Origin of the sequence: Streptomyces sp. NPDC005263 (assembly GCF_042872365.1) — a bacterium.
Lineage (GTDB): Bacteria > Actinomycetota > Actinomycetes > Streptomycetales > Streptomycetaceae > Streptomyces.
In genome coordinates this window covers 57,672-288,357 of sequence record NZ_JBIAKJ010000004.1, presented here as the reverse complement: position 1 = coordinate 288,357, position 230,686 = coordinate 57,672, and the positions used below count along the sequence as shown (strand labels likewise).

Genomic DNA, 230,686 nt, shown 5'->3' with positions numbered 1-230,686 from the left:
GAGACAGTGACGACAAAGGCGAGAAGGGCGCCGGCTACAGCGCGGCGCTGAACAAGGTCGTCAACGCGTCCACCAAGAAGGGCGGGACGCTGAAGTTCGTCGGCAAGCAGGACTTCGACTCGCTGGACCCGCAGCGTACGTACTACGGCATGACGTGGGACTTCATGCGGTTCTTCACCCGCACCCTGGTCACGTACGACACCAAGCCGGGCGACGCGTCGAACAAGCTGGTCGGCGACCTGGCCACCGGTCCGGGCGAGGTCTCGGCCGACGGCAAGACCTACACGTACAAGCTGCGTGACGGCCTCACCTGGGAGGACGGCTCCGCGCTGACCTCCAAGGACATCAAGTACGGCATCGAGCGCATCTGGGCGACCGACACCATCACCGGTGGTCCGGCGTACATCAAGCAGACGCTCGACCCGAAGGGCGAGTACAAGGGCCCGTACAAGGACAAGTCCAAGGACAAGCTGGGCCTGAAGGCGATCGAGACGCCCGACGACAAGACCATCGTCTTCAAACTGCCCAAGCCCAACGGTGACTTCGAACAGTTCCTGGCCATGCCCACCGGTGCCCCGGTGAAGCAGAGCAAGGACACCGGCGCCAAGTACACCCAGCACCCGTTCTCCTCCGGCCCGTACAAGGTCCAGTCGTACAACGCCAACAAGGGCCTGGTGCTGGTCCGCAACACCGCCTGGAAGAAGGCCTCGGACCCGATCCGCCCGGCCCTTCCGGACAAGATCACCGTGACGATCTCCGCCAACCTGGAGGAGAACGACAAGCGGCTGATGGAAGGTGACTACGACGTCGACGTCAACGGCACCGGCATGACCCAGTCCGGCCGGGTCAGCGCCGTCCAGGACCACAAGTCGAACGTGGACAACCTCCAGACCTCGTTCGTCCGCTACGTGGCCCTGGTGCACACGGCGAAGCCGCTCGACAACGTCGACTGCCGCAAGGCGGTCTTCTACGCCACGGACTTCGCCGGTCTGCAGCAGACCCGCGGTGGCAAGATCGCCGGTGGCGACATCGCCAACTCGGTCTTCCCGAAGACGATCCCGGGCTACAGCGACTACGACCCGTACGGCGTCGTCGCCCGCAAGGGCAAGCCGGACGTCGCCAAGGCCAAGGAGTCGCTGAAGGCGTGCGGCAAGCCGTCCGGCTTCTCCACCAAGCTGACCGCCCGCACCAACCAGCCGGGTGAGGTCGACGCGGCCGAGGCCCTGCAGGAGCAGCTCGGCAAGGTCGGCATCAAGGTCGAGGTCGACCCGATCGACGGCGCCCAGTCCTCCAGCATCACCGGCTCGCCGAAGGTCGTGAAGGAACGCGGCTACGGCATGACGATGAGCGGCTGGGGCCCGGACTTCCCGACCGGCCAGGGCTACGCGCAGCCGCTGTTCGACAGCCGTTTCATCTTCGAGAACGGCAACTACAACGAGTCGCAGATCAAGAACCCGAAGATCGACCAGCTCTTCGACGACGCGATCGCGACCACGGACAAGGCCAAGTCCAAGAGCCTGTACGAGCAGATGAACAAGCAGCTGCTCGACGACGCCGACTGGATGCCGTTCATCTACGAGAAGAACATCTCGTGGCGCGGTCCCCGGCTGACGAACGTCTACTCGTCCGCCGCGTACAACGGCCGCTACGACTACGTGTCCCTGGGTGTCACGAAGTAACCACCGGCAAACCGAAGCTGATTGATCCCTTGTCGCCGAATCCCGCCAGTCCGAAGGGCAGGTGATGGCTCTGGTGGCGGCCGGGACCTCCCACAAGGAGGCCCCCGGCCGCCGCCGGGCCGCGCACAGTGCTTGCTTATCTCATCCGGCGTCTGGTCGCCGTTGTCATCATGGTGTTGGTCGTACTGCTCGCGACCTTCACCGTCTTCTACATGCTGCCCAAGTGGGCGGGACAGGACGTCGCCGTCCTCTTCGCCGGCAAGGCAACCGGAGCCGAGCAGGTCGAGGGCATCCGGACCAAGCTGGGACTGGGCGATCCGCTGTTCATCCAGTTCTGGGACTTCGTCAAGGGCATTCCGCTGGGCCGGACCTACGCCAACGGCAATGACGTCACGCACTGCCCGGCCCCCTGCTTCGGCTACTCCTTCGTCACGGAGGAGCCGGTGTGGAACACGCTGAAGGAGGCGCTCCCGGTCACCGCCGCGCTCGCCGCCGGTGCCTGTGTCCTCTGGCTCATCGCGGGTGTCAGCACCGGCGTCGTCTCCGCGCTCAAGCGGGGCTCCGTCTGGGACCGCGCCGCGATGATCGGTGCCCTCGGCGGCGTCTCCCTGCCGATCTTCTTCACCGGCATGGTGGCGATGGGCATCTTCGTGCACAGCCTCGGCTGGGTGCACATCGAGGACAGCCTCAGTACCGACGACTCCATCGGCGTCTGGTTCGAGACCCTGCTCCTGCCATGGATCGTGCTGGCCCTGCTGAACGCGGCGATGTACGCCCGCCTCACCCGGGCCACCATGCTCGACGTGCTCGGCGAGGACTACATCCGCACCGCCCGGGCCAAGGGCCTCGGGGAACGCGCGGTCATCACCCGGCACGCGCTGCGGTCCGCGATGACGCCGATCCTGACCGTGTTCGGTCTCGACATCGGTGTCCTGCTCGGCGGCGCCGTGCTGACGGAGTCCACGTTCAACCTCCCCGGCCTCGGTCTCGCCGCGGTCCAGGCCATCAGCAGCAAGGACCTGCCGGTGATCCTCGGGGTGACGCTGTTCGCGGCCCTCGCGATCGCCGTCGCCAACCTCGTCGTGGACCTGCTGTACGCCGTCATCGACCCGCGAGTGAGGCTGGGATGACCGACCTGCACAAGACCGGAGCGGCCGTGGGGGAACCCGTGGCCGGCCGGCCCGCACCCACCGCCTTCCTCGAAGTGCGTGACCTGAAGGTGCACTTCCCGACCGACGACGGCCTGGTGAAGTCCGTCGACGGGCTCAGCTTCCAGCTGGAGAAGGGCAAGACCCTCGGCATCGTGGGCGAGTCCGGCTCCGGCAAGTCGGTGACCTCGCTCGGCATCATGGGCCTGCACACCGCCGGTCAGTACGGCAAGAAGAAGGCGCAGATCTCCGGTGAGATCTGGCTGGACGGCACCGAACTGCTGACCGCCGACCCGGACCACGTGCGCAAGCTCCGCGGCCGCGAGATGGCGATGATCTTCCAGGATCCGCTGTCCTCGCTGCACCCGTACTACACGATCGGCCAGCAGATCGTGGAGGCGTACCGGATCCACAACGACGTGGACAAGAAGACCGCCAAGCGGCGCGCCGTGGAGATGCTCGACCGGGTCGGCATCCCGCAGCCGGACAAGCGGGTGAACAACTACCCGCACGAGTTCTCCGGCGGTATGCGCCAGCGCGCGATGATCGCGATGTCGCTGGTCAACAACCCCGAGCTGCTGATCGCGGACGAGCCGACGACCGCCCTCGACGTCACCGTCCAGGCGCAGATCCTCGACCTCATCCGGGACCTGCAGAAGGAGTTCGGTTCCGCGGTCATCGTCATCACCCACGACCTGGGTGTCGTCGCCGAGCTGGCCGACGACATCCTGGTGATGTACGGCGGCCGCTGTGTCGAGCGGGGTCCCGCCGAGGACGTGTTCTACGAGCCGCGGCACCCGTACACCTGGGGCCTGCTCGGCTCGATGCCGCGCCTGGACCGTGACCAGCAGGAGCGCCTCATCCCGGTCAAGGGATCCCCGCCCTCGCTGATCAACATCCCGTCCGGCTGTGCCTTCAACCCGCGCTGCCCGTACGCCGACATCCCCAAGGACAACGTCACCCGCACGGTCCGCCCCGAGCTGACCGAGGTCGGTGGCCGGCACTGGGCCGCCTGCCACATGCCGCAGGAGCAGCGGGAGCGTATCTGGATCGAAGAGATTGCGCCGAAGCTGTGAGCGACGAGAAAGCCGAGAAAGTGGCGACGGCGGGGACGATTCCCGCGCAGAGCGATGGCGGGCGGGCCGGCGGTGACGTGCTGCTGAAGGTCACCGGCCTGCAGAAGCACTTCCCGATCAAGAAGGGTCTGCTGCAGCGGCAGGTCGGCGCCGTGCACGCGGTCGACGGCATCGACTTCGAGGTCCGCTCCGGTGAGACGCTCGGGGTCGTGGGCGAGTCCGGCTGCGGCAAGTCCACGATGGGCCGGCTGATCACCCGGCTGCTGGAGCCGACCGGTGGCACGGTCGAGTTCGAGGGCAAGGACATCACCCACCTCGGCGTGGGCGGGATGCGTCCGCTGCGCCGTGACGTGCAGATGATCTTCCAGGACCCGTACTCGTCGCTGAACCCGCGGCACACCATCGGCACCATCGTCGGCGCCCCCTTCAAGCTCCAGGGCGTCTCGCCCGAGGGCGGTGTGAAGAAGGAGGTGCAGCGGCTGCTGTCGGTGGTCGGTCTCAACCCCGAGCACTACAACCGCTATCCGCACGAGTTCTCCGGCGGTCAGCGCCAGCGCATCGGCATCGCCCGCGCGCTCGCCCTCAACCCCAAGCTGGTGGTGGCGGACGAGCCGGTCTCCGCGCTGGACGTGTCGATCCAGGCGCAGGTAGTGAACCTGCTGGACGACCTCCAGGAGGAGCTCGGGCTGACGTACGTGATCATCGCGCACGACCTCTCCGTCGTCCGGCACGTCTCGGACCGGATCGCGGTGATGTACCTCGGCAAGATCGTCGAGCTGGCCGACCGCGACTCGCTGTACAAGGCGCCGATGCACCCGTACACCAAGGCGCTGATGTCGGCCGTGCCGATCCCGGACCCCAGGCGCAGGGCGGCCAAGAGCGAGCGCATCCTGCTCAAGGGCGATGTGCCCTCGCCGATCTCCCCGCCGAGCGGCTGCCGTTTCCACACCCGGTGCTGGAAGGCGACGGAGATCTGCCGTACCACGGAGCCGAAGCTCATCGAGCTGAAGCCCGGCCAGCGCGTGGCCTGTCACCACCCGGAGAACTTCGAGGACCAGGCCCCGCAGGAGACGGTCCTGCTCTCCGACGCCAAGGAGGCGGCGGAACTGGTGCCGGACGCGGTGCTGGAGGAGTCGGCGGAGACGTCGGCGGCGGTGGCGGCGGAGGTCGCGGAGGTGGCGGAGGTCGCGGAGTCGGCCGCACCCGCGGAGCCCGTGGAGGTGGCCGAGACCGCGGAGGTCGGCAAGACCACTGAGGTCGCCGCGGACGCTGAGGTCGCCGAGCCCGAGGAGCCCGCCGTGCCCGCGGACCCCGACGAGCCCGCGGTACCGGCCGCGAAGACCGATGACGCCACTGACAGCCGCCAGGAGTCAACCGACAAGTAAGGCATGACAGGTTGGCAAAGTCATGCACATGTCCAAACGGGAGAGTGCAGAGTCCTCCGTGTCCGACTTGTCGACACACGTTCGAAGGGACGACTCATGACGCTCTCCCGTTCGGCACGTCTAGGGGTCCTCGTGACCGCGGCGGCCTCCTTCCTGGTCATCGCCGCCGCCCCCGCACCCGCCCCGGGCAGCCCCGGCATCGGTGACTCCTACTTCCCCGAGCTCGGCAACGGCGGTTTCGACGCCCAGCACTACGCCCTCGACGTCGCGTACGCCCCCGACACCGACCGCCTCGACGGCCGTACGACGATCACCGCCCGCGCCACCCGGAACTTGTCCTCCTTCGACCTGGACCTGCAGAAACTGGAGGTCACCCGAGTCGAAGTGAACGGCAGACGGGCCCAGTTCACCCGCGCCGGCGACGAACTGCGCGTCACTCCGCGCACCTCCCTGCGCAAGGGCCGCACCTTCACGGTCACCGTCACCTACGGCGGTGTCCCCGAGCCCCTCGGCGGCCCCATTGTCTTCGGCTCCGACTACGGCTGGATGAAGACCACCGACGGCGTCTTCGTCGCCTGCGAACCCAACGCCGCCTCCACCTGGTTCCCGTCCAGCGACCACCCCTCCGACAAGGCCACCTACGACATCCGGATCAAGGCCCCCAAGGGGCTGACCGGCGTCTCCAACGGACGGCTGGTGTCGACGTACGACAAGGGCGGCTCGACGTACACCCACTGGCGCGAGAAGAAGCCGATGGCGACCTACCTCGCGACCGCCACCATCGGGAAGTTCGACGTCCGGACCGGTAAGACCCCCTCCGGCATCCCGATCTACGTGGCCATCGACCCGGTGCTCGCGGACGCCAACTCCGTCGACGTGTACGGCGTGACCGCCGCCGCGACCGACTACTGGGCGAAGGTCTTCGGGCCGTACCCCTTCGAGGAGACCGGCGCGATCGTCGACGACATGCCCCAGGCCGGGTTCTCGCTGGAGGTGCAGTCCAAGCCCGTCTACTCGGCGGTGCGCAACGAGACGACCATCGTGCACGAGCTGGCCCACCAGTGGTTCGGCGACTCCGTCTCGGTGGCGCACTGGAAGGACATCTGGCTCAACGAGGGCTTCGCCACCTACGCCCAGTGGCTGTGGGCCGAGCACCAGGGCACCCGCACCGCGCACGACTCCTTCCTCGCCGGGTACGACTCCCGGCCCGCCGACAACGCCTTCTGGCAGGTGACCGTCGGCGACCCGCAGCGCGACACCATGTTCGCCTCCGCCGTCTACCAGCGCGGCGCGATGACCCTCCAGATGCTGCGCGAACGCATCGGCGACACCGCCTTCTTCAAGCTGCTGCCGACCTGGACGAAGCTGCACCGCTACGGCAACGCCGACACGGACGACTTCATCCGCCTCGCCGAGAAGATCAGCGGCAAGCAGCTGGACGACCTGTTCCAGACCTGGCTGTTCACCAAGGGGAAGCCCGTCTTGTAGGCCTCGTGAAGCCTTTGGCCCTTGTATTGCAAGGGGTGCTCGGGGCCTGAGTAACAATATGGGGTGCTTCAGCAACTGTTCAGCCCCTCCGTCCAGCACACGTTGGACGTCGTCGGCATCTTCGTGTTCGCCATATCCGGCGCACTGCTGGCCGTCCGCAAGAACTTCGACGTCTTCGGCATAGCCGTCCTCGCCGAGGTCACCGCGCTGGGCGGAGGGCTGTTCCGTGACCTGGTCATCGGAGCCGTGCCGCCCGCCGCCTTCACCGACCTCGGCTACTTCATCACCCCGCTGTTCGCCGCCCTCCTGGTCTTCTTCCTGCACCCGCACGTGGAACGCATCCAGGGGGCGGTCAACGTCTTCGACGCGGCCGGCCTCGGCCTGTTCTGCGTCGCCGGCACCACCAAGGCGTACGAGTACGGACTCGGCCTCACCTCGTCGGTGGCCCTGGGTCTGGCCACCGCGGTCGGCGGCGGTGTCCTGCGGGACGTACTGGCCAACGAGGTGCCGTCGCTGCTGCGCTGGGACCGCGACCTGTACGCGGTCCCGGCGATCGTCGGCGCCACGATGGTGGTGCTGTGCATCCGCTATTCCGCCCTCACCCCGCTCACCAGCGGGTTCGCCGCCCTCACTGCCTTCGTGCTGCGGTTGCTCGCGATGCGGTTCCACTGGCGAGCTCCGCGTGCCTGGCACCGGCGGTCGACGGTGCGTGAGGAGTGACGTTCAGCGCGATGCGGCTCTGCCCCATCTCCTCGGTCAGCCAGCGGAACGTCGGGACCATTTGCGGCCGCCACAGTGCCATGGTGTGACCGCCCGCGCTCTTCGGGATGTAGACCACGTGCACGGTCGTCGGAGCCTTCGCGATCTGTTCGAGGGCCACGGCTGCCTCGTAGCCGTCGTGCGGCTGGCCGGAGAGGTAGAGAGCGATCTGCGGCGGGGTGCGGGCCCCCTTCAGCAGCAGATAGGGGTTGTTCGCGTCCCGCAGGGCGGGGTTCTGCGCGGTCAGCGAGTTGCGTTCGCCGATCGGGTCGTTGTAGCCGGACATGCTGACCGCGGCCCGGTAGCGGTCGGGGTGGGCGACGGCGAGCTTCGTCGCGCAGTGCGCGCCCGCCGAGTACCCGGCGACCCCCCAGCCCGCCGGAGCGCGGTCGGCGCGGAAGTTGTCCATGACCATCTTCGGCACGTCGAGACTGAGCCAGCTGTCGGCGTTCACCGTGCCCGCGATGTTGGCGCAGCCGGTGTCGACCCCGGCCAGCAGGTTGGTGCGCGGCGCGACCAGGATGAACGGCGCGACCTGGCCGCTGCGCATCAGCGGCAGCAACTGCTCGTGCACGTGGAGGGACTGGAACCAGGCCTTCGCCGAGCCCGGATAGCCGGGCAGCAGTTCCACCACCGGGAACCTGCGGTGACGGTAGGCGGCCTCGTGGTACTGCGGCGGCAGCCAGACGTAGACCTCGGCGTTCACGCCCGACACCCGGCCCTTGAGCTGGGTGACCCGCACGCCGCCCGCCGCCCGCATGCCGGGTCCGCCGGCCTCCTTGAACGTCTGCCGGACCCGGGGCAACCGGTGCAGCGCGATGCCGCCCGTGCCGTCCGCCCCGAGATCAGCGGCCTGCTGGACGTGGTCGCCCGTGCCGAGCAGGTCACCCCAGTTGTCGTAGAGGCTGTTCTGGTTGTTGACCAGAACGAAGACCAGGGCGATCGCCGTGCCCTGGGCGAACAGCAGCATCAGCACCCGAGCCGCGGCACGCACGGCCCTGGGGCCCCGCAGCCGTGACCACAGCACGAGCGGCAGCACGACCGCGGCGACGGCCAGGGCGATCAGGGTGTAGAGGAAGGAAGTCCCGGTGAGGCTCATGCCCCTACAGACGGGGAAGCCGGGGCCATGGGTTTATAGACGAGTGCGGACACTTACCGAGATATTGCCGAAACCTCACATGAGGAACGACCCGCGCCGGTACGTAAAAGCTACCGCTTAGTAATTTGCTGTTGTACCGTTCAGGCATGCCAGAAGCAGCTACCGCGCGCGCCCTCATCGGCGACAGCGAGTTCGACCGTGACACCGCGCTCACCCCGCGCGAGCCGGGGGTCTACGACATCGACCTCTCCGCCGGCTGGACGATCATCAACGCCGTCAACGGCGGCTATCTGCTGGCCGTCATGGGCCGCGCGCTCGCGCACGCCCTGCCGCACGACGACCCGTTCACGATCTCGGCGCACTACCTGACCGCCTCCCGGCCGGGCCCGGCAGTCGTCCGTACGGACGTCGTCCGCACCGGCCGCACCCTCTCGACCGGCCAGGCCTCCCTCTTCCAGTACGACGACCAGGGCCGCGAGGTCGAACGCATCCGCGTCCTCGCCTCCTACGGCGACCTGGACTCCCTCCCCGAGGACGTCCGGACGACCGCCGAGCCGCCCGCGATCCCGCCCGTCGAGCAGTGCTTCGGCCCCGAGGACGGGCCCGCCCCGCTGGACGGCAGCTCGGCCATCGCCGACCGGCTGATGCTCAAGCTCGACCCGTCGACGCTGGGCTGGGCGCTCGGCGCGCCCTCCGGCAAGGGGGAGATGCGGGCCTGGTTCGGGCTCGCCGACGGTCGCGACGCCGACCCCCTCTCCCTGCTGCTCGCGGTCGACGCGCTGCCGCCGACCGCCTTCGAGATCGGCCTGTCCGGCTGGGTGCCCACGGTCGAGCTGACGGTCCACGTCCGCTCCCGTCCGGCGCCCGGGCCGCTGCGGGTGTCGATCACCACGCGCAACCTGGCCGGCGGCTTCCTGGAGGAGGACGCCGAGGTCTGGGACAGCGCGGACCGGCTGGTGGCGCAGTCGCGGCAGCTGGCGCGGGTCAGGCTCGGCTGACGGTGAACTTGGCGGGTGCCGGGGCGAGTTCCCCGGCCCGCTGAACGTGGCCGGGCCTGTGGCCCGGCGGTGATGACGTAGCGCCCGGGCGCGCCCCCGGCGCCCCTTCCGGGCCCCCTCAGTCCAGCCAGTGCCGGCGGCCGATGCTGATGAGCCGCATCTGGCGCTCCGCCACCTGCGCCACCCGCTCCCGCTCCTCCTCCGAGGACTCCTGGGCGTCCAGGAAGAGCGAGGCTGTGATCAGCATCTGGTCGACATAGAGGTTGGCGAGCATCAGCAGGTCGTCGTCGTCCCAGTCGGCGGACTCGGGGTCCTTGGCCAGCTCGTCCCTCACCTCCTGGCCGAACCGTGACAGTTGGTCCCGTATGGCCTGCCGGACCGGCTGGACCCCGCCGCATCGTTCGCGGGCGATGAACCGGACGTGCGCGGGGTACACGGCCACGTGGTCGGCGATCAGCTCGACGGCGCGCTTGATGCGCAGGTCGCGGTCGTCCGCGGTGGACACCGTCGTCCGGATCATCGGGTGCAGGCTGCCCAGCGCCTCCTCCACGAGTGCCACGCCGAGATCCGCGATGGAGCGGAAGTGCCGGTAGAAGGCGGTCGGTGCGACGCCGACGGCGCGCGTGACCTCGCGCAGCCCGAGGCTGCTCAGGCTCTGTTCCTCCAGCAGGGCCAGCGCAGCGTCCAGGAGGGCCTGGCGGGTCTTCTGCTTCTGGACCTGTCGGATGCCGAGAGTGTGACTCATGCCATGCAGTTAACAACTGTTCTCTGGAATTGGAAAGCCATGAGGGGCGTTAGGCTGGGAAGTCAGTGAACAACTGTAACTACAAGCGTTCACCCAACCGAAACAGAAGGGATCCCCGCCATGCTGTTCCTCGTCGCCGCGCTCCTGCTGCTCGGCGTGGTCATGGGCACCGTCGCGCACGCGCCGCTGTCCTTCACCCTCGTGGCCGCCGCCGTCATCGCCGCCTGGCTCGGCATCTTCGCGATCCGTGAGCGCCACGGCCGCCGTCGCGGCACCTCCGCGCACTGACGCGAACCGACCGGCCGCTCGCCCCCCCCACGCCCCGCTCGCCCACTCGTCCTCAAGGAGCTGACCCGTCATGCAACTCACCGCACCGGCCACCGCCACCACCACGCGCCGCACCGGCGCCCGCGACGCCAACGGCATGGCCGTCGCGTCCTTCATCCTCGGCCTTCTCGGGCTGCTGGTCCTCAACCTCTTCCTCGGCCCGATCGCCATCGTGCTGGCGTCGGTGGCCCTGTGGCGCGGCACGACCCGCAAGGGCCGCGCGTACCTGGGGCTGGGACTGGGCGTCGCGGACCTGCTGGTCCTCGTCACCTTCATGCAGATGGACAACACCGTGTCCTGGAGCTTCTGACTCCGCGACCTCGGCCGGCCGAGGAGACTGTCCGGCTGCCCCGAGGCCGCCCGCGGGCGCCCCGTAGAATCGTGGCCACCATGGCATACCTCGACCACGCCGCGACCACCCCGATGCTCCCTGAAGCGGTCGAGGCACTCACCGCGCACCTGGGTACCACCGGCAACGCCTCCTCCCTGCACGCGTCCGGCCGTCGCGCGCGGCGATCCGTCGAGGAGGCCCGAGAAGCCCTCGCGGAAGCGCTCGGCGCCCGCCCCAGCGAGATCGTGTTCACCTCCGGCGGCACCGAGGCCGACAACCTCGCGGTCAAGGGCCTGTACTGGTCCCGCCGAGACGCCGACCCGGCCCGCACCCGGGTCCTCGCCAGCCCCGTGGAACACCACGCCGTCCTGGACGCCGTCCACTGGCTCGGCGAACACGAGGGCGCCACGATCGAGTACCTCCCGGTCGACCCGCACGGCAGGGTCCACCCCGAGGCGCTGCGCGAAGCCATCGCCCGCAACCCCGACGACGTGGCCCTCGCCACCGTCATGTGGGCCAACAACGAGATCGGCACGATCCTGCCGGTCCGTGAACTCGCCGCCACCGCGGCCGAGTTCGGCGTCCCCCTGCACTCCGACGCCGTGCAGGCCTTCGGCCAGACCCCCCTCGACTTCGCCGGCTCCGGCCTCGCCGCGATGACGGTGTCGGGCCACAAGATCGGCGGCCCCTACGGCATCGGCGCCCTGGTCCTCGGCCGCGAGCACACCCCCGTCCCCGTCCTGCACGGCGGCGGCCAGGAGCGACACGTCCGCTCCGGCACCCTCGACGTGCCCGCGATCGCCTCCTTCGCGGTGGCCGGCCGGCTCGCCGCCGAGCATCGCGAGTGGTTCGCCCGGGAGATCGGCGCCCTGCGCGACAGCCTGATCGAGGCGGTCCGTACGGCGGTCCCGGACGCGATCCTCGGCGGCGACCCCGTCGACCGTCTCCCGGCCAACGCCCACTTCACCTTCCCGGGCTGCGAGGGCGACTCGCTGCTGCTCCTGCTGGACGCCCAGGGCATCGAGTGCTCCACCGGCTCCGCCTGCACCGCGGGCGTCGCCCAGCCCAGCCACGTCCTCCTCGCCACCGGCACCGATCCCGACCTGGCCCGCGGCACCCTGCGCTTCTCCCTCGGCCACACCTCCACGGAGGCCGACGTGGAAGCGGTCGCCAAGGTGATCGGCCCGGTGGTGGAACGGGCACGGTCGGCGGGGCTGACCTAGGGCCTGTCGTTTGGATCAGGCCGCAGACGCGGGGTCTGGCACGCACATCTGCCGCGTTGTCGTCGGTTGCCGACGCTCCGCGTCGACGCCCTCCTCCGCCTTGCAGCTGCACGCGCCAGACCCCGCTCACCGGCATCGACCAGCACCGTCAGTTTCCTGCGGCCTGATCCAAACGACAGGCCCTAGGACCTGGGGCCGGACCTGTCGCCGGCCCCACGTGATCGATACACCTGGGCGCGCACGCTCACGCCACCGCCGTACGGGCCTGCCGGACGAGCTTCATGTACCGGTCCCAGTCCCAGTGCTTCCCGGGGTCGGTGTGGTCCGTCCCCGGCACCTCCACATGGCCGATGATGTGCTCACGGTCCACGGGTATGTCGTAGCGCGCGCAGATCCGGGCGGTGAGCCGCGCCGAGGCCTCGTACATCTCGTCCGTGAAGTCCTCGGGCCGGTCCACGAACCCCTCGTGCTCGATGCCGACACTGCGTTCGTTGTAGGCGCGGTTGCCCGCGTGGTACGCCACGTCCAGCTCGCGGATCATCTGGGTGACGTGGCCGTCCTTACGGACGATGTAGTGCGCGGCCGCGCCGTGCGCCGGGTCCTCGAACGCCTTCACCGCGCTGGCGAAGCTGCCCTGGGTGACATGGACGACCACCATGTCTATGCCGTAGTCGGCGGGGCGGTCCGCGCGCCGCCAGTTCGCCTCGGACGCCGCCACCCACCTGGCGCCCGCGTAGTCGACCTCGCCCTCCTTGCGCGGCTTCTCCACGCCGGGCGCCCGCCACCACAGGCGCGTCAGCTCGTCACGGGCCAGCACAGCCGTGCCCGCCGCGGCCACCGCACCGCCGATCAGCAGGGCACGCCGACCGATGCGCCGGTCGGCGTCCTTCTCGTTGGCTCGTCTCGCCCCCATGTGATCGTGAACGGATACTCGTCGGCCCTGGTTCCCGCGCCCCCGTACCCTGGAGGGGTTATGACTGACACCACGCAGCCCACCCGTCCGCTCCGCGTCCTCGCCGCCATGTCGGGCGGGGTCGACTCCGCCGTCGCCGCCGCCCGCGCCGCCGAGGCCGGGCACGATGTGACCGGCGTCCATCTCGCGCTCTCCGCGAACCCGCAGTCGTTCCGCACGGGCGCGCGTGGCTGTTGCACCATCGAGGACTCCCGCGACGCCCGCCGCGCCGCCGACGTGATCGGCATCCCCTTCTACGTGTGGGACCTCGCCGACCGCTTCCGCGAGGACGTCGTCGAGGACTTCGTCGCCGAGTACGAGGCCGGCCGCACCCCCAACCCCTGCCTGCGCTGCAACGAGAAGATCAAGTTCGCCGCGCTGCTCGACAAGGCCCTCGCCCTCGGTTTCGACGCGGTCTGCACCGGCCACTACGCGCAGGTGATCGTGCGCGACGACGGCACCCGCGAACTGCACCGCGCCTCCGACATGGCGAAGGACCAGTCGTACGTCCTCGGCGTGCTGGACGACCGGCAGCTCGCCCACGCGATGTTCCCGCTCGGCGACACCGTCACCACGAAGGACGAGATCCGCGCGGAAGCCGAACGCCGTGGCCTCGCCGTCGCCAAGAAGCCCGACTCGCACGACATCTGCTTCATCGCCGACGGCGACACCCAGGGCTTCCTCGCCAAGCGCCTCGGCAAGGCGGAAGGCGACATCATCGACGAGTCGGGCGCCAGGCTCGGCACGCACGAGGGCGCGTACGGCTACACCATCGGCCAGCGCAAGGGCCTCAGGATCGGCACCCCGGCCCCCGACGGCAAGCCGCGCTACGTCCTCGACATCTCCCCGGTGGACAACACGGTGACGGTGGGCCCGGCGGCCGCGCTCGACGTGACCGCACTGACGGCCATCAAGCCACGCTGGTGCGGGACCGCACCCGTCGGCCCGGGCACCTACACCGCCCAGCTGCGCGCCCACGGCGGCGAGACGGAGGTGGCGGCGGAGCTCGTCGACGGCGAACTCCAGGTGCGCTTCACCGAGCCCGTCCGCGGCGTCGCCCCCGGCCAGGCGATCGTCCTCTACGACGACACGCGGGTGGTGGGCTCGGCGACGATCGCGACGACCACACGCGCCGCTTCGGCCATCGCCTAGGACCCCCCGCCCTGCGGCGCCCACAGCTCGAACCGGCTGGTGCCCCAGGTCGTCGCGTAGGGGACCGTGCCGATGAGGCGGTAGCCGGTGGAGTGGACCAGGGCGTCGCGGACGGGGACGCTGTCGCCGGTCGGGTTGCCGCGGTCGAGCACGATGAGCGTGAAGTGCCGCTCGGCCACGGCGGCCCGGAAGCCGGCCGCTCCGGTCAGGTGGCGTCCGGTGCGGGTCGTGTAGTCGATCGTGTAGGTGGAGTTCCACTGGCGGTACGAGGTGGTCCGCCCCAGCTCGTAGACCGGCACCTCGTAGGTGTCGGCCAGGTAGCGGCCGTGCGCGTTGACGTACGGGCGCAGGGCGGACACCAGAGCGCTGGAGTCGGGCCACGCGTGGTAGTTGGCGTACGCCTGCGACATGCCGCTGGAGAGCAGCAGCACGCCCAGGAAGATCGCCCACTGCGGGTACTTGAAGTGCGGGCCCATCAGGCGGGTGAGGCCGACCCCGGCGAGCGGCGCGGCGAAGAACAGCCCGTAGCCGATGTGCTTGTGCAGCGAGACCTCGGTGTGCAGGTGCAGCTGGTAGGCGGGCGCGAGCAGTGCCGTGCCGACCAGCACCAGCCCGAGTGCGGACCGCCAGCGGGCCCCCGGCAGCGACCCGCGCCAGCCGGGCATCTCGCTCATGCGGCCGCTGCGGACGTACGAGACCGTCCCCAGGCAGGCCACGGCGACGGCCAGGCCGCCCCAGCGGGCGCAGTCGCGCAGGATCTGCCAGGCGGGCGTGGTGCCCGAGGCGCGGGCCGTGGTGGTGGACTGGATCGCCGACAGGTACCCGGAGGTGTACAGCCCCGCGCCCAGCAGCGCGGCGGTGGCCACGGCCAGCAGCACGCCACGCGCCAACGCCCGCGGCAGACCGCGCCGTTGGTAGGCGGTCAGCACACCGAGCAGCACGAGGGTGGGCACATACAGGGCGGAGGCGTACTTGACCGCCACGGCGAGCGCGGCGACCGGCGCGGCGAGCAGGGTCAGCAGCGGGTGCGAACCCGCGGTGCGTACGACGATCCAGGCGGCCAGGGCCAGCAGGAACAGGGCGAGGGCGTCGTACGTGGCGAAGTTGCCCATGAACGCCGTGGACTGGGCGATGGCGAACACGCCGGCCGCGCACAGTCCCGCGCGCTCGTTGAACAGCCGGCGCGTCATCGCGTACAGCAGGGACGTGCAGCCCAGCATGCAGGCGAGGCTCAGCGCGCGGGCCCCGGCCAGCCCGAACACGGAGTCGGCGGCGGCCGCCAGGACGGGGTAGAGGACGGGCGCGCCGGAGAAGTAGCTCTCGAAGCCGCCGTAGAGCTTCGTGCCGTGCAGCAGGTGGCCGAGTTCGGCGTGACCGGCGAACAGGTAGAGGGCCTCGTCCTCGAAGGCCGTGTTCTGCAGGCGCAGCGACAGCGCGGTCTGCACCAGCAGCAGGCCGAGCAGGACGAGCCGGCTGACCCACATCCGGCGGGAGCTCGCGGCGGCGGACCAGCCGGAGTCGGGGACGGGGCGCAGCGTATAGCCCGAGGACGTCGGCTGGAGCACCCGCAGCTGCATCGTTTCCGCGAGCCGGGTCAGGGCTTTCGGACGTACCACGGGCAGCTGCATGGTGGCGTAGGGTGCCTTGCCGAACCAGCTCTCCTCGGGCGCGTGCGGATGGAACTCGAAGCCGGGATCCGGATCCGGCTCCGGTTCGGGCATGTCGACCGGTGGCTCGTGGGGAGTCGTGGTGGTCTTCTGCTCCATCTTCGGCCCCTCTACGGTTCTTGGACGTCGAAGCCGAAGGAGTCGCCGGCCGCGGCCTCGCGGAACGCGGCGAGCGACAACGGGCCGCTGTCGATGCGCCAGTCGGCCTCCTTCTTGAGGTTGAACCAGACCAGGCCCAGCACGTCGTCCCGGGCGCCGACGCCCTTGAACAGGTCGGCGATCTCGCCGGGCTTGCGCTCCCCGGCCTCGACGCCGGTCTCCGCGACGATGAACGGCTTGCGGCTGAAGCGGCGGATCTCGGTCATGGTGGGCCCGAACAGGGTGCGGAAGGAGGTCGGGCCGGTGAGGGCGTAGTAGCCGACGACACCGATCCAGTCCACGTAGGCGTCGCCCGGGTAGTACGGCTCCAGCCGGACGTCCGGCACCGGGTTGATCACGTTCGGGCTCCACACCCAGATGACGTCGGCGGCGCCCTCGTCCGTGAACAGGTCGTGGATGTGCCGCCACGCGCGCGCGAAGTCGGCGGCCTTGGTCCTGCGGCTGCCCCAGGGGTACCAGCCGCCGTTCATCTCGTGCCCGAAGCTCAGCGCGAGAGGCCGGTTGTAGTCGCGTACGGCGTCGGCGAACTCCCGGATGTACGCGTCGTCCTGGCCGGCGGCGATCTGTGCGGCCGTACGGGAGAAGGGTTCCCAGACCAGGAAGGGCAGTTGGCCGTTGTCCCACACGGCACGGTTGACCTCGGACTGGAACGGGTCGCCCCATTTCGCGTAGTACTCACGCAGGTCGGGCCGCTTCCCCGCCTTCTTGGCGAACGCGGTCACGGGCGCGGTCGCGCGGGGTGAGCCGTTGACGGCGACGCCGAGGTATTTGTGGTCCGGCTTCAGCAGCGGGCGTATGTCATACGGCGGTTCGGTGCCCTGGGTCTGCTGCTGCGCCTTGGCCGCCGCGGCCGGTGAGATCCGCGGGGCGGGCGGCGCGCAGGCGCCGACGGTGGCGGCCAGCAGACAGCCGGCGAGGGCCAGCAGCAGGCGGCGCGGGCGGCCAGGGGCGCTCATCCCGCGGCCGCCTCGGCGCGCGGCTGGATGAGGGCGCGGGCGACCGCGACACCGTAGAACAGGCCGGAGGCAAGCATCAGGTCGTAGTCGGACGGGCTGAGCGAGGTGCTCATGCGCCACACCGCCACCGCGATCCAGGCCACGGCCGACACCCCGCTCCAGCCCCACAGGCCGATCCACAGGCGGCGCGTCTTGCTGCCCTTGGCCCCGCCCGCTCCGGTCGGCGTCCAGCCCATCGGGCGGCGGCGCAGGGTGTCCCAGATGGCGAAGGCGTGCGCCCAGCCGTACAGGATGCGGGTGGCCCAGGCCTCCAGGCGGTAGGGATTGCGGTGCCAGATCGGGTAGACGACGGTCAGGTAGATGACGCTGGGCAGCACCAGGCCGATGTTCGCGAGCTTCAGCTGCCCGGGTGCCGCCAGCATGATCGTCAGGGCGATGAGCGGACCGCTGAAGGTCAGCAGTCCGGTCTCGATGTAGTAGAAGAATCCGGACAAGTAGCAGAGCCGGCTGACGAAGCGCATCCTGGTGTGCCAGAAGTCCCCGCTGCCCAGCATCGCGAGCGAGGCCATGCACCAGCGGTACTGCTGGCTGTAGAAGGCGCCCACGGTGTCCGGGCACACCCCGGTGGACAGCGCGAGCGGCACGTACGTCAGGTCCCAGCCGCGGGCCCGCAGCTCGAAGCCGGTGTACATGTCCTCGGAGTGCTCGACCAGGCTGGTGCCGCCGATCTCCGCCAGCGCGCCGCGCCGGTAGACCGCGCAGGAGCCGACACAGATCGAGCCGTCGCTCTTCTGCCGGGAGACCTGGACGCTGCGGTAGAACAGCTCCTGCACGGCCGCCGCCCCGCGCTCGATCCAGTTCTGCTGGTCCAGGACCCGGAAGAACTGCGGCGACTGCACGATCCCGGTGCGCGGTTCGTCCATGTACGGCAGCAGCTCGTGCAGCAGGTCCGCGCGTGGTGCGAAGTCGGCGTCGAGGATGAGGATGAACTCGCCCGAGGAGCGCTCGAAGCCGTGGCGCAGGTTGCCCGCCTTCTTCATCCAGCCGCGGTCGGGGCGCACCAGGTACCGGAATCCGAAGTCGGCGGCCATCGAGGCGATCTCCGCGTCGTCGGAGTCGTCCAGCACGAGGGGGGTGACCTTCCCCGGGTAGCGCCCGGCCAGGGTGCGCACATGGAGCCAGGTGTTGTGCAGGACCTCGATGGGCTCGCCGCACACCGGCAGGAAGACGTCGACGTCCGGGTACCGCTCCGGTTGCCACGCCCTGATCAGGCGGCGGTGCCCGCGCAGGTCGAAGCTCGGGGTGAAGGAGTCCAGCCGGAGCGAGATCAGATAGCTCACCACGGACAGCAGCAGGAGCGGCACGTACGCCCAGATCCACACGCTGGTCTCCGCCGCCCGCACCTGGCTGACCACCAGGCACACGAACCCGACGGCGGACGACAGGGTCAGCACCCAGACGTGCCGCCGGACGTACGAGACCTTCTCCCGGTCGTCGGGCGGGGCCGGCAGCAGCCCCGGATACGCGTGGCCGGAAACAGCCTTGCGGGAGTCGGCCCGGCGGCGACGCGGCGGGACCGCCGGTCTACCGCCGTCGGGCAGGGTGTGCGCGGTGTTCATGGGGCGTGCTCTCCACAAGCGAGCCGGAATGCCGAGGGACAAAGGCTCGCCGCCGGAGGCGCGAGTTGCTTGTGAAGCTTATGTGACTATTGTGCCGCTGTGGGTTTCGGGTTCTCCAAGTCTTGGTCAGGGAGCGCGGCTACGAGAGGAACTCCGCCAGCACCGGCGCGAGAGCCTGCGGATCCACCATGTGGGTCTGCCCCTCCAGCACCCGGTACGTGCCCTCGGGTGCCGCCTCTGCGACCGTCCGGGCGGCCTCGCGCAGCCACTCCGGGCTCGCGCCGCCCGCGGCGGACAGCACCGGGACGGTGAGCGACGCCAGCAGTTCCCGGGGTACCAGGCCGTCGCCCATCACGGTGTTGTCGTGGGCGAGGCTCGGGGCGACGGCCTCCATGCCGGACCACATGGGGGACTGGCGGGCGCCCTGGATCATCTCCTCGGCCAGGCCGGTCAGCCTCAGGAACAGCTCCACCGCGTCCCCGCGCCGCCCCTGGGCGAGCGCCTCCTCCAGGCGCTCGGTGTACTCGGCGCGCTCCTTGGCGCCGCCCTCGTACACGGCGTACGGCACCTCGTACACGGCCACCCGGCGCACCGGCAGCCCGCTCGCCGCGGCGTGCAGCACCAGCGCGCCGCCGGACGAGACGCCGTACAGAGCCGCCTCGCCGCCCAGCAGATCGATCAGCGCGGCCAGGTCCTCGACCTCACGGTCCACCGAGTACGGGGCCTTGTCGCCGCTCTCACCGCGGCCCCGCCGGTCGTAGACGACGACGTCGAAGCGGTCCGACAGGGCGGCGGCCAGCGGGCGCATCGTGCCGCCCGTCGACATCGCGCCGCTCACCAGGACGACCGCCGGGCCCTGTCCGGTGCGTTCGTACGCGACGGGCGTGCCGTCGGGAGAAAGGGTCTTCTTGTCCATGTCTCAGAAGACTGCCCCACGGCAACGGATTAATCGGTCACCACACCGCTACTCCCCTTTACTCCACTTCTTCCACTTCGTAGAAGCAGAGGTGGTCCTTGATGCCGGCCACGTCCGGCTTCGGGTCGGGGTAGGCCCACACCAGGTCCGCCGCGTCCGGCAGCGACCAGTAGGAGGCGGTGCCCTTGAACGGGCAGTACGTGTGGGTGTCGGAGGGGGTCAGCAGGTCGAGCCGTACGTCCTCGGGCGGGAGGTAGTACCGCACCGGACAGCCCGTCTCCCGCAGGAGAAGGGGCCGTTCGCTCTCCGCCAGCACCTGGTCGCCGTGGACGACCCGTACCCGCCGCGTGCCCTGCTCGATGGTGATCGTGTGTCCTGTCACATGTGCGTCGGCCATACCGGAACAGCGCTCACGGGCCCGTGGTTCTTCCCGGTTACGGTGGCCGTATGCGAATCTGCGTCTTCCTCTCAGCCGCCGACCTCGACGACCGCTACACCCGCCCCGCGCGGGAGTTCGCCAGCCTGCTGGGCAAGGGCGGCCACACGCTGGTGTGGGGCGGCTCGGACGTCGGCCTCATGAAGGTGGTCGCCGACGGTGTGCAGGAGGCGGGCGGTCGGCTGGTCGGGGTCTCCGTGCAGTTCCTGGCGGCCAAGGCCCGCCCGGGCGTCGACGAGATGGTGGTCGCGCGGGACCTCGCCGAGCGCAAGAAGCTGCTCGTGGAGAAGGCCGACGCCGTGGTGATCATGGTGGGCGGCACCGGCACCCTCGACGAGGCCACCGAGATCCTGGAGCTGAAGAAGCACGGGCACACCGACAAGCCGGTGGTCCTCCTCAACACCGCGGGCTTCTACGACGGCCTCAAGGAGCAGTTCCGCCGCATGGAGGACGAGGGGTTCCTGCCGCGGCCGCTGACCGACCTGGTGTTCTTCGCCGAGGAGCCGGTGGGGGCGCTGGCGTACCTGGAGGAGAGTCACGGCATCGAGTGAGTGGGTGGTGAGGTGGGTGCGGTGCCCGGCCGGGGTGATGCGAGCATGGCGGGCATGGCGACACATGTGATCACCGGGGCCGGATCCGGCATCGGCGCGGCCGTGGCCCGTCGGCTGCACGCACGCGGGGACGACCTCGTGCTGCACGCGCGGGACGCGAGCCGCGCGAAGGAACTGGCGGCGGAGTTTCCCGGGGCCAGGACGCTGGTCGGCGATCTCGCGGACCCCGACAAGCTGTCCTGGGCCTTCTCCCACCAGACGCTCCCGGACCGGGTGGACTCCCTCCTGCACATCGCGGGCGTCGTCGACCTCGGACCGGTCGGCGAACTGACCCCGAAGTCGTGGCGCCATCAGCTGAACGTCAACCTGGTCGCGCCCGCCGAGCTGACCCGCCACTTCCTGCCCCAACTGCGCGCGGCGCAGGGCCACGTGCTGTTCGTGAACTCGGGCGCGGGCCTGCGGGCGAGCGCCGAGTGGTCCGCGTACGCCGCCTCCAAGCACGGACTGAAGGCGCTCGCCGACTCGCTCCGCAACGAGGAGCACGACAACGGCGTCCGCGTCACCACGGTCTACCCCGGCCGCACCGCCGGCCCCATGCAGGTCAAGGTCCACCAGCAGGAGGGCAAGGAGTACGACCCCGCACGGTGGATCGACCCCGAGTCGGTCGCGACGACGATCCTGCTCGCCCTCGACCTGCCGAGGGACGCGGAGATCAACGACCTCACGGTGCGCCCGGGCCGATGAGGGCGGCTTCGCGGGCGGGAGCACACCGAGCCCTACGTAGGCTTCACCCGTGAACGCACACTTCAGCTTCGGCCCCGCCACCGGTATCGGCTCCATGCCCGGCGGTGACGCCCGCGAGGCCGCCAAGACCGTCACCGGGTCCTTCGAGGACTTCCCGTTCCTCGCCGAGCTGCCCGCCCGGGGGCCGGGCGCCGACATGATCGGCCGGACCGCCGGACTGCTCGTCGAGCTCTACGCGCGCGTGGAGCCCAGCGGCTGGCGGATCGGCGACCGCCCGGGACGGGACACCAGACGGGCCCGGTCCTGGCTGGGTGAGGACCTGGACGCGCTGGAGGAGTTCACCCAGGGATACCAGGGCCCGCTGAAGGTCCAGGCGGTCGGGCCCTGGACCCTGGCCGCCGCCCTCGAGCTGCGCAACGGCGAGGTCGCCCTCTCCGACGCCGGCGCCTGCCGCGACCTCACCGCCTCCCTCGCCGAAGGGCTGCGCCTGCATCTGGAGGAGGTCCGGCGCCGGATCCCCGGTGCCCAGGTCGTCCTCCAGCTCGACGAGCCGTCCCTGGTCGCCGCACTGCGCGGCCACGTGAAGTCCGCCAGCGGCTACCGCACCCACCGTGCCGTGGACCGGCAGGTGGTCGAGGCCGCGCTCCGGGACGTCGTCGGGGTGCACGGCGACGGGCCGGTCGTGGTGCACTCGTGCGCGCCGGACGTGCCGTTCGCCCTGCTGCGCCGGGCGGGCGCGGACGCGATCTCCTTCGACTTCTCGCTTCTCACCGAGCGTGACGACGACGCGATCGGTGAGGCGGTGGAGGCGGGTACCCGGCTCTTCGCCGGCGTCGTGCCGGGCACGGACGGCCCATTGTCAGACCCTGCCGGTAGCGTCATGGGTGTCAGAACGCTGTGGCGCAGGCTGGGGCTGCATCCGGGACTTCTCACGGAGGCGGTCACGGTGACTCCGGCGTGCGGTCTCGCGGGGGCTTCCCCCGGGTACGCACGCGAGGCCCTCGCCCACTGCGTCCGGGCGGCGAGATCCCTCGCGGACAACCCAGAGTAACGGGAGGACAACACGGTGGCCGGCGAAAAGCAAGCGGAGACGACGGTGCCCACCAAGGCACGGGAGAAGCACGCGCAACTCGCTGAGCAGATCGAGGAGCACCGCTTCCGGTACTACGTGAAGGACGCTCCCGTCATCAGCGACGCGGAGTTCGACCAGCTCCTGCGCGCCCTGGAGGCCCTGGAGGAGGAGTATCCCGAGCTGCGTACCCCGGACTCGCCGACCCAGAAGGTGTCCGTCGAGTACGAGACCGACCTCGCCGAGGTCGAGCACCGCGAACGCATGCTCTCCCTCGACAACGTCTTCGACGACCAGGGCCTCGCCGCCTGGGCCGACCGCGTCGCCAAGGACGTCGGCACCCCCGGCTACCACCTGCTGTGCGAGCTCAAGGTCGACGGCCTCGCGGTGAACCTGACGTACGAGGACGGCAGGCTCACCCGGGCCGCCACCCGCGGCACCGGCCGGATCGGCGAGGACATCACGCCCAACGTCATGACCATCGCGGAGATCCCGCACCGGCTGAAGGGCGACCGGGTCCCGCGGCTGGTGGAGATCCGCGGTGAGGTCTACTTCCCGATGGAGGCCTTCCAGGACCTCAACGCCCGCCGGGTGGCGGCCGGTGAGAAGCCCTACGCCAACCCGCGCAACTCCGCCTCGGGTTCGCTGCGCCAGAAGGACCCCAAGGTCACCGCGACCCTGCCGCTGCACATGGTGGTCCACGGCATCGGCGCGCTGGAGGGCTTCGACGGCATGACCCGGCTCTCCCAGGCCTACGACCTGCTGAAGACCTGGGGCCTGCCGACCTCCCCGCACAACAGGGTGGTCGACGACCTCGACGGCGTACGGGAGTTCATCGCGTACTACGGCGAGAACCGTCACTCCGTGGCGCACGAGATCGACGGCGTGGTGGTCAAGCTCGACGAGATCCCGCTCCAGGGCCGCCTCGGCTCCACCTCGCGCGCCCCGCGCTGGGCGATCGCGTACAAGTACGCGCCCGAGGAGGTCAACACCAAGCTCATCAACATCCGTGTGGGTGTGGGGCGTACGGGCCGGGTCACGCCGTACGCCCAGGTCGAGCCGGTCACGGTGGCCGGTTCGGAGGTGGAGTTCGCCACGCTGCACAACCAGGACGTCGTCAAGGCCAAGGGCGTGCTGATCGGCGACACCGTGGTGCTGCGCAAGGCCGGTGACGTCATCCCGGAGATCCTCGGCCCGGTGGTCGACCTGCGTGACGGCGGCGAGCGCGAGTTCGTGATGCCGAGCGAGTGCCCCGAGTGCGGTACGGCGCTCAGGCCGATGAAGGAGGGCGACGTGGACCTGCGCTGCCCGAACGCCCGCGGTTGCCCCGCCCAGTTGCGCGAACGTCTGTTCTATCTCGCCGGGCGCAAGTCGCTGGACATCGAGCACTTCGGCTATGTCGCCGCCGCGGCCCTCACCCAGCCGCTGGAGCCGGCCGAGCCGCCGCTCACCGACGAGGGCGACCTGTTCGACCTCACCATCGAGCGGCTGCTGCCCATCAAGGCGTACGTCCTCGACCAGGACAGCGGGCTGCCCAAGCGTGACCCGAAGACCGGCGAGGAGAAGGTCGTCACGGTCTTCGCGAACCAGGAGGGCAACGCGAAGAAGAACGCGCTGGCGATGCTGGAGAACATCGCGGCCGCCAAGGAGCGCCCGCTCGCCCGCGTCCTCACCGGCCTGTCGATCCGTCACGTGGGCCCGGTCGCCGCCGAGGCGCTGGCCCGCGAGTTCCGCTCCATCGAGCGGATCGACCAGGCGACCGAGGAGGAGCTGAAGAACACGGACGGTGTCGGCCCCATCGTCGCCGCCGCCGTCAAGGAGTGGTTCGCCGAGGACTGGCACCGCGAGATCATCCGAAAGTGGCAGGCCGCGGGCGTCCGCATGGAGGCGCAGAGCTCCGGCGAGGACGAGGGGCCGCGTCCGCTCGCCGGGCTCACCGTCGTCGTGACCGGCACGCTCGACCACTTCACGCGGGACGGCGCCAAGGAGGCGTTGCAGAGCCGTGGCGCGAAAGTGACCGGTTCCGTTTCGAAGAAGACGTCCTTCGTCGTTGTGGGTGACAACCCAGGGTCGAAGCACGACAAGGCGATGCAGCTGAAGGTTCCGGTTCTGAACGAGGACGGGTTCCGAGTCCTGCTGGAATCGGGCCCCGAGGCGGCTGCCGAAGTGGCCCTTCCCACAGAGGAGTAGCCCCGAGCGGCGGTTGAAGGCCACCCGATCGGCGCATACCAGATGCATACGGGTGGCCGGGGCGCATTCGGGCAACCGTCGGCGACCGCTGCCCGTGGAAGCCTTCCGCGGCCTACTGTTGAGATGTGCGCCCGCCGTGCCCAGCTGCGGTGGGGGCATCCCTTTGCTCCTGAAGAACCTTCAGGAGCAGCGGGGAGGCTGACCAACGCGGCGCCGTCGAAGGGTGTTGTCGGGCATCGGGCCGCGTGGCGCGGGCACCGCCGGCTGTGAGAGGGACGGGAATGGAACCGAGCGAGAGCGCCGCCCCGGACTCACGGCTGCGCCTGCGCCGGATGGTCGGCGCGTGGCGGGAGAGCCGGTGGACCGGGCTGACCGCGGAACGTCCGGGCGGCGAGGGGCAGGCCGCCGGACAGTACCCGGCCGGACCCTACACGGCGGCCGACGGTCCAGGCGCCCTGCCACACACCACCGGACGCACACCGGGACTGCCGGGCGAGGAACCGGACCGGCACCCGACCTGGCCCACCCTTCCCGCCACGATCGTCGCGACGGCCGGACTCGTGCTGGGCGCCGGCTTCTACCGCGCCTTCACCGGCGGCCACGCGCTCTTCCCTTCCGGCACCGTCGGCTGGTCCCTGGCCCTGCTGACCGGCGTCATCGTCGGCCATCTGGTCGCGCTCGGCCGCGCCCGCTGGTGGGGCGGCACCGGCTCCGGCGCCGCCCTCACCCTCGCGGTCCTGCTGCTGTACGGCTGGGTGTCGGCCGGCCTGGTCAGCCTGACCGTCGTCCTGCTGGTCGGCGTGGCCCGCCGGCACCGCTGGCGACAGGGCGTCCTGCTCGGCGCGGTGGACATCCTCGGCATCGGCGCCGGCGCCCTGCTGCTCGGCACGTTCGGCCGGGTGCCGTCCGTCGAGCGGCCCTGGAACTCCGACACCTGGACCTTCTACACCGCCCCCCAGGTGGTGCTGGTCGCCGTCGCCTATCTCGCGGTCACCCGCATCCTGAGCTGGTACCTCCACGCCCCGCGCCCCGGCGGTCTGCCCACCGTCGCGCGCACCGCCCTGGTCAGGCAGGGCCTGGTAGCGGTCGCGCTGCTCGGCATCGCGCCCCTGCTCTGCGTGGTCGCCACCGCCGAGCCCATCCTGCTGCCGCTGTTCGCCATCCCCCTCATCGCCCTCGACTCCACCCTCTGGATGGCCCGGGCCCGGGCCGAGGAGCAGCTGCGCGATCCGCTGACCGGGCTGCCCAACCGGCAGTGGCTGCTGGAACGCATCTGGACGGCCCTGGACGACGCCGAACGCATCGGCGCCCGCTCCGCCCTGATGCTCATCGACCTGGACCGCTTCCGGTCGGTCAACGACACGTTGGGCCACCTCGCCGGTGACCGGCTGCTGCTGCAGATCGCCGACCGGCTCCGGCTGGCGCTGCCCCGGGGAGCGGAGGCCGCGCGGCTCGGCGGCGACGAGTTCGCCGTCTTACTGCCGGTCGCCGACTCCACCACCTCCGCGACCCGGGTCGCCCGCGGCCTGGTGGCCGCCCTCAGCTCCCCGCTCGACCTCGACGGCCTCACCCTGGTGCTGGAGGCCAGCGCCGGAGTCGCCGTCTTCCCCGACCACGCCGACGACGCCGAGGGACTGCTGCGCCGGGCGGACGTGGCGATGTACCAGGCCAAGCGGGACCGCACGGGCGTCGAGGTCTACGAGTCCAAGCGGGACTCCAACACGCCGGACCGGCTCGGACTCCTCGGTGATCTGCGCCGGGCGCTGGACGCGCACGAGGTCCAGCTGCACTACCAGCCCAAGGTCCGCTTCGACGGACAGGTGGCCGGGCTCGAAGCCCTGGTCCGCTGGGTGCACCCGGAGCGGGGCAAGGTCCCGCCGGACGAGTTCATCGCCATCGCCGAGTCGTCCGGGCTGATGCCCTATCTCACCGAGTACGTCCTGGACACGGCCCTCGCCCAGGTCGCGCGCTGGCGGTCCCAGGGGCTGTTCGTCCCGGTGGCGGTCAACGTCTCCCCGCGCGATGTCCACACCCCCGGGTTCGCGGGCTCGGTGGCCGCCCGGCTGGCCCGTCACGGGGTCCCCGCGGGAGCGCTCCAACTGGAGATAACCGAGCATGTCCTCCTGGAGGACCCGCAGCGCGCCGCCGACACCCTCGCCGGGCTGACCGGGCACGGCGTGAAGATGTCCCTGGACGACTTCGGCACCGGCTACTCCTCGCTGGTGCACCTGCGCCGGCTTCCGGTCAGCGAGCTGAAGATCGACCGTTCCTTCGTGGCCCGCCTCGCCGTCGACAACGAGGACGCGGAGATCGTGCGCTGCACGGTCGACCTCGCGCACTCCCTGGGGCTCCTGGTGGTGGCCGAGGGCGTCGAGGACGACGAGACCTGGGAGCGTCTGCGCGATCTGGGCTGTGACGCCGTACAGGGCTGGCTGGTCGCGGCGGCGATGCCGCCCGAGGAGACGACGGCGTGGCTGCTGGCGCGGGGGTCGCGGGGCTGGCAGCGACCGCGTGCCGCGCTGCCGGCCGCCGAGTGACCGCGGGCAACACCCTCACAGCGACCGGTTCCGGCGGACTGCGGCCGGGCGGCGGCAGCGCGGAGGAGTGAGCGGCGCGGCCCCACCGTGCGGGGCACGGCCCCCCACCGTGCGGGGGGAACGGCCCCCCGTGCGGCGGCGCGGCCGAACCGTACGGGGGGTGCGGCCGAACCGCCCGGCGGTGCGGGCAAACCGTGCAAGGGGAAACCGTTTAACAGGCACGGGCCGCCGCCCCATAGGATTGGCCCCAAACCACACTCACTCACCCCAGAGGATCGCTGCATGCCTGGCATCACGCGCGAGGAGGTCGCCCACCTCGCCCGGCTGGCGCGTCTGGAGCTGAAGCCCGAAGAGCTCGACCACTTCGCGGGACAGCTGGACGACATCATCGGCGCGGTCGCCCGCGTCAGTGAGGTCGCCGACCAAGACGTACCGCCGACCTCGCACCCGCTCCCGCTGACGAACGTCATGCGGGCGGACGAGGTCCGTCCGTCGCTCACCCCCGAGCAGGCGCTCTCCGGCGCCCCGGCCCAGGAGCAGCAGCGTTTCAAGGTGCCGCAGATCCTGGGGGAGGACTAACCGCCATGACGGACAACGTCACCATCATCAAGCTCACCGCCGCCGAGACCGCCGCGAAGATCGCTTCCGGCGAGCTCACGGCCGTCGAGGTCACCGAGGCGCACCTGGCGCGCATCGAGGCCGTCGACGAGAAGGTGCACGCCTTCCTGCACGTCGACCGTGACGGCGCTCTCGCGCAGGCCCGTGCCGTCGACGAGAAGCGGGCCCGGGGGGAGAAGCTCGGCCCCCTGGCCGGCGTCCCGCTCGCGCTCAAGGACATCTTCACCACCGAGGGCGTCCCGACGACCGTCGGTTCGAAGATGCTCGAGGGCTGGATCCCGCCGTACGACGCCACCGTCACCAAGCGGCTCAAGGCCGCCGACGTGGTCATCCTCGGCAAGACCAACATGGACGAGTTCGCCATGGGGTCCAGCACCGAGAACAGCGCGTACGGGCCCACCGGCAACCCCTGGGACCTCACCAAGATCCCCGGCGGCTCCGGTGGCGGTTCCTCCGCCGCGCTCGCCTCCTTCCAGGCCCCCCTCGCCATCGGGACCGACACCGGCGGTTCCATCCGCCAGCCGGCCGCCGTCACCGGCACGGTCGGCGTGAAGCCGACCTACGGGGCGGTCTCCCGGTACGGCATGGTGGCCTTCTCGTCCTCCCTCGACCAGGGCGGGCCCTGCGCCCGTACGGTCCTGGACGCGGCCCTCCTGCACGAGGTCATCGCCGGACACGACCCGCTCGACTCCACCTCCGTCGACGCCCCGGTCCCGCCGGTCGTCGAGGCCGCCCGGAACGGCAGCGTCGAGGGCATGCGGGTCGGTGTCGTGAAGCAGTTCCGCGGCGAGGGCTACCAGGCCGGCGTCGTCCAGCGCTTCGACGAGTCCGTCGCCCTCCTCAAGGAGCTGGGCGCTCAGATCGTCGAGCTGGACTGCCCGTCCTTCGACCTCGGCCTGTCGGCGTACTACCTGATCGCGCCCTCCGAGTGTTCGTCCAACCTCGCCCGTTTCGACGGGCTGCGCTACGGCCTGCGTACCGGCGACGACGGCACCCACTCGGCCGAACAGGTCACCTCCCTCACCCGTGAGGCGGGCTTCGGCCCCGAGGTCAAGCGCCGCATCATGCTCGGCACCTACGCCCTGTCGAGCGGCTACTACGACGCGTACTACGGCAGTGCCCAGAAGGTCCGCACCCTCATCACCCGGGACTTCGAGAAGGCGTTCGAGCAGGTGGATGTCATCGTCTCGCCGACGACGCCGACCACCGCCTTCCCGATCGGCGAGCGTGCCGACGACCCGATGGCGATGTACCTCGCCGACCTGTGCACCATCCCGACCAACCTGGCGGGCAACGCGGCCATGTCGCTGCCCTGCGGTCTCGCGCCGGAGGACAACCTCCCGGTCGGGTTGCAGATCATCGCCCCCGCGCTGCAGGACGACCGGCTCTACAAGGTCGGAGCCGCTGTCGAGGCCGCCTTCGTGGAAAGGTGGGGGCACCCGCTGATCGAGGAGGCTCCGTCGCTGTGAGCGCACTGACCAAGGCCAAGGGCTTCAAGAAGTCCAAGTCCGGCACGTACCTGTCCATGGCCGGGACCGCGTTCGGCGCGTTGGGCGTGGCCAAGCGCCTCAAGAAGGCCCGCGCCGAGAAGGACACGCTGGTCCTGATCGACGCCACCGTGTCCGCCGTCGCCATCGTCACCGGCCTCGCCATCCTCTACCGCGAGCTGAAGCGGCTGGGCGACGACGACGTCCTGCTGGGCTGAGAGGGAACTGTCACCGTGACCACCACGACCGACCTGGTGTCGTACGAGGACGCGCTGGCGTCGTACGACCCCGTCATGGGCCTTGAGGTCCATGTCGAACTCGGCACCAAGACCAAGATGTTCTGCGGGTGTTCCACCGAGCTGGGCGCCGAGCCCAACTCGCAGACCTGCCCGACCTGCCTCGGCATGCCGGGCGCGCTGCCGGTCGTCAACGCGATCGGTATCGAGTCCGCGATCAGGATCGGCCTCGCGCTGAACTGCGAGATCGCCGAGTGGTGCCGCTTCGCCCGGAAGAACTACTTCTATCCGGACATGCCGAAGAACTTCCAGACCTCCCAGTACGACGAGCCGATCGCCTTCAACGGCTACCTCGACGTCCAGCTGGAGGACGGCGAGACCTTCCGGGTGCAGATCGAGCGCGCCCACATGGAGGAGGACACCGGCAAGTCCATGCACGTCGGCGGCGCGACCGGTCGTATCCACGGCGCCTCGCACTCGCTGCTCGACTACAACCGGGCCGGCATCCCGCTCATCGAGATCGTCACCAAGCCGATCGAAGGCGCGGGTGAGCGCGCTCCCGAGGTGGCGCGTGCGTACGTCCGTGAGCTGCGCGAGGTCATCAAGGCGCTCGGCGTCTCCGAGGCCCGGATGGAGATGGGCCAGATGCGCTGCGACGTGAACCTGTCGCTGCGCCCGCACGGCCGCGAGAAGTTCGGCACGCGCTCCGAGACGAAGAACGTGAACTCGCTGCGGTCCGTGGAGCGCGCGGCCCGCTTCGAGATCCAGCGGCACGCGGCCGTGCTGAACGGCGGCGGCACGATCATCCAGGAGACCCGGCACTTCCACGAGGACACGGGGTCCACGACCTCGGGCCGCGTGAAGGAGGAGGCCGAGGACTACCGGTACTTCCCGGAGCCGGACCTGGTACCGGTGGCCCCCTCGCGCGAGTGGGTCGAGGAGATCCGGTCGAGTCTGCCCGAGCTGCCGCTGGTCCGCCGCAACCGGCTGCGCGAGGAGTGGGGCGTCAGCGCCACCGAGATGCAGTCGATCCTCAACGCCGGCGCGCTGGACCTGATCGTCGCCACCATCGACGCCGGTGCCGACGCGGCCTCCGCCCGCAAGCGGTGGATGGGTGAACTGGCCCGCAGCGCCAACGAGTCGGGCACGTCGCTCGACGAGCTGGCGATCACGCCGGCGCAGGTCGCCCGGGTCACCGAGCTCGTCTCGAAGGGCGACCTCAACGACAAGCTGGCCCGCCAGGTCATCGAGGGCGTTCTCGCGGGCGAGGGCACCCCGGACGAGGTCGTCGACAAGCGCGGTCTGAAGGTCGTCTCCGACGAGGGCGCGCTCACCACGGCCGTCGAGGAGGCCATCGCGGGCAACCCGGGCGTCGCGGACAAGATCCGCGGCGGCAAGGTGGCCGCGGCGGGCGCCCTGGTCGGCGCGGTCATGAAGGCCACGCGCGGCCAGGCCGACGCGGCCCGGGTGAAAGAGCTGATCCTGGAGAAGCTCGGCGTCAGCGAGGGCTGAGCAACAGGCGGTGGACCCCGGGGGGACGCATCGGTCGCGATGCGTCCCCCCGGGTGTGTGATCACAGGCGGCGGGCCACCACACGCGCGAAGCCCAGGGCGCGGCCCTCGTCGGCCCGCACCAGCCCCACCGACTCACGGGCCATGTCGGCCATCCACGGGTAGGGGCTCTCCTCGGCGCAGACCTCGCTCCACAGCAGCCAGTCCTTCCAGCCGTCCGTCAGCCAGTCGGCGGTCTCGACCTCCACGGCCCCGCTGCGGGTCCAGTGGCGCCGCCACCAGGCGGGGGAGTGGAAGGCCCAGAACCCGGGGTCCCAGAACGGCTTCAGATGCGCCGGCGGCTCGTCGCCCGCCGGTTCCTCCCGCAGCGCGGGTACCACGACACCGATCCGCCCGCCCGGCTTGAGCAGCCGGGTCAGCGTGGGCAGATACAGGTCGGCCGTGCCGAAGTACTGGTACGCGTCGATGCTCACCACCGCGTCGAAGCTGCCCTCGGCGAACGGCAGGTCGTGCGCCTCGGCGTGCACGGGCAGCACCCGGTCGGCGACGCCCGCCTCGGCGATGCGTACGGCGTTCTCGTCGGGCTTCACCCACAGGTCGGCCGCGGTGACCTGGACGTCGTACTCCTTGGCGAGGAACACGGAGGTCATGGCGCGGCCGCAGCCGAGGTCGAGGACGCGCGCGCCGGGGCGCAGGTCCTCCAGGCCGAGGGCGGGCGCCAGCCACTCCAGCAGCCACAGCGCGTGCGGGCCCATCTGGTTCTCGATGGTCCAGCGGGCGTCGTAGCGACTGCTGCGCGGGCAGCGCGGGTGGGTCAGCCGGCTGGTGAGGTCGTCATTCGAGGTCGTGATGTCGGGTGAGGTGTCGGACATCGGTGAACGGGCTCCTTGAGTCCTCCGTAGGGAAAGTTGATGCGTAGGAGCTCGGTCGGACCTTCAAACAATGCACCTGCTTCGGTCGGCGGCGATGTGCCGCATACGACGGACGCCGGGACGCTAGCAGTGCGCCGCACCGCCGCGCACCCCCTTTCTCCACCGGAGGCGCTCCTCCCGCCCGCCATGAGCGGACGGGGTGATTCCGAAGCATCCGCAGCATCCGCAGCATCCGTGACTTCCGAGACGTCCGAGGCCCCTGAGGGCATGACGGAGGACTTCGCGGATCCGGTCGAGGACGCGCGGCGGGCCCGCTGGACGGCGGCCGGGACCGGGGTCCTGCTCGCCCTCGCGGGCCTGGCCGCGTCGATGCTCCGCCTCACCGGCCCCGCGCCGGCGTTCGTCCCCGCCGCCTACGCGGTCGGCGCCGCCGTGTGCGCGCTCGCGTCGGTCCTGGGCTCGCGGGGACGGACCCGACGGGCCCTGTGGCTGCTCGTCGCCGGTGTGATGGTGATGGCGCTGGGCGACCAGTTCGACTGACCTGACGGACCATTCGACCGACCTGGCAGAGCGACCTGACAGAGCGACCGTTACTGTCCTGTGATCTGGCTCCCATTCTTGTGAATAAGCGCACGAACGCCGTAAACGATCTCCTCCGGCTGCGACAGTGGTCGTCACATTGCTCATGCGTTCTTTGCGGGTTGTTCACTCCATCACGTGTCATGGACGTCTTTTCCCGGTCAAAGATCCATACGGTCCCCTGGGAGCACGTTCGTGGCAGCCCTCGCACGCTGGTGTGTCCGACGACGTCTTGTCGTCGTCCTGCTGTGGCTCCTCGCGCTCGGCTCGGTCGGTACGGCCGCCGCGATCACCGGCTCCGCCTACTCGAACGACTACCAGGTCCCCGGCACCGAGTCGGGCCGCGCCACCCAGCTGCTGCGGGACGGCTTCCCGGACCTCGGCGGTGACAGCGACACCGTCGTCTGGCACACCACGTCCGGCACCGTCCGCGCCCCCGACGTCGAACAGACCATGACCCGCGCCCTCCACCGGATCGAGGCGGTGCCCGGCGTCGCCACCGTGTCCGGCCCCTACGACACCCAGGGCGGCGGCCGGATCAGCGCGGACGGGCACACGGCGTACGCCACGGTCACCTTCGACGAGCCGGCCGAGCACATCGACGTGTCGGAGGCGCGGGCCGTGGTCCGGGCGGCCGAGGACGCCGAGTCCGGCGACCTGCGGGTGGAGCTCGGCGGCAGCGCGATCGCGCTCACCGAGTCGTCCGGCGGGCACCTCGCGGAGGTGGTCGGCGTGGTCGTCGCCGCGGTGGTGCTGTTCCTCGCCTTCGGCTCGCTCGCCGCGTCGCTGCTGCCCATCGCCACCGCGCTGGTGAGCGTCGGCGCCGCGTACGCCGGCATCGTGCTGCTCGGACACGTCATGACCGTCGCCGACTTCGCGCCCATGCTCGGCATGCTGATCGGGCTCGGCGTCGGCATCGACTACGCGCTGTTCATCGTCACCAGACACCGGCGCGGCCTGAAACGGGGCATGTCCGTCACCGAGGCGGCCACCAACGCGGTCGCCACCACCGGACGGGCGGTCGTGTTCGCGGGTGCCACCGTTTGCATCGCGCTGCTGGGGATGCTGATCCTCCGGCTCGGCTTCCTCAACGGCGTCGCGATAGCCGCCTCGCTGACCGTCGTCCTGACCGTCGCGGCCTCCGTGACCCTGCTGCCCGCCCTGCTGTCCCTGATCGGTCCGCGCGCCCTCAGCCGGCGCGAGCGGCGCCACCTCGCGGAGCACGGGCCGCAGCCCGAGCTGCCGACCGGGTTCGCCGCCCGCTGGTCGGCGTTCGTCCAGCGCCGTCCCAGACTGCTCGGCGGACTCGCCCTGGGCGTCATCACCCTCCTCGCGCTGCCCACCTTCTCCCTCCATCTGGGCAGCTCCGACCAGGGAAACGACCCACGGACATCGACCACCCGACAGGCCTACGACCGCCTCGCGGAAGGCTTCGGACCCGGCGTGAACGGGCCCCTCACCCTGGTCACACACGTCGACGGGGCCGAGGACAAGCTCGCCCTGGACAACCTCGACACCACCCTGCGCGGCACCGAGGGCGTCGCGTCGGTGACCCCGGTGACGTACGACACCGGCGGCGACACCGGGTACCTCACCGTCATCCCGGAGTCCTCCCCGCAGTCGAAGAGCACCAGTGACCTCGTCGACCGGCTGCGCACCGAGGTGCTTCCCCGCGCCGAGACCGGCACCTCCCTCGACGTGCAGGTCGGCGGGGTGACGGCAGGCTACGACGACTTCGCCCACGTCATCGTGGGCAAGCTGCCCCTGTTCGTCGGCGTCGTCATCGGGCTTGGCTGTCTGCTGCTCCTGCTCGCCTTCCGGTCCGTCGGCATCCCGCTGAAGGCCGCCGCGATGAACGTGGCCGCGGTCGCCGCCGCCTTCGGTGTCGTCGTCGCGATCTTCCAGTGGGGCTGGGGCAGCGAACTGCTGGGGCTGGGGCGCGCGGGCCCGATCGAGCCCTTCCTTCCCGTGATCATGGTCTCCGTACTCTTCGGCCTCTCCATGGACTACCAGGTGTTCCTGGTCAGCCGGATGTACGAGGAGTGGCTGGAGACCGGCGACAACCGGCGGGCCGTCCGCGTCGGCCTCGCCGAGACCAGCCGGGTGATCAACTCCGCCGCGGTCATCATGATCTCCGTCTTCCTCGCCTTCGTGCTCAGCGGCGACCGGGTGATCGCCATGTTCGGCATCGCGCTCGCCGCCGCCGTCGCCCTCGACGCCTTCGTGCTGCGCACGCTCCTGGTGCCCGCCCTGATGCATCTGCTCGGCGGCGCCAACTGGTGGCTGCCGCGCTGGCTGGACAGCCGTCTGCCCCGCATCAGCATCGAGCCGCCGGAGTGCCGCGCCGCCCATGAGAGGCTGGCCGCTTCGACGGACGCCGAGGTGGCGGACGTACTGGCGAAGGAGCAGCAGCGGGATGTACGCGATATCCCTGGGTGAGGACGGAGCCGAACTGCGCCCCCTGGAGCCCTGGCACGCCGAGGAGTTCCTGGCGCACCTCGACCGGGGACGCGAGTTCATCAACCGCTTCATTCCGTTCGGTGAGAAGGCCACCGACCTGGACGGCGCCCGCGACATGCTCCAGCGGTACGCCGACCTGCGCGCCGCCGACAACGCGTCCCTGCACGGGCTGTGGCTGGACGGGAAGCTCGTCGGCGGGGTGCTCTTCCTGAACTTCGACGCGGAGAACGGCAACTGTGAGGTCGGCTGCTGGCTGGAACCCGCCGGCACCGGACACGGCCTGGTCACCCGGGCGATGCGGGTACTCCTCGACTTCGCGATCGAGCGGCGCGGCATGCACCGGGTCGAGTGGATCGCCGCCGTGGACAACCACTCCAGCCTGAACGTGGCCCGGCGCCTGGGCATGTCCCGGGAAGGCGTCCGGCGGGCGAGCTACCCGCACCACGGGGTACGGCTGGACCTCGAGGTGTGGTCCATCCTCGCTCCCGAGTGGCGCGCGGCGCGGGCGCGTGGCCCTCACAGCGATCATTAAGGAACTTCTCAGACGGGATCCGTACGGTGCGCACCATGGGAACCAAGACAGCTGACGAGACCGGCGCCAAGACGGGTGCCGAGACCACGACCGACGAGGAGAAGGTGCACGTCACCAAGACCGACGCGGTGACCGAGACCGCGACCGGCGCCGAAGCCGCCGACGACACCACGGCCGACGACACGGACGCGGACGTCGCCGAGGGCGTCACCGAGGCCGGGGCCGCGAGCGAGGGTCCCACCGGAATCGGCCAGGGCGCGGGCGCCGTCGTCTCCGCCGCGCTCGGGGTCGTGTCGCTGACGGGTGGATGGATCTCCACGGTCGCCTCCGCCCGCGCGACGCTCGACGGTCAGCTGCACATGTCGCAGACCGCGAGCGTCGCCGCTCAGATCAAGGTGTACGGCGACGCCTGGCACGCCGCCGCGCTGTGGGGCGGCGTCTTCGCGCTGCTCGCGCTGGTCGTCGGTGTCGTGGTGCTGGCCCGTCCCGCGTTCGGCGCCCCCGGCAGGCCGCAGGCCACGTGGATCAAGTCGGTCTCCTGGGGCGGTGTCGCCCTCGGCGTCATCGGCCTGCTGCTGGCCGTCCTCAAGTACACCGACATCCTGCTCGGACTGCCGTCCGCCGGCTGAGTCACCGCAGCTCCTGAGGGGCCTTAGGGAATCCGTGAGTACCTTACGGAGCTCCCTGAGGCCCCTCCCGCACATCTAAGGCCTCGTCCCTCGCCGAAGATGCGGAACTCTCCCGATGTGGCGCACCCCCCTGGGAGACGAAGGTTGAGGCATCGCACCGAGCGAAGCCGAAACCGACCTCCCCGAGGGACACACCATGTACGAGTACGAGCTCCAGCAACTCCGTTCCGCCGAACTGATCCACCGCGCCGATCAGGAGCGCCTGGCCCGCCGGGCCGTCCTCGGCGACCGCGCCGCCCGCCGCGAAACGGCCCGACGCGCCGCCGAGACCGATCCGCATACCGGCCACCCACGTCGACACCGGTTCGCCCGCACCGCGTGAGTGCCCGGGCGGGGACGGGTGGACGTACGCCGCCGCCCGTCCCCGTGCGCTTGGGGGCCCTCGAAGTGCCGCCGACGGACCTGGCGGCAGCACGTGCGGCGCCGAGGGACCCGGCGGCAGCAGGTGCCGCGCCGACGTATCCGGCCGCAGCGGGTGCCGCACTGCCGGACCTGTCGAAAACAGGTGCCGCGGTGTCAGACGCACGTGCGATGCTCGGCACCGTGGAGACCAGGTCCGTCAGTCCCGTGTTCGTCGGCCGCACCGATGAACTGGACACGCTGAACGACGCGCTCGTCCGTGCCGCAGCGGGCGAGCCGCAGGCGTTACTGCTCGGCGGCGAGGCCGGGGTCGGCAAGACCCGCCTCGTCGAGGAGTTCGCCACCGCCGCCTGCCGCCGGGGTGCCGTCGTCGCCCTCGGTGGCTGCGTCGAGATCGGCGCCGACGGGCTGCCGTTCGCCCCCTTCTCCACCGCGCTGCGGGCCCTGCGCCGGGAACTGCCCGACGAACTCGCCGCCGCGGCCGCCGGCCAGGAGGAGGAACTGGCCCGGCTGCTGCCCGAACTCGGCGAGACGGGCCCCGGACGGCACGACGAGGAGGGCATGGCCCGCCTCTTCGAACTCACCGCCCGGCTGCTGGAACGCGTCGCCGCCGACCGCACGGTCGTCGTCGCCCTGGAGGACCTGCACTGGGCCGACGCCTCCACCCGCCACCTCCTCGCCTATCTCTTCCGCACCCTGCGCACCGGCCGCCTCGTCGTCCTCGCCACCTACCGCGCCGACGACATCCACCGCCGCCACCCACTGCGCCCCCTGCTCGCCGAACTCGACCGGCTGCGCACCGTACGTCGCATCGAACTCGGCCGCTTCAACCGCACCGAGGTCGGACGCCAGATCGCCGGCATCTTCGCCTCCGAACCCGACCCGGCCCAGGTCGACGACATCTTCGAACGCTCCGACGGCAACGCCTTCTTCGTCGAGGAACTCGCCGTCGCCGCCCACGAGGGAAGCCGCACCGGCCTCACCGACTCCCTGCGCGACCTGCTCCTGGTGCGCGTCGAGGGACTGCCCGAGAGCGCCCAGCGGGTCGCCCGGATCGTCGCCGAGGGCGGCTCCACCGTCGAATACCGGCTGCTCGCCGCCGTGGCCCGGCTCACCGAGGACGACCTCATCGAGGCCCTGCGGGCCGCCGTGGGCGCCAACATCCTGCTCGCCGCGCCCAGCGGAGACGGCTACCGCTTCCGCCACTCGCTGGTCCGCGAGGCCGTCAGCGACGACCTGCTGCCCGGCGAACGCTCCCGCCTCAACCGCCGCTACGCCGAGGCCCTGGAGGCCGACCCCACGCTCGTCCCCGCCGGCGAACGGGTGATGCGCCTGGCCAGCTACTGGTACCACGCCCACGACGCGGCCAAGGCCCTGCCCGCGGTCCTGGACGCCTCCGTCACCGCCCGCCGCCGGCACGCCTACTCCGAACAACTGGGGCTGCTGGAACGCGCGATGGAACTGTGGGACACCTCCCCCGAGGACGTCCGCGCACGCCTGCGCCCCGTCGACTACACCGAGGTCTATCCGCCGTGCGGCTGCGACCCCGCGACCACGCCGCTGCGCTACCTCGACCTGATGGCCGAGGCCGCCGTCGCCGGACGGCTGTGCGGGGAACGCGAACGCGCCCTGAAGATCATCAAGCGGGCGCTGCGTCTGCTGGGCGACGAGGGCGACCCGCTGCGCGCCGCCTGGTTCTGGACCCAGCGCTCCCGCCTCGTCCAGGCGCAGTCCCGCGGCGACGGCTGGGCCGAACTGGCCACCGCCCAGGACCTCGTACGCGGCCTGCCCCCTTCACAGGTGCACGCCGAGGTCCTCGCCAGCGTGGCCAACTGGTCCATGGTGCACGCCCCCGGCCCCGACGCCTTCACGGCCGCCGAACGCGCCGTGGAGTACGCGCGGATGCTCGGCGTCCGTGACACCGAGATGAACGCCCGCCTCACGCTCGGCGGCCTCATGGTCGAGGCCGGTGACGTGGCGGCGGGCCTCGCCGAGATGTCCGAGGTCAAGGACCGGACGGTCGAGTACGGCATCTCCGCCATCGCCGGCCGCGCCTATGTGAACCTGCCCGACGCCCTCGAATCCGTCGGCCGCTCCAAGGAGGCCGTGCCGGTCATGGAGGAGGGACTCGCCCACGTCCAGAGGTTCGGTCTGCTGGACGCCGAGGCCTGGATCTGGGGCAACCTCGCCGAGACCCTCTACTCCCTGGGCCGCTGGGACCAGGCCGCCGAAGCGGGCACCAAGGCCGAACACGTCGGCCAGAGCGCCAAGCCCCGCGGCTTCCACGCCACCCTCCGCGCCGAACTCGCCCTCAACCGAGGGGACCTGGCCGCCGCCGCGAGAAATCTGACCGCCGCCCGCGGCCACTTCGGGAACCACGACCGCGCTCCCCAGCACGAACTGCCCCTGGTGCGCATCGCGATCGGCATCGCCGCGGCCGAGGGCCGCCTCCTCGACGCCCGCGCCGAACTCGCGCGCGCCCTGGACGCCGGCTTCCCGCCCGGCACCCAGCGCTACGTCTGGCGGATGCTGCTCGCCTCGGCCGCCGCGGAAGCCGACGCGCGCGACCTGCCCACCGTCGCCCCCGGCCGCCCCGAGATCCTCGAACGCATCCGCGCGACGGCCAAGACCTTGACCACCCATGTCCCGGTATGGCAGGCCTACGAACACTGGGTCCGCGCCGAGCTGCTACGAGCCGAGGGCGCCGCCCGCGCGGACATCTGGGCGGAGGTCGTCACCGCCTTCGAAGCCCTGGAGCGCCCCTACGACCTCGCCCGCGTCCGGCACCGCCTGGCCGAGGCCCTGCTGCTGTCGGGGGACAGCGCCGACGACCGCGACCGCGCCACGGAACTGCTGCGCCTGACCCACGCCACCGCCGAACACCTCGGCGCGCGTCCCCTCGCCGAATCCACCGCCCGCCTGGCCCAGCGCGCCCGCCTCGGCCTCACCGGCCCCCGGCCCCTGAACGGCGGCCGGACCGCCACCGACGGCGGGGCCGACACCGGCACCCCGGACGACCCGGCCCGCGCCCTCGGCCTCACCGGCCGGGAACGCGACGTCCTGCGCCTGGTCTCGGCCGGCCGCACCAACCGCCAGATAGCCGAGGTGCTGTTCATCTCCCCGAAGACGGCCAGCGTCCACGTCTCGAACATCCTGGGAAAGCTCGGCGTCGCGGGCCGGGGCGAGGCGGCGGCGGTGGCACACCGACTGGGACTGTTCGCGGCCGACATCTCGCAGGTGCCGACCTCCGGCTGAGGCGTACGCTGCAAGAGACGGGCAGGAGGCGCCGTGTTCAACATGTTCGAGGAACTGTTCGCACCGGGCCGCAAGCACACCCACGACGAGCAGAACCGGCTGGAACTCACCCGGGAGGACGTCGGGGACGGCGATCCCGGGCGCGGGCCGATAGACCTCACCTCCGGGAAGGTCGTCGTACGGCCGCCGAAACCGGACGAGGAGTCCTCCTCGCAGGAGTGAGCGCCGGGGCCGGGGCCGGTGCCCTCAGCTGACCTGTATCTCCAGGATCCGGTCGTCCCCGTCCTTCGGGGTTCCGCGGCCGTCCGTGTTGCTGGTCACCAGCCACAGCTTGTCGCCGCCCGCCGCGACCACCGTGCGCAGCCGGCCGTACTCGCCCTGGAGGAAGGCCTGCGGGTCGGCCGAGGCCGCCGTGCCCTTGAGGGGAACGCGCCACAGACGCTGGCCCTTCAGGCCCGCCATCCAGACGGAACCCTTGGCGTAGGCGATGCCGCTGGGGGAGGCGTCGTCCGTGTGCCACTGGGACACCGGGTTCTGGAACTCGGAGTTGTCCGACCTGCCCTCCGCGTCCGGCCAGCCGTAGTTCCCGCCGGGCTTGATCGCGTTCAGTTCGTCCCAGGTGTCCTGGCCGAACTCGGAGGCGAACAGGCGCTGCTTGGAATCCCAGGCCAGACCCTGCACATTGCGGTGACCGTACGAGTACACGGGGGAGTCCGGGAAGGGGTTGCCCGGCGCCGGTTCGCCCTCCGGTGTCAGCCTGAGGATCTTGCCGCCCAGGGACTTGGTGTCCTGGGACAGACCGGTGTCCCCGCTCTCGCCCGTGCCCGCGTACAGCATCCGGTCCGGGCCGAAGGCGATCCGGCCGCCGTTGTGGATCACGCCCTTGGGGATGCCCTTGAAGATCGTGTCCGGCGCGCCCAGTTGCTCGCCGGACGGCTTCTTCTCGTCGTACAGCATGCGGACGACGCGGTTGTCCGAGGCCGAGGTGAAGTAGGCGTAGATCATGTGGTCCGCGGCGTAGTCCGGGGAGATCGCGATGCCCAGCAGGCCGCCCTCGCCCGCCGGGGAGACCCCCGGCACCTCACCCAGCCCGGTCTTCTTGCCCGACTGCCCGTCGACCCGGGTGATCGTGCCCTGGTCGCGGGACGAGACGAGCAGGTCGCCGTCAGGGAGCGGGGCCAGGCCCCAGGGGGTGTCGAGGCCTTCCGTGACGGTGCGTACCACTTTCACCGACCCCTTGGCCGGGGGCGCTGTCTCCGCGGATTCCCGGGAGGACGACGCCCCCGGGGCCGTACCGCTCGCAGGGGCGCTGCCGGCGCCGGCCGACGGTCCGCCGCCGCCTCCGTCGTCGGACGAGCATCCGGCCGTCAGCAGGAGAGCGGCTGCGGCCAACACGGCCGACACAGCTCGATGTTGCACGATGTGGTCCCTTCGACGGGCGGTCTCGCGGCAGCTTCTCCTTGTCAAACACCGCTCGCGCCTCGTGGGTTCCCCAGCGCCGTGATGTCCGCCCGTCGCGACGCCTGCCAGGCCCTAGTCCCAGGATCCCTGCGCCCGCGGCAGTGCCGCCACCTCCGCCAGGTCCTGTGCCGTCAGCCGCAGGGTCGCCGCCCGTGCGTTGTCCGTCACCCAGCGCTCCTGCTTGGCGCCGGGCACCGGGACCACATGCCTGGCCTGGGCGAGGACCCAGGCCAGAGCCACCTGGGCCGGGGTGACGTCCGCGCCGTGGCGGCGGGCCACCCGGCGCAGGCCGGCCACGATCGGCTGGTTCGCGGCCATCATCTCGGCGGTGAAACGGGGATGGCGGGCCCGTACATCGTCCCGTTCGAAGCCCTCGCCGGGAGTGAGCGTGCCGGTCAGGAAGCCGTTGCCGAGCGGCATCGCGGCCAGGAAACCGATGCCGCGGGCCTCGCACCACGGCAGCAGCGACCGCGTCGCCTCCGGCGACCACACAGACAGCTCGGCCTGCACCGCGCTCACCGGGAAGACCTGCTGCACTCTCCGCAGCTGCCGGAGCGTCGCGTCGTGCAGATCGCCCCCGGACCGGCGCCCGTCCCGGGCACCCATCGCGCACAGACCCAACGACCGCACCTTTCCGGCCCGGACGAGGTCGGCCATCGCACCCCAGGTCTCCTCGACCGGAACCTCGGGGTCCGCTCGGTGCAGCTGGTAGAGGTCGATGACGTCGGTCTGCAGTCGGCGCAGGGAGGCGTCGCAGGCACGTCTCACATAGCCGGGGCGGCCGTTGGCCACGATGTGCTGCTCGCCCACCAGCAGACCGACCTTGGTCGACACGAAGGCGTCCTGGCGCCGTTCCTTCAGCGCCCGGCCGATCAGCAGCTCGTTGGTGAACGGGCCGTACATGTCGGCCGTGTCCAGGAGCGTCGAGCCCAGGTCCAGCGCCCGGTGCACGGCCCTGATCGACTCCTCGCCGCGCTGCCGTGACCCGCTGTACGCCCAGCTCATCGGCATGCACCCGAGTCCGACGGCTCCCACCGTGAGCGCCGCCGCGCCGATCGTCCTGCGCTCCACCTGCTCGTGACCCTCCCTCTCCTGGCCCCCCAACCTAACCTCTGCGCTGCCGCGTCCCTGACATAGCCTCCTGACCATGACTGCTGCTGATGTGTGGCTCCCCGTCCCGCCGGACGAGATCGAAGGACTGCCCGGGAGCGTGAACTACCGCTTCTGGAACGGCGAGGAGGACTTTCCCGCCGACCCCGCCGACTGCGTCTACTACGTGGTCCCCTACATGAAGCCCGCCGAGGTCGTCCTGCGGCCCGTCCCGCGCCTGAGTTCGGTGCAGGTCGTGCAGACCTTGTCGGCCGGTACCGACGTCATCGAGCCGGGCCTCAAACACCTGCGCCCCGGCGTGCGGTTGTGCAATGCCCGCGGGGTGCACGAGGCGAGCACGGCCGAACTCGCGCTCACGCTCACCCTCGCCTCGCTGCGCGGCGTACCGGGCTTCGTCCGCGCCCAGGACCGGGGGGAGTGGCGCGGCGGGTTCCGGCCCGCGCTGGCGGACCGCAACGTCCTCATCGTGGGATACGGCTCGATCGGATCGGCGATCGAGGACCGGCTCGTTCCGTTCGAGGTAGCGCGGGTGGCGCGCGTCGCGCGCTCCCAGCGCACCACGGCGCGCGGACCCGTGCACCCACTCACCGACCTTCCCTCCCTGCTGCCGGAGGCGGACGTCGTGATCCTTTCCACGCCGCTCAGCGAGACCACCCGCCACCTGGTGGACGCCGACTTCCTGGCCCGCATGAAGGACGGCGCGCTGCTGGTCAACGTGGCCCGCGGCCCCGTCGTCGACACCAAGGCGCTGCTCGCCGAGCTGGACAGCGGCCGCCTCACCGCCGCCCTCGACGTCACCGACCCCGAGCCGCTGCCCCCGGGCCACCCCCTGTGGCACGCGCCCGGCGTGCTCATCAGCCCCCACGTCGGGGGGCCCACGTCCGCGTTCCTGCCCCGCGCCAAGCGGCTCCTCGTGGACCAGTTGAACCGATTCGTGAACCGGGAGCCGCTGCGCAACGTGATCCTCACGACGGGCGCGACCGGCGCCTGACGCCCACGGCTCGAGCCCCACGCGTGCGATCCGCGCGAGGGGCGCGACAGGCGCACAGTCCGGTTCCGGCACCCTGCGCAACCTTCCGGACGCGGTGGGTACCCGCATCTCCGCTGGTCGTCACGGAGCGTAGAGGAACTATGTCCCTGAGTGACGAGACTGGTGTATCGTCCCGACAGGGGCTGCGCCGTGCACCGTTCGGCGCCGGGGATGGATTGCAGACTGTGAGGGGGGCGACGGGCGATGCACGGCCTATGGACGAACGATCCGACGCGGCGAGGCCGCCGGCGACGACCCTGGAACACGGCCGCGCGCGGCCATCACGGCAGCTGTCACGACGGCCACGCCGGACCCCACAGCCACCGCCGTCACGGCCATCACCAGCACAGCGACGGCCATCGCAGCCACCACCGCGGGCACAGCGGCCGCGACAGGCACGCGCACCCAGCGCACCTGGACCCGAGGGACCCCAGGGCGGCGCGGACCGGGAGGGCCTGGTGAGTTCGCCCCTGTCGTCCACGACCACCCTCGACTCGGCGCCGCAGGTCCGGCGCGCGCCCGGGGCGTCACCGACCCGCCCACCGGCTTGCCGCAGCGGATCGAGCACGGCCCGCCAACTCCTCCTGGCCCTGGTGTGCGCGGGTTACGCCCTCGGTTCCGCGCTCGGCTGGGGCTCCCGCGAGGTCGCCCTGATCATGGGGGACTTCGGGCTGAGCGCCGCCGCGGGAGCCGGGGCCGTCTCCTGCTTCCTCTACGCCCGCAGCCACCGGGTCCGCTTTCGATGCGCGTGGCTGCTGTTCGCCCTCTCCTCGACGATGGCGTCCCTGGGCAACCTGGTCTGGGGGTGGTACGAGGTCGTCCTCGGTGTCGAGGTGCCCAGCCCCAGCTACGCCGACCTGTTCTTCCTGTGCTTCGCGCCGCCCGCCATCGTGGGCCTGCTGGTCCTCGCCAAGCGGCCGGCCACCAAGGCCGGTTGGGTCTGCCTCGGCCTGGACGCCTGGCTGATCGGCGGCTCCCTGCTCACGCTGTCCTGGAGTCTCGCCCTCGCGCAGGCGGCCAGGTCCGAGGGATCGAGCGTGTCGCACGCCGCGCTCTCGCTGGCCTATCCGCTGCTGGACATCGCCCTGGTCAGCATGGTGCTCGCCCTGCACTTCAGGCGCTCGGCGGTGAACCGTACGGCGGTCAACACCGCGATCGGGGCGCTCGCCCTGACCGTGATGTGCGACGCGCTGTTCACCTCGCCCCTGCTGCATCACGCCTACCGCTCCGGCCAGCTGCTCGACGCGGGCTGGTTCGCCGGCTCGCTGCTCCTCGCCTACGCACCCTGGGCCGCTTCGGGCTCCGGAGCCGACGCCGACCGGGTGCCCCCGGTTGGGGGCACCCGAGTGGTGCGCGAACACCTGCCCGGACAGCGTCCCGGCCCGCACCACCACCCGGCCGCACAGGGAGGTGACCACGGCCGGTACCCGACCGCCCGGCCCATCGCCGGCTCCCTGGCCGCCCTCACGCCCTACCTCGCCGCCGCCGTCTGCACCCTGGGGATCCTCTACAACGTCCTCAACGGCCGCAGCGTCGACCGCGTGGTGCTGCTCACCGGCGGCACGGTGGTGCTCGCCCTCGTGGTCCGCCAGGGCATCATGCTGCTCGACAACATCACCCTGACCCAGGAGCTGGCGCAGCAGGAGAACCACTTCCGCTCCCTGGTGCAGGGCTCCAGCGACGTCATCATGATCGCCGCGCCCAACGGCATCCTGCGCTATGTCTCCCCGGCCGCCGCCGGGGTGTACGGGCGCCCGGCCGAGGAGCTCGTCGGCACGGAACTGGCCGGACTCATCCACCCCGAGGACCTGGGCTGCGTGGTGCACGAGGTGCGCCGCTTCCTCGCCGCCAGCCCTCTGGAGGAACCCACCACCCGCATCGAATGCCGCTTCCGGTCCGGTGAGGGGGGCTGGCTCAACGTCGAGTCCACGGTCAACCGTCACCAGGGCGGCCTCATCTTCAACAGCCGGGACGTGACCGAGCGGGTCCGACTGCAGGCGCAGCTCCAGCACAACGCCGAGCACGACCCGCTGACCGACCTGCCCAACCGTGCCCTGTTCACCCGGCGTGTCCAGCAGGCCGTGTCCGGCCGCCGTTCCTCGGACCGGGGGGCCGCGCTGCGCGGCACGGCCGTCCTCTTCATCGACCTGGACGGCTTCAAGGGCGTCAACGACACGATCGGGCACCAGGCCGGCGACGAGCTGCTGGTCCAGGCCGCCCGCAGGCTCCAGGACGCCGTCCGGCACGGGGACACCGCGTCCCGGCTCGGCGGCGACGAGTTCGCGGCCCTGATCGTCGGTGACGGAACCCGCGACCGCTCCGCCCGCGAACGTCACATCCTGGAGCTCGCCGACCGCCTCCGCACCAAGCTCGCGCAGCCGTTCTTCATCGACGGCAACGATGTCCGGGTCAACGCCTCCATCGGCGTGGCCTTCGCCGAACCGGGCCTGGGCGCGGGCGAACTGCTGCGTAACGCGGACCTCGCGATGTACCGCGCCAAGGCGGGCGGCAAGGGCCGAGTCGAGCTGTACGCCCCGCAGATGCAGCAGGACGTCGTACGGAAGGCGGAGCTGGCCACGCGGCTGCGGGCAGCGCTGCACGACGGCGAGTTCACGCTGCTGCACCAGCCGGTGGTGTGCCTTCAGGACGGCCGGATCACCTCGGTCTCCGCCCAGGCGCGCTGGCGCTCCTCCCAAGGCGTGCTGTTCACGCCCGCCGAGTTCCTGCGGGTGGCCGAGGACAGCGACAAGACCGCCGAACTGGGGCGCTGGATGCTGGAGGAGGCCGTCGAGCAGGCGGCCGAGCGAGCGGCCGCCGGGCTGTCCGTGCCGGTGGCGGTACGGATGAGCGCGCGCCGGCTGCTGGACCGCTCGATGCCGCTCGGCTCGACCGAGGCCCTGCTGACCCGGCACGCGCTGCCGTCCGGTTCCCTGGTGATCGAGCTGTCCGACATCGACCCCCGGGTCTCCCTGGACGAGCTGGAGCGCCGGCTGAGTGCGTTGCGCAGGCTCGGGGTCCGTATCGCCCTGGACGGTTTCGGAAGCGGATACGCGGCCATCACCGCCCTGCGGCGACTCCCCGTCGACGTCCTCAGGCTCGACCGCGGTCTGGTCGAGGGGGTCGCCGAGTCCGCGCGGCTGCACAAGATCACCAGTGGGCTGCTGCGGATCGCCGGGGATCTCGGGTTGCAGTCCGTGGCGGACGGCGTGGACCTGCCGGAGCAGGTCGTGGCGCTGCGGGCGATGGGCTGCACCCATGGGCAGGGCAACGCGTTCTCGGGTCCACTGGACGAGCACCGGCTGCGCCGGGCGCTGAGTTCGGGCCACTGTCCGGTGCCGCACGGCCCGGCCGAGCCCGCGTTCGCGGGCGGCGGCGCGGCGGTGTACACCCAGGGCGTGACCGCGGTGCTCGGCAGCGGCACGGTCCTCCGCTCACATAATGAGACTCCTGTCCCACCTACTTGACAGTGGGTGCGTGCCGGGGGGAGGGTCAGTGCCATGCGCACCCGAATTCTCGTACTTGGAAAGCGCGTCGGCTGACGCTGGTGACGTCCGGACGGACCCGGAACTCCCAGCGACCCCACCCGGCGCGCTCCCCTCGCTTGCCTTATGGCACGAGGGGTTTTTTGTTGCACAGGCACCTTCCGTGCAGCAGATGAAAACCGCACAAACTTCGCAAAAACCCTCAGCATCGAGAAGAGAATGCCGATGACCGAGCAGGCCAACGGGGCCCATCACCCGCAGCCGCGGCCCCGTTCCGGAGGACAGCAGTCCGCACCCGAGCACGTCACGGGTGCGCAGTCCCTCATCCGCTCTCTCGAGGAGGTCGGGGCCGACACGGTATTCGGCATTCCCGGCGGTGCCATCCTTCCCGCGTACGACCCCCTGATGGACTCCACCCGGGTGCGTCACGTCCTGGTCCGCCACGAGCAGGGCGCGGGCCACGCGGCCACCGGTTACGCGCAGGCCACCGGCAAGGTCGGCGTCTGCATGGCGACCTCCGGCCCCGGCGCGACCAACCTGGTGACGCCGATCGCGGACGCCCACATGGACTCGGTGCCGCTCGTGGCGATCACCGGGCAGGTGGCCTCCAAGGCGATCGGCACGGACGCCTTCCAGGAGGCGGACATCGTCGGCATCACGATGCCGATCACCAAGCACAACTTCCTGGTCACCAAGGCCGAGGACATCCCCCGGGTGATCGCGCAGGCGTTCCACATCGCCTCCACCGGCCGGCCCGGCCCGGTCCTGGTCGACATCGCCAAGGACGCCCTCCAGGCGCAGACGACCTTCTCCTGGCCCCCGGTCATGGACCTGCCCGGCTACCGCCCGGTGACCAAGCCGCACGCCAAGCAGATCCGCGAGGCCGCCAAGCTGATCACCGCCGCGCAGCGGCCCGTCCTGTACGTCGGCGGCGGCGTCCTGAAGGCCAAGGCCACCGCCGAGCTGAAGGTCCTCGCCGAACTCACCGGAGCGCCCGTCACCACCACCCTGATGGCGCTCGGCGCATTCCCCGACAGTCACGAGCTGCACGTGGGAATGCCGGGCATGCACGGTGCGGTCACCGCCGTCACCGCGCTGCAGAAGGCCGACCTGATCGTCGCCCTCGGAGCCCGCTTCGACGACCGCGTCACCGGCAAGCTGGACAGCTTCGCCCCGCACGCCAGGATCGTCCACGCCGACATCGACCCGGCCGAGATCGGCAAGAACCGCGCCGCGGACGTGCCGATCGTCGGTGACGCCCGCGAGGTCATCGCGGACCTGGTCCAGGCCGTGCAGAAGGAGCACAGCGAGGGCCACCGGGGCGACTACAGCGCCTGGTGGAAGGACCTCAACCGGTGGCGTGAGAACTATCCCCTGGGCTACGACCAGCCGGCCGACGGATCCCTCTCCCCGCAGCAGGTCATCGAGCGCATCGGCCAGCTCGCCCCGGACGGCACGATCTTCGCCGCGGGCGTCGGGCAGCACCAGATGTGGGCCGCCCACTACGTCCAGTACGAGAACCCGGCGTCCTGGCTGAACTCCGGCGGCGCCGGAACGATGGGCTACGCGGTCCCGGCCGCGATGGGCGCCAAGGCCGGCGCGCCCGGACGGACCGTCTGGGCGATCGACGGCGACGGCTGCTTCCAGATGACCAATCAGGAGCTCACCACCTGCGCCCTGAACAACATCCCGATCAAGGTCGCCATCATCAACAACGGCGCCCTCGGGATGGTCCGCCAGTGGCAGACCCTCTTCTACAACCAGCGCTACTCCAACACCGTGCTGCACAGCGGCCCCGGGGCGGACGGCAAGCAGCCCAGCGCGGGCACCCGGGTCCCCGACTTCGTGAAGCTGTCGGAGGCCATGGGCTGCTACGCGATCCGCTGCGAGTCGCCGGACGACCTCGACAAGGTCATCGAAGAGGCGAACTCGATCAACGACCGCCCGGTCGTCGTGGACTTCATCGTCCACGAGGACGCGATGGTGTGGCCGATGGTCGCCGCCGGCACCTCCAACGACGAGATCATGGCCGCCCGGGACGTCCGCCCCGACTTCGGCGACAACGAAGACGACTGAGCGAGGAAGACCCAAGAGACATGTCCAAGCACACGCTCTCCGTCCTGGTGGAGAACACCCCGGGCATCCTGGCCCGGATCGCCGCCCTGTTCTCCCGTCGCGGCTTCAACATCGACTCGCTCGCCGTCGGTGTCACCGAGCACCCCGACATCTCCCGCATCACCATCGTGGTGAGCGTCGTCGACGAGCTGCCGCTGGAGCAGGTGACGAAGCAGCTCAACAAGCTCGTCAACGTGCTCAAGATCGTCGAGCTGGAGCCCGGCTCGGCCGTCCAGCGTGAACTCGTTCTGGTGAAGGTGCGCGCCGACAACGAGACACGCTCCCAGATCGTGGAGATCGTCCAGCTGTTCCGCGCCAAGACCGTGGACGTCTCCCCGGAGGCCGTCACCATCGAGGCCACCGGCTCCAGCGACAAGCTGGAAGCCATGCTGAAGATGCTCGAGCCGTACGGCATCAAGGAACTAGTGCAGTCCGGCACCATTGCGATCGGACGCGGAGCCCGTTCGATCACGGACCGGTCGCTGCGCGCCCTGGACCGGTCGGCGTAAGACGTCGGAGACGGGCGGTCGGTTTCGTCGGCCGCCCGTATACCGAGACCCCGAAACTTCCCTTCCGCCCTCCGTCATACGGTGGGACGCAACACCTGCACACCAAGGAGAGAACCCAAAGTGGCCGAGCTGTTCTACGACGCCGACGCCGACCTGTCCATCATCCAGGGCCGCAAGGTCGCGGTCATCGGTTACGGCAGCCAGGGCCACGCCCACGCGCTGTCGCTCCGTGACTCGGGTGTCGACGTGCGTGTCGGCCTGCACGAGGGCTCCAAGTCCAAGGCGAAGGCCGAGGAGCAGGGCCTGCGCGTGGTGAGCCCGTCGGAGGCGGCCGCCGAGGCCGACGTCATCATGATCCTCGTCCCGGACCCGATCCAGGCCCAGGTCTACGAGGAGCACATCAAGGACAACCTGAAGGACGGCGACGCGCTGTTCTTCGGCCACGGCCTGAACATCCGCTTCGGCTTCATCAAGCCCCCGGCCGGCGTCGACGTCTGCATGGTCGCCCCGAAGGGCCCGGGTCACCTGGTCCGTCGCCAGTACGAGGAGGGCCGCGGCGTTCCCTGCATCGCGGCCGTCGAGCAGGACGCCACCGGCGACGCCTTCGCGCTGGCCCTGTCGTACGCGAAGGGCATCGGCGGCACTCGCGCCGGCGTCATCAAGACGACCTTCACCGAGGAGACCGAGACCGACCTGTTCGGTGAGCAGGCCGTCCTGTGCGGTGGCACCGCGGCTCTGGTCAAGGCCGGCTTCGAGACCCTGACCGAGGCGGGCTACCAGCCGGAGATCGCCTACTTCGAGTGCCTGCACGAGCTGAAGCTGATCGTCGACCTCATGTACGAGGGCGGCCTGGAGAAGATGCGCTGGTCGATCTCCGAGACCGCCGAGTGGGGCGACTACGTCACCGGCCCGCGGATCATCACCGACGCCACCAAGGCCGAGATGAAGAAGGTCCTCGCCGAGATCCAGGACGGCACCTTCGCCCAGGCCTGGATGGACGAGTACCACGGCGGCCTGAAGAAGTACAACGAGTACAAGACCCAGGACTCCGAGCACCTCCTGGAGACCACCGGCAAGGAGCTGCGCAAGCTCATGAGCTGGGTGAACGACGAAGAGGCGTAAGCCTCGGTGAGGCGGGGCCGGCTTTCTCGTCCGAGTGATCCTTTCTCAGGACTGCGTGAGACGGCCCCCGCCGCGCCACTACACTGCCGTACTACATACGCGTCAGGCCCACAGCGTCGTGCGTCTTCCACGCGGCTAGCACCCTCCACCGCCTGCGGCCGTCGGGACGGCCGTCCGCACGCTATGGACTTGTGAGGACTCACGTGAGCTCGAAACCTGTCGTACTCATCGCTGAAGAGCTGTCGCCCGCGACTGTCGACGCGCTCGGCCCGGACTTCGACATCCGGCACTGCAACGGCGCCGACCGGGCCGAGCTGCTGCCCGCCATCGCCGATGTCGACGCGATCCTGATCCGTTCGGCCACCAAGGTCGACGCGGAGGCCGTCGCCGCCGCGAACAAGCTGAAGGTCGTCGCACGAGCCGGCGTAGGCCTGGACAACGTCGACGTCTCCGCCGCCACCAAGGCCGGAGTGATGGTCGTCAACGCCCCCACCTCCAACATCGTGACCGCCGCCGAACTGGCCTGCGGTCTGCTGCTCGCCACCGCGCGCTACATTCCGCAGGCCAACACCGCGCTGAAGAACGGCGAGTGGAAGCGCAGCAAGTACACCGGTGTGGAGCTCGCGGAGAAGACCCTGGGTGTCGTCGGCCTCGGCCGCATCGGCGCCCTCGTCGCCCAGCGGATGTCCGCCTTCGGCATGAAGGTCGTCGCGTACGACCCCTACGTCCAGCCTGCCCGGGCCGCGCAGATGGGCGTGAAGGTCCTCTCCCTCGACGAGCTGCTCGAGGTCGCCGACTTCATCACCGTGCACCTGCCGAAGACCCCCGAGACCCTGGGGCTCATCGGTGACGAGGCGCTGCACAAGGTCAAGCCGTCGGTGCGGATCGTCAACGCCGCGCGTGGCGGGATCGTCGACGAGGAGGCGCTGTACTCCGCCCTCAAGGAGGGCCGGGTCGCCGGTGCCGGTCTCGACGTGTACGCCAAGGAGCCCTGCACGGACTCCCCGCTCTTCGAGCTCGACCAGGTGGTGTGCACCCCGCACCTCGGCGCGTCGACCGACGAGGCGCAGGAGAAGGCCGGTATCGCCGTCGCCAGGTCGGTGCGGCTCGCCCTCGCCGGTGAGCTGGTCCCGGACGCGGTGAACGTCCAGGGCGGTGTCATCGCCGAGGACGTCAAGCCCGGTCTGCCGCTCGCCGAGCGCCTCGGCCGCATCTTCACCGCGCTCGCGGGCGAGGTCGCGGTCCGCCTCGACGTCGAGGTGTACGGCGAGATCACCCAGCACGACGTGAAGGTGCTGGAGCTGTCCGCCCTCAAGGGGGTCTTCGAGGACGTCGTCGACGAGACGGTGTCGTACGTCAACGCCCCGCTGTTCGCGCAGGAGCGCGGCGTCGAGGTGCGGCTGACCACCAGCTCGGAGTCCAGCGAACACCGCAACGTCGTCACCGTGCGCGGCACGCTCGGCAACGGCGAGGAGGTGTCGGTCTCCGGCACGCTGGCCGGCCCGAAGCACCTGCAGAAGATCGTCGCGGTCGGTGACTACGACGTCGACCTCGCGCTCGCCGACCACATGGTGGTGCTGCGGTACGAGGACCGGCCCGGTGTCGTCGGCACCGTCGGCCGGGTCTTCGGCGAGGGCGGGATCAACATCGCCGGTATGCAGGTCGCCCGGTCGGCGGCCGGCGGCGAGGCGCTGGCGGTGCTGACCGTCGACGACGCGGTGCCCGCCGGTGTGCTGGCGGAGGTCGCGGAGGAGATCGGGGCGACGTCCGCGCGTGCGGTGAACCTCGTCTGAGGGGTTCGTTGCCTCTGGGGGCTGCCGCCCCCGGACCCCCGCTTCGGCCCTGAACGGGCCTTGTCCTCAAACGCCGGACGGGCTGAGAAACCTCAGCCCGTCCGGCGTTCGACGTTCCTCAGACCGTGGCCTGCTCCGCCTCCGGCGTCTTCGGCGCCTCCCGCACGCTGACCTGCCGCAGGGTCACCGCCGCCAGCACCGCCGCTCCCGTCAGCACCACCGCACCCGCGATCGCAGCGCCCTGCATCCCACTCGTGAACGCCTCCCGCGCGACCGCGGCCAGGCCTGGGACCCGATCCGCCACCGACAGTGCCCCGCCCAGCGTCTCGTGCGCCGGAGCCGGCGCCGAGGCCGGGATCGCGTGGCGGTAGATCGCCGTGCCGATGGAGCCGAGGACGGCCATGCCGAGGGCGCCGCCGAACTCCGTGCCGGTCTCCATCAGCGAGGACGCGGTGCCCGCCCGCTCCACCGGGGCGGTGCCCATCGCGAGGTCCATGATCTGGGACATCACGATGACGGCGCCGACCGCGAGGACGGCGCAGGACACCAGCACCAGCCACATCGAGTCCGTCCCGGCGAGGGCCAGCAGCGCGAAGCCGCCCGAGGCGATCGCGAAGCCCGCGGTGACCACGTGGGCACGGTCGACGCCCCGTTGGACCAGGGTGGTCGCGACCGGCGCCGCGGCCCCGATCGGCACCGACGGCAGCAGCGCCCACAGGGCCGCCTCCAGTGCGCTCTTGCCGAGCACCGACTGCAGGTACTGCGTGGTGAAGTAGGCCGACCCCATGATCCCGAACGCCGAGACGAGGTTCAGGGCGACGGACGGCGCGAAGCCGCGGCCGCGGAACAGTGCCGGGTCGATCATCGGCGAAGCCGCGGTGCGCTGGCGGTGCACGAAGAGGACCGCGAAGAGCAGACCGACGGTGATCGAGACGACGTAGCCGGCGTGCCAGCCCTCCGAGGGGATCTCCTTCAGTCCGTAGATCACCGGAAGCACCGCGGCCATCGACAACGGGACGCTCAGCCAGTCGAAGCGGCCGGGCGCGGGGTCCTTCGACTCGGGCAGCAGGATCGGGCCGAGCACCAGCAGCAGTGCCATCGCGGGCAGGTTGACCAGGAAGACCGAGCCCCACCAGAAGTGCTCGACGAGCACGCCGCTCATCACGGAGCCGAGCGCGATGCCGGCGGTCATCACGCCGGACCACAGGCCGATCGCCTTCGCCCGCTGGCCCGGGTCGGTGAACATGGCGCGCAGCAGCGCCATCGTCGACGGCATCAGGGTGGCGCCGCCGATGCCGAGGATCGCGCGGGCCGCGATCAGGGTCTCGGCGCTGTTCGCGTACGCCGCGACCAGGGAGGCCGAGCCGAAGGCGGTGGCGCCGATCAGGAGCAGCCTGCGGCGGCCGATGCGGTCGCCCAGCGAGCCCATCGTCATCAGCAGGCCGGCCAGCACGAACCCGTAGATGTCGAAGATCCACAGCTGCTGGGTGCCGCTCGGTTCCAGGTCGGCGCTGATCGCCGGGATGGCGAAGTAGAGGACCGAGACGTCCATCGAGACCAGCATCAGCGGCAGCATCAGCACGCCGAGGGCGGTCCATTCACGGCGCCCGGCTCGGGCGGGAGGCGGGGTGGTGCTCGTCGGATTCGAGGTCATGCCGAGGAATGTACGCACGTCTTAAACGCTTGTCTAGAACGATTGTGTAATACGTACGTCTAGGACGGCTGTATGAAGTGGCGGTAGGGTGGGCCGCATGGGACACCGTGAGGATCTGCTCGAAGGCGCCAAACGCTGCCTGCTGGAGAAGGGCTTCGCGCGGACGACGGCGCGCGACATCGTCAAGGAGTCGGGGACCAACCTGGCCTCGATCGGCTATCACTACGGCTCCAAGGGCGCGCTGCTGGCCCAGGCGTACGTGTCACTGGTCGAGGGAATGGGCGACGCGTTCGAGGGGGACGGGACCGCCATGAGTGCCGAGCCCGGTTCCCTCGAACGGTTCCGGGAGGTGTGGTCGAACATCATCGGCACCATGCGGGAGCCCGGTTCGCTGTGGCACCTCAGCATGGAGATCGTGGTCATGGGCGACCAGTTGCCGGAGGTGCGCGACCATCTGGCGCTGGCCCAGCGGGAGGCGGGGCGGGGGCTCATCCCGCTGCTGATGGGGGGACGGGAGGAGGACGTCCCGGACGAGACCGTCGACACCCTCGGTGCGCTGCTCGTGACGTTGATGACGGGGGTCATCGCGCAGTGGACCTTCGACCCGAAGACCGCACCCGAGGCGGATCAGCTCACCGAGGGGCTCCGCCAGGTGATCGCCGCGGCTACACGCAGCTAGCGGGAGCTGAGCTGGGGCCGACGACCTGGCGGATGGCGCCGGCGGTGTCCCGGGCGATCCGGGTGGGCCGGTAGCCGGCCTCGGTCCACGGCCGCCCGCCCGACACCCATACGCTGTGCGCGTCGACGTCCTTCGCGCCCCGGACGTCCGTGTGCGCTGAATCGCCGATCATCCAGGCGCCGTCGGGCCGTGCGCCGACCAGGGACGCGGCCGCGTGGAAGATCTCCGGCGCGGGTTTCTTGTGGCCGACGGCCTCGGAGACCACCCAGCCGTGGACGAGCCGGTCCAGCCCGGTGATCCGGATCTTCGTCTCCTGCTGGGCGACGCGCCCGTTGCTGACGATCACGCAGGCCCAGCCGCCCGCGACGGCCTCGCCGAGAGCGCGGCGGGTCGGCTCCGGCAGGGTGACGCGTTCGGCGGCGCCGTGGTCGAGGAGGGCGTGCACGGCGGAGTCGGGGACCGTGGCGCCGTAGCGGTCGAGCATGGCCCGGGCGACGTCCGGGCGGGGCGTGTAGCCGCTCGCGTCGAGGGCCAGCAGCCCGGGGAGATCGCCGGCGGGCAGCGCGTACTCGGCGAGGAACGACGCGAGCGCCTCCCGGAAGGCGGCGTCCCGGTCGACCAGGGTGTTGTCGAGATCGATCATCAGCAGGGGCATGCCGTGAGGATCCCGCGGCGCAGCCGCCCCGTACCCGCTCACAGCCGGATCGCCTTCAACACCATGTGCAGCAGCAGTCGGTCCTCGCCGTCGTCCAGGTCCAGGCCCGTGAGCTTCTCGACCCGGGACAGGCGGTAGTAGAGGGTCTGGCGGTGGATGCCCAACTCGGCGGCGGTGCGGGCTGCCTGGCCGGCGCAGTCGAGGTAGATCTCGGTCGTGCGGGCCAGTTCGCGGTGGGCGGGGGAGAGCAGAGCGCGTACGGCGGGATCCTGGGCCGCCTGAGGGGGCAGCGAGGTCAGCAGACGGTACGGACCGATGTCCGCCCACTCGGCCACCGGCCCGAACCGGGGTTCCGCCAGCGCGGCCCGAGCGGCGGCCGAGGCCTCCCGCCAGGAGGCGCCCAGCTCGGCGAGGCCCACGCGGGCCACGGCGATACCGGCGGCGACCGCGCCCACCCCGCCGACCTCGCCGCTTCGGCCGCCGACTCCACCGGCTCCACCGGCTCCACCGGCTCGACCGGCTCCGCCGCTCCCGGTCTGTGCTCCCGTCCGCTCCAGCAGCCGTCCCGCCGCCGAGGTCGCCGGTGTCAGAACGTCCGGTGCGCGGAGCCGGATCAGCAGGGCGAGGGAGTGGGCCGTCGTCCCCCACGGGACCGTGCACAGGGCCGTCGCACCGGGGACCGTACGGACGGACGGGGCGTCCTCCGGGTCGGCCGACGGCCAGGGGGCCACGCACACCACTGTGTGGAGGGTGTCGGCGCGCGGGCCGAGGGCGGTGCGGAACTCGGCGACGGCCATGTCGTGCTGCCAGCCGCGCTCGGCGGTCAGGACCGCCCGCAGCTCCCTGCTCAGATCCGCACCGTGCTGCGCCTCGTCCGCGAGGAGCGCGCCGATGCGGGTCGTCACCTCCATCGCCGCCGCCAGCTGCCGCTCGGTCGGCCCCGGATCGTTGTCCAGCAGCCAGACGTAACCGTGGACGACACCCCGATGCCGTACGGGGAGACAGATCCGCCCCCGGTGGACGCCCGCCTCGGGGGTGGGCGGGATGCGGACCGGCCCGGTCGCCCGGGTGATGCCGAACCCCTCGAACCACGAGCGGACGGCGGGCGTGGAGCGCCGGGCGAGGATCGAGCGGGTCCGCACGGGGTCCAGCGCCGACGCGTCCAGGTCGCCCTCACTGTCGTACGCGCCGAAGGCGATCAGCTCGAAGTCCCGGCTCTCCAGGGTCGCGGGGGCCCCGAGGAGCTCGGAGATCTCATCGACCAGCTCCTGGTAGTCACCCATGTTCTTGAAGGGCGCGGAATCCGACGTCACCCGGGCATTCTCCCCCATCGGCGCGAGGCCTTCATACATCTGTCTGAGATCCAGGGCACGGATGCGTGACAGCTGTCGATGGCACACCATCGGAGAGATCCTTAGGTTTCACGGTGGTTCTCCGTGCCGTACCCGAATCTTCGGGTATCGGCCTCATCAGGGTTGGTATGTGGAGGTGCCCCGTGCTGGGTCCCGTGATTCTCGCCGCGTCGCGCAGTGACCGGATCCGACGCCTGGTCTCGGCGGCTCCGGTGACCAAACAGGTCGTCGACCGCTTCATCCCCGGTGAGACCGTCGACGAGATCGTGTCGATCGTCCAGGACCTGACCGAGAGGGGTCTGGAGCTGACGATGGACGTCGTCGGCGAGGACATCACCACCCCCGACCAGGCCGCCGCCGCCCGGGACGCCTACCTGGAGCTCATCGACCGGCTCGAGCGGCTGGAGCTCGGCACCCGTGCCGAGATGTCCGTCAAGCTGTCCATGTTCGGCCAAGCGCTCCCCGGCGGCCACGAACTGGCCCTGGCCAACATCCGTCCCGTCGTCGAGGCCGCCGCCGCCATCGGGACGACCGTGACGCTCGACGCCGAGGACCACACCACCCTCGATTCGATGTTCGCCATCCACGAGGAACTGCGGAAGGACTTCCCGCAGACCGGCTGCGTGATCCAGGCCTACCTCTTCCGTACCGAGGCCGACGCCCGCAGGCTCGCCGCGAGCGGCAGCCGGGTGCGGCTGGTCAAGGGCGCGTACAACGAGCCCGCCGAGGTCGCCCACCAGCACCGGCACGAGATCGACAAGGCCTACGTCCGGATCCTGAAGGTCCTGATGGAGGGCGAGGGGTACCCGATGGTCGGGTCCCACGACCCGCGCCTCATCTCCATCGCACAGGAACTCGCCCGGAAGGCCGGCCGCAAGCTCGACGAGTACGAGTTCCAGATGCTGTACGGCATCCGCGGCGACGAACACCTACGGCTCGCCGCCGAGGGTCACCGCATGCGCGTCTACACCGCCTACGGAACGGACTGGTACGGCTATTTCATGCGGCGGCTGGCGGAGAAGCCGGCCAATCTGCGGTTCTTCGCGCGGAGCATGATCGGCCATGGCTGACGCGACCGCGCTGTGCCGCGGCTCTGCCGGGGGTCCGGGGGTCGTCCCCCGGACAGGCACAGCATGCGGCGGCTGGCGGAGAAGCCGGCCAATCTGCGGTTCTTCGCGCGAAGCATGATCACCAAGGGCTGAGCCCCGGAAACCCACCGCTCAAGAAGGAGTTCAGGAACCCATGGACGCTGTGACCCAGGTCCCCACCCCCGTCAACGAGCCGGTGCACGGCTACGCCCCGGGTTCGCCGGAACGCGCGCGCCTGGAGGCGAAGCTCAAGGAGCTGGCCGACAACCCCGTCGACCTGCCGTGCTTCATCGGCGGCGAGCGGCGACTGGGCGGCGGTGAGCGTTTCGACGTCGTGCAGCCGCACAACCACAAGGCGCGCCTCGGTACCTACGGCAATGCCACCCGGCAGGACGCCCAGGACGCCGTCGACGCGGCCCTCGCCGCCGCGCCCGCCTGGCGTGCGATGTCCTTCGACGACCGCGCGGCGATCATTCTGCGCGCCGCCGAGCTGCTGTCCGGTCCCTGGCGCGAGACGCTGGCCGCCTCCACCATGCTCGGCCAGTCGAAGACCGCCCAGCAGGCCGAGATCGACACCCCCTGCGAGCTCATCGACTTCTGGCGCTTCAACGTCAAGTACGCCCGTGACCTGCTCGCCGAGCAGCCCCCGGCGAACGCCCCGGGCGTCTGGAACCGCCTCGACCACCGCCCCCTCGAGGGCTTCGTCTACGCGATCACGCCCTTCAACTTCACGGCGATCGCGGGCAACCTGCCCACCGCGCCCGCGCTGATGGGCAACGTGGTGGTGTGGAAGCCGAGCCCGACCCAGACGCACGCCGCGGTCCTGCTCATGCAGCTCCTCGAGGAGGCCGGGCTGCCCAAGGGCGTCATCAACCTGGTCACCGGTGACGGCATCGAGGTCTCCGAGGTCGCCCTGAACCACCGCGACCTCGCGGGCATCCACTTCACCGGCTCGACCAAGACCTTCCAGCACCTGTGGAAGACGGTCGGCGCCAACATCGAGAAGTACCGCACCTACCCGCGTCTGGTCGGCGAGACCGGCGGCAAGGACTTCGTCGTCGCCCACCCGAGCGCCGACCGCGCGATCCTCAAGACCGCCCTGACCCGCGGTGCCTTCGAGTACCAGGGCCAGAAGTGTTCCGCGACCTCCCGGGCCTACATCCCGGCGTCGATCTGGAACAGCGGTTTCCGCGAGGAGTTCGCCGCCGAGGTCGACGGCATCGCCATGGGCGACGTCACCGACCTGTCGAACTTCATCGGCGCGGTCATCGACGAGCGCGCCTTCGCCAAGAACAAGGCCGCCATCGACCGCGCGAAGGCCGACCCGAACTGCGCGATCGTCGCGGGCGGTTCGTACGACGACTCGGTCGGCTACTTCGTCCGCCCGACCGTCATCGAGTGCGGTGACCCGGAGAACGAGGTCTTCACGACGGAGTACTTCGGCCCGGTTCTCGCGGTCCATGTCTACGAGGACGACGCGTACGACGAGATGCTGACCCAGATGGAGTCGGTGTCCGACTACGCGCTGACCGGCTCGGTCATCTCGGCCGACCGTGCGGCGGCGGCGTACACCATGGACAAGCTCCGCTACGCGGCCGGCAACTTCTACATCAACGACAAGTCGACCGGCGCCGTCGTCGGCCAGCAGCCCTTCGGCGGCGGCCGGGCCTCCGGCACCAACGACAAGGCCGGCGCCCCGCAGAACCTGATGCGCTGGACCCTCACCCGCGCCATCAAGGAGACGCTGGTCGCGCCGACCGACTACCCGTACCCGCACATGGGCTGAGCCCTCACGCACCCGGAACGGGCCAGGTCTCGTCGACCTGGCCCGTTCCGTGCGTCCGGGGCGAGGACCTCCCCGCTGGTGAAACCGCAGGTCGGTGCGGGGTGATGCAGGACGCCGTCTCAGATAGTAGGAAGTCCGAGTAATTGTGGAGACAGACAGGCGGTCCTCCCTTAACTTTGTAGGAGCCGAACGTCTCGCTCGATCCAGCGAATGGCGGTCGTGAGCCGGGCCCCGTGCAGGCAACCCCTGCGGCACCGCTCCCCGCCCCTTCCGGCGTCTCGTAATCCCTTTTTCCGCTCCGGGATCTCGAAGGAGTCGATTCCTCATGGCCGAGACGACCGCCCGCCGCCGAGTCCGTCACCTCTCCCGCACGAGTGAGTCCGACCGCAAGAACGCCGCCGCCGCGCTCCAGCGTGCCCTCGACCGCCGCGACAACGGCGGCTCGACCGGCCACTGACCGGCGAAAGCGCAGCGCGAGCCCGCCGGACAGCGGGCCCGCGCCACACGTGAGCCCGCGCGGAGCCGAGGCGCGGGATCACGCGCCCCGCCGCACCTCGAAGTGGTCGATGCGCTTCCCGTTCTGCGCCAGCGCCGACACCGTGAGCCTCGGGCGCGTACCGCTCTCCGCCTCCACCGAGAGGAGGGAGAACCCGCGGTAGCGCACCCGGGACCACTCGACGGTCTCCTTCTTGGACTGCTGCGTCTTCGTCCACTGGAAGGACTCCACGGACTCGCGGTCCTTGACGTGCCCCTCGTAGCTCTCCTTCACGCCCACCGGGAAGCCGTACAGGTCCCGGCCGCCGCCGCCCGCCGTGACGTACACGATCCCGTCCCGTGTCGGGTCGGTGGTCGCGCCGATCGGGACCGGGCGGCCCACCTCGCCCTGCCTGATGGCGTCCGTGCGCTCGTACACATGGTTGTGGCCGTTGATCACCAGGTCCACCTGGTGCTTGGCGAACAGCGGCAGCCACTCCTTGCGCACGCCCCCGTCGGAGGCGTGCGAGGAGGTCGAGTAGGCGCAGTGGTGGAAGAAGACCACGATGAAGTCCACCGCGGCGTCCGCCCGCAGCTCGGCCAGCTTCCCGTCCAGCCACGCCGTCTGCTTCCCGCCCGTGTAGCCGAAGTTGGCGGGGATCTCGTACGAGACGTCGTTCGCGTCCAGTGCCACGCAGGCGACGTTGCCGTACCTGAACGCGTACACGCCCGGTGCGGTACGCGGGTCGAAGCCGTTGTCCGGGAGGGACCAGCGGGCCAGTTGGCCGCCGTAGCCCTCCGGCGAGTACCAGGCCTCCATGTCGTGGTTGCCGGTCGTCACCATCCACGGGACCGACTTCGCGACCGGCTCGTTCTGCTTGAGGAACAGGTCCCAGTAGCCGGGGTCGTAGCCGTCGGACTTCTCGCCGTGGCCGGTGCCGTCCGCGTAGCAGATGTCGCCCGCGTGCAGGTGGAAGGCGGGCTTCTGGCCCAGCAGCACATCGTCGTTGGCGGCGGCCGCCTGACTGACACCCTGGTCGCCGAACGCGGTGAACACGAACCGTTCCGGGGCCGACGGGGCGGTACGGAACGAGCCGATCGTCGAGCGGTGGGCGGGCGCGGCCGGGTCGAAGCCGTCGTGGCCGACGCCGTAGTAGTAGGTGGTGCCCGGGAGCAGGCCGTCCAGGGCCGCGTGCACATAGAACTGGTCCAGCGCCAGGCGGACCCCGCTCACCCCGGGCGTGTGCAGATCGCGTACCTCGGCGTGGATCTTCCGGCTCAGTTCGTCGGGCCGGGTGCCGATCCGGACGTACGGTCCGCGCACCGCGAGCGGGACCTGCCAGGAGATCCGCATCCCGGTCCGCGGATCGGCGCCGAAGGCGAGATGCCGGCCGAACGGGACGACGGCCGAGCCGTGTGTCCCGGACGCCGACGCCGAGGCCGTCGGGCTGACCGCGGCGCGCGAAGAGCCGCCGCCCGAACAGCCCGTCAGCAGCCCGCCCGCCACCGCGCCCGCCGTCACCAGCGCGCGGCGCCGCGACAGCTTCGTGCGCAGGTACTCGTACTGCTCGGGCATGCTCATCCGGCGCGCGAGCTCGGGCGGGATGCCGCAGTCGGGTGTCTCCATGAGGGTGAACTTCCCAGCAGACCTCAACACCGGCCATACGTACGGGTGAACGAGGGGCAACGGGTTGGCGTGCACGTCCTCCCGACAGCACTCCCGCGTGTCCGTATCGCGGACAACGCATGTCATCCCATGGGACAAGGAGTACGGTGCCGACATGTCTCGCAGCCTCAATCTCGCAGTGATCCCCGGTGACGGCATCGGCCAGGAAGTCGTGGCCGAAGGCCTGAAGGTGCTCTCCGCCGTCCTTCCGCAGGATGTGAAGCTGGAGACCAAGGACTACGACTTCGGGGCCAAGCGCTTCCACGCCACCGGTGAGACCCTCACGGACGCCGACCTCGACGCGCTCAAGCAGCACGACGCGATCCTGCTCGGCGCGATCGGCGACCCGTCGGTGCCGTCCGGTGTCCTGGAGCGCGGCTTCCTGCTCAAGCTCCGTTTCGCCTTCGACCACCACGTCAACCTGCGTCCGTCGAAGCTGCTGCCGGGTGTCGCCACCCCGCTGGCCGGCGAGCCGCAGATCGACTTCGTCGTCGTCCGCGAGGGCACCGAGGGCCCGTACACCGGCAACGGCGGCACCATCCGCAAGGGCACCGAGCACGAGGTCGCCACCGAGGTCTCCGTCAACACCGCCTTCGGTGTGGAGCGTGTGGTCCGGGACGCCTTCGCCCGCGCCCAGGCCCGCCCGCGCAAGCAGCTCGCGCTGATCCACAAGAACAACGTGCTGACCTTCGCGGGTCACCTGTGGACGAACATCTTCAACAAGGTGGCCGCGGAGTTCCCCGAGGTCACCACCGAGTACATGCACGTGGACGCGGCGACCATCTACCTGGTCACGCAGCCCGAGCGCTTCGACGTGATCGTCACCGACAACCTCTTCGGCGACATCATCACCGACCTCGCCGCGGCCGTCTCCGGCGGCATCGGCGTCGCCGCGAGCGGGAACATCAACCCGTCCGGCGAGTTCCCGTCCATGTTCGAGCCCGTGCACGGCTCGGCCCCGGACATCGCAGGCCAGGGCAAGGCCGACCCCACCGCCACGGTCCTGTCCGTCGCCCTGCTCCTGCGTCACCTCGGCTACGAGGCCGAGGCCGCCCGTATCGACGAGGCGGTCTCCGTCGACCTCGCGGAGCGCACCGGCAAGCCGGCCCGCAGCACCTCCGAGATCGGCGACGCGCTCGCCGTACGCGTAGCCGGCTGACCCGCCGCGCTTACCGTAAGCCGCCGGGTCACTCCGTACCCGGCGGCTTTCGCATGTCCCCGCCGGGTGCCACCATCAACCCCTGGGTCGCGTTTCCCTCCGTTCTCGCCCCCCGGCCCCCTCCAGGGCGCGGGTGGTGCCCCATCGGGCTCCCGCTTGCGATAATCGAACGCGGAGCCGCGGAATGAGGGAATGCTCGGACGTCCTAGCACTGGCCACTGGCAGTACGGGCGTGAGCGCGGCCCGTCACTACAACCGGTGAAGGACACCACTCATGACGACGCCCACGACGATCGAGCTCAAGCCGTCCGCCAGCCCGCTCTCCGCCGCCGAGCGCGAGGCCATCCTGGCCAACCCCGGGTTCGGCCGCCACTTCACCGACCACATGGTGACCATCAAGTGGACGGAGGGGCGCGGCTGGCACGACGCGCAGCTCGTTCCGTACGGGCCGATCTCCCTCGACCCCTCCACCCATGTCCTTCACTACGGCCAGGAGATCTTCGAGGGCCTCAAGGCGTACCGCCAGTCCGACGGCTCGGTCGCGGTCTTCCGCCCCGAGGCCAACGCCCGCCGCTTTCGCAACTCCGCCCGCCGGATGGCCATGGCCGAGCTGCCCGAGGAGCTGTTCATCGCCGCCCTCGACGCGCTGATCGGGCAGGACGCCGACTGGGTGCCGTCGCACGGCGGTGAGGAGTCCCTCTACCTGCGCCCGTTCATGTTCGCCACGGAGGCCGCGCTCGGCGTGCACCCGGCGAACGAGTACCTCTTCATGCTGATCGCGTCCCCCTCCGGCGCCTACTTCGCGGGCGGCGTCAAGCCGGTCACCATCTGGGTCTCCGAGGACCACGTCCGTGCCGTCCCCGGCGGCACCGGCGACGCCAAGACCGGCGGCAACTACGCGGCCTCCCTGCTGCCCCAGGCGGAGGCCGCCCGCAACGGCTGCGACCAGGTCGTCTACCTCGACGCGGTGACCCGCACCAAGGTCGAGGAGTCCGGCTCGATGAACATCGCCTTCGTCTACGGCGACCGCATCGTCACCCCCGCGCTCACCGGCTCGATCCTGGAGGGCATCACCCGCGACTCGCTCCTCCAGGTCGCCCGCGACCTCGGGTACACCGCCGAGGAGGACGTCGTCACGCTGGAGCAGTGGCGCGCGGACGCCGCCTCCGGCGCCCTCACCGAGGTCTTCGCCTGCGGCACCGCGGCCGTGGTCACCCCGGTCGGCCACGTCAAGACCAAGGACTCCGCCTGGACGCACGGCGACGGCACCCCCGGTGAGGTCACCCTGCGACTGCGGGAGGCCCTGCTGGGCATCCAGCGGGGGGTCAACGAGGACAAGCACGGCTGGATGCACAAGCTGGGCTGAGCCGAGCGGGCGTCGCGGGTATCCCGAGCCCCACGGACATCGCGAGCCCCGCCACGACCCATGGCGGGGCTCGCCACGGCCTACGGCGGGGGCTCGGGTCTCCCTCCGCTCGGCGGGCCGTCCCTGACTGCGGAGCAGGCCCACTCGGGCAACCAGCGGGTGCTCACGCCCACAGGCAAGATCACAGGCTCGCATTCTGAGACGGTCGGTGAGCGGCGGGGCGGGTTGTGCCAGACTGCCCCCGTGCTCTCGTTCGCCATGATTATTGGCAGCAGGCGCGCCGGTCCGCAGTGACCGCCACGTACGACCAGGTACGGGCGGACACCGTCGTCCTCGACCCGCGCGCAGACCTCTCGCACCCGCGAGGGGTTTTTCGCTTTTTCTGGCCCACCCGCAGCCGGAGGCGAGAGCGCGAGGGACTATGTGGGGACGGTGGAGCCGGTCATTCCGGTAGACCGAGATCCAACACAGGAGCCTTGACACCATGACCGAAACCAGCGAACTCGACGATTCGTTCCACGTCTTCGACACCACCCTGCGCGACGGCGCGCAGCGGGAGGGCATCAACCTCACCGTCGCGGACAAGCTGGCCATCGCGCGGCACCTGGACGACTTCGGCGTGGGTTTCATCGAGGGCGGCTGGCCCGGCGCCAACCCGCGGGACACCGAGTTCTTCGCCCGCGCCCAGCAGGAGATCGACTTCAAGCACGCCCAGCTGGTCGCCTTCGGCGCCACCCGCCGGGCCGGTGCCAAGGCCTCACAGGACCCGCAGGTCAAGGCCCTCCTGGACTCGGGCGCCCCGGTGATCACGCTGGTCGCCAAGTCGCACGACCGGCACGTGGAACTGGCCCTGCGCACCACGCTGGACGAGAACCTGGAGATGGTCCGCGACACGGTCTCCTACCTGAACGAGCAGGGCCGCCGGGTCTTCGTGGACTGCGAGCACTTCTTCGACGGCTACCGCGCCAACCCCGAGTACGCGAAGGCGGTCGTACGGGCCGCCTCGGAGGCCGGCGCGTCCGTGGTGATCCTCTGCGACACCAACGGCGGGATGCTCCCCGCGCAGGTCCAGGCGGTCGTCTCCACCGTGCTGGCCGACACCGGCGCCCGGCTCGGGATGCACGCCCAGGACGACACGGGCTGCGCGGTCGCCAACACCCTCGCCGCGGTCGACGCCGGCGCGACCCACGTGCAGTGCACGGCGAACGGCTACGGCGAGCGGGTCGGCAACTCCAACCTGTTCCCGGTGGTCGCCGCGCTGGAGCTGAAGTACGGCAAGAAGGTGCTGCCCGAGGGCAAGCTCCGCGAGATGACGCGCATCTCGCACGCGATCGCCGAGGTGGTGAACCTGACCCCCTCCACCCACCAGCCCTACGTCGGCGTCTCCGCCTTCGCCCACAAGGCCGGCCTGCACGCCTCCGCCATCAAGGTCGACCCCGACCTGTACCAGCACATCGACCCCGAGCAGGTCGGCAACACCATGCGGATGCTGGTCTCCGACATGGCGGGCCGTGCCTCGGTGGAGCTCAAGGGCAAGGAACTCGGCGTCGACCTCGGCGGCGACCGCGAGCTGGTCGGCCGGGTGGTCGACCGGGTCAAGGAACGCGAGCTCAAGGGCTACACGTACGAGGCGGCGGACGCGTCCTTCGAACTGCTGCTGCGTGCCGAGGTCGAGGGCAGGCCCCTGAAGTACTTCGAGGTCGAGTCCTGGCGCGCGATCGTCGAGGACCGCCCCGACGGCAGCCACGCCAACGAGGCCACGGTCAAGCTCTACGCCAAGGGTGAGCGCATCGTCGCCACGGCGGAGGGCAACGGCCCGGTGAACGCCCTGGACCGGGCCCTGCGGGTCGCGCTGGAGAAGATCTACCCGCAGCTCGCCAAGCTCGACCTGGTCGACTACAAGGTCCGCATCCTGGAGGGCGTCCACGGCACCCAGTCCACCACCCGGGTCCTGATCTCCACGTCCGACGGGGCGGGGGAGTGGTCGACGGTGGGCGTCGCGGAGAACGTGATCGCGGCGTCCTGGCAGGCGCTGGAGGACGCGTACGCGTACGGGCTGCTGCGCGCGGGGGTGGAGCCGGCGGAGTAGGACCGCCCCTGGGGGTGGTGCCGACACGGCCTGAAGCCTCGTCTTCCGCCATGTCTGATTGCATCCCTTTTGGGTACCTTCGAGGCATGAAGGCCGCACCGCAGCTCCAAGGCCCGACCCGGATGCTGCTCGCACCGGCGCTCGTCGTCCTGGCCCTTCTGACGGGCCTGGCGGCGGGCGCCCCGAGCGCCGACGCGGCCCAGCCCGACACGGCTGCGACCAGCGCGACGGCGGTCACGAACGCCCCCACCGCAGCCCGTGCCCCCACTGCCACCAGTGTCTCGGCCGTCGCCGAGGCCCTGCGCAAGAATCCGGTCTACGTCGACCCGGCCGCGCGGGCACAGCTCTCGGCTGCCGACGCCGCCGACCTGTCCCGGCAGATCAAGGACGCCGACAAGCCCCTGTTCATCGCCGTGCTGCCGGCTGGGTACCCGACCCGGAACCTCTTCAACGACCTGCGCACCGACACCGGGATCACCGGTCTCTACGCGATCCGCCTGGGCGCCGACTTCGACGCCCGCGCGGACTCCGCGGTCCTGTCCCGGGCCGCCGTGCACAACCTCGTCGGCAGCGTGCGGGGCGAGAGCGACACCACGACGCAGCTCGGCGACTTCACTGACCGCGCCCTGACCAACATGGGCGGTTCGGCGCCCTTCACCTGGGGTTCCTCCGACGGTGCCGGCAGGGTCTCCACCGCCGCGCTGGTCACCGTCGGCGCGGTGCTCCTGGTGGGTGGAGCGGGCGCCTACACGCTGGTCCGGCGCAACCGGCGGCGCCACGAGGAGGAGCAGCGGGCCGCGCTTGAGGAGCTGCGGGTCGTCGTCGACGAGGACATCACCGCGTTCGGCGAGGAACTGGACCGCCTCGACTTCCATCCGGCGGAGGCGGGCGCGGACGACGCCATGCGCGCGGACTACGAGCGTGCCCTGGACGCCTATGACCGGGCGAAGTCGGCGATGGCTCAGGCGGGGAGGCCGGAGGACGTGCGGGCCGTCACCCAGTCCCTGGCGGACGGCCGCTTCTCGCTCGCCGCCCTGGCCGCCCGCCGCGAGGGCCGGCCGCTGCCCGACCGCCGACCGCCCTGCTTCTTCGACCCGCGGCACGGTCTGTCGGTGGCCGACGCGACCTGGACGCCGCCGGGCGGCTCTGCCCGCGAGGTCCCCGTCTGCGCGGCCGACCGGACCCGGCTGGCCGACGGCCGCGACCCGATGGTCCGCGAGGTCGACACCGAGTACGGCCGTCGCCCGTACTGGGAGGCGGGCCCCGCCTACGGCCCCTGGGCGGGCGGCTACTTCGGCGGCGGGCTCCTGCCCGGCCTGCTCATCGGCACCATGCTCGGCGGCATGATGGCCACCCCGGCCTACGCCGCCGACTACGGCTCCGGCTACGGCGACTTCGGTGCCGCCGGCTACGACGGCGGTGACCTGTCCGGCGCGGACTTCAACCCGGACGACTTCGGCGGCGGCTTCGGCGGAGGGGACTTCGGGGGCGGCGACTTCGGCGGAGGCGGGGACTTCGGCGGCGGGTTCTGACGACCCGGACGGACCGAACCAGAAGGGCTGAACCGACGGGCTGAAGGGACGCGGCGAGTGCGAGGCCCGGCGCGCGGATGGCGCGCCGGGCCCACGGACGTCGTACGAGAACAGACGTGTCGGAGGCGGTGACGCATAGGTGCCTGGTCGCGTCGGAGGCGGTGACGCATAGGTGCCTGGTCGCGTCAGAGCCCTGACGCGTCAGAGCGTGGAGGCCGCCGAGGCGATGGCGGAGGCGAAGGTGGAGACCTCGGTGTAGACGCCGGGGGCGTTCGGCTGGGCGCAGCCGTCACCCCAGCTGACGATGCCGACCTGGATCCAGGCGTTGGCGGAGTCCCGGCGGAACATCGGGCCGCCGGAGTCGCCCTGGCAGGTGTCGACACCGCCCGCGGCGAAGCCCGCGCAGATCTCCTCGCCGGCGACGAGGCCGCTGTAGAGGCCGCCGTATCCCTTGCAGGTGGCGTCGCTGATGAACGGCACCGTGGCCTTGAGCAGGTACCGCTGCTGAGCGCCGTTCTCGCGGGCCGCTCCCCATCCGGCGACGGTGAAGTTGCCGGTGTTGTACTGCGTGGTGGTGGCGATCTTCAGCGTGGGCAGGTTGATCGGCTGGGCGAGCTTGATGAGCGCCCAGTCCTTGCCGGTGCCGTTGTAGCCGGGGGCCTGGAGGACCCTGGTCGACTTGACCTGGACCCGGCCGCTGCTGGACTGCAGGTCGACGACTCCCGCGGTGGCGGTGATGCTGGTGTTGGCGCCGGATCCGTTCACGCAGTGGGCGGCCGTGAGCACTATCTGCTGGGTGTACAGCGCGCCGCCGCAGCCCATCGAGAGCCGGACCATGAACGGGAACTCGCCCTGCGCGGCGCGGGTGCCGCCGACGACGGGCGAGGGGGCGGCCTGCGCGGCCGAGACGGGCTGAAGACTGGCGACCGCGAGGGCGACGGCGCCGACGGCCGCGCATCTCTTGAGGGCCGTGAGGAGTCTCTTCAACGGGGTGACCTTCCGTGGGGGTTGAGCTGCGGGCTCATACATCCGAAGCGCCAGAATTGTCGTGCGCATGTCACTATGGACAGTAAAAGAACGCCCATTGACTGGCATGGGCAGGACAAATTCTGTCGCTGGATTATGAGAACGCTGTGAGCACCCACACAAGGGGCCTGATCCGGCCACCACTGTCCGGATCGGATCGGTAACCCGAGGTCGAAAAGGGGGCGGGGGCCGCAGGGCGACCTGACCGTTACCGACGAAGCCCGTCGCCCCGCCCGCTACGGGGACAGGGCGACGGGCTCATGGGGTGGCGCGGCCGTCGAACACACCGCCGTGACGGCTCAGGCGTTCCTGATCGCCGAGATGTCGAAGTTCAGCTTGATCTTGTCGGATACCAGGACCCCGCCCGTCTCCAGCGCGGCGTTCCACGTCAGGCCCCACTCGGAGCGCAGGATCTCCGCCTTGCCCTCGAAGCCGACGCGCTCGTTGCCGAACGGGTCCTTCGCGGCGCCGTTGAACTCCAGGTCGATGCTGAGCGGCCGGGTGACGCCGAGGATCTCCAGGTCGCCGGTGATGCGGTAGTCGTCGCCGCCCAGGGCCTCGGCCGAGGTGGAACGGAAGGTCATGGTGGGGAACTCGTCGGTCTTGAAGAAGTCCGAGCTCTTGAGGTGCCCGTCGCGGTCCGCGGAGCCGGTGTCGATGCTGTCCATCGTGACGTCGATGGACGCGGTGGACGCGGACGGGTCGACTCCGTCCAGGTGCAGCGAGCCGCTGAAGTCGAGGAACTTGCCCTTGACGTTCGTGACCATGGCGTGCCGGGCCACGAAGCCGATCGAGGAATGGGCGGGGTCGATCGTGTAGTCGCCGGTCACCGCGGCCAGGTCCGGGCTCACAGCGGCGGTCGCCGCGGCGGTCGGGTCGGCGGAGTCCTTACGGCCGAAGATGCTCATGCTCTGCTCCCGGGGAGAGGATGTTTAATGTTCAACGACACCAACAGGGACGACGGTAGACCTATTCCGGACTCGCTTCAATGCCTTTCACCAAGTGTTGGCCTGCCGAGGCCGAGGTGGTAGACGAAGGGGGCATGAATCCCCAGCGCCGAGCCTTAGCGGCCCTTGCCTCCGTGCGGCCCACTCGCAGAGGCCTCCTGCTCACGGCCGCCCTCATGGCGACGACCGCCGCGGCGGCCCCCGGCTCGCGCGGCGCGGGCGACCCGGCCGACGACCCCTTCACGGCCCTGCGCCGCCGCTGGCTCGACATCGCCCTCGGCGCCGGCTACGGCCCCGCCGCCGAGCCGTACGCCTCCCGCCTCGCCGAGACCGGCGTGCTCGCCCGCGGCTTCCGCGCCACCATGGCCCCGACCGCCGGCTCCCTGTGGCCGGGCCAGCCCTACGACCCGCCCGCCGGCATCACCCAGAGCTACGGCCGCCTGTGGACCATGGCCCAGGCATACGTCCGCGACGGCACCGGGTCGACCGGCGACGAGGAGCTGCTCGCCGACGTGGTCCGCGGCCTCGACCATCTCTCCGCCACCGTCTACAACCCCTCCACCACCCGCTACGGCAACTGGTGGGAATGGCAGATCGGCAGCCCCCGTCTGCTCATGGACATCACGGCCGCCCTGTACGACCACCTCACCGAGGACCGCCGAGAAGCCGCCTGCGCCGCGGTCGACCACTTCATCCCCGCCGCGCTGCTGACCGACTACTCCGGCACCTCCACCGGCGCCAACCGGGTGGACCTGTGCCGGTCCGTCGCCCTGCGCGGCATTCTGGGCCGCGAGCCCGCCGCCATCGCCCTCGCCCGCGACGCGCTCTCGCCGGTCTTCCCGTACGTCACCCAGGGGGACGGCCTCTACGCGGACGGCTCGTTCGTGCAGCACACCTGGGTCGCCTACTCGGGGACCTACGGCCAGGTCATGCTCGACGGACTCGGCCGTCTCTTCGCGCTGCTGGCCGGCTCCGCGTGGGAGGTGACCGACCCCGCCCGGCAGATCGTCCTGGACAGCGTCGAGCACGCCTACGCGCCGCTGATCCACGACGGGTTGGTGATGGACGCCGTCAACGGGCGTGCCATCAGCCGGGGTTACCTCAAGAGCGACGACCGCCACGTCCTGCGCAGCGACCACTACCACGGGCAGGGCCTCATCGCCGCGATCGCCCTGCTCGCCGCCGGCGCGAGTCCCGCGGAGCGCGATCGCTGGCACGCCCGGATCAAGGGATGGATCGAACGGGACACCGTGACACCGGTCCTGACGGCGCCTCAGTACGACGTGGCCGACCTGGCCCGACTGCACGCGGTGGCCGCCTCCCCGGGGCGGGCCGCCCCGGAACCCGTCGGTCACCGGCTCTTCGCCGCGATGGACCGGGCCGTGCACCGCCGCCCCGCCTTCACCGCGAGCATCGCCATGGCGAGCGACCGCATCGCGTCCTACGAGTGCGGCAACGGCGAGAACCCGCGCGGCTGGCACACGAGCGCCGGCATGCTCTCCTGGTGGCCGGCCGGCCGGGCCGACCAGTACACCGACTGGTACTGGCCCACCGTCGACTGGTACCGCCTGCCCGGCACCACCGTCTCCACCAAGCGGCTCCCCGACCGGGCCGGCGGCGAGTGGGGCGCGCCCAAGCCGGACGTCCGCTGGGTCGGCGGCACCACCGACGGCGAGTACGCGGCGATCGGCCAGCACCTGAAGGGGCTGGAGTCCACCCTCGAGGCCCGTAAGTCCTGGTTCTGCGTCGCGGACGCGGTGATCTGCCTCGGCGCGGGCATCACCTGCGCCGACGGCGTCCCGGTCGAGACGGTCGTCGACAACCGCAACCTGGGGGAGGGCGGCACCCCGGCCTTCGTGCGGGGGCACGGCTGGGCCCACCTGGAGAGCCACGGCGGCTGGGTGATCCGGCAGGGCAGCCTGCGGACACTCCGGGAGGACCGTACCGGCGCCTGGTCCGACATCAACATCACCAGCACGACCGAGCGCCGCACCCGCCGCTGGCAGACCCTCTGGCTGGAGCACGGCACCGACCCGACGGACGCCACGTACGTCTACGTCCTGCTCCCCGGAGCCTCCCGCCGTACGGTCGCCTCCCGCGCAGCCGACCGGCACTGGCTGTCGGTCCTCGCCAACGACGCCGCCTGCCAGGCGGTCCGCGTCCCCTCCCTGGGCCTCACCGCCGCCAACTTCTGGCGGTCCGGTACGGTCGGCGGGCTGACCGCGTCCGCCGGCGCGAGCGTGCTGCTCCGGCGCCGGGGCCGTACTGCCACCCTCTGCGTGAGCGAACCGCCCCGAACGGGCGAACCCCTGGAGATCACCTGGGAGCACCCGGTGCGCGCGGTGACCCGGGCGGACGACACGGTCGAGGTGCTTTCGGCGGACCGCCGACTGGACCTGAGAATCACTCCGGGGAGGGCATCTGCCACCCATGTCTGTGAGGTGGCTCTCAGGTGACGACTTTGTACGACCCCTACAAGGGGAACGCCCCCTGAGCAGTCCGAAGGCATGTAGGCCGCCACGGTTCTGTTCAGTGGTACCAGGAAAACGGTCCGGAGACTGTTCGGAGTCAACGGCGAGCTTTTCACCGTCCGCTTCGTATGGTCGCTACATGACCGTTTTGGATGAGGCGCCGGGTGAGACGACGGGTGAGCCGACGGACGCGCGGGGACGGGTGGCCGAGCTGCACGAGATCCGTGCGCAGGCGCTGGCCGGCCCGAGCGAGAAGGCCACCGAGGCGCAGCACGCCAAGGGCAAGCTGACCGCACGGGAACGCATCGAGCTGCTGGTGGACCCGGGATCCTTCCGGGAGGTCGAGCAGCTGCGCCGGCACCGGGCGACCGGGTTCGGCCTGGAGGCCAAGAAGCCGTACACGGACGGTGTCATCACCGGCTGGGGCACGGTGGAGGGCCGTACGGTCTTCGTCTACGCCCACGACTTCCGCATCTTCGGCGGCGCGCTGGGCGAGGCCCACGCCACGAAGATCCACAAGATCATGGACATGGCCATCGCGGCCGGTGCTCCGCTGGTGTCCCTGAACGACGGGGCGGGCGCCCGTATCCAGGAGGGTGTCTCGGCTCTCGCCGGGTACGGCGGCATCTTCCAGCGCAACACCAAGGCGTCCGGCGTCATCCCGCAGATCAGCGTGATGCTCGGCCCGTGCGCGGGCGGCGCGGCCTACAGCCCCGCCCTCACGGACTTCGTGTTCATGGTCCGCGAGACCTCGCAGATGTTCATCACCGGCCCGGACGTCGTCAAGGCGGTCACCGGCGAGGAGATCACCCAGAACGGCCTCGGCGGCGCCGACGTGCACGCCGAGACCAGCGGTGTCTGTCACTTCGCCTACGACGACGAGGAGACCTGCCTCGCCGAGGTGCGCTACCTCCTGTCGATGCTCCCGCAGAACAACCGCGAGAACCCGCCGCGGGTGGAGTCCTCGGATGCCGTGGACCGCCGCTCCGACCTCCTCCTCGACCTGGTCCCGGCGGACGGCAACCGTCCGTACGACATGACCAAGGTCATCGAGGAGATCGTCGACGACGGCGACTACCTGGAGGTCCACGAGCGCTGGGCCCGCAACATCATCTGCGCGCTGGCCCGCCTGGACGGACAGGTGGTCGGCATCGTGGCCAACCAGCCGTCGTCGCTGGCCGGTGTCCTGGACATCGAAGCGTCGGAAAAAGCTGCACGCTTTGTCCAGATGTGTGACGCTTTCAATATCCCGATCGTCACGTTCCTGGACGTCCCCGGGTTCCTTCCGGGTGTCGACCAGGAGCACGGCGGAATCATCCGTCACGGCGCGAAGCTGCTGTACGCCTACTGCAACGCCACCGTCCCGAGGATCTCGCTGATCCTGCGCAAGGCCTACGGAGGTGCGTACATCGTCATGGACAGCCAGTCCATCGGTGCGGACCTCACCTACGCCTGGCCGACCAACGAGATCGCCGTGATGGGCGCCGAGGGCGCGGCCAACGTCATCTTCCGTCGGCAGATCGCCGAGGCGGAGGACTCCGAGGCCATGCGGGCCCGCATGGTCAAGGAGTACAAGTCCGAGCTGATGCACCCCTACTACGCGGCCGAGCGCGGCCTGGTCGACGACGTCATCGACCCGGCGGAAACCCGCGAGATCCTGATCCAGTCCCTGGCGATGCTGCACACCAAGCACGCCGACCTGCCGTCCCGCAAGCACGGTAACCCTCCGCAGTAACCCAGCGGATCCCTTCGCGGTACCGCCGCGGAAACCTCTCTCACGGAGACTGAGCCCATGAGCACCCCTGACATTCGTGTCGAGAAGGGCCACGCCGAGCCCGAGGAAGTCGCCGCCATCACGGCCATCCTCCTGGCCCGCGCCGCCGCCCAGCCGTCCGAGGCTCCGGCCCACCGCGGCCGCCGCAAGGCCGGCTGGCGCCGCCTGGAGCGCGAGCCCGGCTTCCGCGCACCGCACAGCTGGCGCTGACCCCGTAAGCATGACTGAGGGCCCCTCTCCAAGAGAGGGGCCCTCAGTCATGCCTTCTTGAGGGGCGCGGGGAACTGCGCGACAAGCCACTGGGCTGCCGCAGACGGCACACAACCGTCCGTGGCAGCCCAGTGGCCGCAAGAACGCTTACCTACCGCAGGCGAGCCATCAACGCGTGCTCCACGAGAGTGATCAGCGCCGACTTCGCATCCGCACGATGCCGCGCATCCGTCGTGATGATCGGGGTGTCGGGCCCGATCTGCAGCGCCTCGCGGACCTCGTCCGGGTTGTACGGCTGGTTGCCGTCGAACCCGTTGAGCGCGATCACGAAGGGAAGACCCGAGTTCTCGAAGTAGTCGACCGCCGGGAAGCAGTCGGCAAGGCGCCTCGTGTCAACGAGGACGATCGCGCCGATGGCGCCGCGCACCAGGTCGTCCCACATGAACCAGAAGCGGTCCTGGCCCGGCGTACCGAAGAGGTAGAGGATCAGGTCCTGGTCGAGCGTGATACGGCCGAAGTCCATGGCGACCGTGGTGGTCGTCTTGTCCCCGGTGTGGGTGAGGTCGTCGATGCCCGCGCTGGCGGACGTCATGACGGCCTCGGTGCGCAGCGGGTTGATCTCCGAGACGGCGCCGACGAACGTGGTCTTGCCCACGCCGAAGCCGCCCGCCACCACGATCTTCGCGGACGTGGTGGAGCGGGAAGGCCCTCCGCTAGAGCTTGCGAAGTCCACTGAGCACCCTTTCGAGCAGTGTCACGTCTGGCTGGCCGCCGGCGTTCTCGTCGCCGCCGGGCTGATGGATGGCGACCAGGCCCGCCTCCGCCAAGTCGGCGACGAGGATCCTGGCCACGCCGAGAGGGATCGTCAGGAGGGCCGAGATCTCGGCCACCGACTTGATCTCACGGCAGAGGTTGCAGATCCGCTGATGCTCGGGCAACTGGCCCTGCATCTGGTGCGGCTGCGCGGTGGTGTGCACCAGCGCCTCGATGGCGAGCTGGTAGCGCGGGCGGGTCCGTCCGCCGGTCATGGCGTACGGACGCACCAGGGGGTTGCTGGCGCCTCCCGCGGGTGAAGGCTCAGGGGTGCGTCGGTGCGGCTGCACGGGCTGGATGCGCGGGGCCGGCGGCTGGTCGTACGGCGACGGCCCGGGACCCTGGGGGTTCTGGGGCGCGTACGGCTGCTGACGCCGGTGGCTCGGAGTGGAGGGGAAGTTGTAACGGTTCGGGTTCTGGGAACCGTCGCCCTGACCCTGGCCAGGGCCGTACGACCAGTTACCCGAAGGTGAACCGCCTGGGGGTGTTGCCACTTTCTCTCCTCCTCCGACTGTGCCGGGCACCCATCACCATGGAGCCGCGTCTCGAAACCTTATGGCCTCAGGACGCCAAAACGCACCGTCTGTCTGTTAGTTGAGCAAGCTCCCTTGGAGCTCCGCACGCAGATCGGGCGTCAGGACCGTCCCGGCACGGTCCACCAGGAGGGCCATCTCGTAGCCGATGAGGCCGATGTCCGCCTCCGGATGTGCGAGAACTGCGAGCGAGGAACCGTCGGAAACGGACATGATGAAGAGGAATCCCCGCTCCATCTCCACAACCGTCTGGTTCACGTGGCCGCCCTCGAAGATGCGGGAGGCGCCTGCCGTCAGAGACGTCAGACCGGACGCGACGGCCGCGAGCTGGTCGGCTCGGTCGCGAGGAAAGCCTTCGGACATCGCCAGAAGGAGTCCGTCGGCGGAGACCACCACCGTGTGGGACACCCCAGGGGTGTTGTCCACGAAGTTGGTGATCAACCAGTTCAGGTTCTGTGCCGCCTGGCTCATCGGGCTCACACTAACGCTCCTGGTTGTAGGTGCTGTCAGGACCACCGTGTTGATTCCCAGTGGCCTGGCCGTTCGTTTCGCTGTTTGCGTTGCGTCCCCGCTGGACCCCACGGCGCAGGTTGCTCAACCTGCCCCGGACGTCCTCGGGAGCGCGGGAGACCTGTGGGCCCCCCTGCGGGGTGGACTCGGCGGCTCCCTCGACCAGGTTGGCCTTGGGCACCCGCCGCGGCAGACCGGAGGAGGTCACGCCGCCCGCCTTGGGCTTCCGGAGCTGCGAGGCCTGCTGCCAGCGCGCGTCGTTGGCCGAGCGCCAGGATTCGGTGCCGTTGCTCTCCGGTGTGGAAGTCGACGGCTCCTGGGTCGTGTGCCGCGTACCGGCCGAGCCGTTCGCGCCACTCGTGGGGGAGCCACGGCGGGGAAGCCCGGCATCGGTCAGCTCGTGGGCGACGGAGGAGGTCGGTCCCGGACGTTCGAAGCCTACGCGGTCCAGCTCATTCGCGTCACCGGCCTGCGCAGATTCCGCTTCCGGAGCGTACTGGTCCGGGTAACCGTTGCGATAGCCGGTCTGCTGAGGCCAGTCGTCCTGGTAGGACTGCTCTTCGAAGGCCGAGAACCTCTCCGGCGCGGCGGCGCGGCCGGGCCCGGACTCCTCCTGGACCGGCTCCGGATACGTGGGCTCCGGGTAGCCACCGTTCGTGGAGAAGGCGTCCTGCTGCGGCAGACCGCCGCCCGGCGCGTAGTACGACTCATCGTACGACGGCTGCTGCGGCTCCTCGTACGAGCGCTGCTGCTCCTCGTACGGCGCCTGACGAGGCTCTTCGTACGCCGGCTGGCGCGGCTCGTCGTAGGACGGCTGGCGAGGCTCCTCGTAGGCCGGCTGACGGTCGTACGCGGCAGGCTGCTCGGGGAAGCCACCCGGGGCGTTGTCGTAGCCCGGCCGGGCGTCGAACGCCTCCGGGTACGACGGGGTCTCGGGGGCGTCGTCCTGTGACTGGGCCTCCAGAGCCGCGCGGCGCTCCTCACGCATCAGGGAGCGGCCCACCGGGTCCAGCTCCCGGATGTCGTCCGGGACCTCCAGGTAGCGGCTGTCGTCGAAGCCGAGCTCCGCGGCCGTGCGCATCGGCAGGCCGTTGTTGAAGTCCTCGCCCTGGTAGCTCTGCTCCGGGATGATCTGCGAGACCGTGAACTCGTCGCGCGGCTGCTGCTCGCCGCCACCGCCGTGGGTGATCGCGTCGGGCAGCATGACCAGCGAGGTCGTGCCGGCCTGCTCGCCGGAGGGGCGCAGCTGGACCCGGATGCCGTGCCGGTCGGACAGCCGGCCGACCACGAACAGGCCCATGCGCTGCGAGATCGCGGCGTCCACGGTCGGCGGGTTGGCCAGCTTGTGGTTGATGTCCGCGAAGTCCTCGGCGGTGAGGCCGATGCCCTTGTCGTGGATCTCGATCATGATCCGACCGTCGGGGAGACGGGTGGCGGTCACGCGAACCTTGGTCTGCGGGGAGGAGAACGTCGTGGCGTTCTCCAGCAACTCGGCGAGCAGGTGCACGAGGTCGGTGACCGCGCGGCCGTGGATCTCGGCCTCCGGCACGCCGGACAGCTCGATGCGCTCGTACTGCTCCACCTCGGAGGAGGCGGCGCGCAGCACGTCGACCAGCGGAACCGGCTGGTCCCAGCGGCGGCCGGGCTCCTCGCCCGCGAGGACCAGGAGGTTCTCGCCGTTGCGGCGCATACGGGTCGCGAGGTGGTCCAGCTTGAAGAGGTTCTCCAGCTGGTCCGGGTCGGCCTCGTTGTTCTCCAGATCGGTGATCAGGGTCAGCTGGCCCTCGATCAGCGACTGGTTGCGGCGCGAGAGGTTGGTGAAGATCGCGTTGATGTTGCCCCGCAGCAGGGCCTGTTCCGCCGCGAGCCGGACCGCCTCGCGGTGGACCTGGTCGAAGGCCCGGGCGACCTCGCCGATCTCGTCCCTGGTGGTGATCGGGATCGGCTGCACACGGGTGTCGACGCGGCCGGGATCGGTGCGCGAGAGCTGGTCGACCAGCATCGGCAGGCGCTGCTCGGCGATACCGAAGGCGGCGTTGCGCAGCTGGCGCATCGCGCGGCTCATCTGGCGGGCCACCATGCCGGCCAGGATGAACGCGGCGAGCAGCGCGACCACGACCGCGGCACCGGTGATGAAGGCGTCCTGACGGGCGTTGTCGGAGATGTCGGCGGCCTCGTTCACCGCCGTGTCCGCCAGGTCCGCCTCGATCTGCCGGTAGGCGTTGAACTTGAGGGTGGTGACCGCCCACCAGTTGGGCGCGCTGATGCCCTGCGCGGCCAGCGTCTGACGCGCGGCCGGGTCCGTGGTCTGCAGCGCGGACATGCCCGCGATCATGGTGTTCGGGTTGGACGGCGGCGGCACGTAGTCCGGGTTCTTGGCCTTGGCCTCCTTGGCCATCGCCGCGCCGTCGGCCTGGACCTGCTTGCTGGCCGCGTCCAGCTTGGCGATGTCCTGCTCGGTACCGCCGCCCTGGTACTCCTGGACGGCGATGCCCTCCAGGTAGGCGTACGAGGTCAGGGCGACGCGCTGCTTGGCCAGGCTGCTGGCGCTGGTGCCGGGCTTGATCAGCAGGTGCATGCCGATGGAGCGCTGAAGGGAGAGCGCGCCCTTGGTGAGCGAGATGGCGTAGACCGTACGGCCGTAGCTGGTGATGTTTCCGGTGCCCAGACCGAGCTCGTTGGAGAACTCGAGCAGCCGGTGCTCGACCTCGACGTAGCCCTCTTCGGTCTGCACGCCGTCAAGCTTGTTGGTGTACGCCGCCGCACGGATCTTCTGCAGGTCCGGCTCCACCTCGCGGAAGCGCGCCAGGCGACGAACCAGGTTCGGCCGGTTCGGCATGCTCTTGGCCGCCTCGTCGAAGGCGTCCGCGGCTTCGTCGGTCTTCTTGCGGGCCGCGACGACCGTCTTGTCGTTCTGGCCCTTGCCCTGGAGCAGGGGAGCGGCGGTGATGTCGCGCTCGACGAGCATCTCGTTGCTGTAGGTCAGCGCGGCCCGCACCAGACGCGCGGTGTTCTCCGCGTCCTCGGCCTCCTGCCAGGTGTCGATCGAGCTCTTCACCTGGAAGCCGCCCATGACGAGGCCGACCATCACGGGTATGAGCAGGATCGCGTTCAGCCGGGTCGGCACCCGCCAGTTGCGCGGGGAGAAACGGCCGCCGCTCGGAGCGGGGGGCGCCGTTGGTTCCGATCCGGGTACGGGGGCGGGCGCCGCTCCGCGCGGCGGCGGGGTGAAGTTGCCCCGGGCCGACGGCTCGGGACCGTTCTTGCTTCGCCTCACTCGACCAACAACCTTCCGGCGGTCGGCACCAACGCTGTGCCGCAGTGTCTCAGAGCCCGGTACGCCTCGACGGTGAGTACGTCTTTGACTATTGGGCAGTTCAGGCATTCCAGCACGTCGCCCTACGCAGCTCCAAACAGTGGAAAGGATGGAATCGACGTGATGTAAGCCCCAGATAAAACGGTCATAAAGAGCGAGCCCCGCCAAAAGACGGGGCCTTCGTGCGCGCAGCGAGACCAATTGACCGCGATGCGTGGCCGTACCACCGGATTCCTCTGCCGAAACGTTATGAACGTCGGGGCCGACCGTGTCAAAGGACACAGCCGGCTCCGCGACATCTACGACAACTGCCGTATGGCACCCACGTTTTGGGTGGTGTCCGGTTCGCCGCGCCGGGCTGCCCCGCCCGTTACCGCAGGCGGGCCATCAGAGCGTGCTCCACCAGCGTGATCAGGGCACCCTTGGCGTCGGAGCGGTGCCGTGCGTCGGTGGTGATGATCGGGGTGTCGGGGCCGATCTGCAGGGCCTCGCGCACCTCCTCGGGCTGGTACGGCTGGTGGCCCTCGAAACCGTTGAGCGCGACGACGAACGGCAGCCCACTGTTCTCGAAGTAGTCGACCGCGGGGAAGCAGTCGGCGAGACGGCGGGTGTCCACCAGGACGATCGCGCCGATGGCGCCGCGCACCAGGTCGTCCCACATGAACCAGAAACGGTCCTGGCCCGGCGTACCGAACAGGTACAGGATCAGGTCCTGGTCGAGCGTGATGCGGCCGAAGTCCATGGCCACCGTTGTGGTGGTCTTGCCCCCGGTGTGGGTGAGGTCGTCGATGCCGGCACTGGCGGACGTCATGACGGCCTCGGTGCGCAGCGGGTTGATCTCGGAGACGGCGCCCACGAACGTGGTCTTGCCCACGCCGAAGCCGCCCGCCACCACGATCTTCGCGGAGGTGGTCGCCCGGCCTCCGTCAGAGCTTGCGAAGTCCACTGAGCACCCTTTCAAGCAGTGTCACGTCCGGAGCACCGGTGCTCTCGTCGCCACCAGGCTGGTGAATGGCGACGAGTCCGGCCTCCGCGAGGTCCGCGACAAGAATCCGGGCCACACCCAGAGGCATGGCCAGCAACGCCGAGACCTCGGCCACCGACTTCACCTCTCGGCACAGGTGGCAGATCCGCTGGTGCTCAGGGAGCAGCCCCATGAGCGCCGCCGGGTCGGCCGTTGTGCTGATGAGGGCCTCGATGGCGAGCTGGTAACGCGGCCGGGTCCGACCGCCGGTCATCGCGTACGGGCGTACCAGCGGCTGGTCGCCCTCATCCTCGTACGGCTCCGCGTACGGATCATGAGAAGCGGTGGGCGGGGTCATGAGTCCTCCGGGCGGGACAGCAAGTCGTAAGCCGAGCCGTCTGACGTGGCCGGTGGGGGGAGTGTGGCGGCCGGACGGTGATTTGGTGAGGCGGGTGGATCCAGGGCGGATCAGTGGAGCAGACTTCCTTGGAGTTCGGCGCGCAGGTCGGGCGTGAGCACTGCGCCCGCGCGGTCGACCAGGAGTGCCATCTCGTAACCGACCAGGCCGATGTCGCAGTCGGGGTGTGCGAGCACGGCCAGGGACGAGCCGTCCGAGATGGACATCAGGAACAGGAATCCCCGCTCCATCTCGACGACCGTCTGAGCGACTTCGCCGCCCTCGAAGATCCGGGAGGCGCCGGCCGTGAGCGAGGTGAGTCCGGACGCGACCGCCGCCAGTTGGTCGGCTCGGTCGCGCGGGAAGCCCTCGGACATTGCGAGCAGGAGGCCGTCGGCGGACACGACGACGGTGTGGGACACCCCGGGGGTGTTGTCCACGAAGTTGGTGATCAACCAGTTGAGGTTCTGTGCCGCCTGGCTCATCGGGCTCAACTAACGCTCCTGCTGGTGAGTGGGGCTCGGGAAGCTGCCGGTCTGGCCGCTACCGGCCTGTCGACCTTGCGCGATGCCCCGACGGAGATTGGTCAGCCGGCCGCGTACGTCGTCAGGCGAACGCGAGACCTGCGGACCGGGTTGGTGCTGTTGCTGCTGAGCCGTGCCTGGGACGAGGTTCGCTCGTGGCACCCGGCGCGGCAGACCGGAGGTGGTGACGCCGCCCGCGGCCGGCTGCCGTACGCGCTCTGCCTGCCGGACGAGATCGTCGTTCGGCGAGCTGCGCCAGGAGCTGGCGACGGGACGTTGGGGGGCAGGCGGGGCCTGCGGCTGCTGCTGCGGGGCCGCCGGGACGGGATCCGTCGCGGTGTTGCCCTGCTGAGCGTTCTGTTGCCCGTGGAACCAGTTGGTCTCGAGCGTGTCGTACAGCGGGGTACGGCCGTCACCGGGACCGGCGGCGGGCGGCAGCTCCCAGGCCTCGGGCCGTCGGCCCTCGTCAGGCCGCTGCTGCGGACGCTGCGGGGCAGGCGGGCGCGGAGCACCGAAGTCGGTGCCGCGGCCGTTGGTCTGGGGCCGCTCGAACTGGCCCGTCGACGACGAGGTGTTCGACGGGTTCTGGCTGCCCGGCAGGGAGTGCTGACCCGTGGAGCCGCCGTCGTAGCCGGGCTGGGCGAACTGGCCGCTGGTGCCGTTGTCGTAGCCCTGCGGGGGCGCGAACTGGCCCGTGGCCGGCGCGGACGAGGGTGCCGCCGGGGCGCTGAAGATGTCCGAGCGGACGAAGGGCCCGTCCGTGATCTGCTCGCTGCGACCGTTCTGGCTGTTCTGTCCGCCGCTGGTACCCGGGCGGGGGAACTGCCCGGTGCTCTGCGGGGCACCGGGCGCCGACGCGTCGAAGTCCGGGCGGGCGAACTCGGAGGTGGACCCGGGACCCTGACGGCCGTCGAGCTGCGGGACGGCCGGCATCTCGGTGGTCGCGCCCGGACCCTGCCGGTCGTCGATCCGCGGCATCCGGGAGGTCTGCGAGGAGTCCTGCTCGTCGTGGCCGCGCGGGGCGTCCAGCGAGGCGCGCGGCACCGGCGGCTGGGCGTTGTCGTCGCTCCAGCTGGGCGTGCGGGGCTGCTGGTTGCCGCCGGGCAGCTCGGCCCGGGGACCCCCACGCCCCGGCAGCTGCGGCCGACGGCGCCGGCCCTGCTGCTCGGAACCCTTGTTCGAGGACGGCGACTGCGGGGGTACGGCACCCCGGGCGCCGCCGAAGGAGTCCTGGCTGCCCCCGAAGGCGTCCTGGCCACCGCCGAAGGCATCCTGACCGCCGCCGAAGAGGGACTGGCCCTGCGGTCCGCCGGTGCCCGCCGCCTGCAGGCCCTGCGGAGCTCCCGGAGCCTGACCGCCGAAACCGGCGCCCGCACCGGCCGGAGCGGGACGGCCCTGCTGGGGCGCGCCCGGACCCTGCGGTCCGCGCGCTCCGCCCGGCGCACCCGGGCGGCCGCCCGCGTCGCGCCCGGGCAGCGCGGCCCGCGGTCCCTGCCCGGCACCGAGCAGGCCGCCGCCGGGACCGCCGGGAGCACCTCCGCCCAGCTGACCGCCGCCACGGCGAGCCGCGGCCACACCGGCGGCCGCGGCGGCGACACCGCCACCCGCACCGCTGCCCTGACCGGGCTTCGGCTGGGGCTTCTTGCCGCCCTGGGCGACGTCGACGGGGAGCATGACCAGCGCGGTCGTACCACCGGAGTCGGACGGCCGCAGCTGGATGCGGATGCCGTGGCGCTGCGACAGCCGGCCGACCACGAACAGACCCATGCGTCGGGAGACGGAGACGTCCACGGTGGGCGGCGAGGCGAGCCGCTCGTTGATCGCGGCGAGGTCCTCGGGGGAGAGGCCGATGCCGGTGTCGTGGATCTCGATCAGGACGCGGCCGTCGGGCAGCGCGTGACCGGTGACCTTGACCTTGGTCTGCGGTGAGGAGAACGAGGTGGCGTTCTCCAGCAGCTCGGCGAGCAGGTGCACGAGGTCGTTGACGACCCGGCCGGCCACTTCGGTGGTCGGCACGGAGGCCAGCTCGATGCGCTCGTACTGCTCCACCTCGGAGGCCGCGGCGCGGAGCACGTCGACCAGCGGGACCGGGCGGGTCCAGCGGCGGCCGGGCTCCTCACCGGCGAGGACGAGGAGGTTCTCGCCGTTACGGCGCATGCGGGTCGCGAGGTGGTCGAGCTTGAACAGCGAGGACAGCTGGTCGGGGTCGGCCTCGCGGGACTCCAGCTCGGAGATCAGCGACAGCTGGCGCTGGATCAGACCCTGGGAGCGGCGCGAGAGGTTGGTGAACATCGCGTTGACGTTGCCCCGCAGCAGGGCCTGCTCGGCCGCGAGCCGGACCGCCTCGCGGTGCACGTCGTCGAAGGCCGCGGCCACCTGGCCGATCTCGTCCTTGGAGTGCACACCGACCGACTCCACGGACGTGTCGACGTCCTGCGGGTCGGACTCGGACAGCTGCTTGACCAGCTCGGGCAGCCGGTCCTGGGCGACCTTGGTGGCGGTCTCCTGGAGGCGGCGCAGCGAGCGGATCATGGAGCGGGCGACGACGAAGGCGCCGACCAGCGAGATACCGAGGACGAGCAGGATCAGGACACCGGAGATGATCGCGTCGCGCTCGGACTGGTTGCGCAGCTCGCGGGCCTTCTGCTCCATGTCCTCGAGCAGCGTGTGCTCGACGTTGCTCATCTGCTCGATCTTGATCGAGCTGTCGTCCACCCAGTCCTTGTAGGAGCGCTTGTCCAGGTCGGAGAGACCCGAACGCATGGCGCGGCCGCCGTACTGGTCGGTGGCCTGGATGGTCGGGTTGCCCTCCTCGACCGGCTTGAGGAGCTCGACGGCGCTGTCCGTGCCGTAGATGCTGCGGAAGCTGTTGAGGTCGGACGCCTCACTCTCCAGCGCGCCCTCGCCGTACAGGCGGTCGTTCTCGGAGAGGTTGCCGGTCGTGGTGTTGCTGGTGGGCAGCGCCGCCGCGAGGATCGCGCGCTGGATCGACGCGTACTCCTTGGCCGAGGAGAAGGCCGCCAGGGCGCGCGTGCGCTGGATCATCTCGGGGTTGCTGGTGGCCTCCGCCATGTCCTGCGAGAGGTCCAGCAGGTGCGTGATGAGGCGGTGGTAGCCCTCGACCGTCTGCGAGGCGTTCTTCTCGGTCGCATAGGCCGAGTTGCGGATCCTCGCGAGGTCACCCAGGTCGCGGACGAGGCCGACGAGGCTCTCGCGGACGCCCGGGAGGTTGGCGGCGTCGATGTCCTCGGCGGCGCCCTTGAAGGTCTCCACGGCCCGGTCGGTCTTGGTGCGGAAGCCCTTGACCGTGAAGTCGTTCGACGCCGAGCCGTGGGCCAGCGGGCCGGCCGACTGGTCGCGCTCCGCCTGGAGCGCGTCCGCGAGTTCGGTAGCCTGCTTGGTCATCTCGGTCAGCAGCTTCATGTTGTCCAGCTGCTGGATGTCGTCCATCGAGTCGTTGATGCGCACCGCGCCCAGCGTGGTGGCCGCGACCACCGGGAGGGTGAGCAGCGCCACCAGACGCGTGGAGATGCGCCAGTTGCGCAGGGCTATTCGCGAGCCCGGCCCGGGCACACCACGGGGCGGCTTCACCGGTGGCGTGGTCGGGGTGGCCGGGCTCGACGACGTGGACGCGCCGGGGCGCCCGAGGCGCTCACCGCCGTCACCGGAAGGGCCCGGGTTCTGGGCGTGCTGGGGCGAGGAGCTACCGGCCGTCGGGCCATTCCCGCCGTGCGGCTCCGGCTCCGCCGAAGCACTGCCATCCCTCTTGAAACGTCCCTGCACTAGCGTCGCAACCTCTGGACCAGGCGTCCTTCCGGGTGAACGGAAGGACGGTGTCGGCGTCGTAGGGGGCGTCCTGAAATACGCACCCTGATTGGTCGTGAGTGACCGGCCGCTGGCTCCCCCATTCTCGCCGCCACTCGGCGCTTCTCTGCGCCCCCTGTGCGCCGGCTCGATCCTGCGGCGGTCCGTGGAATTCCAGCACAGTGCCGGATCTCCAACAAGGCCCGTGGGTCAGGCCGTGACGTACGTGACAGCACGTGAGTGCGAAGTCACCACCAGTGTCACATGATCTCCGCAATAACGGACTTATGCCCGCGAGTCCATCGGCGACTCCGGGTGTCCCAGTCGCCATGATCAGGAGCGGAATGGTGGCTTCGGAGATGCAATGTCCGATTCACTGGGGTGGATCATGAGCCCGCTATGACCGTTTTGACCGCAGAGTCGTGAGGAAACTCACACATGGATCAAGGGGTGTTCGCGACTTCGAAAGGGAATCGCGTGCCTAGCCTGACGCTTTACATCAATGGCAAATCCGACAACCCGCGCCGATCGCGGAGCCCCCTCGGGCACCCGGCGCACGCACAGGACAGGGTCTCGTAAGAACCGTGAAGACGACGATGATGTTCCACAAGATCGCCAACCCGCGGCGCACGACGCTGGCACACCTGAACGGCTCCGACGAACTGCGGACTCTGGAGCAGCCGGAGCACTCCGTCGATCTCCCGGAGCAGACCGCGAACCCCAAGCGTACGGTGCTGATGGAGGCCCCCGTCGCCGCCCAGGCGTCCGCCGCCGAGTAGCGGCCGCCGGGTGGCCGGCGCCGAGTGGTCGGCGCGTGGTGCCGAGTGGCCGCTGAGGCTCTCCGGGTGAACGGGGAGCCCCGTCGGCCGGGCACCCTCACCGCCCACCGGGCGCCCCCGGCGCGCCTGCGCGCGTCCGCCGCTTTGCGTCGTTGCGCAGGGCCGCCTCGCCGTCGAACCAGGTGTCCCACCGCCCGGTGCCCCGCGGCAGGGGCATTTTCTTGAATACGACCCGAACCCTCGGGGCGTTCAGGCCGCCGATGATCATGCCACCCGACCGGTTAGCCTGGAGCGTCCAGAGTCGGCTCGCGGGCAAGCCGGTCGGCCGACACGCACACCAGTTCTCAGTGAGGGGCGCCAGGATCCCGTGCGCATCGCCAGATTCTCCATCGACGGGAACGTCGCCTTCGGCGCCGTAGAGGGCGAAAAGCCGGACGAACTCGTCCTCGACATCATCAAGGGCATCCCGTTCGCGGACTTCGAGCTCTCCGGTACGAAGGTCCCGCTGGCACCGTCCGATTCGAGGACGAGGGTGCGGCTGCTGCCCCCGGTGCTCCCCAACAAGGTCGTGGCCTTCGGCCGCAACTACGCGGACCACGCGAAGGAACTCGGCAACGAGGTCCCCGACGCCCCCTTCGCCTTCTTCAAGCCCTCCACCTCGGTGATCGGCCCCGGCGACGAGATCCAGTACCCCTCCTTCTCGGAGGACCTGCACCACGAGGCCGAACTGGCCGTCGTCATCGGCCGGATGTGCCGCGAGGTCCCGCGTGAGCGCGTCAAGGACGTCATCCTCGGCTACACCTGCGCCAACGACCTCACCGCCCGCGACGTCCAGAAGCGCGAGAAGCAGTGGGCCCGGGCCAAGGGCTTCGACACCTCCTGCCCGCTCGGCCCCTGGGTGGAGACGGACCTCGATCCGTCCGACCTCACGATCCAGCTCACGGTCAACGGACAGCAACGCCAGCTGGGCCGGACCAGCGAGATGATCCACTCCATCGAGGATCTGATCGTCAACATCACCGAGGCCATGACGCTGCTCCCCGGCGACGTGATCCTCACGGGCACCCCGGCAGGCGTCGGACCGCTCACCGTCGGCGACGAGGTCGCCGTCACCATCGAAGGCATCGGCACTCTCACCAACAAGGTTGTCAAGCGTGGCTAGCGCACCCGCCCCCGCCGTCCGAGTACGGTTCTGCCCCTCGCCCACCGGTAACCCCCACGTGGGCCTGGTCCGCACCGCCCTGTTCAACTGGGCCTTCGCCAAGCACCACCAGGGCACCCTGGTCTTCCGCATCGAGGACACCGACGCGGCCCGCGACTCCGAGGAGTCGTACGGCCAGCTGCTCGACTCGATGCGCTGGCTGGGCTTCGACTGGGACGAGGGCCCCGAGATCGGCGGCCCGCACGCGCCCTACCGCCAGTCGCAGCGCATGGACCTCTACAAGGAGGTCGCGGGCAAGCTCCTGGACGCCGGACACGCCTACCACTGCTACTGCTCCCAGGAGGAGCTGGACACCCGCCGCGAGGCCGCCCGCGCCGCCGGCAAGCCCTCCGGCTACGACGGCCACTGCCGCGACCTGACCGCGGAGCAGGTCGCCGGCTACCAGGCCCAGGGCCGTACGCCCATCGTCCGCTTCCGCATGCCCGACGAGACGATCACGTTCACGGACCTGGTCCGCGGCGAACTGACCTTCACCGCTGAGAACGTCCCCGACTACGGGATCGTACGAGCGAACGGCGCCCCGCTGTACACGCTGGTGAACCCGGTCGACGACGCGCTGATGGAGATCACCCACGTCCTGCGCGGCGAGGACCTGCTCTCCTCGACGCCCCGCCAGATCGCCCTGTACAAGGCGCTGACCGAGCTGGGCATCGCCAAGCGCACCCCGGAGTTCGGGCACCTGCCGTACGTGATGGGCGAGGGCAACAAGAAGCTCTCCAAGCGCGACCCCGAGTCGTCGCTCAACCTGTACCGCGAGCGCGGCTTCCTGCCCGAGGGCCTGCTCAACTACCTCTCGCTCCTTGGCTGGTCGCTCTCCGCCGACCAGGACATCTTCACGATGGACGAGATGGTCGCGGCCTTCGAGGTCTCGGACGTGAACCCCAACCCGGCCCGCTTCGACCTGAAGAAGTGCGAGGCGATCAACGCCGACCACATCCGGCTGCTGGACGTGAAGGACTTCACGGAGCGCTGCGCCCCCTGGCTGAAGGCACCGTTCGCCCCCTGGGCGCCGGAGGACTTCGACGAGGCCAAGTGGCACGCGATCGCCCCGCACGCCCAGACCCGCCTCAAGGTCCTCTCCGAGATCACCGACAACGTCGACTTCCTGTTCCTGCCGGAGCCGGTGTTCGACGAGGCGAGCTGGAACAAGGCGATGAAGGAGGGCAGCGACGCCCTGCTGCGCACCGCCCGCGAGAAGCTGGAGTCCGCGGACTGGACCTCCCCGGAGTCCCTCAAGGAGGCCGTCCTGGCCGCCGGCGAGGCCCACGGCCTCAAGCTCGGCAAGGCCCAGGCCCCGGTCCGGGTGGCCGTCACCGGCCGCACCATCGGGCTGCCCCTCTTCGAGTCCCTGGAAATCCTGGGCAGGGAGCGGACGCTGGCGCGCGTGGACGCGGCCCTGGCGAAGCTGACGGCGTAGCCGTACGCCCGTGAGGTGCGGCACCCCCGGTGTGGGGTGCCGCACCTTCGTCGTTCCGCCGGACGGGTCGCGGATCTGCGCGTTACCGTCGGACCATGAGCATTCGGGCCGTGGTCTGGGACGTCGACGACACCCTTTTCGACTACACCACCGCCGACCGGGTCGGCATGAGCGGGCATCTCGCGGCTGAGGGCCTGCTCGACGGGTACGACAGTGTCGATCAGGCCGTCGCGCGGTGGCGGGAGATCACGGACCAGCAGTGGGCGCGCTTCTCGGCGGGGGAGGCGACCTTCCAGGGGCAGCGCCGGGACCGCGTACGGGGCTTCCTGGGCGACGGCACGGTGAGCGACGCCGACGCCGACGCGTGGTTCGAGCGGTACATCGGCCACTACGAGACCGCGTGGGCCCTCTTCCCGGACGTCCTGCCCGCCCTGGACGCGCTCGCCGCCAGCCACCGACACGCCGTGCTGTCCAACTCCAGCATCCACGTCCAGGACCGCAAGCTGCGCGCCCTCGGTGTGCACGACCGCTTCGAGGTCGTCCTGTGCGCGGCGGAACTCGGCGTCTCCAAGCCCGCGGCCGGCGCCTTCCTCGCCGCCTGCGACGCCCTGGAACTGGCCCCGCACCAAGTGGCGTACGTGGGCGACCATCCGGAGATCGACGGACGGGGTGCCGCCGACGCGGGACTGCTGTCGGTCTGGATCGATCGTGGGGGTGTGTACGCCACCGTCGCGCCGCCGGTCGGCCCGCGACGGATCGCCTCGCTCGCCGAACTCCCCGCGATCCTCGCGGCGGATACCCGTTTTGGAGCCCCGTCCGCCTTCGGGTAATGTTCTTCATGCGCCGCCGGGGTGCGGGCCGAAAGGTCCGGAGCCGGAGGCGCAAGCTAAACAAGATCCCTACAGGGGATTGCGTTTCAGTGGCCTATGGTGTAATTGGCAGCACGACGGTTTCTGGTTCCGTTAGTCTAGGTTCGAGTCCTGGTAGGCCAGCTCGCAGAGCTCATCTGCACCGCGGAGATCAACTCCGCAAAGCCCCCGTTGTGTAGCGGCCTAGCACGCTGCCCTCTCAAGGCAGTAGCGCCGGTTCGAATCCGGTCGGGGGTACAGATCCTTCCCGCGGGAACAATCCGGGTCGCACCCGTTGTACCTGATGCAGGATCGCTAGGGCCCCCGTTGTGTAGCGGCCTAGCACGCCGCCCTCTCAAGGCGGTAGCGCCGGTTCGAATCCGGTCGGGGGTACGAACTGGTCTGAACCACATTGGTCTATGGTGTAATTGGCAACACTACGGTTTCTGGTACCGTCATTCTAGGTTCGAGTCCTGGTAGACCAGCTCGGGTCTGCGGAAACGCAAGATCCTCGCCCCCGTTGTGTAGCGGCCTAGCACGCCGCCCTCTCAAGGCGGTAGCGCCGGTTCGAATCCGGTCGGGGGTACGCAAGACGAAGGCCCTCCACTTCGGTGGAGGGCCTTCGGCGTTCCCGCCTCAGGTCGCCTGGTGCGCCAACTGGGCGTAGGACAACGACAGTTCGGCCACCACGTGGGGGCGGGTCAGGAAACCGTTCGGGACGAGCTGCCGCGGCGTTGAGGCCGCCCGTTCCCCACGGTTCGGTGCGGTCGGTGGTTCAGCCCGTGCGGCGCAGGGCCTCGGAGAGGCGGGCCGCGGCGTCGATGACGGCCTGGGCGTGCATACGACCCGGGTGGCGGGTCAGGCGCTCGATGGGGCCGGAGACCGAGACGGCGGCCACCACACGGTTGGAGGGGCCGCGCACGGGAGCGGACACGGACGCGACGCCCGGCTCACGCTCGCCGATCGACTGGGCCCAGCCCCGGCGCCGCACGCCCGACAGGGCCGTGGCCGTGAAGCGGGCGCCCTGCAGACCCCGGTGCAGACGCTCCGGCTCCTCCCAGGCCATCAGGATCTGGGCGGAGGAGCCCGCCTTCATCGTGAGCGTCGAGCCGACCGGGACCGTGTCCCGAAGGCCGGACAGACGCTCCGCCGCGGCGACACAGATACGCATGTCGCCCTGGCGCCGGTAGAGCTGCGCGCTCTCGCCCGTGATGTCCCGGAGGTGGGTGAGCACCGGGCCCGCGGTGGCGAGGAGGCGGTCCTCGCCGGCGGCCGCGGCCAGCTCGGCCAGCCGGGGACCGAGAATGAACCGGCCCTGCATGTCGCGCGCCACCATGCGGTGGTGCTCCAGAGCCACGGCCAGCCGGTGGGCCGTGGGTCGTGCCAGCCCGGTCGCCGCGACCAGACCCGCGAGGGTGGCCGGACCGGACTCCAGGGCGCTCAGGACAAGGGCTGCCTTGTCCAGAACGCCGACGCCGCTACTGTTGTCCATGAAACGATACTCGCGTCTCACTCTGTGAAACGCAAGTTCAATTTTCGGTGGAACGCGCCACTCTGGAAGACACAGCGGCCCGTAGAACAAGGGCCCGGTGGCGGATGCCCGGAGACAGGGGCGCGGGCGCCGCTTCCTCAAGATCTCTAGTTGGGCCGGTTCACCACTTGCCGGCCGGAGGGAAAGCGATGGGTAGGACACTCGCGGAGAAGGTCTGGGACGACCACGTCGTCCGGCGCGCCGAGGGCGAGCCCGACCTCCTCTTCATCGATCTGCACCTGCTGCACGAGGTGACCAGCCCGCAGGCCTTCGACGGACTGCGCAAGAGCGGTCGCCAGGTGCGCCGGCTCGACCTGACCATCGCCACCGAGGACCACAACACCCCGACCCTCGACATCGACAAGCCCATCGCGGACCCGGTCTCCCGGATCCAGCTGGAGACGCTGCGCAAGAACGCCGCCGACTTCGGTGTCCGGCTGCATCCGCTCGGTGACGTCGAGCAGGGGGTCGTGCACGTCGTCGGCCCGCAGCTGGGTCTGACCCAGCCCGGCATGACCGTCGTCTGCGGCGACTCGCACACCTCCACGCACGGCGCCTTCGGCTGTCTGGCGTTCGGCATCGGCACCTCCCAGGTCGAGCACGTGCTGGCCACCCAGACGCTGCCGCTGGACCGGCCCAAGACCATGGCCATCACCGTCAACGGCGAACTGCCCGACGGCGTCACCGCCAAGGACCTGATCCTGGCGATCATCGCCCGGATCGGCACCGGCGGCGGCCAGGGCTACGTCCTGGAATACCGCGGCTCCGCCATCGAGAAGCTCTCGATGGAGGCCCGGATGACCATCTGCAACATGTCGATCGAGGCCGGCGCCCGCGCGGGCATGATCGCCCCCGACCAGACCACCTTCGACTACATCGAGGGCCGCCCGCACGCCCCCGAGGGCGAGGACTGGGACGCGGCCGTCGCGTACTGGAAGACGCTGCGGACGGACGAGGACGCCGAGTTCGACGCCGAGGTCGTCATCGAGGCCGCCGAACTGTCGCCGTTCGTCACCTGGGGCACCAACCCCGGTCAGGGCGCGCCGCTTTCGGCCGACGTCCCCGACCCCGCTTCGTACGAAGACGCTTCGGAGCGCGTCGCCGCCGAAAAGGCCCTGGAATACATGGGGTTGGAGGCCGGACAGCCGCTGCGCACCATCAAGGTGGACACCGTCTTCGTAGGTTCGTGCACCAACGGGCGCATCGAGGACCTGCGGGCCGCCGCCGAGATCGTGAAGGACCGCAAAGTCGCCGACGGCGTACGGATGCTGGTCGTCCCCGGCTCCGCGCGGGTCGGTCTGCAGGCCGTCTCCGAGGGTCTGGACGTCGTCTTCAAGGAGGCCGGCGCCGAGTGGCGGCACGCGGGCTGCTCGATGTGTCTGGGCATGAACCCGGACCAGCTGGCCCCGGGTGAGCGCTCGGCGTCCACCTCCAACCGCAACTTCGAGGGCCGGCAGGGCAAGGGCGGACGTACGCACCTGGTGTCGCCGCAGGTCGCGGCGGCCACCGCGGTCCTGGGCCACCTGGCCTCCCCGGCCGACCTGTCCGACGCCGAGCCCCGTACGCCCGCTGGAGTCTGAGAGTCATGGAAGCATTCACCACGCACACCGGCCGGGCCGTCCCGCTGCGCCGCTCCAACGTCGACACCGACCAGATCATCCCTGCTCACTGGCTCAAGAAGGTCACCAGGGATGGATTCGAGGACGGGCTGTTCGAGGCCTGGCGCAAGGACCCGCGGTTCGTCCTCAACCAGCCCGAGCGCAAGGGTGCGACCGTCCTGGTCGCCGGCCCCGACTTCGGCACCGGTTCCTCCCGTGAGCACGCCGTCTGGGCCCTGCAGAACTACGGCTTCAAGGCCGTCGTCTCGTCCCGCTTCGCCGACATCTTCCGCGGCAACTCGCTCAAGAACGGCCTGCTCACGGTGGTTCTGGAGCAGCAGGTCGTGGACGCGCTGCAGGACCTCGCGGAGAAGGACCCCCAGGCCGAGATCACGGTGGACCTGGAGACCCGCGAGGTGCGCGCCGAGGGCATCACCGCCGCCTTCGAACTCGACGAGAACGCCCGTTGGCGGCTGCTGAACGGGCTGGACGACATCTCCATCACGCTCCAGAACGAGCCCGACATCGCCGCGTACGAGGCCAAGCGCCCGTCGTACAAGCCGCGGACGCTCCAGACCTGACCGGAGTGGCCGGCACAACCAACTGAACAGGTCGAGTTTCGGCCACCGCGACACCCCCGCCGTACCCCCGATCAGCCCGATCGGGGGTACGGCCGTGTCTGCACCCGAACGGCCCTGCACGGGGTTGGGCGTTCTGCCAACTTCCCGCGTTAGAAGGGTTGTTGCCGGGGTACGCGCTATGTGGAGCCGCGGCTTCCCCATGTGCCCGGAAGGCCGTTTGAGGCGGCAGTTGCCCCCTGGGCGGGCGACAACTCGCCCCAGATGGCACAATCTGTGCATGGAACACGACGGCCAACTCCAGCTCTATGCGGCAGTCGCGGACCGACTCAAGGAAGCGCACGCAAGGGTGCGCGCACTGCAAGTCCCGGAGGGCGTACGGATGGCGCTGACCCGGAAGCTGCTGGTCATTACGGCCGCGGCCAAGCACGATCTCGCCGATGCGGCAAGGCGTCTGGAGGGGTTCGTGGCAGATCTCGACGCGGGTCGAATCCCCGAAGAGGAATGCTGAACAAGTCCAGAACAGCCGAGTTCGTTGCGGCGCACGGGTGATTAGCCCGTTTCGTGTTTGATTTGCGGTATATATCTGCCTAACGTGCGAAAACGCTTGAACACTTTCGTTCTGGCAATGTCTCCGAAGGGGAAGACGTGAACAAGGCGCAGCTCGTAGAAGCGATTGCCGACAAGGTGGGCGGCCGCCAGCAGGCCGCCGACGCCGTCGACGCGGTCCTGGACGCCATCGTCCGCGCGACCGTCGCGGGTGACCGGGTCTCGGTCACCGGGTTCGGTTCGTTCGAGAAGGTCGACCGTCCGGCCCGTTACGCCCGCAACCCCCAGACGGGCGAGCGGGTTCGGGTCAAGAAGACCTCCGTGCCGCGCTTCCGCGCCGGCCAGGGGTTCAAGGACCTCGTGAGCGGCTCGAAGAAGCTCCCGAAGAACGACGTCGCCGTCAAGAAGGCGCCCAAGGGCAGCCTGACCGGCGGGGCTTCCGCGACGGTCAAGAAGGCCGCGGCCAAGCGCGCCACGACCAAGACGGCCGCCGCGAAGAAGACGACCGCGAAGAAGACGACGGCCAAGAAGACCACGGCCACCGCGAAGAAGACGACGGCCAAGAAGGCGCCCGCCAAGAAGACCACGGCGACCGCCAAGTCCACCGCCGCGAAGAAGACGACCGCGAAGAAGGCGACGGCCAAGAAGGCCCCGGCGAAGAAGGCGACGGCCAAGAAGGCCCCCGCCAAGAAGTCGACGGCTCGCACGACCACCGCCAAGAAGGCCACCGCCCGCAAGAGGTAGGGGCACAGGGGCACTCACGCGCCGGGCCGGACTCCGCAGGGAGCCCGGCCCGCGGCGTGTCCAGGGGCACCCTCACAGGGCTTCGGAGGCTGTGGGGACGGAGGACGGCGTCCGAGGGCGTCGCGACGGTCCTCAGAACGTCTGCAGCGTCACGAGCGTGATCCGGCGGTCCGCGCCCTCGCCCTCCGTCTCGACGCGCACCCGCTGCCCGGGACGCAGCAGCCTCAGCCCGCCCGCGTCGAACGCCGGCCCGTCGAAGGGCACCGGGGTGCCGTCGTCGAGCAGTACCTGTCCGCTGCGGCTTTCGGGATCGTACGTATATGCGGTGGCCTGCATGGCGTCAGCCTACTGCCAGGGGATCAACAGCCGCGCCGCCTGAGTCGCCGTGCGGGGGCCGACTCCCAGGGTCAACGCGGCGCGCAGGTCGGCGCCGGTGTCCACGTCCTGCCGTACGGAATCCACCGCGTCGAGGACGAGTTCCGCCGCGCCCGACGCGCGATGGCGGGCCCGGGAATCCGTGCCGAAGGCGGGCTGCAATTCCGTGCCTTCGCGGGCGGCCAGCAGAGTGGTGCCGATTGCGGCGGCATCCGGGAGAAAGGCGCGGGGGAATTCCGCTGCCGCGTCCAGAACCCGGGCCAATTCCAGAGGGCGCAGTGCCGGCAGATCCGCGTTGAGGGCCGCCACGGCGCTTTCGGGGCGCTTGGCGCGTACGACGGCCGCCGCGTGCGCCAGAGCGGCGTTCAGGCCGCCGCGCGGCTCGTCGGAGACGATGTGGGCGCCCAAAGCGCCCAGCTCGCGGCCCGCCAGCGAGTCGTCCGTGACGACTGCCACATCCTTCACAGCCGGGCAGGCCAGCGCGGCCGCGACGGTGTCCTGGGCGAAGGCCAGGGCCAGCCCTGGACGCAGCCCGTCGGCGGCGGTGTCCGAGAGCCTGCTCTTGGCCCGCGCCAGGGGCTTCACGGGTATGACCAACGTCCACTGCACAAGCGTTCCGCCCTCTCTTGTAGCCGCCATTGTTACTCAGCCGTCACCGGTGCATCTGGCGGCAGCGGAGTCGGGGCGTACGGTGTTCTCGACAGACCGGCGGCCTGGGGCGACACTTGTGCGGCCCCCCAGGCACTAGAGGAAGGTGTCCGCGTGACCCGCCGCAGAATCGGGTTCTGGTACCGCTTCGCAGCGGTCCTCTGCAAACCGCCGCTGGTGGTTCTGATCAAGCGGGACTGGCGCGGAATGGAGCACATTCCAGCTGACGGTGGATTTATCACCGCCGTGAACCATAATTCGCACATCGATCCCTTCGCCTACGCGCACTTTCAGTACAACACGGGCCGCGTTCCGCGATTCCTGGCGAAGAGCGGCCTTTTCCGGAAGGGATTCGTGGGGGCCGCGATGCGCGGCACCGGGCAGATCCCCGTCTACCGCGAGAGCACGGACGCGCTCAGCGCCTTCCGGGCCGCCATCGACGCCGTGGAACGCGGTGAGTGCGTCGCGTTCTACCCCGAGGGCACCCTCACCCGCGACCCGGACGGCTGGCCCATGACCGCCAAGACCGGTGCCGCCCGGGTCGCCCTGCAGACCAAGTGCCCGGTGATTCCGGTGGCCCAGTGGGGCGCCAACGAGGTGCTGCCGCCGTACGCCAGGAAGCCGAATTTCCTGCCGCGCAAGACCCACCACGTGCTCGCCGGGCCCCCGGTGGACCTTCGGCCCTTCTACGACCGGGAGATGACCCCGGAGCTCCTGAAGGCGGCGACCGAGGTCATCATGGCCGCCGTCACCCGCCAGCTGGAGGAGATCCGCGGCGAGAAGGCGCCCGCCACGCCCTACGACCCGCGCCGCGAGCGGATCGAGCAGCGGCGTCGGACCCGGACGCAGACACCGCCACGGACGCAGCCGCCGGCGCAGCGCAAGATCGGACAGGAAGAGGAGCAGGGCACGTGAGCAAGCCGGTCAAGGCGGCCGTCTTCGGCAACGGATCATGGGGCACTGCCTTCGGTATGGTCCTCGCCGACGCGGGCTGCGAGGTGACCTTGTGGGGCCGGCGCGCCGAACTCGCGCAAGCGGTCAACTCCACGCGTACGAACCCCGACTACCTCCCCGGCGTCGAACTCCCCGAGAACCTGCGGGCGACGGCGGACGCCGCCGAGGCCGCGCGTGACGCCGACCTCACCGTGCTCGCCATCCCCTCCCAGACGCTGCGTGCCAACCTCGCCGAGTGGGCACCGCTGCTCGCGCCCGACACGGTCCTCGTGTCGTTGATGAAGGGCGTCGAACTCGGTTCCGCCATGCGGATGAGCGAGGTCGTCGAGGACGTCGCCAAGGTGGGCCCGAGCCGCGTCGCGGTGGTCACCGGGCCCAACCTGGCCCGGGAGATCGCCGCCCGGATGCCGGCCGCCGCCGTGGTCGCGTGCACCGACGAGGGCGTCGCCCAGCGGCTCCAGGCCGCCTGCCACACGCCGTACTTCCGCCCGTACACCAACACCGACGTGGTGGGCTGCGAACTCGGCGGTGCGGTCAAGAACGTCATCGGGCTGGCCGTCGGCATCGCGGACGGCATGGGACTCGGTGACAACGCCAAGGGCTCGCTGATCACGCGGGGACTCGCGGAGACGACCCGGCTGGGTCTGGCGATGGGCGCCGACCCGCTGACGTTCTCCGGGCTCGCCGGCCTCGGCGACCTGGTGGCGACCTGTTCCTCGCCGCTGTCGCGCAACCACACCTTCGGCACCAACCTCGGCAAGGGCATGACCCTCCAGGAGACCATCGCGGTCACCAGGCAGACCGCCGAGGGCGTCAAGTCCTGTGAGTCGGTGCTGGATCTGGCCCGCCGGCACGGAGTCGACATGCCCATCACCGAGACGGTCGTGGGAATCGTCCACGAGGCCAAGCCTCCCGTGGTCGCTCTCAAGGAGCTGATGTCGCGCAGCGCGAAGCCCGAACGACGCTGAGCGAACCCCCGGGGTGGACGCTGTCTCGGGGCCTTACCAACGGGTACCCTCAACGCGATATGAGCACCGAGAACCTCCCCCAGAACCCTGAGCAGTCGCCTCGCAAGCCGCGCGTGGCCGTCGTGTTCGGCGGGCGCAGCTCCGAACACGGGATCTCCATGGTCACGGCCGGAGCCGTCCTCAAGGCCATCGACCGGACGACGTACGACGTCCTGCCGATCGGCATCACCCGGGACGGCCGGTGGGCGCTCACCGCCGACGATCCGGAGCGGATGGCGATCACCGAGCGCCGTACGCCCGATGTCGAGGAACTCGCCGAGTCCGGCGAGGGCGGCGTGGTGCTGCCCGTCGACCCCACGAACCGCGAAGTCGTCTACGGCGAGCCCGGATCGGTGCCCAAGGTGCTCGGCGAGATCGACGTGGTCTTCCCGGTGCTGCACGGCCCGTACGGCGAGGACGGCACCCTCCAGGGCATGTTGGAGCTGTCCGGGGTGCCGTATGTGGGTTCTGGTGTGCTCGCCTCGGCGGTCGGCCAGGACAAGGAGTACATGAAGCGGGTGTTCACCTCCTTCGGGCTGCGGGTGGGCCCGTATGTGGTGATCCGCCCGCGCGAGTGGGAGCGGGACGAGTCCGCCGCCCGCAAGAAGATCATCGACTTCGCCGGGGAACACGGCTGGCCGTTGTTCGTGAAGCCCGCACGGGCGGGCTCGTCGATCGGCATCACCAAGGTCGACGACCTGTCGGGCCTCGACGAGGCGATCGCCGAGGCACAGCGGCACGACCCGAAGATCCTGGTGGAGGCGGCGCTGCGGGGTCGCGAGATCGAGTGCGGGGTGCTGGAGTTCGAGGACGGTCCGCGTGCCTCCGTCCCCGCGGAGATCCCGCCGCCGGACACGCACGCGTACTACGACTTCGAGGCGAAGTACATCGACTCGACGCCCGGCCTCGTTCCCGCGCCGCTGACGCCCGAGGAGACCGCCCGGGTGCAGCGGCTCGCGGTGGACGCCTTCGAGGCGGCCTCCTGCGAGGGCCTCGTCCGCGCGGACTTCTTCCTCACCGAGGACGGCGAGTTCGTGATCAACGAGATCAACACGATGCCCGGCTTCACGCCGATCTCGATGTACCCGAAGATGTGGCAGGCCAGTGGCATCGAATACGGCGAGCTGGTGGACCGCTTGATCCAGGCGGCGCTGCGTCGTTCGACGGGCCTGCGCTGACGCTGTCCGCGGCCGGTGGACCATCCGGGAGCGGCCAGGAGTCCTAGTCGGCGATCCCCTCGGGGATCGCCTTCTTGACTGCCGGGGCCAGATCGATCAGCGCCCCGGAGCTGTCCGTTCCCTTCGGCACCGTCACCTCGACGTACACGCTCCGGTTGGCCGTGGTGAAGCGGCTGCCCCCGCCGTCCTGCTTCTCCATCAGCCAGTCGACTCCGTTCACGCCACCGGCGACCGCGTCCGGGTCGGCTCCCTCCGCCACCTTGGGGTCGATCATCTTCGGAGGCTGCCCGACACCGCAGCGCAGTATGATCGCCGGGCCTCCCCAGCCCGCGGTCAGTGCGGAGGCCGGGTCGGGGTCGTGGCGGCTCTCACCGTCCACTTTCGACGGCAGTACCTTGTCCAGGTCCCGGCACAGCTTCGTGACCTTCGCACTCGGACTCGGAACCGCCGCCGAGGCGGTGTCGTCTGCTGAGGAACAGCCCGCGACCGTGATCAGCACGGCGATCGCGGGCGGCCCGATGACAATGCGGCGCCGGTGACGGAAGAGGTACACCGGTCAAGGGTAGACGGGGGCTACAGATGCACGACCGGACAGGTCAGGGTGCGGGTGATGCCGTCCACCTGCTGGACTTTCGCGACCACCATGCGGCCGAGATCGTCCACGGTGTCGGACTGGGCGCGCACGATGACGTCGTACGGTCCTGTCACGTCCTCGGCCTGGATGACTCCAGGGAGCTTGCTGATCGTCTCTGCGACGGTCGACGCTTTGCCGACCTCCGTCTGGATCAGGATGTACGCCTGTACCACGGAACCTCCAGGGCGGCCACGAGGATCATGTGGGGAAAAGGAACGCCACGGTATCGCGTCGCAGCTCGCCACGGGGAGACCCGCGGGGACCAGGACGCCCGCGCCGGGGCACGGGCACGACAGAAGTTGACGGTCACCTCGACCGTATCGAGGACACTGGTGACGCGCGAGCGGGCACGGACAGGTACAGAAGGGGCGTAAGGGCAATGAAGGGCACTGTTGGTGAGCTTGGGGAGTTCGGGCTCATCAGGGAGCTCACCTCCCGTCTGACCACCACTCCGGCGGTCCGGGTCGGCCCCGGCGACGACGCCGCGGTGGTCGCCGCGCCGGACCGACGGGTGGTGGCCAGCACCGACATCCTCCTGGAGGGGCGGCACTTCCGCCGTGACTGGTCCACCGCCTACGACGTGGGCCGCAAGGCGGCCGCGCAGAACCTCGCGGACATCGCCGCCATGGGCGCCGTACCGACCGCGCTGCTGCTCGGCCTGGTCGTCCCCGGCGAACTCCCGGTGACCTGGGCGAGCGAGCTGATGGACGGCCTGCGCGACGAGTGCCAGGTGGCAGGCGCCTCCGTGGTCGGCGGGGACGTCGTACGCGGTGACACGATCATGGTGTCGATCACCGCGCTCGGCGACCTGCGCAACAACGAGCCCGTCACGCGGGGCGGTGCCCAGCCCGGTGACCTCGTCGCGGTGACCGGATGGCTGGGCTGGTCCGCCGCCGGATACGCGGTGCTGTCCCGGGGGTTCCGTTCGCCGCGGGCCTTCGTGGAGGCGCACCGGCGGCCCGAGCCGCCGTACCACGCCGGTCCGGCCGCCGCCGGGCTCGGGGCGACCGCCATGTGCGACGTGAGCGACGGGCTGATCGCGGACCTCGGGCACATCGCCGAGGCCAGCAAGGTCCGTATCGACATCCGCTCCGGCGCGATCGACATCCCGTCCCAGATGCACGACATCGGGCAGGCCGTCGGCGTCGACGCCATGCAGTGGGTGCTGACCGGGGGAGAGGACCACGCGATCGTGGCGACCTTCCCACCGGACGTGAAGCTGCCGGCCCGCTGGAAGGTGATCGGCGAGGTGCTCAACCCGTCGGCGCTGCCCCAGGTGACGGTCGACGGGGCGCCGTGGACCAATAAGGGCGGCTGGGACCACTTCGGGGACATCGAGTCATGAGCGCGCCGCCGAGGGTGCTGACGGTCGCGGGTTCCGACTCCGGGGGTGGAGCCGGGATCCAGGCCGACCTGAAGACCATGCTCGCGCTCGGCGTGCACGGCATGAGTGTCGTCACCGCGGTCACCGCGCAGAACTCCCTCGGTGTGCAGGGGGCTTGGGAGCTGCCGGTGGAGGCGGTGCGGGCGCAGTACCGCAGCGTCGTGGACGACATCGGCGTCCAGGCGGTGAAGACGGGCATGCTCGCCTCCGCCGAACTCGTGGCGGCGGTGGCCGAGTTGATCGCGGGCACGGACGCGCCTGTCGTCGTCGACCCGGTCGGGGTCTCCAAGCACGGGGACCCGTTGCTGGCCGCGTCCGCGCTGGATTCCGTACGGACGAAGCTGCTGCCGGTGGCCACCGTGGCGACGCCGAACCTGGACGAGGTGACCCAACTCACGGGCGTGCGGGTCGAGTCGGAGGGCGGGATGCGGGAGGCCGCCGCGGCGCTGCTGGGGTACGGGCCCCGGTGGGCGCTCATCAAGGGCGGTCATCTGACCGGTGACGCCGTGGACCTGCTCACCGACGGCTCCGAGGAACACTGGCTGCGCGCCCCGCGCCACGACAACCGGCACACGCACGGCACCGGCTGCACCCTCGCGTCGGCGATCGCGTCACAGCTGGCGAAGGGGCGGAGCGTGCCGGAGGCGGTGGCGGCGGCCAAGGAGTACGTCACCGGGGCGATCGCGGCCGGGTACGCGCTCGGCGGGGGGATCGGGCCGGTGGACCACGGATGGACCTTCCGGTCTCCGGAAGGGTGAGCAATGCTAAAAGCCGGTCCACACCAGGTGGACCGGCTCAGAGCAGCGAACCAGCTGTGGCCGCGCGCGATGGGGTCCCCCCGCCTCGACCGAAGTCGAGAGGTGGGGGATGTACGTCAGCGCGAGACCTTGCCGGCCTTGATGCACGAGGTGCAAGCGTTCACGCGCTTCGGCGTCCCGCTCACCACGGTACGCACACGCTGGATGTTCGGGTTCCAGCGGCGGGACGTACGGCGGTGCGAGTGCGAGATGTTGTTGCCGAAGCCCGGCCCCTTGCCGCAGACGTCGCAGTTGGCAGCCACGGGTCACTCCAAAGACTTCAGATGCACTTACGGTGGATCCCGGCATGCCGGGATCGAGATCAAAGGATCAGAGATCTGAGTGGCGGTGCCAGGGAGGTGGCCCGATGTGATCGGGCAACCGGAGCAGCATACAACGACTGCGCCAGTGGAACGAAACTACCATGGCTGCTCAGGGCTCGGCTCCAGGCCCTCTTCCGGTGGACAGCACCCCGAGGTCTACGCTGCGTCCCACGTCCGGCAGCTCAAAGGAGGCGTAGGTGGCGCAGGAGCCGCAGACATTCTTCGATGCTCTCGCGGTGCGCACCTGGTGCTCTCTCGCGCTGGCCGCGCTCGGACGGGCGCGCGAGGAGATCGACGCGATCAACGTCTATCCCGTGGCGGACGGGGACACCGGCACGAACCTGTATCTGACGGTGGAGTCCGCCGTCGGGGCCGTGGAGGCGGTGTTCGCGGGACACGAGGCCGGTCCGCCGGCCGCCGGAGGGCCGACGCTCGCCGATGCCGTCGGGGCGATGGCGCACGGGGCGCTGATCGGCGCGCGGGGCAACTCGGGGACGATCCTCGCGCAGCTGCTGCGCGGCATGGCGCAGGTGCTCGCCGCCGACGGTGAGACCGCTCACACCGATGGACGGGGCCTTGGGCTCGCCCTGCGCCACGCGGCCGACTCCGCCCGACAGGCCGTGGCCCGCCCCGTCGAGGGAACGGTCCTCACGGTCGCCTCGGCCGCCGCCGACGCCGCGGCCGCGGCAGAGAGTGAGGGCGACTGCGCGACGGTGGCCCGGGTGGCCTACGAGGGAGCGCGCACCGCCCTCGCCGCGACCCCGGGGCAGCTGGCCGTCCTGGAGCGCGCCGGAGTGGTCGACGCGGGCGGACGGGGCCTGGTCGCGGTCCTCGGGGCCCTGGTGGAGACGTTCACGGGGCAGACGCCGGGCGGGGCTACGGGGCCGGCATCCGCTTCCGTGCCGCACGCCCGCGTGGGACACGGAGGCCCGGCGGCATCCGCGGACGCCGTGCCCGGGGCCGACGCGGTTCACGCACGCGTGGGACGCGGCGTGGAGCACGCCGAGCGGGCGCAGCCGGGCGATCGGGTCTCTGCCGCCCGCGGGCCCGCGGGTCCGTCGCCGTCTCCCGGCGACGAGGGAGAGTGCGGGGACGGGCCGCAGGCCCCCGGGCAGGGCGGCCCGGCCTTCGAGGTGACCTACCTCCTGGAGGCGCGGGACGAGGCGGTGGCGCGGCTGCGGAACCGACTGGACACGCTCGGGGACTCGCTCGTCGTGGTCGGCGGTGACGGGCTGTGGAACGTGCATGTGCACGTGGACGACGCGGGCGCCGCCGTGGAGGCGGGCGTCGAGGCCGGGCGGCCGTACCGGATCCGGATCACCCACTTCGGGCTCGGTGACGTGCACACCACGGGTGCCGAGCGGCCGCTCGGGGAGCGGGCCCAGCGCGCGGTCGTGGCGGTCGTGCCCGGCGAGGGTCTGGCCGGGCTGTATGCCGAGGCGGGCGCGACCACCGTCCTCGCGCGTCCCGGGGAGCCGCCGGCGAGCGGGGAGCTGGTGGACGCCGTACGGCGGGCCCACGCGCACGAGGTGGTGTTGCTTCCCAACGACGCGGATCTGCGGCACACCGCCGCGGCGGCGGCCGAGCAGGCCCGCACCGAGGGCGTCCGGGTGGCCCTGATCCCGACCCGATCCGCGGTCCAGGGCATCGCCGCGCTCGCCGTGCACGAGCCGGAGCGCCGCTTCGACGAGGACGTCGTGACGATGACCTCGGCGGCGGGAGCCACGCGGTACGCCGAGGTCGTCGTCGCGGAGCGGCAGTCCTGGACCATGGCCGGCATCTGCCAGGCCGGTGACATCCTCGGGCTCATCGACGGCGACGTCGCCGTGATCGGCGCGGACATCGGGGCGACCGCGGAGACGGTCCTCGACCGGATGCTCTCGGCCGGCGGCGAACTGGTCACCCTCGTCCTGGGCGACGAGGCCCCCGCCTCGGTCGCCGACCACCTCGAAACCCGCGTACGGGAGTCGTACCTCGCCGTCGACACGGTCGTGTACCGGGGCGGGCGACAGGGGGCTCTGCTGCTCATCGGGGTCGAGTAGCAGACGCCAGGGGGCGGTCGCCGGTGGCTGTGGCTGGTCGCCTGCCGCGAGCCGTCGGTCGCAGCCGCCGGCAAGCAGCGGAAGGCAGACGGTAGCGGGCAACCAGGCAGACGACAGCGAGCAGCCAGCCACGGCAGCCCGTCGGCCGCGCCCCCCACCGGCCCCTCGTCGCCTAGCCCGTCGTCTGTTCCTCCACCACGTCGAGCAGTTGCCGTGCCTCGGACCGGCGTGCCCGGACGGTGTCGTCCTCGGCCGCGGTGTCGGCGTACGCCGACAGCACCGCACGCGCGCGGGCCGCCGCGTCCGAGGGGCGGCCCAGGTCGGCCTCCAGCCAGCCCGCGGCGAGTTCGGCGGCGGTCCGGTCGGACAGGGCGTCGGCCCCGAGCGCGGCGAAGACGACGATCGCCTCCGCCACTTGGGACAGGGCCTCCTCCAACACCGCCCGGATCGAGTCGTCCTCGGCGTCCTCGGCCACCGAACGGGCCAGCAGGTCGCCGAACTGTCGGTGCGTGTGGCCGAGTTCACCCAGCAGCCGCTGCCGGGCCTCCTCGTCGTCCGCCGTCGCGCCCAGTGCCGTCTCGCACTCGCGGACCGAGACCGCCATCAACTCCCGCGCCGCCCCGGCCCCGTCCTCGGTGCGCAGCGCGAGCCAGGCACGGGCCCGCAGCGAGCGGACGAGGCCGTGGACGTTGCCGAGCGTGCGCCACAGCTCGCCGGCGCGCGCGTAGGCCAGGTCCGCCTCGGCGGGCAGCCCGGCGTGACCGAGGGACTCGGCGGCGAGGTGGGCGAGCGTCGCGTGGTCGTGCTGCTCCGGCCAGTGCCGGGCGATCTCGGCCGCCTGCAAGCGGCGTTCGGCGGCCTCGCGGTGTTCGCCGAGCTCGCTCAGACAGTCGCCGAGCCACCACTGCGTCTGCACGATCGCGCCGTCGCCGTGCGTCTCCGCGCCGAGGTCCGTCAGCGCGGACTCCAGCACCTCCGCGGCCTCCGCCCACCGCCCCTGCCGCAGCAGGAACCCGCCGAGCTGGTGCCGGGCCCAGGATCCCAACGTGGGCCCCTCGCCGGCCTCGTCGGCCCAGTGCGCCGCCTCCAGGGCGTGCTCGGCGGCCTCCTCGGACAGGCCGCGCCCGCCGACGACCTCGGCCAGCTGGAGGTGCAGCCGCGCCCGTCCCGTCGGCTCCAGGTGCGGTCCACCGTGCTCCAGGGCGCAGCGCAGCGCCCGCTCCGTCCCGGCAAGATCGCCGACGTGGTGCGCGAGCGCGGCGAGCCTGGCCTCGTACTCCACGGCGAACCACGGCAGCCCCGCGCCGACGAAGCCCTCCGCGGCCCGCGCGAACAGCTCCTGGGCCGCTGCCACGTCGCCGGTCTGCGCGGCCAGCTCCGCGAGCATCGCCCGTGCCTCGGCGGCCCGCGCGGCGAGCCGGACGTCGTCACCGGTGCGCCCCTCGACCAGGGCCAGCACCTCCCGGGCGGCTCCTTCCGCCTCGGCCAGCACCGAACCGGACGAGGAGTCACCGGACGTACCCACGCCGCCCCCGGCCCGGTCGGCTTCGGCGGGCCCCGCCGGGAGACCGGCGGTCGAGTCCGCGGCAGCCGACGGGCCGCCGGTGCCCGCGTCGGCCACCACCGCTTCCTCCAGCGGCTCGTCCGCCTCGTGCACCCGCCGCATCAGGATCCGCGCCCGCCCCATCAGCACCGACGCCGTCTGCCGTACGCCGGTACCGTCCTCGGCGTAGAGCGCGAGGACCTCGTCGTAGGGACCGGCCACCGCCGCGAGCGCCTCGGTCACCTCGCCGCTGAGGGCGCGCACGTAGGCCGCGCGGGCGCGGGCCGCCAGCGCCTCGCCCGGGTCGCCCGCCTGCCCGTACAGCTCGGCGGCACGTTCGAACAGGGCTATGCCGTCCGGGCCCAGATCCATCGCCTGGTGGTCGGCGAGCTCGGCCCGGTCGCGGGCCTCCAGCTCGACGCCCTCCGCGGCGCGCGCGACGGCCGCCCACGCCTCGATCGCGTGCGGCTGCAAGGTGTCCGAGAGCCGCCGGGCCTCGACCAGCAGCGCGGGCAGCTCGGACTGGCCGGGCAGGCCGGGCTCCTCCAGAGCGTTGGCCACCGGCGGCGGAGGTACCGCGGCCGTCCGCACCGAACGCACCCCCAGCGGTAGCCGCTCGACCAGCGGCCGCTGCGCCATCCGCGCGCGTGCCCGCTCACTGACGTGCCGGGTGCCGTTGCGGTCGTCGAAGCGGGCGGCCAGCGCGAGCGCCTCCCCGCGCGCGTGGGCCGCGAGGTCCCGCGCGGTCCACTCCCGGCCGGCCGGTCCCGGTACCGGCTGATCGCCGAGCCCCAGCTCGGTCAGCCGGTCCATGAGCAGGGCGACCACGGCCATGAACTCCAGGCCGCTGCGCGGATGCCCGCCGTCGGTGAAGTACGTCGGCCGCTGGGCGAGCAGTTCCAGGCCACGCGCCTCGTTCCCGGTGAGCGCGCAGAACTCGACGTGGTCCGCGTAGGCGCCGCGCATGCTCTCCATGGGCCGCACGAGCCGGAAGCCCCGCAGATGGTGGGCCCGGGCCTCATCGACGCGGCCCAGCCGCAGCAGGGGCGCCAGGGAGGACGCGAGGACCGTGTGCGGCTCGTGCGCGCAGGTGAACTCGCCCGCCAGGACCGGGCCCCACAACTCCAGCGCCTCGTCGTCCCGGCCCTGCTGCGCCTGCCACCAGCCCTGCCCGTGCAGCTCGCACGCGTGGCAGTCGGCCATGCCGTCCCGGTCGGCGGCCAGCCAGGCGGTGTACGCCCGCTCGGCCCGCGGCACGTCCCCGAGGTGCGCGGCCACACTGAACTCGGCGCTGCGCACGGCCCGTTCGGAGTGCCCGGCGAGCCGGTAGCGGTGCTCCATCTCGCCGAGCCACTTCTCGATGGACGCCAGCGGAATGTGCGGCTGGTCGAGCATGCCGGCCGACATCCACTTGAAGACCCAGTGCAGCGAGTGCGTCTCGTACTCGTCGAAGTCCTCGGGCCGCTCGTCCCACATGCGCAACAGGCGCGCGAAGGGGACGAACATCTTGTCCTTCTCGGAGCTGTAGTTGTAGACCTTCAGCTGGTGCCCGAGCGCCTCGATCACCGCGAGCGGGATGTTCAGCCGCTCCGCCTCGGCGAGCAACTGCTCCGCGCGCGCGTTGCGGGCCGGACCCTCCGGCTGCTCGGAGTTCTCCGCCATCGCCTGACGGAGGTCGTCGAAGTCCGTGATCCGGCTCATGGCTGACCGTCCTCGCTGTGCGTGGCCCACTCCAGGAGGCCGATGAACGCCCGGTTCAGCAGGGCCGAGTCCGCGGGCCTGAGCGGGCGCTGCGCCATCAGCAGCGCCTGCCCGTACAGAGACTCCGTGGCGGTGCCGATCAGTTCCGGGTCGCCTAGTGAACTGATCCGCCGGATCAGCGGGTTGAGATGGTTGAGCACCAGACGCGCGCGCGGCGCGCTGCCGCGCAACGAGCCGAGGATGCCCGCCCACAGGTCGTCGGCCTGCTCCGCCGCCTCCGCTCGCGCCTGCTCGTGCCGGGCCGCCCGGTCGTCCAGGTGCAGCGCGGGAACCGAGAGCGGGCGGAAGGACCGCAGGACGACATCGCAGCCCAGCGGGTCGAGCTTGGCCCGCGCGACCGCCAGGAAGCCGGACAGCGCCAGTTCCTCGGCCGCGTCGACCGCGTCCAGGTGCGCGGTCACGGTGTCGGCGTCCAGCTCCGCGACCACCGTCCCCGGCCGCACCGACGGCAGTGCCTCGATCAGCTCGCTGTCGTACGTGTAGCCACCGTTGATCACCCCGACGCCCTGCGCGGACGCGATCGGCGCGACCTGCCGGAACTCCTCGACGGTCCGGGTGAAGTGCACGACCGGGTGCCGCCGAGCGAACTCCTCCAGGGACAGCTGCCCGTCGGTCGTCTCGAACGGCAGCCACGGCAGCATCGTGCGCAGCATCTCGCTGTCGTGCCGCGCCAGCGACTTCACGCCCAGGTGGTGCACGGCCAGGAAGTCCGCCAGCCGCTGCGGATCGCCGGCCGCCAGCCCCGTCAGCCAGGACCGGATCCGCTCGCCCAGCGCCTCCCGTACCGCGGCCAGCGTCTCGTCCTCGTACAGCGACTCCCGCGAGGCCGTGGGCCGCAGGCTGTCGGTGTCCAGGACACAGCGCACGAAGAACGCCCAGTCGGGCAGCAGCTGTTCGCCCCGCTCGGTCAGCAGCATGCCCTTCAGGTGCACACGGTGACCCGCCCGCTGGGCCGGGCTGACCGCCGACGGCAGGACGTACGCCACCCCGCGGATCCCGGCGAGCGGCACCGCCAGGTCGATCGCGTCCAGCGGAGCGAACCCGAACACCTCGTGACAGTGCCGCGCCAGCGCCACCCGGCGGCCCGCGGGACTCGGGTACGGCCGGTCCCACGGCGCGGGCAGCTCGGTGACCGCCTCCTCGCCCACCCGCACGTCGTAGGGCAGCAGCGACCCGAAGTCCCGGGCCAGCGCCAGGACGCGTTCCTCGGTCAGCCACTCGCCGACGCCGGCCCGTGCCGTCAGGTGCACGGTGGTGCCCGGTTCGGGCCGGGCGGTGTCCGGCAGCGTCCGCACGGTGTACGAGCCGTCGTCGCTCGCCGTCCACTCCACGGGCGGCGCACTCGGGGTACGGGCGCTGCGGCTGACCACCCGGATCCGCTCGGCGACCACGAAGCAGGCGAGCAGTCCGATGCCGAACTGCCCGAGGAAGTCGGCGCGGACCTCCTGGAGCCCCTCGGCCCGTTTGGAGCTGCGCCCGATGGTCGCCAGCAGGGTGTGCACGTCCGACTCGCTGAGTCCCACGCCGGTGTCCTCGACCCGCAGGGACCCGTCCTCGGCGTGGATCCGTACCCGGGCGGGGGCGTCCGGTTCCTCGGCCCGCCGCGCGGTGATCGCGTCCACCGCGTTCTGCAGCAGCTCGCGCAGATAGACCTTGGGACTGGAGTAGAGGTGATGGGAGAGGAGGTCCACCAGGCCGCGCAGGTCGACCTGGAACGTGTGAGGCGACTGGGGTGCCTGGGATGACTGTGAAGTCTGGGAGTCCATCGTCACAGCGCCGGTGGGGGAGTTCTCGACGGCGCGGGGTCGGGCGGTCCCGTGTGGGGTGGTGACCGCGGGGAGGGATGGCCGGAGCGCGTCATCCTAGGGCCCGAACGAGCGTCCTGACCAGGGGTTTCGCGGTACGTATACGGCAATGTCAGTGGTGTGGTGTGCAATGGATCTCGTGCCCGCACTGGAAGAACCGCTCAAAAGGGTGCTCGGCCCCGCCACCGCGAAGGTGATGGCCGAGCACCTCGGCCTGCACACGGTCGGTGACCTCCTGCACCACTACCCGCGCAGATACGAGGAGCGCGGCCAGCTCACCCACCTCGCCGACCTCCCCATGGACGAGCACGTCACGGTGGTCGCCCAGGTCGCCGACGCCCGTCTGCACACCTTCGCCTCGGCCAAGGCCCCGCGGGGCAAGGGTCAGCGTCTCGAAGTCACGATCACGGACGGCAGCGGCCGGCTCCAACTGGTCTTCTTCGGCAACGGCGTTCACAAGCCCCACAAGGAGCTGCTGCCGGGCACCCGCGCGCTGTTCGCGGGCAAGGTCTCCGTCTTCAACCGCCGCCTCCAACTGGCGCATCCGGCATACGAGTTGCTGCGCGGTGCCGACGGTGAAGCGGCGGAGGCCGTCGACAGCTGGGCCGGCGCCCTCATCCCGCTCTACCCCGCCACCGCCAAGCTGGAGTCCTGGAAGATCGGCAAGGCGATCCAGACCGTCCTGCCGAGCGCCCAGGAAGCCCTCGACCCGCTCCCCGGCTCCCTGCGCGAGGGCCGCGGCCTGGTCTCCCTGCCGGAGGCCCTCCTCAAGATCCACCGCCCGCACACCAAGGCCGACATCGAGGACGCCCGGGCCCGCCTCAAGTGGGACGAGGCCTTCGTGCTCCAGGTCGCCCTCGCCCGCCGCCGCCACGCCGACGCCCAACTCCCGGCCGTGCCCCGCAAGCCGGCGCCCGACGGTCTCCTCACGGCCTTCGACGCCCGGCTGCCCTTCACCCTCACCGAGGGCCAGCGGAAGGTCTCCAAGGAGATCTTCGACGACCTGGCCACCGACCACCCGATGCACCGCCTCCTGCAAGGAGAGGTCGGTTCTGGCAAGACCCTGGTGGCGCTGCGCGCCATGCTCGCCGTCGTCGACACCGGAGGGCAGGCCGTCATGCTCGCGCCCACCGAGGTCCTCGCCCAGCAGCACCACCGCTCGGTCGTCGAGATGATGGGGGAACTGGCCGAGGGCGGCATGCTGGGCGGCGCCGACCAGGCCACCAAGGTGGTGCTGCTGACCGGCTCCATGGGGGCGGCGGCCCGACGGCAGGCACTGCTCGACCTCGTCACCGGCGAGGCCGGGATCGTGATCGGCACCCACGCGCTGATCGAGGACAAGGTGCAGTTCCACGACCTCGGGCTGGTCGTCGTCGACGAACAGCACCGCTTCGGCGTGGAACAGCGCGACGCCCTGCGCGGCAAGGGCAAACAGCCGCCCCACCTGCTCGTCATGACGGCCACGCCCATTCCGCGCACGGTCGCCATGACGGTCTTCGGCGACCTCGAGACCTCCGTCCTCGACCAGCTCCCGGCCGGCCGCTCCCCGATCGCCAGCCATGTCGTGCCGGCCGCCGACAAACCCCACTTCCTGGCCCGGGCCTGGGAGCGGGTGCGCGAGGAGGTCGACAACGGCCATCAGGGCTACGTCGTCTGCCCCCGCATCGGCGACGAGGAGGACGACCCCAGGAAGGCCCGCAAGAAGTCCCCCGAGGACGAGGCCGAGAAGCGCCCGCCGCTCGCCGTCCTCGAGATCGCCGACCAGCTGGCCACCGGCCCTCTCCAGGGCCTCAAGGTCGAGGTGCTGCACGGTCGCATGCCTCCCGACGACAAGGACGCGGTCATGCGCCGCTTCGCCGCCGGGGAGACCGACGTGCTGGTCGCCACCACCGTCATCGAGGTCGGCGTCAACGTCCCCAATGCCACCGCCATGGTGATCATGGACGCCGACCGCTTCGGCGTCTCCCAGCTGCACCAGCTGCGCGGCCGGGTGGGGCGAGGCTCGGCCGCCGGTCTGTGTCTGCTGGTGACCGAGATGCCCGAGGCGAGCCCGGCCCGCCAGCGGCTGAACGCCGTCGCCGCCACGCTCGACGGCTTCGAGCTCTCCCGCATCGACCTCGAACAGCGCCGGGAGGGCGACGTCCTCGGCCAGGCCCAGTCCGGCGCGCGCACCAGTCTCAGGATGCTCGCGGTCATCGAGGACGAGGAGATCATCACGGAGGCCAGGGAGGAGGCGGCGGCGCTGGTGGCGGCCGATCCCGAACTCCTGGCCCTCCCGGGCCTCCGTACGGCCCTGGACGCCCTGTTGGACGAGGAAAGAGAGCAGTACCTGGAAAAGGGGTGAAGCATGCCCCCAGGGGCGCGGGGAACCGCGCGACCAGCCACACTGAACCTACAGACGCCATCCATAGACGCCACCGACAGACGCCCACAACCAAGGACCCCAGATGACCCGCGTGATCGCCGGCACAGCCGGCGGACGTCGCCTGTCCGTCCCGCCAGGGACCGGCACCCGCCCCACCTCCGACCGCGCGCGCGAGGGTCTCTTCTCCACCTGGCAGTCCCTGCTCGGCGGCCCCCTGGACGGCGAGCGGGTCCTCGACCTGTACGCGGGTTCGGGCGCCGTCGGCCTGGAGGCCCTGTCCCGGGGCGCCGGTCACACCCTGCTGGTCGAGGCCGACGCCCGGGCCGCCCGCATCGTCCGGGAGAACGTGCGGAATCTGGGCCTGCCCGGCGCCGAGGTCAGGGCGGGCAAGGCCCACCAGGTCATCCAGGTGCCGCCGGAGCAGCCGTACGACCTCGCCTTCCTCGACCCGCCGTACGCCGTCTCGGACGGCGATCTTCGGGAGATCCTGCTCACACTCCTCTCCGGGGGCTGGCTCGCGCCCGAAGCCCTCGTCACCGTGGAGCGCAGCACCAGAGGCGGCGAATTCCACTGGCCGGACGGTTTCGAAGCGATCCGGGCCCGTCGCTACGGCGAGGGAACGTTTTGGTACGGTCGCGCCGCCTCTACGTGCGAAGACGCACGATGACCGGACCGGAGAGCGAGGGATCTCAAGTGCGCCGCGCCGTCTGTCCCGGGTCGTTCGACCCGATCACCAACGGACACCTCGACATCATTTCCCGCGCCTCGCGTCTGTACGACGAGGTCTATGTCGCGGTCATGATCAACAAGTCGAAGAGAGGCCTGTTCGAGATCGACGAGCGGATCGACCTGATCCGCCAGGTCACCGCCGAGTACGGGAACGTCCGGGTGGAGGCCTTCCACGGCCTCCTCGTCGACTTCTGCAAGCAGCGCGACATCCCGGCCATCGTCAAGGGCCTGCGCGCGGTCAGCGACTTCGACTACGAGCTGCAGATGGCCCAGATGAACAACGGCCTGTCGGGGGTGGAGACCCTGTTCGTGCCCACCAACCCGACCTACAGTTTCCTCTCCTCCTCCCTGGTCAAGGAGGTCGCGACCTGGGGCGGGGACGTCTCCCACCTGGTACCGCCACTGGTCCTCGAGGCCCTCGCCGAGCGGCTCCGGCAGGACTGACGAGCTGACGAACCGTCAGCCGGTGTCCGCCGGTCGCCTCATGGCCGTACAGTCGTCCCGTCCGTCTCCAACACAGCTGTAGAGAGTGGCGAGCACAGGTGGACGTGCAGAAGAAGCTCGACGAGATCGTGTCCGCGGTCTCCGGTGCCCGGTCGATGCCCATGTCGGCCTCGTGCGTGGTCAACCGCGCCGACCTGCTCGCGATGCTGGAAGAGGTGCGCGCGGCCCTGCCCGGCTCCCTGGCGCAGGCCCAGGAGCTGATCGGCGACCGTGAGCAGATGGTCGAGCAGGCCCGCCAGGAGGCAGAGCGGATCATCGGGCAGGCGCACGCCGAGCGTGGCTCCCTGATCTCCGACACGGAGGTGGCCCGCCGCTCCCAGGCCGAGGCCGACCGCATCCTCGCCGAGGCCCGCCAGGAGGCGGAGGAGGTCCGCGCGGAGGCCGACGACTACGTCGACTCCAAGCTCGCCAACTTCGAGGTCGTCCTCACCAAGACGCTCGGCTCGGTCGGCCGCGGCCGGGAGAAGCTCCTCGGTACTGGCCCGGGCACCGACGAACAGGGCTACCAGGACGAGGACGCCCCCGAGCGCAGCCACGACCCGGACACCCTGCGCCGCACCGCCGACGAGTACGTCGACGTCAAGCTCGGCGCCTTCGAGGCGGTCCTCGCCAAGACCCTGGAGGCCGTCGGCCGCGGCCGTCAGAAGCTGCACGGCCGGATCGCCAGCGACGACCTCGGGGCCCTCGCCGACGACCTCTCCACCGTCCAGCACTCCAGCGACGCCGACTACCTCGCCGACCTCGCCGCTCTCACGGCGCGGGAGACCATGGCCGCCCCGGTCGAGCAGCCCGTACCGCAGCAGTACGACCAGCAGGACATGCAGCCGGCCTACGGCTATCAGCAGCAGCCCGACACCTACGGCGGCGGCTACCAGCAGCAGTACCCGGGTCAGCAGGACCCGTACGGCTACCAGCAGGCCGACCCGTACTCCGCCGCCTCCGGCTACGCTCCGGCGGGAGGTGCCCCCGGCGCCCCCTTCCAGGGCTACGACGGCCATCAGGACGCCTACGACCCGCACCAGGCCCAGCAGGCCCAGCAGGCGCAGCCGGACCACCAGGCACAGCCGGAGCACCCGGGTTACATCCCGCAGCAGGCGCACGCCCTCGATGAGACCAGTCTCTTCGACACCAGCATGATCAGTGCGGAGCAGTTGCGGGCCTATGAGCAGGGGCGCGGAAACAGCTGAGCCGCCTCTCCGAGGAGGGGCGCCGACCGGGAGCGCACACCGGATTGGGCCGTGAGCGAAAGGTCCAGTATCCTGGCTCTTCGGTCGCGTGCACGTCCGCGATCAACGCTGCCCGGGAACACCGAAGGGCAGCGCCCCCGAGCTCAGCAGATCGAAAGTTGGAATGGCCCTGAACGCCCGCCTCGACCACCGCAACCCCCTCGTGTTCGACACACACGAGCTGGGTCGGCGGCCTGGTGCGCTGCAGCGCCTGACCCGCACGGTCGACGCTCCCAAGGATCTCGGTATCCAGGAGGTCATCGGAGTGCCGGAAGGCTCCCCGGTGAAGCTCGAACTCCGGCTCGAGTCGGTCATGGAAGGGGTGCTTGTCACAGGCACCGTCCGTGCGCAGGCCGAGGGGGAGTGCGTAAGGTGTCTGGAGCCGCTGGAGCTGAAGCTCGAAGCGGAGTTCCAGGAGATGTTCTCGTACCCTGACGCCGACGACCGGGGCCGCCCCAAGGCGGAGCCGGCCGACGACGCCGAGGACGACGAGGACATGCTCTTCATCGAGGACGGACTGTTCGACCTCGAGCCCGTGCTGCGTGATGCGGTGGTGCTCGCACTGCCGATGCAGCCGGTGTGCCAGGAAGACTGCCCAGGACTGTGCGCCCAGTGCGGAGCACGCCTTGCGGACGACCCGGGCCACCACCATGACGCCGTCGACATCCGTTGGGCGGCACTGCAGGGACTCGCCGGTTCACTCGAAGATGGCGAGAAGGACGACACCAGCGACGCCGAAGCGGGCGTCGACGAGAAGCAGGAGAAGTAGCCGTGGCTGTTCCGAAGCGGAAGATGTCGCGCAGCAACACGCGCCACCGCCGGTCGCAGTGGAAGGCTGCGGTCCCCACCCTGGTTGCGTGCGAGCGCTGCCACGAGCCCAAGCTGCAGCACATCGCGTGCCCGGCTTGCGGCACCTACAACAAGCGCCAGGTCCTCGAGGTCTGAGCGGCCGGTGAGAGGCACAGTGTCCACGCCCAAGAAGAACGGGTCCCGCGTGAGCGGGAGTGCCCCGGCGGACAACACGGCCTCGTCCCACACGCTGTTGGAAGGGCGGCTCGGGTACACACTCGAGTCCGCCCTTCTGGTGCGTGCGTTGACCCACCGTTCCTTCGCGTACGAGAACGGCGGTCTGCCGACCAACGAACGCCTGGAGTTCCTCGGGGACTCCGTGCTCGGCCTCGTGGTCACGGACACGCTGTACCGCATCCACCCCGACCTGCCGGAAGGCCAACTGGCCAAGCTGCGGGCCGCGGTGGTCAACTCGCGTGCGCTGGCGGAGGTCGGCCGCGGGCTCGACCTGGGTTCCTTCATCCGGCTCGGCCGCGGTGAAGAGGGCACGGGCGGCCGGGACAAGGCATCCATCCTCGCCGACACCCTGGAAGCGGTGATCGGTGCGGTCTATCTCGACCAGGGACTGGACTCGGCGGCGGAGTTGGTGCACCGCCTGTTCGACCCCCTGATCGAGAAGTCCTCGAACCTCGGAGCCGGCCTGGACTGGAAGACCAGTCTCCAGGAGCTCACCGCGACCGAAGGCCTCGGTGTCCCCGAGTACCTGGTCACGGAGACCGGCCCCGACCACGAGAAGACCTTCACTGCTGCCGCCCGCGTCGGAGGCGTCTCGTACGGCACCGGCACCGGCCGCAGCAAGAAGGAGGCGGAGCAGCAGGCCGCGGAATCCGCGTGGCGGTCCATCCGGGCCGCGGCGGACGAGCGCGCCAAGGTGGCGGCCCAGCAGACCGTCGCGGACGACGAAGGACCGTCGTCCGTCTCCGCCTGACCGAACAAGCACATCCGAGCGCCCGCCCCTGGGATTCTGTCCCGGGGTGGGCGCTCGCCTCATACACCGGTTCGTGACGGGGGAGCCCCATGCCCGAGTTGCCCGAGGTCGAGGTCGTCCGGCGCGGCCTGGCACGGTGGGTCGCCCACCGTACGGTCGCCGAGGTCGAGGTGCTGCATCCGCGTGCGGTACGACGTCACGTGGCCGGAGCGGACGACTTCGCGCACCGTCTCAAGGGCCACCGCATCGGCACCCCCAGCCGCCGCGGCAAGTATCTGTGGCTGCCCCTGGAGGACACCCACCAGGCGATCCTGGCCCACCTCGGCATGAGCGGTCAGCTCCTGGTCCAGCCGCACGCGGCGCCCGACGAGAAGCACCTGCGCATCCGGGTCCGGTTCGCGGACACGCTGACCTTCGCGGACACGCCGACGTCGGACGCTTCCGCGGAGGAGTCCACCGAACTCCGTTTCGTCGACCAACGCACCTTCGGCGGCCTGTCGTTGCACGAGACGAGCCCCGACGGTCTGCCCGACGTGATCGCGCACATCGCCCGCGACCCCCTCGACCCGCTCTTCGACGACGAGGCCTTCCACCAGGCCCTGCGCCGCAAGCGCAGCACCGTCAAACGGGCCCTGCTGGACCAGTCGTTGATCAGCGGCGTCGGCAACATCTATGCGGACGAGGCCCTTTGGCGCTCCCGCATCCACTACGAGCGCCCCACCGCGCACTTCACCCGTCCGCGCACCGCCGAACTCCTCGGCCACATCCGGGACGTGATGAACGAGGCCCTCGCCGTCGGCGGCACGAGCTTCGACAGCCTGTACGTCAATGTCAACGGCGAGTCGGGCTACTTCGACCGGTCGCTCGACGCGTACGGGCGGGCGGGCCTGCCCTGCAAACGCTGTGCCACCCCGATGCGCCGACGGCCGTGGATGAACCGGTCCAGCTACTTCTGCCCGCGCTGTCAGCGCGCCCCGCGGGTCTCGTCGTAACGCTCCCGGGCCACCAGGACCTCGTCCATCCTGCCCTCCACGAAGTGGATGAGGGCCAGCAGACGCTGGGCGACCTCGTGGCCGAGCGGGGTCAGTTCGTAGTCCACCCGGGGCGGGTTCGTCGGCTGGGCCTCCCGGTGCACCAGGCCGTCGCGCTCCAGCGCGTGCAGTGTCTGGGACAGCATCTTCTCGCTCACGCCGTCGACCCGGCGGCGCAGCTCGTTGAAGCGCAGCGAGCCCTCCTGCAGGGCGCCGAGCGTGAGCGCGCCCCAGCGTCCCGTGACGTGCTCCAGCGTGCCGCGCGAGGGACAGGCCTTGGCGAACACGTTGTACGGGAGGTCCTGCGCCTCCGCGCGCTCCTGGGTGATGTCCATCCCCCAAGCGTACGCGAACACAGCGCTAACCGACAGGTTGCACTAACTGGGAGTTAGTGCAACCGGTCTGGTGCTAGTACCCGAAGTCCTGCGTCCACCACGGACCGCCCGACCCGAAGTGCACGCCGACCCCCAACGTCTTGAAGTCGCAGTTGAGGATGTTGGCCTTGTGGCCGGGGCTGTTCATCCAGGCCTTCATCACCGCGGCCGCGGTGGCCTGCCCCCGCGCGATGTTCTCGCCGCCGAGATCGCTGATCCCGGCCTTCGCCGCACGGTCCCAGGGCGTCGCGCCGCTCGGATCGGTGTGGTCGAAGAACTTCTGCTTGGCCATGGCGTCGCTGAAGTCCTCGGCGAGGTCGGACAGCGCGCTGTTGGCGGACAGCGCGCTGCAGCCCACCTTCGCCCGCTCCTGGTTGACGAGCTTGAGCACCTGGGCCGCGGCCTGGTTCTCGGCGGACACGGCCACCGGGGCACTGGTGTGCTCCGGCGCCTTGGTGGCCGCACGCGAAGCCGGGGCCTGGGGCACCTTGCTTGGCGTGGTCTCCGGCTTCGTCGGCGGCGCCTTGGTGGGCGTCGGCGAGGCCGTAGCCGACGACGTGGAGGGGGAGGGTGTGGGGGAGAGGGAGCGGTCGGCGCCGCCGCGGCTGGTCGAGGTGGATTCCTCGCGGCTCTCGGCGCTGCCGGAGGTGCCGCCCTGCTCGACCGGGATGTTGGTCGGCGTTCCGGCGGCCTGCACGTTGCCGCCGCCGCTGTTGGTGTCGCCGCCGAGCCGGTAGTTGTCGAGGCCGGGCACCGCGCCCGTGGCGACCGCGACCGTCCCGAGCGCGACCGCCGCGGAGACCCCGAGCAGACCGGTCTTGACCGGCGTCGACGTCCTCCTCTTGCGGCGCCGCGACCGCCCGGACCGGGAACCTCCGTCAGGCGTGAAGCCACCGCCGCGAGGGGACGCGGGGTCGGGGCCGAAAACCGTGGCGTAGTCCTCCTCCGACGCGAAGAGGTAGGCGGCACTGCGTGCGGAGGTCTCGGTGTACGCCTCGAGGTCACGATAAGGAGCCGTGCCGCCTCCCGGGTGGCCGTCCGAGGCGTACGGATCCCGCGGGTCCTGGGGGTACGGGTACTGCGAGTCCTGAACAGAAGAATCCCGCGACCCGTAGTCAAAGCTGTACGAGTCCTGCGGGTCGTGGCTGCCCCGGTACGAGCCGTGCGATGGTGCGACCCCCGTGGCGCGGCTGGTGGCGGCGCGGCCGGCGGCGGAGCGTCGGTGGCGTCCCATGTCCTTGCCTTCCTCGTCCTGTGCGGTCGACGCGTCCCCCCGGTCAACCAAGGTCACAAAACTCACACGATGTGAGTTTCATATGAGATTCATTGGGTGGGGACGGTACCGCATGGCGCCGGAGGAGGAAGTGTCCGAGGGGACATTGCGCGGCTAGGTTGCACTCATGAGTGACGATGTACGGCTGGTTGCCTGGGTGCGGGGACGCGTCCAAGGTGTGGGTTTTCGCTGGTTCACGCGGGCCAAGGCGCTGGAGATCGGCGGCCTGAGTGGTTTTGCTCTCAATCTGGCCGACGGCCGGGTCCAGGTGGTCGCCGAGGGCCCGCCCGCCGGGTGTCAAGGTCTCCTCGACTGGCTCCAGGGAGACGACACGCCCGGGCACGTGGCTGGTGTCACCGAGATCTGGGACACACCGCGCGGGGGCTACGACGGGTTCGCCATCCGCTGACCCGTTCAGTCAAACAGCCCAGGCGGAAGCGGAGGGGCATGCCACTGGCACCTGCCCGGAGCAGAAAAAGCCTGGTGGTTGCCAAGAACCGCTTGCGGTGGCAGGCTCGCCGGGTAAGGATGATCGTCTCGCTCCGAGGGCCCCGTGGGAGCCGCAGCGCCGCCGTTCCAGGCCGCGCGGATCCGGGTTGCCGCCAATACGGGGTGTGATCGTGTTGACCGTCAAACTTTTTGGTGAGACGCTGAAAGCACCCCGCGCACCTCAGCTGTTTGGCATGGATGAACGGCAGCACAACTCAACAGTGCCAAGCACCGCGGGTGCGAATCCCTCACGACCCACACCGCTTCGGTCGGTCACTCAGTGTGGAGGCCCATCCATCATGGCAAAGGCGCTTCTCGGTTACGTCGGCGGCTCCGACCCTCGACTCCTCGCCGAGATGCGACGGCTCCAGCAGCGCGTCCAAGACCTGGAATCCGAGCTTGTACGGATCCAGGCCGAGAACGACGCGCTCGCGGCTGCCGCTTCTCACGACAGGATCATGGAGAGCATCGACGCACACCAGGCGGAGCCCGCGCTCACCTGATCACTGCATCGCTCCACGACAGCTCACGCAGTGGTTGGGCAGCCTGTATCAACCGCTAAGTTGTCAGAGTTGCAAGGGACGCTTCGGCGTCCCTTCTTTCTTTCCCCCGCCTTTTTTGCCCCCGCATTCTTTCACTCTCTTCAACGTCTGATGTGCCCTGCATGTTCATGGGTGAAACCGCGGGTTCATGGAGTGAGGCACCCCCGGAAGGTAGAGTCCAGCGGCGTGCACCTCAAGGCCCTGACCCTCCGGGGGTTCAAGTCGTTCGCCTCGGCGACCACACTCCGGTTCGAACCGGGGATCACGTGCGTCGTCGGACCGAACGGCTCGGGAAAGTCCAATGTGGTGGACGCGCTCAGCTGGGTCATGGGCGAGCAGGGCGCCAAGTCGCTGCGCGGCGGCAAGATGGAGGACGTCATCTTCGCCGGCACCACCGGCCGCCCCCCGCTGGGCCGCGCCGAGGTGTCCCTGACCATCGACAACTCCGACGGGGCGCTGCCCATCGAGTACGCCGAGGTCACCATCACGCGGATCATGTTCCGCAACGGCGGCAGCGAGTACCAGATCAACGGTGACACCTGCCGGCTCCTCGACATCCAGGAACTGCTGTCCGACTCCGGCATCGGCCGCGAGATGCACGTCATCGTCGGCCAGGGCCAGCTCGACTCCGTCCTGCACGCCGACCCCATGGGCCGCCGCGCCTTCATCGAGGAGGCCGCGGGCGTCCTCAAGCACCGCAAGCGCAAGGAGAAGGCGCTGCGGAAGCTGGACGCGATGAAGGCCAACCTCGCGCGCGTGCAGGACCTGACCGACGAACTGCGGCGCCAGCTCAAGCCCCTCGGCCGCCAGGCCGCGGTCGCCCGACGGGCCGCCGTCATCCAGGCCGACCTCCGCGACGCCCGCCTGCGTCTCCTCGCCGACGACCTCGTACGGCTGCACAACGCGCTGCGCGCCGAGGTCGCCGACGAGGCCGCGCTGAAGGAGCGCAAGGAGACCGCGGAGCTGGAGCTGAAACGGGCCCAGCAGCGCGAGGCACTCCTGGAGGACCAGGTGCGGCAGCTCTCGCCCCGTCTCCAGCGCGCCCAGCAGACCTGGTACGAGCTGTCACAGCTGGCCGAGCGGGTGCGCGGCACCATCTCGCTGGCCGAGGCGCGGGTGAAGAGCGCCACCTCCGCGCCTCCCGAGGAACGACGGGGACGCGACCCGGAGGACATGGAACGCGAGGCCGCCCGGATCCGTGAGCAGGAGGCCGAACTGGAGGCGGCCCTGGAGGCGGCCGAGCACGCCCTGGAGGACACGGTCGCGCACCGTTCCGAACTGGAGCGCGAACTCGCCCAGGAAGAACGGCGCCTCAAGGACGTGGCCCGGGCCATCGCGGACCGCCGTGAGGGACTGGCCCGGCTGAACGGCCAGGTCAACGCGGCCCGTTCGCGGGCGGGCTCCGCCCAGGCCGAGATCGACCGGCTGGCCGCCGCACGGGACGAGGCGCAGGAGCGGGCCGTCGCCGCGCAGGAGGAGTACGAGGCCCTCAAGGCCGAGGTCGACGGACTCGACGCCGGCGACGCCGAACTCGCCGAGCGGCACGAGGTGGCCAAGCGTGAACTCGCCGAGGCCGAGGCCGGGCTCACCGCGGCCCGGGAGTCGGTCACCGCGGCGGAACGCAGCCGGGCCGCGACCCAGGCCCGCCACGAGGCGCTGGCGCTGGGCCTGCGGCGCAAGGACGGCACCGGCGCGCTGCTCGCGGCGAAGGACCGCCTCGCCGGACTGCTCGGCCCGGCCGCCGAACTGCTCACCGTGACCCCGGGACACGAGGTCGCCCTGGCCGCGGCCCTCGGTGCCGCCGCCGACGCCCTCGCGGTGACCACCCCGTCGGCCGCGGCCGACGCCATCCGCCTGCTGCGCAAGCAGGACGCGGGGCGGGCGGCGCTGCTGCTGAGCGGCGCCGCCGACGACGTACCGCGGGAGGCCCGGACCGAGGGGCCGCCGTACGCGGCCGACCTCGTCCGCGCCCCCGCCGACCTGATGCCCGCCGTACGACGTCTGCTGCGCGGGATCGTCGTCGTGGGCACCCTCGAGGACGCCGAGGATCTGGTGTACGCGCGGCCCGACCTCACCGCGGTGACCGCCGAGGGCGACCTGCTGGGCGCGCACTTCGCACAGGGCGGGTCCGCCGGGGCGCCGAGCCTGCTCGAAGTGCAGGCATCCGTGGACGAGGCGGCCGCCGAGCTGGAAGAGCTGGCCGTGCGGTGTGAGGCGCTGACCGAGGCGCAGCACGCGGCGGTGGAGCGGCGTGGGGAGTGTGCCGCGCGGGTCGAGGAACTGGGGGAGCGGCGCCGGGCCGCCGACCGGGAGAAGTCGGCGGTGGCCCAGCAGTTGGGGCGGCTGTCCGGGCAGGCGCGTGGCGCCGCCGGCGAGGCCGAGCGGTCCGTCGCCGCCGCCGCTCGGGCGCAGGAGGCGCTCGACAAGGCCCTCCAGGACGTCGAGGAACTGGCCGAACGGCTCGCCGTCGCCGAGGAGATGCCGGTCGAGGAGGAACCCGACACATCGGTGCGCGACCGGCTCGCCGCCGACGGGGCCAACGCCCGGCAGACCGAGATGGAGGCCCGTCTCCAGGTCCGTACGCACGAGGAACGGGTCAAGGGGCTCGCCGGGCGGGCCGATTCACTCGACCGGGCCGCCCGCGCGGAACGCGAGGCGCGCGCCCGCGCTGAGCAGCGGCGGGCGCGCCTGAGACACGAGGCCGCCGTCGCGCAGGCCGTGGCCTCCGGCGCCCGGCAACTGCTCGCGCACGTCGAGGTCTCCCTGACGCGGGCCGGCGAGGAGCGCACCGCGGCCGAGGCCGCCAAGGCCCGACGGGAGCAGGAGCTGACCGCCGCGCGCACCGCGGGGCGCGATCTCAAGGCGGAGCTCGACAAGTTGACGGATTCAGTCCACCGGGGCGAGGTACTCGGCGCCGAGAAGCGGCTGCGGATCGAGCAGCTGGAGACCAAGGCGCTGGAGGAGTTCGGTGTGGAACCGGCGGGACTCACGGCCGAGTACGGCCCGCACCAGCTGGTGCCGCCCTCGCCCCCCGCCGAGGGCGAGGAGCTGCCGGAGGACCCCGAGCACCCGCGCAACCGGCCGAGGCAGTTCCACCGGGCGGAGCAGGAGAGGCGGCTGAAGGCGGCCGAGCGTGCGTACCAGCAGCTCGGCAAGGTCAACCCGCTCGCCCTGGAGGAGTTCGCCGCGCTGGAGGAACGCCACCAGTTCCTCAGCGAGCAGCTGGAGGACCTGAAGAAGACCCGCGCCGACCTGCTCCAGGTCGTCAAGGAGGTCGACGAGCGCGTTGAGCAGGTCTTCACCGAGGCCTACCGGGACACCGCCCGCGAGTTCGAGGGCGTGTTCGGCCGGCTGTTCCCGGGCGGTGACGGGCGCCTGATCCTGACCGACCCCGACAACATGCTCACCACGGGCGTGGACGTCGAGGCGCGTCCGCCGGGCAAGAAGGTCAAGCGGCTCTCGCTGCTCTCCGGCGGCGAGCGGTCACTGACCGCCGTGGCGCTGCTCGTGTCGATCTTCAAGGCCCGGCCCAGCCCGTTCTATGTGATGGACGAGGTCGAGGCGGCGCTCGACGACACCAACCTCCAGCGGCTGATCCGCATCATGCAGGAGTTGCAGGAAGCCTCCCAGCTGATCGTGATCACGCACCAGAAGCGGACGATGGAGGTCGCCGACGCGCTGTACGGCGTCTCCATGCAGGGCGACGGTGTGTCGAAGGTCATCTCGCAGCGCCTGCGGTAATTCCGTGCGCATTACAGCTATCGCCACCTGCGATTCTTGATGGCTTCACTTATTGAACACATAGCTGTCAGCCGGTGGTCTCATAACCCACACCAGACCCTCTCTTGACTTCGAAACTTGAAGGCATAGTCTCTGCAACGTTGCTTTTACCTTCAGGTGGTGGGCAGCCCATGCTGGGCGCCACCGGAGGGTCGTTCCCACGCCGGCAGCGTTGCCGGTGGCCCGAGGAGTACACGTGACCAGCACAGCGCAGGCATCCAGTTCAGGAGCCGCTTCGGCTCACCCCGATCATCTCGGGCACGTCATCTTCATCGCGGCGGCGGCCGCGATGGGCGGTTTCCTCTTCGGCTACGACAGCTCCGTGATCAACGGTGCCGTCGAGGCCATCCGGGGCCGCTACGACATCGGCTCGGCGGCCCTGGCACAGGTCATCGCCGTCGCCCTGATCGGCTGTGCCATCGGCGCCGCGACCGCCGGCCGCATAGCCGACCGCATCGGCCGCATCCGGTGCATGCAGATCTCCGCTGTGCTCTTCACGATCAGCGCCATCGGTTCGGCGCTGCCCTTCGCGCTCTACGACCTCGCCTTCTGGCGCGTCGTCGGCGGCTTCGCCATCGGCATGGCCTCCGTGATCGGCCCCGCCTACATCGCCGAGGTCGCCCCACCGGCCTACCGCGGCCGCCTCGGTTCCTTCCAGCAGGCCGCGATCGTCATCGGCATCGCCATCTCCCAGCTGGTCAACTGGGGCCTGCTGAACGCCGCCGACGGCGACCAGCGCGGCGAGCTGATGGGCCTGGAGGCCTGGCAGGTCATGCTGGGCGTCATGGTGATCCCGGCCGTCCTCTACGGTCTGCTCTCCTTCGCGATCCCCGAGTCCCCGCGCTTCCTGATCTCCGTCGGCAAGCACGAGCGGGCCCGCGAGATCCTCGAAGAGGTCGAGGGCGACAAGATCGACCTGGACGCGCGCGTCACCGAGATCGAGCACGCGATGAAGAGCGAGCACAAGTCGTCCTTCAAGGACCTGCTGGGCGGCGGCTTCTTCTTCAAGCCGATCGTCTGGATCGGTATCGGGCTCTCGGTCTTCCAGCAGTTCGTCGGCATCAACGTCGCGTTCTACTACTCCTCGACCCTGTGGCAGTCGGTCGGCGTCGACCCGACGGACTCGTTCTTCTACTCCTTCACGACGTCGATCATCAACATCCTCGGCACCGTGGTCGCGATGATCTTCGTGGACCGCGTCGGCCGCAAGCCGCTGGCCCTGATCGGCTCCGTCGGCATGGTGGTCGGACTCGGCCTGGAGGCGTGGGCGTTCTCCTTCGACCTGGTCGACGGCAAGCTGCCGGCCACCCAGGGCTGGATCGCCCTGATCGCCGCCCATGTGTTCGTGCTCTTCTTCGCCCTGTCCTGGGGTGTGGTCGTCTGGGTCTTCCTCGGCGAGATGTTCCCGAACCGGCTCCGCGCCGCCGCCCTGGGTGTGGCCGCCTCCGCGCAGTGGATCGCCAACTGGGCCATCACCGCGAGCTTCCCGTCGCTGGCCGACTGGAACCTCTCCCTGACCTACGTGATCTACACGGTCTTCGCCGCGCTCTCCATCCCGTTCGTCCTCAAGTACGTCAAGGAGACGAACGGCAAGACCCTGGAGGAGATGGGCTGACCCGCCCGTCGAGCCCCCGCGCACTCGGGGAGAAGGGCCAAGTCCCCGCTGCCCCTCTCCCCGTACCGTCCGCCGCCCCCTGTTCCGCCGCCGAGCGGGCAGGGGGCGGCGGTGTTCCCTGATCAGTCGTCCAGCGCCGGAAGGACCCGCTCCGCGAGCAGCCGCAGGCTGCGCCACCCCTCGTCCACCGGCATCCCGCCCGCCAGCGGATGCAGGACGAGGCTGTCCAGGCCCTGGGTCACGCACTCCTCGGGCGTCAGGATCCGGTAGACGCCTTCCGCCCGGAGTTCCTCCACCGTCGTGGCCGCGGATCGCACGGCCGAGCGAATGTCGCCGGACTGCCAGGAGGCGTACGTCCGCGCCTCGTGCAGGAAGTGCTCTCCGTACGCGGCCCACGCCCGGTCCGGATCCTCGGCGAGGTGCAGCAGGGGAGTCTCGGCGGCGGGCATCATCGTCCAGCCCTCGGTGCCGTACTCGACCAGCCGCTCCTTGTAGTACGCCTCGAGTTCCGGCAGATGCGCGCTGGGGAAGAAGGGCAGGCCGAGCCGGGCGGCCCGGCGGGCGGCGGCCTTCGAGGAACCGCCGACCAGGAGCAACGGGTGCGGGTCGGAGTACGGGCGCGGGGTGACCCGTACCGTACGGCCCCGGTACGTGAACTCCTCCCCGGTCCACGCCCGCAGCAGGGTCTCCAGGACCTCGTCCTGGATCCGGCCCCGGCGTTTCCAGTCCACGTCGAACAGGGCGTACTCCTCGGGCCGGTACCCGATCCCGGCCACGGTGACCAGCCGTCCGCCGCTCAGCAGATCCAGTACGGCGATGTCCTCGGCCAGGCGCAGCGGATCGTGCAGCGGGCCGATGATCGCGGAGACCGTCACCGCGATCCGGCGGGTGGCCCCGAACACCGCGCCCGCGAAGGCGAACGGTGAGGGCAGCCAGTTGTTGCCGACGCCGTGGTGTTCCTCGGTCTGCACGGTGGTGATCCCGTGTTCGTCGGCGTAGGCGGCCATCTCCAGTGCGGCCCGGTACCGGGCGCTGAGCGAGGCAGGGGTGGCGCCGGGCTCGACCAGGTTGAAGCGGACGACCGTGACGGGCATGGGGAGTCCCCCTTCACGCGGTGGACGGGAGTGGATGCGAGCGGATGCGAGTGCATGAAAGCCCATGGGGAGCGGACGAGAGGGGACGACGTTAGCTGACGACCCGTCAGACAACCAGAGGCGCGGGCATCCCGTCAGCGGCCGGTCGCGGGGCTGCTCCCTGACCGCTGAAGCCGAACCCTTCTCTTTGGAGGAAGACACAAGCTGGGCTCGATCGGACCCATGGCCGATACTGGGTGGGTTATGGAAATCGTCATCCTTGCTGTAGTCATCGCCGTGGTCGTGCTCGGTGCGCTCGGCGGGCTGGTCATCGGCAGCCGGCGCACGAAGTCGCTGCCACCGCCGCCGCCCTCCGCACCCGACATCACCGCCCCTCCGGCTGAGCCGCACGTCGGCGACGAGGCCGAGACACCGCGCGACGAACCGCGCCGGACCATAGAGGAGGTGGATCTCCCGGACGGCTCCGCTCCGACCGTCCTCGACGAACCCGTTGCCGCGCCCGCCCCCGAGATCGAGATCCCGGAGCCCACGGCCGGCCGTCTGGTCCGCCTGCGCGCCCGGCTCTCCCGCTCGCAGAACGCGCTCGGCCAGGGACTGCTCACCCTCCTGTCGCGCGAGCACCTCGACGAGGACACCTGGGAGGAGATGGAGGACATCCTCCTCACCGCCGACGTCGGCGTGCAGCCCACTCAGGAACTGGTCGAGGGGCTTCGGGAGCGGGTGAAGGTGCTCGGCACCCGCACCCCGTCCGAGCTGCGCGCCCTGCTGCGCGAGGAACTGCTCAAGCTGGTCGGGGCCGACCTCGACCGCACGGTCAAGACCGAGCCGGAGTCCAGCAAGCCCGGCATCGTGATGGTCGTCGGCGTCAACGGCACCGGCAAGACCACCACCACCGGCAAGCTCGCCCGGGTGCTGGTGGCCGACGGGCGCAGTGTCGTCCTCGGTGCCGCCGACACCTTCCGCGCGGCCGCCGCCGACCAGCTGCAGACCTGGGGCGAGCGGGTCGGCGCGCACACCGTGCGCGGACCCGAGGGCGGTGACCCCGCCTCCGTCGCGTTCGACGCGGTCAAGGAGGGCAAGGAGATGGGCGCGGACGTCGTGCTCATCGACACCGCGGGACGACTGCACACCAAGACCGGTCTCATGGACGAGCTCGGCAAGGTCAAGCGGGTCGTCGAGAAGCACGCCCCGCTGGACGAGGTGCTGCTCGTCCTCGACGCGACGACCGGCCAGAACGGGCTGATCCAGGCCCGGGTGTTCGCCGAGGTCGTCGACATCACCGGCATCGTGCTGACCAAGCTGGACGGCACGGCCAAGGGCGGCATCGTGGTCGCCGTGCAGCGCGAGCTGAAGGTGCCGGTGAAGCTGGTGGGTCTCGGCGAGGGCGCGGACGACCTGGCGCCCTTCGAGCCGGAGGCGTTCGTTGACGCCCTCATCGGAGAGTGAGCACGGCCCCTCGGAAGTTCCCTGTGTGCGCCAACCCGCGCACCCGTCAAGGCGCCCGCCCCGACCGCACCTCGGGGGCGGGCGCCGCGTCGTCCACGGCTGTGCCTCCGAGTACGGCTGTGGGTCTGAGGTACGGCCGGGAGTCTGACGTACGGCGGTGCCCTCGACGTTCGTGCGGCTACGCGGGCGACCGGTGGGCCACGTAGGCCAGCGTCCCCAGCAGCAGCCTGGCCGCCGGTGGCTTCGTCGCCGTGTCCAGGGCGGGCGGCCGCAGCCAGCGCACCGGGCCCAGGCCGCCGCGGTCGGACGGCGGGGCCGTGATGTACGTGCCGGGGCCGAGGCCGCGCAGGTCCAGGGAGGCCGGGTCGTCCCAGCCCATGCGGTAGAGAAGCTCGGTGAGGCAGGCGGCGGTGCCGGGGGCCACGAAGAAGTGGACGCGGCCCTCAGGGGTCGTGATCACCGGGCCGAGGGGCAGGCCCATGCGCTCCAGGCGGACCAGGGCGCGCCGCCCGGCGGACTCGGCCACCTCGATCACGTCGAACGCGCGGCCGACCGGCAGCATCACCGCGGCGCCGGGGAACTCCGACCAGGCCCGGGTCACCTCGTCGAGCGTGGCGCCGGCCCGGACCGGGGGAGCGAAACCGAGGGGGTGGGCGCCGGGGGCGAGGCAGTCGGCGCGACCGCATGAGCAGGCGCCCGCCGCGGCGCGCGCGCCCGGTACGACGTCCCAGCCCCAGAGTCCGGTGAACTCGGCGACGGAGGTGCACTCCGACGAGCGGCCGCGCCGACGCGAGCCGGTGCGGATCTCCCGGATGCCGCCGATCGTGAAGCCCATGCCTCCTCCAACGTGTCCGGCGCGCCGGTGGTTACGTGGCGAACGCGTTCTGTGACTCTCCGTCGCCACTTTCGAGTTCACGCGGCGTGCGGAGGTCTCCTGGGTGGTGCGCTCAGCCATGTGCGCCCCTGAACGCACCGCTCCGCCCACTCGCGCTGGTCATCTGTCAAGTGAACCGTGGGGACGTCACAGGGAGTTCATTCGAAGGGGTGGCGAATGGTGGCGTTTCCGGGATCGCCATGGCTGGACGCGTGATCGTGGGATTACGTTGAGTGCACGAGGCCTGAGGGCACATGCACTCTTGGGTATGCCGGAGGCAACCCGGTTTCCCGTTCGAAGGATGGCAACCGCCGGACGGGAAGCCGTATTTACCGGCATTCTGATAAGGCTTGGCGCACTCAGTGACAAGTGGTCTCAGGGATGGGGGCGTTCCAGTGAGCGGCAACGGCGGTAGCGAGACGGGCGCGACGACCGCGACGACGGGGACGAACACCGACAAGCGCCCCAACGAGCTGCTCACCTCGTGGTTCGTGCGCAGCGGCTGGTCCAAGGGCGAGCTGGCACGCCAAGTCAACCGGCGGGCCCGTCAGTTGGGCGCCAATCACATCTCCACCGACACCTCGCGCGTGCGCCGCTGGCTGGACGGCGAGAACCCCCGCGAACCCATTCCCCGCATCCTGTCCGAGCTGTTCTCCGAGCGGTTCGGCTGTGTCGTCTCCGTCGAGGACCTCGGACTGCGCTCCGCCCGGCAGTCACCCTCCGCGACCGGCGTCGACCTGCCCTGGACGGGCCCGCAGACCGTGGCCCTGCTCAGCGAGTTCTCGCGCAGCGACCTGATGCTGGCGCGGCGCGGCTTCCTCGGAACCTCGCTGGCCCTCTCCGCGGGCCCGTCCCTCATCGAACCCATGCAGCGCTGGCTGGTGCCCGCGCCCGCCGCCCCGCGCCCCGAGCCCGAACCGGCCTCGGCCTCGGCCCGCCGCGGTCGGCTGTCCAGGCCCGAACTGGAGTTACTGGAGTCGACCACGGTGATGTTCCGCCAGTGGGACGCCCAGTGCGGCGGCGGCCTGCGCCGCAAGGCGGTCGTCGGCCAGCTGCACGAGGTGACCGACCTCCTCCAGGAGCCCCAGCCCGAGGCCACCACCCGCAAGCTGTTCAAGGTGGCCGCCGAGCTCGCGGAACTGGCCGGCTGGATGTCGTACGACGTCGGACTGCAGCCCGCCGCGCAGAAGTACTTCGTCCTCGCCCTGCACGCCGCCAAGGAGGCGGGCGACAAACCGCTCGGCTCGTACGTGCTGTCCAGCATGAGCCGCCAGATGATCCACCTCGGGCGGCCCGAGGACGCCCTGGAGCTGATCCATCTCGCGCAGTACGGCAGCCGGGACTGCGCCGGCCCGCGCACCCAGTCCATGCTGTATGCGATGGAGGCCCGCGCCTACGCCAACATGGGGCAGCCCGGCAAGTGCAAGCGGGCGGTCCGGATGGCCGAGGACACCTTCGGTGACGTCGACGAGTGGGACGACCCGGACCCCGACTGGATCCGCTTCTTCTCCGAGGCCGAGCTGTACGGCGAGAACTCCCACTCCTACCGCGACCTCGCCTATGTCGCCGGCCGCAGCCCCACCTACGCCTCCCTCGCCGAGCCCCTGATGCGGAGGGCCGTCGAGCTCTTCGCCAAGGACGACGAGCACCAGCGGTCGTACGCACTGAACCTGATCGGAATGGCGACCGTGCACCTCCTCCAGCGGGAGCCCGAGCAGAGCACCGTGCCGGCCATGGAGGCCATGCAGATCGCCAAGAAGGTCCGCTCCGAGCGCGTGAACACTCGTATCCGAAAGACCGTCGACACGGCCGTACGCGATTTCGGCGACCTCGCCGAGGTCGTGGACCTCACCGACCAGCTGGCCGTGGAGCTGCCCGAGACCGCCGAGGCGGTCTGACGGGGCGGCGCCACCCCCTGAACCCCGGCCGCGGCCGGCCCTCCCGAACTGCCCGACTCGGCTCCCCCATGCCAGGTCATCGGAAGGCCGACCGCGGCCGGCCTGCTTCCTCCACCGAAGGTTGCGCCACGATAACGATCGACTCGGCCGAAATCCGCCAGTTCATCGACGCGTAACACACAGGGCGCCTTCGTCACGGCGGCGAAACAACGAGGGGCTTCCATCGAAATGGTGCTGCGCCAATCTCATGGCGCATAACCGGCCCACCCCTCATACCGCTCAGGCTTCGCCCGCACGGGGCCGTACCAATTGACGAGGAGACGCCGATGGCATCAGCCGCCATCACGCTTGCGGCGGAGGCACCCAAGTTGTCGTCCGCCAACACAGGCTTCATGCTTATCTGTTCCGCCCTGGTGCTGCTCATGACCCCGGGCCTGGCCTTCTTCTACGGAGGCATGGTCCGGGTCAAGAGCACCCTGAACATGCTGATGATGAGCTTCATCAGTATCGGGATCGTCACGATCCTGTGGGTCCTGTACGGATTCTCCCTTGCCTTCGGCGCGAGCAACGGCTTCATCGGCTTCAATTCCGACTGGCTGGGCCTCAGCAACATCGGCCTGACGGAGCTCTGGGACGGCTACACCATCCCGATCTTCGTGTTCATGATCTTCCAGATGATGTTCGCGGTCATCACACCGGCCCTGATCAGCGGTGCCATCGCGGACCGCGTCAAGTTCTCCGCCTGGGCGCTCTTCGTCGCCCTGTGGCTCACGATCGTCTACGTCCCGGTCGCCCACTGGGTGTGGGGTGCCGACGGCTGGGCCTACAAGCTCGGTGTGATCGACTTCGCCGGTGGTACCGCGGTCCACATCAACGCCGGTGCCGGCGCCCTCGGTGTGATCCTGGTGATCGGCAAGCGCGTCGGCTTCAAGAAGGACCCGATGCGTCCGCACAGCCTCCCGCTGGTCATGCTCGGCGCCGGTCTGCTGTGGTTCGGCTGGTTCGGCTTCAACGCCGGCTCGTGGCTGGGCAACGACGACGGCGTGGGCGCGCTGATGTTCGTCAACACGCAGGTCGCCACCGCCGCCGCGATGCTGGCCTGGCTCGCCTACGAGAAGATCCGCCACGGCGCGTTCACCACGCTGGGCGCCGCCTCCGGCGCGGTCGCCGGTCTGGTCGCCATCACCCCGTCCGGCGGTGCCATCTCCCCGCTCGGCGCGATCGCCGTCGGCGCCATCGCCGGTGTCGGCTGTGCCGCGGCCGTGGGCCTGAAGTACAAGTTCGGCTACGACGACTCCCTCGACGTGGTCGGTGTCCACATGGTCGGCGGTATCCTCGGCTCCCTGCTGATCGGCTTCTTCGCCACCGGCAAGGGCCAGTCCACCGCGACCGGCGTCTTCTACGGCGACCACTCCTTCACCCAGCTGTGGAAGCAGTTCGCCGGTGTCGGCGCGGTCCTCGCCTACTCCCTGATCGCCTCCGCGGTCCTCGCCTTCCTCCTCGACAAGACCATCGGTATGCGGGTCACCGAGGACGAGGAGATCTCCGGTATCGACCAGGCCGAGCACGCTGAGACCGCATACGACTTCAGCGGCGCCGGCGGCGGTGTCGTCGCGACCGCCGGTCCCGCCCTGGCCGCCGCGCAGAGCAAGAAGGTGGACGCATGAAGCTCATCACCGCTGTCGTCAAGCCCCACCGGCTCGACGAGATCAAGGAAGCCCTCCAGGCCTTCGGGGTCCACGGCCTGACGGTCACCGAGGCGAGCGGCTACGGTCGTCAGCGGGGCCACACCGAGGTCTACCGCGGTGCCGAGTACACCGTCGACCTGGTCCCCAAGATCCGCATCGAGGTGCTGGCCGAGGACGACGACGCCGAACAGCTGATCGACGTCATCGTCAAGGCGGCCCGCACCGGCAAGATCGGTGACGGCAAGGTCTGGTCCCTGCCGGTCGAGACGGCCGTACGGGTCCGGACCGGCGAGCGCGGCCCGGACGCGCTCTAACAGAGGAAACGACAGGAGTCGCTGGGTGACGAGTACGGGCGTGCGCATGGAAGCAGAGGACTCGGGACCCAGCGGCTACGCGGCGGCCCGGCTGCGCCTCCTCACCGAGGGGGCGCAGTCCGGGCCGCCGCGCCGTTCGGCGCTCTCCGAGCTGACGGACGACTGGCTGTCGGGGCTGTTCGGCGCCGGCGCCGAGGACCTGCGCGGGGCCTCTCTCGTCGCGGTCGGCGGATACGGCCGCGGGGAACTGTCCCCACGCAGCGACCTGGACCTTCTGCTGCTGCACGACGGCAGCGACTCCGGCGCCGTCGCCGCACTGGCCGACCGCATCTGGTACCCCGTCTGGGACCTGGGCCTGGCCCTCGACCACTCGGTCCGTACCCCCGCCGAGGCCCGCAAGACGGCCGCCGAGGACCTCAAGGTGCAGCTGGGGCTCCTTGACGCCCGCCACCTCGCCGGTGACCTGGGGCTGACCGCAGGTCTGCGGACCGCCGTCCTCGCCGACTGGCGCAACCAGGCACCGAAACGTCTCCCCGAGCTCCAGGAGCTGTGCGCGGAGCGCGCCGAACGGCAGGGGGAGCTGCAGTACCTGCTGGAGCCCGACCTGAAGGAGGCGCGAGGCGGACTGAGGGACGCCACGGCACTGCGCGCGGTCGCCGCCTCCTGGCTGGCCGACGCCCCGCGCGAGGGCCTCGACGACGCCCGGCGCCGACTCCTCGACGTGCGGGACGCCCTGCATCTGACCACGGGCCGCGCCACCGACCGGCTCGCGCTCCAGGAACAGGACCAGGTCGCCTCCGAGCTCGGCCTGCTCGACGCCGACACACTGCTGCGGCAGGTGTACGAGGCGGCGCGGGTCATCGCGTACGCCAGTGACGTCACCTGGCGCGAAGTGGGCCGCGTGCTCAGGTCCCGCGCGGTCCGGCCGCGCCTGCGCGCCATGCTGGGCGGCGGGAAACCGGTCTCCGAACGCTCACCCCTCGCGGAAGGGGTGGTGGAACAGGACGGCGAGGTGGTGCTCGCCCGCGCCGCGCGCCCCGAGCGCGATCCCGTCCTCCCGTTGCGTGCCGCGGCCGCCGCCGCGCAGGCCGGGCTCCCGCTCTCCCTGCACGCCGTGCGGCGCCTGGCCGCCGCCGTGCGCCCCCTGCCCACGCCCTGGCCCGCCGAGGCGCGCCAACAACTCGTGACCCTGCTCGGATCCGGCCCCTCCACCATCGACGTCTGGGAGGCGCTGGAGGCCGAAGGCCTGATCACCCGGCTGCTGCCCGACTGGGAGCGGGTGCGCTGCCGCCCGCAGCGCAACGCCGTGCACATCTGGACCGTCGACCGGCACCTCATCGAGACCGCCGTGCGCGCCTCCGAGTTCACCCGCCGCGTCCACCGCCCCGACCTCCTCCTGGTCGCCGCGCTGCTGCACGACATCGGCAAGGGCTGGCCCGGCGACCACTCCGTGGCCGGCGAGATCATCGCCAAGGACGTGGCCGCCCGCATCGGGTTCGACCGCGCGGACGTGAGCGTGCTCTCCACCCTGGTACGTCATCACCTGCTGCTCGTCGACACCGCCACCCGGCGTGACCTGGAGGACCCGGCCACCGTGCGCTCGGTCGCCGATGCGGTCGGCTCGCAGAGCACGCTGGAACTGCTGCACGCGCTCACCGAGGCGGACGCGCTGGCCACCGGCCCGGCCGCCTGGTCGTCCTGGCGGGGCTCGCTCGTCGCCGACCTGGTCCAGCGCGTCTCCGCGGTCCTGTCCGGCGACGCACCGGAGGACCCCGACTCCGCCGCGCCCACCGCCGAGCAGGAGCGGCTCGCCATCGAGGCGGTCGCGACCGGCGGCCCCGTCCTGTCGCTGCGCGCGCAGACCGAACCGCCGACGGGGGAGCAGCCGTCCGGCGATCCGGAACCTCTCGGCGTCGAACTCCTCATCGCCGTACCGGACCGCGGAGGCGTGCTGCCCGCGGTGGCCGGTGTGCTCGCCATGCACCGCCTCACCGTCCGCACCGCCGAACTGCGCGCCCTGGACCTGCCGGACGGCGTCGAGGACTCGGTGCTGCTGCTCAACTGGCGGGTCGCCGCCGAGTACGGCTCCCTGCCGCAGGCCGCGCGACTGCGCGCCGACCTGGTACGGGCCCTCGACGGGTCGCTGGACATCGCCGGCCGTCTCGCCGAACGGGACGCCGCGTATCCGCGCCGCCGGGGCGTCGTGGCTCCCCCCGCGCGGGTGTCGGTCGCCCCGGCCGCGTCCCGGCTGGCGACCGTGATCGAGGTCCGCGCCCATGACGCCCCCGGTCTGCTGCACCGGATCGGGCGGGCCCTGGACGAGGCGAAGGTCCGGGTGCGCAGCATGCACGTCTCGACGCTGGGTGCCAACGCCGTGGACGCCTTCTACGTGACCGGCCCCGAAGGGGCGCCGCTGCCCAGCGAAGAGGCGGCCCTGGTGGCGCGGCGACTGGAGGAGACACTCCGCGGCTGACCGGCCAGGACCCGGTCTTCGACCGACCGTGACCCGCTCCGGTGGAGGCGGGATACCCTGGAGGGCGATTCGAAGCCAGCCACCGACGACCCCGAGGACCGCGAGCGCCGTGTTCGATACTCTTTCCGATCGCCTCTCAGCGACCTTCAAGAACCTGCGCGGCAAAGGACGGCTCTCCGAAGCGGACATCGACGCCACCGCGCGCGACATCCGCATCGCGCTCCTCGAAGCGGATGTCGCCCTGCCGGTGGTGCGGACGTTCATCAAGAACGTCAAGGAGCGCGCCCTCGGCGCCGATGTCTCCAAGGCGCTGAACCCGGCCCAGCAGGTCCTGAAGATCGTCAACGAGGAACTCGTCACGATCCTCGGCGGCGAGACCAGGCGCCTGCGCTTCGCCAAGCAGCCGCCGACCGTGATCATGCTGGCGGGTCTGCAGGGTGCCGGTAAGACCACCCTCGCGGGCAAGCTCGGCCGCTGGCTGAAGGAGCAGGGCCACTCGCCCATCCTGGTCGCCGCCGACCTCCAGCGCCCGAACGCCGTGAACCAGCTCAGCGTGGTCGCCGAGCGCGCGGGCGTCGCCGTGTACGCCCCCGAGCCGGGCAACGGCGTGGGCGACCCGGTGAAGGTCGCCAAGGACTCCATCGACTTCGCCCGGTCCAAGGTCCACGACATCGTGATCGTGGACACCGCCGGCCGCCTCGGCATCGACGCCGAGATGATGCAGCAGGCCGCGGACATCCGGGACGCGGTCTCACCCGACGAGATCCTGTTCGTCGTGGACGCGATGATCGGTCAGGACGCGGTCAACACCGCCGAGGCCTTCCGGGACGGCGTCGGCTTCGACGGCGTGGTCCTCTCCAAGCTCGACGGTGACGCCCGCGGTGGTGCCGCCCTGTCGATCGCCTCGGTCACCGGCAAGCCGATCATGTTCGCGTCGAACGGCGAGAAGCTCGAGGACTTCGACGCGTTCCACCCGGACCGGATGGCCTCCCGCATCCTCGACATGGGTGACCTGCTCACCCTGATCGAGCAGGCGGAGAAGACGTTCAGCCAGGAAGAGGCCCAGAAAATGGCCTCCAAGCTGGCGTCCAAGAAGGGCCAGGAGTTCACCCTCGACGACTTCCTGGCGCAGATGGAGCAGGTCCGCAAGATGGGCTCCATCTCCAAGCTGCTCGGCATGCTCCCGGGCATGGGGCAGATCAAGGACCAGATCAACAACCTCGACGAGCGCGATGTCGACCGCACGGCCGCGATCATCAAGTCGATGACCCCGGCCGAGCGCCACGAGCCGACAATCATCAACGGCTCCCGCCGTGCCCGTATCGCCAAGGGTTCCGGTGTCGACGTCAGCGCCGTCAAGAACCTGGTCGAGCGGTTCTTCGAGGCGCGCAAGATGATGTCCCGCATGGCCCAGGGCGGCGGCATGCCCGGTATGCCGGGGGTTCCGGGCATGGGCGGCGGACCCGGCCGGTCCAAGAAGCAGCCGAAGAAGGCCAAGGGCAAGCAGCGCTCCGGCAACCCGATGAAGCGCAAGCAGCAGGAGCAGGAGGAGGCCGCGCGCCGCGCCGCCGCGGCCGAGGGCGGCGCCTTCGGCGTGCCGGGCCAGCAGGCCCCGCAGGACTTCGAACTGCCTGACGAGTTCAAGAAGTTCATGGGCTGACGCTGTTGTACGGGGCTCGTGACCGAGCCCGTCCGTACGTCGCCGGGGGTGCCCCTCCTCTCAGGGAGGCGCACCCCCGTGGCTTTCGGCCAATCTGCTCCTGAGAGCCACCGGCTCCGACGCCACGGTCCGCCGACGTCCGCCGCCGCGGTCTACGGCACCCGCGCGATCAGGTACCGGAACACGTTCGGCATCCACACCGTGCCGTCCCGGCGCTGATACGGATGCAGCGCCTCCGTCAACTCCTTGTCCACCTGCGCCTGGTCGGTCGCCGAGATCGCCGCGTCGAAGAGCCCCGTAGACAGCAGCCCCCGCAGGGCACTCGCGGTGTCGGCGTACCCGAACGGGCAGGCGACCCGGCCGGAACCGTCCGGCTTGAGGCCCGCCCGGTGGGCGACCTCCTCCAGGTCGTCGCGGAGGGCGGGACGCCAGCCGGCCGTGCCCCGCAGCCCATCCGCCAGTCCGGTGGCCACCCGCAGCACGGACGTCGTGGCACAGCGCTCCGGCGGACCCCAGCCGGCCAGCACCACGGGCGCCCCGCGCTCGGCCCGCGGCGTCGCCGAGGCGAGCAGCTCACGGAGCCCCTCCGAGTCACCCGCGAGACACCCGATGGGCTCGAAGGCGGTCACCAGGTTGTACGCGGGCGACCCCGCGTCGGCCGCGTCCTCGGGCGTTCCCGCCACGAGCCGGACCTCACCACGCGCCCGGCCACCCCGCGCCTCCGGCAACAGCCGCTCACGCGCGAGGGCGAGCCTTTCGGGGGAGGAGCCGTCGACACCGGTGACCGTGGCGCCTCTGGAGGCCGCCATCAGCAGGGCGAGCCCGGAACCGCAGCCGAGCCCCAACAGTCGCGTGCGCGGGCCCACGTCGAGTCGCTCGTGGACGGCCTCGTAGAGCGGTACCAGCATCCGCTCCTGGATCTCGGACCAGTCACGCGCGCGTGCACCGCGGTCCGGACGGAAGGCCTCTCCCGTGTCGGGCCGATGCTGCCGCACGAGCGTAGGTGTCATAGGTAAGCGCCCCAATCCGCCGAGAGTTTTCTCCTGTGCCCGTTTGCTGAGCCCCCGTGCAGTGCGCTCGCACATCCCCCGTATGCCAGGTAACTCCGCACTCGACCGTGCGTCCAGGGTTTGTCGAGTCCCGCTTGAGAGTGGACTGTGCCAGTGGCGAGATTTCACATTCCGGCAACCTGGACCCGTACCATCGCGCCATGGCAAAGGCACCCGTTCTCACCCCGCGGGCGGAAGACTTCCCGCGCTGGTACCAGGATCTGATCGCCAAGGCCGAGTTGGCCGACAACGGGCCGGTGCGCGGCACCATGGTGATCCGACCGTACGGGTACGGACTGTGGGAGCGGATGCAGGCCGAGATGGACGCCCGGATCAAGGCGACGGGCACGCAGAACGCGTACTTCCCGCTGCTGATCCCGCAGTCGTACCTCACCCGCGAGGCCGACCACGTCGAGGGCTTCGCGCCGGAACTCGCGGTCGTCACCCACGGCGGCGGCAACGAGCTGGAGGAGCCGGCGGTGGTCCGCCCCACCTCCGAGATGATCGTCAACGACTACTTCTCGAAGTGGGTGCAGAGCTACCGCGACCTGCCTCTCCTGATCAACCAGTGGGCGAACGTGGTCCGTTGGGAGCTGCGCCCCCGTCTGTTCCTGCGGACGACCGAGTTCCTGTGGCAGGAAGGCCACACCGCGCACGCCACCTACGAGGAGGCCCGCGACTTCGCCTCCCACATCCACCGCGAGGTCTACGAGGACTTCATGGTGAACGTCCTCGCGATGGACGTCGTCCCCGGCCGCAAGACCGTCAGGGAGCGGTTCGCCGGCGCCGTCAACACCCTCACCCTCGAAGGGATGATGGGCGACGGCAAGGCCCTGCAGATGGCCACCAGTCACGAGCTGGGCCAGAACTTCGCCCAGGCCTTCAACACCCGGTACCTGTCGAAGGAGGGCACGCAGGAACTGGTGTGGCAGACCTCCTGGGGATCCACCACCCGCATGATCGGCGCCCTGGTGATGATGCACGGCGACGACAACGGCCTGCGTGTCCCGCCGCGCCTCGCCCAGACCCAGGTAGTCGTCCTCGCCATCAAGGGCGACGAGACGGTTCTGGCCAAGGTCCGCGACATCGGCGATCAGTTGCGGGCGGCGGGGCTGCGCGTCCACGTCGACGACCGCACCGACACGCCGTTCGGGCGCCGGGCCGTCGACTGGGAGCTGAAGGGCGTGCCGGTGCGCGTCGAGGTCGGGCCCCGTGACCTGGAGAACGGCACCGCGATGCTGGCGCGGCGGATCCCGGGAGGCAAGGAGGCGGTGTCCCTGGACGCGCTCGCGGGACTGCTCCCCTCCGTCCTGGAGGAGGACCAGGCGCTGCTGCTGAGGCAGGCCCGCGAGCGCCGGGAGTCCCGCACCTCCGACGTGTCCACGATCGAGGAGGCCGTCGAGGTGGCAGGCGCGGGTGGCTGGGCGCGCGTCCCGTGGGCGGTGCTCGGCGAGGAAGGCGAGGCCAGGCTGGCAGAGCACGCCGTGACCGTACGGTGTCTGGTCGCCGAGGACGGGTCGGTGCCGGAGGCCGACGAGGCGCCCGGTAACGTCGCGATCGTCGCGCGCGCTTACTGAGGTAGCGCCTTCCGGCGGCAGAGCGACCGAAACGTCTCTTGCGCAACGGCTGACCACAGCTACCCCGGCGCGTGGACACGATCTACGCGCCGGGTCCTACGTCAGACTACGCACCAGCTTGGTATGAGCTGTGAGGCTTCTCCGCAGATCAGCGTACCCGCCCTCGTCAGGACGCATCAGTGGCAACTGACGGGTACGTGCAAATTATTTGGGATGCCCCGTAATAGGAACACAGCGGCACCCTGGCTCGTTGTCATTACGTGAGCACGACACAGACACCACCTGTTCTCGCCGCAGAGCTGGCACAGGCGTGGGCCGACATTCAGCGGTACCACCCCGAGCTGCCCGATCTTGCCGCGCCAGAGTCCCTGATCGGGGAGTCGTCGTCCGCGTGCGGTCACGAGCTCTCCTTCGAGCGACTGCTTCACGAGGCAGTCCATGGCATCGCCGCCTCGCGCGGCATCCGCGACACCTCCCGTGCGGGCCGCTACCACAACCGGAGATTCCTCGCGATCGCCGAGGAGATGGGCCTGGACCACCCCGAGGAACCGCACCCCAGCAGCGGTTTCTCGCTGGTCGCGCTCAACCCCGAGGCGAAGCGCCGTTACCGGCCGACCATCGAGCGCCTCCAGCGGGCTCTCAAGGCCCACACGGCCGCGACCGCCGCGGACACCGCCCGCTCCTTCCGCGGCCCGGCCGCCCGTCACGGTTCCTCCGGTGGCGGCGTCCGCGTCAAGGCCGTCTGCGACTGCGGCCGCAACGTCCGGGTCGTCCCGTCGGTCCTGGCCCAGGCCCCGATCGTGTGCGGCGGTTGCGGGAAGCCGTTCAGAATCCCGGAGGTCGTGGGCGCGGCGGCGAGCTGAGGCGATCGCGGGCGCGAACCGACGCCCCGCGCGAACGGGTACCGGCATCTCGTGGCTGCCGGACGAGCCCGGGGCGTGGGTGTGGGTGCCGCCGCACAGAAGCGGCGGCACCACGGCACCGGGCCGTGCGACCGCGCTGAGGCACCCGAAGGGCCGGGTGCCTCTCAGGGCTGCCCAGTCCCAGGCGGCCCCGGTCCGGAGCGACCCGCGGCGTGTGGCACAATGGCTAGCTGTACTCGACAGCCGCACAGGAACCCTCTCGCCTCCGGCTGACGCGTCCATCGGGCACTCGGGTACCGCAACCCCACGCGGCCTTCTCGCCGTGCCCAACCACGTCAAAATCAGGAGAACCCACTCCCGTGGCAGTCAAGATCAAGCTGAAGCGTCTGGGCAAGATCCGTTCGCCTCACTACCGCATCGTCGTCGCCGACTCCCGCACCCGTCGTGACGGTCGTGCGATCGAGGAGATCGGCCTGTACCACCCGGTGCAGAACCCCTCGCGCATGGAGGTCGACGCCGAGCGCGTGGCCTACTGGCTCTCCGTCGGCGCCCAGCCGACCGAGCCCGTGCTCGCCATCCTGAAGAAGACCGGCGACTGGCAGAAGTTCAAGGGCGAGCCCGCCCCGGCTCCGCTGCTGCAGCCGTCCGAGAAGGCCGCGCGTCCGCTGTTCGAGGCCCTCGGCGGCGACGACGAGGGCAAGGGTGAGGCGATCACCCAGAAGAAGAAGGCTGAGAAGAAGGACGAGGCTCCTGCCGAGTCCCAGTCCACCGAGGCCTGAGCAGCATGCTCGAAGAGGCGCTTGAGCACCTCGTGAAGGGCATCGTCGACAACCCTGACGACGTGCAGGTCGCCTCGCGCAACCTGCGTCGTGGGCGTGTCCTGGAAGTCCGGGTTCACCCGGACGACCTCGGCAAGGTGATCGGCCGCAACGGCCGCACAGCGCGCGCCCTGCGTACCGTCGTGGGCGCCATCGGCGGCCGCGGTGTCCGTGTCGACCTCGTCGACGTGGACCACGTCCGCTGACGCATCGCAGCACCGGCTCGGGCCGGGGAGGGCCACTGGGCCGTCCCCGGCCCGTCGTCGTAGATCAGGAGAAGCAAGCACAGTGCAGCTGGTAGTCGCTCGCATCGGCCGTGCCCACGGCATCAAGGGCGAGGTCACCGTAGAGGTCCGCACCGACGAGCCGGAACTGAGGCTCGGGCCCGGCGCCGTACTGCTCACGGACCCCGCCTCGACGGGCCCGCTCACCATCGAGACCGGTCGCGTCCACAGCGGCCGCCTCCTTCTGCGTTTCGAGGGCGTGAAGGACCGCACCGCCGCCGAGGCCCTGCGCAACACCCTCCTCATCGCGGAGGTGGATCCGGAGGTGCTCCCCGAGGAGGAGGACGAGTACTACGACCACCAGCTGATGGACCTGGACGTGGTGACCAAGGAAGGCGTCGAGGTCGGCCGGATCACCGAGATCTCGCACCTGCCCTCGCAGGACCTGTTCATCGTGGAGCGTCCGGACGGCAGCGAGGTGCTGATCCCGTTCGTCGAGGAGATCGTCACGGAGATCGACCTGGAGGAACAGAGGGCCGTCATCGACCCCCCTCCCGGCCTGATCGACGACCAGACCGACGACGACGAGGTCGCCGACGAGTCCGGCACTTCCTCGCGAGAAGAGTCCTGATGCGCCTCGACGTCGTCACGATCTTCCCCGAGTACCTGGAGCCGCTGAACGTCTCCCTCGTCGGCAAGGCGCGCACGCGTGGGCAGCTGAACGTGCACGTCCACGACCTGCGCGAGTGGACCTACGACCGCCACAACACGGTCGACGACACCCCGTACGGCGGCGGTCCGGGCATGGTCATGAAGACCGGCCCCTGGGGCGACGCGCTGGACTGTGTCCTGGCGGACGGCTATGAGTCGGGCTCGCACACGCCCGCCCTGATCGTCCCCACGCCCAGCGGCCGGCCCTTCACCCAGGAACTCGCCGTCGAACTGTCCGAGCGCCCCTGGCTCGTCTTCACGCCCGCCCGCTACGAGGGCATCGACCGCCGCGTGATCGACGAGTACGCGAGGCGGATGCCGGTGTACGAGGTCTCCATCGGCGACTACGTCCTGGCCGGCGGCGAGGCTGCCGTACTCGTCATCACGGAGGCCGTGGCGCGGCTGCTGCCCGGTGTTCTCGGCAACGCCGAGTCCCATCGCGACGACTCCTTCGCGCCCGGCGCCATGGCCAACCTCCTGGAGGGCCCCGTCTACACCAAGCCGCCCGAGTGGCGCGGGCGAGGGATACCCGACGTGCTGCTCAGCGGTCACCACGGCAAGATCGCCCGCTGGCGGCGCGACGAGGCACTCCGGCGTACGGCGGCCCACCGGCCCGACCTCATCGAGCGCTGCGACCCCAAGGCCTTCGACAAGAAGGACCGCGAGATGCTCTCCATCCTGGGCTGGGCACCCGACCCGGCGGGGGAGCCGTACGGCCGATTTTGGCGCAGGCCAGAAGGCATGGAACAATAGGTCGCTGTTGTGCGCCGTCCGGCGTGCGCCCCTGCCGCAGGGGGACACGACGCTCGCCCCGACGTGGACAGCATCCTTCCGAAACCTATGTGCCGTTGATGACCTGTGGCATCAGCGAAGAAAGCAGACGAAATGTCTCACCTGCTCGACATTGTCGACAACGCGTCGCTGCGCGACGACGTCCCGGCCTTCCGCCCGGGTGACACCGTCAACGTCCACGTGCGTGTCATCGAGGGCAACCGCTCCCGTGTGCAGCAGTTCAAGGGCGTCGTCATCCGTCGCCAGGGCGCCGGTGTCCGCGAGACCTTCACGGTCCGCAAGGTCTCCTTCTCCGTCGGCGTCGAGCGCACCTTCCCGGTGCACACCCCGATCGTCGAGAAGATCGAGCTCGTCACCCGCGGTGACGTGCGTCGCGCCAAGCTCTACTACCTGCGCGAGCTGCGCGGCAAGGCCGCGAAGATCAAGGAGAAGCGCGAGAGCTGATCTCGCGCGGGGGTCCACAGAGCGGCCGGATAGCATCTGGCCTCGATGGACACCGAAGCACAGCCGACGGAGCGCGACCGCTCCTCCCGCCTTTCCGATGCCGAGGAGATCTCGGACACCGGAGGGCGCGAGGACCGGTCGCGTTTCGCGTTGGTGCCGCGCATCGCCGCATGGCTGCCCGGCGGGCGGATCACCCTGACCCTGCTGCTCTGCCTGCTGTTCCTGCTGCTGCTCAGCAACTTCGTCGTACAGCCCTTCCAGATTCCCAGCGGATCCATGGAAAAGGGATTGAGGATCGGGGACCGCGTCCTCGTAAATAAGTTGGCGTACCGTTTCGGTGCCGAGCCGAGGCGCGGCGATGTCGTGGTGTTCGACGGAACCGGGTACTTCGGGGACGCCGACTACATCAAACGCGTTGTCGGTGTGGGGGGAGACCACGTGGTCTGCTGTGACAAGGAGGGGTGGATCGAGGTGAATGGTCGGTCCGTCGACGAATCGACGTTCCTTTACCCCGGTGACACCCCTTCCTCGGTGCCCTTCGACGTGGTGGTGCCCCCGAGCGCACTCTTCGTCCTGGGCGACCACCGCAGCCGCTCCAGCGACTCCCGCGACCACCTCGGCTCCCCGGGGGGCGGGATGATCCCCGTCGACGACGTCATCGGCCGGGCCGACTGGGTCCTGTGGCCCGCCGGCCACTTCATCCGACTGCACCGGCCCGCCTCCTATGCGCGCGTACCCGCCGCCGCCGAAGGGGCGAGTGAGCCGACCACCGCGGTGGGCGCCCATGGGTAACCGCGGCAAACCACGTGGCGTGCCGACGAGCGCGGTCGACAACCTGCTGCCCACCGGATCCCGGCGGTCGTCCGCCGGTGCCGCGGGCGGACGCAGCCGCGCCGAGCGGCGCAAGCTCCAACGCAAGGTCAAGCGGCGCCGCAGGCGCTCCGCCATCAAGGAGATACCGCTCCTCGTCGGTGTCGCCGTCCTGATAGCCCTCGTCCTGAAGACCTTCCTCGTCCAGGCGTTCGTGATCCCGTCGGGATCGATGGAGCAGACGATCCAGATCGGCGACCGGGTCCTGGTCGACAAGTTCACCCCGTGGTTCGGCTCCAAGCCCGAGCGCGGGGACGTCGTCGTCTTCAAGGATCCCGGCGGCTGGCTGAAGGACGAGCAGCCGACCACAAAGAAGGAAGATCCCATCGTCGTCAAGCAGGTCAAGGAGGGACTCACCTTCATCGGCCTGCTGCCGTCCGACAACGAGAAGGACCTGATCAAGCGGGTCGTCGGCGTGGGCGGCGACCGAGTCAAGTGCTGCGACGCGCAGGGACGGGTCACCGTCAACGGCGTTCCCCTGGCCGAGGACTACCTGTACCCCGGCAACGCCCCCTCCGCGACCCAGTTCGACATCACCGTCCCGCAGGGGCGGCTGTGGGTGATGGGCGACCACCGGGCCAACTCCGCCGACTCCCGCGCCCACCAGGACACCGACTACGGAGGCACGGTCTCCGAGGGCTCCGTGGTGGGGCGGGCCATGGTCATCGCCTGGCCGTTCGGTCACATGACCAAGCTCAAGGAGCCGAAAACCTACGCTTCCGTGTCCGACTCGACAGCGGGGTCGACCGCTGCCGGTCCGCCGTCGCTTAGGGTTGCACCCGACGATCCGAACGGATCGGTCCAACTCCCGAGCCCTGCGGAACTCCCGCTCGTTATGGGAGTGGTGGGCCTGCACCGTGTACGGGGCAGGCGGCGGCGGCACAGAGTAAGGAGTTGGCGTGGGGGATGTGGCGGTTGGCGCACGGTCCGGGCACGACGGCGAGGAGCACCGCGGACGCCCCGCGGAGACAGCCGTCCCGGCCGCGGACAGCGCCGTGACCTCCGGGAATGACTCCGGGGCAGCCGAGGACGGCATGGCCGGCGAACAGCCGGGGACGGACGGACGGGGGCCCGGTGACTCGGCTCCCGCGCCGAAGAAGCCGCGCTCCTTCTGGAAGGAGCTGCCCATCCTGATCGGTATCGCGCTCGTGCTCGCGCTGCTGATCAAGACCTTCCTGGTGCAGGCGTTCTCGATCCCGTCGGACTCGATGCAGAACACCCTCCAGCAGGGTGACCGTGTCCTGGTCGACAAGCTCACCCCGTGGTTCGGCTCCGAGCCCGAGCGCGGTGAGGTCGTGGTGTTCCACGACCCCGACAACTGGCTGGCGGGCGAGCCGACGACCGACCCCAACGCGGTGCAGACGTTCCTCAGCTGGATCGGCCTGATGCCGTCCGCGGAGGAGAAGGACCTGATCAAGCGCGTCATCGGCGTCGGCGGCGACACCGTCTCCTGTAGTGGTTCCGGCCCGCTGACGGTCAACGGCAAGGCCTTGAACGAGGCGTCGTACGTCTACGCCGGCAACACACCGTGCAGCAACGATGACCAGGGCGGCCAGTTCACGGTGAAGGTGCCCAAGGGCTACATCTGGGTGATGGGCGACCACCGGCAGAATTCCCGCGACTCGCGCTACAACCAGAGCGACAGCCACAAGGGCATGGTGCCGGTGGACGACGTCGTCGGGCGGGCCGTCGTGAAGGCCTGGCCGATCAACCGCTGGGGCACCCTGCCGGTGCCGGACACCTTCGACCAGAGCGGCCTGAACGCCCAGTCGGCGGCCTCCACCGCCCTCACGGTCGCCCCGAACGGGATCGCCCTCGTCACCGTGGTACCCGTGGCCCTGTGGCGGCGCAGGAGCATCAAGGCCGCCGAGACCCGCTGAGGGTCGCCGCGGCGGCGGCGGATCCTGGACCGTACGACATGACTTTCCCCTCGTACGGTCAAGGCTCCTCAAACCCTCGGCCGTGATGACCTTGGTCGGGCCGCAAGGGCTGACCACGTCAGGTACCGCCGGGTAGGGTGCGGACCCATGGGTGGCGAGAGCACGACGCGTACGGCCCCGCGCAGCGGCGGCACAGCAACCGGCCCGGTGGGCAGCCGGACCGGACAGCGACTGTCCGGAGTGGCCGTCGCACTGGGCCTGGTGATGTTCCTGGCGGGATTCGGCTGGGGAGTGGTGGTCTACCGGCCGTACACCGTGCCCACCAGCTCGATGACGCCGACGATCAACGCCGGGAACCGGGTCCTGGCCCAGCGGATCGACGGTGGCGAGATACGCCGTGGCGACGTCGTCGTCTTCAAGGACACGTCCTGGGTGAGCAACGCCCTGGTGGTCAAGCGCGTGGTCGCCGTCGGCGGGGACACGGTGTCCTGCTGCACCGAGGGCAAGCTCACCGTCAACGGCAAGCAGATCGATGAACCGTATCTGCCGGCGGGCAGTGTCGCCGAGAGCACGAACTTCCCGGAGGTGACCGTGCCGAAGGGTCGGCTCTTCCTCCTCGGTGACGAGCGCGAGGGCTCCCTGGACTCCACGGCCCACCTCACGGACGCCGCCCGGGGCACGGTGTCGCAGAACGCCGTGACCGCCCGGGTGGACGCCGTCGTGTGGCCCATGGACGGCATGCTGGAGCGGCCCACCGGCTTCGAGACGCTCGGCGCGCTGTCCACGCCGGGGCCGCTTCGGACGATCCTCGTCCTGATCGTCGTCGGCGGGGTGCTCGTCCTCGGCGGTGGCGCGTACGGCCCGATCGCCAAACGGACGGGCGGCCGCTCGCGGACCCGGACGGAGCCGGCCGGTGCCCGCTGAGGCGGCGGGCGACGGTTTCCCCGAGGCGGCGCACGAAGGCTTCCCCGAGGCCGCGGAGGAGGGCGGGCTGCGCAAGGTGGCCCGGGTGGTGCTGCTCGACCCGAGCGACCGCATCCTGCTCCTGCACGGCCACGAGCCGGACGATCCGGCCGACGACTGGTGGTTCACGCCGGGCGGCGGTCTGGAGGGCGACGAGACTCGTGAGGAAGCCGCGCTCAGGGAACTCGTCGAGGAGACCGGCATCACCGAGGTCGAGCTCGGCCCGGTGCTGTGGCGGCGGATGTGCTCCTTCCCGTTCGCGGGCCGCCGCTGGGACCAGGACGAGTGGTACTACCTGGCCCGTACCACCCAGACGGTCACCCGGGCGACCGGCCTGACCGAGCTGGAGCGGCGCAGCGTCGCCGGAGCGCGCTGGTGGACGTGTGGGGAACTGAGCCAGGCACATGAGACGGTGTATCCGACCAGACTCGCCGAGCTGCTCCAGAGGCTGCTCGACGAAGGTCCCCCGGCCGGGCCCGTGACCCTGGACACCGAAATCGCCTAGGGGCTCGCGGGACTGGCGCACAATGGTGGGATCGCACGGCTGAAGGGGAACATGCCATGAGCGCCGAGGACCTCGAGAAGTACGAGACCGAGATGGAGCTCAAGCTCTACCGGGAGTACCGCGATGTCGTCGGTCTGTTCAAATACGTGATCGAGACCGAACGGCGCTTCTACCTCACCAACGACTACGAGATGCAGGTGCACTCGGTGCAGGGCGAGGTGTTCTTCGAGGTGTCCATGGCGGATGCCTGGGTGTGGGACATGTACCGGCCGGCCCGTTTCGTGAAGCAGGTCCGCGTCCTCACGTTCAAGGACGTGAACATCGAGGAGCTGAACAAGAGCGATCTGGAGCTGCCCGGCGGGTGATCGTCCCCCGTGGGGGTGGCGGAGTTTTCCACAACCGGTGAGTAGCCCACCAAGATCAACTCTTCCGGTGTGTGTGCGTGACGGTTGGTGCCGGAGGTGGTGCCGACATGAACACGCATCAGGCACGCGGCAACATGCATCAGGCAGGCGTCAAGACGCGCCAGGCGCGCGGCAGCACGCATCAGGCGCGCAGCGCACTCGGCAGGTACGGCGAGACGCTGGCCGCACGGCGGCTGGTGGAGGCCGGGATGACGGTCCTGCAGCGCAACTGGCGCTGCGGCAGGACCGGCGAGATCGACATCGTGGCCCGGGACGGCGACACCCTGGTCGTCTGTGAGGTCAAGACGCGGCGAGCGGGGCTCTTCGAGCATCCGATGTCCGCGGTGACCCCCGACAAGGCGGAGCGGCTGCGCCATCTCGCGGAGCGCTGGATCCACGCCCACGGCGGAGCGCCACCCGGAGGCGTCCGCATCGACCTGGTGGGCGTCGTCCTGCCCAGCCGTGGCGCACCCGTCGTCGAGCACGTCCGGGGGGTGGCCTGAGATGGGGTTCGCACGGACCTGCGCGGTGGCACTGGTGGGCGTCGAGGGCGTGGTGGTCGAGGTCCAGGCTGATCTCGAACCGGGGGTCGCGGCGTTCACCCTGGTGGGGCTGCCGGACAAGAGCCTGACCGAGAGCCGTGACCGGGTCAGGGCCGCGGTGGTGAATTCCGGCGGCGAATGGCCGCAGAAGAAACTGACGGTGGGGCTCAGTCCCGCATCGGTGCCGAAGGCGGGATCCGGGTTCGATCTCGCCGTGGCCTGCGCCGTTCTCGGCGCCGCCGAGCGGATCGATCCGCGCGTGCTCGCCGACATCGTGATGATCGGGGAGCTGGGCCTGGACGGACGGGTGCGGCCGGTCCGGGGCATCCTCCCGGCGGTGCTGGCCGCGGCCGACGCCGGCTACGAGCAGGTGGTCGTGCCCGAGTGCGCAGCCACCGAGGCGGCCCTGGTGCCGGGGGTGTCGGTGCTCGGGGTGCGCAGTCTGCGGCAGCTGATCGCGGTCCTCGCGGACGAGCCCGTGCCCGAGGAGGAACCGGACGAGACGGGCCGCCCGGACCCGCTGCTCGCCGGACTGCGGATGCCGGGCACCGGCGCGGCCACCGGGATGCACAGCATGGGGGCCGGCCAACTCGACCACGGCCACGACCTCGCCGACGTGGTGGGCCAGATGTCGGCGCGCACGGCGGTGGAGGTCGCCGCCGCGGGCGGACATCACCTCTTCCTGTCCGGCCCGCCCGGGGCCGGCAAGACGATGCTGGCGGAGCGGCTGCCCGCGATCCTGCCCCGGCTCAGCCGGGAGGAGTCCCTGGAGGTCACGGCGGTGCACTCGGTGGCGGGCTTGCTGCCGCCGGGCAAGCCCCTGGTCGATGTCGCCCCCTACTGCGCCCCGCATCACTCGGCCACGATGCAGGCCCTGGTCGGCGGCGGTCAGGGCGTCGCGCGCCCCGGAGCGGTCTCGCTCTCCCACCGCGGTGTCTTATTTCTTGATGAAACGCCCGAATTCAACAGCAGGGCTCTGGATGCCCTGCGGCAGCCCCTGGAGGCGGGGCACGTGGTGATCGCGCGCAGTGCGGGGGTGGTGCGCTTCCCGGCGAAGTTCCTGATGGTGCTCGCCGCCAATCCCTGCCCCTGCGGACGCTTCTCCCAGACGGACGACATGTGCGAGTGCCTGCCCTCGGCGATCCGGCGCTACCAGGCCCGGCTGTCGGGCCCGCTGCTCGACCGGGTCGACCTCCGGGTCGAGGTGGACCGTGTCACCCGCGCCGAGCTGACCGGGCGCGATGCCCGGGGGGAGTCCACGGCGACCGTGGCCGACCGGGTCCGGGGCGCCAGGGCGCGGGCGTTGGCCCGGCTGGCGGACACTCCCTGGCGCACCAACAGCGAGGTGCCCGGGCGGGAGCTGCGCGGCCGCTGGTATGCCAGGGCCGGTGCCATGGACGAGGCGGAGCGGAACCTGGAGCGGGGCGTACTGACCGCGCGCGGGCTCGACCGAGTCCTGCGGGTGGCCTGGACCGTCGCGGACCTGGTGGGACACGACCGACCCGACGCGACGGACGTCGCCCTGGCCCTGCAGCTGCGGACCGGCGTTCCACGCGGCGTGCCCATGGCCCTCGGGGCGCTGACATGAGCGTCGACGACGATCCGGGCGGCGGACGGGTCGACCGGGTGTTCCTCACCCGTGTCATCGAGCCGGGTGACGAGATCGCCGGACGGTGGGTGCGGGAGTTCGGGGCGGACGAGGTGGCGAGAAGGCTCAGGGAGGGCGGGGAGGCGCTGCCCGGGGTGAGCGGCAAGCGGTGGGCCGGGTTGCTGGCCAGGGCCGGGCGGGCCGAACCCCGGCAGGACCTCGCAGCGGCCCGGGAGCGTGGGGTGCGGTTCATCGGCCCGGGTGACGCCGAGTGGCCGGGGCAACTCGACGATCTCGGGGACGCGCGGCCCCTCGGGCTGTGGGTGCGCGGGCTGCCCAACCTCAGGATGTGGGCGCTCAGATCGGTGGCCGTGGTCGGCGCCCGTGCCTGCACCGAGTACGGCGCCCACATGTCGGCCACGCTCGCCGCCGGCCTCGCCGAGCGCGGCTGGGTCGTGGTGTCCGGTGGGGCCTACGGGGTCGACGGCGCCGCCCACCGGGGTGCCCTCGGCGCCGGCGGCGCCACCGTCGCCGTGCTGGCCTGCGGAGTCGACCGGCCCTACCCGCGCGGACACGCCCAGTTGATCACCAGGATCGCGGAACAGGGCCTGGTGGTGGGGGAGTTGCCGCCCGGGGAACATCCGACGCCGAGCAGGTTCGTGCTGCGGAACCGGGTGATCGCCGCGCTCACCCGGGGCACCGTGGTCGTCGAGGCCGCCTATCGGAGCGGTTCCCTGGTCACCGCGCGGGCGGCGCAGCGTCTGGGTCGGCACACCATGGGCGTGCCGGGACCGGTCACCAGCGGTCTGTCCGCAGGTGTGCACGAGCTCCTGCGCCAGGACGCGGTGCTGGTCACCGACGCGGCGGAAGTGGTCGAACTGGTCGGTGACATGGGGGAGCTGGCCCCGGACCGGCGCGGGCCCGTGCTGCCGCGTGATCTCCTCGACGCCGCCGCTCGCAGGGTCCTGGCTGCTCTGCCGGGGCGCGGCGCGGCGACGGCCGACGAGATCGCACGCGGCGCGCAGACCACCTCGGACGACGCGATCGCGAGACTGTACGAACTCCGAGCACTGGGTTACGTCGAACGACATGGCGACGGCTGGAAGTTGACACGCCAGTCGATGATCTCCGTACGCGGTGGTCGACATGGGTGCTGACCGAGTGTGTTCGGCCGCCCGGGGGAACCCTGAACCCCTTGCCGATTCCCGCAGTTGGCCCGCTGCCGCCTTCACGCAGAGCGATGGATACGACGCGGCGGAGTGTTCGCGGAACGTATCTGCGCATGGACCGGGCGATGTCCTTCGCGCACCGCGACACTTCAGTCACGCTACGCTCACCAGGATTCCGACGCAGACCGGCAACTCGGCATCAGACCGACAGCTCACCCAGGCAGCACCACTTCACGGCAGAACGGTACAAGGCGACGAATGCCCCAGCACACCTCCGGGTCCGACCGGGCGGCGATCCCCCCAGCCGCCCGCGAGGGTGGCAGCGTGCGGCCGCCCGCTCCCTCGACGCTCGACGAGCTGTGGCGGTCCTACAAGGCGACGGGCGACGAGCGCTTACGCGAGCAGCTGATCCTGCACTACTCGCCGCTCGTGAAGTACGTGGCGGGGCGGGTGAGCGTAGGCCTGCCGCCCAACGTGGAGCAGGCGGACTTCGTGTCCTCCGGGGTCTTCGGACTGATCGACGCGATCGAGAAGTTCGACATCGACCGGGAGATCAAGTTCGAGACGTACGCGATCACCCGGATCCGGGGCGCGATGATCGACGAGCTGCGGGCACTGGACTGGATCCCGCGGTCGGTGCGGCAGAAGGCGCGGAACGTCGAGCGGGCGTACGCGACGCTGGAGGCGCGGCTCAGACGGACGCCGAGCGAGAGCGAAGTGGCCGCCGAGATGGGGATCGCGGTGGACGATCTCCATGCCGTCTTCAGCCAGTTGTCGCTGGCGAACGTGGTGGCCCTGGAGGAGCTGCTGCATGTCGGCGGCGAGGGCGGCGACCGGCTGAGCCTCATGGACACGCTGGAGGACACGGCCGCCGACAACCCCGTCGAGGTGGCCGAGGACCGGGAGCTGCGGCGTTTCCTGGCGCGGGCGATCAACACCCTGCCCGAGCGGGAGAAGACCGTGGTGACGCTGTACTACTACGAGGGGCTCACGCTCGCGGAGATCGGGAACGTGCTGGGTGTGACCGAGAGCCGGGTCAGTCAGATTCACACCAAGTCGGTGCTTCAGTTGCGGGCGAAACTGGCCGGCTTCGGTCGTTGACGTGGGCGAACGCCGACCGGGCGGGGCGCGCACTCCCGTCGGGGGTGGTCCGTCCGTACAGTGGTTCACGTGCCAAGGATTCGAGCGGCCTCCGTGGCCGAGCACCGGTCGATGCAGCGAGCCGCCCTGCTGGACGCGGCTCGTTCCCTGTTGTCCGAGGGTGGGACGGAGGCGCTGACCTTCCCCGCTCTCGCCGAGAAAACCGGCCTCGCGAGGTCGTCCGTGTACGAGTACTTCCGTTCGCGGGCCGCCGTGGTCGAGGAACTGTGCGCGGTCGACTTTCCCGTCTGGGCGGCGGAGGTGTCGGCGGCGATGTCCGCGGCGGACAGCCCGGAGGCGAAGGTCGAGGCGTATGTGCGCCGGCAACTGGCGCTGGTCGGGGACCGGCGGCACCGCGCCGTGGTGGCGATCTCCGCGAGTGAGCTGGACGCGGGTGCCCGGGAGAAGATCCGGGCCGCTCACGGGGGGCTGGTCGCGCTGATCGTCGAGGCACTGGCGGAGATGGGGCACGCGCAGCCCCGGATGGCGGCGATGATGTTGCAGGGGATCGTGGACGCGGCCGTGCGGCGGATCGAGCTGGGGGTCGCGGAGGAACCCGCGGTGATCACGGAGGCCGCGGTGGACATGGCTCTGCGGGGGGTACAGGGCTGAATTCGGCGGCGAGCGCCCCACTCCCGTACGGCCATCACCCACTACGGCCATCACCCACTACGGCCTGCGGCCGTCGGTACGCCCCCGCCGACTACGACGGCACAGGTACGCCGATCACCGGCAGTAGTCGTGAGGGGCCATGGCTCAGGAGCCATGGTGGGAGCAGTGACAGGGGGTCCAGGTAGGTCTCGGCGCGTCGCAGGCCCCAGTGGACGCACGGGGTCGTGCAGTGGGAGCCCGTAGGCTCCACCGTGCCCAGGATCGCGCCCGCGGTCACCTCCTCACCCTTCTTCACCGACGCCCGGACCGGCTCGTACGTCGTCCGGAGCGGAGGATCGCCGGTCCCGGCCAGTTCCACCGAGACGACCCCCTTGCCCGCGACCCGCCCCGCGAAGGACACCCGGCCCGCGGCCACCGCCCGCACCGGAGCACCGGGCGGAGCGGACAGGTCGACGCCCCGGTGGCCGCGACCGTAGGTCGTCGCCGGGGGCTCCCAGGCACGCAGGACCGCAGGACGGTTGCCCACGGGCCAGACGCGGCCGAGAGACGGTACCGACGTGTCCGTGGCCGCCGGGGCGAGGGTGATCGGACGGTCGCCGGGCCCGGCCGAGGAGACCTGCAAGGTCGCCGTGAGCAGCGCCAGCGATCCCAGCAGTCCCAGAAACCTCAGCCATGTACCGCTCCACGTGTCCATCCACGTATCGGCCCACTTATCTGCCCATGTATCCGTCGATGTGCCCGCATTTCGTTTCGCTCGCATGCCTGAACCGTCTCGTATCCGCCCTGTCGGTGGCCTTGTCCTGTGGACCACTGAGCGGTTGTGGACAGAGGCGTCACCCGGGGGGTCGCGGGTCCCGTACACTTCTTGTGGCGATCCGGGTCACCGGGTCGACTTCGCACGCCCCGACATCAAGCCGGTTTCCGGCCGGTGTCAGCGCTACTCGGTCCTTTGCGGCACGGCGCACGCGGGCGTCAGGCGCGGGAGCTATCCGGCACCCGCGGCACAACCGAGAAACTCAAGGAGAACGGCCATGGCCGTCGTCACGATGCGGGAGCTGCTGGAAAGCGGCGTCCACTTCGGTCACCAGACCCGTCGTTGGAACCCGAAGATGAAGCGCTTCATCTTCACGGAGCGCAACGGCATCTACATCATCGACCTGCTCCAGTCGCTGTCGTACATCGACCGCGCCTACGAGTTCGTCAAGGAGACCGTCGCCCACGGCGGCACGGTCATGTTCGTCGGCACGAAGAAGCAGGCGCAGGAGGCCATCGCCGAGCAGGCGACCCGCGTCGGCATGCCCTTCGTCAACCAGCGCTGGCTGGGCGGCATGCTCACCAACTTCTCGACCGTCTACAAGCGTCTGCAGCGCCTCAAGGAGCTCGAGCAGATCGACTTCGACGACGTCGCCGCGTCGGGTCTCACCAAGAAGGAGCTTCTCGTGCTCTCGCGCGAGAAGGCCAAGCTGGAGAAGACCCTCGGTGGTATCCGCGAGATGCAGAAGGTGCCCAGCGCCGTCTGGATCGTGGACACCAAGAAGGAGCACATCGCGGTCGGCGAGGCCCGGAAGCTCAACATCCCGGTCGTCGCGATCCTCGACACCAACTGCGACCCCGACGAGGTCGACTACAAGATCCCGGGCAACGACGACGCGATCCGCTCCGTCACGCTGCTCACCCGGGTGATCGCGGACGCGGTCGCCGAGGGCCTCATCTCCCGCTCCGGTGTCGCCACCGAGGGCAAGGGCGACAAGGCCGCGGGCGAGCCGCTGGCCGCGTGGGAGCGCGACCTGCTCGAGGGCGAGAAGAAGGCCGACGAGGCTGAGGCTCCGGCCGCCGCCGAGGCCGAGAAGCCCGCCGAGGCCGAGAAGCCGGCCGAGGCTGCTGCTGAGGCTCCCGCTGCCGAGGCTCCGGCCGCCGAGGCCCCCGCCGCTGAGGCTCCCGCCGCGGACGCCGAGCAGGCCTGACCCCTCACCACCTTCGGGTTCTGGACGGCGGGGACCACAACGTCCCCGCCGTCCGGCCCGTAGATCTTCAGACTTCGAGAGAGATTCCAGAATCATGGCGAACTACACCGCCGCCGACGTCAAGAAGCTCCGTGAGCTCACCGGCGCCGGCATGATGGACTGCAAGAAGGCGCTGGACGAGGCCGAGGGCAGCGTCGACAAGGCCGTCGAGGCGCTCCGTATCAAGGGCCAGAAGGGCGTCGCCAAGCGCGAGGGCCGCTCCGCCGAGAACGGCGCCGTGGTCTCGATCATCGCCGACGACAACTCCTCCGGTGTCATCGTCGAGCTGAAGTGCGAGACGGACTTCGTCGCCAAGGGTGAGAAGTTCCAGGCCGTCGCCACCGCGATCGCCGAGCACGTCGCCAAGTCCTCCCCGGCCGACCTGGAGGCGCTGCTCGCCTCCGAGATCGAGGCCGGCAAGACCGTCCAGGCGTTCGTGGACGAGGCCAACGCCAACCTGGGCGAGAAGATCGTCCTGGACCGCTTCGCGCAGTTCGCTGACGGCTACGTGACGGCGTACATGCACCGCACGATGCCCGACCTGCCCCCGCAGATCGGTGTCCTGGTCGAGCTCGACAAGCCCAACGCCGAGATCGCCAAGGGTGTCGCCCAGCACATCGCCGCCTTCGCGCCGAAGTACCTCTCCAAGGAGGACGTGCCGGCCGAGGTCGTCGAGTCGGAGCGTCGTGTCGCCGAGGAGACCACCCGCGCCGAGGGCAAGCCCGAGGCCGCGCTGCCGAAGATCGTCGAGGGTCGCGTCAACGGCTTCTTCAAGGACGCCACGCTGCTCGGTCAGCCGTACGCGCTCGACAACAAGAAGTCCGTCCAGAAGGTCCTGGACGAGGCCGGTGTCACCCTGAAGCGCTTCACGCGCATCAAGGTCGGCATCTGAGTCCGTACCGCGATCGACGCGCGACCCCGATAAGGTCGTAGCAAGTCGTCCGCGTACGCTCCCACGCACGCGTGCGTGGGGGACGACAGCAGATCTGACGAGGAGGCCATTGCCGCGCATGGGATGCGAACGACACCCCACCGGCAATGGCCTTCTTCGCATGTGCACCACGTGAAAGAGGCGGGATCTCCATGACCACCAAGGCCCAGAAGAGCGACGACGGCAAAGTGAGCGGCCGGTTTCTGCTGAAGCTGTCCGGAGAGGCCTTCGCCGGCGGCGGCGGCCTGGGGGTCGACCCCGACGTGGTGCACAAGATCGCCCGAGAGATCGCGGCGGTGGTGCGGGACGGCGCCGAGATCGCGGTCGTGATCGGCGGCGGCAACTTCTTCCGCGGTGCCGAGCTCCAGCAGCGCGGCATGGACCGGGCCCGCTCCGACTACATGGGCATGCTCGGCACCGTCATGAACTGCCTCGCTCTCCAGGACTTCCTGGAGAAGGAGGGCATCCAGTCACGGGTACAGACCGCCATCACCATGGGGCAGGTCGCCGAGCCGTACATCCCGCTGCGTGCCGTGCGCCATCTGGAGAAGGGCCGCGTGGTCATCTTCGGCGCCGGCATGGGCATGCCGTACTTCTCCACCGACACCACCGCCGCCCAGCGCGCCCTGGAGATCGACGCCGAGGCGCTGCTGATGGGCAAGAACGGCGTGGACGGGGTCTACGACTCCGACCCGAAGACCAACCCCGACGCGGTCAAGTTCGACGCCCTCGGCTACGGCGAGGTCATCACCCGCGACCTCAAGGTCGCCGACGCCACCGCCGTCACACTGTGCCGCGACAACAAGCTCCCGATCCTGGTCTTCGAGCTTCTGGCGGAGGGCAATATCGCCCGCGCCGTCAAGGGTGAGAAGATCGGCACGCTTGTGGGTGACCAGGGCAGCCGGGACTGACGACCCGTTGACCCACCCCGTCCGGGGGACGGACGGGACGGACCCCAGCCGGGGGATGGACAATGTCCTGCCGGTCGGGAACCGTGCAGGAAGAAGACGCGACGCAGCCGGCCGCCGCCCTCACCAAGGAACCGCAGCCGGGCCTACTCAAGACACGCAGGAGCAAGTGGTGATCGAAGAGACCCTCCTCGAGGCCGAGGAGAAGATGGAGAAGGCCGTCGTGGTCGCCAAGGAGGACTTCGCCGCGATCCGCACCGGCCGTGCGCACCCGGCGATGTTCAACAAGATCGTGGCCGACTACTACGGCGCGCCGACGCCGATCAACCAGCTGGCTTCGTTCTCCGTGCCGGAGCCGCGCATGGCGGTCGTGACCCCGTTCGACAAGACCGCGCTGCGCAACATCGAGCAGGCGATCCGCGACTCCGACCTGGGCGTCAACCCGAGCAACGACGGCAACATCATCCGTGTGGTGTTCCCCGAGCTCACCGAGGAACGCCGCCGCGAGTACATCAAGGTCGCCAAGAGCAAGGGCGAGGACGCCAAGGTGTCCATCCGCTCCGTCCGCCGCAAGGCCAAGGACGCCATCGACAAGCTGATCAAGGACGGCGAGGTCGGCGAGGACGAGGGCCGTCGTGCGGAGAAGGAGCTCGACGACACCACCGCGAAGTACGTCGCCCAGGTGGACGAGCTCCTCAAGCACAAGGAAGCGGAGCTGCTCGAGGTCTGATGAACGACTCTTCCTGGGGAGCGCCGCCACACACCGGGTACTGGGGGCCCTCCGACCAGGGGCCTGCCCAGAGGGCTGCCCCGGCGGGTCCCACGTACGATGCGCATGACGCGCAGCACACTCGCCCCATGCCCATCGTGCCCGACCCACCGGCGTATGGCGGTGACCAGGACGACGACCGGGGGGCCGTTCGGTCGGGCGGCCCCCCGTTCCGCGACGACATGCCGCAGACGTCGCCCTACGGGGCGGCGCCGCAGAATCCGGAGCCCATGCCCGACGCCTCGCAGCCGGCGTCCGCGCCGCAGAAGAAGAGCGCGGGCCGTGACCTGGGTGCGGCCATAGGGGTCGGCGTCGGACTCGGTGTGGTGATCGTCGCCTCGCTTTTCGTCGTCAAGGCCGTGTTCGTCGGCGTGATAGCGGTCGCCGTCGTGGTGGGCCTGTGGGAGCTGACCAGTCGGCTGGAGGAACGCAAGGACATCAGGGCGCCCCTCGTGCCGCTGGCGGTCGGCGGCGCGGCCATGGTCGTCTCCGGTTACGTCCGCGGTGCCGAGGGCGCCTGGGTCGCCATGGCGCTCACCGCACTGGCCGTCCTGGTCTGGCGGATGACGGAACCGCCGGAGAACTACCTCAGGGACGTCACCGCGGGCGTCTTCGCGGCCTTCTACGTCCCGTTCCTGGCCACCTTCGTCGCCATGATGCTCACCGCCGACGACGGTCCGCTTCGTGTCCTGACGTTCCTGCTCCTGACCGTCGTCAGCGACACCGGCGCGTACGCCATCGGCTGGCGCTTCGGCAAGCACAAGCTCGCCCCGCGCATCAGCCCCGGCAAGACCCGCGAGGGCCTGCTGGGCGCGGTGTCGTTCGCGATGGTGGCAGGCGCGCTGTGCATGCAGTTCCTGATCGACGACGGCATCTGGTGGCAGGGGCTGCTGCTCGGCCTGTCTGTCGCGGCCAGCGCCACGCTCGGCGACCTCGGCGAGTCGATGATCAAGCGGGACCTGGGCATCAAGGACATGGGCACGCTGCTGCCGGGTCACGGCGGCATCATGGACCGGCTGGACTCACTGCTGCCGACGGCTCCGGTGGTGTGGCTGCTGCTGGTGATCTTCGTCGGGTCGGGCTGATGGCCGTAGGCGGTCGGCGTACGGCGGCGTAGTACGTCGTAGTACCTCGTAGTACCTGTTCGCCGCTGTACCTGTTCGTCGTACGGCGTTCTCGTGGGCCCCCGCTTCGGCGGGGGCCCTGCGCGTTGGGGGGAACCGGATTCGCGCGAGCGGCGAAGTACGGGTGAAAGCCCAAGTCTTCGCAGCGTGTGAATCGACGAAAGGAGCCCCGATGACCGTCGAACCAGGCGTCAGAGTGGGGCAAGACAGTGACGCCTCGGTGGTCGAACGGTCGTGGGACGAGCCCGAGGCATTCGCCGTGCTCTTCGACCGCCATGCCGACTCGGTACACCGATACGCGGTGCGCCGACTCGGTGCGGAGGCGGCCGAGGACGTGATGGCGGAGACGTTCACCACCGCGTTCCAGCAGCGCTTCCGGTACAACACGGAGCTGGCCGACGCCCGCCCGTGGCTGTTCGGAATCGCGACCAACCTCATAAGCCGCCACCGGCGCGCCGAGGCCCGGCGTCTGAAGGCGCTCGGACGCCTGCCCTCGGGAGCCCCCGGTGACCAGGCGGAGGAGACGGTCGCGGACCGGGTGGCGGCGCGGGTCAGCGCGCAGGCGGTACGCCGCGAACTCGCGGGCGCGCTGGCCCGGTTACCCGCCCGCCACCGGGACGTGCTGCTGCTGGTCGCCTGGGCCGACCTCGGCTACGAGGAGGTCGCACGCGCCCTCGGGGTGCCGGTGGGGACGGTCCGGTCACGGCTGCACAGGGCTCGCAGGAAGGTTCGTGAGGCATTGGGCGGATCCGACCCGACAGCTTTCCGAGAGGAATCCGACGATGAATGAACTCCAGCTCCTGAGGGAGTGGGACGAGGACGCGCCGCCTCTGGCGGACACCGCCCGCGCCCGCGCCCGCTTCCGCCTGTACCAGGCGATGCAGGCTCCCGCCGCCTCCCCGACCGTTCCCCGCCGTCCGCTGCTGCGGATCGCGGTGGCCGCCGTCGCCGCGGCGGCGGTGACCACGACCGTGGTGGTCGCCCAGCACACGGGGACCTCGCCTCGCAGCGAGACGGTGAGCGCGACCACCGTGCTGCGGGGGGCGGCGGCCGAGGAACGCCGGCTCGAAAAGCCGCTCGCACCGCGCGACGACCAGTTCGTCTACACCAAGGAGATCGTCAAGGAGACCCCGGTCGGAGGCGGCCGGAGCAGGACGTACGTCGATGAGAGCTGGAGCTCGGTCGACGGCTCCAAGCGGTCCTACGTCAGCGAACTCGAACACACCCAGTGGGTCCCGCCGTACCAGCCGGGTCAGGGCGACTGGCCGCCGCGCCGCTGGTCCCAGCTGAAGAAGCTGCCCACCGATCCGGCCAAGCTTCCGATCGCGCTGCGTGACGGGGGCGGGCGGGCGAACTACGACCGGCCGATGAGGGCAAACGAGTGGCCGCAGGTCCAGTTCCTCCTCTCAGGCCTGCTCCGCAACCCCGTCCTGCCCAAGGGGCTGCGCCCCGCGACGTTCGAGGCTCTCGCCACCGTCCCCGGGGTCAAGGTGCTGCCGGGCCACACGGACGCGGGCGGCCGCCCGGGCATCGGCATCCAGTACGTGGGCCCCGCCGGCACTCCGTGGGCGGACGGTGGACGGGTGCTGGTCTTCGACGCGAAGACGTACCAGTACCTGGGCGCGCGTGACCAGCGCAAAGCAGGGGCGGTGACCTACGAGCAGTGGTCCTACGTGGCCGCCCACGGCGTGGTGGACCGTGTGATGCAACGCCCCTGAACGGCCGTTCCCTCGGAAACCCGCCAGACGGCTCGGCGCCCCGGCAACCTCACCGGGGCGCCGAGCGGTCGCAACAACCCCGCAGCGACCAGGCACGACCCAGGTCAGCCCTTGACGATCGTCCGCTCGACGTCGGGAAATCCCTTGTCCCACCAGTGCCCGTAGCGCCGGTAGACGGCTGGATCGCGGTCGGCGAGCAGCACTGACAGCTTTTCCGCCTCCTCGGTCAGACCGCGCCACGCAGCCTTGCCGAGCTTGTGGAAGGCGGTCAGTTCCAATCCGTCGTCGGCTGCGCGCCACACTCCGACGACCTGTCCGTCGACGAGCAGGCAGGGAAGCACATCTCCGTTACGCCGTACGACCAGGGGACGGTACTCCGGGGGCATGAGCCGCCCGGGGACGGCGTGAGCCAGCAGCGTGCTGTCCCACATCGGCAGCAACCTCGGCGGGCACGGCAGCGTCTGCCAGGTCGAACAGAGCGGAGCGGCCCGGGCCTGGAACCCGGACCACCTGGTCGCCGAGTCCATGCAGGGCTTCGGTTATCGCGGTGCGTGTCAACAGGGTGAACCGGGCGAAGTCCTGGGCTGACGCGGGCCCGAACGCGTGCAGGTATCCGAGCAGCAGGTGCTGGACCCCGGCTGCGGCTTCCCGCGGCGCGGCCGAAGGGGCCGCTGGGGAGGCGTGGTAGGTGTTCGGTTGTGTGAACGACCACGGGCCGCCGCTCGGGGAATGATGCACGGGCGCGAACGTGCGCAGCGCCCACCACAAGCGGTGTGCGTGCTCGCCGTGCCTCCCCGTGACCTCGTCCTCCACCTGGGCGCCGGTGCGGGGCCGCTCCAGGAACCCGGCGAGCTCCGGGAGCAGCGCGTCGGCGTCGTCGGGGGTCAGCCCTGTCGCGGTGAAACGGCGGTCGTACAACCGCGACGCCCGCAGAGTGCTCAGCATGGCAGCGCGGTACGGCTCGTAGTCCTCGGCATGGACGACGTGCAGTGTGATCCGCATGAGGGTTGCCTTGACGATCCGGCCGTCTGTGAACGCCGCGTCGAGATCCTCGGGAGCGAAGTCCTGCACCCGGTTCCATAGCGCGAGGTACGGCGACGCTGGTGCCTGCGCCTGCAGAGCACAGACCCGGCGAATCGCCTCCGCCACATCGAGGCGTTGGCGTTCGAGCAGGAGCTGACGGTCCAGGGTGGCCAAGGTGAGCTGTCGCGCAGTGAGGCTCATCGCAGGATGATGCCACTTTCGGCTTCCGCACAAGGGCATCCGGGCCATGATCACTCGCCAAAGCAGCTCCAGCCCAAAGCCGCTCCGCCGACCTTCAGGTGAGCGAAAGCCCCCCACGGGGTGACCACCCCCACCCCTCTCCGGCCTGGGCTGCCCGAGATGATCTGCGACACTGGGAGGGTTATGCCTGCACCCGGAGAACTCACTTTCGTCGCCCCCCGCGGAGCCAAGAAGCCGCCGCGGCATCTCGCTGACCTCACGCCCGCCGAGCGTAAAGACGTGGTGGTCGCTGTGGGGGAGAAGCCGTTTCGTGCCAAGCAGCTGTCGCAGCACTACTTCGCGCGGTACGCGCACGACCCGCAGGAGTGGACGGACATCCCGGCCGGGTCCCGCGGGCGGCTGCAGGAGGCGCTGCTTCCGGAGTTGATGTCGGTCGTGCGGCATCTGTCGACCGACCAGGACACCACCCGCAAGACGCTGTGGCGGCTGTTCGACGGGACGCTCGTCGAGTCGGTGCTGATGCGCTACCCGGACCGGGTGACCATGTGCATCAGCTCGCAGGCGGGGTGCGGGATGAACTGCCCGTTCTGCGCGACCGGGCAGGCGGGGCTGGACCGGAACCTGTCCACCGCCGAGATCGTGCACCAGATCGTGGACGGCATGCGGGCGCTCAGGGACGGCGAGATCCCCGGGGGCCCGGCCCGGCTGAGCAACATCGTGTTCATGGGCATGGGTGAGCCGCTCGCCAACTACAACCGGGTCGTCGGTGCCATCCGGCGGCTCACCGACCCCGAGCCGGACGGGCTCGGGCTGTCGCAGCGGGGGATCACCGTCTCGACGGTCGGACTGGTGCCGGCGATCAACCGTTTCACCGACGAGGGCTTCAAGTGCCGTCTCGCCATCTCGCTGCACGCCCCCGACGACGAACTGCGCGACACCCTCGTCCCCGTGAACACACGGTGGAAGGTGCGTGAGGTGCTGGACGCCGGCTTCGCGTACACGGAGCGGTCCGGGCGCCGGTTGTCCATCGAGTACGCGCTGATCCGGGACATCAACGACCAGGCGTGGCGGGGCGACCGGCTCGGGCGGCTGCTCAGGGGCAAGCCCGTGCACGTCAACCTCATTCCGCTGAACCCGACGCCCGGGTCGAAGTGGACCGCCTCCCGCCCCGAGGACGAGAAGGCGTTCGTCGAGGCCATCGCCGCCCATGGTGTGCCGGTCACCGTGCGGGACACCCGTGGGCAGGAGATCGACGGGGCGTGTGGTCAGCTCGCCGCGACCGAGCGGTAGTGTGGCGATCGTAGGTACATCTTCATATTCCGACAGGGGAGCGCCACAGCGCTGAGAGTGCGGCACCGGCCGCAGACCCTCTGAACCTCGCCCAGGTCATTCTGGGTAGGAAGTTCGGTCACTACTCGAGCTGTTGCGCCCTGCCCGGGAATCCTCGGTCCGACCGAGGTCCCGGGCAGGGCCGCGTCTCTTCCTGGTAACCCAGGAGGAATCCAGTGAGCATCACCCAGAAGGCCACCGTCATGGTCGTCGGACTCGGTCTCGTCACGCTGTCCGCGTGCGGGTCGGGGTCGTCCGACGGCGGGGGCGGCGGCGACTCCAAGACCGTGACCCTCGTCAGCCACGATTCATGGGCCGTGTCGAAGAACGTCCTCGCGGACTTCGAGAAGCGCTCCGGCTACAAGGTCAGGGTCCTCAAGGACGGCGACGCCGGCCAGGCCGTCAACAAGGCGATCCTGACCAAGGACAACCCGCAGGGCGACGTCTTCTTCGGCGTCGACAACACCCTGTTGTCCCGGGCGCTCGACAACGGCCTCTTCCAGTCGTACGAGGCGAAGGGTTCCGACCTGATCCAGCCCCAGTACCGGGCCGACCAGGACAAGCACCGGGTCACCCCCATCGACACCGGCGACATCTGCGTCAACTACGACAAGGCGTACTTCAGCAAGCACAAGCTGGCCCCGCCGACCTCGTTCGACGACCTGACCAAGCCGGCGTACAAGAACCTCCTCGTCACCGAGAACGCCTCCACCTCCTCCCCGGGGCTGGCCTTCCTCCTCGGGTCCGCGGCGAAGTACGGCGATGGGGGCACCTCCCGCTCGAGCGAAGCCGAGAGTGGGGGATGGCCGGGCTACTGGAAGAAGCTCAAGGCCAACGGCGTGAAGGTGGTCGACGGCTGGGAGCAGGCCTACAACGAGGAGTTCTCCGGTTCCGCCGGCGGCAAGAAGGCCAAGGCCGACCGGCCCCTGGTCGTCTCCTACGCGTCCTCGCCGCCCGCCGAGGTGATCTACGCCGACCCGAAGCCGAAGACCGCGCCCACGGGCGTCGCCTCCGGCACCTGCTTCCGCCAGGTCGAGTACGCGGGCCTGCTGAGCAACGCGTCGAACACCAAGGGCGGCAAGGCGTTCCTCGACTTCCTGCTCACCAAGGAGTTCCAGGACGACATGCCGCTGAACATGTTCGTCTACCCGGTGCGCGAGGGCGCCCAGGTGCCGCCCGAGTTCACCGAGTACGGGCCGCAGGCCAAGGATCCCGAGACCATGGACCCGGCCCGGATCGCCGACAACCGTGACCAGTGGGTCAAGTCGTGGACCTCGCTCGTACTGAAGTGACCCGGCGTTCCAAGGGGAACGCGGCGCGGCTCGGGCCCATCGCCGTGCCCGTCGCGTTCTTCGCGGTGTTCTTCGCGTATCCGGTGGCCGCGATCGTCGCGCGGGGTCTGAAGGTCGACGGGGTGTGGCGGCTGGGGCGGATCGCCGACGTGCTCGGGCAGTCCGACATCCGGCACGTGCTGTGGTTCACCACCTGGCAGGCGCTCGCCTCCACCGCGCTCACCCTGCTGGTGGCGCTGCCCGGCGCGTATGTCTTCGCCCGCTTCGACTTCCCCGGCAAGCAGGTCCTGCGGGCGGTCGTGACGGTCCCCTTCGTGCTGCCGACGGTCGTGGTCGGTACGGCGTTCCTGGCGCTGGTGGGGCGCGGCGGGCTGCTGGACGAGCTGTGGGGCGTACGGCTGGACACCACCGTGTGGGCGATCCTGCTCGCGCATGTCTTCTTCAACTACGCGGTCGTCGTGCGGACCGTCGGCGGGCTCTGGGCGCAACTCGACCCGCGCCAGGAGGAGGCCGCGCGGATGCTCGGCGCGTCCCCGCTCGCGGCGTGGCGGCGGATCACCCTGCCCGCGCTCGCGCCCGCCGTGGCGGCGGCCGCGCTGATGGTCTTCCTGTTCACCTTCACCTCCTTCGGCGTGGTCCAGATCCTGGGCGGGCCGACCTTCTCGACCCTCGAAGTGGAGATCTACCGGCAGACCTCCGAGATCTTCGACCTGTCCACGGCCGCCGTGCTGACGATCATCCAGTTCGCCGCGGTGGGCGCGGTCCTCGCGCTGCACGCGTGGACCGTACGGCGGCGGGAGGCGACCCTGCGGCTGGTGGACGCGTCCGTCACCGCGCGCCGGCCGCGCGGGGCGGGGCAGTGGGCGCTGCTGGCCGGTGTCCTCGGTTCGATCGTCGTGCTGCTCCTGCTGCCGCTCGCGGTGCTGGTGCAGCGGTCCCTGGACGCGCCGGACTTCGGCTTCTACCGGGCGCTGACCCGTGACGACGGCGGGCTCTTCCTGGTCCCGCCGATCGAGGCGATCGGCAACTCGCTGCGGTACGCCGTCGCCGCGACCGTCATCGCGGTGCTGATCGGCGGGCTGGCCGCGGTCGCGCTGACCCGACGGGACACGGGTCGTTTCGTGCGGGGGTTCGACGCGCTGCTGATGCTGCCGCTCGGGGTGTCCGCGGTGACCGTCGGGTTCGGGTTCCTGATCGCGCTGGACGAGCCGCCGCTGGACCTGCGGTCCTCGTGGATCCTGGTGCCGCTCGCGCAGGCGCTGGTCGGGGTCCCGTTCGTGGTGCGGACCATGCTGCCCGTGCTGCGGGCGACGGACGCACGGCTGCGGGAGGCGGCTTCCGTGCTCGGGGCCTCACCGTGGCGGGTGTGGCGCGAGGTGGATCTGCCGATGGTGCGGCGGGCGTTGCTGATCGCCGCGGGGTTCGCCTTCGCGGTGTCGCTGGGGGAGTTCGGGGCGACGGTGTTCATCGCGCGGCCCGACAACCCGACGCTGCCGGTCGCCGTGGCCCGGCTGCTGGGCCGGGCCGGTGAGGTCAACTACGGGCAGGCGATGGCCCTTTCGACGATTCTGATGATCGTGTGCGCGGTGGCTCTGCTGGTCCTGGAACGGCTGCGCACCGACGACCGGACCGGGGAGTTCTAGATGCTGTTGAGCCTTGAGGACGCGACCGTGCGGTTCGGTGGGCGGGCCGTGCTGGACGGGGTCGGTCTTGGTGTCGCCGAGCACGAGATCGTGTGTGTGCTCGGGCCCAGTGGCAGCGGCAAGTCGACGCTGCTGCGGGCGGTGGCGGGGCTGCAACTCCTGGACGGTGGGCGGGTGTCGCTCGACGGCCGCGACCAGGCGGGGGTGCCCGCGCACAAGCGGGGCCTCGGGCTGATGTTCCAGGACCACCAGCTGTTCCCGCAGCGGGACGTGGGCCAGAACGTGGCGTTCGGACTGCGGATGCATGGCGTGGCGAAGGGTCAACAGGACGAGCGTGTACGGGAGTTGCTGGAGCTGGTCGGGCTGCCGGGGGCCGGGCGGCGGGCCGTCGCCTCGCTCTCCGGGGGCGAGCAGCAGCGGGTGGCGCTGGCCCGGGCGCTCGCCCCGCGTCCCCGGCTGCTGATGCTGGACGAGCCGCTCGGTCAGCTGGACCGGTCGCTGCGGGAGCGGCTGGTCGTCGAACTGCGGGAGCTGTTCGGGCGGTTGGGGACGACCGTGCTGGCGGTGACGCACGACCAGGGTGAGGCCTTCGCGCTCGCCGACCGGGTGGTGGTGATGCGGGACGGGCGGATCGCGCAGTCCGGTACGCCGCTGGAGGTGTGGGAGCGACCGGCCGACGAGTTCGTGGCGCGGTTCCTGGGCTTCGAGAACGTGGTCGAGGCCGTGGTGGGTGGTGAGGCCGCGGACACCCCGTGGGGGAAGGTGCCGGTGCCCGCGGGGGCCTCGCAGGGGGAGCGGCGGGTGCTGGTGCGGCCGGCCGGGGTGCGGCTCGTGGCCGCGGACACGGGGCTGCGGTGTGCGGTGGCCGCGCGCACCTTCAAGGGCACGCATGTCGCCGTTCGGTTGCGGCCTCAGGACGGCGGGCCCGATCTGGAGGCGGCGTGCGGGCTGCGGGGCGCGCCGGGCGTGGGGGACGTGGTGGGAGTGGAGTTCGACGTGGCCGAGGTCGTCGTGCTGGGTTGACCCTGCCCCGCGGTACGGCGTTGAGGGGGGCACAGGGCTGTGGCCCGCCCTCGTCGAAGGGCGGGCCACAGTGTGTCGGTACGACGCGGGCGACGTCAGCGGCCGCTGTTCGCCCCACGGCGACGGAAGCCGAAGAAGACGGCGCCGCCGCCGACGGCGACCAGGGCGACCGCGACACCGGCGATGATGCCGGTGTTGGAGTTCGCACCGGTCTCGGCGAGGTTGGAGTCACCGGCCGCGGGGGACGGAGCGTTGCTCACGGTGCCCGCCGGCTCGGTGCTCTCGGCCTGCGAGGGCGTCGGGCTCGGGGTCGGGCTGTCGGTGTCCTCGGCCGGGGTCGACGCGGAGTCCGACGGCGTCGGGGTGGGCGTCGGGGTGGACTCCGAGGGCGGGGTCGGGGTGTCCTCGGTCTTGCAAGCCGTGGCCGGGGTGGTCAGGTTGGGCTTGATGTCCTCGTCGACCTGGTTGCCGGCCTTGACGTGGACGCGGTAGACGGCGTTCGGCTGCCAGTCCTCCTCGAAGGTGATGGTGACACCCTCGCGCTTGCCCTTGACCTCCTGCTGGCCGACCTTCTTCGCGTCGGCGCCGTTCTCCTCCAGGAAGACGGAGACGACGGCCGGGACACCGGAGGGGTCCACGTCGGTGACGGTGATGACACCCTTCGTGCCGTCACATTTCGCCTCGGCGGAGAACTCGCTGATGTCGCAGGCCAGCGCGCTGCCGGCGGCACTGAGCGCCAGCGCGGCGGAGGCGGAGGCGACACCGAGGATGCGCGCGGCGCGTACGGCGGTACGACGGGATATGGACACTGCCACGTTTGTCCTTCACAGGATGCGTAAATGCGGGGGGTGGAGGGGGCGGTGAGGTGATGTCAGCATCACACCTCCACCCCCAGGGGACTCACAGGTCTATAAGCGCTGCATAAGTAGTGTCAACGCATACGGAGGATACAGGCGTTGGCTTTGCCGTCTTATTAACTGCCGAGACGTTTCAGCGCCGCCGGGGCTTCCTCGATCCGGTCGACCAGCGCGATGCGGTCCTCCATGGACCGGTCCCGCGCGAGCGCCCGCAACAGCGGCCACGTGGGAAGTCTCTCCGTCCAGTGGGCCCGGTCCACGAGGACCATCGGCGTGGGCTCGCCCCGCGACTCGTAGTAGTTGGGCGTCGCGTTGTCGAAGATCTCCTGTACGGTCCCGGCGGCGCCCGGCAGGAACACCACGCCCGCGGTGGAGCGGGCCAACAGGCCGTCCTCGCGGGTGGCGTTGGCGAAGTACTTGGCGATGTGACCGGCGAAGGCGTTCGGCGGCTCGTGGCCGTAGAACCAGGTCGGGATGCCGACGGAGGGGCCGCCCTCGGGCCAGCGGCCTCGCACCTCGAAGGCGGCCCTCGCCCAGTCGGTGATCGAGGGCGTGAAGCCGGGCGTCTTGCCGAGCGTGCGGAGCGAGTCGGTCAGCATCTCGTCGTCGTACGGGGCGGCGTACGCGCCGAGGTTCGCCGCCTCCATCGCGCCGGGGCCGCCGCCGGTGGCGACCGTGAACCCGGCGCGGGCCAGCTCCCGGCCGAGCCGCGCGGCACCGGCGTACTCCTGAGTCCCGCGCGCCATCGCGTGACCGCCCATCACACCCACCACCCGCGCCCCGCGCAGGAGTTCGTCGAGGGCGTCGGAGACGGCGTCGTCGTGGATCGCGCGCAGCATCGAGGCGAATATGTCGCCGTCGGTCTTGGTCTGCTGGAACCAGGCGTACGCGCGGGCGTCCGGTGTGGCCTCGTAGCCGTCCGCCAGGAAGGCGAAGAGTTCGTCGGGGGAGTAGACCAGGCCCCGGTACGGGTCGAAGGGCAGGTCGGGGACGGGCGGGAAGACCATGGCCCCGTCCGCGCGGACCTTGACCGCGGCCTCCTCGCGCATCCGGCAGCCGAGGAAGACCGCGCCCGACGTGTCCGTGCCGAGGAGTTCGCGTGTACGGTCCGTCAGATCGACGGCCTGGACGCGGAATCCGGCGAGCGTGCCGCGCGCCGAGACGGTGGCGTCGAACTCCTCGAGCGTCTCTATCTCACGGTCGTTGTGGTGGGCCGCATGGGCGGGCATCATCTGCACCCGCTCATGCTAGGGCCCAGGGTTCAGGGCGGCGGCGGGGTCTCAGCCCTGGACGGCGGCCGGGTCCATCCAGACGACCTCCCAGGTGTGGCCGTCCGGGTCGTCGAAGGAACGCCCGTACATGAAGCCGTGGTCCTGCGTCTCGCCCGCCGGGGAGCCGCCCGCCGCCAGCGCCTTCTCGACGAGTTCGTCGACCTTCTCGCGGCTCTCGGCGCTCAGCGCGATCAGCACCTCGCTGGTTCTGGTCGCGTCGGCGATCTCCTTCTTGGTGAAGGTCGCGTAGAACGACTTGGTGAGCAGCATGGCGACGATGTTGTCGCTGATCACGACGGAGACCGCGTTGTCGTCGCTGAACTGCGGGTTGATCGTGTAGCCCAGCTCGGTGAAGAACTTCTTCGAGGCGTCCAGGTCGTTGACCGGCAGGTTGACGAAAATCATCTGCTGGTAGCTCGAGGTCATCGGTCTCTCCCATCGGGTGCGTGCTGTTCGGTGGGTAGACGGCGCGTCCCACCGGAACTCATCGGCCGCCGGAGATTTTTTTCGTACGGATTCTCGTACGGATTCGCGTACGGGCTCAGCAGAGGGCTCGGAAGGGGGTCTCTTGTCGGTCTTCCTGCGGGTTTCGTGCGTCCTGCGTCAGCGGGCCAGGGGAAGCGCGGCGAGTTCGGCCACGACCAGGGTGAGCGGGCCGAACAGGGCCAGCAGCGCGGCGGCGCGCAGGGCGGCGGCGCTGCGCAGCGTGGTGCTGGGCGCGCCGAGCCGCAGCAGGGCGGCCGTGGTGTCGGCGCGGGCCTGCTTGGCCTCCACGGCGGCGGTCGCGAGGGTCGCCACGGTGCAGCCGGTCACCAGGAGCAGACCGAGGACGGTCAGCGGTCCGACGGAGGGATCCGCCGTGTCGTACAGCGCGGTCATGGCGTACGTCCCCGACATGACCGCGCAGACCACGCCGAGGGGGCGGCCGATGCGGGTGGCCTCCGCCATGAGGACGCGACCGGCGAGGAGGCGGAGGGCGCCCGGCCGGGCGGTCTGGAGGAGGCGGCCGCAGAGGTGGGTGAGGCCGGGGCCGGCCAGGGCCAGACCGAGGGCGGTGAGGACCCAGCCGACGAGGACCCCGGCGGGGCCCGCTGTGCTGAGGCCGCCGGGCATGGTGAGGGAGGAGGTGGGTGCTGAGGCGGGGGCGGCGCGGTTGGCGTAGGCCTCCACGGCCAGACCCGCGGCGAGGATCGCGATGCCCCAGGGGAGGCCCCGGGGGGCGTCCTGGGGGGACGAGGGGAGGCTCCCTCCGGGGATCAGGTCCGGCGTGTCGGTGTCAGGGGTGGCGGTGTCCGCGGTGTCGGTGTCCGGATCGGAGGTCACCGCGCTGCTCATGTCCGGGGTACCGGTGTCCGGGGCGGTGGCCACCGCGGTGGTGGGTCCCTTTGTCCGGCCCGGTGAGGTGGTGCCGCCGTGCCTCGGGTCGGGAGCCGCACCGGCGGTGGCCCGTGCCGCGGGGGCGCCGTACGTCCCGAGGCGGCCGAACGACCGGACCCCCGCGAGGGCCGCTGCCTGCCGCCGGCGCTCCCGTGGCCGCGACACCAGGCCCACCGCCAGCGACGCGGACACCGGGACCAGGGCCAGCAAGGTCAGAGCGGCCGGGAGCGGCAAGGGCTCGCCCGCCGCCAGGAAGTCCGCTGCCGCCCGGTCGAACGGCATGCCGGTCAGGTCGCCTCGGAGGTGGAGGAAGACCAGCAGGGCGAGCATGGAGCCCAGCATGCTGGAGAGGGCCGTCGTGGTGGCCGAGACGGCCATCAGCCGGACGGGGCCCAGACCGATCGCCGACAGGCCGGTGCGTGGCCTGGCGGCCGGGTCGGTGCGGGCCACGGCGAGAGCGAGGTACACCGTCGTGGCCAGGGGTGTCGCGCACCAGGCCAGCCGAAGCAGCGAGCCCGCCGGGTCGTCGGGGTGGCCGATCGCGTAACCGAGGGTGCAGAGCAGGAGGAAGCCCGTGCCGGCCGACGCCGTCGCCACCAGGAGGCGGCGGAGCTGGACGGCCGGGTGGGCGCCGCGGGTCAGACGGAGAGCGAGCACGTGGCCCGGCCTTCCGTCTCGGGGACCGGGGGCAGGTGCACGGTGTTCACGCGCCGTCCGTCCAGCAGCGACACCGTGCGGTCGGCGAGGGCGGCCGTCTGCGGGTCGTGCGTCGCGAGGACCACGGTGATGCCGTGCGAGCGGGCCGCCGTGGTGAGCGTGCGCAGGACGTGGGTGCGGTCCACGCTGTACAGCGGAGCCGTCGGCTCGTCGGCGAACAGCACCGTGGGGGCAGGCGCAAGGGCCCGCGCGACGCACACCCGCTGGCGCTCGGACTGGCACAGTTCGTGCGGGCGCTTGCGGGTGCTGTCGCCGACGTCCAGGCGCTCCAGCCACTCCAGCGCCGCCGTCTTGGCACGGCGCCGGCTGGTGCCGCGCAGCATCAGGGGAAGGGCCGCGTTCTCCCAGGCCGTGAGCTCGGGGACCAGTACCGGGGTGGGCTCGATCCAGCCGAAGCGGTCGCGCCGCAGCCGCTCGCGGGCCATCGGGCCCATGGTGTGGACGGGCGCGCTGTTGAACCAGACCTCGCCGCGCTGCGCCGGGACCAGCCCGGACAGGCACCCCAGCAGGGTCGTCTTGCCGCTGCCGCGCGGGCCGGTGACGGCGAGGATCTCGCTCTCGCGGACGCCCAGCGAGACACCGGCCAGCGCGGGGGAGCCGTCCTGGTGCGTGAAGTGCAGGGACCGTGCCCAGAGCACGTCGTTGTCCGGCGGGGCCTCCATGGGCGTACACCTCGTTCAGATCAGAAAAGCCGTGCGTGGTTCGCGAAATCCCCCGTGCGGGGGAACGAAGGCAGGGCCGATCGGTCACAGGCACGCTAGGCAGTTCCCGAGGTCGGCCCGCACAGCACGCGGCCCCGGGCGCCCGTTTCTCACTCGAACGGGCGGCACCGGGGCCGTATTTGATCTTCCTTAACGAAGATCCCTCCGGAAGATCAGAGCCAAGATCAGAGCCAAGTCCGGAGCGGAGACCGATACGAAGATCAGAACTTCGTCCACGCCTCCGTCAGCGTCGCGCGCAGGATCTGCTCGATCTCGTCGAACGTCCCCTGGTCGGAGATCAGCGGCGGGGCGAGCTGGATCACCGGGTCGCCGCGGTCGTCGGCCCGGCAGTACAGGCCGTTGTCGAAGAGGGCCTTGGAGAGGAAGCCGTACAGGACGCGCTCGGTCTCCTCCTCGTCGAACGACTCCTTGGTGTGCTTGTCCTTCACCAGTTCGATGCCGTAGAAGAACCCGTTGCCGCGGACGTCGCCGACGATCGGCAGGTCGTGCAGCTTCTCCAGGGTCGAGCGGAAGGCGCCCTCGTTGTCGAGCACGTGCTGGTTGAGGTTCTCGCGCTCGAACAGGTCCAGGTTGGCGATGCCCACGGCCGCGGAGACCGGGTGCCCGCCGAAGGTGTAGCCGTGCAGGAAGGTGTTGTCGCCCTGGTAGAACGGCTCGGCCAGGCGGTCGGAGATGACGCAGGCGCCGATCGGGGAGTAGCCCGAGGTCATGCCCTTGGCGCAGGTGATCATGTCCGGCACGTAGCCGAACTTGTCACAGGCGAACATCGTGCCCAGGCGGCCGAAGGCGCAGATGACCTCGTCCGACACGAGCAGCACGTCGTACTTGTCGCAGATCTCGCGCACCCGCTGGAAGTAGCCGGGCGGCGGCGGGAAGCAGCCGCCGGCGTTCTGCACCGGCTCCAGGAAGACCGCCGCGACCGTGTCCGGGCCCTCCATGAGGATCTGCTGCTCGATCTGGTCGGCGGCCCAGCGGCCGAAGGCCACGGGGTCGTCGCCGAAGAGCGGGGCGCGGTAGATGTTGGTGTTCGGGACCTTGTGCGCGCCCGGGACCAGCGGCTCGAAGGGGGCCTTCAGGGCCGGCAGGCCGGTGATGGACAGAGCGCCCTGCGGGGTGCCGTGGTACGCGACCGCGCGCGAGATGACCTTGTGCTTGGTGGGCTTGCCGGTCAGCTTGAAGTACTGCTTGGCGAGCTTCCAGGCGGTCTCGACGGCCTCGCCGCCGCCGGTGGTGAAGAAGACCTTGTTGAGGTCGCCCGGGGCGTGGTCCGCCAGACGCTCCGCGAGCTCCACGGCCTTGGGGTGGGCGTACGACCAGACCGGGAAGAACGCCAGCTCCTGTGCCTGCTTGAAGGCCGCCTCGGCGAGCTCCACGCGGCCGTGTCCGGCCTGGACCACGAACAGACCCGCGAGACCGTCGAGGTAGCGCTTGCCCTTGTCGTCGTAGATGTGGGTGCCCTCGCCCCGGACGATCGTCGGTACGGGGGAGTTCTCGTACGAGGACATGCGGGTGAAGTGCATCCACAGGTGGTCGTACGCGGTCCGGCTGAGGTCCTTGGGGCTGTCGGTGCTCACGGTTATCGGGTTCCCCACATGTAGGTCTGCTTCTTGAGCTTGAGGTAGACGAAGCTCTCGGTGGAGCGCACTCCGGGGATGGCTCGCATGTGCTTGTTGATGACCTCCAGCAGGTGGTCGTCGTCCTCGCAGACGATCTCCACCATCAGGTCGAAGGAGCCCGCGGTCATCACCACGTACTCGCATTCGGACATGGCGCTGAGGGCGTCGGCCACGGACTCCACGTCACCCTCGACGCGGACACCGACCATCGCCTGGCGGCGGAAGCCCACGGTGAGCGGGTCCGTGACGGCGACGATCTGCATCACCCCCTGGTCGAGCAGCTTCTGGACGCGCTGGCGCACGGCCGCCTCGGAGAGGCCGACGGCCTTGCCGATGGCGGCGTACGGCCGTCGGCCGTCCTCCTGGAGCTGTTCGATGATGCCGAGGGAGACGGCATCGAGGTGCGGGGTGCCGCTGTTCCTCGACTCGCGGGAGGACTCACTGTTCTCCCGGTTCTCCCGCGAGTCTCTGGGGTGTGCGTTTCGACTGGCCACGAGCTCACTGTGCACGACGTCTCGACAGTTCCGCAAGGCCGATGCGATGAAATTCGTTGTTCATGCGATCGATACCTGCGGATTTCGCAGCGATGGCGCGATCGGGGGTGTTGAAAACGTGGACCTGCGGATTAGGGTGGGTGTCTCAGTGAGTGGACAGTTCAACCTTGACAGGAGGCCGGCAGTGAGCACCGAGCTGCGTCGTCTGCGCAACCACATCGACGGAGAGTTCAAGGACGCCGCCGATGGACGGACCACCGAGGTGGTCAACCCCGTGACGGGCGAGGCGTACGCGACCGCGCCGCTGTCCGGACCGGCGGACGTGGACGCCGCGATGGCGGCCGCCGCCGCAGCCTTCCCTGGCTGGCGTGACACGACCCCCGCCGAGCGCCAGAAGGCACTCCTGAAGATCGCGGACGCGTTCGAGGAGCGGGCCGAGGAACTCATCGCGGCCGAGGTGGAGAACACGGGCAAGCCGATCGGGCTGACCCGCTCCGAGGAGATCCCGCCGATGGTCGACCAGATCCGCTTCTTCGCGGGCGCGGCCCGGATGCTGGAGGGACGCAGCGCCGGCGAGTACATGGAGGGGCTGACCTCGATCGTCCGCCGTGAGCCGGTCGGCGTCTGCGCGCAGGTCGCGCCGTGGAACTACCCGATGATGATGGCCGTGTGGAAGTTCGCGCCGGCGATCGCGGCGGGCAACACGGTCGTGCTCAAGCCGTCGGACACCACTCCGGCGTCCACGGTCCTGATCGCCGACATCATCGGCTCGATCCTGCCCAAGGGTGTCTTCAACGTCATCTGCGGCGACCGTGACACGGGCCGGCTGATGGTGGAGCACCCGACCCCGGCGATGGCCTCCATCACCGGGTCCGTGCGCGCGGGCATGTCGGTCGCCGAGTCGGCGTCCAAGGACCTCAAGCGCGTCCACCTGGAGCTGGGTGGCAAGGCGCCGGTCGTCGTCTTCGAGGACACCGACATCGCCAAGGCGGTCGAGGACATCTCGGTGGCCGGCTTCTTCAACGCCGGCCAGGACTGTACGGCCGCCACCCGCGTCCTCGTCCACGAGGGCGTGCACGACGAGTTCGTGGCCGAGCTGGCGAAGACGGCGGCGAAGACCAAGACCGGCCGTCCCGATGACGAGGACGTGCTGTTCGGTCCGCTCAACAACCCGAACCAGCTCAAGCAGGTCTCCGGCTTCATCGAGCGGCTGCCCGCGCACGCCAAGGTCGAGGCGGGCGGCCACCGGGTCGGCGACAAGGGCTACTTCTACGCCCCGACCGTCGTCTCGGGCCTCAGGCAGGACGACGAGATCATCCAGCAGGAGGTCTTCGGGCCGGTCATCACCGTCCAGTCCTTCTCCGACGAGGACCAGGCGGTGGAGTGGGCCAACGGCGTGGAGTACGCCCTCGCCTCCTCCGTGTGGACCAAGGACCACGGCCGCGCGATGCGGATGTCCAAGAAGCTCGACTTCGGCTGCGTGTGGATCAACACCCACATCGCGCTGGTCGCGGAGATGCCGCACGGCGGCTTCAAGAAGTCCGGCTACGGCAAGGACCTCTCCGGCTACGGCTTCGACGACTACACGCGGATCAAGCACGTGATGACGTCGCTGGAGGCGTAGGCGCTCCGCGGGGGCGAGGAAGAACGACGGCGCGGATGCGGGCGGTTGCCCGGTCCGCGCCGGTTCGTTGTGGCTGGTCGCCCGGCCCCCCGGCCCTTCTCCGCCCTACGCCCGACCGGGCTTTGCCATCTCTTTACAACCCACCCCGTCGCTCCGTCGTCTCTCCCGTCGATCTGCAACCCCGCCCACCGAGCCTTCGGGTGGGCGGACCGACGAGAGAGAGCGATTCATGCGCCGAACTGTCCTCAGTGTCATGGCACTTGCGTGCACCGCCGTACTCGCGGGCGTCGGGCCCGCGTTCGCCGACGGGCTGAGCGCGAGCCCGGTTCCGTCCGCCGCCGACGCGAGCACTGCCCCGAGCCCGGTCCCGTCCGCCCCCGCCAGCGAGCCCCGGGAGGCGAGCAAGGTTCCGAGCGCCGAACCGAGCAAGGCGCCGTCCCGGGACCAGGTCGCGGTCGTGCCGAGCGGAGCGCCCGACACCGGCGCCGCGCCCGAGTCGGGCCAGTCCTCGTCCACCGGCGGCCTGATCGGCGGGGGCGCCGCCGCGGCGGGCGTACTGGGCGGCGCGGCGTTCGTCGTCGTACGGCGTCGGCGGGCGACCGGGGCATGACCTCCCTCTCCAGGCGCGCGTTCGTCACCGCGGCGACGGCCTCGCTGCTCGTGAGCTGCGGTGGCGGCGGGGGCGGGAAGGACGGCGGGGGCAACCAGGACGGCGGGAGCGGGCGGAACGGGCAGGGCACGGCGGCCCGTTCAGGCTCCACGTCCTCGCCCTCCCGGTCCTCCACCGACCCGGTGCGGCCCCTCGGACGGTCCGTCCCGATCGGGCTGCGCATCCCGGCCATCGGGGTCGACACCCCGGTGATGCAGTTGGGTCTGGCCCCGGACGGCACCGTGCAGGTGCCCCCGATCACGGCGCACGACCGGGCCGGTTGGTACCGGCACTCGCCGACGCCCGGCCAGACCGGACCGTCCGTGATCCTCGGTCATGTCACGGTCGGGTCCTACGGGGACGGGGTCTTCCGCGACCTCGTGCGGCTGCGGCAGGGCGACCGGATCGAGGCGCGCCTGGAGAACGGCACGACCGCGGCGTTCGCGGTGGACTCCGTACGGACGGTCGCCAAGGCTCACTTCCCGGCGAAAGAGGTCTACGGAGACGTGAGCCGCCCGGAGTTGCGGCTGATCACGTGCGGCGGCGCCCGCAGCGGGGACGGCTACCTCGACAACGTCATCGTCTTCGCCACGATGAGCTCCGCCGGCCACTGACCCGCACGCGTCGCATCCCCGCACGCCACCTGCCCGCACGCCCCACGGAGAGCACGGAGAGCGTTGAAACGGTCCCGCGAGACGGCAGCGTCCGAGCTGTTCGCCGCCCTCTACCCGCGTCTGGCCGGCTGGTGCCGGCGGCTGGTCGACGACGACGAGACGGCCCACGAGATCGCCTCGGAGGCCTTCACCCGGCTCTGGGGTCGCTGGACCGCCGTGACGGAACCCCGCGGGTTCCTCTACGTCACGGCGGCCAACCTGGTCCGGGACCACTGGCGCAAACTGGAGCGGGAGCGCGGAGCCGTGCGCAGGGCGACCGTCGAGGCCGCCCTGCGCCCGCCGCCCCAGCAGGCCGACCCCTCGGTGCGCCTGCTCGTCCAGGCGTTACCGGAACGGCTGCGGGTGCCGATCCTGCTGCACTATTACGCCGACATGCCGATCCGGGAGGTGTCCGCGCTGACCGGGCGCAAGGAAGGGACCGTCAAGGCCGACCTGCACGCGGCCCGCGAACTGCTCCGTGCCCATCTGGGGAGAAGCCTTGATCACACGCCCTGACGACGGTCCCGAATTCGAGCCCGACGACCCCCTCGCCGTCATCCTGCGGCCCGCCTCCGACTACCTCGGCCCGCCCGCCGGCCGGTACGAGGCGATCCGCCGCCGCGCCGGCCGCCGCCGTCTGCTGCGCGCCGCCGCGGTCGGGGTCGGCGCGTCCTGCGCCGTCGCCGCCCTGGTCACGCTGCCGCTGCGCCTGACGGCCCACCAGGGCCCCGCGTCCCCGACGGTCCCGATGGCCCCGCCGCCCGCGCGCAGTCCCTCGACCGGGCCGTCCCCGTCGGAGACGCCCCCCGACAGTCCCCGGCCCAGCCCGGAGACCAGCACCAACCCGTCCGATCCGGGCGAGAGGCCCGCTCGTGATCCGTCGGCATCGACGAACGCACCCTCGAAGGTCGCGACGATCGAGCCCTCGGTCGAGCCGTCGCTCTCTTTGCCGGTCGAGTCCTCGGTCGCCCGGCCGACGGCCCGGACCCAGGATGCGCCCACGCCCGGCAGCGCCCGCCCCTCCGTTCCGTGACGCGGCCGGAAGTGCGGTGCCGCCGTCGGAAGCCGGGCTCGTCCCCGCTACTTGAGCGCGGCGCGCGCGATCCGCTCGGTCACCGGGTTCATGTCCTCGCTCTTCACGTCCGTGCCGCCGACGGAGACGACCAGTGTGCGTGACAGGTTCCGGGTCGCGGCGATCACCGTGCCGTAGCCGTACCGGGCGCCCGACTTGAGCCAGTAGACCCGGCCCTCGAACTCGAAGCGCTGCAGACCGGCGCTCATGTCGGCGCCCTTGATGCCCTTCGGGACCGTGAACATCTCCCTCAGCTGCGGCCGCGGCACCAGGTCGCCGCGGAACAGGCGGTTCAGCAGCCGCTCCAGGTCGGCGGTGGTGGAGATCATGTCCCCGGCCGCCCACCGGTCGGCCTGGTTCCAGTCGGTCACGTCGACGAGGTCCGTCGTGCCGTCGGCCCGCTTCACCGTCTGGTAGCCGCGGTTGTGCGGGCCGCGGATCGACGGGTCCGTGCCGGGGAAGTACGTGTCCCGCATCCCGGCGGGCAGCAGTACGCGCCTGGTGGCCTCGGATGCGTACGAGTGTCCCGTCACCTTCTCGATCAGCAGGCCGAGGATCGTGTAGTCGATGTTCAGGTAGTGCTGCTTCTTCCCCGGGCGGAACTCGGGGCCCTTGGCCACGGCCGACGCCACGACCTGCCGGGGTGTCAGCGTGTCGAAGCGGTGCGCGTACAGCTCCTCGAAGGTGTTCCCGAGGCCGTCGCCCGGCTGGATACCGCTCGTGTAGTTCAGCAGCTGCCGTACGGTGATCGGCTCGAACCTGCTGGACAGCAGGCCCGGAAGGTAGTGCTGCACAGGCGTGTTCAGGTGGATCTTCCCCTCCGCCGCGAGCTGCAGGACGACCGCGGCCGTCACCACCTTCGTCGTCGAACCGGCCCGGAACCGGGCGTCCGGGTCCGCCGCCGTGTCGCTCGCCAGGTCGTGCACGCCCGCGCTGCCGCGCCAGGTGCCGTCTCTGCCGCCGACCCGGACGAGTGCGAAGGTCGCGTCCTTGTCCGGGAGCCCTTCGAGCGCGGCGCGCAGGGCGGCGGTGTCCAGGTCGCCGGTCGTCGTGGCGTGCGCGGCGGCCGGGGCGGGCGCGGTCGCGGCGAAGGCGGGGGCCGCCAGCGGGGCCGCGCCGAGGGCGAGGACGAGGGACGCGGCGAGGAGGGTCGTGCGACGGGGGGCGCGCATGAGGCTGCTCCAGAGGTCTGCGGGTATGTGGTGATGCTCATCCTCCGGGCGCATCGCAGCCACCGGATCGTCGGTGAGGAGGGCGCCCGCCCCTGACGCGACCCCGATCAAGTTCCGTACAGGACAAGGGGGTTGTCAGGGGAGCCACCTAAGGGCAGCCGAAAACTGTTATCCCGGCCGCCTTCACGCCGTCTCCGCACTGTGATGCCGGACATACGACACTCGCGGCCCGCCTGAGAGGGTGCGTGCCAGAAGAAATCCGACCTCGGTCATCACACCGGTCACCGAAAGGGCATCGTGGACACGCGGCACTGGAGCTCCACCGTCGTGGCGGCGCAGGCCGGCGACCGGCAGGCGCTGGACGACCTGGTCGCGGGCTGGCTCCCGCTGGTCTACAACGTCGTCGGCCGGGCGCTGAACGGCCACGCCGACGTGGACGACGTCGTGCAGGAGACCATGCTGCGGGCCGTCGACAACCTCGGCTCGCTGCGCGACCCGGACAGCTTCCGCTCCTGGCTGGTGGCGATCGCCATGCGGCAGATCCGGGACCGGGCCCGCCGCACAACGCCCGCCCGACTGGACGAGACGGCACCGCAGGAGGCCGCCGACTTCGCCGAACTCACCGTACTGCGGCTCCAGTTGGAGGGGGAGCGGCGTGAGGTCGCGGAGGCGGTGCGCTGGCTCGACGACGAGGACCGGCAGCTGCTGTCCCTGTGGTGGCTGGAGGTCGCCGGTGAACTCACCCGGCGTGAGCTGGCTGACGCCGTCGGCGTCAGCCGCCAGCACGCCGCCGTGCGTGTCCAGCGGATGAAGGAGCGCCTGGAGGTGTCGCGGGGCATCGTCCGGGCCCTCGACGGCGCCTGCCCGGACCTGCGCGAACTGACCGCCCGCTGGCCGGGCCGCCCCGACTCCGTCTGGCGCAAGCGGCTGGCCCGGCACATCCGCGGCTGCGGGTACTGCGGTGACGCCCGCGCGTCCGTCGTACCGGCGGAGCGCCTGCTGGCCGGGATCGCGCTGGTCCCGCTCCCGGTCGGCTTCACGCTCTCCCTCGCCTTCGGCGGCAAGACGGCCGTGGCCGCCACGGCCGCCGGCACCTCCGTCGGCTGGTCCGCCAAGGTGCTGAGCGCGCTCGCCAAGCCGGCGGTCGCCGTGACCGCGGGCGCGACCCTCGCCGCGGGCGGCGCGTACGTCGTCACCCGGCCGCCGGACCCCGCACCGCCCGCGCGCGCCGCCGTCACCACCCCGAGCCGGACGGCCACCTCCGCCCCACCACCCCCGTCGGCCTCCCCGACGCCCACAGCCCACACGCCCACGCCCACGGCCCCGCCCACGGCCCCGCCGTCGTCGGCCCGGCCGAAGAGAGCCGACCTGTACGGCGCCGTCGTCGACGCCGTCGACCGGGCACCCGACCCCAACGCCGAGCCGGCCACCCTGCCGCACCGGCCCGAGCCCGGCATCACCAGCAGCGGCGGCGCGCACGCCACCATGAACCACCGCGGGGACAGCGTGACGCTCAGCGGTCGGGGCTATGTCCTCGTCCGCTGGCAGATCTCACCGCAGTACCGGGCCGGCGCCCTGGTCATGCCGGCCTGGACCGGGCTGCGGGGCGAGCTCTTCCATGTCGCCTCGGGCGGCGGCCGGCGCATGGACGACCCGGTCAGCGCCACCGACCCCTCCGCCACCGGCATGGGCGACTCGGCCACCGGCTACGCCGTCCTGCCGTCCGGCACCCAGCAGATGTGGCAGAACGAGTACTTCTACGTCGACGGCAGCGTCACCCTCACCGTGAACGAACGCGGCGCCGACTACGGCCTGAACGTCTTCCCGTCGAGCTGGGACGCGGTGGAGAAGGACGTCACGACGGGCCCCGACCAGGGCGCGAAGCGCTACGGCCTGGTCCGCGACACCGGCACGGACGACACACCGGTGCCGCAGTACGTCACCCGCGCCACCCCGGCCGATCCGGCGACCGTCCCTCAACGCTCGCGCGTCTAGCTCAAGCCCGCGGACCGCCCGCCCTCGCGCCGGTCGCCGTCGCCCAGCGCCCCGTCGCGCAGGGCGCACAGGATGTCGACGCGGTTGGTGGTGATCGAGTCGACGCCCATGCCGATCAGGCGGCGCATGGAGCGGCGGGTGTCCGGGGTCCACACGGAGAGCAGACAGCCGTCGGTGTGCACGCGCTCGGCCAGGGCGTGATCCACCAGCCCGAAGCGGTAGTTGAGCCAGCGCGGGCGCACCGCGTCCAGCAGCGCGGGCCGGGGCGGGGCCAGCGTGGTCCAGGTCAGCGCGATCTCGGCGGCCGGGTCGGCGGCGCGTACGGCGAGCATGGCCCGGGCGTCCGCGCAGTAGTACACCCTCTCCCGCGCCCCGCACTCCCGCACCACGTCCACGATCCGGCGGGCCGCCCGCACGTCCGGGGTGCCCGGCAGGTCGAGCAGCACCCGGCTGCCCTCGGTCGCGGCCAGCGCCTGGGCGAGCGTCGGCACCCCGCCGTCCGTGAGCCCGCGCACCTCGTCGGCCGACAGCGACAGCAGCGGCCGTTCGTGCTCCCACAACCGCTTCAGCGTGTCGTCGTGCAGCAGGACGGGCACGCCGTCCCGGGTGAGCCGTACGTCGATCTCGACCGCGTCCGCGCCCCGCCGGAGCGCGGAACGCAGCGAGTCGACGGTGTTCTCACGGACGCGGTAGGGGTCGCCGCGATGGGCCACGGCGGTCAGCTTCTGCATGCGCCCATTGTGCTGTGATCAGGGGGCGAGCCAACCGGCGGTGTACGTGTCGATCTCGTCCTTGATCCGGGTCTTGCCCGTCTCGTCGAGGAACGAGGCCTCGACCGCGTTCTTCGCCAGCTCGGCCAGACCCCGCTCGTCGAGGTCCAGCAGCCGGGCGGCGACGGCGTACTCGTTGTTGAGGTCGGTGCCGAACATCGGCGGGTCGTCGGAGTTGATGGTGACCAGCACGCCGGCCTTCACGAACTCCTTGAGGGGGTGCTCGTCGAGCGTGGGCACCGCCCGCGTGGCGATGTTGGAGGTCGGGCACACCTCCAGCGCGATCCGGTGCTCGGCGAGATGGGCGAGGAGCTTCTCGTCCCGCGCTGAGCTGGTGCCGTGTCCGATGCGCTCGGCGCGCAGGTGGGTGAGCGCGTCCCACACGGTCTGCGGGCCGGTCGTCTCACCGGCGTGCGGGACGGAGTGCAGACCCGCCGCGATCGCCTGGTCGAAGTGCGGCTTGAACTGTGGCCGGGGTACTCCCACTTCGGGCCCGCCGAGCCCGAACGACACCAGGCCCTCCGGCCGCAGACGGTCGTCGGTGGCCATCCGTACCGTCTCCTCGGCGGACATCAGCCCGGCCTCCCCCGGGATGTCGAAGCACCAGCGCAGAACCGTCCCGAACTCGGCCTCGGCCGCCTTGCGGGCGTCCTCGATCGCCTCCATGAAGGCGAGTTCGTCGATGCCGCGCCGGGTCGAGGAGAACGGCGTGATGGTCAGCTCGGCGTAGCGCACCTGCTGCCGGGCCAGGTCCCGGGCGATCTCGTACGTCAGCAGCCGTACGTCCTCCGGCGTGCGGATCAGGTCGACGACGGACAGGTACACGTCGATGAAGTGCGCGAAGTCCGTGAAGCTGAAGAAGTCGACCAGGGCCTCGGGGTCGGTGGGCACCTTGGAGTCCGGGTGGCGGGCGGCCAGCGTGGAGACGATGCGCGGGGAGGCGGAACCGACGTGGTGCACATGGAGCTCGGCCTTGGGCAGCGACGCGATGAAGGCATGCAGATCGCGTGGGGCTCGGGCGTCGACGAGATGCTCGGTCATGGGGGCCTCCCCGGGGCAGGGCGCCGGGCACCGGTCGCGGTGCGGCGCGGGTGATCGGCTGATCGAATGCCGTCACATCGTAGGCCGTGGGCGGCGGTGAACCCGGGGGCGGGCTGGGGCTGAACCGGCCGTGAGGCGTGGTGGGCGAGGCCGTAGCATGGCCGCACGATCGACTTAGGGGGACATGACGTGACGGACGCAACGCAGCCGAGCGGGGAGGCCGGAGGCGGCCGCGACCCCTGGGCGCCGCCGGAGAGCAGGCCGTCCCTGGACAAGAACCAGGCACCCGGCTCCGGTCAGGCCCCGGGCGCCGCCCAGCCGCCCGGGTCGCCGCCCCCGTCCGTTCACGACCAGGCCACGGTCACCTCGATGCCCGCCGACGGGTACGCCGCACCCGGCTACACCCAGCCCGATCACACCCAGCCCGGCTACCCGCCGCCCGGCACCGCCGCCCAGGGCGCCGGCGCTCCCGGCGCCGCGCTGCCGCCCCCGCCCGTCGCACCCAACGGCCCCGCGGCTCCCGGCGGTTACGGATACCCGTCCTACCCCGCCGGCTACGGCTGGCCCGGTATGCAGGCGCCCCCGCAGAACGGCATGGGCGTCGCCGCGATGGTCCTGGGCATCCTGTCCTGCTGTCTGTTCTGCCTCTACGGCGTCGTCTCGATCGTGCTCGGCATCCTCGCGGTGGTCTTCGGCATCAAGGGGAAGAAGCGGGCCGAGCGCGGCGAGGCCGACAACCACGGCCAGGCGCAGGCCGGCCTGATCACGGGCGTCATCGGCATCATCCTCGGCGTCGCGGTCATCGTCCTGATCGCCATAGGGATCACAGCCGCGATCAACATGGACGACGAGTACGGCGACTCCTACGGCGCCTTGCGGGCCGGGCCGGTGTCCGTGCTCGCGAACGACTGAGGCACCGGCCGGATCAGCGCCGATTCAGCCACCGAGGCAGCGACCGGAGCAACTGCCGGGCCCACCTGCCGAATTCACCGGACGAAAGGGCGCGCCCCGAGGTGAGCAGGGCCATTACGATGCCCTGGCAGTCAACGAGGGGAGAGCAGTTCATGTCCGACGCCAATCCCGGACCCGGTGGGTTCGGGCCACCGCCGTCGCAACCGCCGCAGCCGTCACAGCCGCCGGCCGGGGGGTACGCCTATCCGCAGTCCGGGTCCGCTCCGGGGTACGGCTACCCGGCCCAGGGGCAGTCCTACGCGAGCCCGGCCCCGTCCTACCCGGCCGCCGCTCCGGTGGGTGCCTACCCGCAGATGCCCGGCTACGGCATGACACCGCAGCCGAGCAACGGCATGGGCACGACCGGTCTGGTGCTGGGCATCATCGGCGTCGTGTGCAGCCTGACGTTCTTCCTGTGGTTCTTCGGGGTCATCCTCGGGATTCTCGGGATCATCTTCGGCGCGATCGGCCGCGGCAAGGCGGGCCGCGGTGAGGCGACCAACAAGGGCGCGGCGACCGCGGGACTCGTCTGCGGCATCGTGGCCACGGTGATCCTGCCGCTGCTGGGGCTCCTGCTCTTCGCGAGTTTCATGAGCGCCTTCTGAGCCGTGACGGGGGCGGGGCCGGCCCGACGGCCGGGCCCGCCCCCGTCCGCGAGACCCGTCCGGCCTCGCCTCAGCCCGTCTCGCCGGCCAGGCCGGTCCGCAGCCGCTCCCGCGCCTCCATCAGCGCGAACCCGAGCAGGTTCGGCCCGCGCCACCGCCGCGGATCCGCGGCCGCCTCGTCGTCGGCGGCGAGGCCGATGCCCCACACCCGGTCCACCGGGCTCGCCTCCACCAGCACCCTCTCGCTGCCCGTGGCCAGCAGGAAGTCCCGCAACTCCGGATGCGCGGCGAACTTGTGCACGCTGCCCTCGACCACGATCCGGAACCGCTCGCGCTCCCACACCGCCTCGTCGAAGCCGCGCACCAGCCGCCCCGCCTTCTTGGCCTCGGCCGGATGCCCCGCCGCCACCGCCCGCTCCTCGGCCTCCGCGTCGTCGAAGAGCCGTGCTTTGCGCGCCATCATCCAGTGCTCGGCAGTCGCGTAGGACACGCCCGCCACCGTGAACGGCGAGGGCCACCACTGGCTCAGACAGCTCGGCCCCACACCGCCGCCGCTGGGTGGCCGGTGTCCCCAGAAGTACAGGTACTTGATCCTGGAGCCGGCCTCCACCTCCCTGACCAGCGCGTCCCGCGAATCGATCCTCCCCGTGATCCCTTTCATGCACGAAAGTCTGGCAGGCACCACTGACATCCCGCCCTGCCTTTCCGTGACTGGCTCGACACCTGGTCGACAGATTTCGTCGCGTAACCAAAAGGCAACAACGGAATCACTTGTTGGACGCCCTCACCTCTGTCAGGATCGGCACTCAAATCGAGCTGGAGCTACGCCACCCGCCTCCTTGAACGCGGGGCGACGGCGGAGGAGAGCGACATGCACAATCCGGGCACTGTCACCCCGGACCGGTTCGCGGCCCGGGAGCGCTTCGCCGAGGGCGCCCAGTTCATCGGGGGCCGGCTGACCACGGGAACCTCCGGCCGTACGCACACGGTCGTCGACCCGTCGACCGGCGAGGAGGTGTACACGTACGAGCTGGCGGGCGCCGCCGACGTGGACGCGGCCGTGGCCGCCGCCCGCGCCGCCTTCCCCGGCTGGTCGTCGCTCACCCCGGGCGGGCGCTCCGACGCCCTGCACCGCTTCGCCGCCGTGCTCGCCGACCGTGCCGAGGACTTCGCCCGTGCCGAGTCCCTCCAGTGCGGCAAGCCGCTCAAGCTGACCCGTGAGTTCGACGTGCCGGGCACGATCGACAACACCGCCTTCTTCGCGGGCGCCGCCCGGCACCTCCAGGGCCAGTCCGCGGGCGAGTACTCCGGCGACCACACCTCCTACGTCCGCCGCGAGCCGATCGGCGTCGTCGGCTCCATCGCGCCCTGGAACTACCCCCTCCAGATGGCCGCCTGGAAGATCCTCCCGGCGATCGCCGCGGGCAACACGATCGTGCTGAAGCCCGCCGAGCTCACCCCGCTCACCTCGCTGCTGTTCGCGCAGGCCGCCACCCACGCCCAGATTCCCGACGGTGTGATCAACATCGTCAACGGCGCCGGCCGGGAGGCCGGTGAGCACCTCGTCGGCCACCCGGACGTGGCGATGACGTCGTTCACCGGCTCCACCACCGTCGGCAAGCGCGTCGCCGAGATCGCCACCGCCACCGTCAAACGCCTCCACCTGGAACTGGGCGGCAAGGCCCCCTTCGTCGTCTTCGACGACGCCGACCTGGAGGCGGCCGTCAACGGCGCGGTCGCGGGCGCGCTCATCAACACCGGGCAGGACTGCACGGCGGCCACCCGCGCGTACGTACAGCGTCCCCTCTACGAGGCCTTCGTCGAGCGGACGGCCGCCCTCATGGAGACCGTCCGCCTCGGCGACCCGTTCGCCCCCGGCACCGACCTCGGCCCGCTGATCTCGCACGTGCACCGCGACCGGGTCGCCGGGTTCGTCGACCGGGCGCGCGGTTACGCACGCGTGGTGACCGGCGGTGAGGCGCCGCAGGCGGACCTCAAGAGCGGTGCGTACTACCGGCCCACCCTGGTCGCCGACGCGGCCCAGGACAGCGAGATCGTCCAGTCCGAGATCTTCGGGCCGGTCCTGGTCGTGCTGCCCTTCGACACCGACGACGAGGGCCTTCGGCTGGCCAACGACACGCCGTACGGACTCGCCGCCTCCGCCTGGAGCCGGGACGTCTACCGGGCGAACCGCGCCACCCGGGAGCTCAGGGCGGGCTGCGTATGGATCAACGACCACATCCCGATCATCAGCGAGATGCCCCACGGCGGGTACCGGGCGTCCGGCTTCGGCAAGGACATGTCCGCGTACTCGTTCGAGGAGTACACGCAGATCAAGCACGTCATGTTCGACAACACGGCGGTGCCCCGCAAGGACTGGCACCGGACGGTCTTCGGGGGCCGATAGCGACAGCGGGCCGCCTGACCCCCGGCCGCGCTGCCGCACACAAGGATTCTTGTCACCAGGGCATCTCCCGAAAGGGCATCACGCGCATGGAGCAGTACGAGCCCGACCGCCTGTCCCCGGCCCAGGTGGCCGCCATGCGGCGCAGTCTCAGGAACGGCAGGGCCGCCATGACCCGGCGGTCCGTGCTGCGCGCCTCCGCGGGCGGCGCGTTCGCGATCGGCGGTCTCGGGGCGCTGAGCGCCTGCGGCATCCCCGCCGCCGGGACCACCGAGGGCGGCGTCTCCGCGGACGACCACTCGGCGAAGGAGAAGACCGTCAACTTCTCCAACTGGACCGAGTACATGGACGTGGACAAGAGCGAGAAGCACCACCCCACGCTCGACCAGTTCACCGCTCGGACCGGCATCAAGGTCACGTACACCGAGGACATCAACGACAACAACGAGTTCTTCGGCAAGATCAAGCCGCAGCTCGCCGCCGGTCAGGACACCGGCCGTGACCTCATCGTCCTCACCGACTGGCTGGCCGGCCGACTCATCCGCCTGGGCTGGGTCCAGAAACTCGACGCGTCCAACCTCCCGCACGCCTACGCCAACCTGTCGGCCCAGTTCCGCAGCCCCGACTGGGACCCCGGCCGCGCCTACTCGTACGTGTGGCAGGGCATCTCGACGGTCATCGCCTACAACAAGAAGGCACTCGACGGCGTGGAGGTGAAGTCCCTCTCCGATCTGCTCGACAACCCGAAGCTCAAGGGCCGGGTCGGCTTCCTGTCGGAGATGCGCGACAGCGTCGGGATGACCCTGCTCGACATGGGCAAGGACCCGGCGACCTTCACGGCCGACGACTACGACGCGGTGATCGCCCGCCTCCAGAAGGCCGTCGACAAGGGCCAGATCCGCCGCTTCACCGGCAACGACTACACCTCCGACCTGACCAGCGGCGACTTCGCGGCCTGTGTCGCCTGGGCCGGTGACGTGGTCCAGCTCAAGGCGGACAGCCCGGACATCGACTTCCTGATCCCGGACAGCGGCTACATGACGTCGACCGACAACCTGCTGATCCCCAACAAGGCCCGGCACAAGACGAACGCCGAACGGCTCATCGACTACTACTACGAGCCGAAACCGGCCGCCGAGCTCGCCGCGTACATCAACTACGTGTGTCCCGTCGACGGAGTGAAGCCCGAGCTGGCGAAACTCGACAAGGACGCGGCGAACAACCCGCTGATCATCCCGGACAAGGCCATGGCCGCGAAGTCCCACGCCTTCCGCTCACTGAGCTCGAAGGAAGACACCGAGTTCGAAGAGAAGTTCGCGAAGCTGACTGGGGCGTGATCACCGTGAAGAGCACCGACAAGACCGACCACGGCGGCGACGTCCGCCTCTCGGGCATCAGCAAGACCTACGGCTCCTTCACCGCCGTACACCCACTCGACCTGACCGTCCCGCACGGCTCCTTCTTCGCCCTGCTCGGCGCCTCCGGCTGCGGCAAGACCACCACCCTGCGCATGATCGCGGGCCTGGAGGAACCTTCCTCCGGCACGGTCTTCCTCGGCGACCAGGAAGTCACCGACCTGCCGCCGTACAAGCGGCCGGTGAACACCGTCTTCCAGTCCTACGCCCTCTTCCCGCACCTCGACATCTTCGAGAACGTCGCCTTCGGCCTGCGCCGGCGCGGCATCAGGTCGGTGAAGAAGCAGGTCGAGGAGATGCTCGACCTGGTCCAGCTCGGCGAGCAGGCACGCAAGAAGCCGCACCAGCTCTCCGGCGGCCAGCAGCAGCGCGTCGCGGTGGCCCGCGCACTGATCAACACCCCCAAGGTGCTGCTCCTCGACGAGCCCCTCGGCGCCCTGGACCTCAAGCTGCGCCGCCAGATGCAGCTGGAGCTCAAGCGCATCCAGACCGAGGTCGGCATCACCTTCATCCACGTCACCCACGACCAGGAGGAGGCCATGACCATGGCCGACACGGTCGCCGTGATGAACGCGGGCCGCGTCGAACAGCTCGGCTCGCCCACCGACCTCTACGAGAACCCGAACACCACGTTCGTCGCCAACTTCCTCGGCACCTCCAACCTGATCGAGGCCGAGGTCGACTCCAGCAGCGGCGACGACATCGTCCTCAAGGCGGGCGGCGGCAAGCTGGTCCTGCCTCAGGCGCGTTGCGGCGCACCGACGACGACCGGCGGCAGGGTGCTGGTCGGGATCCGCCCGGAGAAGATCTCCCTCACCCACGCCGACCAGGCGGGCGAGATCCCCGAGGGCCGCAACCGGATCACCGGCAGGATCGCCGACTCCAGCTTCATCGGCGTGTCCACGCAGTACGTCATCGACTCGCCCGTCTGCCCCGAGTTCGAGGTGTACGCGCAGAACATCGACCGCGACGCCCGGCTGGTGCCCGGCGCCGAGGTCGTCCTGCACTGGAACCCCGCGCACACCTTCGGGCTCGACGCGGCCCAGGACATCGACGCCGGCATCGACGCCGGCATCGACACGGCGGAAGAGGCGGCCTGATGGCGACGCTCACCGAGACGCCTCCCCTGGCGCCCGCCCCGCAGCACAAGCCCCCGCGTAAACGCGGGCGCCTCGTGCCGTACTGGCTCCTGCTGCCCGGCATCCTGTGGCTGCTGGTCTTCTTCGCGCTGCCGATGATCTACCAGGCCTCCACGTCCGTGCAGACGGGCTCCCTGGAGGAGGGCTACAAGGTCACCTGGCACCTCGCGACCTACTGGGACGCGCTGAGCGAGTACTGGCCGCAGTTCCTGCGCTCGGTCCTGTACGCCGGAGCCGCCACGATCCTGTGCCTGGCCCTCGGCTACCCGCTGGCCTATCTGATCGCCTTCCGCGCGGGCCGCTGGCGGAACCTGATCATGATCCTGGTGATCGCGCCGTTCTTCACCAGCTTCCTGATCCGCACGCTCGCCTGGAAGACGATCCTCGCGGACGGCGGCCCGGTCGTCGGGGCGCTCAACACGCTGCACGTCCTGGACGTCACCAACTGGCTCGGCTGGACCTCCGGCGACCGCGTGCTGGCCACGCCACTTGCCGTCGTCTGCGGTCTGACGTACAACTTCCTGCCGTTCATGATCCTGCCGCTGTACAGCTCGCTGGAGCGCATCGACGGGCGCCTGCACGAGGCGGCGGGCGACCTGTACGCCAAGCCGTGGACCACCTTCCGCAAGGTGACCTTCCCGCTGTCGATGCCGGGGGTCGTCTCCGGCACGCTGCTGACCTTCATCCCGGCGGCCGGTGACTACGTCAACGCCGAACTGCTGGGCTCGACCGACACCCGCATGATCGGAAACGTCATCCAGACGCAGTTCCTGCGGATCCTGGACTATCCGACGGCCGCGGCCCTCTCGTTCATCCTCATGGCCGGAATCCTTCTCATGGTCACGTTCTACATCCGCAGGTCCGGGACGGAGGATCTGGTCTAAATGCCCTTCGTCAACTGGCTCAAGCGCCATCTGGTCGTCATCGCCGGACTGGTCACACTCGGATATCTCCTGCTGCCCAACGTCGTCGTCACGGTGTTCTCCTTCAACAAACCGAAGGGGCGCTTCAACTACGCGTGGCAGCAGTTCTCCACGGACGCGTGGAAGGACCCCTGCGGGGTCGCCGGCATGTGCGGTTCGCTGTCGATCAGTCTGCAGATCGCCTTCTGGGCGACCATCGGCGCCACCGTCCTCGGCACCATGATCGCCTTCGCGCTGGTCCGCTACCGGTTCCGTGCCCGGGGCACCGTCAACTCGCTGATCTTCCTGCCCATGGCCATGCCCGAGGTCGTCATGGCGGCCTCGCTGCTGACCCTGTTCCTCAACCTGGGCGCGCAACTGGGCTTCTGGACGATCCTGATCGCGCACATCATGTTCTGCCTCAGCTTCGTCGTCGTCGCCGTGAAGGCGCGCGTGATGTCGATGGACCCGCGCCTGGAGGAAGCCGCCCGGGACCTGTACGCCGGTCCCGCCCAGACCTTCCTGCGGGTCACCCTGCCCATCGCGGCGCCCGGAATCGCGGCGGGCGCGCTGCTGTCCTTCGCGCTCTCCTTCGACGATTTCATCATCACGAACTTCAACGCGGGCTCGACCGTCACCTTCCCCATGTTCGTCTGGGGCTCGGCACAGCGCGGCACGCCCGTCCAGATCAATGTCATCGGTACGGCCATGTTCCTCGTCGCCGTGCTGCTCGTCCTGGCCTCGATGGTCGTCGGCAATCGCCGCAACAGGCAGAAGGCATAGGGCCCCCTGAGACCCCGTAGGGAGTTGGAATCATGGCCGCAGGAGCCATGAGCCGTTGGACCACGTCACTTTCCGATGCCCAGCCCGTCCCGTACTGGCTGGACGACCCCGGCAAACCGCGCCCCGAGCCCGCGCTCACCGGCGTCGAGACCTGCGACCTGCTGGTCGTCGGCGGCGGCTACAGCGGACTGTGGACCGCGCTCCTCGCCAAGGAACGCGACCCCGGGAGGAACGTGGTCCTCCTGGAGGGCCGTGAGGTGGGCTGGGCCGCCTCCGGCCGCAACGGAGGCTTCTGCGCCGCCTCCCTCACCCACGGCCTGCCCAACGGTCTGGCCCGCTGGCCGGGCGAGATCCACAAACTCCAGGAGCTGGGCGCCCGCAACCTCGACGAGATCGAGGAGTCGGTCGCCCGGCACGACCTGGACTGCGACTTCGAGCGCACCGGCGAGATCGACGTGGCGACCGAGACGTACCAGGCGTGCGAACTGCGCGACTGGTACCAGCGGATGCGGCGCGAGGGCCTCGCCGAGGGCGTGGAGTTCCTGGACGCCGAGGCGGTACGGGACCAGGTGGCCTCCCCGACCTTCCAGGCGGGCCTCCACGACCGCCGGGGCGTGGCCATGCTCCACCCGGCGAAACTCGCCTGGAACCTGAAGCGGGCGTGTGTCCGGCTCGGCGTCCGCGTCCACGAGCACACCCCCGCCCTCACCCTGAAGCCGTACGGCGCCGGGATGGCCGTACAGACTCCGTACGGCGAGGTCCGTGCCCGCGAGGTCGCGCTCGGCACGAACATCTTCCCCAGCCTGGTCAGGCGGGTGCGGGCGTACACGGTCCCGGTCTACGACTACGCGCTGATGACCGAGCCGCTGACCGCCGGCCAGCTCGCCTCGATCGGCTGGAAGAACAGGCAGGGGCTGGGGGACAGCGCCAACCAGTTCCACTACTTCAGGCTTTCGGCGGACAACCGCGTCCTGTGGGGCGGCTACGACGCGATCTACCCGTACGGCGGCCGGGTGCGCGCCGAGTTCGACGACCGCCCGCAGACCTACGCCAAGCTCGCCGGGCACTTCTTCACCTGCTTCCCGCAACTGGAGGACGTCCGCTTCACCCACGCGTGGGGCGGCGCGATCGACACCTGCTCGCGCTTCTCGGCGTTCTACGGCACGGCCCACCACGGAAAGGTGGCGTACGCGGCGGGCTACACCGGCCTCGGGGTCGGGGCCACCCGGTTCGGCGCCCAGGTGATGCTGGACCTGCTGGCGGGGGAGTCCACGGAGCGCACCTCGCTCGAAATGGTCCGCAAGAAACCGCTGCCGTTCCCGCCCGAGCCCTTCGCCTGGACGGGCATCGCCCTCACCAAGTGGTCGCTGGCCCGGGCGGACGCGCACGGCGGCCGGCGCAATCTGTGGCTGCGGACGATGGACCGCCTGGGCCTGGGCTTCGACAGCTGAGCCGAAGGACGGGGTGGGCGATCGGCGATCCGGTTCACTCCAAGGTGGCGCCGGAACCGGCGTAATGCATGCCGGGGGCCGCCCTCTCTCTCGTGACGCGAACCGCGTCCACGGAGAACAGGGAGGTCCCTCATGACTGCGGCGAAGACGGCGGTGGACTGGCTCGCATCCGCCGCGCCCGACCCCGAGGTGTGCCGCTGGGAGTGGGAGCGCAGCCCTCTCGGGGTCGCCCTCCTGCCCGCCGGCCGGGCCTGGGACGTGCTGATCCTGCCGGGCGAACTCGGCTGTCCCACCCTCGACGTCGTCACCCGCGTCCTCGGCCGGCCGGGCCCGGTGCTCGTCGACTCCGGCGACGCCCGGACGGGCTTCCTGGTCCCGCCGGGCACCGCGGACCACTGGCTCGGCACGGGCATCCGTACGGCGGGCGCCGGGACCTGGATCGTCGTGCCGTACCCGGGGCGCTCGACCGGCAGGGTCCGCTGGCTGATCACCCCCGACGGCTCCGGCACCCTCACCGACCCGGCTCTCCTCGAACTGGCCATGCACGAGGCGGCGGCGGGCCTGGCGAGGGTGGGGAGTGGTGACTAGGGGGTGTCCGGGACGCGGCGGTCCGTGCGTCGGCCTGCGGGCGTTCTCCGCCCGAGGAACAGCCACAGCGACGAGAGCAGCACCGTGCACAGGCACCAGCTGGCCACGACGTCCAGTGGCCAGTGGTAGCCGTGGCGGACCAGGCCGAAGGAGACGCCCAGGACGAGCAGCGCGCAGGTGGCGAGGAGGACACGACGGGCGGGGGCGCGCAGCCGGGGCAGCAGGAGCAGGGTCGCGGAGCCGTAGGCGAGGGCGGCCGTGGCGGTGTGACCGGAGGGGAAGTAGCCGGTGGCGGGGGGTACGGCCGGGGTGCCCGGACGGGCGACGAGTTCCTTCAGCGGGACGATCAGGGCCGGGGCCAGGGCCATCAGGAGGGCGGCGGCGGTGGCCGGCACCCACCAGCGGTCTGTACCAGCTCGGCGGGAGCGCCAGGCGATCTGGACCAGGACGACGACCAGGACCGGGACCGCCACCTGGACATTGCCCAGGTCGGAGAGGAACTGGGAGAAGCGGTCCGGGTGGACCAGGGCACGGCTGACGCGCTCGTCCACCCGCACCAGGGGGCCGTCGACGACGACCTGCCAGGTGATCAACGCGAAGAGGAGGGCCGGAAGGCCGAGAATCCCGAGAAGGAGGAAGGAGGCCGGCCGCCCCGGAACAGGGGGGGTGGTTCCGGGGCGGCCGATCGGATCGGATGGTCGCGCGCCCCGGGGGGTTTGGGGCGAGCGACTGTCCGATCGGTGAGGAGATCCGGAGCCAGAGGCCCCGTTTGTGTGCGCGAGGGCACGACCAGGTCGAAGCTGGGGAGGCCTCAACCTGAACTCGCCCGCAGTTCCCTGCGGACGGGGTGTATCTCTCATCTGGGTAGAACCTACGGCAGGGGGTGGGCGGAGGACAGGCCGAATCGAGCCCTGTCATCTACCTCGCACACTCTCTTCACACCGTCTGCCGTTGGTGCGATCAGGTGTGCGAGGCGACCGTCAGATGCGCGCGAAAGCCTGCTCGATGATGTCCAGGCCCTCGTTCAGCAGATCCTCGCCGATGACCAGCGGCGGCAGGAAGCGCAACACGTTGCCGTAGGTGCCACAGGTCAGGACCAGCAGGCCCTCCTGGTGGCAGGCCTTGGCCAGCGCGGCCGTCGCCGACGGGTTCGGCTCCTTCGTCGTACGGTCCTCGACCAGCTCGATGGCGATCATCGCGCCGCGGCCGCGGATGTCGCCGATGATGTCGAACTTCTCGGCCATGGCACCCAGACGGGCCTTCATCGTCGCCTCGATCGCCTTCGCCCGGGCGTTGAGGTCGAGCTCCTTCATCGTCTCGATCGAGCCCAGCGCGCCCGCGCAGGCGACCGGGTTGCCGCCGTAGGTGCCGCCCAGGCCGCCCGCGTGTGCGGCGTCCATGATCTCGGCGCGGCCGGTCACCGCGGCCAGCGGCAGGCCGCCGGCGATGCCCTTCGCCGTGGTGATCAGGTCCGGGACGATCCCCTCGTCCTCGCAGGCGAACCACTGGCCGGTGCGGCAGAACCCGGACTGGATCTCGTCGGCGACGAAGACGATGCCGTTGTCGGCGGCGAACTGCCTGAGGGCGGGCAGGAAGCCGGTCGCCGGCTCGATGAAGCCGCCCTCGCCGAGCACCGGCTCGATGATGATCGCGGCCACGTTGTCCGGGCCGACCTGCTTGGTGATCTGGTCGATGGCCTGCGCGGCGGCCTCCGGACCCGCGTTCTCCGGACCGGTCGGCCAGCGGTAGCCGTAGGCCATCGGCATCCGGTAGACCTCGGGCGCGAACGGGCCGAAGCCGTGCTTGTACGGCATGTTCTTCGCGGTCAGCGCCATGGTGAGGTTGGTGCGGCCGTGATAGCCGTGGTCGAAGACGACGACCGCCTGGCGCTTGGTGTACGCGCGGGCGATCTTGACGGCGTTCTCGACGGCCTCGGCGCCACTGTTGAACAGGGCGCTCTTCTTGGCGTGGTCACCCGGCGTGAGCTCGGCGAGGGCCTCGGCGACCTCCACGTAGCCCTCGTACGGGGTGACCATGAAACAGGTGTGGGTGAAGTCGGCGAGCTGGGCGGAGGCCCGGCGTACGACGGCTTCGGCGGAGGCGCCGACGGACGTGACCGCGATGCCGGAGCCGAAGTCGATCAGGCGGTTGCCGTCCACGTCCTCGATGATCCCGCCGCCCGCGCGGGCGGTGAACACGGGCAGCACGGAGCCCACACCGGCCGCGACCGTGGCAATACGGCGGGCCTGCAACTCCTGCGACTTCGGGCCGGGGATGGCGGTGACGACGCGGCGCTCCTGCGGAAGTGCGGTCATGAGAGCTCCCTGAAGATCTTGCTGGCCGGAGATTCCGGATGGGCGTCTTTCGGACGCTTGAGGTCTGTTCTCGAGGTCTTTTCTCGCAGGCTAGGACGGGGGGTGAGCGTCGGGCATGCTCCATGTGGGCGGTTTCGACGATGCCCATTGTCCGCCGTGGACATAGCGAGGGACATCGCGAGGGACATCGTGCTGGACACGGCGCTGGACGGGCGGTGGACGAGGTGGTGGATCCGGCGGCAGAACCGCCGAGCATCGGTCACCCGGCCGGGTAACCGTGAACTCCCCTTCCAGGGGCGTTAGATTGACTCGCTGATGGTGGACGGAACGGCTGGTCAAGGGGCGAGGGCGATGGACAGCGACGGGACGCACGACGCGCGGGGTACGCATGCGAACCCGGTGCCACGTCCCGCGGGGCCACCGGAGGTGCCCGCGATGCCCCCGCGGCCTCCCGCGGGACCGGGCGTGCCGCCGATGCCGGACGGGTCGGCCTTCCTCACCTGGCTGCGGACACCCCGCCCGGAGGCGGCGCCGGGCATGTGGCGGTTCGGGCACCGGCCCCGCCCCGAGGAGGAACCCGAGCAGATCCCGACGCGGCAGCTGCTCAGCGGCGCGTTGATCGCGTTCCTGGTGGGCTGGCTGGTCTGGTCCCTGCTGTGGAACGGCTACCTCGGCGGCTGGTGGGTGGTGCCCCTGGAACTGTTCACCCCGGACTCCTGGCGGCACAGTGACGACCGGGTCGGCAACGCGATCCTCTGGTACGGCTACTACGTCCTGATCGCCCTCACGATCATGCTCGTGGTCGGCCGTCTCGGCCGCTGGGGCGAGATCTGGCGCCGCTTCGGCCCGCCCGCCTGGAGCCCGGCCGTCCCGACGACCGAACGCGTCCCCACCCCCGAGCAGGACCCCGCCGAGTGGCCCCAGCTGCGGGCCGCCGGCGCCGCGGACGCCGCCGAACGGCTCGCCGCCGAGGCCCGCGCCGGGCTGATGCGGGATGTCGACCACGCCCGGATCACCCGCGCCTGGCAGGGCGTACGCAGCGGCCGGCACAGCCTCGCCACCTTCACCGGCGCCGTCCTCCAGGAGGGGGCCCGCGCCTGCCCGCACCCCTCCGGCGAACGCGACCTGCCGACCCGGCTGGCCCGCCACGACCTGGTCACCGGCCAGGTACGCCTGGGCACCACGGCCGACGACGCCCGCAACCCGTACGCCTACCGCGGCACCGGCCTCGGCCTGGGGCCCGACCTGCTCGGCACCTCGCTGCTCGCCGTCGGACCGGCCGGCTCCGGCAAGACCGGGACCGTCGTGCGTCCGCTCACCGAGTCCCTGTGCCTGCACGCGCTCGCCGGCCGGGCGGCCGTCGTCGTGGTCGGCGCCGCGGGCGCGGGGCTCGGCCCGGCCGACTCCTACGACGTCGTCGTCCAGATCGGGAACCCGGACTCCGTCTACGACCTCGACCTGTACGGCGGGACCAGCGACCCGGACGAGGCCGCGGCCGTGCTCGCCGAGGCGCTCGTCGGCGACCTCGCCGAACCCCACCAGGGCGGGGACACCCGCCGGTCCACCACCGTCCTGGCCCAGCTCCTCGGACCGTTCCGGGCGGTCCACGGACGCTTCCCGTCCGTACCGGAGCTGCGGCAGCTCCTCGACGGCGCCGCGGCGCCCCTGGCCGCGCTGCGCCAGGGGCTCCAGGACGCCGGGCAGGAGTCACTGCTGCGTGAACTGGACGCGCGGGAGCGGCAGATGAACCACCCGGGGGACGTCGGCGGGATCCTCGCCGACCGGGTCGCGCTGCTCGACCGGCCGGCCTTCGCCGGGTTCTTCGACACCTCAGGACAGTCCCGGCCCTTCTCGCTGAAGGCGGTGGACCACCCGGTGCGGGTGCGCGTCGACCTGCCCCAGCGTGGGCACGCCGACGCCTCGAAGATGCTGGCGCGGCTGGTCCTGGCACAGTTCACGGCGAGCGTCGCGGTACGGGAGGACCGGTCCCTGTTCGCCTGCCTGGTGCTCGACGACGCGACCGGCGTGGTGACACCCGAGGCGGTGCGGGGCATCCAGCGGCTGCGGTCGGGCAACGCCGGGGTCGTGCTGACCCTGCGCACCCTGGACGACGTGCCGAGGCCGCTGCGCGGGCCGCTGCTCGGGGCCACCGGCTGCCGGATGGCGCTGTCCGGGCTCACCCCGTGGGACGGGCAGGACTTCGCCGAGGTGTGGGGCAAGGAGTGGATCGACGCCACCGACGTCACGGACCGGCAGATCATCGCCGAGACCCCGGCCGGCAAGGCGCTCCACATGGTCCGACGGGTGATCACCGGCAAGGCGCCGACCGCGCGGGCCGTGACCGTGCGGCAGGTCGAGCGGGAGCGGTGGTCCGCGTCCGAACTGGCGCACGGGGTCCCGCCGGGGCACGCGGTGCTGTCGCTGACGAACGTGAAGGGGGAGCACGCGCCGCCGCTGCTGGTCGATCTGCGGGGCTGAGGTGACGCACCGACCGTACAGTGAGGCAGAATCACCATAGGTCGTTCATACATGGCGGCCAAAAGATCATAAAGATCACAACGGTCACACATACCTGAAGGCCTCATGCCCCCGACGCTCGCCTCGCTCGTCCATCACTCCGCGCTCAAGCTCACCGTGCGCGCGGGCGGCGATCGCCTGGACGTCCCGGTCCGCTGGGCACACCCCAGCGAACTCGCCGACCCCGTGCCCTACATGGAGGGCGGGGAACTGCTGCTGATCACCGCGCTGAAGCTGGACGCCGAGGACCCCGAGACCATGCGGAGTTATGTGCGGCGGCTGGTCGGGGCGGGCGTCGCCGGACTCGGGTTCGCGGTCGGGGTCAACTACGAGGACATTCCCAAGGCACTGGTCGAGGCCGCCGAGCAGGAGGGGCTGCCGCTGCTGGAAGTGCCGCGGCGCACCCCGTTCCTCGCCATCAGCAAGGCCGTCTCGGCGGCGATCGCGGCCGACCAGTACCGGGCGGTGACCGCGGGCTTCGCCGCACAGCGCGAGCTGACCCGGCAGACCCTCACCGACGGCCCGGAGGGACTGCTCGCCGCGCTCGCCTCCCAGGTGGACGGATGGGCGGCGCTCTACGACGCCTCGGGCGCCGTCGTCGCCACCGCGCCGGAGTGGGCGGGCCGTCGCGCCGCCAAGCTGACCGCGGACGTCGAGCGGCTGCGGGAGCGGCCCGCGCCCGCCTCGTCGGTGGTGGGCGGCCCCCAGCACGAGGACCGGATCGAACTGCACTCGCTGGGCACCGGCCGTCGGCCGCGGGCCGCGCTGGCCGTGGGCACCGCCGCCGCGCTCGGTACGGCCGAGCGGTACGCCCTGCACTCGGCCATCGCCCTGCTGACGCTCACCACGGAACGCTCACGGTCCTTGCACGCGGCCGAGCAGCGGGTCGGGGCGGCGGTGCTGCGCATGCTGCTCGCCGGTGAGCCCGACCACGCGCGGGCGGTCGCCGGGGACCTGTACGGGGAGTTGCTCGACGCACCGTTCCGGATGATCGTCGCCGAGTCGGCCTCCGCCGCGTCGGCCGCGCGGGTGCAGGCCGACAGCCACGCGCGCGTGCCGCTCACCAAGTCGACCGCGGCGACGCTGGCCGCCGCCGACGCCCAGGGCGATCCGCTGGGCTCGCTCACCGAGGTCCTGGAGTCGGCGGCCGCGCGGTCCGGGGAGACGGTGCTGGTCGTGCCCCAGGGGGACGGCGAGGGGAAGCGGCTGGTGGCGCTGGCCGCGGACCGGGGCGCGGCGGTGGCCGCGTGCGCGGAGTACGCGACCGCGCTGGAGGCCGCGCGGGAGGGGAGCGACGCGGCGGCGGAGCAGACGGCCGACGCGGGACCCGGTTCCGGATCCGGAGCGGGGACCGTCGGGTACGAGGACGAGCTGGTCGTGGGGATGTCGGCGCCGGCCGGGCCGATCGCGGCCGCCGCCGCGTACAAGCAGGCCGAGCAGGCGTTGTCGGTGGCCCGGCGGCGGGGCTGGGTGTGTGTCGAGCACGAGCAGATGGCGGCGGGGTCGGTGGTGCCGTTGCTCGCGGACGACGCGGTGCGGGCCTTCGCGGACGGCTTGCTGCGGGCCCTGCACGACCATGACGCCCGGGGCCGGGGGGACCTGGTGGCCTCCCTGCGGGCGTGGCTGTCGCGGCACGGCCAGTGGGACGCGGCGGCCGCGGACCTGAAGGTCCACCGGCACACCTTGCGGTACCGGATGCGGCGGGTGGAGGAGATCCTGGGGCGGTCGCTGGACGACCCGGACGTGCGGATGGAGCTGTGGCTGGCACTGAAGGCGACGTCGTCGGAGTAGGAGGCGGCGGGAGGCCGGAGGGCGACGGGGCGGCGGGAAGCCGGAGGGCGACGGGGCGGCGGGAAGCCGGAGTGTGAAGTGGCGGCGGGAGGCCGGAGTGTGAGGCGGCGAAGGCCGGAGTGTGAAGACCCCACCCTGCCAATCTGGCGCACTGTCGGACCCTGTCACTCCACCCCGGCCAACCACCGTCCGCCCGCCCCCGTCCTACCGTGGAACCCACGCACCACCCACCCCCAACGCGGAAGGGCCGGGACTCGCACATGCCCAACGACACTGTGGTGGCCACCCACGCCTTCTGGCTCGCCGGCCGTCAGACCACCGGCGAGGACACCTTCGCCGTCACCTCCCCCTGGGACGGCCGTCTCGTCGGCGAGGTCGCCCTGCCGACCGACGCCCAGATCGAAGAGGCCGTGGCCGCCGCGTACGCCGTCCGCGAGGACTTCGCCGCCACCCCGGCCCACGTACGCGCCGCCGCCCTCGACCACGTCAGCAGGCGCCTCGTCGAGCGCACCGAGGAGATCGCCGGGCTGATCTCCGCCGAGAACGGCAAGCCGGTCAAGTGGGCGCGCGGCGAGGTCGGACGGGCCGTCTCCGTCTTCCGGTTCGCGGCCGAGGAGGCCCGGCGCTTCAACGGCGGCGAGGCCCAGCGGCTGGACACCGACGCCGGCGGCCAAGGGCGCCTCGCCCTCACCCGCCGCTTCCCGAAGGGTGTCGTGCTCGGCATCGCGCCCTTCAACTTCCCGCTCAACCTGTGCGCCCACAAGATCGCCCCGGCGATCGCGGCCGGCGCGCCGATCATCCTGAAGCCGGCGCCCGCCACCCCGCTCTCCGGTCTGGTCATCGGCGAGCTGCTGGCCGAGACCGACCTCCCGGCCGGCTCCTGGAGCGTCCTGCCCGTCCCGAACGACCGGATGCAGGACCTCGTCCAGGACGAGCGGCTCCCCGTGATCTCCTTCACCGGCTCCGAGAAGGTCGGCTACGCGATCATGGACTCGGTGCCCCGCAAGCACTGCACCCTGGAACTCGGCGGCAACGGGGCCGCCGTCGTCCTCGGCGACTACGCCTCCGACGCCGACCTCGACTGGGCCGCCACCCGTATCGCCACCTTCTCCAACTACCAGGGCGGCCAGTCCTGCATCTCCGTGCAGCGGGTGATCGCGGACGCCGCCGTGTACGACCGTCTCCTGCCGCGGGTCGTCGCCGCCGTCGAGGCCCAGGTCACCGGTGACCCGAGCGACGACAAGACCGACGTCGGGCCGCTGGTCAGCGAGGACGCGGCGAAGCGGGTCGAGGCGTGGGTGCGGGAGGCCGTCGAGGCCGGGGCCCGGCTCCTGACCGGCGGCGAGCGGGACGGCGCCTCGTACGCGCCGACCGTCCTGACCGACGTACCGGCCGACACGACCATCTCCTGCGAGGAGGTCTTCGGGCCCGTCCTCACGATGCGGAAGGTGGACGGGGAGGCGGAGGCCTTCGCCGCCGTCAACGACTCCAAGTACGGCCTCCAGGCGGGTGTGTTCACCCACGACCTCCAGGCAGCCTTCCGCGCCCACCGCGCGCTGGAGGTCGGCGGTGTCGTCATCGGCGACGTGCCGTCCTACCGCGCCGACCAGATGCCGTACGGCGGCGCCAAGCAGTCCGGAGTGGGCCGCGAGGGCGTGAAGTTCGCGATGGACGACTACACCTACGAGCGCGTCCTGGTGCTGACGGGCCTCGCCCTCTGAGCAGCGGGATCTCCTGGTAGATCCCCGAAGGGGCCCGGCACCGATGCCTTCCGGTGCCGGGCCCCTTCTCTGTGCCGGCGTCCTCCGGACCCTCAACCGGAGAAGCCGACGTGCGCGAGCCGCAGAGCGCCGCGCAGTCTGAGGTGGACGTCCCGCACGCCCTCGGCGGTCATCGCGGCGCCGAGGGTGGTGTAGTCGTAGGGTCCGCTCCCGGGCGCGTCCGCCGTGAGGACGGCCCCCGAAGGGCCGCCGTCGAGGGAGATCTCCACCGTGCCCTGGCCCGCCACCGACACGGTCACCGCGCTCGCTCCGGCACCGAAGTCGCAGGAACGGTAGACCAGTTCACCGGTGCGGCCCGGCGCCGCCGTCACCGCGTCGCCGCGGGCCTTCGAGCGGTCCACGATGTCCACGCCGCTCTGCTCGTCGAAGTCGGCCGCGTCCAGGCCCCGTTCGAGCACGGCACGCGGGGCGGCGGGCTCGCCGTCGAGACGCACCGTCGTACGCAGTCGGACGTCCTCGCTGGAAGCGCCGGCCATGAGCTCGTAGTCCCCCGGCTCCAGCCGCGGGCGGCCCTGTGCCACGTCCCAGAACTCCAGCGCGGACAGCGGGACTTCGAAGGAGAGGTCCGTTCGCTCGCCGGGTGCGAGCGTCACCCGGCGGTGCGCCACCAGCTCGCGGCGCGGGCGGGGGACGGACGCGTCCACGGCGCGGGTGTAGAGCTGGGCCACCTCGTCGGCCGTCACCTCACCGGAGTTGGTGACCGTGAAGGAGACATGCAGGGCGTCGGCGGCGACCCGCACCGCCAGATCGCCGTACGCGAAGGACGCGTACGACAGTCCGTGGCCGAACGGGAACAGCGGTGTGCCCTCGAAGTAGAGGTACGTCTGGCGGGCGCCGATCACGTCGTAGTCGAGCAGACCGGGCAGGTCGGCGTCGTCGGCGTACCAGGTCTGCGGGAGCCGGCCCGCGGGCGAGACGTCGCCGGCCAGTACCCGGGCCAGCGCGGTGCCGGCCGCCTGGCCGCCGTGCGCCGTCCACAGCACGGCGGGCAGGGCCGCGGTGTCGACCGCGTACGGGTAGGCGGAGGTCAGCGCGAGCACGGTGTCCGGGTTCGCCGCGCGGGCGGCGCGCAGCAGCCGCTCCTGCTGGGCGGGCAGCCGCAGGGTCGTGCGGTCCTCGGTCTCGCGGCCGTTGATGTGCGGGTCGTTGCCCGCGACCACCACCACCACGTCCGCCGCCGCCGCGACCCGGGTCACCGCGTCCTCGGCGCTTTCGACGACGACGACCTCGAACGTTTCCGGGTTCTCGTCGGCAACCCTTGCTCCGTCGGCGGCGACCGACACAGGGCGACCCGTACCGAGGTGCCTGAGGAGGTGTCCCATCCCGTGGGGTTCACGTGGTTCCAGCCGGAACGTCTCCTGGACGACCCAGCCTCCCGGCTGGTCGGCGGAGGCGCGCAGCCGGCCGTCCTCGGCGACCGAGATGTAGCGGCCGTCGGGTGCGCGCAGGGTCAGCACGCCCTCGCCCCAGTCGACGAGGGCGAGCTCGGTGCCGGCCGCGTCGGTGGTGAGCGCGGGCAGGTCCGTGCGGCCCGCGAGCAGCGCCGGGTCCAGGGCGCCCTCAGCGCCGCGCACCTCGTCGGAGACGCCCTCGGCCTCGGGCACGTGCAGAAACCTACCGGCGGAGGTCTTCAGCAGGACCCGGTCCACGCCCTCCGCGAACTGGACGCGCTCGGCGCCGAACCGCTCGTACAGGCCCTCCAGCGGGGTCGAGCGGTGGATGAGGGTGCCGCTGTACCAGTCGAGCTTGCACTCGTCGGCGAGCAGACCGACCACCGCGATCCGGGTGCCCGGGGCCAGCGGCAGCACGCCGTCGTTCTTCAGCAGCACGACCGCCTGCTCGGCGGCCTCCTGGGCGAGCGCGCGATGCTGGGGGGTGTCGAAGTCGCGGACGTCCGCGTACGGGTCGTCCTGCGGGTCGAACTCGCCGAGCCTGAAGCGGACGGAGAGCTGGCGGCGCACCGCCGCGTCGATGTCGGACTCGGTCAACAGGCCCTGCTCCAGAGCGCCTTGGACCCGCCGGACGATCTGCGAACTGTCCGTGCCGTGATCGGTGAAGCTGTCCACCCCGGCCAGCAGCGCGGCCGCGGTGGCCTCCTCGTGGGTGTCGAAGTAGTGCTCCGAGTCGACCAGGTTGGTGGGCGCGCCCGCGTCCGAGCAGACCAGCAGCTCCTCGTCGGTCCAGGTGCGCAGGTGCTCGCGCAGATGGGGCGAGACATGGTTCGGGCGGCCGTTGACCAGGTTGTACGCCGGCATCACCCCGGCCGTGGCGCCCGCCTCGACCGTCTCGCGGAACGCCCGCAGGTCGTACTCGTGCAGGACCCGCGGGCGAACCGAACTCGACGTGGTGGCGCGGTCCGTCTCGTTGTTGTGCGCGAGCCAGTGCTTGAGCACCGGCGCGGTGAGCCAGTACGTCGGATGGTCGCCGCGCAGACCACGCGTGTACGCGGTGGCGATGGCGGAGGTGAGTTTCGGGTCCTCCGAGTAGCCCTCCTCGTTACGGCCCCACAGCGGATGCCGGAGCAGGTTCACCGTCGGCGCCCAGACGTTGAGGCCGACCCGGTCGTCGCGGGCGCGCATCGCGCGGGTCTCCTTGGCCACGGCCTCGCCGACCCGTCGTACGAGATCGGTGTTCCAGGTCGCGCCGAGGCCCACGGCCTGCGGGAACACCGTCGCCGGGCCCATCCACGCCACGCCGTGCAGGGCCTCCTGGCCGGTGCGGAAGGCGGCGATGCCGAGCCGCTCGACGGCCGGGGTGAACTGGTGCAGGAAGCTCACCTTCTCGTCGAGGGTCAGCCGCGACAGCAGGTCGTCGATGCGCTTCGCGAACGGCAGGGCCGGATCGCGGAAAGGCGGCGTAGGCGGCGTTTGTGCGGTCACGTGGGGTTCCCCTTGCGATGGAGCGGCGGGCGCTTTCGAAGCGCTTCGATGCTCATTCGGCACGGGGGTGGGTGTCAAGACATCCCGGGGCGGCAAGTCCGGACTGCCGCCGACATTTCAAGTCACGTAAGACCTCGGTTGTTTACTCCACGCCAGGCAGGAATCTTGGGGACGACTCTTGTGCACCCCTGGGTGTTCACTTAATCTCGCAGCAACATCGAAGCGCTTCGACTACGTCGATCACGAGGACTGCCCGCCGGACGGCGCGCAGCCCACCGGGGATCAGAGAACCGCTTCGGCTCAGCCAGTTCCACTCAAGACACCGCAGCCGACGGCTCCACCGCCGGGTGTCCTGGTGCGCCATGAAGGGTTGACGCAATGACGCCGAACGCCGCCTCCGAGTCCTCCGCGCCCAGCCGGAGAAGCTTCCTCGCCTCCACGGCGGTCGCCGCCGCCGCGGTGGCGGGCGGGATGCCGCTGCTGTCCGCCTGCGGCGGTTCGGACGGCGGGTCGCGCGACGGCACGACCTCGGGGAAGGACGCCAGGAAGATCCTGCCGACGTACGTGGCCAGCAACGTGGTGAAGCCGGACATCCCGTCCAAGAACGGTTCGTCGATGGGCTTCACCACCAAGCTCGACGTGGACACCCTCAAGACCTCGGTGGCGAAGAAGCTCGGCAAGGGCGGCGACGTCACCATCATGTCGCCGTTCTGGGGCTCGCCGCCGAAGCAGAACAACCCCTACTACACGTCGATGAACGACCTGATCGGCGTCGACGTCCGGTGGCGGAACCAGGACGGCAACACCTATGACCAGAAGCTGGGCGCGGTCCTCGCCTCCAGCGACGTCCCGGACGTGGTCGTGGTCCCCAGCTGGAACATGATGGGCAAGATACCCAGCGCCATCATCGGCAAGTTCGCCGACCTGGGCCCGTACCTGTCCGGCGACAAGGTCAAGGAGTACCCGAACCTCGCGGCGATCCCCAGCGACGCCTGGCAGCGCTCCATCTTCGGCGGGAAGCTGATGGGCCTGCCCCAGCCCGCCCCGTCCGTCCCGACCATCGTGCCCCTCTACCGCCAGGACGTCTTCGACAAGGAGGGCTACGAAGTCCCCACGTCCGCCGACGAGTTCATGGCCCTGTGCAAGGACATCACCAACGCCAGGGCCAAGCGGTGGGCCTGCGGTGACATGAAGTGGACCGCGATGAACACCTTCGGCGTGCTCGGGGGAGGGGAGAAGCCGCTCTGGTGGAACCTGGTCGACGGGAAGCTGATCAACCGCATCGAGACCCCGCAGTACCTGGAAGCCATCGAGTGGACGCGCAAGCTGTTCGCCGCCGGAGTCGTCCACCCCGACTTCAAGCTGGGCAAGAGCCAGGCCACCGACCCCGCCCCCAAGTTCGCCGCCGGCGAGTTCCTGATCTGGAACAACAACATCGTCAACTGGTACGGCCAGCAGGCCTCCCAGGCCACCCAGAACCCCGGCTTCAAGATCTGGGGCATGAACATCTGGAACCACGACGGCGGTGACCCGACGCTGTACGCCCAGAACCCGGCCGGCATCTTCGCCTTCGTCAACAAGAAGGCCTCCGAGTCCGTCATCCACGACGTCCTGGCGGTCGCCAACGTCACCGCGGCGCCGTACGGCACCAAGGAGTGGATGATGACCAACTACGGCGTCGAGGGCACCCACTACACGATCAAGGACGGCATCCCGGTCAAGAACGACAAGGGCAACAACGAGGTTCTCAACGCCTTCGTCATGGTGGCGAGCCCCGCCGCGACCACCGCCCACCCCGACCTCCCGGACTACACCAAGGCCATGGTCGAGTGGGAGCAGCGGATGGGTGCCTTCACCAAGAAGTCGTCCTTCTGGGGCCTGCAGATCACCGAGCCCTCCCGCTACACCAACCTCGCCAACGACTTCGAGCAGCTCGAGGACGACATCATCCGGGGGCACAAGAAGGTCAGCGACATGCAGCAGGCCGTCTCCGACTGGAAGAGCAAGGGCGGCGACAAGCTGCGCGACTGGTACAAGAAGCTCCTCGACGAGAACGGCACGGCGGCGAGCTGACCAGGCTCTGAGGCAAGGAGAACAGCCGTGTCCCACAGCACGGTGCCTCGCAGCAGTGCCGAGGCCAGCACACCCGTGAAGACCCCGGTGGCGTCCGACGACGCCACCGCCGGCCGGGAGGAACGAGGCTCGGGCAAGCTGAGCCTGAGACTCAGGTTCCGACGCGACCGGGTCCTGATCCTCATGACGCTCCCGGCCGTCCTGCTGGTCCTGGTCTTCAACTACCTGCCGATCCTCGGCAACGTCGTCGCCTTCCAGGACTACGACCCCTACATCAGCGACAACGGCATCGTCTCCATCCTGCACAGCCCCTTCGTGGGCCTGGAGAACTTCCAGCGGATCTTCGAGGACTCGGCCTTCTGGAACGCCGTGCAGAACACGCTGGTCCTGTTCTTCGTCCAGCTCGTGCTGTTCTTCCCGATCCCGGTCCTGCTCGCGCTGCTCATCAACAGCGTGATCCGGCCCCGGGTCCGGGCCGTCGCGCAGGCGGTTCTCTACCTGCCGCACTTCTTCTCCTGGGTGCTGGTCATCGCCGTCTTCCAGCAGATGTTCGGCGGCGCGGGGATGCTCTCCCAGCTGCTGCGGCAGAACGGCTACGACGGCCTCGACATCATGACCAACCCGGACACCTTCGCCTTCCTGATCACCGCGCAGAGCGTGTGGAAGGACGCCGGGTGGGGGATCATCGTCTTCCTCGCCGCGCTGGCCTCGGTGCCGACCGACCACTACGAGGCCGCCGCGATGGACGGCGCCGGACGCTGGCGCCGCATGTGGCACGTCACGCTCCCCGCCCTGCGTCCGGTGATCGCCCTCCTGCTCGTGCTGCGCGTCGGCGACGCCCTGACCGTCGGCTTCGAACAGATCCTGCTGCAACGCGACGGCGTCGGAACCAGCGCGGGAGAGGTCCTCGACACCTTCGTGTGGTGGAACGGCGTACGCAACCAGGACTTCGGCTACGCGGCCGCCGCCGGCCTGATCAAGGGCGTGGTCAGCATCGGTCTGGTCCTCGCCGCGAACAAGATCGCCCACCTCATGGGCGAGCAGGGGGTGTACGAGAAGTGACGTCCGTGATGTGGGAGCAGCGCCAGGACACCGAGCCGCCCCAGCGGAAGGCGCCCCGCTGGTGGGCGGCGCCCGAACGCCCCGCCTGGGAGGAAGAACCCTCGAAGGCCGGCCTCGCGGGCAAGGGCATCGCCCTGACGATCGCCTGCCTCGCGGTCGTCTTCCCGCTGTGGATCGTGATCGTCACCAGCCTCTCCTCACGCAAGACCATCGACGAGGCGGGCGGTCTCGTGATGGTGCCCAAGGGCATCACCTTCATCGCCTACCGGGAACTGCTGAGCGGCGGCCAGGTCACCCGCGCCACGATCGTCAGCCTCCTGGTCACCCTGTTCGGCACGCTGTTCTCGATGGCGGTGTCCGTCCTGTGCGCCTACGGCCTGTCCCGCAGGGGATCCCTCGCCCACCGCTGGATCCTGATGACGATGCTGGCGACCATGTTCTTCAGCGCCGGCCTCATCCCCACCTACCTGCTGGTGCAGTCCCTCGGCCTGACCGACAGCTATCTCGCGCTGATCCTGCCGAGCGCGCTGAGCGTCTTCAACATCCTGGTGCTGCGCAGCTTCTTCATGGGGATCTCGCAGGAACTCATCGACGCCGCGCGCATCGACGGCGCCGGGGACTTCCGGGTCCTGTGGCAGATCGTCATGCCGCTGTCCCGGGCGGTCCTCGCGGTGATCACGCTGTTCTACGCCGTCGGGTACTGGAGCGCCTGGTTCAACGCGTCGCTCTATCTGAACGACCAGGACATGATGCCGTTGCAGAACGTCATGATCCAGCTGGTGCAGAAACAGGAGCCGCCGGTGGGGCTCGGCCAGGCCATCAAGACCGGGCAGCTCTCGGGGCTGGCCATCCAGATGGCGGTCATGGTGATGGCGCTGCTCCCGGTCGCCGTGCTGTCTCCCTTCGTCCAGCGGCATTTCAAGAAGGGAATGCTCACAGGCGCGGTGAAGGGCTGACCGTTCGCCATCCCGAAGGGGTGGTTCCGACGGACGGCGGCTGCGGGTTTGTTTGTGGCTGGGCGCGCAGTTCCCCGCGCCCCCCAGGTAGGCATCTCCCCCTTTCTCGATCAGCGAGGTATGTGTCATGTGCGCGTCCGGGCCAGGCCGTCGTGCCGTTCTTGGTGGAGCCGCGGCCGCTGCCGCGTTCACCGTCGTTCCGTCCTTCCACGAGCGTGCGGAGGCCGCCGCCCCGGCCGCCGCCCCCGCCTACCGCTGGCGCACCGCCGTCATCGGCGGCACCGGATTCGTCACCGGCGTCCTCTTCCATCCCTCCGTACGCGGTCTCGCCTACGCCCGTACCGACATCGGCGGTGCCTACCGCTGGGACGACCGGGCCGCACGCTGGACCCCGCTGACCGATCACCTCGGCTGGGACGACTGGAACCTCCTCGGCGTCGAGGCCATCGCCGTCGACCCCGCCCACCCCGACCGTCTCTACCTCGCCCTCGGCACCTACGCCCAGTCCTGGGCCGGCAACGGGGCGGTGCTGCGTTCCGAGGACCGCGGTGCCACGTGGACCCGTACCGACCTCACCGTGAAGCTCGGCGGCAACGAGGACGGCCGGGGCGCGGGGGAGCGGCTGCTCGTCGACCCGCGGGACAGCGACACCCTGTGGCTGGGCACCCGCCACGACGGACTCCTCAAGTCCACCGACCGGGGCGCGACCTGGGCAGCCGTGAGCGGCTTCCCGGGCACGCCGAGCGCGAGCGGCCAGGGCGTCACCCTCCTCGTCGCCGCCGGTCGCACCGTCTACGCCGGCTGGGGCGACTCCGACGGCACCGCAGGCTCCCCGAACCTCTACCGGACCGCGGACGGCAGCACCTGGGAGGCCGTGCCCGGACAGCCCTCCGGTGCCTCCGCCAAGGTGCCGATCCGCGCCGCCCACGACCGCCACACCCGCGAGCTGTACGTGACGTACGCCGACGCCCCCGGCCCCAACGGGCAGTCGGGCGGCAGCGTGCACAAGCTGGCCGCGGCGAGCGGCAAGTGGACCGACGTCACACCGGTGAAGCCGGGAGGAACCACCAGCGACGGGTCCTCGGACACCTTCGCCTACGGCGGAGTCGCCGTCGACGCCCGCCGCCCCGGCACGCTCGTCGTCTCCACCAACAACCGCTGGGCCGCGGTCGACACCCTGTACCGGACCACGAACGGCGGCCGCACCTGGACGTCCCTGAAGGACTCGGCGGTCCTCGACGTCTCCGAGACCCCGTTCCTCACCTTCGGCGCCGACCGGCCCAAGTTCGGCTGGTGGATCCAGGCCGTCGCCGTCGACCCGTACGACTCCCAGCACGTCGTCTACGGCACCGGCGCCACCCTCTACGGCACCCGGGACCTGAAGCACTGGGCACCGCGGATCCGCGGTCTGGAGGAGACCTCCGTACGTCAGCTGATCTCGCCACCGACCGGACAGGCGCACCTGCTCAGCGGCCTCGGGGACGTCGGTGTGATGTACCACGAGCGGCTCACGGCGTCGCCGTCACGGGGCATGGCGAGCAACCCCGTGTTCGGGTCGGCGACGGGACTCGCGCAGGCCGCGGCCAGACCGTCGTACGTCGTCCGCACGGGCTTCGGCGACCACGGCAACGGTGCCCGCTCGAACGACGGCGGCAAGTCCTGGACAGCCTTCGCGACCCAGCCCGCCCTCGCCAAGGACGCACCCGGGCCGATCGCCACCAACACCGACGGCAGCGTGCTGCTGTGGACCTTCGTGCACTGGGACGGCACCACCTACCCCGCCCAGCGCTCCACGGACGACGGAGCGACCTGGTCCGAGGTCTCCACCTACCCCAAGGGCGCCACCCCGCTCGCCGACCCGGCCGACCCGACGCGCTTCTACGCGTACGACACCGACACCGGAACCCTGTTCGCCAGCACGGACAGCGGCCTCACCTTCACCGCGCGCGCGAGTGGACTGCCCTTTGGCGACAGCCAGTTCCAGCTGGCCGCGGCCCCGGGGCGCTCCGGCGACCTGTGGCTGAGCACCAAGGGGAACGGCCTCTACCGGTCGACCGACGGCGGAGCGACCTTCACCAAGCTCACCAGCTGCTGGGCCTCGTACACCCTCGCCTTCGGCAAGGCCGCCGACGGCGCCGACTACCCGGCGGTCTACCAGGTCGGCTCCACGGAGGCGATCACCGCCGTGTACCGCTCCGACGACGGCGCGAAGAGCTGGGTGCGCGTCAACGACGACCAGCACCAATGGGGCTGGATCGGCGCGACCATCGCCGCCGACCCGCGACTGTACGGCCGCGTCTACGTCGCCACCAACGGCCGGGGCATCCAGTACGGGGAGCCCGTCTGATGCCGAACCTGGGCGACGCCACCCGCGGCCGCATCCTCTACGGCGGCGACTACAACCCCGAGCAGTGGCCCGAGGAGACCTGGCAGGAGGACGTCCGCCTCATGAAGGCGGCCGGCGTCAACTCCGTCACCCTCGGCGTCTTCTCCTGGGCGAAGCTCGAACCCCGCCCCGGGGAGCGGGACTTCGGCTGGCTGGACCGGCTGATGGACCTGACGCACGACCACGGCATCGGGGTCGTCCTGGCCACCCCCACCGCCTCCCCGCCGCCCTGGATGGGCCATCTGCACCCCGACACCCTGCCCGTCGACCAGGACGGCCGCACCGAGTGGTGGGGCGGACGCCAGCACTTCTCGCACTCCAGCGCCACCTACCGCCGCTACGCCGCCGCCATCACCGAGGACCTCGCCGCCCGCTACGGCGCCCACCCGGCCCTCACGATGTGGCACATCAACAACGAGTACTGCACCTACGACTGGAGCGACCAGGCCGCCACCCGCTTCCGGAGCTGGCTCCGGGACAGGTACGGCACCCTCGACGCCCTCAACGAGGCCTGGGGCACCGCGTTCTGGAGCCAGGGCTACGGCGACTGGGCCGAGATCCACACGCCGCGCCACGCCCACTACATGAAGAACCCGAGCCAGGTGCTGGACTTCCGGCGGTTCACGTCCGACATGCTCCTGGAGTGTTACGCGGCCGAACGCGACATCGTCCGCCGGGCCACCCCGCACCTCCCGGTCACCAGCAACTTCATGCCGCTGTGGATGGGCCAGGACGCGTGGCGCTGGGCCGAGGAGGAGGACGTCGTCTCGGTCGACCTCTATCCCGACCCGCGTGACCCGCTCGGCGCGCAGCACGGCGCCCTCATCCAGGACCTGACCCGTTCGCAGGCCCGCGGCCCCTGGATGCTGATGGAACAGGCGGCCGGCCCGGTCAACTGGCGGGGCGTCAACCACCCCAAGCCGCACGGCCTCAACCGGCTCTGGTCGCTCCAGGCCGTGGCCCGGGGCGCGGACGCCGTCTGCTACTTCCAGTGGCGGCAGTCCCGGCAGGGCGCGGAGAAGTTCCACTCCGGGATGGTCAGCCACGCGGGGGAGGAGGGCCGGACCTACCAGGAGGTGAAGCGGCTCGGCGCCGAACTCGCCACCATCAGCGCGGACGTGACGGGCACGCACACCCCGAACGACATCGCGGTCCTGCACGACTGGCACGCCTGGTGGGCCGCCGCCCAGGACGGCAGGCTCTCCGACCAGGTCGACCACCCCGACCTCCTCAGGGCCTGGCACCGCGCCCTCTGGGAGGCCCACCTCACCACGGACTTCGCGCACCCCGAGCACGACCTGAGCGGGTACCGGCTCGTGGTCGTCCCGCAGCTGTACGCGCTCACGGACGCGGCGATCGACAACCTCCTCGGGTACGTCCGGGACGGCGGCACCCTCGTCTCCGGCTTCCTCACCGGCGTCGCCGATCAGGACGACCGGGTCCGGCCCGGCGGCATGGACGCCCGCCTGCGCGACCTGTTCGGCATCCGCACGCTGCACGAGTGGTGGCCGCTGGACGCCGGCGAACAGGTCCAGTGCGACGGCTTCCGCGGCACCCTGTGGTCGGAGGAGATCGAGAAGACCGAGGACGCCGAGACGGAGGCGGCGTACCGGGAGGGCGAACTCGACCAACTGCCCGCCGTGCTCCGCAAGGGCCGCGCCTGGTACCTCTCGACGCTCCCCGAGCCGACGGCGCTGCGCGACCTGGTCGCCCGGATCGCCGGTGACGCCGGTGCCCGCCCCGCGCTCGACGCACTGCCCCCCGAGGTCGAGGCGGTCCGCCGCGGTGACCTGCTGTTCCTCCTGCACCACGGGCGCGACCCGGTGACCGTCGAGGTGCCGGGCACCCACCGGGACCTGCTGACCGGCGCGACCGTGACGGACGAGATCACCCTCGGCCGCCATGGAGTGGCGGTGCTGAAGCCATGACGGAGAACGGCATGGGCGAGGAAGGGGTGACCTCCGGCCCCGTCCACGGCACCTGGGAGCCCCGGCCCGCCGCCCGCTGGGAGGACGCCTTCCTGAGCGGCAACGGCCGCCACGGAGCCCTGGTGTTCGGCGATCCGAACGACGAGCGCGTCATCGTCACCCATCACAGTCTGGTCCGCCCCAACGGGAGCGAACACGCCCGCCCGCCGGAACTCGCCGCCGAACTCCCGGCACTCCAGGACAGGTTGCTCGCCGGGGACCTGACCGCCGCCGAGGCCTTCACCGACGGCCGGGACCTCCAGTGGGTCCAGCCCTTCCACCCCGCCTTCCAGATACGGCTGCGCAGGACGAAGCCGGCCGAGCCGGGCGCGTACCGCCGCCACCTCGACTTCACCACCGGCGAGGCGACGACGGAGGGCGCGAGCCTGCGCAGCCGGGTCTTCGTCTCCCGCGCCGACGACGTCGTCGTCCAGCGGATCGACGCGCCCGACCTGGACATCTCCCTCGACCACCGGCTCCCCGGCGCCCCCCAAGACCTCGCCGTCGGCCAGGGCGCCGTCCTCACCCCCGAGGGCGCCCTGCTCACCCTGCGCGCCCGCTATCCCGGCAGCGACCGCGGGTACACCGGCGTGACGCTGGTCGTGGTCTCCGGTGGCCGTACCGCCCTCACACCCCCCGGCCTGCGGATCACCGGCGCCGCCTCCGTGCTGCTGCTCACCCGGGTCCTGCGCCACCCGGACCGGAGGGACGCCCCGGTCACCCCGAACGGCGACGAGACCACCCCGAAGGCCGATGAGACCACCCCGAACGGCCTGACCGCCCTGACCGGCTTGATCGAGCCGTCCGACCCGTCCGACCCCGACGCCCAGGCCCAGGCCCGCGCCCTCGGCGACCTGCTCCCGGCCGACGAGGACCCGTACACCGGCCTCCTGGCCCGCCACACCGCCCCACACCGCACGGCGTACCAGCGGGTGACTCTCGACCTCGACGCGGACCCCGCCGAACGCGAGCTGCCCGGCTCGGAGTTGCTCGCCCGCCCCGACAGTCCCGCCCTTCTGGAACGCCTCTTCGCCGCCGGCCGCCACCACCTGCTCTCCGCCAGCGGCATGCTCCCGCCCCGCCTGGTGGGCCTGTGGACCGGCGACTGGAACACGGCGTGGTCCGGCGCCTTCACCACCAATGCCAACCTCAACCTCCAGACGGCGTCAGCGGCCGCGACCGCCCTCCCCGAAGTCACCGAGGCGCACGCCGCTCTGATCCACCGCCAGCTGGACGACTGGGCCGAGAACGCTCGCGCGATCTTCGGCGCCCGGGGTGTCGTGGCGCCCACGCACACCGACGGCGAGTCGGGACTGACGTACCACTTCGCCCGCGAGTACCCGCACCAGCTGTGGACCGCGGGCGCCGACTGGCTGCTCAAGCCGCTCGTCGACCACGACGAGACCCGCGGCGAGCGAGACCCGCGCACCGCCCACGCACTCGCCCAAGTAGCCCTGTTCTACGAGGACTTCCTCACCCGCACGGACCCCGACGGGCACCTGGTCGTGGTCCCCTCCTACTCACCGGAGAACCGGCCGGCGAACGCGAGCTGGGGCGCGGTCAACGCGGCCATGGACCTGTCCGCCGCCCGGCACGCCCTGCTCACCGCCGCCGCCTACCACCCCGACCAGCCGGAACAGGCCGACCGCTGGCGCGCGCTCGCCGACCGCCTCCCGCCCCACCGGACCAACGCCGACGGCGCCCTCGCCGAGTGGGCCACGCCTGGCCTCGACGACACCTACGACCACCGTCATCTCAGCCACCTCTACGGCGTCTGGCCGCTGGACGAGATCACCCCGTACGACACCCCGGACCTCGCCGCGGCCGCGCACCGGGCGCTCGAACTGCGGGGCTCCGAGAACGACTCGGCGCACGGCCACCTCCACCACGCCCTCGTCGCCGCCCGGCTGCGCGACGGCGAACGAGTCGCGCACGCCCTCCGTCAGGTGCTCGAGGGCGACTTCTTCCACGACTCGCTGATGAGCGCCCACTACCCGGACCGGGACGTCTACAACGCGGACGCCGCGCACACCCTGCCCGCTGTGCTCGTCGAGATGCTCGTCCACTCGACGCCGGACCGGCTGATCCTGCTGCCCGCGCTTCCGGCGGCGTACCCGACGGGCCGGCTGCGGGGCGTCCGGACCCGGTTCGGGGCCGAGCTCGACCTGACCTGGAGCCCACAAGAAGCACACGCGGTGCTACGCCCCACCCGTAGCCACCGTGTCGAACTCAGGACTTCCTCCGGCGCGCGGCCGCTCGACCTCGTCGCCGGAGAAGACCACGTCATCACCCTGAGGACGTGGTAACTCCCCCCGCGATTCCCCCCCACCCATGGAAAGGCACACCATGGCAATGAGCACACTGCGCAAGGTCACCATGGCCGTACTGGCCCCGGCGATGGCCATCGGCGCCACCGTCTCCCTGGCCTCCGCCCCCGCCTCGGCGGCCGTCTGGAGCTCCTGCGACCAGTGGGGCAACACCAGCCTCAACGGCTACACGCTCTACAACAACATCTGGGGCTCCGGCGCCGGCAGCCAGTGCATCTGGGCCAACTCCGGCACCAACTGGGGCGTCAACGCCAACCACCCCGACACCGGCGGCATCAAGTCCTACCCGAACGCCAAGAAGGTGATCAACAAGTCGATCACCTCGCTGGGTTCGCTCTCCAGCACCTACAACGTCACGGTCCCGTCGTCCGGCGCGTACAACACGTCGTACGACATCTGGGACACCGACTACGACTACGAGATCATGCTCTGGGTCAACAAGACCGGAGCCGTCGGCCCGCTCGGCACCTCGCAGGGCAACGTGACCCTCGGCGGCCACACCTGGACCGTCTACAAGGGCACCAACGGGGCCAACCAGGTCTTCTCGTTCGTCCGCACCTCGAACTCGACCTCCGGCACCGTGAACATCCTGCCGATCCTCAAGTGGATCAAGGACACCAAGGGCTGGTTCGGCAACGAGACCATCGGTGACGTCCAGTTCGGCTTCGAGATCACCTCGTCGTCCGGCGGCAAGGACTTCGTCGCCAACAACCTGACGGTCAGCAGCAGCTGACCGGCCGCCCGGGCCGGGGCCGGCCATGCCGTCAGGCGTGGTCGACCTCGGCCCGCAGGGTGTTGTAGTCGGCGAACGCCGACTCGACCTCGGCCCGCGTCAGACCGTAGTGGCCCAGGTCGTAGCGGTGCGGGCGGCTGCCCCTGAGGTGGGTCGCGACCTCGGGCAGCCGCGCGGCGTCGGCGTCGGTCCACCGGGCGCCGACGGCCTCGTAGAGCTTCGGGGCGCCGGCCGCCGGGTCGGAGCCGAGCCAGGAATACGGCACGTCCACCAGTGCCCCGCGGGGCACGTCCGCCCTGGCCGCGAGTCCGCGCCGGACCGAGCGGCTCAGCAGGTCGAGCCAGGTGGCTCCCAGAGCGTGCGGGTCGACCCGGCGACGGGACAGGGCCATACCGCACTCGACCAGACTGCAGAACGAGGCGACCGCGGTCACCGGGTCGCGGTGGGTCCACACGAGAGTGGCGTCCGGGAACACAGTGAGCAGGGCGTCGAGATTCCCGGTGTGCATGGGGGACTTCAGGATCCAGCGGCGGCGCGGCCGACCGTACTGGAGCACCTGCAAGCACTCCTTGAGGTGCCGGTAGTCGGGGACGAAGTCCCGCTCGAACTGCCGGGCGTGGTACTCCGGCAGCTGGGCCTGGGACAGGGGCACCAGGGCGTGCGGCAGGAGGAAGGTGCACTCCTCGGGGCCCTCGGCGGTCATCGGATGGATGTCGCGGAAGCGCGGGGTGAGCAGATACGTTCCGTCCAGCATCCGGCGCGCGGACGTGATCGCCTTCTGCCGCTCCTGGGGCGAGGGCGCGAGGCCGGGGGCGAGCAGCTCCCACAGCCGGGGACAGCGGTGCTCGTCGGAGAGGGACAGCACGCCGTGGGTGAGTGTGGTGGCGGTGCGCGGCAGACCGACCACGAACACCGGCTTCTCGACGGGTTCCCGCGCGATCGCCGGGTGCTCGGCGAGCAGCCGCCCGATCCGGGCCCGGTTGGTGAGATGCCTGCGGACGTGGGACAGCGCGGACTGCCAGCCGACCGGTGACAGGCCCTCGTCGGCCGCCCACTCACGCAACAGCAGTCTGAAGTCTTCGGTGAACCACTCGTCCCCGTCCCGTAGCCCGGCCTTGCCGGCGATCCGGTCGAAGACCCGGTCCGGGTCGCGCCGGGAGGCCAGCGCGGGCCGCAGTAACTGATTGGCCAGCGTCAGAGGGAATGGGGTGGAAGACACGAGGCGAGTTCCTTCTTTCGGGGGCGGGTGGCTCGGCAACAAGTGTGCTGAACAAGCACGTTGACGAAACCACCGCCCCCCGGGATGCGGTTACTCGGCGACCGGAAGGCTCGCCCCGTCCCGCAGGAACAGCGGGATGCGGTCCAGCGGGGCGTCGACCGTCACGGCCCGACCGCCCTCGTACGTCTCCCCGGTCCACGCGTCCGTCCAGGTCGCGCCGGACGGAAGATAGGTGGTGCGGCTGGTGGCGCCCGCCGTGAGCACCGGGGCGACCAGCACGTCCGGCCCGAACAGGTAGGCGTCGTCGACCGACCAGGCCGCCCGGTCCTCGGGAAACTCCAGGAACAGCGGGCGCATGACCGGCAGGCCCTCCTCGTGGGCCTCGCGCATGACCTTCAGGACGTACGGCTTCAGTCGCTCACGCAGCCGCAGATACCGCTCCATGATCGCCCCGGCCTCCTCGCCGTACGACCACACCTCGTTGGGGCCGCCGGTCATCTCGGGGCCCAGCGGCATCGCCGGGTCGCGGAAGCCGTGCAGACGCATCAGCGGGGACAGCGCGCCGAACTGGAACCAGCGGACCATCACCTCGCGGTACGCCGGGTCGTCCGGGTCGCCGCCGTGGAAGCCGCCGATGTCGGTGTTCCACCAGGGGATACCGGACAGCGCGGTGTTGAGACCGGCCGCGATCTGGCGGCGCAGGGTCGGGAAGTCGGTGCCGATGTCACCGGACCACAGGGCGGCGCCGTAGCGCTGACTGCCCGCCCACGCCGAGCGGTTGAGGGTGATCACCTCGTCCTCGCCGGACGCGACCAGGCCCTCGTGGAAGGTGCGGGCGTTCTCGGCCGGGTACAGGTTGCCGACCTCCAGACCCGGGCCCGCCCAGTAGCGCAGGTTCTCCTGGAAGCCCGGCTTCAGCTCCGGCTCGCAGGCGTCAAGCCAGAAGGCCGTGATGCCGTACCGCTCCAGGTAGTTGCGCCGCACCCGCGACCACACGAAGTCGCGGGCCTCGGGGTTGGTGGCGTCGTAGAAGGCGACCTGGACGGTGGAGGCGACCTCCTTGTCCGGCCAGTCGGCGTGCGCCATCGGGCCGTACTGGGTGCCGATGAAGTACCCGCGCTGATCCATGACGGGGTGGTTCTCGCTCAGCGGCGACACCGACGGCCACACGCTCACCACCAACTTGACGCCCATCTCGTCGAGTTCGCGGACCATCGCCGCCGGGTCCGGCCACTCCTTCGGGTCGAACTTCCAGTCGCCCAGGTGTGTCCAGTGGAAGAAGTCGCACACGATGGCGGCCAGGGGCAGCCCGCGCCGCTTGTACTCCCGGGCCACGGCGAGGAGTTCGTCCTGGGTGCGGTAGCGCAGCTTGCACTGCCAGAAGCCCGCCGCCCATTCCGGCATCATCGGCGTACGGCCGGTCACCGCGCTGTAGCGGCGCTGGCCGTCGGCCGGGTCGCCCGCGGTGATCCAGTAGTCGATCTGACGGGCCGAGTCCGCCACCCAGCGGGTGCCGTTGCCGGCCAGTTCCACGCGCCCGATCGCCGGGTTGTTCCACAGCAGGGTGTAGCCGCGGCTGGAGGCGAGGACCGGAATGCCGACCTCGGCGTTGCGCTGGACCAGGTCCAGGACCAGGCCCTTCTGGTCCAGCCGGCCGTGCTGGTGCTGACCGAGGCCGAACAGCTTCTCGTCGTCGTAGGCGGCGAAGCGCTGCTCCAGGCGGTGGTGGCCGTTGCCGACGGCGGTGTAGAGGCGCGAGCCGGGCCACCAGAAGTGGGCGCGGTCCTCCGCGAGGATCTCCGTGCCGTCGGCCGTGCGCAGGAAGCGGATCAGGCCCTCGGCGTCGACCTCGACGGTCAGTGCGCCGACGGTCAGCGACCCCAGGCCGTCCTCGATCTTGACGGTGGACTCGGTGAGGGGCGGCTCGTCGAGCAGCGCGCCCGGCAGCCCCTGAAGGATCGGCCCACCGAGCCGGGCCCGGATCCGGACCGCGTCCGGGCCCCAGGGCTCGACGCGCACGGTCTCCTGGCGGCCGCTCCACTCCAGCGCGCCGTCCCGCTCCCGGAAGGTGCCGACGGTGGGTGACGACTGCGCGAGGCTGACCTGGGGCTGGTCCCCGGCCAGGTGCTGGGTTTCGGCGGACTGAGTCACTGAGTGCTCCTTGAAGGAGGGCAGAAGCAGGGCAGGCAGACAGGGGCCCCTGGCGGGGCAGGGCGGTGCCCGGGCGGGCACGGCGGGAGTGGCGGGAGTGGCTGGGAAGACGGGCGGGACGGAGCTACGGGCAGAAGAGGCGCGCGGGGAGGGGGTGTGGAGGGGGCGGGGGCGGAGGGGTCAGGAAAGCGTGGACGGAGCCGGTCCCGTGCTTGCCCGGACCGTCAACTCGGGCGCGATCAGCACGACTTCGTCGCTGCCGCTGCCGACGAGCTTGGCGATCAGACGCTCCACCGCGTGCCGGCCCATCTCCTGGGCGGGGATGGCGACGGACGTCAGCCGCACCGAGGCCTGTACGGCGACCTGGTCCGGGCAGATCGCGACCACCGACACGTCCTCGGGGACGGCCCGGCCCTGCTGGCGCAACAGGGCGAGCAGCGGCTCGACCGCCGACTCGTTCTGCACGACGAAGCCGGTGGTGCCGGGGCGTTCGTCGAGCACCCGGGCGAGGGTCACGGCCATCGCGTCGTACCCGCCCCCGCACGGCCGGTGCAGCAGCCGCACGCCCAACTCCTGGGCGCGCGAACGCAGTCCGTCGAGGGTGCGCTCGGCGAAGCCGGTGTGCCGTTCGTAGACGGCCGGGGCCTCGCCTATGACAGCGATGTCGCGGTGTCCGAGCTTCGCGAGGTGCTCGACGCACAGCGCCCCCGTCGCCCGGAAGTCAAGATCCACGCAGGTCAGGCCGGTGGTGTCGGCCGGCAGTCCGATGAGCACGGACGGCTGGTGGGTGCCGCGCAGCAACGGCAGCCGCTCGTCGTCGAGTTCGACGTCCATCAGGATCATCGCGTCGGCGAGCCCGCTGCCGGTGACCCGGCGTACGGCGTCGGGCCCCTCCTCGCCGGTGAGCAGCAGGATGTCGTATCCGTGGGCGCGGGCCGCGGTGGCCACCGCGATGGCGATCTCCATCATCACCGGCACATAGATGTCGGTGCGAAGCGGGATCATCAGCGCGATGATGTTCGACTTGCTGCTGGCCAGGGCGCGGGCGCCCGCGTTCGGGTGGTAGCCCAGTTCGCGGATGCTCTGCTCGACCCGCTGCCGGGTGGTGGTGGAGATGGACCGCTTGCCACTGAGGACATAGCTCACCGTGCTCGCCGAGACTCCGGCGTGCTGGGCGACCTCGGCGAGGGTGACCATCCAGCTCTCCAAGCTTTGTGAAGCGCTTCGACAGTGCGCCATATGAACAGGGGCGGGTGAGAGTGGTTCGACAGTAGCTTCAGCGGGGGTGGGTGTCCATAGGTTGTCGAAGCGCTTCGACAGAGACTTCCCGAGGTTTCGACACAGACGTCCCGGTGCGGGGCCGCGTCGCGGTTTCCTGCGTATCACGACCGGCCGTCCCGGGCCATGGATCGGGGTGGGGGAGCGCGGGTCCACCGGTCCGGAGGCGCTCATGGCGTCCGGTGGCCCGAGCCGAGGCCGACGTGCTGGACACGACCGACGGTGACCGCATCGGCTGAACGGACGCGCCAGGGGTGGTGGGGTCGGGATGGATCGGGTACATACGAACGGGTAGCACCCGTCAGTAACCAAACGGCCCCAAGGTCCCGATTCGCGGCGAGGTGAGCCTCAATGTCCGCACCACCCACCCAACCCACCGTCACCGAGCGTGAAGCACGCCAGGTGGCGGAGGCCGCCCGGGAGCAGGACTGGCGTAAGCCCAGCTTCGCCAAGGAACTGTTCCTCGGCCGCTTCCGGCTCGACCTCATCCACCCCCACCCGATGCCGCCCGACGAGGCCGCCCAGCGCGGCGAGGAGTTCCTCGCCAAACTGCGCGACTTCTGCGAGACGAAGATCGACTCGGCCCGGATCGAACGCGACGCGCTGATCCCCGACGAGACGATCAACGGGCTCAAGGAGCTCGGTGCCCTCGGCATGAAGATCGACACCAAGTACGGCGGCCTGGGCCTCACGCAGGTCTACTACAACAAGGCCCTCGCCCTGGTCGGCACCGCGAACCCGGCGCTCGGCGCGCTGCTGTCCGCCCACCAGTCGATCGGCGTTCCCCAGCCGCTGAAGATCTTCGGCACCCAGGAGCAGAAGGAAACCTTCCTGCCGCGCCTGGCCCGCACGGACATCTCGGCGTTCCTGCTGACCGAGCCGGACGTCGGATCCGACCCCGCCCGCCTGGCCACCACCGCCGTCCCGGACGGCGACGACTACGTACTCGACGGGGTCAAGCTGTGGACCACCAACGGCGTGGTCGCCGACCTGCTGGTGGTGATGGCCCGGGTGCCGAAGTCCGAGGGGCACAAGGGCGGCATCACCGCGTTCGTCGTGGAGGCCGCCTCCGAGGGCATCACGGTCGAGCACCGCAACGCCTTCATGGGCCTGCGCGGCCTGGAGAACGGCGTCACCCGCTTCCACCAGGTCCGCGTTCCCGCCGCGAACCGCATCGGAGCCGAGGGCGCGGGCCTGAAGATCGCGCTCACCACCCTCAACACCGGCCGGCTGTCGCTGCCCGCGATGTGCGTGGGCGCCGGCAAGTGGTGTCTGAAGATCGCCCGCGAGTGGTCGGCGGCCCGGGAGCAGTGGGGCAAGCCGGTCGCGTTCCACGAGGCGGTCGGCTCGAAGATCAGCTTCATCGCGGCGACCACCTTCGCCCTGGAGGCCGTGGTCGATCTCGCCAGCCAGATGGCGGACGAGGACCGCAACGACATCCGCATCGAGGCCGCCCTCGCCAAGCTGTACGGCTCCGAGATGGCCTGCCTGATGGCCGACGAACTGGTCCAGATCCGCGGCGGCCGCGGCTTCGAGACGGCTGCGTCCCTGGCCGCCCGCGGGGAACGCGCGGTACCCGCCGAACAGATCCTGCGCGACCTGCGCATCAACCGCATCTTCGAGGGCTCCACCGAGATCATGCACCTGCTGATCGCCCGCGAGGCGGTCGACGCCCACCTGTCGGTGGCCGGCGACCTGATCGACCCCGACAAGTCCCTGTCGGACAAGGCGAGGGCGGGCGCCAATGCGGGCGTCTTCTACGCCAAGTGGCTGCCGAAACTGATCGCCGGACCAGGGCAACTCCCGCGTTCCTACAGTGAGTTCAACCATGAGGTGGACCTCTCCGGACACCTGCGCTACGTCGAGCGCACCGCCCGCAAGCTCGCCCGCTCCACCTTCTACGCAATGTCCCGCTGGCAGGGCCGGATGGAGACCAAGCAGGGCTTCCTGGGCCGGATCGTCGACATCGGCGCGGAACTGTTCGCGATGAGCGCGGCCTGCGTACGCGCGGAACTCCTGCGCGCCACCGACGACCACGGCCGGGAGGCCTACCAGCTCGCCGACGTCTTCTGCCGGCAGTCCCGCATCCGGGTCGAGGAACTCTTCGGCCGCCTGTGGACCAACACCGACGACCTCGACCACAAGGTCGTCAAGGGCGTGCTCTCGGGCACCTACGAGTGGCTGGAGGAGGGCATCGTCGACCCGTCGGGCGACGGTCCGTGGATCGCGGACGCGACACCGGGGCCGAGCGAGCGCGCCAACGCCCGCCGCCCGATCCGCTGACCGACCCATGACAGAACGCGTTCCCCTTCGGCCCCCCGTGCGGGGGACGAGGGGGGCGCGCTGTCCTCACACACCGTCCTTACGGCAACAATGGGGGGATGAGCGACAGTCCAGCCCCCTCAGGGCACGGGTCGGAGACCCCGTCCACCCCGCGACGCCACGCACTCACCCTCGCCGCACCGGGCCCCGACCCGAGCACGCCCGGTACGGGGCCCGCGACTCGCGCCCTGGCCGACCCGCACCGCGTGTACGACCCGGTCGTCGGCGACGGGCCCAAGGACGTGGTGATCCTCGGCTCGACCGGCTCGATCGGCACCCAGGCCATCGACCTCGTGCTGCGCAACCCGGACCGGTTCCGGGTCACCGGCCTGTCCGCGAACGGCGGCCGCGTCGCCCTCCTCGCCGAGCAGGCGCACCGGCTCAGGGCGAGCACCGTGGCCGTGGCCCGCGAGGACGTCGTACCCGCCCTGCGCGAGGCCCTGAGCGCCCGGTACGGCACCGAGCCGCTCCCCGAGATCCTCGCCGGACCGGACGCGGCCACCCAGCTCGCCGCGTCCGACTGCCACACCGTCCTGAACGGCATCACCGGCTCCATCGGTCTGGCCCCGACCCTCGCCGCGCTGGAGGCGGGCCGCACCCTCGCGCTCGCCAACAAGGAGTCGCTCATCGTGGGCGGCCCGCTGGTCAGGGACCTCGCCGAACCGGGCCAGATCATCCCGGTCGACTCCGAGCACGCGGCCCTCTTCCAGGCGCTGGCCTCGGGCAACCGGGCCGACATACGCAAACTCGTCGTCACCGCGTCCGGCGGTCCCTTCCGGGGCCGTACCAAGGCACAGCTGGCGAACGTCACGGTCGAGGACGCCCTCGCCCACCCCACCTGGGCCATGGGCCCGGTGATCACGATCAACTCCGCGACCCTCGTCAACAAGGGCCTGGAGGTCATCGAGGCGCACCTCCTGTACGACATTCCCTTCGATCGGATTGAGGTGGTCGTGCACCCGCAGTCGTATGTCCACTCGATGGTTGAGTTCACGGACGGATCCACAATCGCCCAGGCGACGCCCCCCGACATGCGGGGGCCGATCGCCGTGGGCCTCGGCTGGCCCGAACGCGTGCCCGACGCGGCGCCCGCCTTCGACTGGAGCAAGGCGTCGACGTGGGAGTTCTTCCCGCTCGACAACGACGCCTTCCCGTCGGTGAACCTGGCGCGACACGTGGGGCAGCTCGCGGGCACCGCACCGGCGGTGTTCAACGCCGCCAACGAGGAGTGCGTGGAGGCCTTCCGGGCCGGCGCGCTGCCGTTCGACGGCATCATGGACACCGTGACCCGGGTGGTGGACGAGCACGGCACCCCGGCCAGGGGAACCTCGCTCACCGTCGCGGACGTCCTCGAAGCGGAGACCTGGGCGCGGACCCGGGCCCGGCAACTGGCGGCACAGACGGCGGAGGCCCGTGCATGACGACCCTGATGTTCATCCTCGGCATAGTGATCTTCGCCGTCGGCCTGCTGGTGTCGATCGCGTGGCACGAGCTGGGGCACCTGTCCACCGCCAAGCTCTTCGGCATCCGCGTGCCGCAGTACATGGTCGGCTTCGGACCGACGATCTTCTCGCGCCAGAAGGGCGACACCGAGTACGGCGTCAAGGCCATCCCGTTCGGCGGCTACATCCGCATGATCGGCATGTTCCCGCCGGGCCCGGACGGCCGCCTGGAGGCCCGGTCCACCTCGCCCTGGCGCGGCATGATCGAGGACGCCCGCTCGGCCGCGTTCGAAGAGCTCCGGCCCGGTGACGAGAACCGCCTCTTCTACACACGCAAACCCTGGAAACGGGTCATCGTGATGTTCGCGGGCCCCTTCATGAACCTGGTCCTGGCGGTGGCGCTGTTCCTGACCATCCTCATGGGCTTCGGCATCTCCCAGCAGACCAACACCGTCAGTTCGGTCTCCAAGTGCGTCATCGCACAGAGCCAGAACCGCGACGACTGCAAGAAGTCCGACCCGGCCTCCCCGGCCGCGGCCGCCGGTCTCAAGGCAGGCGACAAGATCATCTCTTTCGCCGGCGTGAAGACCGACGACTGGAACCGGCTCTCCGACCTCATCCGCGCCAACCCCGACAAGGAGGTGGCGATCGTCGTCGACCGCAAGGGCGAGCAACTCACCCTGCACGCGAAGATCGCCTCCAACCAGGTCGCCAAGAAGGACTCCAGCGGCCAGTACGTCCAGGGCGAGTACGTCACCGCCGGCTTCCTCGGCTTCAGCGCCGCCACCGGCATCGTGAAGCAGGACTTCGGCGACTCCGTGACCTGGATGGGCGACCGGGTGGGCGACGCCGTCGACTCCCTCGCGGCGCTGCCCGGCAAGATCCCGGCCCTGTGGGACGCGGCCTTCGGCGACGGCCCGCGCGAACCGGACTCCCCGATGGGCGTGGTCGGCGCGGCCCGCGTGGGCGGCGAGATCTTCACCCTGGACATCCCGCCGACCCAGCAACTGGCGATGGCGTTGATGCTGGTCGCGGGCTTCAACCTGTCCCTCTTCCTCTTCAACATGCTTCCGCTGCTGCCGCTCGACGGTGGCCACATCGCGGGCGCCCTGTGGGAGGCGCTGCGGCGCAACGTGGCGAGGGTGCTGAAGCGGCCCGACCCCGGCCCGTTCGACGTGGCGAAGCTGATGCCGGTCGCCTATGTGGTGGCGGGAATCTTCATCTGCTTCACGCTGCTCGTCCTGGTCGCGGACGTCGTCAACCCCGTGAAGATCAGCTGACAAACGGTCGCCGTCCCCCGGCGACGACCGCCCGCAACGGCACCCTCCCCTCGCACGATCCGTACGAGGGGAGGGTGCCGTTCGGCTGTCGGCCAGCACGCCGACCTCCGAGCCCGGGACGGGCCGGGCAGAGTGAACAGCCAAGGAGCATGTCCCCCCGGAACGAGGGCCATGCCCGCTCGGCCGAGAGGGGAGCCCAACGGGCGAACCGAGGGGACGCCGTGCGCCCGCGTTCACGCTCGTGCCGTAATCTCGAAGCTCGGAGCCCGCTGCTGACGGGACCGAACCTTGATCCACGACTTGGGGTTGCACAGCAGATGACTGCGATTTCTCTCGGCATGCCGTCCGTTCCGACCAAGCTCGCCGAGCGCCGCAAGAGCCGGCAGATCCAGGTCGGGTCTGTGGCGGTCGGTGGAGACGCCCCGGTGTCCGTGCAGTCGATGACCACGACCCGTACGTCCGACATCGGCGCCACCCTCCAGCAGATCGCCGAGCTCACCGCCTCCGGCTGCCAGATCGTCCGGGTGGCCTGCCCCACCCAGGACGACGCCGACGCCCTCGCGACGATCGCGCGCAAGTCGCAGCTCCCGGTCATCGCGGACATCCACTTCCAGCCGAAGTACGTCTTCGCGGCCATCGAGGCCGGCTGCGCCGCGGTCCGGGTGAACCCCGGCAACATCAAGCAGTTCGACGACAAGGTCAAGGAGATCGCGCGGGCCGCGAAGGACCACGGCACCCCGATCCGCATCGGTGTGAACGCGGGTTCCCTGGACCAGCGCCTGCTCCAGAAGTACGGCAAGGCCACCCCCGAGGCGCTGGTCGAGTCGGCCCTGTGGGAGGCGTCCCTCTTCGAGGAGCACGACTTCCGGGACATCAAGATCTCCGTGAAGCACAACGACCCGGTCGTGATGATCGAGGCGTACCGCCAGCTCGCCGCCGCCTGCGACTACCCCCTGCACCTCGGTGTGACCGAGGCGGGCCCGGCGTTCCAGGGCACGATCAAGTCGGCGGTCGCCTTCGGCGCGCTCCTGAGCGAGGGCATCGGCGACACCATCCGCGTCTCCCTCTCCGCGCCCCCCGTGGAGGAGGTCAAGGTCGGCAACCAGATCCTGGAGTCGCTCAACCTCAAGCAGCGCGGACTGGAGATCGTCTCCTGCCCGTCCTGCGGCCGCGCCCAGGTCGACGTGTACAAGCTGGCCGAAGAGGTCACCGCGGGCCTGACCGGCATGGAGGTTCCGCTGCGCGTCGCCGTCATGGGCTGCGTCGTCAACGGCCCCGGCGAGGCCCGGGAGGCCGACCTCGGTGTCGCCTCCGGCAACGGGAAGGGCCAGATCTTCGTCAAGGGCGAGGTCATCAAGACCGTCCCCGAGTCGAAGATCGTGGAGACCCTCATCGAGGAGGCCATGAAGCTGGCCGAGCAGATGGAGGCGGACGGCGTGCTCTCGGGCGAGCCGTCGGTGTCTGTGGCGGGCTGACGGCGTCGGTGGCGGGCTGACGGTTTCGGTCGAGTACCGACCGACGGGTTCGGTCGAGGACCGGCGGGTTCGGGCGAGGGCCGGTGTGACTTTTCAAGCTCCGGTCCGGGCACCGAAGCCGCCCGGCGTTCGAGGACGAGGCCCGTTCCGGGCCGAAGCGGGTCCGGGGGCGCCGTCCCTTGAGACGGGACGGCAGCCCGGCGCCGAGACGGCGGCAGACGGTTACGTTACGGACAAGAGGGCGGAAACACAGGGCGGCGCGGCTCAGCTTCCGCGGGTACAGTGCGGGGACCAGCAGACCCGAGTGTGAGGCCCCCGCCCGTGTTGACCCAGACGACCTCCCGGGTCCTCGAACCGAGCGACCTGGATGCCGCGCTCGCCGTCCTCGACCGCGAGCCAGTCGCGAACGCTTTCGTGACATCCCGGATCCAGGTGGCGGGCCTCGACCCGTGGCGGCTCGGCGGCGAGATGTGGGGCTGGTACGAGGACGGCATGCTGACGTCCCTGTGCTACGCGGGCGCCAACCTGGTCCCGATCTGCGCCACCCCGAGGGCCGTCCGGGCCTTCGCCGACCGGGCCCGCCGGGCCGGCCGCCGCTGCTCCTCCATCGTCGGCCCCGCCGAACCCACCGCCCAGCTCTGGCGGTTGCTCGAACCCAGCTGGGGCCCGGCCCGCGAGGTCCGCCGCCAGCAGCCCCTCATGGTCACCGACCGACTGCCGGCCGACACCGCACCCGATCCCTACGTCCGTCGCATCCGCAAGGACGAGATGGAAACGATCATGCCGGCCTGTGTGGCGATGTTCACCGAGGAGGTCGGGGTCTCCCCGATGGCCGGTGACGGAGGGCTGCTGTACCAGGCCCGCGTCGCCGAACTCGTCGGCGCCGGCCGCTCGTTCGCCCGCCTCGACCAGCACGGCAAGGTCGCGTTCAAGGCGGAGATCGGCGCCGCGACCGACCGCGCCTGCCAGATCCAGGGCGTCTGGGTGGCCCCGGAGTACCGGGGCCAGGGCCTCGCCGCTCCCGGCATGGCGGCGGTACTCCGCTTCGCCCTGGCCGACGTGGCCCCCGTCGTCAGCCTCTACGTGAACGACTTCAACACAGCGGCGAGGCGCACCTATCGGAGGGTGGGCTTCAGGGAAGTCGGCGCGTTCATGAGCGTGTTGTTCTAGGCGGACGGCGACCACCACCGCCGGATCGATCCGCCTTGTCCGCGGCGCGGACAGCCACTGATCACCCGCACCCGACAGGACGCACGCGCGCCCCTGTACGCTCCCCGCATGGACCTCGTCATCGGCCCCCTGGATCTCTCCGCCCACGTCGACGAGGCCCTGGCAGTCCAAGCCGTCGCCTTCGGACTCGGTCCCGACGAGGTCGCCGTACGCCGTCAGATCGTCCTGCGCCACATGACCCACCCCGGAGCGAGGGCCCTCGGCGCGACCGCCGGAGGCAACCTGGTGGGATTCGTCTACGGCATGCCCAACAACCGCACCCACTGGTGGTCCACCGTTGTGGAGCCGTATCTCCGGGCGCGCCACTGCGACGACTGGCTCGACAACTCCTTCGTGATCACCGAGCTGCACGTCCACCCCCGCTACCAGAACCGCGGCATCGGCCGGTCGCTGATCACCACGATCACCGACGGCGCCGCCGAACCCCGCTCGATCCTCTCCGCGATCGACATCGACAGCCCGGCCCGCGGCCTCTACCACTCCCTCGGCTACCAGGACCTCGCCCGCCAGGTCCTGTTCCCGAGCGCCCCGAAGCCGTACGCGGTGATGGGGGCCCCGCTGCCGCTGCGCAGGCGATAGCGCGGCGACAATCGATTTCCGACGGGACGGACCCCCCGGCTAACCTCCTGCCATCACCCTTTATCAGCAGGAGTACGAGAGCCATGGCGAAAGCACCGGTCCAGCGCATGTCCCAGTTGATGGCGAAGACGCTGCGCGACGACCCGGCGGACGCCGAGGTCCTCAGTCACAAACTGCTCGTCCGGGCCGGCTACGTCCGCCGTACCGCCGCCGGTCTGTGGAGCTGGCTGCCGCTCGGCAAGAAGGTCCTCGCCAACGTGGAGCGGATCGTCCGCGAGGAGATGGACGCGATCGGCGCCCAGGAGGTGCTGCTTCCCGCGCTGCTGCCGCGCGAGCCCTACGAGGCGACCGGCCGCTGGGCGGAGTACGGCCCCGAACTCTTCCGCCTCCAGGACCGCAAGGGCGGTGACTACCTCCTCGGTCCCACCCACGAGGAGATCTTCACGCTGCTGGTGAAGGACCAGGCGTCCTCCTACAAGGACCTGCCGGTCATCCTCTACCAGATCCAGCACAAGTACCGCGACGAGGCCCGCCCGCGGGCCGGCATCCTGCGCGGCCGTGAGTTCCTGATGAAGGACTCCTACTCCTTCGACACCGAGGACGAGGGCCTCGCCCAGTCCTACGCGCTGCACCGCCAGGCGTACCAGAAGGTGTTCGCGCGTCTCGGCCTCGACTACCGCATCTGCGCCGCCACCGCGGGCGCCATGGGCGGCTCGAAGTCGGAGGAGTTCCTGGCCCCGGCGGGCGCCGGCGAGGACACCTTCGCCGACTGCCCGAACTGCGACTTCGCGGCCAACACCGAGGCGATCACCTACGAGCTGACGACGGCGGACGCCGACGGCGTGGCCGCGCTCGAAGAGATCCCGACCCCCGACACCCCCACCATCGAGACCCTCGCCGCGCACCTCGGCGTCCCGGCCTCCGCGACCCTCAAGAACCTTCTCGTGAAGGTCGACGGCGAGATCGTCGCCGTCGGCGTGCCCGGTGACCGCGAGGTCGACCTGGACAAGGTGGAGGCGCACTTCGCGCCGGCCGCGGTCGAGCTGGTCACCGCCGAGGACTTCGTGGGCCGCCCCGAGCTGGTCCGCGGCTATGTCGGCCCGCAGGGCCTGGAGAAGGTCAGGTACATCGCCGACCCGAGGGTGGCGCCGGGCACCTCCTGGATCACGGGCGCCAACAAGGAGCACACACACGCCAGGAACGTGGTCGCGGGCCGTGACTTCGAGGTCGACGCGTACGTCGACGTGGTGGTCGTCCAGGAGGGCGACCCGTGCCCGAAGTGCGGCACCGGCCTCAAGCTGGACCGCGCCATCGAGATCGGCCACATCTTCCAGCTGGGCCGCAAGTACGCCGACGCCCTCAAGCTCGACGTCCTCGGTCAGCACGGCAAGCCGGTCCGGGTCACCATGGGCTCCTACGGCATCGGCGTCTCCCGCGCGGTCGCCGCCCTCGCCGAGCAGACCGCCGACGACAAGGGCCTGTGCTGGCCCGCCGAGGTCGCCCCGGCCGATGTGCACGTCGTCGCCGCGGGCAAGGCCCTCCAGACCGAACTCGCCCTCGACGTCTCCGACAAGCTGGCGGCGGCCGGACTGCGCGTCCTGGTCGACGACCGGGCCGGTGTCTCCCCGGGCGTGAAGTTCACCGACTCGGAGCTGATGGGCGTACCGCGGATCCTGGTGGCCGGACGACGCGCCGCCGAGGGCGTGCTGGAGCTGAAGGACCGCCGGTCCGGTGAGCGCGAGGAGCTGACGGTGGACGAGGCGATCGAGCGCCTCACGACCGCCTGATACGGCACGTCTGACTGACCGTCCGCTACGGCGCGCCGGTGGGTTCCGCTCCGGTGGAATCCACCGCGCCCCGAACCCGTCCGAGCGGCTTCAGGAGGGTGCTAGAGCCACCCGGCGAGCTCCAGCAACATCTCCGCGTCCTTCGGCCGCCCCACCCGGCGGGCCCGCACCCCGGACTCCACAGCCCGGAACAGCGTCCAGCCGCGGAGCCGGTCCTGATCCACGTCCAGTGACTCCGCGAGTCGCTTCACCCGCCGCCTGGTCGTTGCCGGACCCGACGGTGAGGCGATCAGGTCCTCCACCCGGTCCCGCACCAGCCGCGCCAGATCGAAGGCGCACTCGCCGACCACCGGGTCGGGTCCCACGGCCAGCCACGGCATCCGCTCCCCGGCGAGCACCTTGCTCTGCCTGAACGTCCCGTGCAGCAACCGCCGCTCGGGGGGCGCGGCCAGCAGATCCGCGCGGACGGAGAGCGCCGCGTCCACCAGCTCAGCCACCTCCGCGTCGGCGGCCGCGCTCGCCCGCATCGCCTCGGCCTGCCGCCCGGTCCGCTCGGCCACCGTCTCGAAGGCATGGTCCCCCGGCTCCACCCACAGCCGCCGCAGGGCGCCCGCCGCCTCCAGCAGCGCCTTCGCCTCGGGCAGCGAGCGCACCGACACATCCGGACG

General features: G+C 70.7%; 194 protein-coding genes, 5 tRNA genes, 1 pseudogene and 1 riboswitch (2 of these 201 only partly in view). Of the genes and pseudogenes, 142 read left to right on the top strand and 58 right to left on the bottom strand.

Translation table 11 applies throughout. The features are described 5' to 3' along the window. The 6 genes from ACFYRY_RS19830 to ACFYRY_RS19805 all read left to right on the top strand — a co-directional run. Positions 1–1,679 carry the 3' portion of an ABC transporter substrate-binding protein gene (locus tag ACFYRY_RS19830; protein WP_389146905.1) on the top strand. The gene continues 88 nt to the left of window position 1, outside the view, so only the last 1,679 of its 1,767 coding nucleotides appear in the window; the start codon falls outside the window, past its left edge; its stop codon occupies positions 1,677–1,679. Between the two features lie 128 nt (positions 1,680–1,807). Further along, complete coding sequence (locus tag ACFYRY_RS19825) at positions 1,808–2,809, top strand: ABC transporter permease (RefSeq protein ID WP_389146902.1); 1,002 nt, start codon at positions 1,808–1,810, stop codon at positions 2,807–2,809. Next, complete coding sequence (locus tag ACFYRY_RS19820) at positions 2,806–3,903, top strand: ABC transporter ATP-binding protein (protein WP_389146899.1); 1,098 nt, start codon at positions 2,806–2,808, stop codon at positions 3,901–3,903. The genes ACFYRY_RS19825 and ACFYRY_RS19820 overlap by 4 nt, the downstream gene beginning before the upstream one ends. Beyond that, positions 3,900–5,288 (top strand): dipeptide ABC transporter ATP-binding protein, encoded by a 1,389-nt coding sequence (locus tag ACFYRY_RS19815; protein ID WP_389146896.1) that lies wholly within the window; start codon positions 3,900–3,902, stop codon positions 5,286–5,288. Before ACFYRY_RS19820 ends, ACFYRY_RS19815 begins: the two co-directional genes overlap by 4 nt. 96 nt (positions 5,289–5,384) lie before the next feature. Further along, entirely contained in the window at positions 5,385–6,776 is a 1,392-nt protein-coding gene (locus ACFYRY_RS19810; protein ID WP_389146893.1) for a M1 family metallopeptidase, read from the top strand. A gap of 63 nt (positions 6,777–6,839) precedes the next feature. After that, positions 6,840–7,496, top strand: a complete 657-nt coding sequence (locus tag ACFYRY_RS19805) for a trimeric intracellular cation channel family protein (RefSeq protein ID WP_389146890.1) — start codon at positions 6,840–6,842, stop codon at positions 7,494–7,496. On the opposite strand, the gene ACFYRY_RS19800 is transcribed toward ACFYRY_RS19805, so the two are convergent. Further along, positions 7,405–8,634 carry an alpha/beta hydrolase gene (locus ACFYRY_RS19800; RefSeq protein ID WP_389146887.1) on the bottom strand — a complete coding sequence of 410 codons (1,230 nt, stop codon included), beginning with the start codon at positions 8,632–8,634 and terminating at the stop codon, positions 7,405–7,407. The two genes, ACFYRY_RS19805 and ACFYRY_RS19800, sit on opposite strands and share 92 nt — an antisense overlap. Before the next feature lie 146 nt (positions 8,635–8,780). Between ACFYRY_RS19800 and ACFYRY_RS19795 the strand changes: the two genes are divergently transcribed. Continuing rightward, positions 8,781–9,632 carry a thioesterase family protein gene (locus ACFYRY_RS19795; RefSeq protein WP_389146884.1) on the top strand — a complete coding sequence of 284 codons (852 nt, stop codon included), beginning with the start codon at positions 8,781–8,783 and terminating at the stop codon, positions 9,630–9,632. A 118-nt stretch (positions 9,633–9,750) separates the two neighbouring features. Here ACFYRY_RS19795 and ACFYRY_RS19790 read toward each other — a convergent pair whose 3' ends face one another. Further along, on the bottom strand, positions 9,751–10,377 hold the full coding sequence (locus ACFYRY_RS19790) for a TetR family transcriptional regulator (protein ID WP_389146881.1): 627 nt from the start codon (positions 10,375–10,377) through the stop codon (positions 9,751–9,753). Positions 10,378–10,497: 120 nt separating this feature from the next. Between ACFYRY_RS19790 and ACFYRY_RS19785 the strand changes: the two genes are divergently transcribed. From ACFYRY_RS19785 to ACFYRY_RS19775, 3 genes are all read left to right on the top strand, one after another. Then, positions 10,498–10,665: a hypothetical protein gene (locus ACFYRY_RS19785; RefSeq protein WP_389146878.1), complete on the top strand. Its 168-nt coding sequence runs from the start codon at positions 10,498–10,500 to the stop codon at positions 10,663–10,665. A 70-nt stretch (positions 10,666–10,735) separates the two neighbouring features. Next, positions 10,736–11,014, top strand: a complete 279-nt coding sequence (locus ACFYRY_RS19780; protein WP_356771591.1) for a DUF4190 domain-containing protein — start codon at positions 10,736–10,738, stop codon at positions 11,012–11,014. An 80-nt stretch (positions 11,015–11,094) separates the two neighbouring features. Then, complete coding sequence (locus ACFYRY_RS19775) at positions 11,095–12,258, top strand: cysteine desulfurase family protein (RefSeq protein WP_389146874.1); 1,164 nt, start codon at positions 11,095–11,097, stop codon at positions 12,256–12,258. Positions 12,259–12,502: 244 nt separating this feature from the next. Here the strand turns inward: ACFYRY_RS19775 and ACFYRY_RS19770 are convergent, their stop codons facing one another. Beyond that, positions 12,503–13,171: an N-acetylmuramoyl-L-alanine amidase gene (locus ACFYRY_RS19770; protein ID WP_389146871.1), complete on the bottom strand. Its 669-nt coding sequence runs from the start codon at positions 13,169–13,171 to the stop codon at positions 12,503–12,505. Between the two features lie 60 nt (positions 13,172–13,231). On the opposite strand from ACFYRY_RS19770, the gene mnmA reads away from it, so the two are divergent. Continuing rightward, the gene (gene mnmA / locus ACFYRY_RS19765) at positions 13,232–14,362 is read left to right on the top strand and encodes a tRNA 2-thiouridine(34) synthase MnmA (RefSeq protein WP_389146868.1); all 1,131 of its coding nucleotides are present in this window, start codon (positions 13,232–13,234) and stop codon (positions 14,360–14,362) included. Here mnmA and ACFYRY_RS19760 read toward each other — a convergent pair. The 5 genes from ACFYRY_RS19760 to ACFYRY_RS19740 form a co-directional block, all read right to left on the bottom strand. Next, the gene (locus tag ACFYRY_RS19760; protein ID WP_389146865.1) at positions 14,359–16,128 is read right to left on the bottom strand and encodes a glycosyltransferase family 39 protein; all 1,770 of its coding nucleotides are present in this window, start codon (positions 16,126–16,128) and stop codon (positions 14,359–14,361) included. The two genes, mnmA and ACFYRY_RS19760, sit on opposite strands and share 4 nt — an antisense overlap. Positions 16,129–16,139: 11 nt before the next feature. Further along, on the bottom strand, positions 16,140–17,144 hold the full coding sequence (locus tag ACFYRY_RS19755) for a glycoside hydrolase family 26 protein (protein WP_389146862.1): 1,005 nt from the start codon (positions 17,142–17,144) through the stop codon (positions 16,140–16,142). Continuing rightward, positions 17,141–18,763 carry a glycosyltransferase family 2 protein gene (locus tag ACFYRY_RS19750; protein ID WP_389146860.1) on the bottom strand — a complete coding sequence of 541 codons (1,623 nt, stop codon included), beginning with the start codon at positions 18,761–18,763 and terminating at the stop codon, positions 17,141–17,143. The genes ACFYRY_RS19755 and ACFYRY_RS19750 overlap by 4 nt, the downstream gene beginning before the upstream one ends. Positions 18,764–18,902: 139 nt before the next feature. Next, positions 18,903–19,679 carry an alpha/beta fold hydrolase gene (locus ACFYRY_RS19745; protein WP_389146857.1) on the bottom strand — a complete coding sequence of 259 codons (777 nt, stop codon included), beginning with the start codon at positions 19,677–19,679 and terminating at the stop codon, positions 18,903–18,905. A 58-nt stretch (positions 19,680–19,737) separates the two neighbouring features. Then, positions 19,738–20,076, bottom strand: a complete 339-nt coding sequence (locus ACFYRY_RS19740) for a DUF427 domain-containing protein (protein WP_389146855.1) — start codon at positions 20,074–20,076, stop codon at positions 19,738–19,740. 50 nt (positions 20,077–20,126) lie between these two features. On the opposite strand from ACFYRY_RS19740, the gene ACFYRY_RS19735 reads away from it, so the two are divergent. From ACFYRY_RS19735 to gatB, 9 genes are all read left to right on the top strand, one after another. Further along, the gene (locus ACFYRY_RS19735; RefSeq protein ID WP_389146852.1) at positions 20,127–20,666 is read left to right on the top strand and encodes a TIGR00730 family Rossman fold protein; all 540 of its coding nucleotides are present in this window, start codon (positions 20,127–20,129) and stop codon (positions 20,664–20,666) included. A gap of 54 nt (positions 20,667–20,720) precedes the next feature. After that, the gene (locus ACFYRY_RS19730) at positions 20,721–21,410 is read left to right on the top strand and encodes an SDR family oxidoreductase (RefSeq protein WP_389146849.1); all 690 of its coding nucleotides are present in this window, start codon (positions 20,721–20,723) and stop codon (positions 21,408–21,410) included. Between the two features lie 49 nt (positions 21,411–21,459). Next, positions 21,460–22,461, top strand: coding sequence for a methionine synthase (locus ACFYRY_RS19725; protein ID WP_389146846.1), 1,002 nt, complete (start codon positions 21,460–21,462; stop codon positions 22,459–22,461). A 15-nt stretch (positions 22,462–22,476) separates the two neighbouring features. Then, the gene (ligA, locus tag ACFYRY_RS19720) at positions 22,477–24,669 is read left to right on the top strand and encodes an NAD-dependent DNA ligase LigA (RefSeq protein WP_389146844.1); all 2,193 of its coding nucleotides are present in this window, start codon (positions 22,477–22,479) and stop codon (positions 24,667–24,669) included. A gap of 281 nt (positions 24,670–24,950) precedes the next feature. Continuing rightward, the gene (locus ACFYRY_RS19715) at positions 24,951–27,206 is read left to right on the top strand and encodes a putative bifunctional diguanylate cyclase/phosphodiesterase (protein WP_389146841.1); all 2,256 of its coding nucleotides are present in this window, start codon (positions 24,951–24,953) and stop codon (positions 27,204–27,206) included. Positions 27,207–27,488: 282 nt separating this feature from the next. After that, positions 27,489–27,785, top strand: coding sequence for an Asp-tRNA(Asn)/Glu-tRNA(Gln) amidotransferase subunit GatC (gatC, locus tag ACFYRY_RS19710; RefSeq protein ID WP_018531282.1), 297 nt, complete (start codon positions 27,489–27,491; stop codon positions 27,783–27,785). 5 nt (positions 27,786–27,790) lie between these two features. Continuing rightward, positions 27,791–29,293: an Asp-tRNA(Asn)/Glu-tRNA(Gln) amidotransferase subunit GatA gene (gatA, locus tag ACFYRY_RS19705; protein ID WP_389146838.1), complete on the top strand. Its 1,503-nt coding sequence runs from the start codon at positions 27,791–27,793 to the stop codon at positions 29,291–29,293. Further along, positions 29,290–29,529: a hypothetical protein gene (locus tag ACFYRY_RS19700; protein WP_345665057.1), complete on the top strand. Its 240-nt coding sequence runs from the start codon at positions 29,290–29,292 to the stop codon at positions 29,527–29,529. Before gatA ends, ACFYRY_RS19700 begins: the two co-directional genes overlap by 4 nt. A gap of 15 nt (positions 29,530–29,544) precedes the next feature. After that, the gene (gene gatB, locus ACFYRY_RS19695; protein ID WP_389146835.1) at positions 29,545–31,059 is read left to right on the top strand and encodes an Asp-tRNA(Asn)/Glu-tRNA(Gln) amidotransferase subunit GatB; all 1,515 of its coding nucleotides are present in this window, start codon (positions 29,545–29,547) and stop codon (positions 31,057–31,059) included. Between the two features lie 61 nt (positions 31,060–31,120). Here gatB and ACFYRY_RS19690 read toward each other — a convergent pair whose 3' ends face one another. Then, on the bottom strand, positions 31,121–31,930 hold the full coding sequence (locus ACFYRY_RS19690; RefSeq protein ID WP_389146832.1) for an SAM-dependent methyltransferase: 810 nt from the start codon (positions 31,928–31,930) through the stop codon (positions 31,121–31,123). A 186-nt stretch (positions 31,931–32,116) separates the two neighbouring features. On the opposite strand from ACFYRY_RS19690, the gene ACFYRY_RS19685 reads away from it, so the two are divergent. The 7 genes from ACFYRY_RS19685 to ACFYRY_RS19655 all read left to right on the top strand — a co-directional run bounded on the left by ACFYRY_RS19685 (position 32,117) and on the right by ACFYRY_RS19655 (position 40,027). After that, positions 32,117–32,470, top strand: coding sequence for a hypothetical protein (locus tag ACFYRY_RS19685; RefSeq protein ID WP_389146829.1), 354 nt, complete (start codon positions 32,117–32,119; stop codon positions 32,468–32,470). A 234-nt stretch (positions 32,471–32,704) separates the two neighbouring features. Further along, complete coding sequence (locus ACFYRY_RS19680) at positions 32,705–34,948, top strand: MMPL family transporter (RefSeq protein ID WP_389146826.1); 2,244 nt, start codon at positions 32,705–32,707, stop codon at positions 34,946–34,948. Next, the gene (locus tag ACFYRY_RS19675; RefSeq protein WP_389146823.1) at positions 34,926–35,501 is read left to right on the top strand and encodes a GNAT family N-acetyltransferase; all 576 of its coding nucleotides are present in this window, start codon (positions 34,926–34,928) and stop codon (positions 35,499–35,501) included. The genes ACFYRY_RS19680 and ACFYRY_RS19675 overlap by 23 nt, the downstream gene beginning before the upstream one ends. A gap of 35 nt (positions 35,502–35,536) precedes the next feature. Further along, entirely contained in the window at positions 35,537–36,130 is a 594-nt protein-coding gene (locus tag ACFYRY_RS19670) for a hypothetical protein (RefSeq protein ID WP_389146821.1), read from the top strand. Positions 36,131–36,326: 196 nt separating this feature from the next. After that, on the top strand, positions 36,327–36,512 hold the full coding sequence (locus tag ACFYRY_RS19665) for a hypothetical protein (RefSeq protein ID WP_389146819.1): 186 nt from the start codon (positions 36,327–36,329) through the stop codon (positions 36,510–36,512). A gap of 209 nt (positions 36,513–36,721) precedes the next feature. After that, positions 36,722–39,805 (top strand): AAA family ATPase, encoded by a 3,084-nt coding sequence (locus ACFYRY_RS19660; RefSeq protein WP_389148346.1) that lies wholly within the window; start codon positions 36,722–36,724, stop codon positions 39,803–39,805. 33 nt (positions 39,806–39,838) lie between these two features. Next, positions 39,839–40,027 carry a DUF6191 domain-containing protein gene (locus ACFYRY_RS19655; RefSeq protein WP_389146816.1) on the top strand — a complete coding sequence of 63 codons (189 nt, stop codon included), beginning with the start codon at positions 39,839–39,841 and terminating at the stop codon, positions 40,025–40,027. A 24-nt stretch (positions 40,028–40,051) separates the two neighbouring features. On the opposite strand, the gene ACFYRY_RS19650 is transcribed toward ACFYRY_RS19655, so the two are convergent. Then, complete coding sequence (locus tag ACFYRY_RS19650; protein WP_389146813.1) at positions 40,052–41,209, bottom strand: PQQ-dependent sugar dehydrogenase; 1,158 nt, start codon at positions 41,207–41,209, stop codon at positions 40,052–40,054. Between the two features lie 129 nt (positions 41,210–41,338). Continuing rightward, a complete protein-coding gene (locus ACFYRY_RS19645) occupies positions 41,339–42,337 on the bottom strand; it encodes an aldo/keto reductase (protein ID WP_389146811.1) in 999 nt (332 codons plus the stop codon). A gap of 76 nt (positions 42,338–42,413) precedes the next feature. Between ACFYRY_RS19645 and ACFYRY_RS19640 the strand changes: the two genes are divergently transcribed. The 6 genes from ACFYRY_RS19640 to serA all read left to right on the top strand — a co-directional run bounded on the left by ACFYRY_RS19640 (position 42,414) and on the right by serA (position 52,427). Further along, complete coding sequence (locus ACFYRY_RS19640) at positions 42,414–43,367, top strand: 2-hydroxyacid dehydrogenase (RefSeq protein ID WP_389146808.1); 954 nt, start codon at positions 42,414–42,416, stop codon at positions 43,365–43,367. A gap of 497 nt (positions 43,368–43,864) precedes the next feature. Beyond that, positions 43,865–46,870, top strand: coding sequence for a putative bifunctional diguanylate cyclase/phosphodiesterase (locus ACFYRY_RS19635; RefSeq protein ID WP_389146805.1), 3,006 nt, complete (start codon positions 43,865–43,867; stop codon positions 46,868–46,870). Positions 46,871–47,113: 243 nt separating this feature from the next. Further along, a complete protein-coding gene (locus tag ACFYRY_RS19630) occupies positions 47,114–48,964 on the top strand; it encodes an acetolactate synthase large subunit (protein WP_389146802.1) in 1,851 nt (616 codons plus the stop codon). A 20-nt stretch (positions 48,965–48,984) separates the two neighbouring features. Then, positions 48,985–49,512 (top strand): acetolactate synthase small subunit, encoded by a 528-nt coding sequence (gene ilvN / locus ACFYRY_RS19625; protein WP_030667415.1) that lies wholly within the window; start codon positions 48,985–48,987, stop codon positions 49,510–49,512. A 120-nt stretch (positions 49,513–49,632) separates the two neighbouring features. Next, positions 49,633–50,634 carry a ketol-acid reductoisomerase gene (gene ilvC / locus ACFYRY_RS19620; protein ID WP_389146798.1) on the top strand — a complete coding sequence of 334 codons (1,002 nt, stop codon included), beginning with the start codon at positions 49,633–49,635 and terminating at the stop codon, positions 50,632–50,634. Positions 50,635–50,837: 203 nt separating this feature from the next. Next, positions 50,838–52,427, top strand: coding sequence for a phosphoglycerate dehydrogenase (gene serA / locus ACFYRY_RS19615; RefSeq protein WP_389146795.1), 1,590 nt, complete (start codon positions 50,838–50,840; stop codon positions 52,425–52,427). A 118-nt stretch (positions 52,428–52,545) separates the two neighbouring features. On the opposite strand, the gene ACFYRY_RS19610 is transcribed toward serA, so the two are convergent. Next, entirely contained in the window at positions 52,546–54,081 is a 1,536-nt protein-coding gene (locus tag ACFYRY_RS19610; RefSeq protein WP_389146792.1) for an MFS transporter, read from the bottom strand. A 97-nt stretch (positions 54,082–54,178) separates the two neighbouring features. Here ACFYRY_RS19610 and ACFYRY_RS19605 point away from each other — a divergent pair, with 97 nt between their 5' ends. Further along, positions 54,179–54,760: a TetR/AcrR family transcriptional regulator gene (locus ACFYRY_RS19605; protein WP_389146790.1), complete on the top strand. Its 582-nt coding sequence runs from the start codon at positions 54,179–54,181 to the stop codon at positions 54,758–54,760. Here the strand turns inward: ACFYRY_RS19605 and ACFYRY_RS19600 are convergent. Further along, positions 54,747–55,415: an HAD family hydrolase gene (locus ACFYRY_RS19600; RefSeq protein WP_389146787.1), complete on the bottom strand. Its 669-nt coding sequence runs from the start codon at positions 55,413–55,415 to the stop codon at positions 54,747–54,749. The two genes, ACFYRY_RS19605 and ACFYRY_RS19600, sit on opposite strands and share 14 nt — an antisense overlap. 38 nt (positions 55,416–55,453) lie before the next feature. Then, the gene (locus ACFYRY_RS19595) at positions 55,454–56,746 is read right to left on the bottom strand and encodes a PucR family transcriptional regulator (RefSeq protein WP_389146785.1); all 1,293 of its coding nucleotides are present in this window, start codon (positions 56,744–56,746) and stop codon (positions 55,454–55,456) included. A 164-nt stretch (positions 56,747–56,910) separates the two neighbouring features. Here ACFYRY_RS19595 and ACFYRY_RS19590 point away from each other — a divergent pair, with 164 nt between their 5' ends. The 3 genes from ACFYRY_RS19590 to ACFYRY_RS19580 all read left to right on the top strand — a co-directional run bounded on the left by ACFYRY_RS19590 (position 56,911) and on the right by ACFYRY_RS19580 (position 60,098). After that, the gene (locus tag ACFYRY_RS19590; RefSeq protein WP_389146782.1) at positions 56,911–57,837 is read left to right on the top strand and encodes a proline dehydrogenase family protein; all 927 of its coding nucleotides are present in this window, start codon (positions 56,911–56,913) and stop codon (positions 57,835–57,837) included. A gap of 172 nt (positions 57,838–58,009) precedes the next feature. Next, positions 58,010–59,641, top strand: a complete 1,632-nt coding sequence (pruA, locus tag ACFYRY_RS19585) for an L-glutamate gamma-semialdehyde dehydrogenase (protein WP_389146779.1) — start codon at positions 58,010–58,012, stop codon at positions 59,639–59,641. 325 nt (positions 59,642–59,966) lie between these two features. Further along, positions 59,967–60,098 (top strand): hypothetical protein, encoded by a 132-nt coding sequence (locus ACFYRY_RS19580; protein ID WP_115905715.1) that lies wholly within the window; start codon positions 59,967–59,969, stop codon positions 60,096–60,098. 78 nt (positions 60,099–60,176) lie between these two features. Here ACFYRY_RS19580 and ACFYRY_RS19575 read toward each other — a convergent pair whose 3' ends face one another. Then, on the bottom strand, positions 60,177–61,742 hold the full coding sequence (locus tag ACFYRY_RS19575) for a purple acid phosphatase family protein (protein WP_389146776.1): 1,566 nt from the start codon (positions 61,740–61,742) through the stop codon (positions 60,177–60,179). Between the two features lie 154 nt (positions 61,743–61,896). On the opposite strand from ACFYRY_RS19575, the gene ACFYRY_RS19570 reads away from it, so the two are divergent. The 4 genes from ACFYRY_RS19570 (at position 61,897) to ACFYRY_RS19555 (ending at position 67,927) form a co-directional block, all read left to right on the top strand. Beyond that, a complete protein-coding gene (locus ACFYRY_RS19570; protein WP_389146773.1) occupies positions 61,897–62,940 on the top strand; it encodes a 3-isopropylmalate dehydrogenase in 1,044 nt (347 codons plus the stop codon). Positions 62,941–63,214: 274 nt separating this feature from the next. Continuing rightward, positions 63,215–64,306, top strand: coding sequence for a branched-chain amino acid aminotransferase (locus ACFYRY_RS19565; protein ID WP_389146770.1), 1,092 nt, complete (start codon positions 63,215–63,217; stop codon positions 64,304–64,306). Positions 64,307–64,790: 484 nt separating this feature from the next. Then, entirely contained in the window at positions 64,791–66,395 is a 1,605-nt protein-coding gene (gene cimA / locus ACFYRY_RS19560; RefSeq protein WP_389146768.1) for a citramalate synthase, read from the top strand. An 86-nt stretch (positions 66,396–66,481) separates the two neighbouring features. Then, complete coding sequence (locus ACFYRY_RS19555; protein ID WP_389146766.1) at positions 66,482–67,927, top strand: hypothetical protein; 1,446 nt, start codon at positions 66,482–66,484, stop codon at positions 67,925–67,927. Between the two features lie 201 nt (positions 67,928–68,128). Here the strand turns inward: ACFYRY_RS19555 and ACFYRY_RS19550 are convergent, their stop codons facing one another. Further along, entirely contained in the window at positions 68,129–68,914 is a 786-nt protein-coding gene (locus ACFYRY_RS19550; RefSeq protein WP_389146764.1) for a S1 family peptidase, read from the bottom strand. A gap of 338 nt (positions 68,915–69,252) precedes the next feature. Continuing rightward, positions 69,253–69,861, bottom strand: a complete 609-nt coding sequence (locus tag ACFYRY_RS19545; RefSeq protein ID WP_389146761.1) for a YceI family protein — start codon at positions 69,859–69,861, stop codon at positions 69,253–69,255. Positions 69,862–69,995: 134 nt separating this feature from the next. Here ACFYRY_RS19545 and ACFYRY_RS19540 point away from each other — a divergent pair, with 134 nt between their 5' ends. The 3 genes from ACFYRY_RS19540 (at position 69,996) to ACFYRY_RS19530 (ending at position 74,355) form a co-directional block, all read left to right on the top strand. Continuing rightward, positions 69,996–72,356 carry a polysaccharide lyase 8 family protein gene (locus tag ACFYRY_RS19540; RefSeq protein WP_389146758.1) on the top strand — a complete coding sequence of 787 codons (2,361 nt, stop codon included), beginning with the start codon at positions 69,996–69,998 and terminating at the stop codon, positions 72,354–72,356. 154 nt (positions 72,357–72,510) lie between these two features. Next, positions 72,511–74,106 carry an acyl-CoA carboxylase subunit beta gene (locus ACFYRY_RS19535; protein ID WP_389146755.1) on the top strand — a complete coding sequence of 532 codons (1,596 nt, stop codon included), beginning with the start codon at positions 72,511–72,513 and terminating at the stop codon, positions 74,104–74,106. A 57-nt stretch (positions 74,107–74,163) separates the two neighbouring features. Continuing rightward, on the top strand, positions 74,164–74,355 hold the full coding sequence (locus ACFYRY_RS19530; RefSeq protein ID WP_356777379.1) for an acyl-CoA carboxylase subunit epsilon: 192 nt from the start codon (positions 74,164–74,166) through the stop codon (positions 74,353–74,355). Positions 74,356–74,506: 151 nt separating this feature from the next. Here the strand turns inward: ACFYRY_RS19530 and ACFYRY_RS19525 are convergent, their stop codons facing one another. From ACFYRY_RS19525 to ACFYRY_RS19490, 8 genes are all read right to left on the bottom strand, one after another. Then, positions 74,507–75,088: an ATP/GTP-binding protein gene (locus tag ACFYRY_RS19525; RefSeq protein WP_026248371.1), complete on the bottom strand. Its 582-nt coding sequence runs from the start codon at positions 75,086–75,088 to the stop codon at positions 74,507–74,509. Then, complete coding sequence (locus tag ACFYRY_RS19520) at positions 75,069–75,662, bottom strand: DUF742 domain-containing protein (protein ID WP_389146752.1); 594 nt, start codon at positions 75,660–75,662, stop codon at positions 75,069–75,071. Before ACFYRY_RS19520 ends, ACFYRY_RS19525 begins: the two co-directional genes overlap by 20 nt. A 96-nt stretch (positions 75,663–75,758) precedes the next feature. Next, positions 75,759–76,172 (bottom strand): roadblock/LC7 domain-containing protein, encoded by a 414-nt coding sequence (locus ACFYRY_RS19515; RefSeq protein ID WP_054219305.1) that lies wholly within the window; start codon positions 76,170–76,172, stop codon positions 75,759–75,761. A 10-nt stretch (positions 76,173–76,182) separates the two neighbouring features. Continuing rightward, positions 76,183–79,488: a nitrate- and nitrite sensing domain-containing protein gene (locus ACFYRY_RS19510; RefSeq protein ID WP_389146749.1), complete on the bottom strand. Its 3,306-nt coding sequence runs from the start codon at positions 79,486–79,488 to the stop codon at positions 76,183–76,185. A 409-nt stretch (positions 79,489–79,897) separates the two neighbouring features. Next, positions 79,898–80,473, bottom strand: coding sequence for an ATP/GTP-binding protein (locus ACFYRY_RS19505; protein ID WP_362448173.1), 576 nt, complete (start codon positions 80,471–80,473; stop codon positions 79,898–79,900). Beyond that, positions 80,454–80,849, bottom strand: coding sequence for a DUF742 domain-containing protein (locus ACFYRY_RS19500; protein ID WP_030611532.1), 396 nt, complete (start codon positions 80,847–80,849; stop codon positions 80,454–80,456). Before ACFYRY_RS19500 ends, ACFYRY_RS19505 begins: the two co-directional genes overlap by 20 nt. A 110-nt stretch (positions 80,850–80,959) precedes the next feature. After that, positions 80,960–81,373 (bottom strand): roadblock/LC7 domain-containing protein, encoded by a 414-nt coding sequence (locus ACFYRY_RS19495; protein WP_356777409.1) that lies wholly within the window; start codon positions 81,371–81,373, stop codon positions 80,960–80,962. A gap of 9 nt (positions 81,374–81,382) precedes the next feature. After that, on the bottom strand, positions 81,383–85,195 hold the full coding sequence (locus tag ACFYRY_RS19490) for a nitrate- and nitrite sensing domain-containing protein (protein WP_389146746.1): 3,813 nt from the start codon (positions 85,193–85,195) through the stop codon (positions 81,383–81,385). 605 nt (positions 85,196–85,800) lie between these two features. Between ACFYRY_RS19490 and ACFYRY_RS19485 the strand changes: the two genes are divergently transcribed. From ACFYRY_RS19485 to ACFYRY_RS19445, 9 genes are all read left to right on the top strand, one after another. Next, a complete protein-coding gene (locus tag ACFYRY_RS19485; RefSeq protein ID WP_389146744.1) occupies positions 85,801–85,995 on the top strand; it encodes a hypothetical protein in 195 nt (64 codons plus the stop codon). A 367-nt stretch (positions 85,996–86,362) separates the two neighbouring features. Beyond that, positions 86,363–87,157: a fumarylacetoacetate hydrolase family protein gene (locus tag ACFYRY_RS19480; RefSeq protein WP_389146741.1), complete on the top strand. Its 795-nt coding sequence runs from the start codon at positions 86,363–86,365 to the stop codon at positions 87,155–87,157. Further along, the gene (gltX, locus tag ACFYRY_RS19475; RefSeq protein ID WP_389146738.1) at positions 87,150–88,634 is read left to right on the top strand and encodes a glutamate--tRNA ligase; all 1,485 of its coding nucleotides are present in this window, start codon (positions 87,150–87,152) and stop codon (positions 88,632–88,634) included. Before ACFYRY_RS19480 ends, gltX begins: the two co-directional genes overlap by 8 nt. A gap of 95 nt (positions 88,635–88,729) precedes the next feature. Next, positions 88,730–89,464 carry an HAD family hydrolase gene (locus tag ACFYRY_RS19470; RefSeq protein ID WP_389146735.1) on the top strand — a complete coding sequence of 245 codons (735 nt, stop codon included), beginning with the start codon at positions 88,730–88,732 and terminating at the stop codon, positions 89,462–89,464. Between the two features lie 90 nt (positions 89,465–89,554). Next, positions 89,555–89,626: transfer RNA gene (locus tag ACFYRY_RS19465), tRNA-Gln, on the top strand. A gap of 41 nt (positions 89,627–89,667) precedes the next feature. Then, positions 89,668–89,740, top strand: a tRNA-Glu gene (locus ACFYRY_RS19460). A gap of 62 nt (positions 89,741–89,802) precedes the next feature. Further along, positions 89,803–89,875 (top strand) — tRNA-Glu (locus ACFYRY_RS19455). Between the two features lie 20 nt (positions 89,876–89,895). Further along, positions 89,896–89,967, top strand: a tRNA-Gln gene (locus ACFYRY_RS19450). A 28-nt stretch (positions 89,968–89,995) separates the two neighbouring features. Next, positions 89,996–90,068: transfer RNA gene (locus ACFYRY_RS19445), tRNA-Glu, on the top strand. 189 nt (positions 90,069–90,257) lie between these two features. Here the strand turns inward: ACFYRY_RS19445 and ndgR are convergent. Further along, on the bottom strand, positions 90,258–90,974 hold the full coding sequence (gene ndgR, locus ACFYRY_RS19440; RefSeq protein ID WP_007384919.1) for an IclR family transcriptional regulator NdgR: 717 nt from the start codon (positions 90,972–90,974) through the stop codon (positions 90,258–90,260). 188 nt (positions 90,975–91,162) lie between these two features. Between ndgR and leuC the strand changes: the two genes are divergently transcribed. The 4 genes from leuC (at position 91,163) to ACFYRY_RS19420 (ending at position 94,482) form a co-directional block, all read left to right on the top strand. After that, complete coding sequence (gene leuC / locus ACFYRY_RS19435) at positions 91,163–92,593, top strand: 3-isopropylmalate dehydratase large subunit (RefSeq protein WP_389146732.1); 1,431 nt, start codon at positions 91,163–91,165, stop codon at positions 92,591–92,593. Positions 92,594–92,598: 5 nt separating this feature from the next. Further along, positions 92,599–93,192: a 3-isopropylmalate dehydratase small subunit gene (leuD, locus tag ACFYRY_RS19430; RefSeq protein ID WP_389146729.1), complete on the top strand. Its 594-nt coding sequence runs from the start codon at positions 92,599–92,601 to the stop codon at positions 93,190–93,192. Positions 93,193–93,469: 277 nt separating this feature from the next. Then, positions 93,470–93,700 carry a hypothetical protein gene (locus ACFYRY_RS19425; RefSeq protein WP_389146726.1) on the top strand — a complete coding sequence of 77 codons (231 nt, stop codon included), beginning with the start codon at positions 93,470–93,472 and terminating at the stop codon, positions 93,698–93,700. A 137-nt stretch (positions 93,701–93,837) separates the two neighbouring features. After that, complete coding sequence (locus ACFYRY_RS19420) at positions 93,838–94,482, top strand: HU family DNA-binding protein (RefSeq protein ID WP_356767527.1); 645 nt, start codon at positions 93,838–93,840, stop codon at positions 94,480–94,482. A gap of 132 nt (positions 94,483–94,614) precedes the next feature. Here ACFYRY_RS19420 and ACFYRY_RS19415 read toward each other — a convergent pair whose 3' ends face one another. After that, on the bottom strand, positions 94,615–94,818 hold the full coding sequence (locus ACFYRY_RS19415; protein ID WP_389146723.1) for a hypothetical protein: 204 nt from the start codon (positions 94,816–94,818) through the stop codon (positions 94,615–94,617). 9 nt (positions 94,819–94,827) lie between these two features. Next, on the bottom strand, positions 94,828–95,466 hold the full coding sequence (gene cofC / locus ACFYRY_RS19410; protein ID WP_389146720.1) for a 2-phospho-L-lactate guanylyltransferase: 639 nt from the start codon (positions 95,464–95,466) through the stop codon (positions 94,828–94,830). 153 nt (positions 95,467–95,619) lie between these two features. Here cofC and ACFYRY_RS19405 point away from each other — a divergent pair, with 153 nt between their 5' ends. The 3 genes from ACFYRY_RS19405 to ACFYRY_RS19395 are packed head-to-tail and all read left to right on the top strand — an operon-like array spanning position 95,620 to position 98,644. Next, entirely contained in the window at positions 95,620–96,420 is an 801-nt protein-coding gene (locus ACFYRY_RS19405; protein ID WP_389146717.1) for a lysophospholipid acyltransferase family protein, read from the top strand. Further along, positions 96,417–97,427, top strand: coding sequence for an NAD(P)H-dependent glycerol-3-phosphate dehydrogenase (locus ACFYRY_RS19400; protein WP_389146714.1), 1,011 nt, complete (start codon positions 96,417–96,419; stop codon positions 97,425–97,427). Before ACFYRY_RS19405 ends, ACFYRY_RS19400 begins: the two co-directional genes overlap by 4 nt. 59 nt (positions 97,428–97,486) lie before the next feature. Next, positions 97,487–98,644 (top strand): D-alanine--D-alanine ligase family protein, encoded by a 1,158-nt coding sequence (locus ACFYRY_RS19395; RefSeq protein ID WP_389146711.1) that lies wholly within the window; start codon positions 97,487–97,489, stop codon positions 98,642–98,644. Positions 98,645–98,687: 43 nt separating this feature from the next. Here ACFYRY_RS19395 and ACFYRY_RS19390 read toward each other — a convergent pair whose 3' ends face one another. Together ACFYRY_RS19390 and ACFYRY_RS19385 are read right to left on the bottom strand one after the other, a co-directional pair. Beyond that, positions 98,688–99,197, bottom strand: coding sequence for a DUF3515 domain-containing protein (locus tag ACFYRY_RS19390; RefSeq protein WP_389146708.1), 510 nt, complete (start codon positions 99,195–99,197; stop codon positions 98,688–98,690). A 20-nt stretch (positions 99,198–99,217) separates the two neighbouring features. Continuing rightward, complete coding sequence (locus tag ACFYRY_RS19385) at positions 99,218–99,451, bottom strand: Lrp/AsnC ligand binding domain-containing protein (protein ID WP_324788849.1); 234 nt, start codon at positions 99,449–99,451, stop codon at positions 99,218–99,220. 206 nt (positions 99,452–99,657) lie between these two features. Between ACFYRY_RS19385 and ACFYRY_RS19380 the strand changes: the two genes are divergently transcribed. Both ACFYRY_RS19380 and thiD read left to right on the top strand, forming a co-directional pair. Further along, on the top strand, positions 99,658–100,623 hold the full coding sequence (locus ACFYRY_RS19380; protein ID WP_389146705.1) for a thiamine-phosphate kinase: 966 nt from the start codon (positions 99,658–99,660) through the stop codon (positions 100,621–100,623). Further along, a complete protein-coding gene (gene thiD / locus ACFYRY_RS19375) occupies positions 100,620–101,420 on the top strand; it encodes a bifunctional hydroxymethylpyrimidine kinase/phosphomethylpyrimidine kinase (protein ID WP_389146702.1) in 801 nt (266 codons plus the stop codon). The genes ACFYRY_RS19380 and thiD overlap by 4 nt, the downstream gene beginning before the upstream one ends. A 116-nt stretch (positions 101,421–101,536) precedes the next feature. Here thiD and rpmB read toward each other — a convergent pair whose 3' ends face one another. Then, entirely contained in the window at positions 101,537–101,722 is a 186-nt protein-coding gene (gene rpmB, locus ACFYRY_RS19370) for a 50S ribosomal protein L28 (RefSeq protein ID WP_003973430.1), read from the bottom strand. A 257-nt stretch (positions 101,723–101,979) separates the two neighbouring features. On the opposite strand from rpmB, the gene ACFYRY_RS19365 reads away from it, so the two are divergent. Then, on the top strand, positions 101,980–103,824 hold the full coding sequence (locus tag ACFYRY_RS19365) for a DAK2 domain-containing protein (protein ID WP_389146698.1): 1,845 nt from the start codon (positions 101,980–101,982) through the stop codon (positions 103,822–103,824). 172 nt (positions 103,825–103,996) lie between these two features. Here ACFYRY_RS19365 and ACFYRY_RS19360 read toward each other — a convergent pair whose 3' ends face one another. Both ACFYRY_RS19360 and ACFYRY_RS19355 read right to left on the bottom strand, forming a co-directional pair. Then, positions 103,997–107,068 (bottom strand): tetratricopeptide repeat protein, encoded by a 3,072-nt coding sequence (locus ACFYRY_RS19360; protein WP_389146695.1) that lies wholly within the window; start codon positions 107,066–107,068, stop codon positions 103,997–103,999. Continuing rightward, positions 107,065–108,894, bottom strand: coding sequence for an HSP90 family protein (locus tag ACFYRY_RS19355; protein WP_389146692.1), 1,830 nt, complete (start codon positions 108,892–108,894; stop codon positions 107,065–107,067). The genes ACFYRY_RS19360 and ACFYRY_RS19355 overlap by 4 nt, the downstream gene beginning before the upstream one ends. Positions 108,895–109,063: 169 nt before the next feature. Here ACFYRY_RS19355 and recG point away from each other — a divergent pair, with 169 nt between their 5' ends. The 8 genes from recG (at position 109,064) to mutM (ending at position 116,526) form a co-directional block, all read left to right on the top strand. Continuing rightward, entirely contained in the window at positions 109,064–111,277 is a 2,214-nt protein-coding gene (gene recG, locus ACFYRY_RS19350; RefSeq protein WP_389146689.1) for an ATP-dependent DNA helicase RecG, read from the top strand. 103 nt (positions 111,278–111,380) lie between these two features. Continuing rightward, entirely contained in the window at positions 111,381–111,965 is a 585-nt protein-coding gene (gene rsmD, locus ACFYRY_RS19345; protein ID WP_389146686.1) for a 16S rRNA (guanine(966)-N(2))-methyltransferase RsmD, read from the top strand. Positions 111,966–111,991: 26 nt separating this feature from the next. After that, positions 111,992–112,471, top strand: a complete 480-nt coding sequence (gene coaD / locus ACFYRY_RS19340; protein ID WP_362448540.1) for a pantetheine-phosphate adenylyltransferase — start codon at positions 111,992–111,994, stop codon at positions 112,469–112,471. Between the two features lie 98 nt (positions 112,472–112,569). Next, positions 112,570–113,718 (top strand): cell division initiation protein, encoded by a 1,149-nt coding sequence (locus ACFYRY_RS19335; protein ID WP_389146683.1) that lies wholly within the window; start codon positions 112,570–112,572, stop codon positions 113,716–113,718. Positions 113,719–113,881: 163 nt separating this feature from the next. Next, positions 113,882–114,526, top strand: coding sequence for a YceD family protein (locus ACFYRY_RS19330; RefSeq protein WP_389146680.1), 645 nt, complete (start codon positions 113,882–113,884; stop codon positions 114,524–114,526). 2 nt (positions 114,527–114,528) lie between these two features. Next, positions 114,529–114,702 carry a 50S ribosomal protein L32 gene (gene rpmF, locus ACFYRY_RS19325; RefSeq protein ID WP_006139588.1) on the top strand — a complete coding sequence of 58 codons (174 nt, stop codon included), beginning with the start codon at positions 114,529–114,531 and terminating at the stop codon, positions 114,700–114,702. Positions 114,703–114,721: 19 nt separating this feature from the next. Continuing rightward, positions 114,722–115,534: a ribonuclease III gene (rnc, locus tag ACFYRY_RS19320; RefSeq protein ID WP_389148342.1), complete on the top strand. Its 813-nt coding sequence runs from the start codon at positions 114,722–114,724 to the stop codon at positions 115,532–115,534. An 89-nt stretch (positions 115,535–115,623) separates the two neighbouring features. Continuing rightward, positions 115,624–116,526: a bifunctional DNA-formamidopyrimidine glycosylase/DNA-(apurinic or apyrimidinic site) lyase gene (mutM, locus tag ACFYRY_RS19315; RefSeq protein ID WP_389146677.1), complete on the top strand. Its 903-nt coding sequence runs from the start codon at positions 115,624–115,626 to the stop codon at positions 116,524–116,526. On the opposite strand, the gene ACFYRY_RS19310 is transcribed toward mutM, so the two are convergent. Next, a complete protein-coding gene (locus ACFYRY_RS19310) occupies positions 116,499–116,900 on the bottom strand; it encodes a winged helix-turn-helix transcriptional regulator (RefSeq protein WP_389146674.1) in 402 nt (133 codons plus the stop codon). The genes mutM and ACFYRY_RS19310 overlap by 28 nt on opposite strands. A gap of 73 nt (positions 116,901–116,973) precedes the next feature. Continuing rightward, on the bottom strand, positions 116,974–118,173 hold the full coding sequence (locus tag ACFYRY_RS19305; RefSeq protein WP_389146671.1) for a CAP domain-containing protein: 1,200 nt from the start codon (positions 118,171–118,173) through the stop codon (positions 116,974–116,976). Positions 118,174–118,339: 166 nt separating this feature from the next. On the opposite strand from ACFYRY_RS19305, the gene ACFYRY_RS19300 reads away from it, so the two are divergent. The 4 genes from ACFYRY_RS19300 (at position 118,340) to ACFYRY_RS19285 (ending at position 124,638) form a co-directional block, all read left to right on the top strand. After that, complete coding sequence (locus ACFYRY_RS19300; protein ID WP_356767488.1) at positions 118,340–118,621, top strand: acylphosphatase; 282 nt, start codon at positions 118,340–118,342, stop codon at positions 118,619–118,621. 379 nt (positions 118,622–119,000) lie between these two features. Beyond that, the gene (locus ACFYRY_RS19295) at positions 119,001–119,204 is read left to right on the top strand and encodes a hypothetical protein (RefSeq protein WP_016432419.1); all 204 of its coding nucleotides are present in this window, start codon (positions 119,001–119,003) and stop codon (positions 119,202–119,204) included. 225 nt (positions 119,205–119,429) lie between these two features. Beyond that, on the top strand, positions 119,430–122,984 hold the full coding sequence (smc, locus tag ACFYRY_RS19290; protein ID WP_389146668.1) for a chromosome segregation protein SMC: 3,555 nt from the start codon (positions 119,430–119,432) through the stop codon (positions 122,982–122,984). Between the two features lie 235 nt (positions 122,985–123,219). After that, on the top strand, positions 123,220–124,638 hold the full coding sequence (locus tag ACFYRY_RS19285; RefSeq protein WP_389146665.1) for a sugar porter family MFS transporter: 1,419 nt from the start codon (positions 123,220–123,222) through the stop codon (positions 124,636–124,638). Positions 124,639–124,760: 122 nt separating this feature from the next. Here ACFYRY_RS19285 and ACFYRY_RS19280 read toward each other — a convergent pair whose 3' ends face one another. Continuing rightward, entirely contained in the window at positions 124,761–125,732 is a 972-nt protein-coding gene (locus ACFYRY_RS19280; RefSeq protein WP_389146662.1) for an LLM class flavin-dependent oxidoreductase, read from the bottom strand. Between the two features lie 243 nt (positions 125,733–125,975). Here ACFYRY_RS19280 and ftsY point away from each other — a divergent pair, with 243 nt between their 5' ends. Further along, complete coding sequence (gene ftsY, locus ACFYRY_RS19275; RefSeq protein WP_389146659.1) at positions 125,976–127,178, top strand: signal recognition particle-docking protein FtsY; 1,203 nt, start codon at positions 125,976–125,978, stop codon at positions 127,176–127,178. Between the two features lie 178 nt (positions 127,179–127,356). On the opposite strand, the gene ACFYRY_RS19270 is transcribed toward ftsY, so the two are convergent. Beyond that, the gene (locus ACFYRY_RS19270) at positions 127,357–128,013 is read right to left on the bottom strand and encodes a bifunctional DNA primase/polymerase (RefSeq protein WP_389146656.1); all 657 of its coding nucleotides are present in this window, start codon (positions 128,011–128,013) and stop codon (positions 127,357–127,359) included. 434 nt (positions 128,014–128,447) lie between these two features. Here ACFYRY_RS19270 and ACFYRY_RS19265 point away from each other — a divergent pair, with 434 nt between their 5' ends. The 5 genes from ACFYRY_RS19265 to ffh all read left to right on the top strand — a co-directional run bounded on the left by ACFYRY_RS19265 (position 128,448) and on the right by ffh (position 136,085). Beyond that, positions 128,448–129,950, top strand: a complete 1,503-nt coding sequence (locus ACFYRY_RS19265) for a hypothetical protein (protein WP_389146653.1) — start codon at positions 128,448–128,450, stop codon at positions 129,948–129,950. Between the two features lie 326 nt (positions 129,951–130,276). After that, positions 130,277–131,617 (top strand): ammonium transporter, encoded by a 1,341-nt coding sequence (locus ACFYRY_RS19260; protein WP_389146650.1) that lies wholly within the window; start codon positions 130,277–130,279, stop codon positions 131,615–131,617. After that, positions 131,614–131,952, top strand: a complete 339-nt coding sequence (locus tag ACFYRY_RS19255; protein WP_003997576.1) for a P-II family nitrogen regulator — start codon at positions 131,614–131,616, stop codon at positions 131,950–131,952. Before ACFYRY_RS19260 ends, ACFYRY_RS19255 begins: the two co-directional genes overlap by 4 nt. Before the next feature lie 25 nt (positions 131,953–131,977). Continuing rightward, on the top strand, positions 131,978–134,425 hold the full coding sequence (locus ACFYRY_RS19250; protein ID WP_389146647.1) for a [protein-PII] uridylyltransferase: 2,448 nt from the start codon (positions 131,978–131,980) through the stop codon (positions 134,423–134,425). Positions 134,426–134,534: 109 nt separating this feature from the next. Then, entirely contained in the window at positions 134,535–136,085 is a 1,551-nt protein-coding gene (gene ffh, locus ACFYRY_RS19245; RefSeq protein ID WP_389146644.1) for a signal recognition particle protein, read from the top strand. Positions 136,086–136,237: 152 nt separating this feature from the next. Here ffh and ACFYRY_RS19240 read toward each other — a convergent pair whose 3' ends face one another. Continuing rightward, a complete protein-coding gene (locus ACFYRY_RS19240) occupies positions 136,238–137,095 on the bottom strand; it encodes an SAM-dependent methyltransferase (RefSeq protein ID WP_389146641.1) in 858 nt (285 codons plus the stop codon). Positions 137,096–137,295: 200 nt separating this feature from the next. Here ACFYRY_RS19240 and proS point away from each other — a divergent pair, with 200 nt between their 5' ends. From proS to ACFYRY_RS19150, 18 genes are all read left to right on the top strand, one after another. After that, entirely contained in the window at positions 137,296–138,711 is a 1,416-nt protein-coding gene (gene proS / locus ACFYRY_RS19235) for a proline--tRNA ligase (protein WP_389146638.1), read from the top strand. Between the two features lie 260 nt (positions 138,712–138,971). Continuing rightward, positions 138,972–139,574 (top strand): hypothetical protein, encoded by a 603-nt coding sequence (locus ACFYRY_RS19230; protein WP_356767464.1) that lies wholly within the window; start codon positions 138,972–138,974, stop codon positions 139,572–139,574. 359 nt (positions 139,575–139,933) lie between these two features. Beyond that, a complete protein-coding gene (rpsP, locus tag ACFYRY_RS19225) occupies positions 139,934–140,353 on the top strand; it encodes a 30S ribosomal protein S16 (RefSeq protein WP_356767462.1) in 420 nt (139 codons plus the stop codon). 5 nt (positions 140,354–140,358) lie between these two features. Continuing rightward, positions 140,359–140,598, top strand: coding sequence for an RNA-binding protein (locus ACFYRY_RS19220; protein WP_003973401.1), 240 nt, complete (start codon positions 140,359–140,361; stop codon positions 140,596–140,598). A gap of 82 nt (positions 140,599–140,680) precedes the next feature. Then, positions 140,681–141,247 (top strand): ribosome maturation factor RimM, encoded by a 567-nt coding sequence (gene rimM, locus ACFYRY_RS19215; RefSeq protein WP_389146634.1) that lies wholly within the window; start codon positions 140,681–140,683, stop codon positions 141,245–141,247. Next, entirely contained in the window at positions 141,247–142,080 is an 834-nt protein-coding gene (gene trmD / locus ACFYRY_RS19210) for a tRNA (guanosine(37)-N1)-methyltransferase TrmD (RefSeq protein WP_389146631.1), read from the top strand. Before rimM ends, trmD begins: the two co-directional genes overlap by 1 nt. 132 nt (positions 142,081–142,212) lie before the next feature. Beyond that, on the top strand, positions 142,213–142,563 hold the full coding sequence (gene rplS, locus ACFYRY_RS19205) for a 50S ribosomal protein L19 (RefSeq protein WP_356767456.1): 351 nt from the start codon (positions 142,213–142,215) through the stop codon (positions 142,561–142,563). A gap of 45 nt (positions 142,564–142,608) precedes the next feature. Beyond that, positions 142,609–143,355 (top strand): signal peptidase I, encoded by a 747-nt coding sequence (gene lepB / locus ACFYRY_RS19200; protein WP_389146628.1) that lies wholly within the window; start codon positions 142,609–142,611, stop codon positions 143,353–143,355. Beyond that, the gene (gene lepB / locus ACFYRY_RS19195) at positions 143,348–144,445 is read left to right on the top strand and encodes a signal peptidase I (protein ID WP_389146625.1); all 1,098 of its coding nucleotides are present in this window, start codon (positions 143,348–143,350) and stop codon (positions 144,443–144,445) included. Before lepB (ACFYRY_RS19200) ends, lepB (ACFYRY_RS19195) begins: the two co-directional genes overlap by 8 nt. Continuing rightward, on the top strand, positions 144,333–145,313 hold the full coding sequence (gene lepB, locus ACFYRY_RS19190; protein WP_389146623.1) for a signal peptidase I: 981 nt from the start codon (positions 144,333–144,335) through the stop codon (positions 145,311–145,313). The genes lepB (ACFYRY_RS19195) and lepB (ACFYRY_RS19190) overlap by 113 nt, the downstream gene beginning before the upstream one ends. A gap of 147 nt (positions 145,314–145,460) precedes the next feature. After that, positions 145,461–146,237, top strand: coding sequence for a signal peptidase I (gene lepB, locus ACFYRY_RS19185; protein WP_389146620.1), 777 nt, complete (start codon positions 145,461–145,463; stop codon positions 146,235–146,237). Next, positions 146,227–146,781 carry an NUDIX hydrolase gene (locus ACFYRY_RS19180; RefSeq protein WP_389146618.1) on the top strand — a complete coding sequence of 185 codons (555 nt, stop codon included), beginning with the start codon at positions 146,227–146,229 and terminating at the stop codon, positions 146,779–146,781. The genes lepB (ACFYRY_RS19185) and ACFYRY_RS19180 overlap by 11 nt, the downstream gene beginning before the upstream one ends. A gap of 56 nt (positions 146,782–146,837) precedes the next feature. Beyond that, complete coding sequence (locus ACFYRY_RS19175) at positions 146,838–147,146, top strand: DUF2469 domain-containing protein (RefSeq protein ID WP_003965949.1); 309 nt, start codon at positions 146,838–146,840, stop codon at positions 147,144–147,146. 77 nt (positions 147,147–147,223) lie between these two features. Then, positions 147,224–147,688 carry a YraN family protein gene (locus ACFYRY_RS19170; protein WP_389146615.1) on the top strand — a complete coding sequence of 155 codons (465 nt, stop codon included), beginning with the start codon at positions 147,224–147,226 and terminating at the stop codon, positions 147,686–147,688. Between the two features lies 1 nt (position 147,689). Then, positions 147,690–149,315, top strand: coding sequence for a YifB family Mg chelatase-like AAA ATPase (locus tag ACFYRY_RS19165; RefSeq protein WP_389146612.1), 1,626 nt, complete (start codon positions 147,690–147,692; stop codon positions 149,313–149,315). Further along, on the top strand, positions 149,312–150,472 hold the full coding sequence (gene dprA / locus ACFYRY_RS19160; RefSeq protein WP_389146609.1) for a DNA-processing protein DprA: 1,161 nt from the start codon (positions 149,312–149,314) through the stop codon (positions 150,470–150,472). The genes ACFYRY_RS19165 and dprA overlap by 4 nt, the downstream gene beginning before the upstream one ends. A gap of 270 nt (positions 150,473–150,742) precedes the next feature. Further along, positions 150,743–151,585, top strand: coding sequence for an RNA polymerase sigma factor WhiG (gene whiG, locus ACFYRY_RS19155; RefSeq protein ID WP_389146606.1), 843 nt, complete (start codon positions 150,743–150,745; stop codon positions 151,583–151,585). Positions 151,586–151,678: 93 nt separating this feature from the next. Continuing rightward, entirely contained in the window at positions 151,679–152,236 is a 558-nt protein-coding gene (locus ACFYRY_RS19150; protein ID WP_389148339.1) for a TetR/AcrR family transcriptional regulator, read from the top strand. 91 nt (positions 152,237–152,327) lie between these two features. Here the strand turns inward: ACFYRY_RS19150 and ACFYRY_RS19145 are convergent, their stop codons facing one another. Beyond that, on the bottom strand, positions 152,328–152,930 hold the full coding sequence (locus tag ACFYRY_RS19145) for a murein hydrolase activator EnvC family protein (RefSeq protein WP_389146603.1): 603 nt from the start codon (positions 152,928–152,930) through the stop codon (positions 152,328–152,330). 337 nt (positions 152,931–153,267) lie between these two features. Between ACFYRY_RS19145 and rpsB the strand changes: the two genes are divergently transcribed. From rpsB to ACFYRY_RS19110, 7 genes are all read left to right on the top strand, one after another. After that, a complete protein-coding gene (gene rpsB / locus ACFYRY_RS19140) occupies positions 153,268–154,200 on the top strand; it encodes a 30S ribosomal protein S2 (protein WP_389146600.1) in 933 nt (310 codons plus the stop codon). A gap of 94 nt (positions 154,201–154,294) precedes the next feature. Further along, complete coding sequence (tsf, locus tag ACFYRY_RS19135) at positions 154,295–155,131, top strand: translation elongation factor Ts (protein WP_389146598.1); 837 nt, start codon at positions 154,295–154,297, stop codon at positions 155,129–155,131. A 191-nt stretch (positions 155,132–155,322) separates the two neighbouring features. Further along, positions 155,323–156,081 carry a UMP kinase gene (gene pyrH, locus ACFYRY_RS19130; RefSeq protein WP_356767430.1) on the top strand — a complete coding sequence of 253 codons (759 nt, stop codon included), beginning with the start codon at positions 155,323–155,325 and terminating at the stop codon, positions 156,079–156,081. 169 nt (positions 156,082–156,250) lie between these two features. Further along, a complete protein-coding gene (frr, locus tag ACFYRY_RS19125) occupies positions 156,251–156,808 on the top strand; it encodes a ribosome recycling factor (protein WP_031138209.1) in 558 nt (185 codons plus the stop codon). Continuing rightward, positions 156,808–157,932, top strand: a complete 1,125-nt coding sequence (locus ACFYRY_RS19120) for a phosphatidate cytidylyltransferase (protein WP_389146595.1) — start codon at positions 156,808–156,810, stop codon at positions 157,930–157,932. Before frr ends, ACFYRY_RS19120 begins: the two co-directional genes overlap by 1 nt. A gap of 211 nt (positions 157,933–158,143) precedes the next feature. Then, on the top strand, positions 158,144–158,761 hold the full coding sequence (locus ACFYRY_RS19115) for an RNA polymerase sigma factor (protein WP_389146592.1): 618 nt from the start codon (positions 158,144–158,146) through the stop codon (positions 158,759–158,761). Next, positions 158,754–159,689 (top strand): CU044_5270 family protein, encoded by a 936-nt coding sequence (locus ACFYRY_RS19110; RefSeq protein WP_389146589.1) that lies wholly within the window; start codon positions 158,754–158,756, stop codon positions 159,687–159,689. The genes ACFYRY_RS19115 and ACFYRY_RS19110 overlap by 8 nt, the downstream gene beginning before the upstream one ends. A gap of 104 nt (positions 159,690–159,793) precedes the next feature. On the opposite strand, the pseudogene ACFYRY_RS19105 reads toward ACFYRY_RS19110, so the two are convergent. Then, a pseudogene (locus tag ACFYRY_RS19105) lies at positions 159,794–160,913 on the bottom strand (winged helix DNA-binding domain-containing protein). Positions 160,914–161,096: 183 nt separating this feature from the next. Here ACFYRY_RS19105 and rlmN point away from each other — a divergent pair. The 4 genes from rlmN to ACFYRY_RS19085 all read left to right on the top strand — a co-directional run bounded on the left by rlmN (position 161,097) and on the right by ACFYRY_RS19085 (position 166,200). Beyond that, positions 161,097–162,203: a 23S rRNA (adenine(2503)-C(2))-methyltransferase RlmN gene (gene rlmN / locus ACFYRY_RS19100; RefSeq protein WP_389146586.1), complete on the top strand. Its 1,107-nt coding sequence runs from the start codon at positions 161,097–161,099 to the stop codon at positions 162,201–162,203. 24 nt (positions 162,204–162,227) lie between these two features. Next, a riboswitch (TPP riboswitch) is annotated at positions 162,228–162,333 on the top strand. 112 nt (positions 162,334–162,445) lie between these two features. Further along, entirely contained in the window at positions 162,446–163,534 is a 1,089-nt protein-coding gene (locus tag ACFYRY_RS19095) for a thiamine ABC transporter substrate binding subunit (RefSeq protein WP_389148336.1), read from the top strand. Next, a complete protein-coding gene (locus ACFYRY_RS19090) occupies positions 163,510–165,177 on the top strand; it encodes an ABC transporter permease (RefSeq protein WP_389146583.1) in 1,668 nt (555 codons plus the stop codon). The genes ACFYRY_RS19095 and ACFYRY_RS19090 overlap by 25 nt, the downstream gene beginning before the upstream one ends. Then, the gene (locus tag ACFYRY_RS19085; protein WP_389146580.1) at positions 165,178–166,200 is read left to right on the top strand and encodes an ABC transporter ATP-binding protein; all 1,023 of its coding nucleotides are present in this window, start codon (positions 165,178–165,180) and stop codon (positions 166,198–166,200) included. A gap of 95 nt (positions 166,201–166,295) precedes the next feature. Here the strand turns inward: ACFYRY_RS19085 and ACFYRY_RS19080 are convergent, their stop codons facing one another. From ACFYRY_RS19080 to ACFYRY_RS19050, 7 genes are all read right to left on the bottom strand, one after another. Continuing rightward, on the bottom strand, positions 166,296–167,009 hold the full coding sequence (locus ACFYRY_RS19080; protein WP_389146577.1) for an LAETG motif-containing sortase-dependent surface protein: 714 nt from the start codon (positions 167,007–167,009) through the stop codon (positions 166,296–166,298). 164 nt (positions 167,010–167,173) lie between these two features. Beyond that, entirely contained in the window at positions 167,174–168,295 is a 1,122-nt protein-coding gene (locus ACFYRY_RS19075) for an LOG family protein (RefSeq protein WP_389146574.1), read from the bottom strand. 42 nt (positions 168,296–168,337) lie between these two features. Further along, complete coding sequence (locus ACFYRY_RS19070; RefSeq protein WP_389146571.1) at positions 168,338–168,754, bottom strand: VOC family protein; 417 nt, start codon at positions 168,752–168,754, stop codon at positions 168,338–168,340. A gap of 177 nt (positions 168,755–168,931) precedes the next feature. Next, complete coding sequence (locus tag ACFYRY_RS19065) at positions 168,932–170,362, bottom strand: hypothetical protein (RefSeq protein ID WP_389146568.1); 1,431 nt, start codon at positions 170,360–170,362, stop codon at positions 168,932–168,934. Further along, positions 170,344–171,084: an ABC transporter ATP-binding protein gene (locus ACFYRY_RS19060; protein WP_389146566.1), complete on the bottom strand. Its 741-nt coding sequence runs from the start codon at positions 171,082–171,084 to the stop codon at positions 170,344–170,346. Before ACFYRY_RS19060 ends, ACFYRY_RS19065 begins: the two co-directional genes overlap by 19 nt. Positions 171,085–171,344: 260 nt before the next feature. Beyond that, a complete protein-coding gene (locus ACFYRY_RS19055; RefSeq protein ID WP_389146563.1) occupies positions 171,345–172,718 on the bottom strand; it encodes an aspartate aminotransferase family protein in 1,374 nt (457 codons plus the stop codon). Positions 172,719–172,720: 2 nt separating this feature from the next. Continuing rightward, entirely contained in the window at positions 172,721–173,269 is a 549-nt protein-coding gene (locus tag ACFYRY_RS19050; RefSeq protein WP_389146560.1) for an Lrp/AsnC family transcriptional regulator, read from the bottom strand. Between the two features lie 169 nt (positions 173,270–173,438). Here ACFYRY_RS19050 and ACFYRY_RS19045 point away from each other — a divergent pair, with 169 nt between their 5' ends. The 5 genes from ACFYRY_RS19045 (at position 173,439) to ACFYRY_RS19025 (ending at position 177,213) form a co-directional block, all read left to right on the top strand. Beyond that, positions 173,439–174,878 (top strand): gamma-aminobutyraldehyde dehydrogenase, encoded by a 1,440-nt coding sequence (locus ACFYRY_RS19045; protein WP_389146557.1) that lies wholly within the window; start codon positions 173,439–173,441, stop codon positions 174,876–174,878. Between the two features lie 229 nt (positions 174,879–175,107). Continuing rightward, positions 175,108–175,488, top strand: coding sequence for a sortase-dependent protein (locus tag ACFYRY_RS19040; RefSeq protein WP_389146554.1), 381 nt, complete (start codon positions 175,108–175,110; stop codon positions 175,486–175,488). Continuing rightward, positions 175,485–176,141, top strand: a complete 657-nt coding sequence (locus ACFYRY_RS19035; protein ID WP_389146551.1) for a class F sortase — start codon at positions 175,485–175,487, stop codon at positions 176,139–176,141. The genes ACFYRY_RS19040 and ACFYRY_RS19035 overlap by 4 nt, the downstream gene beginning before the upstream one ends. Positions 176,142–176,204: 63 nt before the next feature. Next, on the top strand, positions 176,205–176,696 hold the full coding sequence (locus ACFYRY_RS19030; protein WP_389146548.1) for an RNA polymerase sigma factor: 492 nt from the start codon (positions 176,205–176,207) through the stop codon (positions 176,694–176,696). Then, on the top strand, positions 176,680–177,213 hold the full coding sequence (locus ACFYRY_RS19025) for a hypothetical protein (protein WP_389146545.1): 534 nt from the start codon (positions 176,680–176,682) through the stop codon (positions 177,211–177,213). Before ACFYRY_RS19030 ends, ACFYRY_RS19025 begins: the two co-directional genes overlap by 17 nt. A gap of 47 nt (positions 177,214–177,260) precedes the next feature. On the opposite strand, the gene ACFYRY_RS19020 is transcribed toward ACFYRY_RS19025, so the two are convergent. Next, positions 177,261–178,424, bottom strand: a complete 1,164-nt coding sequence (locus ACFYRY_RS19020; RefSeq protein ID WP_389146542.1) for a serine hydrolase domain-containing protein — start codon at positions 178,422–178,424, stop codon at positions 177,261–177,263. Between the two features lie 297 nt (positions 178,425–178,721). On the opposite strand from ACFYRY_RS19020, the gene ACFYRY_RS19015 reads away from it, so the two are divergent. Beyond that, positions 178,722–180,419, top strand: coding sequence for a sigma-70 family RNA polymerase sigma factor (locus ACFYRY_RS19015; protein WP_389146540.1), 1,698 nt, complete (start codon positions 178,722–178,724; stop codon positions 180,417–180,419). On the opposite strand, the gene ACFYRY_RS19010 is transcribed toward ACFYRY_RS19015, so the two are convergent. After that, a complete protein-coding gene (locus ACFYRY_RS19010) occupies positions 180,416–181,150 on the bottom strand; it encodes a glycerophosphodiester phosphodiesterase (RefSeq protein ID WP_389146537.1) in 735 nt (244 codons plus the stop codon). The genes ACFYRY_RS19015 and ACFYRY_RS19010 overlap by 4 nt on opposite strands. An 18-nt stretch (positions 181,151–181,168) precedes the next feature. Beyond that, complete coding sequence (locus tag ACFYRY_RS19005; protein ID WP_389146535.1) at positions 181,169–182,230, bottom strand: adenosine deaminase; 1,062 nt, start codon at positions 182,228–182,230, stop codon at positions 181,169–181,171. Between the two features lie 189 nt (positions 182,231–182,419). Between ACFYRY_RS19005 and ACFYRY_RS19000 the strand changes: the two genes are divergently transcribed. Further along, entirely contained in the window at positions 182,420–183,142 is a 723-nt protein-coding gene (locus ACFYRY_RS19000; RefSeq protein WP_389146533.1) for a DUF4190 domain-containing protein, read from the top strand. Positions 183,143–183,294: 152 nt separating this feature from the next. Then, the gene (locus ACFYRY_RS18995; protein ID WP_389146530.1) at positions 183,295–183,786 is read left to right on the top strand and encodes a DUF4190 domain-containing protein; all 492 of its coding nucleotides are present in this window, start codon (positions 183,295–183,297) and stop codon (positions 183,784–183,786) included. A gap of 70 nt (positions 183,787–183,856) precedes the next feature. Here the strand turns inward: ACFYRY_RS18995 and ACFYRY_RS18990 are convergent, their stop codons facing one another. Continuing rightward, positions 183,857–184,477 carry an NADAR family protein gene (locus ACFYRY_RS18990; RefSeq protein ID WP_389146527.1) on the bottom strand — a complete coding sequence of 207 codons (621 nt, stop codon included), beginning with the start codon at positions 184,475–184,477 and terminating at the stop codon, positions 183,857–183,859. 180 nt (positions 184,478–184,657) lie between these two features. On the opposite strand from ACFYRY_RS18990, the gene ACFYRY_RS18985 reads away from it, so the two are divergent. The 7 genes from ACFYRY_RS18985 to ACFYRY_RS18955 all read left to right on the top strand — a co-directional run bounded on the left by ACFYRY_RS18985 (position 184,658) and on the right by ACFYRY_RS18955 (position 192,468). Next, positions 184,658–186,193: a gamma-aminobutyraldehyde dehydrogenase gene (locus ACFYRY_RS18985; RefSeq protein WP_389146524.1), complete on the top strand. Its 1,536-nt coding sequence runs from the start codon at positions 184,658–184,660 to the stop codon at positions 186,191–186,193. Between the two features lie 86 nt (positions 186,194–186,279). Then, positions 186,280–187,527, top strand: coding sequence for a PotD/PotF family extracellular solute-binding protein (locus ACFYRY_RS18980; RefSeq protein ID WP_389146522.1), 1,248 nt, complete (start codon positions 186,280–186,282; stop codon positions 187,525–187,527). Positions 187,528–187,532: 5 nt separating this feature from the next. Next, a complete protein-coding gene (locus tag ACFYRY_RS18975; RefSeq protein ID WP_389148333.1) occupies positions 187,533–188,705 on the top strand; it encodes an ABC transporter ATP-binding protein in 1,173 nt (390 codons plus the stop codon). After that, the gene (locus tag ACFYRY_RS18970; protein ID WP_389146519.1) at positions 188,705–189,628 is read left to right on the top strand and encodes an ABC transporter permease; all 924 of its coding nucleotides are present in this window, start codon (positions 188,705–188,707) and stop codon (positions 189,626–189,628) included. Before ACFYRY_RS18975 ends, ACFYRY_RS18970 begins: the two co-directional genes overlap by 1 nt. Next, positions 189,629–190,429 (top strand): ABC transporter permease, encoded by an 801-nt coding sequence (locus tag ACFYRY_RS18965; protein WP_389146517.1) that lies wholly within the window; start codon positions 189,629–189,631, stop codon positions 190,427–190,429. 32 nt (positions 190,430–190,461) lie between these two features. Further along, positions 190,462–191,880, top strand: a complete 1,419-nt coding sequence (locus ACFYRY_RS18960; protein WP_389146514.1) for an NAD(P)/FAD-dependent oxidoreductase — start codon at positions 190,462–190,464, stop codon at positions 191,878–191,880. Between the two features lie 132 nt (positions 191,881–192,012). Then, complete coding sequence (locus ACFYRY_RS18955; protein WP_389146512.1) at positions 192,013–192,468, top strand: hypothetical protein; 456 nt, start codon at positions 192,013–192,015, stop codon at positions 192,466–192,468. Here the strand turns inward: ACFYRY_RS18955 and ACFYRY_RS18950 are convergent. Both ACFYRY_RS18950 and gabT read right to left on the bottom strand, forming a co-directional pair. Next, a complete protein-coding gene (locus ACFYRY_RS18950) occupies positions 192,465–193,061 on the bottom strand; it encodes a phosphatase PAP2 family protein (protein ID WP_389146509.1) in 597 nt (198 codons plus the stop codon). The two genes, ACFYRY_RS18955 and ACFYRY_RS18950, sit on opposite strands and share 4 nt — an antisense overlap. 387 nt (positions 193,062–193,448) lie before the next feature. Further along, positions 193,449–194,783: a 4-aminobutyrate--2-oxoglutarate transaminase gene (gene gabT, locus ACFYRY_RS18945; RefSeq protein ID WP_389146506.1), complete on the bottom strand. Its 1,335-nt coding sequence runs from the start codon at positions 194,781–194,783 to the stop codon at positions 193,449–193,451. A gap of 351 nt (positions 194,784–195,134) precedes the next feature. On the opposite strand from gabT, the gene ACFYRY_RS18940 reads away from it, so the two are divergent. The 3 genes from ACFYRY_RS18940 to ACFYRY_RS18930 all read left to right on the top strand — a co-directional run bounded on the left by ACFYRY_RS18940 (position 195,135) and on the right by ACFYRY_RS18930 (position 200,812). Continuing rightward, complete coding sequence (locus tag ACFYRY_RS18940; RefSeq protein WP_389146503.1) at positions 195,135–197,261, top strand: ATP-binding protein; 2,127 nt, start codon at positions 195,135–195,137, stop codon at positions 197,259–197,261. 105 nt (positions 197,262–197,366) lie between these two features. After that, a complete protein-coding gene (locus ACFYRY_RS18935) occupies positions 197,367–199,091 on the top strand; it encodes a PucR family transcriptional regulator (RefSeq protein WP_389146500.1) in 1,725 nt (574 codons plus the stop codon). A gap of 275 nt (positions 199,092–199,366) precedes the next feature. Next, complete coding sequence (locus ACFYRY_RS18930; protein WP_389148330.1) at positions 199,367–200,812, top strand: aldehyde dehydrogenase family protein; 1,446 nt, start codon at positions 199,367–199,369, stop codon at positions 200,810–200,812. 92 nt (positions 200,813–200,904) lie between these two features. Here ACFYRY_RS18930 and ACFYRY_RS18925 read toward each other — a convergent pair whose 3' ends face one another. Then, the gene (locus ACFYRY_RS18925; RefSeq protein ID WP_389146497.1) at positions 200,905–203,751 is read right to left on the bottom strand and encodes a glycoside hydrolase family 3 C-terminal domain-containing protein; all 2,847 of its coding nucleotides are present in this window, start codon (positions 203,749–203,751) and stop codon (positions 200,905–200,907) included. A gap of 378 nt (positions 203,752–204,129) precedes the next feature. Between ACFYRY_RS18925 and ACFYRY_RS18920 the strand changes: the two genes are divergently transcribed. The 7 genes from ACFYRY_RS18920 (at position 204,130) to ACFYRY_RS18890 (ending at position 215,255) form a co-directional block, all read left to right on the top strand. After that, positions 204,130–205,824 carry an extracellular solute-binding protein gene (locus tag ACFYRY_RS18920; RefSeq protein ID WP_389146494.1) on the top strand — a complete coding sequence of 565 codons (1,695 nt, stop codon included), beginning with the start codon at positions 204,130–204,132 and terminating at the stop codon, positions 205,822–205,824. 27 nt (positions 205,825–205,851) lie between these two features. Continuing rightward, complete coding sequence (locus ACFYRY_RS18915) at positions 205,852–206,886, top strand: ABC transporter permease (protein ID WP_389146492.1); 1,035 nt, start codon at positions 205,852–205,854, stop codon at positions 206,884–206,886. Between the two features lie 8 nt (positions 206,887–206,894). After that, positions 206,895–207,842: a carbohydrate ABC transporter permease gene (locus ACFYRY_RS18910; RefSeq protein WP_389148327.1), complete on the top strand. Its 948-nt coding sequence runs from the start codon at positions 206,895–206,897 to the stop codon at positions 207,840–207,842. 127 nt (positions 207,843–207,969) lie between these two features. Next, entirely contained in the window at positions 207,970–210,189 is a 2,220-nt protein-coding gene (locus ACFYRY_RS18905; RefSeq protein WP_389146489.1) for a WD40/YVTN/BNR-like repeat-containing protein, read from the top strand. Beyond that, a complete protein-coding gene (locus ACFYRY_RS18900; RefSeq protein ID WP_389146486.1) occupies positions 210,189–212,156 on the top strand; it encodes a beta-galactosidase in 1,968 nt (655 codons plus the stop codon). The genes ACFYRY_RS18905 and ACFYRY_RS18900 overlap by 1 nt, the downstream gene beginning before the upstream one ends. Continuing rightward, on the top strand, positions 212,153–214,501 hold the full coding sequence (locus ACFYRY_RS18895) for a glycoside hydrolase N-terminal domain-containing protein (RefSeq protein ID WP_389146483.1): 2,349 nt from the start codon (positions 212,153–212,155) through the stop codon (positions 214,499–214,501). Before ACFYRY_RS18900 ends, ACFYRY_RS18895 begins: the two co-directional genes overlap by 4 nt. A gap of 40 nt (positions 214,502–214,541) precedes the next feature. Then, complete coding sequence (locus ACFYRY_RS18890; protein ID WP_389146481.1) at positions 214,542–215,255, top strand: hypothetical protein; 714 nt, start codon at positions 214,542–214,544, stop codon at positions 215,253–215,255. A gap of 31 nt (positions 215,256–215,286) precedes the next feature. Here the strand turns inward: ACFYRY_RS18890 and ACFYRY_RS18885 are convergent, their stop codons facing one another. The 3 genes from ACFYRY_RS18885 to ACFYRY_RS18875 all read right to left on the bottom strand — a co-directional run bounded on the left by ACFYRY_RS18885 (position 215,287) and on the right by ACFYRY_RS18875 (position 219,822). After that, complete coding sequence (locus ACFYRY_RS18885; protein WP_389146478.1) at positions 215,287–216,474, bottom strand: sulfotransferase family protein; 1,188 nt, start codon at positions 216,472–216,474, stop codon at positions 215,287–215,289. Between the two features lie 90 nt (positions 216,475–216,564). Then, positions 216,565–218,625, bottom strand: a complete 2,061-nt coding sequence (locus ACFYRY_RS18880; protein WP_389146476.1) for a TIM-barrel domain-containing protein — start codon at positions 218,623–218,625, stop codon at positions 216,565–216,567. Positions 218,626–218,805: 180 nt separating this feature from the next. Beyond that, complete coding sequence (locus ACFYRY_RS18875) at positions 218,806–219,822, bottom strand: LacI family DNA-binding transcriptional regulator (protein WP_389146473.1); 1,017 nt, start codon at positions 219,820–219,822, stop codon at positions 218,806–218,808. Positions 219,823–220,254: 432 nt separating this feature from the next. Between ACFYRY_RS18875 and ACFYRY_RS18870 the strand changes: the two genes are divergently transcribed. The 7 genes from ACFYRY_RS18870 (at position 220,255) to ACFYRY_RS18840 (ending at position 230,018) form a co-directional block, all read left to right on the top strand. Continuing rightward, positions 220,255–222,186 (top strand): acyl-CoA dehydrogenase family protein, encoded by a 1,932-nt coding sequence (locus tag ACFYRY_RS18870; RefSeq protein WP_389146470.1) that lies wholly within the window; start codon positions 220,255–220,257, stop codon positions 222,184–222,186. Positions 222,187–222,431: 245 nt separating this feature from the next. Beyond that, positions 222,432–223,646, top strand: a complete 1,215-nt coding sequence (gene dxr / locus ACFYRY_RS18865) for a 1-deoxy-D-xylulose-5-phosphate reductoisomerase (RefSeq protein ID WP_389148324.1) — start codon at positions 222,432–222,434, stop codon at positions 223,644–223,646. Between the two features lie 8 nt (positions 223,647–223,654). Further along, a complete protein-coding gene (locus ACFYRY_RS18860) occupies positions 223,655–224,947 on the top strand; it encodes a M50 family metallopeptidase (protein ID WP_389148321.1) in 1,293 nt (430 codons plus the stop codon). A gap of 317 nt (positions 224,948–225,264) precedes the next feature. Then, entirely contained in the window at positions 225,265–226,422 is a 1,158-nt protein-coding gene (ispG, locus tag ACFYRY_RS18855) for a flavodoxin-dependent (E)-4-hydroxy-3-methylbut-2-enyl-diphosphate synthase (protein WP_356767333.1), read from the top strand. A 321-nt stretch (positions 226,423–226,743) separates the two neighbouring features. Beyond that, a complete protein-coding gene (locus tag ACFYRY_RS18850; protein ID WP_389146466.1) occupies positions 226,744–227,592 on the top strand; it encodes a GNAT family N-acetyltransferase in 849 nt (282 codons plus the stop codon). Between the two features lie 108 nt (positions 227,593–227,700). Then, entirely contained in the window at positions 227,701–228,231 is a 531-nt protein-coding gene (locus ACFYRY_RS18845; protein WP_389146463.1) for a GNAT family N-acetyltransferase, read from the top strand. A gap of 83 nt (positions 228,232–228,314) precedes the next feature. Then, complete coding sequence (locus ACFYRY_RS18840; RefSeq protein ID WP_356767327.1) at positions 228,315–230,018, top strand: proline--tRNA ligase; 1,704 nt, start codon at positions 228,315–228,317, stop codon at positions 230,016–230,018. A 101-nt stretch (positions 230,019–230,119) separates the two neighbouring features. On the opposite strand, the gene ACFYRY_RS18835 is transcribed toward ACFYRY_RS18840, so the two are convergent. After that, positions 230,120–230,686 carry the 3' portion of an aminoglycoside phosphotransferase family protein gene (locus ACFYRY_RS18835; protein WP_389146460.1) on the bottom strand. It continues 330 nt past the right edge of the window, so only the last 567 of its 897 coding nucleotides appear in the window; its start codon lies beyond the right edge, outside the window — the gene reads right to left on this strand; the stop codon is at positions 230,120–230,122.

What these genes read in the sequence shown, in the direction of transcription:
- ACFYRY_RS19820 (WP_389146899.1), top strand. Translation starts at nt 2,806, where the DNA reads ATGACCGACCTGCACAAGACCGGAGCGGCCGTGGGGGAACCCGTGGCC.
- ACFYRY_RS19810 (WP_389146893.1), top strand. Translation starts at nt 5,385, where the DNA reads ATGACGCTCTCCCGTTCGGCACGTCTAGGGGTCCTCGTGACCGCGGCG.
- ACFYRY_RS19800 (WP_389146887.1), bottom strand. Translation starts at nt 8,634, where the DNA reads ATGAGCCTCACCGGGACTTCCTTCCTCTACACCCTGATCGCCCTGGCC.
- ACFYRY_RS19795 (WP_389146884.1), top strand. Translation starts at nt 8,781, where the DNA reads ATGCCAGAAGCAGCTACCGCGCGCGCCCTCATCGGCGACAGCGAGTTC.
- ACFYRY_RS19790 (WP_389146881.1), bottom strand. Translation starts at nt 10,377, where the DNA reads ATGAGTCACACTCTCGGCATCCGACAGGTCCAGAAGCAGAAGACCCGC.
- ACFYRY_RS19785 (WP_389146878.1), top strand. Translation starts at nt 10,498, where the DNA reads ATGCTGTTCCTCGTCGCCGCGCTCCTGCTGCTCGGCGTGGTCATGGGC.
- ACFYRY_RS19780 (WP_356771591.1), top strand. Translation starts at nt 10,736, where the DNA reads ATGCAACTCACCGCACCGGCCACCGCCACCACCACGCGCCGCACCGGC.
- ACFYRY_RS19775 (WP_389146874.1), top strand. Translation starts at nt 11,095, where the DNA reads ATGGCATACCTCGACCACGCCGCGACCACCCCGATGCTCCCTGAAGCG.
- ACFYRY_RS19770 (WP_389146871.1), bottom strand. Translation starts at nt 13,171, where the DNA reads ATGGGGGCGAGACGAGCCAACGAGAAGGACGCCGACCGGCGCATCGGT.
- mnmA (WP_389146868.1), top strand. Translation starts at nt 13,232, where the DNA reads ATGACTGACACCACGCAGCCCACCCGTCCGCTCCGCGTCCTCGCCGCC.
- ACFYRY_RS19760 (WP_389146865.1), bottom strand. Translation starts at nt 16,128, where the DNA reads ATGGAGCAGAAGACCACCACGACTCCCCACGAGCCACCGGTCGACATG.
- ACFYRY_RS19755 (WP_389146862.1), bottom strand. Translation starts at nt 17,144, where the DNA reads ATGAGCGCCCCTGGCCGCCCGCGCCGCCTGCTGCTGGCCCTCGCCGGC.
- ACFYRY_RS19750 (WP_389146860.1), bottom strand. Translation starts at nt 18,763, where the DNA reads ATGAACACCGCGCACACCCTGCCCGACGGCGGTAGACCGGCGGTCCCG.
- ACFYRY_RS19745 (WP_389146857.1), bottom strand. Translation starts at nt 19,679, where the DNA reads ATGGACAAGAAGACCCTTTCTCCCGACGGCACGCCCGTCGCGTACGAA.
- ACFYRY_RS19740 (WP_389146855.1), bottom strand. Translation starts at nt 20,076, where the DNA reads ATGGCCGACGCACATGTGACAGGACACACGATCACCATCGAGCAGGGC.
- ACFYRY_RS19735 (WP_389146852.1), top strand. Translation starts at nt 20,127, where the DNA reads ATGCGAATCTGCGTCTTCCTCTCAGCCGCCGACCTCGACGACCGCTAC.
- ACFYRY_RS19730 (WP_389146849.1), top strand. Translation starts at nt 20,721, where the DNA reads ATGGCGACACATGTGATCACCGGGGCCGGATCCGGCATCGGCGCGGCC.
- ACFYRY_RS19715 (WP_389146841.1), top strand. Translation starts at nt 24,951, where the DNA reads ATGGAACCGAGCGAGAGCGCCGCCCCGGACTCACGGCTGCGCCTGCGC.
- gatC (WP_018531282.1), top strand. Translation starts at nt 27,489, where the DNA reads ATGCCTGGCATCACGCGCGAGGAGGTCGCCCACCTCGCCCGGCTGGCG.
- gatA (WP_389146838.1), top strand. Translation starts at nt 27,791, where the DNA reads ATGACGGACAACGTCACCATCATCAAGCTCACCGCCGCCGAGACCGCC.
- ACFYRY_RS19690 (WP_389146832.1), bottom strand. Translation starts at nt 31,930, where the DNA reads ATGTCCGACACCTCACCCGACATCACGACCTCGAATGACGACCTCACC.
- ACFYRY_RS19685 (WP_389146829.1), top strand. Translation starts at nt 32,117, where the DNA reads ATGAGCGGACGGGGTGATTCCGAAGCATCCGCAGCATCCGCAGCATCC.
- ACFYRY_RS19675 (WP_389146823.1), top strand. Translation starts at nt 34,926, where the DNA reads ATGTACGCGATATCCCTGGGTGAGGACGGAGCCGAACTGCGCCCCCTG.
- ACFYRY_RS19670 (WP_389146821.1), top strand. Translation starts at nt 35,537, where the DNA reads ATGGGAACCAAGACAGCTGACGAGACCGGCGCCAAGACGGGTGCCGAG.
- ACFYRY_RS19665 (WP_389146819.1), top strand. Translation starts at nt 36,327, where the DNA reads ATGTACGAGTACGAGCTCCAGCAACTCCGTTCCGCCGAACTGATCCAC.
- ACFYRY_RS19660 (WP_389148346.1), top strand. Translation starts at nt 36,722, where the DNA reads ATGCTCGGCACCGTGGAGACCAGGTCCGTCAGTCCCGTGTTCGTCGGC.
- ACFYRY_RS19640 (WP_389146808.1), top strand. Translation starts at nt 42,414, where the DNA reads ATGACTGCTGCTGATGTGTGGCTCCCCGTCCCGCCGGACGAGATCGAA.
- ACFYRY_RS19630 (WP_389146802.1), top strand. Translation starts at nt 47,114, where the DNA reads ATGACCGAGCAGGCCAACGGGGCCCATCACCCGCAGCCGCGGCCCCGT.
- ilvN (WP_030667415.1), top strand. Translation starts at nt 48,985, where the DNA reads ATGTCCAAGCACACGCTCTCCGTCCTGGTGGAGAACACCCCGGGCATC.
- ACFYRY_RS19610 (WP_389146792.1), bottom strand. Translation starts at nt 54,081, where the DNA reads ATGACCTCGAATCCGACGAGCACCACCCCGCCTCCCGCCCGAGCCGGG.
- ACFYRY_RS19605 (WP_389146790.1), top strand. Translation starts at nt 54,179, where the DNA reads ATGGGACACCGTGAGGATCTGCTCGAAGGCGCCAAACGCTGCCTGCTG.
- ACFYRY_RS19600 (WP_389146787.1), bottom strand. Translation starts at nt 55,415, where the DNA reads ATGCCCCTGCTGATGATCGATCTCGACAACACCCTGGTCGACCGGGAC.
- ACFYRY_RS19595 (WP_389146785.1), bottom strand. Translation starts at nt 56,746, where the DNA reads ATGGGGGAGAATGCCCGGGTGACGTCGGATTCCGCGCCCTTCAAGAAC.
- pruA (WP_389146779.1), top strand. Translation starts at nt 58,010, where the DNA reads ATGGACGCTGTGACCCAGGTCCCCACCCCCGTCAACGAGCCGGTGCAC.
- ACFYRY_RS19580 (WP_115905715.1), top strand. Translation starts at nt 59,967, where the DNA reads ATGGCCGAGACGACCGCCCGCCGCCGAGTCCGTCACCTCTCCCGCACG.
- ACFYRY_RS19575 (WP_389146776.1), bottom strand. Translation starts at nt 61,742, where the DNA reads ATGGAGACACCCGACTGCGGCATCCCGCCCGAGCTCGCGCGCCGGATG.
- ACFYRY_RS19570 (WP_389146773.1), top strand. Translation starts at nt 61,897, where the DNA reads ATGTCTCGCAGCCTCAATCTCGCAGTGATCCCCGGTGACGGCATCGGC.
- ACFYRY_RS19565 (WP_389146770.1), top strand. Translation starts at nt 63,215, where the DNA reads ATGACGACGCCCACGACGATCGAGCTCAAGCCGTCCGCCAGCCCGCTC.
- cimA (WP_389146768.1), top strand. Translation starts at nt 64,791, where the DNA reads ATGACCGAAACCAGCGAACTCGACGATTCGTTCCACGTCTTCGACACC.
- ACFYRY_RS19555 (WP_389146766.1), top strand. Translation starts at nt 66,482, where the DNA reads ATGAAGGCCGCACCGCAGCTCCAAGGCCCGACCCGGATGCTGCTCGCA.
- ACFYRY_RS19545 (WP_389146761.1), bottom strand. Translation starts at nt 69,861, where the DNA reads ATGAGCATCTTCGGCCGTAAGGACTCCGCCGACCCGACCGCCGCGGCG.
- ACFYRY_RS19540 (WP_389146758.1), top strand. Translation starts at nt 69,996, where the DNA reads ATGAATCCCCAGCGCCGAGCCTTAGCGGCCCTTGCCTCCGTGCGGCCC.
- ACFYRY_RS19535 (WP_389146755.1), top strand. Translation starts at nt 72,511, where the DNA reads ATGACCGTTTTGGATGAGGCGCCGGGTGAGACGACGGGTGAGCCGACG.
- ACFYRY_RS19530 (WP_356777379.1), top strand. Translation starts at nt 74,164, where the DNA reads ATGAGCACCCCTGACATTCGTGTCGAGAAGGGCCACGCCGAGCCCGAG.
- ACFYRY_RS19515 (WP_054219305.1), bottom strand. Translation starts at nt 76,172, where the DNA reads ATGAGCCAGGCGGCACAGAACCTGAACTGGTTGATCACCAACTTCGTG.
- ACFYRY_RS19500 (WP_030611532.1), bottom strand. Translation starts at nt 80,849, where the DNA reads ATGACCCCGCCCACCGCTTCTCATGATCCGTACGCGGAGCCGTACGAG.
- ACFYRY_RS19495 (WP_356777409.1), bottom strand. Translation starts at nt 81,373, where the DNA reads ATGAGCCAGGCGGCACAGAACCTCAACTGGTTGATCACCAACTTCGTG.
- ACFYRY_RS19470 (WP_389146735.1), top strand. Translation starts at nt 88,730, where the DNA reads ATGAGCATTCGGGCCGTGGTCTGGGACGTCGACGACACCCTTTTCGAC.
- ndgR (WP_007384919.1), bottom strand. Translation starts at nt 90,974, where the DNA reads ATGGACAACAGTAGCGGCGTCGGCGTTCTGGACAAGGCAGCCCTTGTC.
- leuC (WP_389146732.1), top strand. Translation starts at nt 91,163, where the DNA reads ATGGGTAGGACACTCGCGGAGAAGGTCTGGGACGACCACGTCGTCCGG.
- leuD (WP_389146729.1), top strand. Translation starts at nt 92,599, where the DNA reads ATGGAAGCATTCACCACGCACACCGGCCGGGCCGTCCCGCTGCGCCGC.
- ACFYRY_RS19425 (WP_389146726.1), top strand. Translation starts at nt 93,470, where the DNA reads ATGGAACACGACGGCCAACTCCAGCTCTATGCGGCAGTCGCGGACCGA.
- ACFYRY_RS19415 (WP_389146723.1), bottom strand. Translation starts at nt 94,818, where the DNA reads ATGCAGGCCACCGCATATACGTACGATCCCGAAAGCCGCAGCGGACAG.
- ACFYRY_RS19395 (WP_389146711.1), top strand. Translation starts at nt 97,487, where the DNA reads ATGAGCACCGAGAACCTCCCCCAGAACCCTGAGCAGTCGCCTCGCAAG.
- ACFYRY_RS19380 (WP_389146705.1), top strand. Translation starts at nt 99,658, where the DNA reads ATGAAGGGCACTGTTGGTGAGCTTGGGGAGTTCGGGCTCATCAGGGAG.
- thiD (WP_389146702.1), top strand. Translation starts at nt 100,620, where the DNA reads ATGAGCGCGCCGCCGAGGGTGCTGACGGTCGCGGGTTCCGACTCCGGG.
- ACFYRY_RS19360 (WP_389146695.1), bottom strand. Translation starts at nt 107,068, where the DNA reads ATGAGCCGGATCACGGACTTCGACGACCTCCGTCAGGCGATGGCGGAG.
- ACFYRY_RS19355 (WP_389146692.1), bottom strand. Translation starts at nt 108,894, where the DNA reads ATGGACTCCCAGACTTCACAGTCATCCCAGGCACCCCAGTCGCCTCAC.
- recG (WP_389146689.1), top strand. Translation starts at nt 109,064, where the DNA reads ATGGATCTCGTGCCCGCACTGGAAGAACCGCTCAAAAGGGTGCTCGGC.
- rsmD (WP_389146686.1), top strand. Translation starts at nt 111,381, where the DNA reads ATGACCCGCGTGATCGCCGGCACAGCCGGCGGACGTCGCCTGTCCGTC.
- ACFYRY_RS19330 (WP_389146680.1), top strand. Translation starts at nt 113,882, where the DNA reads ATGGCCCTGAACGCCCGCCTCGACCACCGCAACCCCCTCGTGTTCGAC.
- mutM (WP_389146677.1), top strand. Translation starts at nt 115,624, where the DNA reads ATGCCCGAGTTGCCCGAGGTCGAGGTCGTCCGGCGCGGCCTGGCACGG.
- ACFYRY_RS19310 (WP_389146674.1), bottom strand. Translation starts at nt 116,900, where the DNA reads ATGGACATCACCCAGGAGCGCGCGGAGGCGCAGGACCTCCCGTACAAC.
- ACFYRY_RS19305 (WP_389146671.1), bottom strand. Translation starts at nt 118,173, where the DNA reads ATGGGACGCCACCGACGCTCCGCCGCCGGCCGCGCCGCCACCAGCCGC.
- ACFYRY_RS19300 (WP_356767488.1), top strand. Translation starts at nt 118,340, where the DNA reads ATGAGTGACGATGTACGGCTGGTTGCCTGGGTGCGGGGACGCGTCCAA.
- ACFYRY_RS19295 (WP_016432419.1), top strand. Translation starts at nt 119,001, where the DNA reads ATGGCAAAGGCGCTTCTCGGTTACGTCGGCGGCTCCGACCCTCGACTC.
- ACFYRY_RS19280 (WP_389146662.1), bottom strand. Translation starts at nt 125,732, where the DNA reads ATGCCCGTCACGGTCGTCCGCTTCAACCTGGTCGAGCCCGGCGCCACC.
- ftsY (WP_389146659.1), top strand. Translation starts at nt 125,976, where the DNA reads ATGGAAATCGTCATCCTTGCTGTAGTCATCGCCGTGGTCGTGCTCGGT.
- ACFYRY_RS19270 (WP_389146656.1), bottom strand. Translation starts at nt 128,013, where the DNA reads ATGGGCTTCACGATCGGCGGCATCCGGGAGATCCGCACCGGCTCGCGT.
- ACFYRY_RS19260 (WP_389146650.1), top strand. Translation starts at nt 130,277, where the DNA reads ATGGCATCAGCCGCCATCACGCTTGCGGCGGAGGCACCCAAGTTGTCG.
- ACFYRY_RS19255 (WP_003997576.1), top strand. Translation starts at nt 131,614, where the DNA reads ATGAAGCTCATCACCGCTGTCGTCAAGCCCCACCGGCTCGACGAGATC.
- ACFYRY_RS19240 (WP_389146641.1), bottom strand. Translation starts at nt 137,095, where the DNA reads ATGACACCTACGCTCGTGCGGCAGCATCGGCCCGACACGGGAGAGGCC.
- proS (WP_389146638.1), top strand. Translation starts at nt 137,296, where the DNA reads ATGGCAAAGGCACCCGTTCTCACCCCGCGGGCGGAAGACTTCCCGCGC.
- ACFYRY_RS19220 (WP_003973401.1), top strand. Translation starts at nt 140,359, where the DNA reads ATGCTCGAAGAGGCGCTTGAGCACCTCGTGAAGGGCATCGTCGACAAC.
- trmD (WP_389146631.1), top strand. Translation starts at nt 141,247, where the DNA reads ATGCGCCTCGACGTCGTCACGATCTTCCCCGAGTACCTGGAGCCGCTG.
- rplS (WP_356767456.1), top strand. Translation starts at nt 142,213, where the DNA reads ATGTCTCACCTGCTCGACATTGTCGACAACGCGTCGCTGCGCGACGAC.
- lepB (WP_389146628.1), top strand. Translation starts at nt 142,609, where the DNA reads ATGGACACCGAAGCACAGCCGACGGAGCGCGACCGCTCCTCCCGCCTT.
- lepB (WP_389146625.1), top strand. Translation starts at nt 143,348, where the DNA reads ATGGGTAACCGCGGCAAACCACGTGGCGTGCCGACGAGCGCGGTCGAC.
- lepB (WP_389146620.1), top strand. Translation starts at nt 145,461, where the DNA reads ATGGGTGGCGAGAGCACGACGCGTACGGCCCCGCGCAGCGGCGGCACA.
- ACFYRY_RS19175 (WP_003965949.1), top strand. Translation starts at nt 146,838, where the DNA reads ATGAGCGCCGAGGACCTCGAGAAGTACGAGACCGAGATGGAGCTCAAG.
- ACFYRY_RS19165 (WP_389146612.1), top strand. Translation starts at nt 147,690, where the DNA reads ATGGGGTTCGCACGGACCTGCGCGGTGGCACTGGTGGGCGTCGAGGGC.
- dprA (WP_389146609.1), top strand. Translation starts at nt 149,312, where the DNA reads ATGAGCGTCGACGACGATCCGGGCGGCGGACGGGTCGACCGGGTGTTC.
- whiG (WP_389146606.1), top strand. Translation starts at nt 150,743, where the DNA reads ATGCCCCAGCACACCTCCGGGTCCGACCGGGCGGCGATCCCCCCAGCC.
- ACFYRY_RS19145 (WP_389146603.1), bottom strand. Translation starts at nt 152,930, where the DNA reads ATGGACACGTGGAGCGGTACATGGCTGAGGTTTCTGGGACTGCTGGGA.
- rpsB (WP_389146600.1), top strand. Translation starts at nt 153,268, where the DNA reads ATGGCCGTCGTCACGATGCGGGAGCTGCTGGAAAGCGGCGTCCACTTC.
- tsf (WP_389146598.1), top strand. Translation starts at nt 154,295, where the DNA reads ATGGCGAACTACACCGCCGCCGACGTCAAGAAGCTCCGTGAGCTCACC.
- pyrH (WP_356767430.1), top strand. Translation starts at nt 155,323, where the DNA reads ATGACCACCAAGGCCCAGAAGAGCGACGACGGCAAAGTGAGCGGCCGG.
- ACFYRY_RS19120 (WP_389146595.1), top strand. Translation starts at nt 156,808, where the DNA reads ATGAACGACTCTTCCTGGGGAGCGCCGCCACACACCGGGTACTGGGGG.
- ACFYRY_RS19115 (WP_389146592.1), top strand. Translation starts at nt 158,144, where the DNA reads ATGACCGTCGAACCAGGCGTCAGAGTGGGGCAAGACAGTGACGCCTCG.
- ACFYRY_RS19110 (WP_389146589.1), top strand. Translation starts at nt 158,754, where the DNA reads ATGAATGAACTCCAGCTCCTGAGGGAGTGGGACGAGGACGCGCCGCCT.
- rlmN (WP_389146586.1), top strand. Translation starts at nt 161,097, where the DNA reads ATGCCTGCACCCGGAGAACTCACTTTCGTCGCCCCCCGCGGAGCCAAG.
- ACFYRY_RS19095 (WP_389148336.1), top strand. Translation starts at nt 162,446, where the DNA reads ATGGTCGTCGGACTCGGTCTCGTCACGCTGTCCGCGTGCGGGTCGGGG.
- ACFYRY_RS19085 (WP_389146580.1), top strand. Translation starts at nt 165,178, where the DNA reads ATGCTGTTGAGCCTTGAGGACGCGACCGTGCGGTTCGGTGGGCGGGCC.
- ACFYRY_RS19070 (WP_389146571.1), bottom strand. Translation starts at nt 168,754, where the DNA reads ATGACCTCGAGCTACCAGCAGATGATTTTCGTCAACCTGCCGGTCAAC.
- ACFYRY_RS19060 (WP_389146566.1), bottom strand. Translation starts at nt 171,084, where the DNA reads ATGGAGGCCCCGCCGGACAACGACGTGCTCTGGGCACGGTCCCTGCAC.
- ACFYRY_RS19040 (WP_389146554.1), top strand. Translation starts at nt 175,108, where the DNA reads ATGCGCCGAACTGTCCTCAGTGTCATGGCACTTGCGTGCACCGCCGTA.
- ACFYRY_RS19035 (WP_389146551.1), top strand. Translation starts at nt 175,485, where the DNA reads ATGACCTCCCTCTCCAGGCGCGCGTTCGTCACCGCGGCGACGGCCTCG.
- ACFYRY_RS19020 (WP_389146542.1), bottom strand. Translation starts at nt 178,424, where the DNA reads ATGCGCGCCCCCCGTCGCACGACCCTCCTCGCCGCGTCCCTCGTCCTC.
- ACFYRY_RS19010 (WP_389146537.1), bottom strand. Translation starts at nt 181,150, where the DNA reads ATGCAGAAGCTGACCGCCGTGGCCCATCGCGGCGACCCCTACCGCGTC.
- ACFYRY_RS19005 (WP_389146535.1), bottom strand. Translation starts at nt 182,230, where the DNA reads ATGACCGAGCATCTCGTCGACGCCCGAGCCCCACGCGATCTGCATGCC.
- ACFYRY_RS18995 (WP_389146530.1), top strand. Translation starts at nt 183,295, where the DNA reads ATGTCCGACGCCAATCCCGGACCCGGTGGGTTCGGGCCACCGCCGTCG.
- ACFYRY_RS18990 (WP_389146527.1), bottom strand. Translation starts at nt 184,477, where the DNA reads ATGTCAGTGGTGCCTGCCAGACTTTCGTGCATGAAAGGGATCACGGGG.
- ACFYRY_RS18985 (WP_389146524.1), top strand. Translation starts at nt 184,658, where the DNA reads ATGCACAATCCGGGCACTGTCACCCCGGACCGGTTCGCGGCCCGGGAG.
- ACFYRY_RS18980 (WP_389146522.1), top strand. Translation starts at nt 186,280, where the DNA reads ATGGAGCAGTACGAGCCCGACCGCCTGTCCCCGGCCCAGGTGGCCGCC.
- ACFYRY_RS18970 (WP_389146519.1), top strand. Translation starts at nt 188,705, where the DNA reads ATGGCGACGCTCACCGAGACGCCTCCCCTGGCGCCCGCCCCGCAGCAC.
- ACFYRY_RS18965 (WP_389146517.1), top strand. Translation starts at nt 189,629, where the DNA reads ATGCCCTTCGTCAACTGGCTCAAGCGCCATCTGGTCGTCATCGCCGGA.
- ACFYRY_RS18960 (WP_389146514.1), top strand. Translation starts at nt 190,462, where the DNA reads ATGGCCGCAGGAGCCATGAGCCGTTGGACCACGTCACTTTCCGATGCC.
- ACFYRY_RS18955 (WP_389146512.1), top strand. Translation starts at nt 192,013, where the DNA reads ATGACTGCGGCGAAGACGGCGGTGGACTGGCTCGCATCCGCCGCGCCC.
- gabT (WP_389146506.1), bottom strand. Translation starts at nt 194,783, where the DNA reads ATGACCGCACTTCCGCAGGAGCGCCGCGTCGTCACCGCCATCCCCGGC.
- ACFYRY_RS18940 (WP_389146503.1), top strand. Translation starts at nt 195,135, where the DNA reads ATGGACAGCGACGGGACGCACGACGCGCGGGGTACGCATGCGAACCCG.
- ACFYRY_RS18935 (WP_389146500.1), top strand. Translation starts at nt 197,367, where the DNA reads ATGCCCCCGACGCTCGCCTCGCTCGTCCATCACTCCGCGCTCAAGCTC.
- ACFYRY_RS18920 (WP_389146494.1), top strand. Translation starts at nt 204,130, where the DNA reads ATGACGCCGAACGCCGCCTCCGAGTCCTCCGCGCCCAGCCGGAGAAGC.
- ACFYRY_RS18910 (WP_389148327.1), top strand. Translation starts at nt 206,895, where the DNA reads ATGTGGGAGCAGCGCCAGGACACCGAGCCGCCCCAGCGGAAGGCGCCC.
- ACFYRY_RS18905 (WP_389146489.1), top strand. Translation starts at nt 207,970, where the DNA reads ATGTGCGCGTCCGGGCCAGGCCGTCGTGCCGTTCTTGGTGGAGCCGCG.
- ACFYRY_RS18900 (WP_389146486.1), top strand. Translation starts at nt 210,189, where the DNA reads ATGCCGAACCTGGGCGACGCCACCCGCGGCCGCATCCTCTACGGCGGC.
- ACFYRY_RS18895 (WP_389146483.1), top strand. Translation starts at nt 212,153, where the DNA reads ATGACGGAGAACGGCATGGGCGAGGAAGGGGTGACCTCCGGCCCCGTC.
- ACFYRY_RS18890 (WP_389146481.1), top strand. Translation starts at nt 214,542, where the DNA reads ATGGCAATGAGCACACTGCGCAAGGTCACCATGGCCGTACTGGCCCCG.
- ACFYRY_RS18875 (WP_389146473.1), bottom strand. Translation starts at nt 219,822, where the DNA reads ATGGTCACCCTCGCCGAGGTCGCCCAGCACGCCGGAGTCTCGGCGAGC.
- ACFYRY_RS18870 (WP_389146470.1), top strand. Translation starts at nt 220,255, where the DNA reads ATGTCCGCACCACCCACCCAACCCACCGTCACCGAGCGTGAAGCACGC.
- ACFYRY_RS18860 (WP_389148321.1), top strand. Translation starts at nt 223,655, where the DNA reads ATGTTCATCCTCGGCATAGTGATCTTCGCCGTCGGCCTGCTGGTGTCG.
- ispG (WP_356767333.1), top strand. Translation starts at nt 225,265, where the DNA reads ATGACTGCGATTTCTCTCGGCATGCCGTCCGTTCCGACCAAGCTCGCC.
- ACFYRY_RS18845 (WP_389146463.1), top strand. Translation starts at nt 227,701, where the DNA reads ATGGACCTCGTCATCGGCCCCCTGGATCTCTCCGCCCACGTCGACGAG.
- ACFYRY_RS18840 (WP_356767327.1), top strand. Translation starts at nt 228,315, where the DNA reads ATGGCGAAAGCACCGGTCCAGCGCATGTCCCAGTTGATGGCGAAGACG.